Origin of the sequence: Thalassospira sp., from assembly GCF_040218635.1 — a bacterium.
In the GTDB taxonomy this organism is placed as follows: domain Bacteria; phylum Pseudomonadota; class Alphaproteobacteria; order Rhodospirillales; family Thalassospiraceae; genus Thalassospira.
Genome location: NZ_JAVJRB010000010.1, coordinates 1 through 201,761, shown reverse-complemented (window position 1 = coordinate 201,761; position 201,761 = coordinate 1). Strand labels below are relative to the sequence as shown.

Genomic DNA, 201,761 nt, shown 5'->3' with positions numbered 1-201,761 from the left:
TCGCAAACAGGCCAAGCCTGTTTGCAAGGTTCTTTGCGTAGGCCAAAGGCCGGAGCTGGCGGAGCCCGAAGGGCGGAGACTAATCCTACCCCCGCAACCAAAACAACAAACCCCGCCAGTGGCGGGGTTTTGTCGTTTTAGGCTGAAGGTCGAGATGCCAACCTAATAGTTTGTAGCTTTCAGTACTCAAACAAGACGTCACTCTGCAGCAAGTTCGTTACAGCCTGTTTCGAGAAGCGAAATGACGTGTGGGGCGAATGACCGCCATAGATCAAGGCGGAATTCGTCTGCGCCATCACGCCAGAGCACGGCCGAGACACCATCAAACACCGTGCGGCGGGCTTCGCCGACCGGGAGCATATCAAGATCGCGTGGGCAGCCGATTGTCATGAGATCGGTGGCCTTTGCACCCGTGATCTGGATGGCAACTTCGCGGTCTGAAATTTCTGTCAGGCTGTGTGGTGCTTTTGCATAGATTTTTTCACAGGCAGCCGTGATTTTGGCAGCCTGATCTTCAGGGGCAAGAATATTCCATTCGTCCGGACCAAGGCAGAGGACTTCAAGAGATCCTTTGCGTGTGCATTGGCCGATCTTGGTCGGAAGGGCAGCGCCAAGTGCCTTGGACAGGGCTGCTTGCTCGCCCGTTCCGGCACGCAGTGAAAAGCGCGCGACGGGGGCGAGAAGTTCAACGCTGAGCGCGGAATTTTTCGCCAGTGTCCGGGCGATATTTAGATCGACATAGACAGTCATTGCAGTCGTCTCCGTTCATCGGACGGTATTCAAATTGATAAGGTTAGAGCTTTAGGCGCGCATTTTCGGGATCGTAAAAGACCGTGCCAGTGATCGTTGCCGTGATTGTGCGGTCCGGCATCGGGATATAGACCGTATCGCCGGTTTTCCCGTGACCGCCTTCAACCAAGGCAAGTGCGATTGGACGGCCCGCAGCATCGCTGTGATAGGAAGATGTCACATGACCAACCATTTTCATTGGAATGGACTGGTTCGGATCAAGAACGATCTGCGCACCTTCTTCAAGTTTTGATGTGCCATCCTCGGTCAGAAGTCCAACCAATTGTTTGCGGCCTTCTGCGATCAGATCAGGACGGTTAAGCGCACGCATCCCGACAAAATCAGGTTTGTTCTTGCCAATCGCCCAGCCTGCACCGGCATCATAGGGTGTTACCGTGCCGTCTGTGTCCTGACCGACAATGATAAAGCCTTTTTCTGCACGCAGAACATGCATGGTTTCTGTACCGTACGGGCAGATGTCATATTTCTGGCCTGCATTGATCAGTGTTTCCCAAAGTGCACGGCCATGACGGGCCGGGACATTGATCTCAAACCCAAGTTCGCCGGTAAAGCTGACGCGGAACAGACGGGCCGGGAAACCGGCGAATGTGCATTCGGCAATGGACATATGCGGGAATGCCGCATCGGAAATATCAAGCCCTTCGACAAAGGGTTCAATCAGATTACGTGCATTCGGACCATTCAGCGCAATGGTCGCCCACTGTTCGGTGGTCGAGGTCAGCCAGACTTTAAGGTCCGGCCATTCGGTCTGAAGGTAATCTTCCATCATGTTCAAAACCCGTGCCGCACCGCCAGTCGTGGTGGTGATATGGAAGCGATCATCGGTAAGGCGCCCGATCACACCATCATCGCGAATGAAACCGTCATCGCCGAGCAACAGACCATAGCGGGTCCGGCCCGGTGCCAGTTTGGTCCACGGGTTGGTGTACATGCGGTTCATGAATTCAACGGCATCGGGGCCAACGACCTCGATCTTGCCCAACGTTGATGCGTCAAATATGCCAAGCGATTTGCGCGTTTCACGGCATTCACGGCGCACGGCTGCGTCCATGTCTTCGCCGTCTTTCGGGAAGTACCAGGCCCGACGCCACAGGCTGACGGGTTCAAACACCGCACCGTTTTCTTCGGCCCAGCGATCAATCGGGGTTTTGCGGGTAACTTCGAAATGCTCCCCCTTATGATAGCCTGCAAAGGCACCAAAGGTGGTCGGGGTATAGGGCGGGCGGAAGGTTGTTAAACCGACTTCCGGCTGCTTTTTGCCAAGGGCATCGGCGGCAATGTTCAGGCCGTTGATGTTTGACATCTTGCCCTGATCGGTTGCCATGCCGTTGGTGGTATAGCGTTTGACATGTTCGATCGAGCGCATGCCTTCACGCACTGCAAGGCGTAAATCCTTGGCCGTCACGTCGTTCTGATAATCAACAAAGGCGCGTGCCTTGCCCGCATCAAGATCGGTTGGCAGTTCGGTGTGGCTTACGCCGGTACCGGGACGATCATTGGCAACGGTGACTGTTTGGGCCTTTGCCGATTTTCCAAGTGCCTTGGCGGCGGCGGCCCCCATGGCGGCACCATCGTTCAACGCGGCACCAATACCCCAAAGGCCGCGACCGGCACCGGCAATCTGGCAATCCTCGGTGATGCGATCGGGTAGGAAGGTTTGGGTGGCATCATCCCATTTAAGGGATCCCTTGGTGTGGGAAAACAGATGAAGCGTCGGCGTCCAGCCACCACAGATCAGAAGGCTGTCGCATGCGATGGTCTGAGCGGAAAGAACCTTGCCGTTTTCAACCTTGTTCACACGCACCGATTTGATCCGCAGGCGGCCGGATGTGCCCGTGGCGGTATATCCGGCAAGAACCGTGATCCTGTGTGAAGCGGCTTCTTTGATAAGCTCCGCGTTCGGTGCTGGGCGGGTATCGACGATGGCCGCGATTTCGGTTCCAGAAGAGGCAAGATCAAAGGCTGCATACCATGCACTGTCGTGACTGGTCATAATCACGGCCTTGTTGCCAACGCGGACACCATAGCGGTTCAGATAGGTTTGCGCCGACCCGGCCAGCATCACACCGGGACGATCATTGCCATCAAACACCAACGGTTTTTCAAGCGCACCCTGTGCAAGAATGACCTGCTTGGCCCGCACGCGCCACATGCGTTCACGCGGAGCACCTTCGACCGGGTTTTCCAAATGATCGGTCAGTTTCTGACACAGGCCGATCATGTTCTGGTGGTAATATCCAATCGCGGTCGTGCGTGTCATGATCCGCACGCCAAGATCGGTCAGGGCATCAAGTTCGGCCTGGAGCCAATCCCACGCCGGTTTGCCATCAATCGATGCCTGTGGTTCACTTAGAAGCGTGCCACCCGGTTCCGAATTTTCATCAACCAGTGTGACGCGCAATCCGGCTGTGGCGGCCGCGCGTGCGGATGCCAGACCAGCCGGACCGGCACCAACGATCAGAACATCGGTATGCAGATAGCGTGATGCATAGTTATCAGGGTCAGGTTCACTTGGTGAAACGCCAAGACCGGCGGCCGCACGAATGAAGGGCTCGTACACTTTGTCCCAGAAGGACCGCGGCCACATAAAGGTTTTGTAGTAGAACCCGGCAGAAAACAGCATATAGGCGCGGTCATTGATCGCCCCGATATCGAATTTCAGGCTGGGATATTTGTTCTGACTGTTGGTTTCAAGCCCGTTCCAGATTTCCTGGACGGTTGCGCGTGTATTCGGCTCGAACCGGCCTTTGCCACGGCGGGTGCCGATCAGCGCATTGGGTTCTTCTGAACCTGCGGCCATCGGACCACGCGGGCGATGATACTTAAATGAACGTCCCATCAACTGAACGCCATTGGCAATCAGGGCCGATGCAACAGTATCGCCTTCAAGACCCTGATAGGTCGTGCCATCAAAGCCGAATGAAACAGGCCGGTTGTGAAGGACACGGCCACGTCCCGGTACGCGGAAAGTGGTCATTTCGAAGGCTCCTTCATCGCGACTTCTTTGATCAGGACGGCAAGATCCGGTCGTGGCGCGTCGGACTTATAGGTTGTCAGGAAACGATCCGAAACCGTATCGCGCACAGCATTGAAGAACCGGCCACAGCCATGGGCGTGGCGCCAGCGTTCAAAATGCGGACCTTTGACATTGGTGCGGATGAACAGGAAATCGCGCCATTCGTCATCGGTTTTATCTGCCGGCGTTTCCGGGCGGGCGATATGGGCCTCACCGCCATAGGTGAATTCAAGTTCCGGCAGTGTTTCATCGCAATAAGGGCAATGGATGAGAAGCATGTTCGTTCTCCTCAGTGTGCGACAGCGGCAGCAGCCGCTTCGTCAATCAGGCGGCCAGTTCGGAAACGATCCAGCGTGAAGGGGGCGTTGATGTCGTGCGGGGTGCCTTTGGCAATCGTCCATGCAAGGGTATGGGCCGCACCCGGTGTGGCTTTAAAGCCACCCGTGCCCCAGCCGCAATTGACGTAAAGACCCAGGACCGGCGTTATGCCAAGGATCGGCGAGCGATCTGGCGTCACATCAACAATGCCGCCCCATTTGCGCAACATCCGCATGCGGTTAAAGATCGGGAAAATCTCGCAGATTGCTGCAACCGTATGCTCGATCAGCGGCAGGCCACCCCGCTGCGAATAGCTGGTATATTGGTCGGTCCCGGACCCGATCACAAGCTCGCCCTTATCAGACTGGCTGATATAGGCATGCACTGTGTTGGACATGACAACGCACGGGAAAATCGGTTTGATCGGCTCGGAGACCAGTGCCTGAAGCGGATAGCTTTCAAGCGGCATGCGCACCCCTGCAGAATCCATCACAACGCTGGTGTGGCCAGCGGCGGAGACTGCGACTTTTTTGGCACGGATAAAGCCCTTGGCGGTTTCAACACCTTCGACTGCGCCATCGGGACCCCGGCGGATCGCGGTGACCGGGCAGTTTTGAATGATATCAACACCGCGTTGGGACGCACTTCTGGCATAACCCCAGGCAACCGCATCATGGCGTGCGGTTCCCGCACGCATCTGAAGTGCTGCGCCAACGACGGGATAGCGCGCCTCTGGCGAAATGTTAAGCGGAGGGCAAAATTCCTTGGCTTCTTGCGCTGAAAGCCAGCGGTTATCAACCCCATTCAGGCGGTTGGAATGAATGTGGCGCTGGAACGATTGCACATCATGAACATTGTGCGCCAACATCAGAACCCCGCGGCGCGAGAACATGACGTTATAGTTCAGGTCCTGGCTAAGCCCTTCCCACAGATCAACCGCGTGGTCATAAAGCTTTGCGCTTTCATCATAAAGATAGTTTGACCGAATGATGGTGGTGTTTCGTCCGGTATTGCCGCCCCCAAGCCAGCCCTTGTCGATCACCGCAACATTGGTGATGCCATGTTCCTTGGCCAGATAATGCGCAGCACCAAGCCCGTGCCCACCGGCACCAACGATGACGACGTCATATTCCGCCTTGGGTTGACTGTCAGGCCATTGCGCCTGCCAGTTCTTTTGTCCTGTCAGCGCATTCTTTAGCAGCGACAAGGCAGAAAAATGCGTCATGGTGAGTGGGCTCCACTGGGTGTCATCAAACTTATCAATTAGAAGCTATTTTTCGAAATCGTGATTGGATATTTGCGTCACATTCGTTGTAGGTATTTGTCATCTGTTGCGAGGAAAACTGATGACGCGCTCCAAAACGCCAAAACTCCGGGTCGGCTTTATCCTGGCACCCCATTTCACCATTTCGGCCTTTGCCAGTTTTCTCGATGTCTTGCGTTTGGCCGCCGATGATGGTGATCAGTCGCGCCAGATCAATTGCGAATGGCATATCCTATCGCATAATGGCCAACCGGTGCGATCAAGTTCTGCGGTTGAAGTGCGACCAGATGCCCCTTTGGCCCGTCCGCAGGATTATGACTACATTGTTGTTGTCGGTGGACTTCTCAAGGAACGGGTTAAAATCGGGGCGGAGTATATCCGTTTTCTTCGCGATGCTGCAGATCGCGGTGTGCCGCTTGTCGGGCTGTGCACGGCTGTTTTCCTGCTGCATGAGGCAGGGCTTCTTGATGGTTATAAATGCTGTGTCAGCTGGTTCCATCATGACGATTTTCTGGAAACGTTCGAAGGCATGGTGCCGATTTCCGATCAGATCTTTGTGGTTGATCGGGATCGGCTGACCTGTTCGGGCGGGACCAGTTCGGCACATCTGGCGGCATTTCTGGTCGAACGCCATGTCGGGCGCGCCGCAGCCCAAAAAAGCCTGCATATCATGATCATTGATGAAGTGCAGGTAGCCGAAAAACCGCAGCCCGGTTTGCCGCTTGAACTGTCCACCCGTGACCCGCTGGTCAGCCGGGCTTTGCGCCGTATTCAACAACGCCTTGATGCGCCCGAACCCGCTGAAAATCTTGCACAGGCACTTGGTGTCAGCAAACGCAAACTCGAACGCCATTTTCAAAAGGCGCTTAATCTTACGCCGTCAAATGCGGCCATGCGGATCCGTTTGGCGCAGGCAAAAATGATGATTGAACGGACTGATCGAACGATTGTCGATATCGCCAACTCAACCGGCTTTTGCGATGCGTCGCATTTCAGCCGGGTGTTTTCGAAACACGAAGGGCAGGCGCCTGCCGCCTTTCGGCAGACAATCAGGTTGGGACCATCTGATATTTGATCGTTGGTCCCGATGATCTCTGAGTGCAACGAAAAAGGCGCAGTCATTTTCACGACTGCGCCTTTCGACTGATTAGGCTTTAGCGCTAGCTGCGCGGCTTAAGGTTTTCCGGATCATAAAGCGGTTTGTAACCGATGCCGACAACCTCGACCGGATAGATTTCATCGAAGTAGGAAACCGTGAGCTTGCGGCCGTCCTGACAATAATCCCACGGCAGATAGGCAAGGGCGATGTTTTTGCCGATGCTTGGCCCAAAGGCGATAGAGGTCGTATAGGAACGACGACCAAGTTCATCGATCAGGGTTTTGCCCGTTTCGGGATCCATCACAGGCAGGTTGCCAACCGGATAACGTGCCACACCCTTGGCGTCGATATTATCGGTCATGACAAGAGTACACAGCATGGCGGGTTGATGGTCACGTTCCCGGTATTCGACATGCTTTGCCTTGCCGCAGAAATCAGCTTCCTTGACCTTCGGGCGGGCAAGGGCTGCTTCGAGCAAGTTATATTGCGTATGAAGGTCGGCATTTTGCAGGCGCAGAGATTTTTCCAAACGGCGCGAGTTGGCATAGGTTTCAACACCAACGGCCATAACGCCGATCCCCCGCAAGGCATCCCAGACGGCAAGGCCGTCTTCATAGCGCATGTGCAATTCCCATCCCTGTTCACCGACATAGGAAATGCGGAATGCCGTCACGCTTTTGCCCGCAATTTTGATTTCACGGATTGCCGCGAACGGGAAGGCCTCAATGCTTAGGGCTTCGGGGTCTTCAACGACTTTTTGCAGGTTTTCCCGCGCATTTGGTCCCCAGATGCCGATGGTCGTGAAGTCCTCGGTGACATCGGTAATCGTGACATCAAGGCCCTTATCCATTGCAACACGGCGCATATGGATAAGGTCACGTGGACCGGCATCGGCACCGTTCACCAGACGGCACCGGTCTTCCATGCGGAACATGGTAAAGTCCGCACGAACCATGCCGTCTTCGTCAAGCATATGGGTATAGATACCCTTGCCGATATTGGCGTCCCCACCGATCTTGGCAGCACAAAGCCATTCCATCAGTTCGACATGATCGGGGCCTTCGATGTTGGTCATATGGAAATGCGACAGGTTGATGATGCCGCAATCGTCACTCATCGCAAGCTGTTCGGCATTGGAAACACGCCAGAAATGGCGGGTATCCCATTCATTTTCACGAACCGGCACCCGGTCAGCATATTTTTCCAGAAGATGTTCGTTGGATGCATATCCGTGTGCACGTTCCCAGCCGCCCAATTCCATGAAATAGCCACCCAGTTCAACTTCGCGTTCATAGAACGGGGATCGACGAATACCACGTGCATTGGCGAAGGGCTCACGCGGGTGGACTGGCGGATTATAGATCTTTTTGGCGGTTTCGTAGCAACGGTCGTAGATGTATTTCTCGTTCAGCTGGAATTCATTGAAGCGCGAGAAATCAATTGCGTGATGATCAATATGGGTACGACCATGGGTCATCCAGTCGGCAATCAATTTGCCCATGCCCGGTCCGTCTTTGATCCAGATGCCAACCGCATACCAAAGGCCACGCAGTTTCTGGCTTTCACCCATCGATGGGCCGCCATCGGCAGATGATTGCAAAAGACCATTGAACGAATGGCTTTCGTTAAAGCCAAGTTCGGTCAGGATCGGGGTCAGTTCCATTGCCCGTTCAAGTGGCTCGATAACGTCTTCAAGTTCAAGATCGCGCTGGGACGGGGACAGACGTGCCTGATCTTTTTCAAGGATGTCGCGCGGATGGACAAGGCGCGGGTTATCTTCGTAATAATAACCCCATTCGATCTGGCCACCTTCGGTGCTTTTGGGATCACCGGTGTCACGCATATAGGCTGAATTGCCCTGATCGCGCAAAAGCGGATAGCCGATTTCAACACCGGTACCTTCGAACTGGTTATATGGCCCAAAGAAGGTCAATGGATGATCAACCGGCATGACAGGCAAATCTTCACCTGCCATTTCGGCAATCAGACGGCCCCAAAGGCCCGCACAAACAACCACATAATCGGCATGGATTGTCCCGCGGTCGGTTTTAACACCGGTAATGCGACCATTTTCCGTGATCAGATCAAGGGCGGATGTATTGGCGAAAATCTTCAACTTGCCAGTTGCTTCGGCCTGATCAATCAGTTTTCCGGCAACGGTTTGCGAGCGCGGCGTGACAAGGCCTGCATCCGGGTCCCACAAGGCACCTTGAATTTGATCTTCTTCAAGAAGGGGGAATTTTTCCTTGGCCTCGGCCGCACTGATGATTTTGACATTGGTGCCAAATGCCTTGCCGGAATCAACGCGGCGTTTGAGTTCTTCCATGCGTTCATCATCGCCGACACGGGCAACTTCAAGGCCGCCGATCCGCGCGTAATGACCCATCTTTTCATAGAAATCCATGGAATACATGGTGGTCCAGCACGACAAAAGATCGTGGCTGGTGGCATAGCAAAAATCAGATGCATGCGCGGTCGATCCGATATCGGTCGGGATGCCCGACTTATCGATGCCAACAATGTCATCCCAACCGTTTTCAATCAGGTGATGCGTGACCGAGGCCCCGACAATACCGCCAAGTCCGACGATGACGACTTTTGCTTTGTCGGGAAATGCGGCCATTTTTCATTCCTTTTGTTTGAAACAGTCTTGCGCGTAGCGCGCAAAGATCCCAGAATCGCAACTTTAATTGGTAACATGGTTACGGACCATCAAGACCGCCCGGGCGCAAATCTACTGCATGGACGGATTTTTGACGGCTGTGGCCAAATTCTTGTCACCATTGCAAAGCGATAAGGGTTCTCAGCGGTTTTGGCGATAAGCGTAGGCGTAATTATAATTGATAATCTGGCGGCTTTTCGTGCGAGACAATAGAATGATTGCGTCAAAGTGAGATTATCGCTACGACAATCATAAGAACATTGGCTGTATTGGAGGCTCGGTTCTCATGAATGCCGACACCCGTCTTGTCACAACGCCGCGTCTTAATGTCGGATTTATTCTGGCAAGACGCTTTACGTTATGCGCATTTGCCAATTTCGTCGATGTTCTAAGACTTGCCGCCGACGAAGGGGATCGCAGCCGACCGATCCTGTGCAACTGGACGGTTTTGTCCGACACAATGGACCCCATTCCATCAAGCAGTGCCATTTCGGTTCAGCCCAAAGAACGCCTCGGCAATCCGCGCCGGTTTCACTATATCGTTGTGGTCGGCGGGCTGATGGATGATGGGCCTAACCTAAGCCCGACTTATAAAAAATTCCTTCATGAAGCCGCCGAGGCCGGTGTTCCCTTGGTCGGGGTGTGCAGTGGCGCATTTTTGTTGCATGAGGCCGGGCTTCTTGATGGCTATAAATGCTGTGTAAGCTGGTTCCACAGCCCGGAAGTCATCGAACAATTCGAAGGGCTTAATACGGTTTCAGATCAAATTTTTGTTGTTGATCGCGATCGCCTGACCTGTTCTGGCGGGGTAAGTGCCGCACATCTTGCAGCCCATCTGGTCGATAAGCATGTTGGTCGTGCACAGGCAAATAAAAGCCTGCATATCATGATCATTGATGATGCCCTTCAGGCGGAAAAACCGCAGCCGGGCATTCCCCTTGATCTTAAAACCCAAGACCCGATTGTGCAGCGTGCCTTACTGATCATGCAGCAAAATATCGATATGCCGATTTCAGTGCAGGAAATTGCGCGCCGGATGGGCAATAGCAAACGTCAGATCGAACGTCATTTCCGGCTTGGTCTTGATACATCGCCGCAGGCCGCATTCCTGACCATCCGCCTTGATCTTGCCCATCACCTGATCGCGACGGGGCAGAAATCAATTGCCCAGATTGCGGTTGATTGCGGGTTCTGCGATTCATCGCATCTCAGCCGGATGTTCCGCCGGCGTTATGGATGCACACCGCAAGCCCTGCGCAATCCGGCAGAGATCGCACAGGAAGCATAACGCTGCGACAAGGTTTTTGCAGATTTCGCTTTGGGCTTTGATACGGTTAGAGGGCCGTCAAATTTCGACTTCGATATCGGACAAAGGTGTCGAACAGCAGATCAGGATTTTGCCCTGATCAATCTCGCGCTGTCGGATACCGCCATTATGGTGCATGTCGATATCGCCCGAAATCAGTTTTGATTTACAGGTGCCGCAAATTCCCCGCTGACAGGATGACATCGGGCGCAAGCCTGCTTCGCGGGCAGCTGACAGGATCGTCATGCCCGGACTGCATTCCACCACATGACCGGTTTTGCTGAAACTGACACGGAAAGTCTGCTCGCTGATTTCGGGCGCGACAGATGCGTGTTCTTCAAGCGTTCCGGCGGTTTCAGCCCCGAAGTCGAAACTTTCCTCGTAATATTTTTCCATGTCAAAGCCAGCTTCACCGAGCATGTTGCGAACACCCTCCATGAAGCGGCCCGGTCCACAGCAGAATATTTTGCGATCCTTGAAATCCGGCGACATCAACGACAGCATCGAAAGGCTGAGCCGTCCGGTATAGCCGGTCCATCGGTGGTGTGCGGCTGCCGTGTCGCAGGTAAATGACAGCTTCAAGCCCGAATTTTGCGACGCCAACAGCAACAGCTCGTCATGGAAAATCATATCTGACGGCGTTCTGGCCGCATGGATGAAATGAAGATCGTTTGGTTCTGATAAATCACACGCTGTTCGCGTCATCGACATCATTGGCGTGATGCCGCTGCCTGCCGAGATGAACAGAAATTTCTCGTCCGCCGTGGCATCGGTTGTGAATTCACCACCGGGGCCGGAAACATTCACTTCCTTGCCCGGGATCATGTTGTCATGAAGCCAGTTCGATGCCGGGCCACCCGGTACGCGCTTGACCGTGATTTCAAGGCGATAGGGACGGGCAGCAGACGCCGAGATGGTATAACAGCGCGTCACCATGCCTTCGATCGGAAGTTCAAAGGTCATGAACTGTCCGGGATAATACCGAAAGTCGCGGGGTTCGCGGCCCGAAAAGACAAAGGTCTTTACATCATGGGTTTCCTGACGGACCTGTCGGCACACCAGCACGTCGTCATATTCCGGGTCCCAAAGCGGAACACGTGTTGCTTCGGTCAGCATTTCTTCTTGTGTCGTGACACTGGGTGGCGTCGCGTCAGGGCCGTTTTGCTGTGTCATTCTGCAGCCAATTCAGACGTGTTAGAGGCGAAGTGATCATTAAGCCGTTTGATATACCAGTCGCAGAATGCTTCGACATGCGGTTCGGTATATTCGGAATAGGGGCCCGGTTCATAAGCAGGGGTCAGCGTGCCAAGCTGGGCAAGGCGGACCAGATCGGCGTCCTGCTGATTGGTCATCTTCCAGACCTGAAGCAGGTTATCGAGCGAATAATGTTCCCCTTCATGCGCATCCTTATGCACAAGCCAGGTGGTACGCACCAACGTCTTGTCCGGGCTAAGCGGGATCACCGAAAACGTGACGATATGGTCGCTCATGAAATGGTGCCAGGAATTCGGGTGCGTCCAGAAACTAAGCCCGCCCAATCGCGCATCGGTGAACTTGCCAAGCAGCTTTTTCGAGGCGACCTTGGTATCAAGCGTATGGGATTCCCCTTCTCGCATCAGCGGAAGGCGCATGGTGCGGAAACCGGTGACATTTGCCAGATGATCAGACTCGGCAGAAGGCAGGCCGCAGGATTCCCAATGCTTGTGGTCGTTTTCAAGCATGCTCAGATAGCTCTTGATGTCTTCTGAACGGCGTTCGTCGGTTTCATCAGGGGAGAACCCGAACCCGAATTCGGACAACGGAACGGTCAGCTGCGGGTGGTTGCCTTCGCAGTGATAACACTCGCGATTGTTTTCCATCGTAAGCTTCCAGTTGCCGTCTTCGATCAGATCAGACGTATGGGCGACCTTGCAATTGGCGACATCATGCGGGGCGATATAGGGTTCCATGACCCGCGCCATCTCTTCGATGTCATCGGGCGCATTTTCCGCCAGACAGATAAAGACCAGACCGGCAATGGACCGCACATGAATTGATTTAAGCCCATGACAGCTTTTATCAAATCCCGCACCCATATGGTCGGCAAGGATCAGCTCGCCATCTTCGTTATAGGTCCAGCCATGATAGCGACAGACAATGTTGCCAATCGTCGTTGCGCGTTCATCAATCAGGCGCGCGCCGCGGTGGCGGCAGACATTGTGAAAGCCGCGAATTTGCATATCGTCGCCGCGCAGCAAAAGAAGCGAGGCCTGCCCAACCTCGACCGTAACGCAATCGCCCGGTTCCGGAAGCTCTGGCTCGGTCGCAACGAAAATCCAATGCTGACCAAAAATCACCTCAATGTCGAGATCAAGGATATCTTGCGCATTGTAAAATGGCGCTTCGAGGCTTTTGCCTTTTTCGCGACGGTGCAGGAGTTGTTTAATGTCAGGCATGGTCAAATACCTCGGCTTCTATGTGGCGCCTGGAAAGGATCCTGTGAAGAGCACAACTTCCGCAGCAGATCCTTAGCGTCTTATGGAACAAGTATACATTCTTGTCGTTCAACCTTCCTAATTTTTGATCAGAAAGGGTTTGGACGCGTTACAGCCAAGTTGGCCGAGGTATTGGACAGACAGGATACAATGACGTAGACCTGAAAGCAGGTCGTGATTGATCTTTCGCCGCGCGATCATCGATCAGGGGGCGATATGTGTTTCGACCGGATGCAAAACACATATGTTCAGTCACGTGCCAAGCACAGTCGGCGTCATGGGCTGTCTCTCTCACCCAAAATCTCCCTAATCGTCGTCGGCAGGTAGCCTGCTCTTTGATCGCCAAACGCGAAGATTTGACAATCCGAAAATCTATTTCGGAATGATCTTTAGGTGGCAGAAATGTTAAGTCAAATATGCAGTAGGTTTGCGACGCTGTGCTGTATTGTGCGACCAAAAGTCACAATAGCCATGACTTTGACGTCAGTTCAGAGTGTGCAATAGGCACTTCAAGCCCGTGGATGACCAGATCGCATGCTCAGCCAGAAGGGGCAGAAAGCAATTGGACTCGTAAAGTCTTTGCCTCCTGCCAGGGCCCTGTTGTTACTTGGATCGGGCCAAAAACATTGGCCCGCCTTTATGCCGCGGGAAGCCATATCCATTGATCATGACAACATCTATGGCATCGGGGCTGTTGGCGATGCCTTCGGCCAATATCTTGTCGCCCTCGTTTTGCATGGCGGACAGGATGGTTGCGATGATTTCGTCATGGGTGAAATTGCGGCGCGTGATGCCCTTTTTTGCGGACTCGGCAATAACCAATGCATCAACATCTTCGTCTGGTTGGGCTTTGCCGTTTTCGTCGTAACGATACCAGCCAAGGCCGTTCTTTTTGCCGAACCGTTCCATTTCGCACAGATAATCGCCAAGGGCGACATAGCGTTCAGACGGATCACGGAAGGGAGCAAGGCGTTTGCGGGTAGCCCATGAAATTTCAAGGCCGGCCATATCCTGCATGGCAAAAAGCCCCATGGGGAAACCGAATGCCACCATGGCATCGTCAATCTGATGGGGAAGGGCGCCATCTTCGAGCATGTATTCGCAATGCTTGCGATAGGCGGACATGATCCGGTTGCCGATAAAGCCGTCACACACACCGCACGGCACGGCAATCTTGCCAAGCTTACGCGCAAAGGCAAAGGCGGTCGCAAGGCTTTGGGCATCGGCCTTTTCTGTGCGTACGATTTCAAGAAGCTTCATAATATGGGCGGGCGAGAAGAAATGAAGCCCGATGACCCGCGCGGGGTTAACGCATTTTGCCGCAATCTCGTTGATATCAAGATACGAGGTGTTCGATGCCAGAACCGCTGTGGGTTTGCAATAAAGAGAGAGTTTGCCAAACACATCATGTTTGACAGACATGTCTTCAAAGACGGCTTCAACCACAAGATCGGTATTGCCAAGATCGGCATAATCCATGCTGGTTGAAAGCGATGCCATCACGCCATCAAACCGTTCCTGTGTGATCAGGCCGCGCTTAAGACTCCCAGTAAGGTGCTTTTCAACAGTTGCGTGTCCATTGGCACAGGCATCTTCGTTGCGTTCAATGATCTTTACTTTGAACCCGGCCAAAAGCGAGGCGGTTGCAATGCCCGCCCCCATGATACCGCCGCCAATGACACCAATTTCTGAAAGAGTGTTGGGTTTAACCCCGTCAAGGTCAGGAAGTTTGCCGACGGATCGTTCGGCAAAGAATATATGACGCAGGGCTTTGGACTGATCACTGTCGCGCAGCTCAACAAACTTTTCGCGCTCATGCAGAAGGCCAGCCACTGCACCCTGTTCGATCCCGGTGCGAATGGCGGTTGTGGCGATCTGCGGGGCAATCTGACCGCGGGCCTTCTTTGTGACGGCGGCAAAAGTTTCTTGCCATTGATCATCGCTAAGGGTGTCAACAGGGGCGCGGTTCACAAGGGGAGTCGGGCAAGGGTGATCGATAATGGTTTTGGCAAAATCCTTGGCAGCATCGATCAATTCACCATGGGCAATGGCATCGATCAGACCCATGTCATTTGCCGTGGATGCTGAAACCGGTTTACCACCTGTGATCAGGGAGATGGCATTTTCGGTCGAGATCAGGCGCGGTAAACGCACTGTGCCGCCCGCGCCGGGGATAAGGCCAAGACTGACCTCCGGCAGGCCAAGCTTGGCGGATGTTTCGGCAATCCGGTAATGACAGCCCAGGGCAACCTCAAGCCCGCCGCCCAGCGCATGGCCGTGGATCGCGGCAATGACCGGTTTTGTCGATGCTTCCAGACGTTTGATCACATCGGGCAGGATCGGGTTCTTGGGCGGTTGGCCAAATTCGCTCACATCCGCACCGGCGATAAAGGTTTTGCCGTCACATATCAGGATAGCAGCTTTGATCGCTATATCAGCATCGATCTTATCAAGGGCATCGACCAACCCGGCACGGACCGAATGGCTGGTGGCATTGATGGGTGGATTGTTAATCGTGATGACTGCAACATCATCGGCAAGGGTTAGTGTGACGGTCGCCATATCAAATGTCCTCCGGATTGATCGGGGTGAGAAGACAGGCGGTTAAATCAGAGTCCGGATCGGCCAGATCGGCGAAGACATCAAAATGATGTTTTTCCGGGGCGTGAACTGCGCGGGTGGCGGCACCAAGCCCGGTCCAGATATTGGCAAGAAGATCATTTTGACGGACGAATTCGGGGCGCTCATCCGCACCGACCCAGCACGTGATCGAACATGGAAGAGTGGGGCGCAGAAGGGCTGCACTTTCAACAACGGCTTCGTCGGCATCAAGCCCCAGAACATCATTCATCGATGTTTGCAAAAGCGGGCGCAGATCATGAAGGCCGCTGATGGACACCGTATTTTCCACACGCGCAAGGATTGCTGGTGACAGTGGGGACGTTTCACTGACCATGCGGCTGACAAGATGTCCACCTGCGGAATGTCCAGCCAGATGAATGGGGCCTGAAATCCGTTTTGCGGCGTGGGTGATGGCGGTTGCGACCTGACGGGTGATTTGCGACAGACGCGCATTGGGGGCCAAGACATAACTTGGCATGCAAACTGCCCATCCCTTGGCAACCGCACCATGGGCAAGATGCGACCAGCTTGATTTATCAAACGCCTTCCAATAGCCGCCATGGACAAACACAACAAGGCCCTTGGGCGTGCGGTCAGGCAGGAACAGATCATATTTTTCACGGGGTCCATCGCCATAGGCAATGTCAAGCTCGGCCCGGTTGGCGGTCAAAAGGGTTTCGCGAAACTGACCGGATTGCTTGGCCCACATGCCCGGATATGATCCGGCATCTGTGATGTAGTCGCCGTTGGCATAAGCATCGTCCCAGTCGGTAATCATATGATGGTCTTTCCTGACGTCGATTTGGTTGTGTGCCCGATGCCGCGTGCGAGCGATGAGCGCAGAATGTTTATAAGCCAAATTCTAGGCAAATTCGCAGATATTTCAAACTCAAAATATTTATGCTTGAAATAAAACAATTCGAGGCGTACCGTTTTATCAGTTTCCCGAAACAACCAAACAAATCAGGAAGGGAAAAGCTGGTGAGAGTAGCTTGTCTGGGTGGCGGTCCTGCGGGGCTGTATTTTGCAATATCAATGAAATTGCGTGATCCCGCGAATGACATCGTGGTGTTTGAACGCAACAAGCCTGACGACACCTTTGGCTGGGGCGTTGTGCTGTCTGACGAGACTCTTACGAACCTTGCTGAAAACGACGCCAAAAGTGCCGAGGCGATTCGGGCGCATTTTTCCTATTGGGATGATGTTGCGGTTGAGTATCGCGGTGAGAAAACCATTTCGACCGGTCATGGTTTCTGTGGCATTGGCCGCAAAAAGCTTTTGCTCCTGTTGCAGGCGCGTGCGCGGGAACTGGGTGTTGAGCTGCGCTTTGAAACAGAAGCACAAAGTGCATCGGTTTACGCCAAGGAATATGATCTTGTCGTTGCCTGTGATGGTCTGAATTCCAAAACCCGCACCGAATTTTCCGAGCAGTTCAAACCCGATATCGATAACCGCAAATGCAAGTTTGTCTGGTTGGGAACCCATCAGAAATTTGATGATGCCTTTACCTTTATCTTTGAAGAAACCGACAAAGGTTGGGTTTGGGCACATGCCTATCAGTTTGATGATGAAACAGCGACCTTCATTGTCGAATGTTCGCAAAGTACCTGGGATGCCTTTGGCTTTGGCGAGATGAGCAAAGAAGACTCCATCGCAACCTGTGAGGAAATCTTCAAAGATCATCTGGGCGGCCATAACCTGATCAGCAACGCGCACCATGTCCGTGGTTCAGCCTGGATCAGCTTCCCGCGTGTGCTGTGTGAAAGCTGGTCGCATGACAATATCGTGCTGATGGGCGATGCTGCGGCGACTGCCCACTTCTCGATCGGGTCGGGCACCAAATTGGCGCTTGAAAGTGCGATTGCGCTGGCAAATTACCTGCATTCCGAACCGGATTTGAAATCTGCCTTTGGCAAGTACGAAGACGAACGCCGTCTTGAAGTGCTGCGCCTGCAATCGGCTGCGCGCAATTCGATGGAATGGTTCGAAGAAATCGAACGGTATTTTGATTTCGATCCCGTCCAGTTCACCTATTCCCTGCTGACCAGATCCCAACGTATCAGCCATGAAAATCTGCGTGTCCGCGATGCCAAATGGCTTGGGCAAGCAGAAGGCTGGTTCCAGCGCAAGGCAGGTGTTCCTGCAAATGAACCGGTGCGTCATCCAATGTTCGTGCCGTTCAAATTGCGCGATATGGATTTGACAAACCGCATCGTTGTATCGCCAATGGCCCAGTACAAGGCGGTTGATGGCTGCCCGACCGATTGGCATCTGGTGCATTATGCCGAACGGGCCAAGGGTGGTGCCGGGCTGGTTTATACCGAGATGACCTGTGTGTCGGCCGATGGTCGCATCACGCCGGGCTGTCCGGGGCTGTATGACGGATCGCACGAACAGGCATGGAAACGCATTGTCGATTTCGTTCATAGCGAAACCGATGCCAAACTGTGCATGCAGATCGGTCATTCCGGGCGTAAGGGGTCGACCCAGCTTGGTTGGGAAGAAATGGATGCGCCGCTTGTTGATGATAACTGGCCGCTTTTGTCGGCATCTGCCATTGCATGGTCGGATCGGAATGCGACACCAAAGGCAATGACACGCGACGATATGGACATGGTCCGGGATCAGTTTGTGTCTGGTGCGCAGATGGCCGATCGTGCCGGGTTTGACATGATCGAAGTTCATGCCGCCCATGGTTATCTTCTGTCATCCTTCATCAGCCCGGTCAGCAATATCCGTTCTGATGAATATGGCGGGTCACTTGAAAACCGCATGCGTTATCCGCTTGAAGTTATCAAAGCGGTGCGTGCCGCATGGCCTGCGCATAAGCCGTTATCTGTCCGTATTTCGGCCAATGACTGGGTCGGGGATGCTGGTGTTACGCCCGAAGAAGCGGTTGAAATCGCCCGTATTCTGAAGGCCAATAACGTTGACATCTGTGATGTCTCGGCCGGTCAAACGACCAAGGAAGCCCGGCCGGTTTATGGTCGGATGTTCCAAACGCCTTTCTCTGATCGTATTCGTAACGAAGCCAAGATTGCGACCATGGCGGTCGGTAATATTTACGAACCTGATCACGTCAACTCGATCCTGATGGCCGGGCGTGCCGATCTTGTCTGTCTGGCCCGTCCGCATTTGGCCAATCCGTATTGGACTTTGCATCAGGCAGCGACCCTTGGCAGCCAGACACAAAACTGGCCAGCACCCTATTATCCGGGCCGGGATCAGATGCACCGTTTGGCCGAGCGGGCTGAAACCATGACCGGAAAGGTATAAGCACCTATGGCTGGTCTTGCCGTCAAAACAGCATTGATTACCGGGGGTGGTTCCGGGGTGGGAGCCGTGATGGCCCGCATGCTGGCAGATGCCGGGGTAAAGGTTGCTGTTTCTGGCCGTCGTGCAGATGCATTGGCCGAGATCGCCAACCATGAAAACATCACAGCGATCACTGCGGATGTCACCGACGAAGCATCTGTTCGTGCGATGTATGCGACCATGATTGATGTCATCGGCGCACCTGATCTGGTGATTGCCAATGCAGGCATGGCGGAAAGTGCGCCGATTGGAAAAACATCGGTTGATCTGTGGAAGCGCACGATTGATGTCAATCTGACCGGAACGTTTCTGACCTTCCGCGAAGGCTTGGCTGTGATGGACAAGACCAAGCCGGGGCGTTTGATTTCAATCGCATCAACCGCCGGGCTAAAGGGTTATGCCTATGTCACGGCCTATTGCGCGGCAAAGCATGGCGTTGTTGGTTTGGTTAAGGGCATGGCAGCAGAACTTGCCAAAACCCCGATTACGGTCAATGCGGTGTGTCCGGGCTTTATGGAAACGCCGATGCTTGAAAAATCGCTGGATAACATTGTCGCAAAAACCGGCATGAGCGCCGATGATGCGCGCGCAAGCCTGGCCAAAATCAATCCGCAAAACCGCCTTATCCAACCGCAAGAGGTTGCCGACACCGTGATGTGGCTTTGCAGCCCGAATGCGGCCTCTATGACCGGACAGACGATTTCCGTTTCGGGAGGAGAAATATGAATATGAACAATTCCCAAGGGCTTCCCGGTCACGCGGAGAACGAAACGTCTGACCTGTCTAAGGCCCGTCTGCGCGCATGGCTTCAGATATTGAAAGTCTCGCGGAAGGTCGAAGGCGAGTTGCGCGAAAAGATGCGCCTTGAATTTGGATCGACCTTGCCGCGATTTGATGTTCTGGCCGCCCTTTATCGTGAACGCGACGGCATGCGGATGAGCGAACTTTCCAAATCCCTGATGGTATCGAACGGCAATGTAACAGGCATTGTTGATCGTTTGGTGGCCGAAGGATTGATTGTGCGTGTGCCGGTCGAAAATGACCGTCGCGCATCCATCGTGCGCCTGACCAGTGACGGCGAAAAAGATTTCGCCGAACGGGCATTGGTGCATGAAAGCTGGGTGTCGGATTTGTTTTCCGATCTGTCATCTGGTGATGCCGATGCGTTGATCCGGATTTTGCGTACCATTTCTCATCATAACGAGGCGCCCCATGACTAAAATGGCCAACATCAAACCGACCCATTTCAATTGGCGGATGGAAGGTGACGTTGCAGTCATTACGCTGGATCGCCCGGACCGTAAAAACCCGCTGACCTTTGAAAGCTATGCCGAACTGCGCGATACGTTCCGCGATCTGGTCTATGCCGATGACGTCAAGGCGGTTGTCTTTGGATCGAACGGTGGCAATTTTTGTTCTGGCGGGGATGTGCATGACATTATCGGTCCCTTGATCGCCAAGGACATGAAAGGTCTTTTGGAATTCACCCGCATGACCGGTGATCTGGTCAAGTCGATCATTGGCTGTGGTAAGCCGGTGATTGCGGCAGTGGATGGCGTTTGTGTGGGTGCGGGGGCAATCATTGCCATGGCATCCGACCTTCGCCTGGCAACGACTGCGTCCAAAACAGCATTCCTGTTTACCCGTGTTGGTCTTGCCGGATGTGACATGGGGGCATGTGCGATCCTGCCGCGCATCATCGGACAGGGCCGTGCGGCAGAACTTCTTTATACCGGGCGGTCGATGTCTGCGGACGAAGGCGAACGCTGGGGATTTTATAACCGTGTGGTCGAGGCGGATGTTCTTGAAGCCGAAGCAATTACGTTGGCAACCCGTATTTCCCAAGGTCCGACTTTCGGTCACATGATGACCAAAACCATGCTGGCGCAAGAATGGAATATGTCGATCGAACAGGCGATTGAGGCCGAAGCACAGGCACAGGCACTTTGCATGCAGACCGAAGATTTCAATCGCGCCTACAAGGCCTTTGTCGCCAAAGAAAAACCGGTGTTTGAGGGTAACTGATGGCAGATACATCCTATCTTGATTGGCCGTTTTTCGAAGACCGTCACCGTGAACTGGCGGCAAAGCTTGATACATGGGCGTTGGCCAATCTTGATGGCATCGACCACAGCGATGTTGATGATGCATGCCGCGATCTCGTTGCTCGGCTGGCGGGTGGCGGATGGCTTTCACATGCTGCGATTGACCACACCGATGACACATCAAAACTTGATGTACGCTCCCTTTGTCTGATCCGTGAAACGCTTGCGCGGTATGACGGGTTGGCCGATTTTGCCTTTGCCATGCAGGGGCTGGGGAGTGGCGCGATCTCTTTGTTTGGAACCGAAGCCCTCCGGGGGGAATGGCTTCCGAAAGTACGTTCCGGCAAAGGGATCGCTGCCTTCGCTTTGACCGAACCGCAATCGGGATCAGATGTTGCCAATATTGCCCTTGATGCCAAGCGCGATGGCGATGACTTTGTTCTGAATGGCGAGAAAACCTGGATTTCCAACGGCGGCATTGCCGATTTTTATTGCGTGTTCGCCCGCACCGGCGAAGCACCGGGGGCCAAGGGGCTTTCGGCCTTTGTCATTCCGGGTGACACACCGGGTCTTGAAATTGCTGAACGTCTTCACACCATTGCCCCGCATCCGCTGGCACGTTTGAAATTCACCGATTGCCGCATTCCGGCAAGTGCCCTGATTGGCAAAGGCGGGGATGGGTTCAAAATTGCGATGTCGGTTCTGGATGTGTTTCGCTCGACCGTGGCGGCAGCCGCACTTGGCTTTGCCCGCCGTGCACTGGATGAAACCGTCACGCGCGTTTCCGAACGCCAATTGTTTGGCGCGCCGCTTTTCGATCTTCAGATGGTTCAGGGTCATGTTGCGGACATGGCACTGGATATCGATGCAAGTGCGCTTCTTGTTTATCGCGCAGCGTGGCTCAAAGACAGCGGTGCCGCACGGGTCAGCCGCGAAGCCGCGATGGCAAAACTTTATGCAACCGATCATGCACAAACCGTCATTGATAAGGCGGTGCAAATTCATGGCGGCGATGGTGTGCGCAGTGGCCACATCGTCGAGACGCTTTACCGGGAAATTCGCGCTCTTCGCATTTATGAAGGCGCGTCAGACGTCCAGAAAATAATCATCGCACGGCAAACGCTGGCGCAATAATGGCTGTATCAGGGACTTCAAAATGCTCGGACCAACCGCACATACCGATAGCTTCACACGGGACAATTTACCCCCGGTCGCAGAATGGCCGGAATTCAATCTGGACGGGTTTGACTATCCGGAATATCTGAATGCCGGGGTCGAACTGACCGACAAGATGGTCGAACAGGGTTTTGGCGATAACACGGCCCTGATCGGAAATGGTCGTCAGCGGACCTATAAGGAACTCGCAGACTGGACCAACCGGATCGCCCATACCCTTGTCGAAGATTACGGCGTTAAGCCGGGCAACCGCATCATGATCCGGTCGGCCAATAATCCGGCAATGGTTGCGTGCTGGTTGGCGGCAACCAAGGCCGGTGCGGTTGTGGTCAATACCATGCCGATGCTGCGCGCGGGCGAACTGGGCCAGATCGTTGATAAGGCCGAAATTGAATTTGCCCTGTGCGATACGCGCCTGATGGATGAACTGGTTGCCTGTGCCAAAGACAGCAAATTCCTTAAAAAGGTTATCGGGTTTGATGGTACAGCCAACCATGATGCGGAACTTGATCGCATTGCGCTGACCAAATCGGTCAAGTTCGAAGCGGTCAAAACCGGGCGCGATGATGTCGCCCTTCTTGGATTTACATCCGGCACGACCGGAAGCCCCAAGGCGACCATGCATTTCCACCGTGATCTTTTGATCATTGCTGATGGCTATGCCAAAGAAGTGCTGAACGTTACCCCGGATGACGTGTTTGTCGGATCACCACCCCTTGCCTTTACCTTTGGTCTTGGTGGGCTTGCGATCTTCCCGCTTCGTTTTGGTGCGACGGCAACCTTGCTTGAAAAAGCATCCCCGCCCAACATGATCGAAATCATCGAAACCTATAAGGCGACCGTGTGCTTTACCGCACCAACGGCGTACCGCGTGATGCTGTCGGCAATGGACGAAGGTGCCGATTTGTCATCGCTGCGTGCCGCCGTTTCGGCCGGGGAAACTCTGCCCGCACCGGTTTATGACGCATGGATGGCAAAAACCGGAAAACCGATGCTTGACGGCATTGGCGCGACGGAAATGCTCCATATCTTTATCTCCAACCGTTTTGGCGACAGTCACGCCGCCTGCACCGGGCGTCCAGTTGGCGGCTACGAAGCCAAAATTGTTGATCACGACATGAACGAAGTTCCGGTTGGCACCGTTGGCAGACTTGCAGTGCGGGGGCCAACGGGCTGTCGTTATCTGGGGGATGTGCGTCAGTGCGTTTATGTCCGCGATGGCTGGAACCTGACCGGGGATGCGTTCTTTGTTGATGAAGACGGCTACTATCATTTTGCTGCGCGCAATGACGATATGATCGTGTCGTCGGGCTATAACATTGCCGGGCCGGAAGTTGAATCCGCCTTGTTGTCACATGCTGCTGTGGCTGAATGCGGGGTCATTGGCGCACCCGATGAAGAACGCGGCACAATTGTTCAGGCCCATATCGTGCTTGCAGACGGTTTTCATCCAACAGCCGAGATGGCCAAAGAGCTTCAGGATCATGTAAAAGCGACGATCGCGCCGTTTAAATACCCGCGTTCCATCGTCTTCATCGAGACACTGCCAAAAACCGCGACTGGAAAAATTCAGCGCTTCAGACTGAAACAGGAACCGTCTGCATGACCGACTTTGCCGCCACCAAATCCCTGTTCCATATCCCGAAAGGTATCATCTACCTTGACGGGAACTCGCTTGGCATGCTGCCGAAATCGGCAGCAAACCGTGCCAAGGCGATGATTGAGGATGAATGGGGCGAAATGCTAATCCGCGGCTGGAATGATGCCAAATGGATGGAGCAACCCGAACGTGTCGGCAATCTTGTCGCGCGTTTGATCGGGGCGGCACCCGGTACTGTGGTGATGGGCGATACCTTGTCGATCAAGGTTTATCAGGCCTTGGCAAGTGCGCTTGAAATGCGCCAGGATCGCAAAGTCATCGTTTCTGATAACGGGAACTTTCCGACCGACCTTTATATGGCAGATGGCCTGATCAAAAGCCTTGATAAGGGCCATGTTCTTAAAACGCCAAATCCCGAAGATGTCGAAAGCCTGATCAATGAAGATCTGGCTGTCTTGATGCTGACCCAGGTCGATTACCGTACCGGGCGCATGTATGACATGAAACGCATCACCGATCTTGCCCACGCAGCGGGTGCGATTGTGATCTGGGATCTTGCCCATTCGGCCGGTGCCGTGCCGGTTGATCTTGTCGGGTGCAATGCCGATTTCGCCGTGGGCTGTAGCTATAAATACCTGAATGGTGGCCCCGGTGCCCCGGCCTTTATCTATGTCCGCCCGGATCATGCCAAAACCATCCGCCCTGCTTTGTCGGGCTGGCTGGGTCATGCCGCACCATTTGCTTTTGACCCGCAATATTCCCCGGCACCTGATGTTTCGCGGATGCGTGTTGGTACGCCGCCGGTCATTCAGATGACGGTTCTTGAAGAAGCATTGAAGGCGTGGGACGGCATTGAAATGGCCGATATCCGCAACCGCAGTATTGAGCTTTGCGAACAGTTCATTGCCGGGGTCGAAGCATTCTGTCCGATGCTGGAACTGGCAAGCCCGCGCAATCCGGAACATCGCGGATCGCAGGTGTCGTTCAAGTTTGATCAGGGATATGCCGTGATGCAGGCACTGATTTCGCGCGGTGTGATTGGTGATTTCCGGGCACCCGATGTCATCCGCTTTGGCTTCACCCCGCTTTATATCGACAATGCGGATGTTGATGGTGCGGTCAAGATCCTGGCCGAGATCATGGAAACCAAGGCGTGGGACAAACCGGAATTCCACAAACGGAATGCCGTAACATGATCAAGAAAACAGAAACCAAACCTTATGATCCAAGCACGGAAGGTGCGCGAACGGATTTCTCCGATCAGATGTCCTATGGGGATTATCTGTCGCTTGATGCGATCCTGAGCGCACAGCATCCGCATTCGGATGCCCATGACGAATTGCTGTTTATCATTCAGCACCAGACGTCCGAACTTTGGATGAAACTTGCGATCCGTGAAATCAATGCCGCACGCAGTGCCATTCATGGCGGTGATTTGCGCCCGGCCTTTAAAATGCTGGCCCGCGTGTCGCGGATATTTGAACAGCTTAATAACGCATGGGACGTTTTGCGGACCATGACGCCAAGCGATTACACCACATTCCGCGATGCGCTTGGCCCGTCATCTGGGTTCCAGTCCTATCAGTACCGTCAGATCGAATTCATGCTGGGCAACCGGAACCCTGCGATGCTGCGCCCCCATGCGCACCGCGAAGACATTCTGGCGATGCTTGAAAACGAACTCGCAACGCCCAGCCTGTATGACGAAGCACTTCATCTGTTGCCGGGCGAAGGCATTGATGTTCCTGATCATGTTTTGAACCGGGATGTGTCACAGCCCTATACGCCAGATGATGCGGTAATTGCCGCCTGGCATAAGGTTTACAGCGATCCTGCCAAATACTGGTCGCTGTATGAACTGGCTGAAAAGCTGGTGGATTTCGAAGATTACTTCCGTCGCTGGCGCTTTAACCATGTGACCACGGTCGAACGCGTGATCGGCTTTAAACGCGGGACCGGGGGCACGGGTGGTGTCAGTTATCTGAAGAAAATGCTGGAAGTAGAACTGTTTCCTGAACTCTGGCGGGTGCGAACCACGCTTTGAGGATGGACGGACATGATGCAAATACTGCAAGATCAGGGGCAGGCATCAAGTTCGTAAAAACCACGACGCGAAAAGACATAAATGTCGTGGGATCAACGTGTTGCTAAACGAATAAATGTATAAACACGGAGGCTTAAATGAAGGGTATTAAGACAACCATTGCAGCAGTGGCTGCATTGCTTGTTGCCGGGGCAGCGCATGCTGATCCGGTGAAGGTGGGCATGATTACAACGCTTTCGGGCGGTGGTGCCGGTTTGGGTATTGATGCACGTGACGGCTTTATGCTTGCCGTTAAACAGGCAAACAATCCTGACCTTGAAGTCGTGATCGAAGACGATCAGCGCAAACCGGACGTTGCTGTTCAGCTTGCAGACAAAATGATCCAGCAAGAAAAAGTCGATGTTCTGACCGGTATCATCTGGTCGAACCTGGCGATGGCTGTTGTGCCGTCTGCTGTTGCACAGGACAAATTGTATCTTTCGGTCAATGCTGCCCCGTCGCAGCTGGCTGGCAAAGGCTGCAATGCGAACTATTTCTCGGTTTCCTATCAGAACGACAACCTGCATGAAGCAGCTGGTGGCTATGCCTCGACCGAAGGATATAACAAGACCTTCATTCTTGCGCCGAACTATCCAGCAGGCAAAGATTCCCTCGCAGGTTTCAAACGCTTCTTCTTTGGTGACATTGCAGGCGAAGTTTACACCAAGCTTGGCCAGACCGATTATGCAGCCGAAATCGCGGAAATCCGCGCATCGGGTGCTGACAGCGTCTTCTTCTTCCTTCCGGGCGGCATGGGCATTGCGTTCATGAAACAGTATGCTCAGTCGGGTGTTGATCTTCCGTTGATCGGTCCGGCGTTCTCGATGGATCAGGGTATCCTTGGTGCCGTCGGTGATGACGCACTTGGTTTCAAAAATACCTCGAACTGGTCGAAAGACATCGACAATGCCACCAACAAGGCATTCGTAGAAACCTTCCAGGCTGAATATGGTCGTCTGCCGTCGCTTTATGCGTCTTACGGCTTTGACACTGCAAACCTGTTGCTTTCGGCAATGGGCAAAGCAAGCGTTTCGGACAAGGAAGCTTTCCGCAACGCATTGCGCGAAGCTGACTTCAATTCGGTCCGTGGCAAGTTTGTCTTTGGTCCGAACCAGCATCCGATTCAGGACATTTATGTCCGTGAAGTCGTGAAAGAAGGCGACGTTCTGACCAACAAAATTGTTGGCGTTGCTCTTAAAGACCACTCTGACGCATATGCGTCGGAATGCTCGATGTAATCACGAGCGAACAAGACGGTGGGGGCCGGTGCCGATATTAACTATCGGCCCCCGACCACCTTGTGACGGAGTTATTCAATAATGTTCTCTCTTTTCATCGAGCAGCTGTTAAACGGCCTTCAGTCCGGTGTGATGCTTTTTTTGATGGCATCGGGACTGACGCTGGTTTTCGGCGTGATGGGGCTGATTAATCTGGCCCATGGCTCGCTTTATATGGTTGGTGCATTTGCCTGTGCGGCTGTTGCGGCATGGACCGGTTCGTTCTGGCTTGGCCTTGTTGCAAGCTTGATGGCCGCAGCCCTTGCCGGTGCATTGGTTGAAATGCTGATTATTCGCCGCTTGTATAACCGTGATCACCTTGATCAGGTTCTGGCGACTTTTGCGCTTATTTTGATTTTTTCCGAAGGCACGCGGTGGATTTTCGGATCCTTCCCGCTGTTCCTCAGCGTCCCTGATTTCTTAAGCGGGACGGTTGTTCTGCCCGGTAATCTGGAATATCCGCTGTTTCGCTTTGCCATCATTATTGCGGGCTTCGTCGTAGCCGCCGGTTTGTTCCTTCTGATCGGGAAAACCCGCCTTGGTATCCGTATTCGTGCGGGCGAAGCAGATCGCGGCATGATTGCCGCCCTTGGTGTGAATATTGATCGTCTTTACACGATTGTCTTTGCCTTGGGTGCTGCCCTTGCCGGTCTTGCCGGTGCCTTTGTCGGCACCACCCAGTCGGTTCAGGTCGGGATGGGCGAGCCGGTTCTTATTCTGGCATTCGTTGTGATTGTGATTGGCGGTATCGGATCGATCAAAGGGGCCCTGATCGGATCGCTTCTGGTCGGCTTTACCGACACGATGGGGCGGTTTTTGTTGCCGCACGCCTTCGCAACCTTCCTTGATCCGGCGAGTGCAACCGCCATTGGTTCTGCACTTGCATCCATGTTGATTTATATCGTGATGGCGTTGGTTTTATTCCTGCGTCCAAGCGGTTTGTTCGGGACGGAAGCCTGATATGACCATGAACCGCGAAACACTTATCAATTCCGTTCTTGCCATTGCGCTGGTTGCTGTACCGCTGATCGCACTTGGCATGGATGAACCCTTCATCATTACACTGGCAACCAAGGTGGCGATCTTTGCCATGGCCGGTGTCGGGCTTAATCTTGTTCTGGGCTATGGCGGGCTTGTGTCCTTTGGCCATGCGGCATTCTTCGGGATTGGCGGTTATGCGGCCGGTATCCTTGCCAGCCATGCGCTGAATTACGAACCGATCCTGTCCTGGCCGTTCGAACTTGAAGGCACCACCCAGATGATCATTATCTGGATTGTCGCCCTGATCGCATCGGCCCTGATTGCGCTGGCCATCGGCGCGATTACGCTGCGGACCAGTGGTGTCTATTTCATCATGATCACGTTGGCGTTCGCGCAGATGATCTATTATTTCGCCATTTCCTGGCCGGCTTATGGCGGGGAAGACGGATTGTCGATCTATGTGCGCAACGGGTTCCCGGGGCTTAATACCCTTGATCCGATCAGCTTCTTTGCGCTTTGTGCGGTGATGCTGGGGATTTCAATGGTGTTTTCGGCCGTTCTGATCCGGTCACGCTTTGGTCTGGCATTGCAAGGGGCGCGTCAGAACACGCAGCGTATGACCGCCGTTGGCATTGCGCCCTTCCGCATTCGTCTGGTGGCCTTTGTGATTTCGGCAATGATTACGGCCTTGGCAGGGGCGCTTTATGCCGATCTCAACCGGTTTGTCAGCCCCAGCATGCTGTCCTGGCATATGTCGGGTGAGATCATGGTGTTTGTGATTCTGGGCGGGGTTGGACGTTTGTTCGGACCCCTCGCAGGGGCCGGGCTTTACATCATCCTTGAACATCTTCTGGGTGGGGTTTGGGAATTCTGGCAATTGCCGCTTGGTGTGTTGCTGTTGATTGTTGTTCTGTTTGCCCGTGGCGGACTTGTCGGTGTATTGGCGGGGGAACGCAAACATGCCTGATGCCATTCTTTCACTTTCAAAAGTCACCAAACAGTTTGGATCGCTGCTGGCGAGTGATGCGGTAACGCTTGATCTGCGTCCCGGCGAAATTCACGCCCTGATCGGCCCGAACGGGGCGGGGAAATCGACCCTGATCAAACAGATCGCCGGCGAGATCAAATCAGACAGTGGCGAGATCCATTTCAACGGCCAAAACATCAACGAACTTGATGCGGTTGCACGGTCGCGTATGGGGCTTGCCAGAACGTTTCAGGTATCATCCTTGATGCCGGAGTTCTCGGTGCTGCAGAACGTGATGCTTGCCCGCCAATCGGTCAGCGGCAAGGTGTTTCGGTTCTTTCGCCCGGTTTTAAGCGACGCATCACTGGTTGAACCGGCGATGGCGCAGCTTGAACGGGTTGGTCTGGCCGATCGTGCGCAAATGCGTGCGGCCGATATTTCGCACGGTGAACGTCGGCAGCTTGAAATGGCGGTCGCCTTGGCGCTTGAACCAAAAGCGTTCCTGTTGGATGAACCAATGGCAGGCATGGGGCCCGAAGGGTCCAAACGTCTGACCGGGTTCCTTGATACTTTGCGCGGGCAGGCCCCGATCCTTTTGGTCGAACATGACATGGATGCGGTCTTTGCCTTGGCAGACCGGATTTCTGTTCTGGTCTATGGCCGGGTGATTGCCACCGGGACGGTTGATGAAATTCGCGGCAATGATGACGTGAAACGTGCCTATCTCGGGGAGGACGCCTGATATGACTGCACTTCTCGAACTCAATGGGGTGACCGCCTATTACGGTGCTTCACAGGCCTTGTTTGGCATTGATCTGTCGCTGAATGAAGGCGAGGCGGTTGCGCTTATGGGCCGCAATGGCATGGGCAAGACCACCACGATCAAAACCATCTGTCGCATGATGGAACATCGGGATGGTTCAATCCGCTTTGCCGGACAGGATCTGGCAAAAATGCCATCGCACAAGGCCGCCCGTCTTGGTCTTGGTCTGGTGCCGGAAGGCCGCCGGTGCTTTGCCCGTTTAAGTGTGATGGAAAACCTGATTGCGGCGGCCCGTCCCGGCGAATGGGATTTTGACCGGGTGGCCGGCTTGTTCCCGCGCCTTGCCGAACGGCGTGATCAAAAGGCGATGACGCTTTCGGGTGGGGAACAACAGATGCTGGCCATTGGCCGGGCCTTGATGACCAATCCGCGTTTGCTGATTTTGGACGAAGCGACCGAGGGATTGGCACCCGTTGTCCGGCAGGAAATCTGGGCTGCGATCAATCAGTTGAAACAGTCGGGTTTGACGATCCTTGTCGTTGACAAGTCGCTCAAAGAACTTTCAGGTGTCGCTGATCGATACGTGGTTGTCGAAAAGGGCGTCACAGCGTGGACCGGTGCGGTTAACGAGCTGACCGACGCGCTTGCCGACCGGTATCTGGGGGTCTGATATGGCAGTCTTCACCTATCGGCAAAAAGTCCTGTTTCAACATTGCGATCCGGCGGGGATTGTCTTTTACCCCCGCTATTTTGAAATGGTGAATGCCACGGTTGAAGAATGGTTTGATGTTGTGATCGGCTGTGGTTTTCCAACCATGCATGGTCCGATGCAGGTTGCTGTTCCGACAGCGGGCCTGACCATCGCGTTTACCGCGCCAAGCATGCTGGGTGATTTGCTGGAATTTAAACTCGAACCGCTGCGCATCGGACGATCCAGCCTTGATCTGGAAATCGTCGCGCTTGCCGGGGACGAACAACGCCTGAAATCAAGTTTAACATTGGTCTTTACGAAAAAAGGGGCCGGAAAGTCGGTGGCATGGCCTGATGACTTGCGTGCCAAAATCGAAAAAGAAATCAATCAAGTGGTAGAAAAAAATGCATAAAATCGTTCAGCCAGACGGATGGAAAGAGCCCAAGGGATATGCAAACGGTGTGTTGGCAGAAGGTGCGACACTGTATATCGGAGGACAAATTGGCTGGAACGCCGATCAGGTCTTCGTTGCCAAGGATTTTGTCGGTCAGATGGAACAGGCGCTTAAAAACATTGCCGCCGTTCTTGAAGCTGGCGGTGGCAAACCGGAACATTTGACACGCCTGACATGGTATGTGACCGACAAAAAGGAATATCTCGCCAAACAGCGCGAAGTCGGTCAGGCCTACCGTAATGTTCTTGGCAAAAACTTCCCGGCGATGACCATGGTTGTGGTCAATGCATTGGTCGAAGATGAAGCCATGATCGAGATCGAAGCAACGGCGGTTATTCCGCACTAAGACCGTTATCGATCACGTTCCGAGACGCAAAGGGCAGCATCAGAATGCTGTCCTTTGTCCGTTCGGGGTGTCAGGCTTTCCTTACATGCAGTCTATCATAGAACAAAATCGTCGCGATTGACGCTACGGCATGCGCCAATTGCGTGCGATAACAACCGGCTTGCGACCAACGGTTTTGCTTTTCCGCCTCTGCTGATTTAGGGTCAGGACTCATTAATTTGATTGGAATGGCAGTCGTTATATTTGCGAACTCCAAGGAAAAGCCCGCAGGGCGGGTTGGTATCCCGTACAAGGGTTTTGACGCCGGAGTTCGCAAATATAACGACTGTCATTCGGATCAATCGGATTTGCACGGGCTACTTTGTCGCAAAACATTGAAAGATAAATATCTTCCTGCTGATTCGCTTCGCGTATCCGCACAAATCTGATTGACCATTCCAAACAAATTAATGAGTCCTGACCCTAAGCTTTTTGAAAATAAAAATAAGTTTCAGCGGAGGAAGGTTATGAAATCGAACGTCTTGGGTGCGCCCGAAACGGCGACACCCGCCGTTGGCAATGATGAAAATTACAGCGCGCCGGGCCCGGAATTTGGTCCCTGGCTGGAAAAGGCATCCATTCTGATTGTCGATGACGAACCGGGGATGCGCAATTTTCTGGTCCGCACCCTTGGTCCGCGGGCCAAACGGGTTGAAGAGGCCGCCGATTGCGAAGCTGCCACCGCCCTTTTGGATCAACACCATTTCGACGTCGTTATTCTGGATAACATCATGCCGGGTAAAAGCGGGGTCGAATGGCTGACCGAACAGCGCGAGATCGGCTTTTTCTCTGATGCCATTCTCATGACGGCCTATGCCGACCTTGATACCGCGATCAAGGCATTGCGCGCCGGGGCGGTGGATTTTGTTTTAAAACCATTTCGCTCCAACCAGATTTTAAATGCGGTTGCCCGTTGTCTTGACCGGATGCGGTTGCGCCGTGAAAACCATGTGTTGCGTCACGAACTGCGTGCGACATCCGATCATGTGTTGCTGCGTGACAAACTGATTGGCTATTCAGCCCAAATTCAGGAAATCCGCGAAACCATCGCCCGTGTCGCGCCCTTGCCAACCTCGATCCTGATTTCGGGGCAAAGCGGGACGGGTAAGGAAGTCACAGCACGCTCCTTGCACGCCTTATCGGACCGCGTGCAAAAGCCGTTTGTGCCGATCAATTGTGCCGCCATCCCGTCTGAAATGATCGAGGCCGAGCTGTTTGGTCATGTCAAAGGCGCCTTTACCGGCGCGCAATCGGCCCGCGATGGATTGTTCATGCATGCACAGGGCGGAACCCTGTTCTTGGATGAAGTGGGCGAGCTGTCGCTTGCCACCCAAAGCAAACTTTTGCGCGCAATTGAAAGCCGCCGTATCCGCCCGGTTGGATCGGAACGCGAAGCCCCGGTGGATTTGCGGTTTATCTTTGCCACCAATGCCGATCTTGAGGCCGAAGTCGAAGCCGGGCGTTTCCGGGCCGATCTGTTTTACCGGATCAATGTCATGCATATTGAAATGCCGCCCCTGCATGAGCGCGGTGATGATGTGCTTGAACTGGCGGAACTGTTCATGACCAAGCTTTCCAAACAGCTTGGCGTGCGACAGGTGCCAATGGATGGTGCGGTGCGTGCCGGGCTTACGCGCTATGACTGGCCGGGCAATGTGCGTGAATTGCGAAATCTGATTGAACGCACTTTGATCCTTGGCCGCTTCCCTGATGAGTTTCGCGAAGAACGCGCAGATCAGGGATCGGCCGTTGAAGGCGATGAAACACTTGATGAAATGGAACGCCGTCACATTCTGGCGATGCTTTATAAAACCGGCGGCAATCGTAACGAAGCTGCCCGGCGTCTGGGGGTCTCGCGCAAGACGATTGATCGTAAATGCGCAAGCTGGGATCTGTGATGAAAGCTTTGTCGCTGTTTGGTTTAAAGCGACCCAAGCGGACCCGGTCGGTGCGGTTCAAGCTGTTGGCGATTGCACTTTTGCCAACCCTTGTCATCTTGCCTTTGTTGCTTGGCGTGATGATGGTGCGGTGGAATTCCAAATTTGATGCCCTTCTGACATCAAAGGTCAGCGGCGATTTGACCATTGCCCATCAATATTTCGCCCATATTCTTGAAAACACCGGCGAACAAATTGAATCTTTGGGGCAATCGGTGGCCTTTCGCACCGTTCTGACATCCGAAGATCCCGATGCGGTTAATGCCCTGCTGGCCAAACGCCAGCGCGATCTGGGTCTTGATTTCCTGTATCTGATCGATGGGGTGGATCAAAGTGGTGCGTTCAATGGCGATGATAACTGGCCCGTTATCGCCAGTGCCTTTGCCGGGCAATCATCCACCAGCGTTGATATTTTCAGCAATACCGATCTTGCCGCGATCTCGCCTGACCTTGCGGCGCGCGCGCAACTTGATTTAATTGAAACACCCAATGCGGTGCCAACCACCCGCAATGCCGAAACACGGGGCATGGTCGTGCATTCCGCCAGCCACGTTACCCTGCCATCGGGTGGGGACGGGGCCTTGGTTGGTGGTATTTTGCTTAATCAGAATTTGGGCTTCATTGATACGATCAATGATCTGGTCTATCGGCAAAGCAGCCTGCCCGAAGGAAGCCAGGGCACGGCAACGCTGTTTCTTGATGATGTCCGGGTCAGCACCAATGTCCGCCTGTTTGCTGATCGCCGTGCATTGGGCACACGGGTTTCAGGTATTGTGCGCAAGACCGTGCTTGAAGATGGCAAAGTCTGGCTGGACCGGGCCTTTGTGGTTAATGACTGGTACATATCGGCCTATGAGCCGATCAAGGACAGTTATGGCAAACGGGTCGGGATGCTCTATGTCGGCTTTCTCGAAGCCCCCTTTGCCCAGACCAAATATGAAAGCCTGCTGATCCTGATCGGGGCGTTTTTGTTTGTCGCGGCCCTGTCTGTTCCGATATTTCTGCGCTGGGCGCGCGGCATATTCAAACCGCTTGAACGGATGACCAATACGATTGGCCGGGTCGAAAATGGCGATTTTTCCGCACGGACCAACCTTAATCAGGTCCATGATGAAATCTCGCTGGTGGCAGAACATCTTGATGATCTGCTTGATCAGGTGCAGGAACGCGATAAACGCCTGCGCGCGTGGAATGATCAACTTAATGCCCGGGTTGATGCCCGGACGCGCGAATTGCGTGATGCCAATCAGGCACTTGAAACCACCACCAAACAATTGATCATGTCTGAAAAGCTGGCCGCCATCGGTGAAATCACCGCTGGCGTTGCCCATGAAATCAATAACCCGGTTGCGGTTATTCAGGGCAACCTTGATGTTTTGCGCGAACTTTTGGGCGATCATGTAAGGCTGGCCGATACAGAAATCCGTCTGATTGATGAACAGGTTAATCGCATCAATCTGATCGTGACCAAGCTTCTGCAATTTGCCAAACCCGAAGAATATGCTGGTTTCGTTGAACGCCATAGCGTCGGGCAGGTGATCGATGATTGCCTGCCACTGGTCGCCCATCTGCTGGGCCGGGCCGAGATCGAAGTTGTCCGCGAACAAACCTCCACCCGACTGGTTTTGATGAACCGAACCGAATTGCAACAGGTCCTGGTTAATCTGATGGTCAATGCCCTGCATGCGATGCCGGACCGCGGCACATTGACCCTGATTGATGCCGATAGTGACCGCGATGGCAAACCGGGCATTCTGATCACGGTGCGCGATACCGGATCGGGCATGGATGCAAAGGTGCTGAACCGTATCTTTGATCCGTTCTACACCACCAAACGCCGCGAGGGGACGGGTCTTGGCCTGTCTATCACCAAGACCCTGATTGATCGACAAAGCGGTGCGCTCGATGTGCAAAGCAAACCCGGTCAGGGCACAACCTTTACCATCTGGCTGCCCGAGGTGAATTAACCCCTAAAGCCCGAAAGTCACATGACCCTTGTCGTCAATGGCCCATGCCGGGTTCCATGCAATTTCCCATGCATGACCATCGGGGTCGGCAATGTATCCTCTTAACCCGCCATATGGCGGCGCATCGGCAGGGCGAAGCACCTTGCCGCCATGATCAATCAACCGCGCCATAAGCGGTTTGACATCATCGATCTTGGGCACATTATGCGCCAATGAACTGGCCGAGGAAGCCGTTGGCGCGGGGCGTTTCATGTCGGTAAGAAGGGCATCTTCAAGCCAGGTGCCCAGAACAAGCCCGTTCATTTGATAGAAAATGATTTCGGCATTCTCAAAGATCGGGACCCAGCCAAACCCGTTTGCATAGAAATTGCGCGAACGGCAAAGGTCTTTGATACCAAGTGTGATGATGGAAATCTGTTGTTGCATGGCCATTACTTTCTTTTGACGTGCGCGGGATTGCACACGTTGTGAAAGTCTTGGGCCGTTACAATGCAACGGAAGGACCCGCTTTGCGGGGACCGGGCTAACCGCACCGAACCTAACCTGTTTCAGACAGGCGAATTTATACCAAAGCAGATCTGCTTTGGCAAAAGCCAAACCAAAATCCAGCGCAGTTTTCACAGCGAAAGCTTGGCGTACTTGCCCGCATTGCATCCTCGTTTTTCATTGAAAATGCTGCGATTGCGAGTGGACATTTTGTCCAAGCGGTGAATTTTGGCGCGACAAAGGTTGGACATTTTGTCCATGCGCGTGCGCTGCACTATCAGGATTTTACATCTTAAAATGACAGAAAATCAGGCAAGTAACTGAATGGCATAGAGATTGCGATGTTGAGAGTTCCGGATTTAACCGCGTTTGCCCTGCACCATCTCCGCATTTGGTGCGGAAGGGGGGCAAGAAAATCATAATACCGGGAGGAAACAACGTCATGTTTGATAAGCTAAAGAAAGAGCACATCGTCGCGGGCGACGATTTCAATCGCTGGAAAGTGCCGCCAGCATCCATTGCCATCCATCTTTGTATCGGTTCTGTCTATGCCTGGAGTATCTTCAACCCGCCACTGATCAAGGAATTCGGCGTCGTTGCCGCAAGTTCGGGTGACTGGGGACTTCAGTCTGTTGTCTGGATCTTTTCTGTAGCCATTGTCTTTCTTGGTCTTGCTGCTGCTTTTGGCGGCAAATGGCTTGAAGAAGTCGGCCCACGTATGGTTGGTGTCGTCGCGGCATTTTGCTGGGGCGGTGGTTTCATTCTTGGCGGGTTAGGTATTGCCGGTCATCAGTTGTGGCTGGTGTATCTCGGCTATGGCGTTCTTGGCGGGTGCGGACTTGGCCTTGGCTATGTCTCACCGGTTTCAACCCTGATTCGCTGGTTCCCGGATCGGCGCGGCATGGCAACCGGCATGGCCATTATGGGCTTTGGCGGTGGTGCAATGATCGCAACCCCGATCAAGGAAGCCTTGCTTGGGGCATTCTACAAAGTGCCCGATTATCTTGGTCCGGAAAGTGCCGTTAACCTTGTGACCGAAGGTGGCAAGCGGATGGCAGAAGTCGGCGGCCAGATGGTCGAAGTCGTGATTGCCGGTGCCGCACAAGTCGCCGCCGCCCCGGTTCCGATTGAAGAAGGTGTTTATATTGCAGGTACGGGCAATACCGGTGCTGCATCGACCTTCTTTACCCTTGGCGTTGCCTATTTCATCGTCATGATCATTGCGTCATTCTCCTACCGTGTACCGCGCGAAGGATGGCTGCCCAAAGGCTGGACCCCGCCGACGGCAGACACGGCGTCCAAACGCATGATCACGCATAAAAACGTTCACATCGACCAGGCGCTTAAAACCCCGCAATTCTATCTGCTGTGGATTGTCTTGTGCTTTAACGTGACGGCGGGCATCGGGGTGATTGGCGTTGCCAAGACCATGATGTTTGAAATCTTTGGCTCGACCTTGCCGTTGGTGGTGAACTCTGCGTTTGCGGCGACCTATGTGTTTATGATTTCGGTCTTTAACATGTGTGGCCGGTTCTTCTGGGCGTCGATGTCCGATTATATCGGGCGCAAGAATACCTATTACTGCTTCTTCATTCTGGGTATTGCGCTTTATCTGTCTATTCCGTTCTCTGCCGAACAGGTCAGCATCAACCCGGCTGTCACCTATCTGGTGATGTTCTATGCCGCGACCATGATCATCTTCACGATGTATGGCGGTGGTTTTGCAACGATCCCGGCCTATCTTGCCGATATCTTTGGCACCAAATATGTCGGTGGTATTCATGGGCGTCTTCTCACAGCCTGGAGTACCGCAGGTGTGCTTGGTCCGTTGGCCATTACCCAGCTGCGTCAAACCTCGGTCGTGAGTTCGATCAAGGATTTGGCCTCCAAGGTCGATCCGGCAGCCTTCCAGGCGAAGTTCGGTGCCGGCGTTGAACAGCTTGACCAACTGGTTGCAGCCAAAACCGTCACCATCGGGCGGTTGATGGAAATTGCACCGGCGGGGACGGTTGATCCGACCTCAAGCCTGTATAACACCACCATGTATGCGATGGCGGCTCTGTTGGCGATTGCTTTGGTCGCGAACAAACTGATCCGTCCAATCGACGAAAAACACTACATGGAAACCAAGGAAAGTGGTGCAACAGCATCCGGGCGCGAAGCAACGTCCGAAGCCTGACCTGACTTCGGGCGTCGATCACCGCACCCGTGATCGACGCCCGATTGGCTGACGAAGTCTGTCCGTCAGCCAAGCAGGGACATGATGGCACAGTCATGTCTCGGGTCCGGGCTTCGTTCATCCGGTTTGGACCCACGTTCTGTTGCAGGAATAACCTTTTGGCGTGTAAGGGCAATCGGTTATCCTGCAACTAGAACACCTGCCCCAAAATGGTGTTTGACCGAAAACAGGCGGTCCCGAAACAGACCGCGACCATTGCCAGAGCAAAGCATCTTAAAGCGGATGCCACATACGCCATGCTGGATAGAAAATGATCGATAAGCTTGAAATGTTTATGGTGCTTGCGCGACAGCAGCATTTTGGCCATGCCGCCGAAGAATGCGGCGTGACGCAGCCAACGCTGTCAAGCGCCTTGCGCCAGCTTGAAGACCATCTTGGTGTGGTTCTGGTTCGGCGTGGATCACGCTATCAAGGATTAACCCCCGAAGGCGAACGTGTTCTGGAATGGGCGCGCCACATTGTTGGCAGTACCCGGTCCATGCGCGATGAAATGCGTGCCATGCGGTTCGGCCTGACCGGACAAGTCCAGATTGCCGTCATTCCCACAGCCCTTTCAATGGTGCAGGAATTGACGACACCGTTTCGCGAAAAACATCCTGATGTAACCTTTGCGATTTTGTCCCGCACGTCGAGTGAAATTCAGGCGCTGCTGGATGATCTGCAAATTGATGTCGGGATTACCTATCTTGATAACGAACCGCTTGGGCGGGTGACATCGATCCCGCTTTATTACGAACGCTATCATCTGGTGACGTCAAACTTCGCCGATATTGGCGACCGCGAAAGCATCACCTGGCGCGAAGCGGCAGAATTCCCGTTATGCCTGCTGACCCCGGATATGCAAAACCGACGGATCATTAATCAGCATTTGAAAGAAGCCGGGGCACGGATCAGTCCCACGCTTGAAAGTGATTCAATGATTGCCCTGTTTACCCATGTTCATACAGGAAACTGGGCCAGCATCATGCCGGTTAAAATGATCAAGGAATTCAGCATGCATGACCGGGTCAAATCAATCCCGATCATTGAACCCGATGCAGCCCATCTGGTCGGCATGATTGCCGCCAAACGTGAACCGGCAACCCCGGTTGTCTCGGCCTTGCTCAAAGAGGCAAAGCTTTTGTCTGAACTGGAAAAGGCGTGATAGCGGCTTGATAGGTTTACGCTATCGCGTAACGGGACGGCTTTATTGAACAGGCGATCTATATCGCTGACACTGCTTGGAAGAACGTAAGAAGAATAAAAAAAATCCATAGACTGCTTAGTGAGAGAGGCTGGCATGTCAAATCAGATCGAGGAACACAGCGTCCGGGTTGCGGATATTTGCGACCAGATGTCCGGGCTGGAAGGCCCGTTATTACCAATCTTGCACGAAGTGCAGGAGGAATTTGGCCATATCCCCGATGGGGCAATCCAAACCATTTCAAAGAAGCTGAACCTCAGCCGGGCCGAAGTCCACGGGGTTGCCAGTTTCTATCATGACTTCCGCGAAGAAAAAGCAGGCAAGCATGTCATCAAAATCTGCCGGGCCGAAGCCTGTCAGGCAATGGGGGCAGATCAGCTTGGTGAACAGGTGCGCCGCCACTTGAAAGTGGACTGGTCGCAAACCACCACTGACTGCAAAGTCACACTGGAGCCGGTCTTTTGCCTTGGCCTGTGTGCCTGCGCACCAGCCGCCATGGTCGATGGCAAACTTGTCGGTCGGGTCAGCACAGATCGCATGAACCGTATCCTTGATGAGGTGCGGTCATGAGCATCAAGGTCTATGTCCCGCTTGATTCCGGTTCTGTTGCATTGGGGGCCGATGACGTCGCGACCGCAATTGCCAAAAAGGCCGCAACGCATGGTGCCGATATCAAAGTCGTGCGCAACGGATCGTTTGGCATGTATTGGCTTGAACCGATGGTCGAGGTCGAAACACCCGATGGTCGTGTCGCCTATGGCCCGGTTTCCGTTGAAGATATCGATGGTCTGTTCGCATCTGATTTCCTAAACGGTGGAGAACATGCGCTTTCCCTTGGCAAGACACAGGATATTCCGTTCCTGAAAAACCAGTCGCGCCTGACCTTCCAGCGCTGCGGGGTAATCGATCCGCTATCACTGGAAGATTACCGGGCCCATGACGGCCTGACCGGACTGGAAAACGCGCTTAAGATGACGGATGCCGAAATCGTCAAATCCGTGACCGATAGCGGCCTGCGCGGGCGTGGCGGGGCGGGTTTCCCCACGGGGATTAAATGGAACACGGTGCGCGAAGCACCGGGCGATCAGAAATACATTGTCTGTAACGCCGATGAAGGCGATAGCGGCACCTTTGCTGATCGCATGATCATGGAAGGCGAGCCGTTTGTTCTGATAGAAGGCATGATCATTGCCGGTTTGGCGACCGGTGCGAACAAGGGATATGTCTATACCCGCTCGGAATATCCCGTCGCCATCCGCATCATGACCGAGGCAATTGAAGTCGCCCGTGCTGCCGGGCTTTTGGGCGAAAACGTCCTTGGATCCGGCAAGGTGTTTGACATGGAAGTCCGCGTGGGTGCCGGGGCCTATGTTTGCGGCGAAGAAACATCGCTTTTAAACAGCATGGAAGGCAAACGCGGTGTTGTCCGTGCCAAGCCACCATTGCCCGCCCTTGAAGGGTTCCTTGGTCGTCCGACCGTTGTTAACAACGTTATCTCGTTGTGTTCAGTGCCGGTTATTCTTGAAAAGGGCCCCGAATTTTACCGCGATTTCGGCATGGGCCGATCCCGTGGCACCATCCCGATCCAGATTGCAGGCAATGTAAAACATGGCGGCCTTTACGAGATCGGCTTTGGTCTGACGCTGGGCGAAATCGTTGATCACATTGGCGGTGGCACAGCAACCGGACGCCCGGTAAAGGCGGTTCAGGTTGGCGGTCCGTTGGGGGCGTATTTTCCACGGGAACTGTTTGATACGCCGTTCGATTACGAAGAATTCACCAAGCAAAATGGCCTGATTGGTCATGCGGGTGTGGTCGTGTTTGATGACACGGTCGATATGATGAAACAGGCCCGTTTCGCCATGGAATTCTGTGCGATTGAATCCTGTGGTAAATGCACACCGTGCCGCATCGGATCGATCCGGGGCACCGAAGTTGTCGATAAGCTTGAACGCGGTGAAGACCCGGAATTGCAGATCGAATTGCTGACTGATCTTTGTGAAACCATGAAGTTCGGATCGCTGTGCGCATTGGGGGGCTTTACGCCTTATCCCGTCATGAGCGCCCTTACCCATTTCCCTGATGATTTCAAGCCACGTGCGCTTGACATAGCTGCGGAGTGAGAACGATGTCCTTGATCAAAGAAGTCGACTACGGAACCCCCGCCGCCCAATCGGATAAAACCGTCACGCTCAAGATTGATGGCAAAGACGTAACCGTGCCGGAAGGCACATCGGTGATGCGCGCCTCGATGGAGGCGGGCATCAAGGTGCCAAAACTGTGCGCGACCGATATGGTCGATGCGTTCGGGTCATGCCGCCTGTGTCTGGTAGAGGTCGAAGGCCGCAACGGCACACCGGCATCCTGCACCACCCCTGCTGCTGACGGCATGGTTGTGCATACCCAGACCGATCGTCTGAAGAAAATCCGCAAAGGCGTGATGGAACTTTATATTTCCGATCATCCGCTTGATTGCCTGACCTGTGCGGCCAATGGCGATTGCGAACTGGAAGACATGGCAGGGGCCGTTGGCCTGCGCGATGTGCGCTACGGCTATGACGGTGGCAACCATGTCAAGGTCCGCCAGAACGGCGAAGAAAATCCGCGCTATATGGCAAAGGATGAGACCAACCCCTATTTCACCTATGACCCGTCAAAATGCATTGTCTGTTCGCGCTGTGTGCGGGCCTGCGAAGAAGTGCAGGGCACCTTTGCCTTGACCATCGAAGGCCGCGGCTTTGAAAGCCGCGTGTCACCGGGCATGCACGAAGATTTCCTTGATTCCGAATGCGTGTCTTGCGGGGCCTGTGTACAGGCCTGCCCGACGGGCACGTTGCAGGAAAAATCCGTGATCGAAATCGGACAGCCGGAACATTCGGTTGTCACCACCTGTGCCTATTGCGGGGTCGGGTGTTCGTTCAAGGCGGAAATGCGCGGCGAAGAACTGGTGCGCATGGTGCCCTATAAGGATGGTAAGGCCAACCGCGGGCATTCCTGTGTCAAAGGGCGCTTTGCCTATGGCTATGCCAGCCACAAGGACCGCATCCTTAATCCCATGATCCGCGAAAGTGTTGATGATCCCTGGCAGGAAGTCAGTTGGGAAGAAGCCCTTCGCTATACCGCCGATAAGTTCAAAGGCATTCAGGCGAAATACGGCAAGGGGGCTTTGGGCGGGATCACGTCATCGCGCTGCACGAACGAGGAAACCTTCCTTGTTCAAAAACTGATCCGTGCCGGGTTTGGCAATAACAATGTTGATACCTGTGCGCGTGTTTGCCATTCGCCAACCGGTTATGGCCTTAAAACCACGTTCGGGACTTCTGCCGGGACGCAGGATTTTGATTCTGTTGAACATACCGATGTTGTGATCCTGATCGGGGCCAACCCGACCGACGGGCACCCTGTTTTTGCATCGCGTTTGAAAAAACGCCTGCGCGAGGGGGCAAAACTGATCGTGATTGATCCACGCCGGATTGATCTTGTCCGATCCCCCCATATCGAAGCCGTGGCACATCTTCCGCTGCGTCCGGGAACCAACGTTGCTGTTTTGACGTCATTGGCCCATGTCATCGTGACCGAAGGCCTGTTTGACGAGGCGTTCGTGCGTGAACGCTGTGACTGGGATGAATTCCAGGATTGGGCAACATTCGTTTCTGACCCAAAACACAGCCCCGAAGCCATCAACCTGATCACGGGTGTTGACCCGGAAATCATGCGCACAGCGGCCCGCGAATTTGCCATGGGCGGTAATGGTGCGATTTATTACGGGCTGGGTGTGACCGAACATAGCCAAGGTTCAACCACCGTAATGGCGATTGCCAATCTGGCCATGGCGACCGGCAATATCGGGCGTCCGGGTGTGGGTGTTAACCCGCTGCGCGGTCAGAACAATGTGCAGGGGGCCTGTGATATGGGCTCCTTCCCGCATGAATTACCGGGATATCGTCATATTCAAGATACGGCGACCCGCGATATCTTTGAAGATATCTGGGGTGTCAAACTTGATGACGAACCGGGGCTTCGTATTCCCAATATGCTTGATGCGGCTGTCGAAGGCACGTTCAAGGGCATCTATATTCAGGGCGAAGACATTCTTCAATCTGATCCGGATACCAAACATGTCGCCGCCGGTCTTGCCGCGATGGAATGTGTTGTCGTGCATGACCTGTTTTTGAACGAAACGGCAAACTACGCCCATGTGTTCCTGCCCGGATCGACCTTCCTTGAAAAGGACGGGACATTTACCAATGCCGAACGCCGCATTAACCGCGTGCGTAAGGTCATGACGCCCCTTAACGGCTTTGCCGATTGGGAAGTCACCCAGAACCTTGCGCGGGCGATGGGACTTGATTGGAATTACACCCATCCGTCACAGGTGATGGCTGAAATTGCCGCCACCACACCGGGCTTTGCCAATGTCACCTATGATCTGTTGGACCGCGACGGTTCGGTCCAGTGGCCATGTAATGACAAGGCACCCAAGGGAACGCCGGTCATGCATATGGATGGCTTTGTTCGCGGTAAGGGCAAGTTTGTTGTCACGGAATATGTCGCAACCGATGAACGTACCGGACCGCGCTTCCCGCTTCTTCTGACAACGGGACGTATCCTGAGCCAGTATAACGTTGGTGCCCAGACGCGCCGTACCGAAAACACCACATGGCATCAGGAAGACCTTCTGGAAATCCATCCCCATGATGCCGAACAACGTGGGGTTCGCGATGGTGACTGGATCCGTCTGGTTTCCCGATCTGGCGAAACATCCCTTCGCGCCACCATAACAGATCGCGTTGCACCGGGGGTTGTTTACACAACCTTCCACCATCCGGGCACACAGGCCAACGTGATCACCACCGACTTCACCGACTGGGCGACCAATTGCCCGGAATATAAGGTGACAGCCGTTCAGGTCTCGTCAAGTAACGGGCCAAGCGACTGGCAGGTGGAATATGATCGTCAGGCCGAACATTCGCGCCGGATCAAACCGCGTGTGGATGCCGCCGAATAGGATATACTGCCGGGCACTGTGCTATGATCGTTATCGTACAGCGCCCGGCAATCCTGTCCTGTACAGAAAAGTTTACAGTCAAAGAGTAAAGTTCATGGCACCTGACAAGCTTGTCTATATGGCCAATCAGATCGCGACCTTTTTCAAATCCAAACCCCACGCAGAAGGGGTTGCCGGTGTTGCAGGCCATATCAATGATTTTTGGGAACCCCGCATGCGCAAACAGTTGTTTGGCCTGATTGCTGATCAGTATGACGGGATTGACCCGCTGGTTCTTGAAGCAGCCCCTTCGATCCGCAAGGTCAAAGAAACCGCATGAATTCCAAATCATCAGACAATTATATTGTTGATGGTCGGGACCTTGATCTGGCCCGTGCTGTTGCGCATTCAGACGGAAATGACGATGCGCCAATGGCCTTGCAGGCCGAAGTCCCCGCTGCCCTGACCTTTAACGGGCGATCCCATGCGGTGATGATGGTTTCCCCGCATGATCTCGAAGATTTCATGAGCGGATTTGCCCTGTCCGAAGGCATTGCCGATGATATATCCCAGATCACATTGCGCGATGTGCGCAAAACCCTTCAGGGCTATGTGATTGAGGCCGATTTGCATGAAGACGCATTTGATCGACTGGATGCGCGCCAACGCACGTTAGAAGGTCGATCTGGCTGCGGTCTGTGCGGGGTTCAGTCGCTTGACGCGGTTGCGATGGATAAAATCGGCACGGTCACACCGGGCAATATGCCACAGGATATTGTCCTGCAGGCCATTGATGCGTTACCCGATCATCAAACGCGCAACCGTGAAGGCGGGGGGCTTTTACATGCCAGTGCGTTTGTCGATGTTAGCGGTAACATCAAACTGACCCGCGAAGATATCGGCCGCCACAATGCCCTTGATAAAGTGCTGGGGGCTGTTGCCCGTCAGGGGATTGATACTGCCGGTGGGTTTATTCTGATGACCAGTCGCTGTTCATATGAAATCGTCACCAAAACCGTTCAATGCGGTGTCGGGGGGCTTGTGACCTTGTCCGGGCCAACATTGACGGCTGTGAACCTTGCGCGCCAAGCAGGGCTGACATTGATTTGTCGGGAAAGACGCGGGCTATTTCGCCGCTTTGCGTAACAGTCGACTTTTCGGGACGGTACCCAAAAAACGTCTTAGGTCGAATCCCGCGCAATAATTTCAAATCCGATATCAATTGATTTGGTTGGCAGGGGCTTATTTTCAATTCGTGCTACCAATGCCTCTGCCGCCTGTTTGCCAAGATAGGGGCGGTTGACTTCAACCGTGCTTAGGGCCGGGAGGGTAAAGGGTGAAAAGTTCTGATTGCCAAAGCCGATCACGGCAATGTCTTGCGGAATACGAAGACCGCGCACCTGTGCTTCGATCAGGACACCATGGGCCAAAAGATCCGAGCTGCACATTATGATGCCGTTCTTGAAACCCTTTTCCAATCCGGATGACAGGCCATTGCGCCCGCGTTCAATTGTTGCCCCGGCTTCATAAAGAACTTCGATGGGGGCATTACCGGTTAATTGCCCGAACTGGGCGGCAAATGAGTCCTTGCGGCGAAGGGCGCGTTCATCCCCCGCCGAGACAATCAACGCCTTGTCATATCCGCGTTCAACCGCATGGCGGGCCACGGCTTCACCGGCCTTGATATGCGAAAACCCGATACAGACATCAAGCGGACTTTCCGTCAGGTCCCAGACTTCCACCACCGGAATGCCCGCACCAAGCAACATGCGTTTACAGCCCGCTGAATGATGGATGCCGGTGAGAAGAACACCATCGGGGCGGCGGCTGAGCATGGTGGCGACAACGGCCTGTTCTTCTTCCTGGGAAAAACCGGTTTCAGCCATCAGAACGTGATAGCCGGACCCGCGAATAACATCGATAAAGTTTTGCATCAGGTCGCCATAGATCACGTTGGTAATCGATGGCACCAGGGCAGCAATCAGTTTGCTGCGTTTGGAGGCCAATGCACCGGCGACCATGTTGGGCACATATCCGGTCAGCTCAATCGCATCCTGAATACGTTGCATGGTTTTGGCGGAAACTTTTTTGGGATCACTCAGCGCCCGTGAAACTGTGACTTGCGATACACCTGCAATCCGACCGACTGTCTCCATCGTGACAGTGCCGCCTTTGATCTCGGTTGCAATGATCGGATCACTGTTTTTCGGTGTGGCTGACAAGTGTTTTTGTCTCTTGATCTATTGGCCGTGCACGTTGAAATGCAGGGCGATTGTGAAGTCCATAACCGGCTGAAACAACCTGTTTTTGGACATTACATCAGCGATAAAAGGCGGGCAAGAAGCGTGGTCTGGGTGATGACCGTGTTACAGCACAGGGAGGGAACTGTCGCTTCTTGCCCAGGTGTATTTCATTTAGTTGTCTGATCCATTTTCCATGCGGTGTTTCTTACGCGCGACCGAGATCGAAAAGGCAATCGACAGCGCAATCAGGACCCATAGCAATCCGGCGATCCAGCTTTTGGTAAAGAAGATCGAAAGTGTGCCAAATGATTCCAGACTTTTGACGAAATAGATTTCGGCAGACGGGCCAAGGATGAAGCCGATGATAAAGGGCGCGATTTCAAGGCCAACCTTATGGGCGAAATAGCCAAACAGCCCAAAGATCAGAAGCGTCCAGACATCAAACATCACGCCGTAATTGATCGTATAGGCCCCGACAACGCACATCATCAGAATGATCGGGAACAGGATGTTTTTCGGAACCGTGACCACCTTGGCCAGATGACGGATGGCAAAGACCATGACAAGGAACATCACGATATTTGCCACCAGCATGGCAATGATCATGGCATTCCACGTCACCGGATTGTTGCCGATGAAAAGCGGGCCAACCTGAATACCCTGCAGGGTAAAGGCACCGATCAGAATGGCGGTGGTTGAATCACCGGGAATACCAAGCGACAATAACGGGACCAAGGCACCACCGGTCAGGCCATTATTGGCACTTTCCGATGCAATCACACCTTCTGGTGCGCCCTTGCCGAATTTCTCCGGGTTCTTGGAAAAGTTCTTTTCCTGACTATAGGCCAGAATGGACGCGGCACTGCCGCCAACGCCGGGAAGAATGCCGACAAAGGTGCCAATGGCCGATGACCGAAACAGATTGACGATCTGACCTTTGAACACTGAAATCTTGAACGGCTTGCCGCCGATCTTAACACCCGAAAGTCCCTGACCTTCTTTCATGCCTTGTTCGGCTTCTATCAGGATGGTTGCCAACCCAAACAGGCCGATCAGAACCGGCAGTAGGGAAAAGCCGCTTTCAAGATAATATTCAAGGAATTCCGGGACGAGGCGCAATTCGCCATTGCCGCCGCGCGAAATGTCATAGGCGCCGATCAGACTGATGAAAATGCCCAAAAAACCGCTGAAAATCCCAACCAGAAGGCTGCTTGAAAGGGCAGCCATCACAGTCAGGGCAAAGAAGATGATCAGGAATTTTTCGATATAGGAAAACTTGATCGCAAAATCGGCCAGTGCCGGGGCAAACAGGTAAAGTGCAGCAAGGCTGATCAAACCACCGACAAGCGAGGATGTGATGCCGATCTTAAGGGCACGTTCGCCTTCGCCCTTCTGGGTCATCGGATAGCCATCAAGGGTGGTCGTGATCGAGGATGGCGTGCCCGGAATGTTCAGCAAGATCGCCGGAACCAGACCGCCGGAAATGCCCCCGACATACAGGCCCAGCAAAAGAGCCAACCCGTTTTCAAGACCAAGCGAATAGGTCAGCGGCAAGCAGACAGCAACGGCCATGGTTGCCGTCATGCCGGGGATGGCACCGAAAATGATGCCGATCACGGTGCCGACAGCGACCAAGGCGAAGAACAGCGGTGTCAGAATGGATAGGAGTTCCATGATAAATCTCTTGGCTCAATCCGCGCCAGAACGGGGTCTGTATCGGACCCTTAAGGCAGCGAAATATTGAAAAGTTCGGACAGGATGTACCAGACGACACTTGGCGCGATGATCGCGTTTGCGGCTGCGATGGTAAGGGTTCGACTGCTTCGTTCATGCAAGAACAATGTGCTTAGCGCGAACAGATACGGGATCGAGCACAGGTAAAATCCAAGTCCTGTATTGGGGAAAATGTCCCCGACCGAGGGCATGGCCATAAAATAGATCACGGTAAGACCCAGCGTGCCAAAGAAACGCTTATGGTCGATGCCTGCGGGCCACCATGCGCCATTGGTCACTGTTGCCAGCATGGTGCGGCCACGGGTGATCAGAATGGAAATAAACAAAATCCCCAAAATTACGGCGATAATCGTGGGAAAAATCGTGTGTGACGTGCTGAAATCAATCGTCACATGAAAGGGGGAGTCAAACGACATGGGACGCCTCCGGACTGTGCCTGTTTTCCCCATGGTACTGATTTCCAGGCAATAGGGAAATCGGACAGGGGTATTTTTACGGGATTGGCGGTGGGTTCACATGCGTTCCACCAGATCAGGCAAAAGGGGCCCGGCATGGAAATGCCGGGCCAGCCAGTATTTTAGTTGGTTGCAATCGCGTCGATGACGTGACGGTATTCGTCGCGCTTTTCTTTCAGATACGCCGCTGCTTCAGCCTGTGGCTTGTAGTTCGGGATGAAGAACGATGCTTTCTGGGTTTTCTGGATTTCACCAGCGTCATAGATTTCTTTCAATGCGGTATCGATGGCCGCAATCTGTTCAGCATCCATGTCTTTGTTGAACAGCAAGAAGAATTCTTTGTCGAAGGTGAAGTCCTTGGAACCATCAAGGGTGACGCTGACATTCGGGGTGGTGAAGGCCAGAAGTTCGTCACGGGTGGTGTCGCCCATGCCTTCGGCATTTGCCTGTGCGATGGTTTCTTCGCGTGCGGTCAACCAGATAAAGCGCATTGCTTTTTGGTCATCGGCATCAAGCTGGGTGAACTGTTCGTTGGCCTGAACTGACCCGTTGATCACGTCGGCCTGACCATCAAACATCAGCTGGTTTTTATCAGCCTGCGAGCCGGTATTGACCGGAACGATATTGCCTTCCGAACCCGGATGTAGAACTTTGACAGCGTTTTTCAGTGCCGAGAAACCGATCTCGGAAACACCGCCTGCCTGAATGGCAACACGGACGCGCTGACCGGCAGCGGCTGCTGCGATCACGTCTTCCATGGACTGCATCGGCGAGTTTTTCGGAACAAGGTAAGCATTGCCCGGATTGATCGCGACGGTCGGGCCGACAACATAATTATCAAAGATGTCGTCATAGCCACGAACACCATACAGGTTCCCGAGATAGGACTGATCATGGAAAATCATGATCGTGGTGCCACGCGAATCGCGCTGCAAGGCCTTGAAAGCTTCGCTTGAACCAACCGCATCAACCTTTACATTGATGTCGAGTTTTTTGGCCAGTGCGTCGGCAACGATGGCGCTGTTCTGATAGGTGTCACCACCAGTTGATTTCGAACCGATTACAAGGCGAATGTTGCTGGGCAGATCAGCAGCAGAAGCCAGAACTGGCGATGCAACCATGGCAGCAAAACCTGCTGCTGCGGCGATGGATTTAAAAAGTGTGGTCATAAGATTCCTCCCGAATGACGCGTTCCTGATTGTGGGGGGTATCCCCGAGTTACCTGATGGTGTGGTTCCCATAAGGTGTTGGTGTTGCTTGTTCTTGTTGTTATTTAACTTGTAAATTTTCAAGCCGTATGTATGCGCATACATAATTTGATACATCTTGTTGTAATCCCTGTCAATCGCTGAATCTGTCGATTGTTTTGCGTGAATGTTTCTGCCGTTTTAGCCTGTAAGGATGCTTGACATCTTGTAAGTGTATGCGCATACATAGATCATCAATGAAAAGTACAGGCCAACCCTGATCGCATATAGAATGTTATGATCGGCAAAAGCCAAAAGACGGGAGGAACGCCATGTCCGACAAAATTAAAAAATCCGCAGAAGATCTTAGAAGTGCACGCTGGTTTGCGCCGGACGATCTGCGTTCATTTGGTCATCGATCACGCTTGATGCAGATGGGCCTTGATCCGGAAGACTGGACCGGGCGGCCGGTGATCGGCATCCTGAATACCTGGTCTGAGCTTAACCCGTGCCACGCCCATTTCCGCGAACGCGTTGGCGATGTGAAAAAGGGTGTCCATCAGTCTGGTGGTTTCCCGGTTGAGCTGCCGACCATTTCCGTTGATGAAAGTTTTACCAAGCCGACATCGATGCTGTATCGCAACCTGCTTGCGATGGAAGCCGAAGAAATGATCCGCTCGCACCCGCTTGATGGTGTGGTGCTGATGGGTGGGTGCGATAAAACCACGCCGGGTCTGGTGATGGGCGCATTGTCGGCCGGTGTGCCGATGATTTATCTGCCAGCCGGTCCGATGCTGCGCGGGAACTATGCCGGTAAAATTCTGGGATCCGGGTCGGATGCCTGGAAATACTGGGATGAACGCCGTGCTGGTAACATCAGTGACGAAGAATGGGTTGGTGTCGAAGGCGGCATTGCCCGGTCATATGGTCATTGCATGACCATGGGTACCGCATCAACCATGACCGCCATTGCCGAGGCGATGGGGCTGTGTCTTCCCGGTGCGTCGTCCATTCCGGCACCGGATGCCGGTCATATTCGGATGTCGACCCAATGTGGTCGCCGCATTGTCGATATGGTCTGGGAAGATTTGACCCCGGAAAAAATCGTCACCCCGGCATCAATCAAAAATTCTGCGATTGTTGCCATGGCAACCGGCTGTTCGACCAATGCGGTTGTTCACATGCTGGCCATGGCGCGCCGTGCGTCGATCAATCTGACACTTGATGATCTTGATGCACTTGGCCGGTCGACCCCGCTGATCGCCAATATTCGCCCGTCGGGCACGGGCGATTATCTGATGGAAGATTTCTATTACGCCGGTGGCTTGCGCGCCCTGATGGCCGAACTTGGCGACAAGCTTGATCGGTCGGTCATTACGGTGACGGGCAAGACGCTGGGCGAGACGCTTGAAGGTGCCGTGGTTTATAATGACGATGTCATTCGACCCTTGTCGAACCCGGTCTATCATGAAGGATCGCTTGCGGTTCTGCGCGGGAATTTGTGCCCGGACGGGGCGGTGATCAAACCGGCTGCCTGTGACGAGCGGTTCCGTAATCATCAGGGACCGGCCCTTGTCTTTGACAGCTATCCGGAAATGAAAAAGGCGATTGATGACGAGAACCTTGATGTCACGCCCGATCATGTTCTGGTTCTGCGCAATGCCGGGCCACTTGGCGGGCCGGGCTTCCCGGAATGGGGCATGTTGCCAATTCCCAAGGCCCTGATCAAACAGGGGCACCGCGACATGTTGCGCATTTCGGATGCGCGGATGTCCGGCACATCTTATGGCGCCTGTGTGCTTCACGTTGCGCCGGAATCCTATATCGGTGGGCCGCTGGCACTGTTGAAAACCGGCGATATCGTCAAGCTTGATCTTGATAACCGTCGTCTGGACATGCTGGTTGATGAAGACGAAATCGAACGTCGTCGTGCTGCCTGGCAAAAACCGGAACCACGTTTCCAGCGTGGATATGGCTGGATGTTTGGCAAGCATGTGACACAGGCCAATGAAGGCTGTGACTTTGACTTCCTGTCGCCGGAATTTGGCGAAACGGCGGGCGAGCCGGACATCTATTAAGCAATAAGCAGACATAAATCAGGATGCGGGGGTGAATTGGCACCTCTGCGATCCGCATAATTCAGGGATATCGATCCATGGCACTTTCCAAAGCTGACCTGCGTGGCGTGCTGTCGGGAATCTCCGGCATTCTTGTCACACCTTATGACGATAATGGCGATCTGGCACCGGCAAAGCTAAAGCCGATCATTGACCGTGCGCTTGCCGCCGGGGTGCATTTCCCGGTGGTGAATGGCAATACCGGCGAGTTTTATGCCCTGACCACGGACGAAGCCATTACCATGGCAAAATCCGTTGCCGAGATGCTCGATGGTCGCGCACCTTTGTTGGCCGGGATTGGCCGTGGTGTGCACGATGCCTGTGCGCTGGCCAAGGCATCGGCAGAAGCCGGGGCTGAGGCATTGATGATCCATCAGCCGCCAGACCCGTTTGTCGCGCCGCGCGGTGTTGTCGATTATATCAAACGCATTGCCGATGCATCTGGCGGACTTCCGATGATGCTGTATCTGCGCAATGATACGATTGGCACCAAGGCAATTGGCGATCTGTGTGCGATTGAAGGTGTTGCTGGCGTAAAATGGGCAACGCCAAATGCGATGAAGCTTTCCGAAGCAATCAATGCATGTGATCCTGATATTGTCTGGGTTGGCGGTTTGGCGGAAACATGGGCACCGGCATTTTATGCGGTGGGTGCGCGTGGCTTTACATCCGGTTTGATCAATGTCTGGCCGGAACGCTCCATGGCCATTCATGCAGCGCTGGAAGGTGGCGACTATGCCAAGGCCCGTCAACTTATCCATGACATGGCAGCCTTCGAAGAAGTCCGTGCCGAAGAAATGAACGGCACGAACGTAACCGGTGTGAAGGCCGCTCTTAAATTGCTGGGTGATGATTGTGGTGCAACGCGCCCGCCATCAGCCTGGCCACTGACCGACACGCAGCACGAAAAGCTGGTCGGTTTCATGCGTCAGAATAATCTTGTGAAATAAGCGGCCCCGCCGCACCAAGGAGGCATCTATGACCTATACCCTTACCGGCAAACATCTGATCGCAGGCGACTGGGTCGCAGGTGAGACGACGTTCCAGTCCGAACCGGCACATGGCCCGGCCAATACATTCCCGGTCGGAACCCCGGCGCTTGTGGATCAGGCAGCCAAGGCTGCCGAAGACGCATTCTGGACGTTTGGCTATGCCACCCGGGAAGAACGCGCAAAGCTTCTCAACACCATTGCCGATGAAATCGATGCGCGCGGTGATGAAATCACCGAAATCGGCACACAGGAAACCGGCCTGCCCGAAGCCCGTCTTCAGGGCGAACGTGGCCGCACGGTTGGCCAGTTGCGCTTGTTCGCAAGCCACATCCTTGATGGCGCCTATCTTGATCGTCGCTATGACGAAGCATTGCCTGATCGTGCACCGTTGCCGCGCCCGGATCTGCGTTTGATGCAGCGCCCGATTGGCCCGGTTGCCGTATTCGGTGCTTCGAACTTCCCGCTGGCCTTTTCGGTTGCCGGTGGCGATACCGCAGCGGCCCTGGCCGCAGGCTGCCCGGTTGTGGTGAAGGGCCATTCCGCCCATCCCGGAACCGGTGAAATCGTCGCACAGGCAATTGATGTGGCAATTAAGAAATGCGGTGTTCATCCCGGCGTGTTCAGCCTTATTCAAGGTGGCAAGCGTGATGTCGGGCAAAGCCTTGTGCAGCATCCATTGATCAAGGCGGTCGGCTTTACCGGATCGCTTGGCGGTGGTCGTGCACTGTTTGATCTGTGTGCAGCACGCCCGGAACCAATTCCGTTCTTTGGCGAACTGGGTTCGGTTAATCCGATGTATATGCTGCCAGCTGCCGTTAAGGCACGCGGTGCTGCCCTTGGTACGGGGTGGGCCGGGTCGCTGACCATGGGTGCGGGGCAGTTCTGCACCAATCCGGGGATTGCGGTTGTGATTGACGGACCGAATGCAGATGCCTTTATCGCATCGGCCAAAGAAGGTTTGTCGGGCGTTGCTGCCCAGACCATGCTGACCGATGGCATGGCAGAAACCTATCGCGCTGGGGCCAAACGGATTGCCGGAACGTCTGGTGTGAAAGACGTTCTGACCACATCATGTGATCTGCGCAATGCAACACCTTATCTGTTTGAAACCACCGGTGAAAACTGGCTTGCAAACCATGAACTGGGTGAAGAGGTCTTTGGGCCGCTTGGTCTGGTCGTGCGGGTTAAGGATGTTGCGGAAATGCGCACCATTGCCAAATCGCTTGAAGGTCAGTTGACCTGCACGCTGCATCTTGATGCAGATGACGCGGCCGATGCCCGTTCATTGCTTCCGATCCTGGAACGCAAAGCAGGGCGTGTTCTGGCCAACGGTTTCCCGACCGGGGTGGAAGTTTCCGACACCATGGTACATGGCGGGCCGTATCCGGCATCAACCAACTTTGGCGCAACATCTGTTGGCACGATGTCGATCCGGCGTTTCCTGCGTCCGGTTTGCTATCAGAACATTCCGGCCGATGTGTTGCCGGCTGATATTGCCTGAGCAAGTTTAACGGATCATCCGGCTTTTGGCGAATGTGAGATCGATGAAAAACGGGTCGCTCCAATGATCAGGAGTGGCCCGTTTTGTTTGGCAATCCGTCAGGGTGTGATGAGACCTTTGTTGCCATGGGCATTTGTGGCTGAGCAATCAGGAAGGCAAAGACGGTCTTGTGCCTGATCACGGATGAGGTGGGAGCCGAATTGATGGTTTTTAGTAGATAGAAATGTCACCGTACAGGTTGAAATAGTATCTGACATCTCTACCTGTATATATATTTTCATCCGTTGATGTGCATCAACTATACAATTGGATGAATCTATATATTCCCAGTTACGAATTATAAAAATTCGAATTTGCTCGGGCTAGTTTAAGGCAGCAAGGGGACCATCATGACCGAAAGTCGTGCAACAGGGATGTCAGGTACAGAACTGTTTATGCAGCCAGATGAGATCATTGTGACCAAAACCGATCTCAGCGGAAAGATTACGTATGGAAACCGAACTTTCTTTAAGTTCGCGGGATATGCGGAAAAAGATTGCATCGGGGTACAGCACAACATCGTTCGGCATCCTGAAATGCCCCGCACAATTTTCAAAGCTGCGTGGGATTCGATCAAGGATGGACGCGAAATCTTTGCCTATGTGAATAACAAGTCAAAGAATGGTGATGCATACTGGGTGCTGGCGCATATGACGCCCAGTCGCGATAGTGCGGGCAAAATTGTCGGCTATCACAGTAACCGTCGCGCACCCGATCAACAGATCATCAAGCAAACAATCATCCCGCTTTACGATCACTTGCTCAAGATCGAAAAGGCATCGTCTTCGCCCAAGGACGGGTTGGCGAATGCCTATGCCGATTTGCAAAAGATGCTTGCCGCCAAAAAGCAGACTTTAAACGAATTCACCTTGTCTTTGGGAGGATAACGTCATGTTCGGTTCAGGCAATGCCGAGATCAAAAATGCGATCAAGATCATAAAGCGGGCCGCAGCTGGCGACTTTGAAGCGCGGATCACTAACATTCAAAGCAAAGGTGATATGGGTGAATTGCTTCATGCAATCAATGATCTGATTGATCGCAACGATGCCTATGTGCGGGAATCCGTCGCCTGTATGGAAAAGGTGCGCGATAACCGTTATTACCGCCGCATTATGGAAACCAGCATGCAAGGTACTTTCCTGACTGCCAGCAAAACAGTGAATGGCGCGCTGGGCATGATGCAAAACCGTACAGATGAATTCCGCCGGATCGCCGACATGTTCGAAGAAACGGTTGTTGGTATTGTGAATTCTGTTTCATCCGCGGCAACGACACTGACTGGTTCGTCGGAAAACTTGTCCACCATCGCAGCGGATGCGTCGGAAAAATCAATGTTGGTGGCCTCTGCTGCCGAACAGGCATCTGCCAATGTGCAGGCGGTTTCATCGGCATCTGAAGAATTGTCTGCATCCATACGGGAAATCAGCCAACAGGTTTCAAATGCTGCCATTGTCGCCAATGAAGCCGGTGAAACATCCGCCCATGTGACGTCACAGGTGCGTGATTTGACCGATGCGGCCAATCAAATCGCAACAGTTGTCGCATTGATCAATGACATCGCATCCCAGACCAATTTGCTGGCATTGAATGCAACGATTGAGGCCGCCCGTGCGGGTGAAGCCGGGAAGGGTTTTGCCGTTGTCGCAGGTGAGGTCAAAAATCTTGCCAGTCAGACGGCCAAGGCCACCAGCGAAATCAGCCAGTATGTGGATAATATCCAAGGGGCGACATCATCGACTGTTGAGGGGATTGATCGTATTTCGGCAATCATTTCCCAGGTGAATGATGCCAACACATCCGTTTCTGCGGCGGTCGAGGAACAGTCGGCTGCAACCAGTGAAATTTCACGCAATGTGCAAGAAGCATCAACTGGAACGGACGAGGTTTCGCGCAATATCGCCACTGTAACCACCGGGGCACAGGAAACCGGTTCTGCGGCGGCAGACCTGACAAAAGCCGCCCATGAACTATCGGCACAGTCCGAAACCCTGAAAAAGGAAATCGGAAGCTTCCTGACCGAAGTCCGCCGTGTGGTTTAGGCCCTGATCCTTGCTGTTTCGGCGCTCATCGCACCATTTTCAAGAAACACCCCGACATCTGCGAAAGCAGTGTCGGGGTGTTTTCTTCGGCATCTTGTAATTAATTTTATCAACTTGTTTTACAAGTCTGGCTTGGTTAATCTGACATCCCTTTGTCCCAAAGAAAGACGCCCCATGACCAGATCCGTTCTTGCAATTATTGATGTTCGTCCGGCGCATACAGCAATGATGGCGGAACGTTATGATTTACACCGACTTGATCAGATCGAAGATAAATCGGCGTTTTTCGATGAAATGGGCAACAAGATTACAGCTGTGGTGACATCCGCACGGTTTGGTCTGCCTGTTGAGGTGATGGATCGTTTGCCAAACCTTGAAGTCATTACAAGTTTCGGCGTTGGCTATGATCTGATTGATCTTGATGCCTGTCAGGCGCGCGGTATTCGTGTTTCCACCACCCCGGACGTTCTGACCGATGATGTTGCCGATACGGCGATTATGTTGATGCATGCAACATTGCGTCAATTGGTCCGCGGGGATGACTGGGCACGCAGTGGTAAATGGGTTGAAAATGGTCCGATGGCCATGACCCGGTCTGTGCGGGGCAAGAAGTTTGGCATTGTCGGATTAGGTCGGATCGGTCAGGAGATTGCATTGCGTGCCGCGCCAAGCGGGGTCGAGATTGGCTATTTCGGGCGCAGCCGCAAAGCGGTGGATTACACGTTTTTTGAAAACCTGACAGAACTTGCCGATTGGGCAGATATCCTGATGCTGTCCTGTCCGGGCGGAGATGCGACCAAGGGCATCATTGATGCACAGGTTCTATCCGCGCTGGGATCAAACGGGTTTTTGATCAATGTTGCACGCGGGTCTGTTGTTGATGAACCTGCATTGATCGCCGCCCTTCAGCGCAAGGTGATTGCAGGGGCTGGGTTTGACGTTTTTTACAATGAACCCAAAATCGATCCTGCTTTTGCAGGGTTGGACAATGTCATTTTGTATCCACATGCGGCCAGTGGCACAGTTGAAACCCGTGATGCCATGGGCCAGCTTGTTGTTGATAACCTTAATGCCTGGGATGATCGGGGTGAGTTGATCACGCCGATTGTCTAGGGAATTCAGGACCCTTTGTTTTACAGTTCTCGCCGTGGGCCGCTGACGGTGACGGATTTAATCACGGCATAAACCTTTTGATGAAGACCAAGTTTCAAGCGTGATCCCGACCAACGGGTGATGCGGGCATGGAGTGTTGGGCGTCCGCTTGTTTCGGCAAGGAAGGATGCGTCCGCGTCATGACCAAAGCACAGGCTGACATCAAGTGTGTCACCCTGTTCAGAGCTTATTTTCGCGATGGTCACCGGGATGATGTTATTCGCACTGATGTCGTTTGGCGGGGTGCGGGAAATCATGACATCACGGGCCCGGATATGCAGGCGGACATCTTTGTTCGCCCGGTGGCCAAGATAAGGCACGACAATACGTTGTCCTGCGCAGTCAAGGAAGCTGACTTCACCCTTGGGGTCGCGGCTGGCGATGCGGGCGGCCAAAACGGTTCCGGCGTCAAACTGCCCGGCCAGTGGCGGCAGGTCGCTTCGGCCCAGCATTTCAAAAACCGATCCGCTGGCAAGTGTCTTGCCGTTGTCAATCACCACCATGTTGTCAGCAAGGCGCGCAACTTCGTCAATCGAATGGGTGACATACAGGATGGGTAACTTTCTATGATCGCGCAGCCATTCAAAATACGGCAGGATTTCTTCCTTCCGTGCGTGATCAAGGGCCGAAAGCGGTTCATCAAGTAACAAAATATCCGGGTTGGCCAGAAGTGCACGGCCAAGGGCAACACGTTGTTTTTCACCGCCCGAAAGTTTGTTGGGACGACGATCGAGCAAGGGGGCCAGGCCCAGCATTTCTATGATGGCGTCTTGTTCGTCGCGCGCCAATTTGTGGCTATTGCGCCGGGCACCAAAATACAGGTTGTCGCGCACGGATTTGTGAGGGAACAGGCGCGCATCCTGAAACACATATCCAACGCGGCGCTTGCGGATGGGTAAATTGATGCGGCGGTTATGTTCAAAAATAACGTGATCTTTGATCTGAATATGCCCGCGCGTCGGGTTTTCCAGTCCGGCGATAATGTTGATCAGCGTCGTCTTCCCACTGCCCGATGGGCCAAACAGGGCGGTGATGCCCGGATCCTGAATATGGAATTCCGCATCAAGGGTGAATTTCTTGATCTTGTGGTGGATATTGACGCCGATACTCATGACGTGGCCCTCTTGCGGATGTGGCGCATGGCAATTTCAGACAGAAGCAATCCGGCAAAGGCCAGTCCGATGGACAAGGCCGCAAGACGGGCTGCCGCCAATTCACCACCGGGTGTCTGGATGGCGGTATAAATCGCAAGTGGCAGGGTGCGTGTTTCGCCCGGCACGTTTGATACGAATGTAATGATTGCGCCAAATTCGCCAAGGCTTGCGGCAAAGGCCGTGATCGCACCGGCGATAATACCCGGCAATGCAAATGGAAGGGTCAGCGAAAAGAACCGGTCAATCTTGCCTGCGCCCAATGTTTCTGCTGCTTGATACAGTCCGGGATTGACGGTTTCCAAACTTAGTCGGATGGCGCGGACCTGAAACGGGAAACTGACAATTGCCGATGCGACGGCAGCCCCGGTCCAGCTAAACACCAAGCGGATATCAAAGGTTTCATAAAGCCATGCGCCAAGGGGCGCACGGGTGCCAAAGCCGATCAAAAGCAAATAACCCATCACAACCGGTGGCAGGATCAGCGGCAGATGGACAATGGCATCCAGAATGAACCGACCGGGGAACCGACCAAGGGCAAGGGCCGTTGCGACAATGATGGCAAAGGGCAGGGCACATCCAACCGCAACACCCGAGATGCGCAGGCTTAGAAGAAGTGCGTCGATTTCTGCGGGTGTTAAACTGATCATTTCACGGATGTACCTGCCTGAGTGAATGCAATGGGCTCAAAGCCATAGTCGGTAAAAATATTTCCTGCGTCATCCCCCAAAAGCCACAACAGTAACTTCCCCGCTGCATGTGATTTCTGATCGCCAACAAGGGCAACAGGATAGGTAATGGCAGGATGGCTGTCTTTGGGGAACGTCCCAATAATCTTGACCGCTTTGGAAATTTTGGCGTCTGTTCGGTACACAATGCCAAGCGGGGCTTCCCCACGTTCAACAAGGGCCAAGGCCGCACGGACATTATCGGCACGTGCCAAACGCGGATCAACGACGTCCCATTGACCCATGGATGTGAGCGCCTGTTTGGCGTAAATCCCGGCAGGAACGTGATCGGGATCGCCAACGGCAATGCGATCACGCGCAGAGATCAGGCTGGTCAATTCCGTTGTCGCGGTGATTTCGAACGGTTCAATCGGACTGTCTGCCGGGGCAATAAGAACCAAACTGTTCGCCAACAGATTATGGCGACTGCCCAACCGGATCAGGTTTTGGTCTTCAAGCCAGGTCATCCATTTCTGATTGGCGGAAATATAGATGTCTGCAGGCGCGCCAGCCGCGATCTGTCGTGCAAGTGTCGAAGAACTGGCAAGAGACAGGCGCACATGATCGCCTGTTGCCTCTTCATAGGCGGCGGCGGCGGTCTGGATTGCATCGGTCAGACTGGCGGCGGCAAAAACGGTGATGTCTTTGGCAAAGGCCGGGTTGGTAAGGTTACCAAATGCTGTGAGCGCGATGACAGTATTCAAGGTGACTTTGCGCAGCAGACGGAGCATCCGGGTCTCTTACCTTTGATAAAACAATTAGATGAGGCAAATGTACTATACCCGAAAACAGGCCCAAGCAAAGAGGATGCTCGTACTTTCAACAAAGCCCGCCATTGGCGGGTTTTGCGCGAATGTTAAACAATGTGTTGCCTATGAGCAGACCGCAGCCCGAAGCGGATCGTCTGCCCCCATGTCAAACCACTGGTCCATCGCGGATGGAAAGCCGTTGCCATCCAGTTTTGTCTCAGGCGTGATGTAACCGCGTCGGCCTTGCGCACAATCAACCAGATGGGTCAGGGCCAATGTTTCACCACCCTTTTTCAAAAGCAGGGTGGTGACACGCTTTTGATCTGCATTTTCCGGGTTGATGACCAATTTATCCCGGTCAATTGCCGTAAAGCGGTTTATCGGTGCTGAAATCAATGTCCAAGGCGCAAACGGGTTTTCGTCGGCAAATGTCTGGACGACATCAATGGTCGCGGGAAGGCGGGTTTGATAGCGTTCAAACCAGCTATATTCATCCCAGATCATATAGAAAAACATCGCAATCGCAGCGACAAACGGAACAATATATTTCGGTGCTTTTCGGCCCCAAAGGCGGAACAGCAACAAGACCACACCAGCCGATGCAAATCCGACAACAACTGTCGTGAAGATAAAGACATACATTCGGCCGCAGCCCCCGGTTGTTTGTTATATTTGGTTGGGCTTTTTCCACCCTATAAACGGATTAGCGCAGTATCCGGTTAAGCTCAAGTGCGCCTTTCGGATCACGTTTGGCGATTTGGGCCAGAAACAGCCCGGAGGCCGCAATAGCATCAGACAATGCGTTATGGGCGCGAAACGGCGGAAGATTGTGATTGCGCCGCAAATTGTCGAGTTTAAGGGCTCCGGGCTTCATCGGATGTCCCGTGCGACGGATATCGCGCAGAGCAAGAATAAGGGTATCGACTGTTGGAATTTGCAAAGGTGCGCCAAAGCACTGCTTGCAAGCCTGTCCGAGAAAGCCAAGCTCGATCGGGGCGTGATGGGATATCAAAACCCGACCGGCCATCTGGGGCAGTAAATGTTCAAGGGCGGTGGCAATATCTGGTGCATTGACAACGTCACTGTCAAAAATGCGGTGAACAACCACCGAACTTTCACTGAGTTCCTGTGTCGGGCGAACCAGAATATGCTCGCAACTGGAAAAATCGACGCCAAGCTGGCGGATGATGACCCAGCCCAGACTGACAATCTCGTCGCGTTTTGGGTCAAGGCCGGTGGTTTCGAGATCAAGCGCAATAAACTCGGTTTCCATGACCGAGCGTGATGGATCGGCAGGAGGAACATCATAATAGGTTCGCAAAGCACGGGTTGCCTTGCGTTGGATGAAGTCCCGATATAGCGGACTATCGATGATTTTTTGACGCAGTCCCATTGTGCTTAGGTCCCGCTTTTGCCAAAGGCGTTTTCAAGAGCGCTTTGCAAGGTCTTGATCACAGAAAATGCATCCTTTAAGTGGCTGCGTTCAAACGCGGACAAGCTTTCAGGATGCAGGAAGTTATCAGGTGCATCGCCACGCCGGATTTGGCGGACCTGATGTTTCAGACGCGTGATGCTGACAAATTCAAAGGCATCCAAAAGATCAGAAGCACCTTGGGTACTGATCGATGGAAAGGATTTAACCGCATGCAGGCGTTCAAACGTGTTGACCGCATCGACGCCATTGGCAAGTGCATGAATACGGGCCAGATCAACAATCGGCACCACCCCGTTATGTTTGAGATCAAGGGTGCTGTCATGTTCGCCGCCGCGGATCATGACGAAGTTTTTAAAGAAGCCCAGCGGCACATGATGGGTAAGCGCATTGCCCACCATATAGGCCTGAAAAATCCGGTTATCCTTGGCCTTTGAAACGATCATGCGGTGCAGGTCTTCAAACAGGGTTTTGGTGCCGTGGATCGGGCGCAGATCGAACCAGACCGAACACAGCATCAGGGATTTGGGTTCAGGCTGTTCAATCCATTTGTTGAAATAGTTTTGCCAGACTTTTGCCGGTTGGCGCCATTGATCGGTTTTTGCCATCATGTCGCCGGGGCAATAGACATATCCAACCCGATGCAACCCATCACAAACATAGTCTGCCAGTTCCTTGAAATAGGCACTGTGTGTTTCGGGATCATAACCATCATCAAGGATCAAACAGTTATCTTGATCCGACAATGCTGTTTGTTCCTGTCGTCCTTGTGACCCACCGGCCATCCAGACATAGGGCACGGGCGGGGGACCAAGTTTTTCTTCGGCAAGCTGAAGCAACCTGACCGTTGCGGCATCGGAAAGGGTGGTTACGATATGCCCGGCATTTTGCGACGTGGCCCCGGCTTCAATCAAATGGCTGAGAAGTTCGGGGACCTGATCAATGACCTTTGCCATATCGTCGGGGTCGGTCAATTTGCCGATCCGGCCTGCCATATAGACCGCTGACAGGGACTGGCGGGCGAGTAAATTATTGGTCGTGATCATACCAACAGCCTTGCCGTCCTTCATCACAGGAAGGTGGCGCACATTGTGACGCGTCATGGTCAAAAGTGCATCAAAGGCATAATCATCGGGATGAATGGAAATCGGTTTGGCGGTCATGATCGCAGTGACCGGTTCGTCATAGCTGCGTGCCTGGGCGACAACGCGGTTACGTAAATCACGGTCGGTCATGATACCGGCAATATTATCGCTGCCTTCGGTAATGAGCAGGCAGGAAACCCGTTCCTTGCTCATTAATTGGCCCGCTTCAAGGATGGTTGCGGATTTATCAATGCTGACCAGATCACGTGCAATCAGATCAGCGACCCTGATGCTCATCAGTTTTAACTGGTCGTCATCGCGGCTTTCAATCAATTGCATCCCGCTGCGCAGGCGATCACCGCCGATTTGTGCGAAGAAGTAATTGAATTGCGGGTATTTCCCCGCCAAGTCATGGAAATCCTTTTCCGGCAGCAGGTAACATAAGCTGTCTTCAAGGGTGGTGATGTTGTTGGCAGCCTTGCCGTTGCGATACATCGCGCGCACACCAAAACATTCCCCCTCGGACAACCGCGCAAGCAACTGACCATTCGGGTCACGGGTTTCGGTACCACCTGTTCGGATGATGTAAAGATGCAGGCATTGTTCTTCGGGTGACAGAACCTTGGTGCCGGCCCGGAAATACCGTGCTGTCAGGCGTTTGGGCAGGGCATCAATCACGTCATCGGGGAGCAGGGCAAATGGATGGTGTTGTTTTAGAAATTCGGCAATTTCTTCGAGTTCTATGCTCATACCCATTTTCCTCCCTTAAGGTCAGGACCGATTAATGCGCTATGTTCTGACCCTTACGCCATTGTTGCCTGATGACGGGCCAAAAGAAAAGCCCCCGGATCAATGATCCGGGGGCTTGCAACAGATTTAGGCAAACCGATTGACCGATTAGTGGTCAATCGCACCGCTGGCACCTTTCGGTACGCGGATTTCTTCGACCATATGCTGGATATGCTCTGGCGGTTCAGCGGTTACTCTCGACACTGCGAAAGCTACGATGAAGTTCAGAGCCATACCAACAACACCAATGCCTTCTGGCGAAATGCCGAACAGCCAGTTGGCTTCGACGTTTTCGATCAGAACCGGGATAAAGATCCCTTTGAAGGCCATGATGTAGCCCATGGTAAAGATCAGGCCGACAAGCATGCCCGCAACCGCGCCTTCGCGGTTAATCTTCTTGGAGAAGATCCCCATGATGATAACCGGGAACAGCGAGGATGCCGCAAGGCCAAAGGCAAAGGCCACAACTTGCGCCACAAATCCTGGCGGGTTGTATCCCAGATAACCGGCAATCAGGATCGCAACAGCAGCTGCGACACGACCGGCCATCAGTTCCTGGCCTTCTGTCATGTCTGGTGTGAATGTCCCTTTGAGAAGGTCATGGGACACACTCGATGAAATCACAAGCAACAGGCCTGCTGCCGTCGACAGAGCTGCAGCAATACCACCTGCTGCAACCAGTGCGATGACCCAGTTCGGAAGCTGTGCGATTTCCGGGTTGGCCAGAACCATGATGTCACGGTCAACCGAGAGTTCGTTACCAGCCCAGCCATATTCTGCTGCTTTGGTCGCGAATTCTGCGTTTGCATCGTTATAGTACTGGATACGGCCATCGCCGTTTTTGTCTTCGAATTTCAGAAGGCCGGTTGCTTCCCAGCGCTTCATCCAGTCTGGACGTTCTTCAAAGAGCAAGTTGCCATCTTCGGCACCGACTTCACCGGTCTGGATGGTTTCGGTCAGGTTCAGGCGAGCCATTGCACCAACTGCAGGAGCAGTGGTGTAAAGCAGCGCGATGAAGACCAGTGCCCAACCAGCCGAAGAACGTGCGTCACGCACTCTTGGCACGGTGAAGAAGCGAACGATAACGTGCGGAAGACCGGCTGTACCAACCATCAGGGCAAGTGTGATTGCAAAGATGTCAATCGTTGACTTGTTGGTGGTGGTGTATTCAAGGAAGCCGAGTTCCGTGACCACGTTGTTGAGGCGTTCCAGCATAAACTCGCCAGTGCCATTCACGGTAGAGCCGAATGCCAGCTGCGGCAAAGGATTGCCGGTAAGCTGGAAGGCAATGAAGATTGCCGGAATGGTATAGGCAACGATAAGCACGCAATATTGTGCAACCTGGGTATAGGTAATGCCCTTCATGCCGCCAAGAACGGCATAGATGAAGACGATGCCCATACCGACGATCAGGCCGGTAAGAATTTCGACTTCAAGGAAGCGCGAGAACACGATACCAACGCCGCGCATCTGACCTGCCACATAGGTGAACGAGATAAAGATCAGGCAGACAACAGCAACGATACGGGCTGTTCTGGAATAATAGCGATCGCCGATAAATTCGGGCACGGTGAACTTGCCGTACTTACGAAGATATGGTGCAAGAAGCATGGCCAACAGGCAGTAGCCGCCAGTCCACCCCATCAGGTAGACCGAGCCGCCATAGCCAAGGAAAGCAATCAAGCCAGCCATGGAAATGAATGAAGCAGCAGACATCCAGTCTGCAGCAGTCGCCATGCCGTTGACGACCGGGTTAACACCTTTGCCTGCGACATAGAATTCGCCGGTGGTGCTTGCCTTGGCCCAGATCGCGATGCCGATATACAGCGCAAAACTCAAGCCGACAGCAATGTAAGTAAGGGTAGTAAGATCCATCTTGTCTGTCTCCCCAGATCCAGCGTCAATCGTCTTCTTCGTGAACGTTGAACTCGCGGTCCAGTTTGTTCATCTTCGACACATAGACAAAAATCAATGCGACAAAGACGTAGATGGACCCCTGTTGAGCAAACCAGAAACCAAGCTGGAAGCCCGCGATTTCGATACTGTTAAGGGCGTCGACAAACAAGATGCCGAAACCGTAGGAAACGACGAACCAGATCACCATAAGGGTTGCGACCAGTTTCACGTTTCTCTTCCAGTAGGCTGCGCTTTGTTCATCCATTACGCGTCTCCTTCCTAGAAATGACAACTTCCCCTGCCGACGTTTTGTTGTGATGTTATCCGTCGGCGCATATACGAGAAGGCAACAAAGGTGTCTTGACGCACCTCTTGCCTCCTAAGGTCGATACCAGTTTTCGCGATTTCTCAGAAGCTAATCATTAGTCGTATAGAACAGTGCGTTACGCTGCATTGCAGGCGATCACAGGCTTCAAATAGGTGAAGGTTTCAGCCAGTTTTTGATGGTGTGCAGTGCGGTATTTTTAGTTGAATTAATAATGTCATTAAAACGCTAAAAGTTCATTTTCAAAGGCGATTTCGACATTTTTACCTCTTTGAAGGCGAATTCATTCGGCCAACAGATGTCTCAAGGCAAAGCGATGACAGCGACTTGATCGCGATTCTGGATCGGTTTGTGCCCCTGATTTGAGAGCGGGGAGAGCTTGTTTTGACGTGGCGAGGACATCTGATCGACTTGCATGGCGCCATGTGCGGTTTGAAGTTGTTAAGAAGAAGCCGGTCGGTTACAAACGGGCACAGTATTTCAGGCATGTGCGCATAGCATGCCGTAGTGTTCCGAACCAACAGGGTCGGACCCAACGACATTTTGGATGGGGAATTTAATGGCATCCTACCAGTATATTTACGTCATGAAGGACCTGACCAAGATCCTTCCGGGCGGTCGCGAACTGTTCAAAGGCATCACGTTGTCTTTCCTGCCGGGCGTCAAGATCGGTGTTCTGGGGAACAACGGTGCAGGTAAATCGACCCTGCTCAAGATCATGGCGGGCATCGAAAAAGATTATGCCGGTGAAGCATGGCCGGCCGAAGGTGTGCGTGTTGGTTACCTTGAACAGGAACCACAGCTGAACAAGGACAAGGATGTTCTTGGCAACGTGATGGAAGGGTGCGGTCAGATTGTTGATGATCTGGCACGCTTCAACGAAATCAGCATGTCATTCGGCGAGCCGATGACAGATGACGAGATGAATGATCTCCTTGCCGAGCAGGGTGAACTTCAGGAACGCATCGATGCGGCCAATGGCTGGGATCTTGAGCGTACGCTTGATATCGCCATGGACGCATTGCGCTGCCCGCCAAAAGACGCAGACGTTACCAAGCTTTCAGGTGGTGAGCGCCGTCGTGTTGCACTTTGCCGTTTGCTGTTGGATAAACCTGACATTCTGCTGCTTGACGAACCTACCAACCACCTTGATGCGGAATCTGTTGCGTGGCTTGAACGTCACCTTGAAGACTATCAGGGAACTGTCGTTCTGGTTACGCACGATCGTTACTTCCTTGATAATGTCACCGGCTGGATTCTTGAACTCGACCGTGGTCAGGGCATCCCGTACGAAGGCAACTATTCGTCCTGGCTGGAGCAGAAACAGAAACGTCTTGCTCAGGAAGCCCGTCAGGAAGGCAGCCGTCAGAAACAGCTGGCGACCGAACTTGACTGGATTCGTCAAAACCCGAAAGGCCGTCAGGCAAAATCCAAGGCCCGTGTTCGTGCCTATGATGATCTCGTCGCCGAAGCAGCCAAGGCTGTCCCGGATTCGACCAAGATCGTTATTCCGATTGCCGAACGCCTTGGCACCGAAGTTATCACCGCAGAAGGCCTGACCAAGGCATTCGGTGACAAACTTCTGTTTGATGATCTGCATTTCCGTTTGCCGCCGGGCGGCATCGTTGGTGTCATTGGTCCGAACGGTGCGGGTAAAACCACCCTGTTCCAGATGCTGACCGGGAATGACAAGCCCGATGCCGGTACCCTGAAAATCGGTGAGACGGTCAAAATGGGCTATGTCGATCAGTCGCGTGACTCGCTTGATCCGAACAAGACGGTCTGGCAGGAAGTCTCCGATGGTCTTGACGAGATCCTTTTGGCGAAACGCCCGATGAGTTCACGTGCCTATGTATCGCAGTTTGCGTTCAAAGGCAGCGATCAGCAGAAAAAAGTCGGCCAGCTTTCAGGTGGTGAACGGAACCGTGTTCATCTTGCCAAGATGTTGAAGTCCGGCTCGAACGTCCTGCTGCTCGATGAGCCGACCAACGATCTTGACGTTGATACGCTTCGTGCGCTTGAAGAAGGTCTTCTGGAATTTGCAGGTTGTGCTGTGGTTATCTCGCACGACCGCTTCTTCCTTGACCGAATCGCCACCCATATTCTGGCCTATGAAGGCAATTCGCATGTCGAATGGTTCGAAGGCAACTATCAGGAATATGAAGCGGATTATAAACGCCGCTATGGTGACGAGGCCAGCCGCCCACACCGCATTAAATACAAGCCGCTCACCCGTTAATCGGGGCAGAGTTGGATTGATCTACGAAAGGCCACCTTCGGGTGGCCTTTTTGTTTGAGCGCTTCTTGGCGAAATCAGGCCAAAGAAAAAGCCACCAACCCGAAGGCGGTGGCTTTGTTTCTTTGGCGGTCAATCAGAAAGATCAAAGGCCGGTTTTTGCTTTCAGCGCAGCAGTAAGTGCGCCGACATCATCATTATTTTGCTGAATGACAGATGTGAATTCGTCGCGCTGGGTAATGCCCATGCTCAGACCTTCGATGGAAACATCAATGATCTTGAAGCTGTCGTCAAACATACGCATGCGCCAGACAATATTGACCGGTGGGCCATCAGGGCGCACGAATTGAGAATTGACGAAGGTGTCTTTGTTGTTCTGTGTTTCGTTGCCAACGACGAATTGCTCGCCATTAAATTCCTTGAACTGATTGGCATAGTTCAATGCCAGATAGTTCTGCAGAAGTTTGGAGAACTCTTCAATTTCTTCGTTGGAGATTGAGCGCCAGTAACGACCCAGAACAAAGCGCGAGACAACATCCATCGCAAAGTAGCGATCCATCAGTGCGACAAAGTTTTTGCGACGCACGTCATCGGCAAGTGTCTGATCGGTGAGTTCGGCCATTGCCTGATTGGCCATGGATTCAATCACACTGGTCGCAGTCTGACTTGCGGCAACTTCAGTCACCGCAATAGGCGAAACCGTCGAAGCGTTTGACGCACCTGCCCACGCTGTGGAAACAGCAACAATGGCTGCAGCAGCGGAAAGGGTGATCTTGCTTTTGATCATGTTTCGCTCTTATTCGCTGGCGGCTTCAACGGCATCGTCGAAGTCAAATGAGGCGCTTTCATCTTCAACATTGGCCAACGGTGCAGGTGCACCATTGCGGATCATGGTATTGCGCTGCTGACGATACAGGCTGCGCAGAGCTGCATAGTAATCAAGGGATGATTGCTGCAGTTCGTTTAGCTGATTAATCGTGCTGTAACGGGAATGCAGCGCGGTTGCGCCCAGTCCACCCCAGTAAAGGGCATTGACCGTGTCGCTGTTTTCAGAGCCCCAGGTCAACGGGTTGGCAACGTAATCTACGGCAATCCCGGTGGTGTCACGCAGGTTGGACGGGCCAAGCAGCGGTAGCACGATATAAGGACCAGCACCAATGCCGTAATGGGCAAGGGTCTGGCCGAAATCTTCGCGGCGATACGGAATGCCAAAATCAGCAGCCACATCGTTAAGTCCAAGGAGGCCAAGCGTCGAGTTCATAATGAAACGCTGAAGCGACGCCGCACCCTGATCCGGGTCACCTTGCAGGAACGCGTTGAGTGAATTCAACGGTTCATTCAGGTTGCGCACGAAGCTGGAAACCGAGGTTTTCACAGGTTCCGGGGCAATGTCGCGATACCACATTGCTGCTGGATATAGCAGCATAAAGTCAACTGCGCCATTTACACCGTGAACAACGCGGTTCACTGGTTCGATCGGGTCGTAATCGCTCATGTCCTGTGCGGGTTCAGTCGAGGCGCAAGCCGTCAACAAAGACAGCGAACCAACAGCACAAAGCGAAAGAAGAGCTCGAAACTTCATTATTTTTAGCCAACCGATGTTCGATACATAAACTTCCCAGACCCAAGACGTTCTTTCGTGCGGAACACCAAAAAAACGTTACCGATCAGCTTCCTGCTCAAGAAGCGCGACCACGTATCGTATACGTCTCGAATATCCATGTGGGTAGCATAGGGGGAATTTAAACACCAGCATACAAAAAGTTGAAAGGGATCAAGCAGTTTTTCCATGTGACTTTTCTGCTACACCCCCTTTGGGTAGGAATATAATTCTTGATTAAATATAAACATATCTTTATATCTTGTTTCCGTAAGCGGGAGGCTTTGATATGGAACAGGTTCTGGCAAGATTGCGCGCTGCGGCCGAAGCAACAAGGCTTCGCTTGCTGGCAATTTGTGCTGAATGTGAGCTAACAGTCAGCGAGATCACCCAGATCATTGGTCAAAGCCAACCGCGCGTATCCCGACATTTAAAACTTCTGTGTGAGGCCGGATTGCTCGTGCGTTTTCGCGAAGGAACGTGGGTGTTCTATCGCACGCCACATTCTGGTCCGGGGGCGGATCTTGTGCAGCCGGTTCTTGATTTGCTGCCCAAAGACGATGAGACCCTGTCGCTTGATCATGCGCGGTTGGAGCAGGTCAAAGCACAGCGAGAACGCATTGCGACCGAATATTTCCGCGCTAATGCCGAAGATTGGGATCAGATTAGATCCCTGCATGTTGACGAGGCGGTGGTTGAACAAGCCCTTCTTGAAGCTGTCGGTAATCTGAGCGGTGGTCGCATCCTTGATGTCGGCACGGGCACTGGCCGCATTCTTGAAATGCTTGGCCGTACGGCCGAAGAAGGTGTTGGCGTCGATATGTCGCGCGAGATGTTGGCGGTTGCACGTGCAAGGTTACAACGCGCTGATCTGTCAAACTGTCTGGTACGGCAGGCCGATATGTATCAATTGCCTTATCCGGGCGGCATGTTTGATGTCGTGACCTTGCATCAGGTGCTGCATTTTGCTGAAAAGCCGGATGCCGCCATTGCCGAGGCTGCCCGTGTTCTTGCCCCCGACGGCAGGTTGGTCATTGTTGATTTCGCCCCGCATGACCGTGATGAGCTGCGCGAAGAACATGCGCACCGGCGTTTGGGATTTGATGATTCGGCAATTTCTACGTGGTTTCGCGCATGTGAACTTACCCCTGACAATGTCATAAGCCTGCCCGGCAAACCGCTGACCGTCAGAATTTGGGGCGCACGCGCCATCGCAGAAACGGCAACAAACACACCACTGAAAAATTCCGAAAAGGCCGCAGAGTAATCTGCGGGTTCACCGAAATAATAAAGGCCCGATCCAAGGGAACGATAAGACAGGATTGAAATGATGGTTCAAGAAAATACGGCAGCACGCAACGATCTACGGGTTTCATTCGAATTCTTCCCCCCGAAAACGGAGAAGATGGAAGAAACCATGTGGCGCTCAATCCATCGGCTTGCGCCACTGAACCCGTCATTTGTCTCTGTTACCTATGGGGCAGGTGGCACGACACGCGACAGGACACATAGCAGTGTGACCCGCATTCAGGGTGAAACCGGAATTGCGGCGGCTGCCCATCTGACTTGCGTTGGCCACACCAAAGAAGAAATCGAACAGATTGCACGCAATTACTGGAACGAAGGCATTCGTTCCATTGTTGCACTGCGCGGTGATTTGCCCGATGCCGGTGATACCTATGTCCCGACACCGGGGGGGTATCCTTATGCGGTTGATCTTGTTGCCGGGCTTAAGGAAATTGCCGATTTTGATATTTCGGTTTCGGCCTATCCTGAAATGCATCCGGATTCGCCAAATGCCGATTTTGAGATCGATTACCTCAAACGCAAGATCGATGCGGGCGCAAACCGTGCGATTACCCAGTTCTTCTTTGACAATGAAACGTATCTTCGTTTCCGCGACAAATGTGATGCGGCGGGGATTACGGCCCCGATCGTTCCGGGCATTTTACCGGTAACCAACTTTGGTTCGCTGTTGAAATTTGCCGATATGTGTGGTGCTTCTGTGCCCAAGCGTCTGCATTGGCGTTTTGAAGATCTTGACGAAGACCCGGAAACGCGCCGAATGGTTGCATTCCACGAAGCAATTTCACAAGTTGAAGGTTTGATGAAGGAAGGCGTTAGCGACTTCCATTTCTATACCTTGAACCGTGCTGAACTGACCTATGCCATCTGTCATGCACTGGGCATTCGTGGAGCGGATCAGGCTGCGGCCTGATTTCCGAATTGCCCCGTAACTGTGACGCATGAGTAAATGACTGGATGAAAATGATGAATGACCGCAAGGAACGCATTGCCCTGTTGCGCAAACGGGCCGAAGACAAGATATTGATCCTTGATGGCGCCATGGGCACCATGATCCAGAAGCACACCCTGACCGAAGAAGACTATCGCGGTGAACGGTTTGCGGACTGGAAACAGGACATCAAAGGCAATAACGATCTTTTGTCGCTGACCCGCCCGGACATCATCAAAGACATCCATCTGCAATATATTGCCGCGGGTGCTGATCTGAACGGCACCAACACATTCAGCGCAACCACGATTGCGCAGGCCGACTATGCGATGGAGCATCTGGCCTACGAAATTAATTTCGAAAGTGCCAAGATTGCGCGCGCAGCCTGTGATGAGTGGGAAGCATCCCATCCCGGTGATGTGCGCTTTGTGAATGGTGCAATCGGCCCGACCAACCGGACCGCGTCGATGTCGCCGGATGTCAATAATCCCGGCTTCCGGGCGATCAGTTTCGATCAGTTGCGCGAAGCTTATAAGGAAGCAGTAAACGGCCTGCTGGATGGAGGGGCGGATACGCTTCTGGTGGAAACCATTTTCGATACGCTCAATGCCAAGGCCGCCCTGTTTGCGATTGATGAAGTTCTCGAAGAACGCGGCGAAGATGTTCCGGTCATGATTTCCGGAACAATCACTGATGCGTCGGGTCGAACCCTGTCGGGGCAGACGACCGAGGCGTTCTATAATTCGGTCCGCCATGCCAAGCCGTTTTCAATCGGTTTGAACTGTGCCCTTGGTGCAGCTCAACTGCGTCCTTATGTACTGGAACTCTCGCGGATTGCGGAATGCCGGGTTTCGGTTTATCCCAATGCCGGTCTTCCGAACGAATTTGGCGAGTACGACCAGACGGATGCGGAAATGGCCGAGTTGGTCAAGGAATGGGCGAATAGCGGCATGATCAACCTGCTGGGCGGGTGCTGTGGCACGACCCCGCCGCATATCAAGGCAATTGCCGATGCGGTGGCTGCGTCCAAACCGCGCACGGTGCCAAAAATTGAACCAAGAATGCGGTTGTCCGGCCTTGAGCCGTTTGACGCTGCCTGAACCTGATATTGATTGAAAAAAGAGATCGAACAGACCCATGAGCGACATTTCAAGATTCATCAATATTGGCGAGCGCACAAACGTTGCAGGCTCGATCAAGTTCAAGAAGCTGATTGTTGACGAAGATTATGATGCGGCACTGGAAGTTGCCCGTCAGCAGGTCGAAAACGGTGCCCAGATCATCGACATCAATATGGATGATGCGATGCTGGATGCCGAAACGGCGATGGTTAAATTTATCAATCTGATCGCAGCCGAACCTGATATCGCGCGCGTTCCGATCATGGTCGACAGTTCGAAATGGAACGTCATCGAAGCGGGTCTTAAATGCCTGCAGGGCAAAGGTATCGTTAACTCGATCAGCCTGAAAGAAGGCGAAGAACCCTTCATCGCACAGGCCAAAATACTGCGCCGTTACGGTGCGGCTGTGGTTGTGATGGCGTTTGATGAAAAAGGTCAGGCCGATACCGTGGATCGCAAGATCGAGATTTGCGAACGCAGTTATCGGGTTCTGGTCGACAAGGTCGGCTTCCCGCCTGAAGACATCATCTTTGATCCGAACATCTTTGCGGTCGCGACGGGCATTGAAGAACATGACAACTATGCTGTCGACTTCATCGAAGCCTGTAAGCTGATCAAGGAAAGACTGCCATACGCCAAGATTTCCGGCGGTGTTTCGAACGTATCCTTCTCGTTCCGGGGGAATAACCCGGTCCGCGAAGCCATGCATTCGGTGTTTCTGTATTATGCCACCCAGGCTGGTATGGATATGGGCATTGTTAATGCCGGTCAGTTGGTCGTCTATGAACAAATCCCGGAAGAACTGCGTGAACGTGTTGAAGACGTCATCCTGAACCGCCGTTCGGATGCGACCGACCGTTTGCTTGAAGTCGCTGAGAAATACAGAGGTACCGGCGGACCGGAAAAAAAAGCCGATCTTGAATGGCGCAAAAAGCCGGTCAATGAACGTCTGGCGCATGCGCTGATCAATGGTATTGCCGAGTTCGCCGAAGAAGATGCCGAAGAAGCCCGTCAACAGGCCGAACGCCCGCTTCATGTGATTGAAGGGCCGTTGATGGATGGCATGAATATCGTCGGTGATCTGTTTGGTGCTGGCAAGATGTTCCTGCCGCAGGTTGTCAAATCTGCCCGTGTGATGAAAAAGGCGGTCGCTTATCTGATCCCGTTCATCGAAGAAGAAAAAGACGGTGTGCGTGAAACCAACGGTAAAATCCTTCTCGCCACGGTTAAGGGCGATGTGCATGACATTGGCAAAAACATCGTCGGGGTGGTTCTGCAATGTAACAATTTCGAGGTTATTGACCTTGGCGTGATGGTCCCGACCCAGAAAATCATCGAAACGGCCAAGGCCGAAAACGTTGATATGATTGGTCTTTCGGGCCTGATTACACCGTCGCTTGAAGAAATGACCTATGTTGCTGCCGAAATGGAACGCGAAGGTCTTAATATCCCGCTTCTGATTGGTGGCGCGACGACGTCCAAGGTTCACACGGCAGTCAAGATTGCCCCGAACTATAACAAGTCGGTTGTTTACGTCATTGATGCGTCGCGTGCGGTCGGTGTTGCCAGCAAGCTGGTTTCTGAAACCCATCGCGAAACCTTTGCGGCGGAAATCCATGCTGAATATGTCGCCATGGCGGAAAAACACGCCGCCCAGCAGCTCCAGAAGAAACGGTTTGCCATTGCGGACGCCCGTGCCAACAAGGTTCAACTTGATTGGGACGAATATGACATTCCGGCACCGGCCAAACCGGGCATTACCGTGTTCGAAGATTTCGATCTGGCCGAACTGGTGGAACGTTTTGACTGGAAACCGTTCTTTGAAACCTGGGAATTGCACGGTCGTTTCCCCGATATCCTCAAAGATGAAAAGGTCGGTGAAACGGCGCGGGGACTTTATGACGATGCGCAGGCGATGCTTAAACGCATTGTTGATGAAAAATGGTTCAAGCCGCGTGCGGTTGTTGGCCTTTGGCCCGCCAATTCAGTCGGGGATGACATTGAAGTCACCCCGGCCCCGGATCAGAACGAACCGGTCATGTTGCGCACCTTGCGCCAACAGATGTTCCGCGAAAATAACAAACGCCCGAACCGTGCTTTGGCCGATTACATTGCCCCGAAAGACAGTGGCAAAACCGACTATATCGGTGGCTTTGTTGTAACAGCTGGTCCGCAGGTTGAAATCATCGCATCGAAGCTTGAAGCTGAACACGATGATTACAATGCCATTCTGGTTAAGGCATTGGGTGATCGTTTTGCCGAAGCTTTTGCTGAGCGCATGCACGAAAAAGTTCGTAAAGAACTTTGGGGCTATGCCCATGATGAAAGTCTGCCGAACGCAGAACTGATTGCCGAAAACTATCGCGGTATTCGTCCGGCACCGGGATATCCGGCCTGCCCGGAACATACCGAAAAGCGTACGCTGTGGCAGTTGCTTGATGCAGACAACACTGTTGGTGTTGAGTTAACCGAAAGCTGTGCCATGACCCCGGCATCGTCGGTCAGCGGGTTCTATTTCGCCCATCCTGAGGCCAAATATTTCGGCCTTGGCAAGATCGAACGCGATCAGGTCGAAAGCTATGCCGAACGTAAAGGCATGACCATGACAGAAGCCGAACGGTGGTTGGCGCCAAACCTTAATTACGATCCGCGTCAGTTCAAATGATCTGACCGGTCGCAATGAAAAACCCCGCAGACTGCACTCTGCGGGGTTTTTTACGTTTTGGGTCGTTTGGAAAACCTTTGCCGGTCGGCTTATCTGGTTGCTTCCATGAAACGACCGCGCTCGGTAATGCCGACAATCAGAATGCCGATCAAACCAAGGGCGAAATACCCGCCCAAAAGCGGCACGACTGTTCCATCGAACAACTGACCAATGATGCCACCGGCAACCACGCCGATCAGTGTGCTGTAAACACCGGTCACTGATGATGCAGTGCCGGCAATCGCACCGACCGGTTCCATGGCAAGCGAATTGAAATTCGGCATGGTCAAAGAAAAACAGAAAAGTGTCGCTGTCAGGCCAATGCCAAATACCGGAAGCGGTGGGTGACCGTCAAAGACAAGCGCAATCAAAACGTTGACCAGACTGCTGAGTGTCATAAAAAACAGCGCAACGTGGGAGATTTTGCGCATCCCGAGTTTCCGCACCAGCCGTGCATTGACAAAGGATGAGAAACTCATGCAGGCCGCAATCATACCAAAGGCAAGCGGGAACCAGACGCCAAGACCGTAAACCTCGGTTTCAAAGATTTGCTGGGCCGATCCGATATAGGCCATCAAGCAGGCAAACATCACCCCCATGGCTGTTGAATAGCCAAGAGTCTGGCGATTGGTCACCGTGGTCTTGATGTCCCGCCCGATCCGGCGAAGTGACAGTTTATGCCGGTGTTCCGGATGCAGGGTTTCAGGCATGCGCAGCATGTACCAGCAGGCAATCGCAATCGCGAGAACCAGCGTGCTGACAAAAATCATGTGCCAGTTGGCAAGGGCCAGGATCAAACTTCCCGATGCCGGGGCGAATACCGGAAGGATAATGAAGACCATCATGACGAACGACATGACGCGCGCCATTTCGCGACCTTCAAAACAATCACGCGTGATCGCCATGGTCAGGACGCGCGGGGCGGCTGCACCAAGTCCCTGCACAAAACGGGCAATAAGGAGCTGGTCATAACTATCGGCAAAGATCGCCATGATCGTGCCAATCGCATACAGGCCCAGTCCGGCAATAAGGGTCGGGCGACGGCCATAGCTGTCAGCAAGCGGGCCATAAACGATCTGCATCAGGCCAAAAGCAATCATGAAGACATAAATCAGCAACTGCATACGGTTGCCGTCTTTGATGCCGAAATCATCGGCAATCGGGCCAAAGGCCGGCAGAAGGTTGTCAATAGACAGGGCGACAAGTCCGATGGTGATGGCCATCAGACAGACAAATTCAACAAATCCGGGAAGCGGTCGCACCGCTTTGGTACCCGTTGGTCGGGGGTCATTCATTTTTTGGGTTCCGTAGCAAAACGGTTTGGGTGGCGTCGTCATCAGATGCGACAGGCGCAGAATGCTGTATTTCACCTTTGAATGGCAATGATCGTTTTTCAAAGTCGGTAATCGGCCAGTCATTCAGACCCGAGTATCAGAAATAACAGTTCGCGAGGGGCAGGATTGATAAATTGTCCATGGTCTTTCCATTCTTTACCCTTTATTCGCAGGAAACCGCGATCCTGTGTTCTACGCACATTCATTGATTAAACCCCGGTATTTCAAATATGGCCGAGAAGCTTCTCAAATCGAATATTGTCCTGAACCGCATGCGCCGCATGGTGAAAAGCGAGCAACTGGTTCTGTCGATTTTGGCCTTGGTTGTCGGTGCGTTGGCCGGGGGTGGGACAATCCTGTTTCGCGACGGGTTGCTTCTGGTGCAGGGCCTGACCTATGGCACCGTCGATGAAGCCCTTCATCATTATCTGGCGGCATTGCCGGCTTGGCATCTTGTTCTGGGGCCGACGGTCGGCGGACTGATTGTTGGTGTTTTCATCTATAAATTCCTGCCGGAAAAACGCCCCCATGGTGTTGCCGATGTGATTGATGCGGCATCGTTTCACGATGCACGGATGTCCACACGTTGCGGGATCAAAAGTGCCTTGGCCAGTATGGTGTCACTGGGCAGTGGTGCGTCGCTTGGTCGCGAAGGACCGGTTGTGCATATGGGCGCATCCTTTGGCGCCTGGCTTGCGCGTATACTCCATCTTCGTCGCTCCGCAGCGAGAACGCTTTTGGGTTGTGGTGTGGCATCTGCTGTTGCCGCCTCTTTTAATGCGCCGTTGGCGGGTGCCTTATTCGCCCATGAAGTTGCCCTTGGTCATTATGCCCTGACCGCATTTGCCCCGATTGTGCTGGCATCGGTCACCGGGACAGTGATCACACGGCTTTACTACGGTGACGAAGTCGCCTTTTTGATTCCGGGGCATGAAATTCAGTCATTCTGGGAATTCCCGGCCTTTGCGCTTTTGGGGATTCTTGCCGGTGTGACCGCGATGCTGGTCGTGCGCGCGATTCCGATTGTTCAAAAAAGTGCCGACAGGGTTAAGGCCCCGTTGTGGATACGCCCGGCGATTGCCGGATTAATTGTTGGCGTGATCGGCCTTGGCTTTCCCCAGATCGTTGGCGTTGGCTATGGGGCGATGAATGACGCGCTTTACGAAGCCTATAGCCTGACCTTCCTGATCGGCCTGTTGTTTGCCAAGGCATTTGTTGTTTCGATTTGTATGGGGCTTGGCTTTGCTGGCGGGATGTTCAGCCCGGCCTTGTTCCTTGGCGCTATGTTGGGTGGTGCGTTTGGGATATTGGCAACCAATGTGTTTCCTGATCTGTCTTCAGGTTATGCGGCCTATACGCTGGTTGGCATGGGGGCGGTGGCCGCAGCCGTTTTAGGTGCGCCGATCTCAACCACCCTGATTATATTTGAACTGACCGGTGACTATGCGTTGACGGCTGGGGTGATGGTGGCATCGGTTTTGGCATCTGTTGTGATGGATCAGTTCAATGGCGGGTCGTTTTTCCAATGGCAGTTGAAATGCCGTGGCCTTTCAACCCGTTGGGGAAGGGAGATGAATTTGCTGCGCATGATGAAGGTCGCTGACATCATGAAGCGCGAATATGAAACCGTCCCGCTGACCGAAGGCCTTCCCACAGTCCGTGAAAAACTGATCAATGCGCCGTATTCGGAACTGTTCGTGATAGATGAAAATGGCAAACTTCATGGCACAATTACCCTGACCGATTTGCGCCATGCTGCATTTGACCCGACCTTGGGTGAAGAAGTCACAGCAGGTGAAGTCGCGCGATCGAAACCACCCGTTCTGTATCGCACCGATAGTATCGAGCAGGCCATTCGCCTGATGGAACAAACCGGCGAAGAACATCTACCTGTGCTGAACAGTGAAGAAGAACGCCAGATGATCGGCTTCGTGCATGAAAAGGACGCGATGATGGCCTATAATAACGCGCTTCTTGAGTTGCATAGCGAAGAACGCGGCGATGCCCCACCCAAGCTGTTTTGATTTTCTGGTCTGGGTGCAAAACAATGAAACTTCATCTCATTGCCGGTGCCCGACCCAATTTCATAAAGATCGCACCGCTTTGGCATGGCCTGCGCGGGCATCCCAAAATCAAGGCATCCTTTGTCCATACGGCCCAGCATCGTGATGACGTAATGTCGTCCGCGATTTGGCGTGAACTGGATTTGCCGGATCCTGATCATGTTTTGTCATGGGAAGACATATCGGACCAAGACCCGATAGCTGCGATGATGGCCGCGTATCAAGGGCTTTGTAACGCTAACCGGCCAGATGCCGTATGCGTGGTTGGCGATGTTAATTCATCCTTGGCTGCCGCCAATATCGCCAATCAGATGAGTATTCCGCTTATCCATCTTGAGGCCGGATTACGGTGTTTTGACCGCACCATCCCCGAAGAAGCCAACCGGATTGCGATTGACCATATGGCGGATCTGTTATTGACGCCGTCACCGGATGCCGATGCCAATCTGTTGAACGAAGGCATTTTGCCAGATCGCATCAAACGGGTCGGTAACATCATGATCGACACACTGGTCATGATGGCAGACCGGATCAAACGGGACCGTATTACGGACCAATATGGATTGATCAAAGATGGCTATTGCCTGATCACTTTGCATCGCCCGGACAATGTTGATGTGCCCGAAAAGTTGCGCAAGATTTGCGAAGCAGTTGTTGATGTTTCTGCCAAATGCCCGGTGTGTTTCCCAATTCACCCACGAACCAGAAAACGGATGGAAGCGGCAGGGTGTTTTGAAATCCTACAATTTGGCGATGTTCGTTTGTTGCCGCCACTTGGCTATGCCGCGTTTGGAGCACTGATGCGAGATGCGGCGTTTGTCATCACCGATTCCGGTGGGGTTCAGGAAGAAACATCTTACCTCGGGACCCGGTGCCTGACCCTTCGTAAGGCGACAGAGCGCCCAATCACGATAACGCACGGTACAAATAGTCTGGTTGATATAGACCAGCTAAGTGAAACTGTTTTGAGTTTTGCCGAGCATCAGAACAGTAAGCACGGATCGGCAATTCCACTGTGGGACGGGGCAACAACATCGCGCGTGATTGCAGAACTTGATCAGTTCATGTTTGGCGGGATGATTGGCCGATAAGCCTCCAAGTGCATCACCCCCTTGATTTTCTTTCGTTAATAATTGCGATGCTCTCAGGACTCACCGGCGGGTGGGCAGGCGGAAACTGGTGCATGAAGTTATATTTCTTGTAAAAGGCATGGTTGATGTTCCTGTTTTGTTGCAGAATGTAAAAATTACCCGGCAAGATTTGATGCAAGGCTGGCCCTTGAAACACAGCGTGATATATATGCCCTCATGATGGATGATCCCTTCGAAATTGATGAATTCGCTGCCAGCCCGGAAATGCGCCTTACGGATGCACCGGCCCCGGCATATCTCGACAACCTGAATGCCGAGCAGCGCGACGCTGTGGATACGCTGGATGGGCCGTTGCTGGTTCTGGCAGGGGCCGGAACCGGGAAAACCCGCGTTTTGACCACGCGTCTGGCCCATTTGCTTGAAACCAAGGCGCAAACAGAACGTCTGCACCCGCAGCAAATCCTTGCCGTGACCTTTACCAACCGTGCAGCAAAGGAAATGCAGGAACGTGTCGCACACGCCCTTGGGCGGCCAGTTGAAGGATGGTGGTTGGGCACATTCCACTCACTCTCAGCCCGTTTGCTACGCCGTCATGCCGATTTGATCGGGCTGCAGTCAAACTTCACCATTCTTGATAGCGATGATCAGGTCCGTTTGCTTAAGCAAATCATGGATGCTGAACAGATCGATCCAAAGAAATGGCCAGCCAAGCAGTTGATGGGGATCATTCAACGCTGGAAAGACAAGGGGCTTACGCCCGATCGGGTCAATGAAAGCGTTGAATTCGCCAATGGCGGGGCCAAGCACCTTTACAAGATTTATCAGGAACGGCTCAAGGTTCTGAATGCGGCAGATTTTGGGGATCTGTTGCTGCATTGCCTGACCCTGTTCCAAAAGCATCCTGAGATCCTGAAACAGTATCAGAACACCTTCCGCTATATTCTGGTGGACGAATATCAGGATACCAACGTCGCGCAATATCTTTGGTTGCGTGCAATGGCGATGGCGCACCGTAACATTTGCTGTGTCGGCGATGATGATCAGGCGATCTATAGCTGGCGTGGGGCCGAGGTCGGCAACATCCTTCGGTTTGAGTCCGATTTCCCCGGTGCCAAGGTCGTAAAGTTGGAGCAGAATTATCGGTCCACACCGCATATTCTGGCTGCTGCATCCAAGCTGATTACCTTCAATGATGGTCGTCTGGGCAAACAGCTTTGGACGGAAATCGATACCGGTGAAAAGGTACTGGTTAAAGGTGTCTGGGATGGCCCGGCGGAGGCCCGATTGGTTGGCGAAGATATCGAAGCCCTTCAAACCAAGGGTATCGGTTCTTCCCAGATGGCCATTCTGGTCCGCGCCGGTTTCCAGACCCGCGAATTTGAAGAACGCTTGATCACACTTGGTATTCCTTACCGTGTTATTGGCGGCCCACGTTTTTACGAACGTCAGGAAGTCCGTGACGCACTGGCCTATATCCGCCTTGTCGCCCAACCTGATGATAGTTTGGCGTTTGAGCGCATCGTCAATGTGCCCAAACGCGGGGTTGGCAAAGCCACCCTTCAGACCCTGCATCAATATTCCCGCGATCAGGCGGTTTCGCTTCCTGTTGCGGCCAAGGATTTGATGGATACCGAAGAACTCAAACCGAAAATGCGCCAAAGCATCGGCGGGCTTCTGGGTGATTTTAAACGCTGGCGCGAAATGCTTGGCGAAAAGTCGCATGTCGAGGTGGTCGAAACCGTTCTTGATGAAAGCGGCTATACCGATATGTGGCGCGCATCAAAGGAAATTGATGCGCCCGGTCGGTTGGAAAATCTAAGTGCGCTTGTGTCCGCAATTGGCGAGTTTGAAAACCTGACCACATTCCTTGAGCATGTTTCGCTGGTGATGGAAAATGTTCAGAACGATGCGGATGAAAAAGTAACCATCATGACCCTGCATGCGGCAAAGGGGCTGGAATTTGACTATGTCTTCTTGCCGGGCTGGGAAGAAGGTGTTTTCCCCCATCAACGCGCGATGGATGAAAGCGGGGTCAAGGGGCTTGAGGAAGAACGCCGTCTTGCCTATGTCGGGATCACCCGTGCCCGCAAACGCGCGACCATCAGTTATGCGGCGAACCGCCGGATTTACAATCAGTGGCAATCCGCCTTGCCGTCGCGCTTTGTTGATGAACTGCCTGATGAACATATCGAGCGGATCAGTGATACGGGCCTTGGCGGACATGGTGGCAATCATTCACCCGGCGCGTGGGGTTCGGATGACTGGATGAAAATGCCAAGCTGGGCGGATGATGGCAATGCGAACCGAAATCCGGTATCGGGCGCGGGGGAGCGTAAATTTGCCTCCAGCGGCTGGCAGGATCGGGTGCGCAAAGACATCATTGATGTTAAGCCAGATGGTGAAACCAGCTATTCGACCAATCCAAAATCATCGAAATACAAGGTCGGTGATAAAGTGCGGCATCGTAAATTCGGTCCGGGGACTGTGCGCGGTGTTGAAGGCAACAAGCTGGAAATCCATTTCGAAGGTGTCGGGACAAAGAAAGTGGTCGACAGCTTTATTCTGCCGGGGTAAGCCCCGATGCAATATTTACGCAATAGCGATCTAACCGGGCAGCAATCGCAAGCAGCCCAGACAAGCGAGAAGCGATATGACCGAACCCGTCCTTTGCTATAACTTCCAGTTCGAAGTTGATGGCGCCTATGCCGCAGCTTTTGCCGAAGCACTTTATGAATATTGCGATGCCCTGTCGCATTTCGAGCGCGACGGCGATCCGGCAGGACCTTGGCGGATTGAAGGTTTCGCAGGCGAGCTGTTTGACAAGGCAGCCGTTGAAACCGCAGTTTCGATTATGGCATCGGCGGTGGGGATAGAAGCACCGACCGTGACATTCGGAACGTACGAGCCAAAAGACTGGGTCAGCGAAAATCTGCGCAGCTTTAAGCCGATTTCAGTTGGACGTTTTTACGTCCATGGATCGCATTGGGGCGAAGGCATCCCGGTTGCCAAAATTGGATTGCAGGTTGATGCCGGTCTGGCATTTGGTTCGGGCGAACATCAGACGACCAAGGGGTGCTTGGCCGCGATTGACTGGATTGCCAAAAAAGGCCCGCGTTCAAACGCGCTTGATATGGGCTGTGGTTCGGGCATTCTTGGAATGGCCTGTGCCAAGGCTTGGCGCAGCACGGTGATGATGGCCGATATCGATGCCGCATCGGTGCGTGTTGCCCGCGAAAATGCCAGAATCAACAAGATTTCGGATCTGGTCACGGCCATCCATTCAAACGGTTTTCACGATACCCGCATTCGGGATGCCGGGTATTACGACATCATCTGTGCCAATATTCTTGCCCGTCCGCTGCGGTCGATGGCCCATGAACTCAGCAGCACACTTTCTGAAAATGGTGTGGTGGTTTTGTCGGGTCTTCTGTCTCATCAGGAACAGTTTGTTCTATCCGCTTACCGCGAAGTTGGTTTGTCACTGATCAAGCGGTTCAAGGTTGAAAACTGGACGACGCTTTTGGTTGGATAATTACTCCGCTTAACAATCTAAATCGAATTCAAAAAGGGTCGCACATAGGTGCGGCCCTTTTTCGGTTAGGTACTCCAGATGATAAATAAGCCCGGTGGGTGTGATCCTATTCTTTCGGGTGGTGATTTCGACGAACCGGATTCGCACGCAAATCTTTTCAGGAAAATCGGTTTTAACACGTTTTTCACTGGTGCCCTGCCTTTTGCAAGTGATTACTATCCGGCGAAATAGTTCAAGTAATTCAAAAGGTCTGATGTTGATATGTAGGTCGACTTCTTGGTTTCACAACTTCCAGATGTTGATAGCTGTTGTCATGTCTAATACTTATGTATAGTAATTTTCGAGAGGGAAAAGAATGACATATTAAGTCATGAAGGGAGAATTCCTTGGCCGAGATCGACCGCCGCATTCTTGTCGTTGATGACGAACCTGTTATTCGTAAACTCCTTGCGCGCATTCTTGAGCGTGCAGATTTTTCCGTGGTGGTGGCAGAAGACGGCCTTGATGGGCTTGAAAAGCTGCGTACGGACGCCTCGATACGCCTGATCGTATCGGACTTGCGGATGCCCAAATGCGGGGGGCTGGAATTTGTTCGGCGCGCAATCGGCGAGTTCAAACGGGACTTCGAATTCATTTTACTGACCGGTGACGGTGACAAATCCGATGCCATAGATGCATTGCGCCTTGGCGTGCGGGAATTTCTCGACAAGCCGGTCGAACGTGCCGATCTTGAGGCTGCTGTTTTCAAGGCACAAGAACGCTTGCTTGAGCATGACCGTGAACATGAACGGGTGCGCAAACTTGAGATAGAGAACTTCAGCAAAAGCCAGACGCTTGATGAAATCAATCGCAAGCTTGGTGGTGCGGAAGAGGAACTGATCGATCGGCTCAGCCTAATCTCGCAATATCGCGATATTGAGACGGCTGAACATTGTGTGCGCGTTGGACTGTATTCGCAATTGCTGGCCGATATGGCAGGGCTTGATGCCAATACCCAGCGCACCATTCGCTTAGCGGGTATTCTTCATGATATTGGCAAAGTTGGTGTGCCCGATGACGTGCTTCTCAAGGAGGGATCGCTGACCGATTATGAGTTTGAAGTCATGCAGCGCCATACCGAGATCGGTTACTCTATGCTGAATTCGTCCCACAATCCGGTTCTGCAGCAAGCAGCGGTGATTGCCCGCCACCATCACGAAAAATGGACGGGTAATGGCTATTGCACGGGATTGGTTGGCGAAGACATTCCAATCATCGCGCGGATCGTCTCAATCGCTGACGTCTATGATGCTTTGCGCAGTTCACGCCGCTACAAGCCACCCTTTGGACATGATGCTGCAGTCTCGATCATTACCAAGGGGGATGGTCGTACAGCACCGGACATGTTCGATCCGACCTTGTTGGGACTTTTTGCTGAGCACCATCATCGGTTTGAAAACATTTTTGACAGCATGCCGGATCAATTGGTGTGACACGGGAGATGATCTGATCATGCGCGCAAATGTTGAAATCGTCTTGCATCGAACGCAAAACCGGATTGCTGATTTCATGTTGCTGGTGATGACCATCGGCGGCTTCCCCGCATTGGTGGGGTCTCTTATGCGCGGCACAAGCCAGATGTTCTGGCCGGTCGAACTTCTGCAACTTGCGGTCTTTTTGGGTGTTGTTGGCTGTCTGGTGTTGCGCCGCGGATTAGAAATGCGCACCAAATCGTTTTGGATAACCGTATTCATGACGGTCCTTGCGTTGCTCTATATCGTGATTTTTTCGCCGGCAAGCGGCATGGCACTTATGATCGTTTCGACGGCCACGGTTGCGGTTTTCAATCCGCTTCAGGTCACGCTGCGCTATGCATTGTTCTGTTTCGTTACGATTATGGCGATTGCGGCATCTCGGATCCATGGATTTGATCAATTTTTACTCGATGACGCGGGAATGGTTGAACACACCTATCCAGTGTGGATTTCGGTCCTGTTCGGATACGCATGGATGAGTTCGGCAATTGTGGTTGGCGTTATCTGGATGCGTCAGGCTCTTTTGCAGGTCAGTGTCGATCAGTTACGCTCGGAAAATGAATTGCTGTCGGGCAAAAAGTTCCTGGAACAAATTCGAACCAGTGCTACCGACGTCGCCAGCTATTTTTCGTCGCTTAAGCGGATTGAAGACGCTTCTTTTCGCCCAAGTTTGCAACGTTTTGCAGAACTGATGAATTGCGAACGGGCCAGTCTTTGGCTGCAAAATGAAGATGGCGATGTTGTTTGTATCGGCCTTTATGACGCGAATTACCCAAACGCAAGCCATGATGGTTTGATTTTGCGAAGGGTCGATCTGCCTCGCTATTTCGCTGCCCTTGAAACCGGGCAGGCTATTGATGCGGCAAACGCGATAGAAGACCCGCGCACATCGGAATTTACCGAGAAATATCTGCGACCGTTGAATATACGCGCGATGCTTGATGTTTCGCTGATGTCTGTTGCCGGGCGTATGGGGGTTTTGTGTTTTGAAACCGTTGGCCGCACACGGATTTGGCGTGCTGATGAAATTGTTTTCGCCCATATGGCGGGCGGATTATTGGCGGCAGCGGCCGGTATCAAATCCGTGATGGAGGCTGGCGACAAGTTGAACTATTCCCGACGCCGTTTCGAAGCAGTTGCGAACTACACTTATGACTGGGAAAGCTGGCTTTCACCGGAAGGTAAGCTTTTGTGGGTCAACCCGGCGGTGGAACGTGTTCTGGGTTTCACGGTTGATGAGTGCATGAATGTTGATGATTATCCGCTGCCATTTGTCGCGGATCAGGACCGGGATCGGGTTCGTCATTACCTGGAAGAAGGACAGTCCGGTCTTTCTGGCGATGACCGGGAATTCACTGGTCTGCACAAGAATGGTCAACGTGTCGGAATTGCTATGTCCTGGCAACCCATTTCAGACAGTGACGGCACGCAGATGGGCATTCGGATCAGTTGCCGTGATGCAACGGAACGCATTCGGTATCGCCGTGAACTTGAACAGGCCAAAAGTGATCTTGAAGCCAATCAGAACCGTCTGCGCGCGCATTTCAACAATAGCAAGATTGGCGTTTTCTATTGGACACCGGATCGCACCATCATCGAAGTCAATGACACCGCGTGCGAGATGTTTGGCTACAGTGCCGATGAGTTGGTGGGCAAGAAACTGGAAATGATAGTCCCGCCCAAGGACCGCAGCCGCCTTGGTATCTTGTTGACCAACATTTTGGAAAACAGAACCAGCGTAAATAACCGGTTCGAAAACGTTACGCGGACAGGGCGTCGGTTGATTTGTGAATGGTATGAAAGCCCGATCTTTGATGCGGACGGCGAACTCGATTGTATTGCGAGCTTCGCACTTGATGTTACCGAACGTGAACGATTTCAGGAAACACTGGAATCTATTTATCGCGGTGTGCGGTATCAACTTGGAGCTGACTTTTTCAAGAACCTGACCAAGGTGATGTGTGAAGCACTTGATATGGATTACTGCCATATCGCGGAATTGCAAAAAGACCGGGTAAAATCGGTGGCCTATTTCAGTCCGGAAGGGACACGAGAAGGCCTTGATTTCGAACTTAAGAATTCTGCAGTTGAAAAAGTCATCGCCAACGGTATCTATGTCTGCCCGGACAATTTTCAGGACGCGATGCACGGGGTTCAAAGAGTAACCGATTTCGACATTCGTGGTTACGTTGGTGCTGCCCTGTATGACAGCGATGGTATGCCAATTGGCGTGTTGGTTACCGTGTCAGAAAAACCGATAGCCGACCCGGAATTGGCACAATCGATTGTTGGGGTCTTTGCCGCGCGCGCATCTGCGGAATTGCAAAGGCTTCAGGGCGAACGCAATCGCGAAAAGCTTGAAGATCAGCTTCGCCATTCCCAGCGCATGGAAACCATTGGTGTTCTGGCAGGGGGTATTGCCCATGACTTTAACAATATCCTCCAGCCAATCAGTGGTTATGCCGAACTGCTTTATTCCGATCTCCCCGAGGATTCTCCACTGCGCGACGATGTAATGGAAATTCGCCAGGGTGCGGACCGTGCCCGGAATCTCGTGCGCCAAATCCTGTCATTTAGCCGAAACTCCGAGACAGAAAGATCGCCGATTGAAGTTGCTGCGATGATCAAGGGAACCGTTCGGTTTGCGCGGGGGTCCTTGCCGTCAAGCGTATCGCTTGTCTCCGAAATTGCCCCTGACGTCACGTCGGTTTTGGGCAATGCGACGCAACTTGATCAGTGCCTGATGAATTTGATTACCAATGCCTATCACGCCGTTGGCCAACAGGGCGAAATCCGTATTGAAGCCAGTCCGTTTGAGGTCACCGAAGACGGCATTGCGATGCATCCCTTGTTATCACCGGGACGGTATATCCGCATTTGCGTGATTGATAATGGCTGCGGCATGGATGATGAAACGGCTAAAAGGATCTTCGATCCGTTCTTTACGACCAAGGAACCGGGCAAGGGTACAGGTCTTGGTCTGTCGACAGTGCATGGGATCATTGCCGGGCATAAAGGGGAAATCACGGTTTACAGTCGTTCAGGACAGGGCACGCGCTTTTCCGTTCTGTTGCCGGAACATGACCGCGCGGTTGAGGAATGTGACGCAATATCGAACGGGTTGATGGTCAGTCGGGGCGGCCGCGTGGCGGTGGTCGATGACGAAGAAAAGAACCTCAAGCTATGTGCGCGAATGTTGGAACGAATTGGTTACACCGTTACAACATTCTCCGAGGGCAAGGACGCCTTGGCGGCCTTAAACAGTGAAGAAGACAATTTTGATGTCTTGCTGACCGATCAGACCATGCCCCACATGACCGGGCTGAAACTGGTGGAACATCTACGCGGTGCGGGCATTGGGATCCCGGTGATCGTCATGACCGGATACGCGTCCGACAATGTCATGGCATCGTTTAACAAGCTGGGTGTCGCGCATATTTTGGCCAAGCCAATTGATATCATTGAAATGCACGATGCCTTTGCCAAGGTGATGGATGAACGCGAGCCAGCCAATGGTGATGTGTTACCGACATTGGCCGACCCTGTTCCAAATGATGGTGGACGTTGATGGAGGTGAGTTAAGGGTTCAATTCTTCATCAATGCCGTCTAACGGCCACCTGAAACATCAACGATGCTGCCTGTGACATAGGACGCGTCACTTGAAATCAGCCAAAAGATGCTGTGCGCGACTTCTTCGGCATCGCCGGGACGACCAAGCGGGCAATTTGGCCCAAGTTCCGTGATCCGTTCCGGACGGCCGACACTGGCATGAATGTCGGTATCTATGATGCCGGGGCGGACCGCATTGACCCGAATGCCCATCGGGCCGAGCTCCTTGGCAAGTCCGATGGTTAAGGTATCAATCGCGCCTTTTGATCCGGCGTAATCAACATATTCACCCGGTGATCCGAGTTTTGCCGCGATTGAGGACACATTCACAATAGCGGTGCCGGAATGCAGGGTTTTGGCCGCTTCGCGCGCGACCAGATAAGCGCCAAGGATGTTGGTGTCAAAGACATCCTTCATCCGATCAATGTCCATATCGGCAAGCGTGCTTTGCGGGGCGACGATTCCGGCATTGTTGACAACGCCACTGATGGATCCAAACCGCTCGCGGGCGCTGTTAAAGAATTCAATCACGCTTTTTTCATCACGGACGTCGCATTTGCGCGCAAAGACGTTTCCGGTGATGCCCGCCCGTTCACACAGGGCACAGGTTTCATCTGCACTCTTTTGATCACCGACAAAGCTAAGGGCGACATTCCAGCCTTTGCTGGCAAACAGCACAGCCGTTGCCCGCCCGATACCGCGTGATCCGCCGGTAATAAGGATTGTTTTCGTCATAACCACTCCGAAATCGTCTTAATTATTTTGGCTACTATGCCGTGGATGATCGGGAATGGTCAAAAAGAAACGGCCCTGCTGTGGAGGAGCAGGGCCGTTTCAGAGGGAAGAGACAAAAAATACCGCAAGGATCATGAACCGTGATCCTGCGCTTCGTCATAAGGCATAAAACCAATTCGGGCGGGACTGATCCTTTAATCCTTGCCTTTGGTGTCTTCTGGTCCGGTTGGGGACCGGTCAGAAACATCATCCGTCAGATGGGCAGGGCCTGTATCAAGACCATGTGCAGCTCTTTGACCAGCGGTCAGGCGCTCAAGGCCATCATAGGCCGTCTGACGACGACGAGATTGTACGACACTCAGGGCAGTAATAGGAAAACGGATCACCGTTCATGGTCTCCTGCAAATTGACGTCCCGACGGGCCATCTTTTTGTCACGGAGATGTAATAGGTTAATCTTTAACTAATTTGTATTGCGAAGCTTGCAACGCATTCATTCGCCTGACGCATGTGACGTGTAACGGTATGAAAAAGTGGCGTAAAATTCCCCGATTGCCTTTGATACTTGCGCCGTATCAGGAATAACCCTTACATAGATCAACTGCCCCACGATTTTAAAAGAGGATATTCATGGCCATTTCCGGTGATGCTCAACTTGCCGCACTTCTTGAACGCAACAATGTCGACAAGGATGTTAGCGCTGTCATTGATCTGGTCGATGGCGTTCTTGCCGCGGCGGACGGCGATACCCGTGCCGATTGGATTGACTTGATCGCAACGTCACCAGATGACGAGCTTAAGGCTGCCTTGTTGGCGCTGCGGGATGAACGCAAACCGCTGTTCAAGATGGCGGAAGACGGTTTTGATCCGGTAGAACGTGTCGCATCACTGCGCACCTATCTTGCTGCCAAAGGTGTTGATGGATTTATCGTCCCGCGTGCCGATGAACATCAGGGCGAGCGTGTGCCGCTCCGCGCCGAACGTCTGGAATGGCTGACCGGCTTCACCGGGTCGGCAGGTGCCGCTGTTGTTCTTGCAGACAAGGCTGCAATATTTGTTGATGGACGTTACACCATTCAAGTGCGCCAGGAAGTCAGCCGCGACCAGTTTGAATATCGTCATCTGGTCGATGAACCGGTTGTGGGCTGGCTACATGATAATCTCAAATCGGGGCAGAAACTGGCTTATGATCCATGGGTGCATACCGTTCAGCAGGCCAACCATCTGCGCGCGGCCTGTGAAGGGATCGGGGCGGAACTGATCGCCATTGATACCAACCCGATTGATGCCCTGTGGCAGGGGCAACCGGCCATGCCGCTTGGGCCGATACGTCCGCATCCGATGGAATATTCGGGTAAATCAACGGCTGAGAAGCGCGACCAGATTGCCGGGCTTCTATCGCGTATTTCATGTGACAGTGCGATCCTTTCTGCGCCGGACAGCATTGCGTGGTTGTTGAATATTCGCGGTGCCGATGTGTCGCAAACACCGCTTGCACTGGGCTATGCGATCATTCACAGCGACGCGTCGGTCGAATTGTTTATGGATGAACGCAAACTTGTCAGCGAGACGGTCGAATGGCTTTCAAACGAGGCAACCTTGCGTGCGCCGGGCGAACTGGGCGAAGCCCTTTTGGCGATGGGCAATCAGTCTGTGCGCCTAGATGAGGCAACTGCGGGTGACTGGTTGCGTATGCAGCTTGCCAAGGCCGGGGCAACCGTTCGTGTGGGCCGTGATCCGGTTGCCATTCCCAAAGCATGCAAGAACGATGTGGAACTTGAAGGATCGCGCAAAGCCCATAAACGTGACGGCGAAAAGATCATCCGCTATTTCAAATGGCTTGATGACAATGCGGCAGATGGCAGCATGGATGAACGTGTTGCCGCCGACAAACTGCTTTCGCTTCGCGCCGAAGATCCGTTGTTCCGCGATTCCAGTTTTGAAACCATTCCGGGCAGCGGCCCGAATGGTGCACTTTGCCATTATCGCAACACACCGCAAAGCAACCGCAACCTGACACCGGGGGAGATTTTCCTGATCGATTCCGGCGGCCAGTATCTTGATGGCACAACCGACATCACCCGGACCACCGTGATTGGCAATCCGACCCAGGAACACCGTGATCGGTTTACCCGTGTTCTGAAAGGTCACATTGCGTTGGCGCGTGCAATTTTCCCGGTTGGCACCACGGGCCAGCAGCTTGACACCTTGGCGCGGATGCCGTTGTGGGAAGCCGGGCTTGATTTCGATCATGGCACCGGGCACGGGGTTGGCAGTTATCTTGGTGTGCATGAAGGCCCGCAGCGGATTTCCAAAGCACCAAACAAGATTGCCCTGAAACCGGGCATGATCCTGTCGAACGAACCGGGATTCTATAAGGAAGGCGAATACGGTATCCGGATTGAAAACCTGATTGCGGTAACTGAAATCGACGCCCCGATTGGTGCCGATCGCAAGATGCTGGGGTTCGAGACGCTTACCTTCTCGCCGATTGAACGCAAATTGATTGACCCTGAACTGATGACAACGGACGAGCTTCAGTGGCTCAACGATTATCATGCGCAGGTCTATGGCATGTATGCCGATGATCTTGATGAAGATCACCTTGAATGGCTGCAAAAGGCTACGGCACCGATCAAAAAGAAACGTATCTGATTTTGGTTGGCTTTGCCGCGATGTGAAAAACGAAAGCCGCCCTGCCAAACGGGGCGGTTTTTTTTGTCCGTTGGGCACTGACAAGTCTGATGGAATGACGTAATAAGAGTTCATTGGATCGATTCAATAAAAGCGGAATACCGCTTCTGATAACTGGAGGAAGACATGGCTGAAGTCGAAGAACAGTGGATGGCAAACCCCAACCGCTATGACGACGAAACCTATAACCGCTGTGGTCAAAGCGGTTTGATCTTGCCGAAAATCACCCTTGGCCTGTGGCAGAATTTCGGCGGCGTGGATGTCTATGAAACCCAACGCGCCATGATCCGCCGTGCCTTTGACCGTGGTGTTTTTCACTTTGATCTGGCCAATAACTATGGCCCGCCCCCGGGATCAGCCGAAGAAAATTTCGGCAAGGTTCTTGGTCAGGATTTGAAAAAACACCGCGATGAGCTGATCATTTCGACCAAGGCGGGTTACCGCATGTGGCCGGGACCGTTTGGTGAGTGGGGATCACGCAAATATCTGATTTCCAGTCTGGATCAAAGTCTTACGCGTATGGGGCTTGATTACGTCGATATCTTTTATTCGCATCGGGTTGATCCCAATACACCATTGGCCGAAACCATGGGCGCACTTGATCAAATCGTGCGATCCGGCAAGGCTTTGTATGTCGGGATTTCATCCTATTCGCCGGAAATGACCCGTAAGGCGCACGCGATCCTGAAAGATCTGGGAACACCTTGCGTCATTCATCAGCCGTCCTATTCGATGATGAACCGTTGGGTCGAAGAAGGTCTGCTCGATACCCTGTCAGAACTTGGTATGGGATGTATTGCGTTCTCGCCATTGGCGCAGGGTCTGTTGACCAACAAGTACCTGAACGGTGTGCCCGAAGCATCCCGTGCGGCCCTTGAAGGGTCGTTCCAGACCGGAATGCTGACCGAGGAAAACCTTAAGCGTGTAAACGCCCTTAATGAAATTGCCAAACGTCGAGGCCAGTCATTGGCGCAGATGGCAATTGCATGGGTGCTGCGCCGCCCAGAAATCACCTCGGCCCTGATCGGGGCACGTCACGTTCAGCAGCTTGATAACAGCCTTGATGCGCTTGATAATCTTGAATTCAGTGCAGATGAGCTTGCCGAAATCGATAAATACGCGGCGGATGGTGGTCTGAATCTGTGGCAGAAATCATCTGATTCACAGGCACCGGCTTAATCGGCAGAAACGGCGTTCTGACCTTTGCAACAGCCCGGCCGATGATTTTTCGGTCGGGCTTTTGTGTATCTGGATATGCGCTGTCAGGCTATTTTTCGGCCATCGGCAAGGTGCCCGCCAAATCGCGCAGGGTATCAATAACTGCCTTCGCCCCGGAACTAAGCGGGCGATCATGCAGCCATGACAACATGACCTTACGCGACAATTCCGGGCTTATGATCCGCCGGGCCCGCAAGCGGCCCGTCGAAAGTTCCATCACAAGCGAACTTCTTGGCAGCACAGTATGTCCCAGATTTCGATGCACCAGATCGACCAAAACGCGCAGTGCATCGGCTTCAACAACCGGGGTTAACGGGCGCCCGGCGCGGAAGGCTGCTTCTTGCATTTTTGCGCGAAGTCCGTGTTTGTTGGTCGGCATGATCAGCGGCAGGGAAAGGACATCTTCATAGGCAATTTCGGTTTCCTGTTCGCCAACCTGTGTCGGGTGGGAGATCAGAAACAGGTCTTCGCGCCACAGGGGTTCGGAATGGAGACTGCGCGAGATCATGCCGTCATGCAGGATGCCGATATCCAGACGCCCTGAGAGCAATCCTTCCTGAACATCGCCCGTCAGATCCTCATAGACCGAAATGTTGAGATCAGGATAGTGGTCTCGCAGCCGTTCAATCAGGGCACCTGTAATGACAATTCCGGCGCTTGGCGGCACACCGACATGGACGTGGCCGGTAACTTTACTGCTGCGTGCAGATAAATCGGCCTCCAACCGGGCAAGATCGGCCAGAATGACACGCGCGCGTTCGGCCAACATCTGACCCGATTCAGTCAGTTTCACCCCGCGTCCGGTGCGTTCCAGAAGCTTGGTATCAAGGGTTTCTTCAAGCAGGTTTAACTGACGGCTAAGGGCCGGTTGTGACAGGTTTAGCCGTTCGGCCGCACGTGACAGACTGCCGAGTTCTGCAATATGAACGAAACTTCTAAGCTGCTTGATATCCATAAAGTCACGCCCTGACGCCGGTAGGTATGTTGGTCTTGCATAAAGATATAGCCAAAACTGATATCTGTTAGCAATTAATTCGAATTGAATAATGTCGGGGCGCGGGTAACTATGTCCTCAAAGAGAGGATCGGAGACCACCATGACAACATCGCCCCAATCACAGCCTGTCGCAACGCCGGCAGGTTCTGCCTTGATGATCGTGCTGCTTGCGACAGTTGCCTTTGCCATGAAGGGATTGCTGGCAAAGTTTGTTTATGCCACTGGCATGACGGTGGATGGCTTGTTGCTGTTACGGTTTTTGATCGCGATGCCGTTCTTTTGGGCCGGGGTGTTCTGGTTTGGCAAACACCGTCCGGGTGAGCGCAAAATGAAGCCACTCGATCTGGCATGGGGGGCTTTGTATGGTGGGTTGTTCTTTGCCGCTGCCTTGTTTGATTTTACAGCCGTCTCGCTGATTGATGTCACCATCTCGCGGATTGTGCTGTTTACCTTTCCCGCCGTGGTCTTGATCCTTGAAAGTTTGCACAAACGGCGCTTTCCACCGATGCGGCAAATCGTCTGTTTTGTTGTGACCTATTTTGGCCTGATGCTGGTTCTTGCCCCAAGTGGTTTTGGCGAGGTGTCTGACGGTTTGTGGTACGGCGCGTTGTTGGCTTTTGCCTCTGCATTGACCTATGCCTGTTATCTTTATTTCGGGCAGCGGATGATAACAGTCATCGGTTCCATGCATTTTGCTGCCTTGGTCAACACAATGGCCGGGCTGTCGATGGTTCTCTACCAGTTGATCATGCAAAAGCCGCTGAACCTTAACCTCGATGGGGTTTTGTGGACGGCGGGCATTTCGATTTTCTGCACCGTGATCCCGTTCTTCCTGCTTTATGAAGGCATCCGGCGGATAGGGGCGACGCAGGCATCGCTGATTTCGCTATCTGGGCCGGAAATGACGTTTTTTGCGGCCTGGTTGCTGTTGGGCGAGATGCTGACAGTGCCGCAATTGATCGGTTTTGCGGTTGTTACCATTGGTGTGGCGTCCCTGAAAAACAGCTTTAGCCTGGCGGGGCTTGGTCGGTTGCTCGCACGGCCATTTGCCTCAAACACCAAGTCATAAGCGGTTGGCAGGCAAGGTCGGGGGCAGTCAGTCTGTTTCGCGTTGCCAGGTGCGAACCTCTGTTTCATGTTCTGGAAGTCGTACACCCTGACGCCATTTGAACGGATCAATGAATTGTCCTGCCCATACACCGGTGCGGGCCTGCTTGGCGCGGTCTTCGACCGGGCCATATTCTGGCATTTCATCGGTGCGGGCAACGGCCATGCCACGCATGATCAGGCTTTGCCCGATATCAACGCCATTGGCATTACGGCAGACCGCCATGTTGCGGTGATAGCGGCTTTTGCCAAACACTTCGCATGTGATCGGTGTGGCGACCAGAAGATTGGTGGTGACTTGCCATGCATCTGCACCGCAAGCCGTACTTTGCCCGTTGATCAGGCATTGTTGAAACCGTTCCAGCGCATCAGCACCCCACAAATCAATTCGGCGAAAGCCAAATTCAAGTGTGTCGGCGTCAATGGCGCGGGCGGGACCTGACAAGGTGTCGTAGTCCGGATCCGCATGTGCAAGACAAGGGGAAAGGATCAGAAACAGGGTGACGAGATACTGCAGCATCCAAATGTTGGAAGAGCGCATCATCAGCACACTCAATACAGATCGCTAAAGCGGATTTCATCAAGCTGGGCAAAGACAACTTTCCATTTGTCTTCTTGCTTGAGCAAGGCAAAAGCATAGTCACAATCAAAGATCAGATTGTTTTCCGAGTTGCCGAACCGGAATGACACAATCGCACGTGAGCCGCCCGGCAGTGCGGAATGCTGTTCGATCACGATGGATTTCGCCATGGCAAGATCAGCATTTTTCAATTCTTCAAAGAATGATTGATGATAGGTATGAAGATCATCCACCGATGAAATCGCATGCACGCCTGAGAGATCATTGATCAGGGACGGGTAGTGATAAAATTCGTCAAGCGCATCTTCTTCCAGCTTGAGATGGGCATCAACATAGCGGTGAAAAAAACTTCCAAGGTCTTCCATCGGCACGCGTCCCTTTCGAAAATGATCCGTAATTATTCGGCGGCAATCAGATCAAGCCACCCTTGTTCGTCAAGTACTGTAACACCTAATTCTTCTGCTTTCTTTAATTTGGATCCCGCACCCGGTCCTGCAACCAGATAATCGGTTTTTGCCGATACGGACCCTGCAACTTTCGCGCCGAGGCTTTCGGCTCTGACCTTGGCTTCGTTACGCGAAAACAGTTCCAGCTTGCCGGTAAAGACAACGGTTTTACCGCTCACCGGGTTATCAGAAACGGTGGGGGCTTCGACATCGTTGATGGTCAGAAGATCTTGCAGGTCATCAAGAACCTCAAGATTGTGATCTTCGGCCATAAAGCCAATCAGGTCTTTGGCAACACCCGGTCCGATCTGGTCGATATTGATCAATTCGCGCAAGGCATCGCTATCTGCATTATTGGCCGCAATGATCGAACTGCGCCATTCCGTGATCGATCCATAATGCCGCGCAAGAAGCTTCGCCGTGGCCTGCCCGATCTGTCGAATGCCAAGGGCATAGATAAACCGATCAAGGCCGATAGAGCGGCGTTCATTGACCCCGTCAAACAGTTTGGTCGCAGATTTCTCGCCCCAACCTTCAAGCTTTTTGATCTCGTCGGCATGAAGTGTTTCCAGTCGGAAAATATCCCCCGGCGATTTTACCCAGCCAAGTTCAAAGAACGTTTCGACGTTTTTTGCCCCCATGCCATCAATGTCAAAGGCATTGCGCGAGACAAAATGTTTCAAACGTTCAACAGCCTGTGCCGGGCAGATAAGCCCACCGGTGCAGCGGGTGGCGGCTTCGCCTTCTTCGCGCATTGCGTGGCTACCGCATTTCGGGCAGGTATCAGGGAACTGGTATTCAACAGTGTCTTCTGGGCGTTCATCAAGGATGACTTCAACCACTTGCGGGATGACATCACCGGCCCGCTGAATAACCACCATGTCACCAACGCGGACACCAAGGCGGTCGATTTCATCGCGGTTATGAAGGGTCGCGTTTGAAACGACAACGCCACCAACCGTGACAGGCTCCAGTCGGGCAACCGGGGTTAGTGCGCCGGTACGACCAACCTGAACTTCGATGGCATTTAAACGGGTGCGGGCCTTTTCAGCCGGGAACTTATGGGCAATCGCCCAGCGCGGTGATCTGCTGACAAAGCCAAGCCGCAGCTGAAGTTCAAAATCATTGACCTTATAGACGATGCCATCAATGTCGTAATCAAGATCCGGGCGCAGAACGCCCAGTTCATCATAGAACGCCATGATATCATCGGCATCGTTCAAAAGGCGGGTAAGCGGATTAATGGTAAAGCCCCATCCATCGACCTTTTGAAGGAAATTCCACTGGGTTTGGGCAAGGCTTTCAGACAGTTCACCAAAACTATAAGCAAAAAAACGAAGCGGCCGCTTGGCACTGATCGCTGGATCGAGTTGACGCAAAGATCCTGCCGCTGCATTACGCGGATTGGCAAAGGTTTTGCCGCCGGTTTCAGACTGCGTTTCATTCAGCTTCTGGAAGGCAGAGCGCGCCATATAAACCTCGCCGCGGATTTCAACCACATCGGGCGCATCATCGGGCAGGGTTTTGGGAATGTCGCCGATATGGGCGACATTGGCGGTGACATCTTCACCTTCGGACCCATCGCCACGGGTTGCTGCGGTAACAAGCTGGCGGTTTTCATACCGTAGCGACAGTGACAATCCATCAATCTTGGGTTCGCCAACCACCTCAATCGGGCTATGGGCGGTCAGGCTCAGGAAACGGCGAATACGGGCCAGAAAATCGACAATATCTTCGCGTGAAAACGCATTGCCCAGTGACAGCATCGGGCGGGCATGCTTGACTTTGGCAAAGCCGTCTGCAGGGGCGGCGCCGACTTCCTGGGTTGGGCTGTTTTTCTTCAGTGTTGGGTAGTGCGTTTCAAGTTCGATCAGACGGTTGAACAGCGCGTCATATTCCGCATCGGGGACCAGCGGTTCGTCATTGATGTAATAGGCTTCGTTGAATGAACGAATGCGGTCGGAAATTTCCGCATGCTGTTTGCGTGCCTCGGTACTTGTTTCGGGCAATTCCGGCAGGTCGGACGTGTTTGACGCATGGTCGGCGTTCATATTCTTTTTGTTCCGTATTCGATAATGGGGCGGCCATGGATGGTGGCAGGCCCTAAGTGGGTTGTTCTAACAGGCTATCGGCCGCAGCGCGGGCTTCGGCGGTGACGGAATGACCGGCCAGCATACGGGCGATTTCTTCGCGCCGCGCGCCATCAACTAGTGCATCAACGCGGGTCACCATGGTGCCGTCGGTTTCGCGCTTGGCAATATAAAAATGCGTGCGTCCGCGTGCGGCCACTTGCGGGCTATGGGTGATGACAAGGATCTGGCGTTCCTGTGCCAGCAGATGCAGGCGCTGACCAATCGCCGCTGCCGTCGCACCACCAACACCGCTATCAACCTCGTCAAAGACCAGGCTGGGGACGGCCGAAACACGGGCAAGGACGACTTTAAGTGCGAGTAAGAACCGGGAAAGCTCGCCACCGGATGCAATTTTGTTCAATGCGCCGGGCGGGCTTCCGGGGTTGGTCGCAACCGTGAACTGGACACGGTCAATGCCATCAATTCCCCATTCGCCTTCTTCAAGCTTGGCGATGTCCGTGACAAAGCGGGCCTTTTCCATGCGAAGCGGCGGGAGTTCGGTATTGATCGCCCCGTCAAGCTTGGCCGCGGCTTCTTTGCGGGCCGCATGAAGCTTTTGCCCGGCTTCGATATAGGCCGCACGGTGTTCCTTCACAGCAGCCGTCAGGCGCGTGAGTTCTTTTTCACCAAATTCAAGCTGATTGATCTGGGACCGGAAATCTTTCATCAGAGCATTCAGCCCATCGACCGGCACTTTGTATTTGCGTGCCGCAGCCCGCAGGGCAAACAACCGTTCTTCGACATTTTCCTGATGCCCGGTATCGACATTCAAGTCAGCCAAGGTTGCCGAAATCGACCGGTTGGCTTCTTCCAGTTCGATTGCGGCACGGTCAAGCGCCTCAATGATCGGTTCAAACCGGCCATCGGCCTTTTCAAGTTCGCGTTCAAGGCAACGCTGTGCACTGCGAAGCGCACTTTCAGCACCCTTGCCGCGCGATAGTTCCCCGCCTGCATCATTCAATGCTGCAACCAGCTTCTCGCCATGCATCAGGAACTGGCGTTCCTCGGCAAGGCGCTCTTCTTCGCCTTCTTCCGGGCCAAGCTTTTCAAGCTCGTCAACCGCATGACGCAGCCATTCTTCTTCTTCGCGGGCCTTATCAATCCGTGCGCGTGCGCTGTTAAGTTCTTTTTGCGTTTCGCGCCATGCCCGCCAATGATCGCGCACGGTCATTGCAAGATTGCCAAGATTCCCATGGGCATCAAGGGTCGCGCGGTGCGTGGTCGGGTCAAGCAGACCGTGTTGATCAAATTGCCCCTGAATTTCAACGCAATAATCACCAACATCGCGCAGAAGCCCGACGGATACCGCCTGATCATTGACATAGGCGCGGGAACGGCCATCAGTCGTAACAACGCGGCGTACCACCAATTCTTCACCGTCCAGATCGATATCTTGTTCGGACAAAACGCTAAAGACCGGATGGCCAAGGGGAAGGGCAAAGGTGGCTGTTACGCTGCATTTGTCACAGCCATGGCGGACAAGGCCGCTATCGGCGCGCGCACCAAGTGCAAGTCCCAACGAATCAAGCAGAATGGATTTACCGGCACCTGTTTCCCCCGTCAGGACGCTAAGCCCGTCGTGGAAATCAAGATCCAGCTTGTCGATAAGGACTACATTCCGAATGCTGAGACGTCGAAGCATTTCTGGGTACTGATGTTGTTAACGGGGCAGCAGACAGGTTTTGCCGAACTTATTGGTGAATTGCAGAGTGCCCAATACCGACCGACCTTGCAAGTGTTGCAGATGCCTTCCTTGGATCAAAAGCATGCACATGGCCGGTGGTTATCAAAAATGTTTGAAAACAGGGCGTAACTGCAATTTGTTCCTGTTGTGTTCTAGGGTTGTTTTACCCCGAATGTCAAGGAAACCTGTATGAAGCCCGCTGTTTATAGAAACAAAAATCAGAACAGATCAGAAATCGACTGGGTTGTTGAGTCCCACCAGCTTTCTTCCGTGCGCTCATCACCGCCATCTTCAACCAGAAGGCTGTAGGATTCGCTGTAATACTCACTGCCCGGGAAGTTATGGCCCAAGACCGATGCGGTGCGTTTTGCTTCGCCTTCAAGCCCAAGTGCAAGATAGCATTCGGTCAGGCGAGCAAGGGCTTCGGGAACGTGGGTGGTGGTTTGATATGTCTGGATCACCGATTTAAACCGGTTGATTGCCGCCAGAAATTCTTTGCGGTCCTGATAGTAACGGCCAACACTCATTTCCTTGCCGGCAAGGTGGTCAACCGTAAGGTCTTTTTTCAGCTTGGCATCACGGGAATATTTGCTGTCGGGGAAACGGCGAATGACGTCATCAAGCGAATCCATCGCATGTTGGGTCATTTGTTGATCGCGACCAACATCCGAGATTTGTTCGTAATAGGACAGTGCCTTGAGATAATAGGCATATGGCACATCCGGGTTGGCCGGATGCAACGAGATGAAACGATCAAGTGCGTTGATCGCATCGTCATATTTGTTGTCCTGATAGTACGAATAGGCCGACATCAAGGTCGCCTTGGTCGCCCATACCGAATAGGGATGCTGGCGTTCGACTTCATCGAACCCCTCGGCCGCCTTCTGGTATTCTTTTGCATCAAGCAGGTCTTGCGCACTGTTATACAGTTCGGAAACCGGACGTTCGACATATTCCGGCGCCTCATTGCTAGAGCAGGCGGCAAGCAGAATGGCCATGCCGCAGGTTGCAATGATGTGTTTGGCGCGAACGGTACTAAGCACTGTGACCTATCCTTGAATCTTGTGACGCACTCACTTGAAAATCCGCCGGACTATATCATGCGAAGGGCGCCCTTGGGCAAGTAGTTGTATGCCCAATTGGTGACTTTTATTGCAGATAACCGCCAGTTGCTTTGACCTGCGCGATGAAAAATGCTTAAGGCATCAAAAAAGGCGACCCGATGGGCCGCCATTTTTAATTGATATATACCTATGTGCCACAGCCAGATGATGCAATCAGGCCGTTGCAAGAACAGGTTCAACCGCGCCATGCAGGGCGGATTTACGCATCGGGGTCACCTGATAGGCGGTTTCATCTGCCAGCAAAGCCTGAAGCAACAGGTTGTTGACGTGATGACCCGATTTATAAGCGGTTACCTTGCCCTGAAGCTGCATGCCGGCAGTGTAAAGATCGCCCAGCGCATCAAGGATTTTGTGGCGGACAAACTCATCTTCATAGCGCAGGCCTTCTTCGTTCATGACTTCATCACCTGAAAGCACAACGGCATTATCAAGTGAACCACCACGGGCCAGACCGGCTGAACGCATGGCTTCGACTTCATGAAGGAAGCCAAACGTACGGGCACGCGAAATATCGGCAACGAAGACACCGTCATCGAATTTAACGCTCATGCGCTGGTTGGCGATGGCTTTGCTGGTGAAATCGATTTCAAAATCGATCTCAAACCCATCTGCCGGTTCAACCCGCGCGGTACAGCCGTTAAATTCGACTTCAATCGGTTTAAGAACTTCAATGACCTGACGCGGCGCATTCTGTTCTTCAATACCAACACAATCGATCAGGAAATTGAATGGTGCGGAACTGCCATCCATGACCGGGACTTCATCGGCATCAATGTCGATCAGAACGTTATCAATGCGCGATCCGGCAAGGGCCGCCATCAGATGTTCGATGGTGCCAATTTTGATCCCTTTGGATGCATCGCCAAGACAGGTGCAAAGACGGGTATCAATCACACCATCGTAACGTGCCGGGAACAACGGCTGGTCTTCCAGATCCGTGCGGCGAAATACGATGCCATGATTGGCAGAAGCAGGATGCAACGTGATACGGATTTTCTGACCGGAATGCAGGCCGACACCGGCACAACCGATGGACGCTTTTAATGTGCGCTGGCGCACAAAATCGTCACCGTGCACGCCTGTCTGCGCAATGGCAGCAGTTAGGTCGGTAATATTATTCACAAAAACCCCCAAATCAGGTCAGTCAGTTTGTAATCTATCTTGGTGAAGTGCTTAGCAGAGCCTCAACCCTCACTTCGTTAGCTTCAGACACTACCGACGTTGTGACAATCAGACAAATCACTCTTTGTTACGCTTTGTAAATCATCTGAAATTCATAAAATAATCAATAAATTCAATAATGTATCGGTAGAATAAAATCATTTTTTAGGGCGCTGCAACCTGTTTGTTAACAGGCAAGGCCGCTTGGCTTGATCCCGCACGGGGTATCTATAAAAAAAGGGAAGGCAATGAAGCCTTCCCTTTCTGTGCGCGGAGATCGTGGTCAGTTGGCCTGACGACGAAGGAAGGCCGGAATTTCAAGAAGGTCATCAGACGCACCAGGCGCCTTGCCCCGGGAAGCGGGCTCCTTTTTGAGAGTCGATGAGCTGTCTTCACCAAGGGGCATTTCAGTCTGACGCGGGGCAGGTGCCTGCGGCTGGGAGACTTTCGGTTCCGCATGCTGGTGCTGATGCGGGTCCTTGATGGTTTTGTTCTTACCAAACAGGCTGCTCAGGACCGAACGCGGCGAGGTTGCATTCTGGGCATCTGCTGCTTCGAATACATCCGGGCTGTGATGGGACTGATTGGCTTCGCTCGGGGTCATGGCGCGTGGCGGAATAAAGGCCATGTCGCCATTGCTGTTGGTTTTTTCAGTCGGCTTGTTTGCACGCAGAACCGGTTTCGGTTTCAGGACCGTCTGGCCCATTTCAATCGAACCGGTTTCCTGTGCTTCCGCCTGATGGCTGATTTCCGGCTGCTGTGCGCTACCGGTTGCCGCAAAACGTTCTGCCGGGATGTGATCAATTGATGCACCACCGGCATAGTCGGCAGACCCGTCATGAGCACTGGCAGCAGCGTTGCCTGCACCATGCTGTGCGAATGACGGCACAGATGGTTTTTCGGCTGGCTGGGCTGCTTTTGGCTGTGCCACGGAAACGGTGGTTGGTTGTGGACGGCGCATTTCTTCGGCGTCGATACCGGTTGCAACCACGGAAACCCGCAACGCACCTTCGATGGTTGGGTCGAAGGTCGAACCAAAGATAATGTTGGCTTCTGAAGCGACTTCTTCGCGAATACGGTTCGCGGCTTCGTCAACTTCATAAAGGGCCATATCCATGCCACCGGTGATGTTGATGAGGACAGCACGTGCGCCCTTCATCGAAGCATCTTCCAGAAGCGGATTGGCAATGGCGGCTTCGGCAGCTTCAAGCGCACGTTTTTCGCCGGATGCTTCGCCTGTACCCATCATGGCTTTGCCCATCTCGCTCATAACCGTGCGGATATCGGCAAAATCAAGGTTCACAAGACCCGGAACCATCATAAGGTCGGTAATCGAACGCACACCATTGCGCAGAACATCGTCTGCCATCTGGAAGGCATCTGCAAAGGTGGTTTTTTCGTTCGCGACCCGGAACAGGTTCTGGTTTGGAATGATAATCAGGGTATCAACATACTGCTGAAGCTGCTCAATCCCCTGTTCGGCAGTGCGCATGCGGCGCGTGCCTTCAAAATGGAACGGCTTGGTAACGACACCAACGGTCAGAATGCCGGATTCTTTTGCGGCACGTGCAATGACCGGGGCTGCACCGGTACCCGTACCACCGCCCATACCGGCGGTGATGAATACCATGTGGCTACCTTCAAGCTGGGCCTGAATGTCTTCAATGGATTCTTCTGCGGCGGCACTTCCTGCATCAGGACGTGCCCCTGCACCCAAACCTTGCGTAATTTTGCGGCCAAGCTGCATCTTACGCGTGGCTTTGCTCTGGCTCAGGGCCTGAGAATCGGTGTTGGCAACAACAAAATCGCACCCTTCAAGTTCAGATGAGATCATGTTGTTAACGGCGTTGCCACCGGCACCGCCGACACCGATGACGGTGATCTTCGGTTTTAGATTTTCTTCCGTTTCTGGAACGGAAAAATTGATTGTACTCATTGTTTGCTCTTCCTCTCCGCGCTTTAGAGCTTAAAGATCACACAAGCCTTCCCTTCGCTTATGCGTGCCAGAATTGCTTCGGGCACAAAGACCTCCGAGTTCGTTTTAGCGGGCAAAGAGTTATTGCCGTGTTAATGAGCATCAAAGTTTTCAAAAAAATGCACAAAAAAGTGCACTTATTTTTCAAATCCGCTGTTTCTTGCAGATCGGGCAGGGTTTGCGGTTCGGAAACTAGAAATTTTCCTTGAACCATGCACCGAAACGACCCCAGCGTCCGCCGGACTGACGGATTTTCGCCATGGCTTCGCTTAATGGATCGTTTTGCTGTTCAACAGCACGCAGCAGCAACCCGGCACAGGCCGAAAAGGCCGGACCACTCGTTGCTTCGGCCAAACCGGACACCCCGTGGGGATGCGCAACCGTTGCCGGGCGTTCAAACATCTGATTGGCAAGATCAGCAATCGCATTAAGCTGGCTGGCACCGCCGGTCAGAACAATGCTGCGTCCGCCAATTTGTGACAGCCCGTGTTCTTCAAGCTGATCACGGATCAGCTCAAAGGTTTCTTCAAGGCGCGGCTTGATGATGTTGATCAGCATCGAGCGCGGGACATGATTGAAATTATTCTCGTCTTCGTCACCAATAATCGGAACCGCAAGGATTTCCTGATCGTCCGAGGGCGATGTCAGCGCACTGCCATGCAGCGTCTTCATGCGTTCGGCATGGTTAAGCGACGTATTAAGCCCGTAGGCAATGTCACGTGTCACATGCGCACCACCGACCGGGATGGAGGTGGTATAGATCACCTGACCACCGTTAAACACGGCAACACTGGTGGTGCCAGCTCCCATGTCAATCACGGTTGCGCCAAGTTCGCGCTGATCGGGTGTCAGGGCCGAAAGACCCGATGCCAAAGGTGTGACTACGGTTTCCTCGATCGCAAGATGGCAACGGCCCAGAAGGGTGCCAAGATTGCGCAGCGGTGCTGTCTGTGTGCGGACAAAGTGCAGATCCAGACCAAGGGTCGATCCATACATGCCGCGCGGATCATTCATCGAATTCGCACCATCAAGCCGGAACCCCAGCGGGACGGTGTGGATCAATTCATCACCGGCCTGACGCAAAAGGGCTTCTTTCTGGTCATTCAGCTTTCTGATCTCAAGATTGCCAATCGGGCGGGAACCAAGCGGGAGTTCAACCGTATGGGTTTCCGATTCCGGGCGCCCACCTGACAGGTTCACAATCACCGATTCGATGGTTTGCCCGGCCATCTTTTCAGCAGCATTCACCGCGGCCAGCACAACTTCCTGTGCAGCGTCAATATTTGCGATCGATCCGCTTTGCAGCCCTTTGGACATATTGTGTCCGATGCCGATGACTTTCGGCGGCTGGTCTTTTTCGCGTCGCGCAATAAAACAACAGACCTTGGACGTTCCGATGTCCAAAGCCGCAATCAATCCTGATCTGGTTTTGCTGCGTGCCAATTATCTGCTCGAAATCTTTTTAAGAGTTATTGGTTCAATTATTTGTAGGTCGAACCTTACGCCCGTTTTCCACTAAAAGCCGTTGCAAATTGGTTAAGGCTGACCGGAGTCTTTTGCAATCTAAATCCCAAAGGCGTGGAATGGTCTTTTTGCGGTGCGAAGTCGGGGTGATGATCAACCGCTGGTTCTTGCCGGTTCCCTCATTGCTGTACTGCAACGTTACAGGCCTAGCTTGACAGTCAACTGTAACGTTGCAGTAATTAACCGCCAAATTAAAAAACCAACAGGGAGGAAACAGCATGTTTCTTGGAAAAATGACACGTGCCGGGATCGGAATGATTGCGGCACTCGGGCTTTCGACCAGCATTGCATCGGCGCAGGAAAGTGTTGAAGTCCTGCATTGGTGGACCTCGGGTGGCGAAGCAAAGGCGCTTCAGGTTCTTAAAAAGGATCTCGAAGATCAGGGCGTTTCATGGAATGACATGCCGGTTGCCGGCGGTGGTGGCGAACAGGCAATGACTGTTTTGCGCGCACGCGTCACATCGGGCAATGCGCCAACAGCCGTTCAAATGCTGGGCTTTGACATCAAGGACTGGGCAGGCGAAGGCGTTCTGGCCAATCTTGATGATCTGGCCGCACAGGAAGGCTGGGATGATGTTGTTCCAGACGCGCTTAAAGGCTTTTCGAAATATGACGGTCACTGGATCGCAGCCCCGGTCAATGTGCATTCAACCAACTGGGTTTGGGCCAACAAGGCCATCTTTGACGAGCTTGGTCTGGAACAGCCAACCGACTGGGATGAGCTGATTGCAGCGCTTGATAAGATCAAGGCCGCTGGATACACGGCTGTGGCCCATGGTGGTCAGGCATGGCAGGACGCAACCATCTTTGATGCAGTTGTTATGGCAACGGGTGGCGGGGATTTCTATCAGGCATCCATGATCGATACCGATCCGGATGCATTGGGTTCGGACACGATGAAAACCGTGTTTGATCGCATGGCGACATTGCGGACCTATGTTGATGATAACTTCTCGGGCCGTGACTGGAACCTTGCGACCGCGATGGTGATCAACAAGGAAGCTGGCGTTCAGTTCATGGGCGATTGGGCCAAGGGTGAATTCCTCAATGCCGGGAAAGTCCCCGACACCGATTTCCTGTGCTTCCGGTTCCCGGGAACACAGGATGCTGTGACCTTCAACTCCGATCAGTTCGTGATGTTCGAAGTTGGTGCAGATCGTCAGGATGCCCAGATGAAACTGGCACAGGCTGTATTATCGCCAAGTTTCCAGTCGGCGTTCAACGTGGTTAAGGGCTCTGTCCCGGCACGTACCGATGTGCCAAACGATGCCTTTGATGCCTGTGGCAAAAAAGGCATGGCTGAACTGGCAGCGGCCAACAAGAACGGCACGTTGTTTGGATCGATGGCCCATGGGCACTCGGTTCCGGCCGGTGTTAAAAACGCGATGTATGATGTGATTACGGCGCATTTCAACGGCGAATATGACAGTGCAACTGCTGTCGAAGAGCTCGTGAATGCGGTTGAATCCGCGCAGTAAGACCAACATGACAAACCGGCGGCCGAGATAGCATTTCCGGCCGTCGGACAACGTGCGGAGCATCATCCATGCAACCATCCTTGCCCGGTAAGGCACAGGCAACCCTGCGGGAAGTTCTGCCCCGTCTGGTGCTGAGCCCAAGCCTGTTTCTGATCCTTTTATTCGTTTATGGATTTATCATTTACACCGGTTATCTATCGCTGACCGATAGCCGGATGCTGCCGTCCTATGATCTTGAAGGGTTTGGCAATTATGCCAAGCTGTGGGGGAACCGTAACTGGCTGATTGCCCTTCAGAACCTTGCGATCTTTGGCGTTCTTTATATCGTCATTTGTTCGGTGCTTGGGTTGCTTCTGGCAATATTGCTGGATCAGAAAATCCGCGGCGAAGGCATTCTAAGGCCGATCTATCTCTATCCGATGGCGTTGTCCTTCATCGTGACCGGGACGGCCTGGAAATGGTTTCTTGATCCCGGTCTTGGTCTTGAAAACACCATGCATTTATGGGGATGGGAAAGCTTCACCTTTAACTGGATCAAGGATCGCAATATGGCGATCTATACCGTGGTGATCGCCGCTGTCTGGCAGTCATCGGGGTTTGTCATGGCAATGTTTCTGGCCGGGTTGCGCGGGATTGATAGTGAAATCCTCAAAGCCGCCCAGATGGATGGTGCCAGCCGATGGAGCCTCTATACACGGATCGTTATTCCGCAATTGCGCCCGGTGTTTCTGTCGGCCTTTGTGGTTTTGGCCCATCTGGCGATCAAGGCCTATGACCTTGTTATTGCCTTGACCAATGGTGGTCCGGGACGGGCGACCGAGTTACCGGCGACCTTCATGTATTCCTATACCTTTACCCGCAATCAAATGGGGGTCGGGGCATCGTCGGCTGTGATCATGCTGGCGATGATTGCATCAATCATTGTGCCCTATCTTTATTCCGAACTGAGGGAGCGTCGCTGATGTCACGTTCAACGCAACCTTCCTTTGGCACGGCTAAGCTTTTACGCGCTGCCCTGTATTCGGTTCTGATCCTGTTTGCGGTTTATTACCTGCTGCCGCTGTTTGTCATGCTGGTAAACTCGGTCAAGACACTTGATGAAATCCGCGGTGGCAACATGATGTCGCTGCCCGAAGTTTTCACGTTTGAGCCGTGGTTAAACGCATGGTCAGAAGCCCAGATCGGGGTCGAGCCAACCGGATTAAGCCCCTATTTCATCAACAGCATCGTGATGGTCGTGCCGGCCGTCGCAATCTCGACTGCCTTGGGTGCGATGAATGGTTATGTGCTGACCAAATGGCGGTTTCCGGGTGACAAGATCATTTTCGGATTGATGCTGTTTGCCTGCTTTATCCCGTTCCAGATCGTTCTGATCCCGATGGCGCGTGTGCTTGGCATGATCGGCATTGCCGGGACGACAAGCGGGTTGGTGCTGGTGCATGTGGTCTATGGGCTTGGCTTTACAACGCTATTCTTCCGTAATTATTACGCCGCATTCCCGGATGAGCTGATCAAGGCCGCCAAGATGGATGGGGCCGGGTTCTGGCGGACCTTTACCCGTATTCTTCTGCCCAGTTCCGGGCCGATCATTGTTGTGACCGTGATTTGGCAATTCACCAATATCTGGAATGACTTCCTGTTCGGGGCGTCATTTGCCGATTTTGATTCGATGCCGATGACGGTAGCACTCAACAACCTCGTTTCATCCTCAACCGGGGTCAAGGAATACAATGTGCATTTTGCCGGTGCGGTGCTTGCGGCCCTTCCGACACTGATCGTTTACGTCGTTTCCGGGCGTTACTTCGTCCGTGGACTGATGGCCGGTGCGGTCAAGGGCTAGGCCGCTAAGGCCATCATAAAAAGAAGTACAGGGAAGTTATCATGTCCTTTCTACAAATCGACAAGGTTTGCAAAAGTTTCGCTTCGATCAATGTCTTGCGCGATATTTCACTTGATGTTGAAGAAGGCGGTTTTCTGGTCCTTGTCGGCCCGTCGGGCTGTGGCAAATCGACGCTTTTGAACACGATTGCCGGGCTTGAAAATCTGACAACCGGGGAAATTCGCATTGATGGCAATGTGATTGATGATTTGCCACCTGCAGAACGCAACATTGCTATGGTGTTTCAAAGCTATGCGCTTTATCCCAACATGAATGTTGGCCAGAACATTGCCTTTGGTCTGGAAATGCGCGGCATGCCCAAAGACGAACGCGATGCCAAGGTCACCGAGGTCGCCAAAACGCTTCAGATCGAACATTTGCTGGATCGTAAACCCGGTCAGCTTTCCGGTGGTCAGCGCCAGCGTGTGGCGATGGGCCGCGCATTGGTGCGCAATCCGCAATTGTTCCTGTTTGACGAACCATTATCAAACCTTGATGCCAAGTTGCGCGTTGATATGCGCACTGAAATCAAACGCATGCATCAGGCCTTGGGCACGACAATTGTCTATGTCACCCATGACCAGATCGAAGCCATGACGCTGGGCACAAGGATTGCGGTTCTCAAAGACGGAATTGTTCAGCAATACGGCACTCCGGCCGAGATTTATAACGATCCGTCCAATTTGTTCGTTGCTGATTTTATGGGATCACCGGCCATGAACCTGATCCCGGCAACCGTGCGCGGCAATGCGGTTGAAATGACACGGGCAGGCGAAGACCCACTTGTGCTTGATTTCAAACAATTGCCTGCGGATGTGGCGGGCTATGACGGGCGTGAGGTGATTGTCGGCATCCGGCCCGAAGCCATTACCGATGTTGATAACCGCGCAACCGGGCGCGTTGATCAGAAATCCGTTTTGGCATCCTGTTTGATTGATGTGGTCGAACCGGCCGGGGCCGATATTTTTGCGATTACGGCACTGGGTGGCAAAGAAGTCGTCACACGCCTGCATCAAGATTGGTCTGGTCAGGCGAAACAACATGCAGAATTGGTGTTCAACCTTGAAAAAGTTGTGTTTTTCGATCCGCAAAGCGGCATGAGACTGCGTTAGGGTCCAAACTCATTCATATGAATGAGTTTGGACCCTAGAAGTTCAAATGCCTGTCGGAATGCCTTTTAAGGAGGGACCGAAACCTGCCCGATCATGATCCTGTTGGCAACATGGGAACCCGTACCCAAAGCCGACCGACGCTTAAAACCATTGCGGAAATGACCGGCCTTGGGGTGACCACGGTATCGCGTGCGTTAAAGGATGCGCATGATATCAGTGTCAAAACCAAACTGCGGGTGCGCAAGGTCGCGGACGCAATCGGCTATCATCCTGATCGTGCAGGCGTGCGTCTGCGTACGGGCAAAACCAACGTCATCAGCCTGATTCTGGATCAAACGGACAAGGTTCCGGAATTTGCCCGGCGTATGATTGTCGGGATATCGAATGCAACGCGCGGCACCCCGTATCATTTGGTGGTAACGCCGCAGTCCCGATCAGATGATCCAATGGACCCTGTGCGCTATATCCTTGATAGCCGGGCCGCCGACGGTGTGATCATTACCCATGTACGTCCCGATGATGAACGGATTGCCGTGCTCCGTCAAAGTGGCTTGCCGTTTGTGGCACACGGGCGAAGCCTTTCAGGGCCCCCGCATGCCTATCATGACTTTGATAACCGATCTTTTTGTGAAATGGCGGCCAACCGGTTGATCGGGCGTGGACGCAAACGTCTGGCTTTGCTGTCCCCGCCATCGGAGTTTTCATATTATCAGGAAAGCCTGGCCGGTTTTACCGCCGCGGCCGATGCCGCTGGTGTCCTGCATAAGGTTCTAAGCGGCATTGATCTTGATAGCAGCAGCGAAGTTCTGAGGCAGGCCGGGATGGCGTTGCGCCATCAGGATTATGTGCCGGACGGCATTGTTTGTGGCAGTGAGTTATGCGCGATGGCGCTGATTGATGGCCTGATCCAGTCAGGTTTCGATGTGGGTCGTGATATTGACGTGATCGCCAAGGAAACATCAGACTTGCTGAACTATACCCGGCCCCGGATTGACAGTTTGCGCGAAGACCTGATTGTCGCCGGACAGGAACTGGCAGCCCATCTGATTGATGTCATTGAAAAGCGCGATGTCAGCATTCTGCAATCGCTTGGTCAGCCGATCCCGGTTTGGCGCAACGAACTATAAGCTCATTGGGTCATTAATTGGTCTTGAGCCTAGGGCGGGGTTAAACCGCCCCTTCCTTCTTTGGCGGGTTGCGCCTTAGTTCAGCTGCACCGGGTGTCAAACGGACAAAGGTCCGGTCGGGCAGGCGCAAATCAACAATCAACACATCGCGATCCAGCAGGTCATGGTCACGGTCAAGGATCTCAAGCCGTTGCCAAGCCTTGTCCATATCCTTTTCCGGCAGGCGCACAAACATGCCGTTTGAAAGCTGGATATTCCAACGACGATGACCAATGCGCTGCGCCCCCGTAACCATATCGTACAAATGCGGAATGGTCTGAATGGTTGCCAGCATTTCGGCAGCATGTTGTGGCGCGTCATCCCCCACCAGAACCGGCAGATCAAGGTAATCACCAAGCTCATAGTTCTGAAGTTGCGCGCCGTCGCCATCGATTAAAACATGGCCGCGATCGTTGGTTTGCCAAAGGGCAAGGGGTTTGCGTTCAACAACCGACACAATCAGGGTATCTGGCAATTGGCGTTCTACCGTGGCGGTGCGCACCCATGAAAGTTCTTCGATCCGTTCGCGTGCGGCATCAACGTCAAAGGTAATGATCGGGGTTCCGGTTTTCTTGCCGATTGCGGCCAAAAGTGCATCGGTTTCGGTTTTTTCACGGCCCGATACTTCAATGTTTTTGACTGTCATGCCAAGTTCGGCTGACAGGCGGATACTTTCGTTTTCCGCCATGACAAGCCATTTATCAGCTTTGCCAGTATACCAAAGGGCAGCCGGAATAATTGTGATGGCCCCGATAAAACCGGTCCACCAAAGACCGCGCGCAACCTTTTTCAGGTTGGAGGCGACACCATGTTGCTTATCAAGCTTTTCGCGGCGTTCACGGGCCTGTTCTTCAAGCGTTCCGATGGTGCCTAACGTTCGCATGATGCATCCTCTACCATCCATGCAACGATGTCGGCAAAGCTCATGCCGTCATGGCGGGCTGCATCGGGAACAAGGGATGTTGGCGTCATGCCCGGCTGGGTATTGATTTCTAGAATCGCCAAACGATCATTTTCCGGGTCATAGCGAAAATCGGCACGCGCAATGCCACGGCACCCCAAGGCCCGATAAGATTCTTCGGCATGGCGTTGTAAACGGTCGCGCAAATCGCTTTGAATGTCTGCCGGGATGATATGTTCAGAACCGCCTTGAACATATTTTGATTCAAAATCGTAAAAGGCATGATTTCCGGTCAGAATTTCAATGACTTCCATCGCCTTGCCGTCCTTGACCGCAACGGTCATTTCCCGGCCCGGAATGAATTCTTCCTGCATGACGCCGTCGCCATGGACCCATGCGCGGGCCAGCATGTTCTGTTCTTCTTCCGGGGTAAGGATGATCTCGACCCCGACCGATGACCCTTCGTTGTTGGGTTTCAGAACATAGGGCGGCGGCAACGCGGTGCCATTGGCAATTTCATCGCGTGTCACCCAGACATGACGGGCACAGGGAATGTCATATTCCATGAACATTGCCTTGGCCGACATTTTATCCATGGCAATCGCGGATGCCCGGACGCCGGAATGGGTGTAGGGAATATCCATGATTTCCAGCAATCCCTGAACCGCACCATCTTCGCCCCAACGGCCATGCAAGGCGTTGAAAATAACATCCGGTTTCGGATCAATAGCGGACAATTGACGGGCAAGGTCACGGGTGGCATCGATTTCCGTAACTTTATAACCCTTTTCACGCAGCGCCTTGATACATTCACGGCCCGATGACAGGGATACTTCGCGCTCGGCCGACCAACCGCCGTAAATGACAGCGACATGCTTGCTCATGCGTCTTTTCCTATGATCGAGTGACCCAGGCGTTCGCCAATGCGCCGGATTTCCCAGCGCAGCTCAACGCCGCAATGTTGTTTAACCCGTTTGCGAACTTCATCGCCCAATAGTTCAAGATCAAGGGCGGTGGCATCCCCGGTATTGATCATGAAATTGCAATGTTGTTGCGACATTTGTGCCCCGCCAATGGTCAGTCCGCGGCAGCCAGCAGCATCAATGACTTCCCATGCGCGGCTGTGTTCTGGATTGGCAAAGGTTGATCCGCCAGTACGCGATTTGATCGGCTGTGATTCCGCACGGGCTTCTTGAATTTCGGCCATCCGCTTGGCGATATCGCCGGGATCGCCGGATGTTGCACGCAGAACGGCAGATGTGAAAATCCAGTCTTCGGGAAGCCCGCAATGACGGTACGACATATCCATTTCGTCAGGGATGACTGTGTGTATGTCACCTTTGCTGTCAATCGCGGTGGCTGACACCAGAACATCCTTGATTTCCGTACCATAGGCCCCGGCATTCATACGCAATGCGCCGCCGATGGTGCCCGGAATACCTGACAGAAATTCCAACCCGGCAATAGCGTTCATCTGTGCCGTTTGCGCGACATGTAAGTCAAGTGCCCCGGCCCCGGCATGGACCGCACCATCAATGACTTCAACATCGGTAAACGGACGGCCAAGACGAATGACAACGCCGCGAATGCCGCCATCACGCACCAGAAGGTTGGAGCCAACCCCGATAACCGTTACGGGCAAGTCATCGGGCTTGCCTTTCAGGAAATCTGCAAGGTCGGCTTCGTCAGCAGGGCGGAACAAGACATCAGCCGGACCGCCAACCTGAAACCAGGTGACATTGGACAATTGCGCACCTTCGCGCAACTTGCCCCGTACCTTGGGCAGGCGGTCAATCAAGGGTGTGTGATGTCCAGGCGTGCTCATGACGATCTCAGTTCTTTAATGCTTCAAGTTGTTCAGGAAGTGCATTGGCCCATGCACTGATCGAACCCGCACCAAGGCAAACAACCAGATCACCCGGTTTGGCTTCTGCAGCGACGATTTCGGCCAGTTTGTCCGGGCTTTCAAGGGCGCTGACATGGCGATGCCCACGGTTGCGCAACCCTTCGACAAGGGAATCGCGCGATGCGCCTTCAATCGGGCTCTCACCGGCTTCGTAAACATCGGCGACTATGACACTGTCGGCATCGTTAAAGCAGGTGCAGAAATCTTCAAACAGATCATGCAGGCGTGAATAACGGTGTGGCTGAACCACGGCAATGACATTGTTCCGGGTTGCCTGACGTGCGGCTTTTAGCACGGCTTTGATTTCAACCGGGTGATGACCGTAATCATCAATGATGGTCACACCATCAACTTCGCCCGTTTTGGTAAAGCGGCGCTTGACCCCGGTGAAACCGTCAAAGGCCGATACGATTTTCTCGTCAGGAATGCCAAGTTCAAGTGCAACCGTGATGGCAGCCAATGAGTTCGAAACGTTGTGATCCCCCACCATCGGCAAGCGGACATCCTTGATCACGCGTTCTTCGCTATCAACCCGTTCGCGGATGACAACGTCAAAAACGCTATCACCGATATTGGTGCGCACATTGACGGCGCGCACATCGGCCTGCGGCGAAAAGCCAAAGGTGAAAATACGGCGATCCGTTACCTTGCCGATCAGGGCCTGAACTTCGGGATGATCAATGCACAAAACGGCAAAGCCATAGAACGGAATGTTCTGGACAAAGTTTTTGAACGCTTCGCGCAGCTGGTCGAAATCTTTCCAGTGATCAAGATGTTCTGGATCAATGTTGGTCACAACCGAGATCGTTGACGGCACTTTGACAAAGGTCCCGTCCGACTCATCGGCCTCGACCACCATCCAGTCGCCATCGCCAAGGCGCGCATTGGTGCCATATGAATTAATGATCCCGCCATTGATCACGGTCGGGTCAAGGCCCGCCGCATCAAGCATGGTCGCGACAAGGGATGTGGTGGTGGTTTTCCCGTGGGTGCCGCCAACGGCAATTGCCGCCTTAAGGCGCATCAGTTCGGCCAACATTTCCGCACGGCGCACAACCGGGATCATATCGGCACGTGCGGCAACGACTTCTGGGTTGTTTGGCTTAACCGCGGTTGAAATCACGACAACCTTGGCATCGGTAACATTGCTACCTTCATGACCGACAAAGACCTTGATACCAAGACCGCGCAGGCGCTGGACATTGGCATTGTCAGAAATGTCAGACCCTTGCACGGAATACCCAAGGTTATGCAGAATTTCGGCAATACCGGACATACCGATGCCGCCAATACCGACAAAGTGGATGGTGCCGATGTTGAGCGGCAGGGTGTTCATAGTGTGTCTCCTCGGTCTTTACTTATGTTCTCGTTGCTCGGGCTTCCTGCCGGGTTCAGTCCCAGCATATCAAGCACCATATCAGCCAGCCGTTCGGCGGCATTCGGGCGGCCCGTGGCTTTGGCAGCCTTAGCCGCACGGCTTAAGGCTGCCGGATTTTGCAAAAGTTTGGTCAGGCGTTCGCTTAGAATTTCGACCGTAAAACGATCTTGGGGCAACAACCACGCCCCACCGGCTTCTTCGACCTGTTGGGCGTTAAAACGTTGATGATCATCAATCGCATGGGGCAGGGGCACCAAAAGCGACGGGCGCCCGGCCGCAGTCAGCTCGGCCACCGTCGATGCCCCGGACCGTGCAATTACCAGATGGCAATCACGCAGGCGATCAGGGATATCATCGATAAAGGATGCCAGTGTCACATCAATGCCCGACCCGTCATAGGTTTTGCGGACGGCATCGATATCTTCTGCGCGGGCCTGTTGTGTCACCACCAGCCGGTTACGCAAATCACGCGGCAGGGCAACAAGGGCCGCCGGCAAAACTTCTGATAAAACCCGCGCACCTTGTGACCCGCCGGTAATCAATAAACGCACCGGTCCTTCTGCGGTCGGGACGTCATATTCCATGCTGGCAAGGGCGGCGACTTCGTGGCGGATCGGATTGCCGGTCCATGTGACTTTGGCGTCATCATTTTTGGCAATCAACCTGACCGTGGCAAAGGATGTGGCAATGCGCTTGGCAGCACCGGAGACCAATCGGTTGGCCCGACCAAGAACCGCATTTTGTTCGTGAATGGCAAACGGAATACCCAGCCATTTGGCCGATAATGTTGCCGGGATCGACGCATACCCGCCAAAGCCAATCACGGCAGCAGGCTTTGATTGTTTCAGAAGGGATCGGGCTTTCATCGTGCCAAGGCCAAGACGAAGGGCGCCGGTAATCCGGCCCTTTAATCCCTTGCCCGCAATGCCGCCTGCCGGAAGGATGATGGTTTCAACCCCGTCAACACCGTCGGTATAGCGCGAAGCACGGGCATCGGTGAAAAACAGCACCTTGGCCCCGCGGCGCACAAGCGCACGTGCCAAGGCAACGGCGGGGAACATATGCCCGCCGGTTCCGCCCGACGTCAGGGCGATGACCTGCCCGGCCAAAGGATGTTCCGCCACATCGCCAATGTGCGAAATGTCGGGCGTAACATCCGGCGATGTGGCCGGGGAAATTTCAATATTTTGGCTGTTGGTCATCAGATCCACTTACGCAACGACGGTTTGCCCTATCAGAACCCGAGAAAGGTTAACATCCCTTCAAGCGGGGGCATTTATAGGGCTGGAATTTGTCGTTTTTTAGGGCTGTGTGTTTTGAAACGGGCAGGCGACAGCCAAGGTGACCATTCACGTGTCGGCGGGAAATTATTGCATCCAGTATTGAGCCGCCTTGAGGGCAGGGCGCTAAGCCGTATCAATCTTGTATAAAACCGAATGATCGCGTTTGGCCAACCGGTCATAAAGGCGTTGGGCGCCGTGGTTATCATCGCCTGTTAACCAGTACAGACGGGTCCAGTCTTGTTGCTTGGCCTGTGCTTGTAATGCGGTCATCATCTGTTCGCCAATGCCCCGACCACGTTGATCGGCCGACACCCAGAAATCTTCAAGATAGGCGACATTACGCAGCGAAAATGTGTGGGGATGGATGATGAGATGCGCCAGACCGATGACGGTGGGGGCATCGGCCTGCGACTCAGGATCAATCGCCAGCCATGCCTGCATGGCGTGATCCGGATCAAGGATACGATGCCAAAGACCATCAATCACATCATCCGGCATATCAGGGGCACCAAACTTGGCAATGTATTGGCGCCAAAGCTGTTCCCAGCCAGAACGGTGCTTTGGTTCGGCGTGCAGAATATCGATCATATTATTTGGATTCCGTCGCAAACCGTGACAGGGCCGGGGCACAAGTCGGTTTCTATTCGGTTATGAGAACGGTGAGGGGCGTGTTTAGGCGGCTTACTCGCCGGGCCGTTTTCGCGTTAGGGCCAGAACAAAGCCCATACCGACTGCAATGCCGATTGTGGCCGATCCACCATAGGAAACGAACGGCAATGTCATGCCCTTTGGCGGGACCAATTGCAGGGTGGAGGCCATATTGATCACAGCCTGCAATCCGAACTGAACCAGAATGCCACTGACGGCAAGCACGACGAACAGGTTGCGTTCCCCCATCAGACGCGACAGACCGCGCATGATGATGAAGGTAAACACACCAACGACCAAGATGCAGAACAAAAGACCAAATTCTTCGCCTGCGACGGCAAAGATAAAATCGGAATGGGCATCGGGGATGGAGTTTTTAACCCAACCTTCGCCCGGTCCACGGCCCATGATACCGCCATTCATGAAGGCTTCCATCGACCGTTCGATTTGATAGTTATCGCCCGATGCCGGATCAAGGAAGCGATCCACGCGTGATTGCACGTGTGGCAGGATCAAATAGGCCCCAACCGCCAGGCCAACTGCGCCAAGTCCAAGGCAGAACACCAGAATGATTGGCAGTCCCGCCAGGAAAATCTGAACCGACCAGATCGATGTGACAACAACGGTTTGCCCGAAATCCGGCTGGATCATCAAAAGGAAAATACAAATCGCCAGCATCAGACTGGAAACGATATAACCGGGGAAGTTCGGGTTAAGCCGACCTTCGGCAAACATCCATGCCACCACGACGGCAAATGCCGGTTTCAGGAACTCTGACGGCTGGATCGTGACCCCGGCCACATGGATCCATCGTACAGCCCCTTTGATTTCGGACCCGATAAACGGGGTGATGATCAAAAGAAAAATGACGCCCAAAAACATAAAGGATGCCAGCCGTCGCACCCATTTCACCGGCAGCAGCGAAATCGACAGCATGCAAACCACAGCCATGCCAAGAAACACGAACTGGCGGGTAACAAAGTGAAAGCTATCGACATTGATACGATCGGCGACCGGCGGGCTTGCCGACATCACCAAAAGCGCCCCGATCCCCATCAAAAGAATGATGGCAGCCAGTAACCAGCGATCAACCGTCCACCACCAGATGCCCAGAACAGATGTATCCGCACGGGAAAAGGCAATGTTGGTGTTCGTGCCAAACAGCGACTTCATGCGTTTACCTTCCCGGCCTTGGCCAGTGCGTCGTAAAGATCGCGAAATGCGTCGCCACGTGCTTCAAAACTTTTGAACTGATCAAAGGATGCGCAGGCCGGGGTTAACATCACCACCGGCGCGTCATCACCACTTGCCTTGGCGTCCTCAAATGCTGCCTTGGTGGCGACATCAAGGGTCTCACACTTTGCCCAAGGCAGATCATCACCAAGGGCCTCGGCAAATTCGTTGGTCGCCGCCCCGATCAGATAGGCCTTCTTGATGTTGGGATAGAATTCCTCAAGCCCGGCAATGCCGCCTTCCTTGGGTTTTCCGCCAACAATCCAATAAATATTATGATATGATGAAAGTGCTTTGGCTGATGCTTCGGCATTGGTGGCCTTGCTGTCATTAACAAACACGACACCATCAATGCTGCCCAACCGTTCCTGGCGGTGTGCAAGCCCCGGAAACGACATGACCCCATCAATGATCCGTGTGGCATCAACACCGCGTGCCCGGCAAAGGCCGTAAGCAAAAGCAATGTTTTGCCAGTTATGTTTACCCGGCATATGGGCAACAGTGCTCAGATCAAGAATGCGGGTTTTGGCCCCCGAAAGATCATCAATCAGCCATCCGTTGTCATCGACGTAAATGCCGTGATCTACCGGGTTTTTGACCGAAATTTCGATGATGTGGCGACCGCCTTCGCGGGCCAGTTCAACCGCCATCTTGGCACAGGGTTCATCATCAATTGAAATGATCGCCCATTTGGGACCTTTGTTGCGTGCGAAGATCTGGCGTTTGGACCCGATATAGCCATCCATCCCGCCATGACGGTCAAGATGGTCCGGGGTGATGTTCAAAAGCGCACAGGCATCAAATTCAGAATGTGCAAGCAGATCAAGCTGATAGGATGACAGTTCCAGAACAAGGCAATCATCGGCAGTTGATGGTTCTAAGCCAAGGGCGGCATTGCCAAGATTGCCACCGGCCTGGGTTTTAATTCCGGCTTGGGCGATGATATGGGCGGTCAGGGCCGTGGTGGTCGATTTGCCATTGGTCCCGGTGATGGCCAAAGTCGGCACATCGGCCTGCGCAGTACACAGCAATTCGACATCACAAATGATCGGCTTTCCGGCACGGCGGGCTTTTTCGGCTGCCGGGTGCGGGGTCGGGAAGGTCGAAGGAATGCCCGGGCTGATCACCAGCATGTCGGGTTCGGTCCAATCGCATTCCGCAAGATTGATCGGGGCAAGACCCAACGGTTCGATCAGATCGCGGCCTTGTGCGGTGTCATCCCACGCCCAGACAATCGCGCCTGCATTGATCAATGCTTTCACACTGGCAAGTCCGGATTTCCCCAGACCCAACACCGCAATGGTTTTGCCGCGCAGATGCGAAAGATCAATCACGTGACGGTATCCTTACCGAAGTTTCAATGTTGCAAGCCCGACCAAGGCCAGAATGACGGCAATGATCCAGAACCGGATAACGATGGTGGGTTCCTGCCAACCTTTTTTCTCAAAATGGTGGTGCAGCGGGGCCATCCGGAAAACGCGCTTTCCGGTCAGTTTGAATGACCCGACCTGAATGATCACCGACAGGGTTTCAAGAACAAACAAACCGCCAATGATGGCAAGAACCAGTTCATGCTTGGTGACAACCGAAACCGCCCCAAGTGCGCCACCAAGGGCAAGTGATCCGGTATCGCCCATAAACACCATCGCAGGCGGGGCGTTGTACCAAAGGAACCCAAGGCCAGCCCCCACCAGTGCGCCAAGGAAAATGGTCAACTCGCCCGATCCGGCGACATAGTGGACCTGAAGATATTCGGCAAACTGCACATTCCCGATCAGATATGTGATCAGGGCAAAGCTTGCCGCAGCAATCATGACCGGCACGATGGCAAGACCATCAAGCCCGTCAGTCAGATTGACCGAATTGGATGCCCCGACCATGACAAACATGGCAAACGGGACAAAGAACCAGCCAAGATCAAGCAGATAATTTTTAAAGAACGGGAAGGCCAGCGCGGTCGAAAGCGGATCTGCCGTATTATAGGAAATCCAGAACGCAGCGATCGCAGCAATCGAAAACTGACCAAGAAGCTTTATCTTGCCTGGCAATCCTTTGGTGTTTTTCTTGGAAACTTTCAGGAAGTCATCAAGGAAACCAAGGAACCCATACCCGATGGTGACCAGCAGAACCGCCCAGACATAGGCGTTGGTCAAATCGGCCCATAAAAGGGTGGCAATCGATGTTGAAATTAACAGCAAAAGGCCGCCCATCGTCGGGGTGCCTTTTTTCGTCAGAAGGTGACTTTCCGGGCCGTCTTCGCGGATCGGCTGTCCTTCGCTTTGTTTTGATCGCAACCAGCGGATCAGGGATGGACCCAAAACAAAAGCAAGGATAAGCGACGTAATGATCGCGCCACCTGTCCGGAACGTGATGTAACGAAACAGGTTGAAAACCGGCATCTGATCGGCCAGCGGATAAAGCAGATTATAGAGCATCGCTCTTGTCGTTCCTTCTGCGACTTAGTTCTGTTCGGTTGCGGTCTGTACGACCACACCACCGGATTTTAGCGCCGATACAATTTTCGAAACGTAAATGCCAAGCGATCCTTTGATCAAAACAACGTCGCCATCGCGTAAATCGGCCTTGATCGGGTCGATCGCGTCCTCGGCGGTGTCAAAGTGACCGGCATTGCGTTCAGCAGGCAGTGTCTTGTCAAGCTCAGCCATCAGGGGCCCGACAGAATAAACCCGATCAATTTCCAACGCGGTCAAGGGTTGGTGCAGATCGGCATGCATTTTAATCGCATCATCGCCCAGTTCGCGCATGTCGCCGACAACCGCAATCTTGCGACCATTTTCACCCGGCTTGCTTTGCGCCAGAACTTTGATCCCGGCCATCATGGATGTCGGGTTGGCGTTATAGGCATCATCAATCAGCGTGAAGGTGCCGTCGCCTGACGGGACTTTAATGGTCGAAATTTCGCCACGACCCGCAGGCGGCGTCACATCGGCCAAATCGCGTGCCGCGCGTTCCGTATCAGCCCCGATTGCCTCGACACAGCCAAGAACGGCCAGTGAATTCAATACCCAGTGTTCGCCGGGGCAACCAATGAAATATTCAAGATCGCGACCCCCGACCCGTGCGCGAACGGCACTGCCATCGGTAACAATATTGGCTTCAAACAGGCGGTAATTGGCCATGGCATCGGTGCCAAAGCATTTAATGTCGGTCAGCCCGATTTCCTTGGCACGACGCGCAAGGGCAAAGTAATGCAGATTATCGCGGTTCAGGATCACGGTGCCGTCTGTGTCCAGACCGTCGAAAATTTCGGCCTTGGCCATGGCGATTTCACCTTCGTCCTTAAAGAACTCGGTATGGGCGCCAACAACGGTGGTGATCAAGGCAACAGACGGTTTGGCCATTTTAACCAACGGGCTGATTTCACCCGGATGGTTCATGCCAATTTCCAGAACGCCATATTGCGCATCAGAAGGCAGTGTCGCCAAACTGATCGGAACGCCCCAGTGATTGTTGAAACTGGCCGGGCTGGCATGGGTTTTACCCTGCTGGGATAAAACGTATTTCAGGGCTTCTTTGGTGCCGGTTTTACCAACACTGCCGGTAATGGCGATGATTTTGGCACTGCTGCGTGCGCGGCCCGCAATGCCAAGGCGCTCAAGCGCTGCCATCGTATCATCAACCAGAAGAACCTTGTCGGTTTCGGTAATGCCACGGGCATCGGAAACCATGACCGCATGCGCACCGGCATCAAGGGCGGCTTGGGCAAATTTGTGGCCGTCAAAATTCGGACCTTTAAGGGCGATAAACAAATCACCCTTACTGACTTTTCGGCTGTCAATCGAGATACCCGTTACCGACCAGTCGCCCGTGGTTTTGCCACCGGTTGCAGTTGCGGCATCTCCTGCCGTCCATAAAACAGCCTTCGTCATCCTGTTGCTTTCTTTTCGGTCAGGCCGTCACGGCCAGGTGCCGTAACGGGAATTTTTGTCAGTTGCCGCCAGCAAGAATGCTGCGGGCAACAGATGCATCGTCAAACGGAAGAACCGTATCGCCGACAATTTGGCCTCTTTCGTGGCCTTTTCCGGCAATAATAAGGACGTCGTTGCGTTGCAGGATGCCAATGCCGCGTTTGATCGCCTCTGCACGATCCGCAATCTCGACCGCGCCGTCGCATTTTGCCTTGATGGCAGCGCGAATAAGGGCAGGGTCTTCGCTACGCGGATTGTCATCGGTAATGATGGCGATATCGGCAAAATCCTTGGCAACGGCCCCCATCAATGGGCGCTTACCAACGTCCCGGTCACCGCCAGCACCAAATACACAAACGATACGGCCTTTGCAATGCGGGCGAACGGCCTTGATCACGGTTTCAAGCGCGTCTGGCGTATGGGCATAGTCAACAAAGACTGGTGCGCCGAAACTTGTTTTGCCGACAAGTTCCAAACGACCCCGAACACCTTCAAGTTTTTCAAGGGCCAAGACCGCCTGATCAAGATCGGCACCCGATGCAACAACAATTGCAAGAGCAGCAAGCGCGTTCATCACCTGGAAGCTGCCCATCAATGGCAGATGAATGCTGTATTCACCTTTTTTGGCCAAAAGGGTGATTTTGGTGCCGGTGCTGTCAGGGGTGGCATTGATCAGTTTGATGTCATCGGCATTCTGCCCATAGGACAAAACGTCCACACCGCGCTTTTCGCACATCTTTTTAAGCATCGCGAACTGTTCGACATCTGCATTCAGAACCGCGGTGCCATCGGCAACCAGAAGGTCTTTGAACAGGCGTGCCTTGGCGGCGAAGTATTTTTCGAACGTGCCGTGATAATCAAGATGATCGCGCGACAGATTGGTAAAGGCGGCAACGGTTACTTTCACACCATCAAGGCGATATTGATCAAGCCCGTGCGAACTTGCTTCCATCGCAACATGGGTGATGCCAATGCCACACATTTCATCAAGACTTTGATGAAGCGCAACCGGATCAGGTGTCGTCAGCGATCCGGGGATTTTCGCCCCAGCGGCACGAATGCCAAGGGTGCCGATGGACCCCGACAGGTTGCCAAGGATCGTCCAAAGCTGTTCGGTAAAGATTGCGGTCGATGTTTTGCCGTTTGTACCGGTAATCGCCGCAATGTTTGCCGGTTGCTGACCATAAAAACGGGCCGCAAGCTGGGCGTAACGTTTGCGCGGATTTTCCACTGGGATCAGTGGAACTGTCGCGGCTGTCGGGCGTGGGGTGCCATCCTTTGCAAGGATGGCCGCAGCACCAAGCTTGATCGCATCAGCGATATATTTGGAGCCGTCATCTCTGGCACCGGAAAGGGCGGCAAACATATAGCCATCCTTCACGGTGCGTGAGTCTGCTGTCAGGCCCGAAATGTTCGGGTCCTGTCCTTCGGCATATTTAAGTGCCGCTTGATCACCTGCCATGAGCTCAGAAAGACGCAAGTTTGCGTTCCCCTTTGCGAAGTTCAATCTGCAACGCTTGCTCGATCTCCGGCGCCTTCGCATTCGCCGGTTCAATGCCCAAAAGGGGAGCAATACGTGTCACAACCTTGCCAACCGCAGGGGCGGACACCCAACCTGCTGTGGCAAATCCATATGTTTCTTTGGTGCCTTTGGGCTCGTCTAACGTCACCAGAACCACATATTTCGGGTCCTGCATCGGGAAGGCGGCGACAAAGGTCGACATGCGGGCGTTCTTTACGTAGCGCCCGTTCACAAGTTTCTCCGAGGTGCCAGTCTTCCCGCCAAGGAAGTACCCCGCCACTTCGGCTTTTTTACCCGACCCTTCGGTTACAACCAGGCGCATCAAGCGCCGGAGCTGTTCCGAAGTTTGTTGGGAAAACACACGTTCGCCTGCCGGTGCGCCATCTTGCTTAACGATGGTCGCCGGGCGGCGAATGCCACCATTCGCAATGGTGGAAATGCCACTGACAACCTGAAGCGGGGTCACAGCCAACCCATGACCGAATGCGATTGTCATGGTGTTGATCTCGCGCCACGGACTGGGCACAAGGGGGCCGCCAACTTCAGGAAGCTCGATCTCCGGTTTGTCGAGCATGCCAAGCTTTTTAAGATATTTTTGCTGGTTGTCGCCGCCAAAGGCCATGGCCATCCGGGCCGACCCGATGTTGGAACTGTGCACCAGAATTTCCGGGACGGTCAGCCAACGGTTTTCAGCGTGATAATCGCGGATGGAGAACCGGGCAATGCGCAGCGGTTCTGTGGCATCGTAAACCGAGTTCAATGTCGCCGTGCCGGTTTCAAGCGCGATTGCGGTGTTAAACAGTTTAAACACCGAGCCCATTTCATAAACGCCCAGCGTCGCACGATTGAACCGCGCGTCTGCAGGGGCCTGTCCCGGACGGTGTGGATCGAAATTCGGAAGCGAAGTCATCGCAACAACTTCGCCGGTATAAATATCCATGACCAAACCGGCAGCGCCAACAGCACTGTAGGTTTCCATGGCGCTTCCGACTTCTTCCTCAAGCGCATATTGCACGCGGGTATCAAGCGAAAGTTGAAGTGGTCCGTTGTTGATCCGAAGTTCGTTATCAAATTTGCGCTCGGCACCGGCAATGCCGTTATTATCAATATCGGTAAAACCAAGCACATGGGCGAACAGACGCCCATGCGGGTAAACCCGGCGTTCTTCGCGCTGGAAATTAAGCCCCGGTACACCCAGCGAATTGACTTCATATTGCTGTTCAGGTGTCAGGTTGCGGCGCAGCCAGACAAAGGGTTTGCGCGAACTTAAATGCCGGATCAGCGTATCGCGATCCAGATCGGGCAAAACCGTAAGCAACTGGTCAGCTGATTCAACCGGGTCCTTGACAACACGGGCATCGGCATACAGTGAATTGGTCGGAAGATCGGTCGCAAGCAAGATGCCGTTGCGATCAACAATATCGGCACGTTCGGTTTTAAGTTCGCGGGCATCGGTTCCCGACGCAACGGCGGGCTCGTTGCCCTGACGCAGGACAGATGCATCGACCAGACCATACGTGATCCAGCAAAAGCCGATGATGAACATCGCACCGGTAATGAAAATGCGGTTGCGTGCGGTTTCAAGTGCTAAACGCTCGCGCTGATCCGGACCCAGTTCCGGACGATCACCGCGCAGCCAGTATGTGAACCGTGTGAAGCTCATTGTGCGCCTCCGGTATCGGTTGCGACCGACGGGGCGCCAATAATCATGGCGTCAGCGGCTTCGTCATACATCAGATCACCCGGGCGGGCGCGTGGAACCGGCATGAACGCAACGGCTTCACCGAACTTGTCGATGCGGTACTGATGAAGATCGGCATCTTCGGGAAGATCATCGATGCTGGCCATTTGCAGCACCTTGATCTGATCAAGGCTGAGATATTCTTGCGACAGCCGTTCAATCCGTTCCGGATTGTTCAGATAGCTCCATTCGGCCTGAAGCACATGGATGCTTTCCTGTTCGGCCAGAATGTTTGTCTGAATTTCGGCGTACCGTTTTTCAAGACGTTCGACTTCGTGGCTGACCCAATAGGTGCCCGCACCAATCAGAATGGTCAGGAAAAGACCGATGATGGTTACCGCACGGGTCATTCTTTGCTCCCTTGCGGTGTGGTGGGCTGCTCGTTACGAGCAACCGCACGAAGCTTGGCCGAGCGCGCACGTGGATTGGCGCGAATTTCGTCTTTTTGGCCTGTTACGGCCTTGCGTGTGACAGTCGTAAATGTCGGGGTTGCGACTTCTGGTTCGCCGGGCAGGCGGCGCGACATTTTGCTCGGATCACCCGAACGCGCCTTCATGAATGTTTTAACCTGACGGTCTTCCAGTGAATGGAACGTCACAACCACCAAACGCCCACCGGGGTTCAGAAGGTTCTCCGCCGCATTCATCGCACGTTCAAGTTCGCCCAGTTCGTCATTCACATAAATGCGCAGGGCCTGAAACGTGCGGGTCGCCGGATCAATGCCGTCTTTGGATTTGCGCACGACCGAACGAACCGCACGGGCAAGCTGCGATGTCGTGGTAAAGGGTTCTTCAGCGCGCATTTCAATGATCTTGTGCGCGACCTTGCGCGATGCGCGTTCTTCGCCGTAACGGTAAATGACGTTGGCGATATCTTCTTCTTCGGCGGTGTTGATGAAATCAGCCGCGGTTGGGCCAGACATCGACATGCGCATATCAAGCGGCCCATCGGTGCGGAACGAAAAGCCGCGATCAGCCTGATCGATCTGCATGGATGAAACACCGATATCAAGAACGATACCGTCAACTTTTTGCGCACCGGCAGCCGGGATCAAACGACCCATATCGCCAAAGCAACCTTCAACCATATGGAAGCGGCCATCATATTCGGCGGCAAATTTCTGACCGGTGGCAACCGCACTTGGATCGCGGTCTATGCCGTAAAGCTCACATTTGGCAGAATCAAGAATGGCGCGGGAGTAACCGCCTGCGCCAAAGGTGCCGTCAACCATGATTTCGCCGTCACACGGTGCCAGAGCATCCAGCACCTCGCGCAGCAAGACCGGCTTATGCGGGCGATCTTCTGTGGCAAAGCTGATGTCGTTATCGCTCATGATGCGTCCTCCCCGGTTGGAGGGACGGGACGTGCGCCTTGCGGGAATTCAGCCATCGGTTTGAGCTTAAGCGTCGCACCACGGTTCAGTGTGCGGGTCCGGCTGGCATCTTGCAGGGGCTTGAAGATGTCAGGGTTCCACAGACGGAAGGTGCGACCACGGCCGACAAAGGCGACCTGATCTTCGATGCGGGCAAATTCGATCAATTCCGCGGGAAGGATGATACGGCCTTCGCCGTCATATGGCAGCATATGGGACGAACCAAGGATGGTATCAGCCAGATCGTCGGCTTCGTCCGAGAACATATCAAGTTCATCTAGGGATGCTGCAATACGCTCCATATGGCTGTGGCTACAGCCTTCAAGAGCACTTTCCTTGTGGGATTGGTACAGGTGAATGCCAGCGAACTCTTCTTGGTCAAGGGCCGCACGGAACCTTTTGGGGACGGATACGCGCCCCTTTCGGTCCAGCTTGTGAATGTGCGTCCCTGTGAACAGCACTTCGCCATTCCCCTGATCAAAAAATCCGTCTTCAAATCAGAACCCGTATGGGCGGTCATGTGACCTGTCGCTGTTTGAATTGGATATGCCCCGCGTGACACGGAATTTGTGCCTATTAATGGGGTACCATGGGAAATGATGGGGGTCAATGGGATTTGATGGGGTCAACTATGACGTTTCAGCACATTTCCGCGGATTCTGCGGTATATGCAAAAAGCCTGAAATCCGCCAAAAACATGCAAAAACACGATCTTATCCATACTGTGCCCATAAAATCCCAAATCCGTTCCATGGGTTCCCATGGGAGGCCCCTAAAAAACCTGTTTCCGGGTTTAAATGGGGCCTGTGCGGTTTTGGGTTCTGGTGGGCGATGGTTGAAGACAATTTGCGATTTGGGTCCCAATCGGGTTTGATGCGCGGGCGAACTCCTGCAGAATGTCTGAATGACATTTGACGGAAGGGATGCCGGATCACTTTATGATCGCTATGTTTGGCATGATCGGCAGTCTTGCGTAATGTCGGTGTAGCGGCGTTGAAATCAAATGCCGTGTTACGCCTGACTGTTATGCGTCACTTTCTGGCGCGGGGCAGCGTCAGTGAAATGAAGGAAGCGATTGTTGCGGATAAAAGCTGCCACTTTATTAATGGGTTGTGCATTTTTGGGCGCGGTTGCGATGCCCGGCCTTGATCCTGCCGACAATGGTTCTGCTTTGGCGCAGGGTTTAACCCTTGATAAGGCAGGCAGCAGTTCAAATTCGCCCGAAGTTTCTTCGCCGCAAGTACGTGAATTACTGCCATTGATCATGAAGCAATTGCAGAATAATCCTGAATTGATGTCGCAATTTGGTCTGGGCGGATTGTCGGGGCTTAGTGGTCTGGACGGGGCAGATGGTGCGACAGGGTTGCCGGGCGTTCCTAGCGTTTCCGGCGATGGTGCTGCAAATATTCCGGGGTTGAATGAAGCCATTGCCAAGGCACTCGCCCAGAAAAATGGCGGGGCTGGTGTGGTGTCATCGGGCATTCCCGAACAGGTCAAGCTGTATCGGGAACAATATCATCCGATTGATATTGATCAGGATGGCCGCATCAATGCGGATGAAGCAGCATCTTATTCAAGCTGGATGTTTCGCAGACGTGATATCAATGGCGATAACGTTCTGGTCGGACGTGAATTTACCGCCGTCGAACAATTGCCAGGATCTGCAGAAGCCAACCGTCAACGATTGCGCACCGAAAGCCGTCGGCTTGAAATCCTGTTTCCGAATTTTGATGCCAATAATGACAATATGATCAGCAAGGACGAATTCCTTGATCAGGCGCGCCTGACCTATGACGATAAGCGCGGAGACGACCCGGACCTTGATCCGTTTGCATTCCAGACGGTGCTGCCGTTCTAGGAAGACCGTCATCGAACGATCATTGGTTTGCACAGGCCAATTCGGGTTGGATGACTCGCGCAAACACCATATGGCAATAAACCAATAAACTGGCATCCGGAGCCAACGGCAAGCCAGCATCGATGGAGAAAGATTGATGGACACCAGCGAATTTTTTGCCCCGGTGCGCTCGACGCCCGAAAGCGGCGACGGCGTAGCAGATACTGCCGCCAATCCTGTTGGTGTTAGCGCTAACAACGAAGCTGGTCCAAGCCAAAAGGTAGCGGCCACGCCAGATCCTGCGCCAACTTCTGCGCCTGCGCCGACAGTGGCAAAGGCCGAACGCCAACCTGTCTGGATTGATCTTCTCTCGCCAACGCCAGAAGAAATCCATGCCATTGAAGAACGGTTTGGCATCGAAGTGCCGACCCGAGAGGAAATGCAGGAAATTGAACTTTCTTCGCGTTTGTATGACGAAGACGGCGCGCTGTTCATGACCGTATCGGTTTTGAACCGTGCGACAACAGATGCGCCGCAAACAACGGCTGTCACGTTCATTCTGGTCAAGAAAACCCTGATTACGCTGCGCTATGCTGATCCGGTGCCGTTCAAAACCTTTATCCGTCGGGTCAAACGAAGCCCATCCTTGGCCAATAGTGCCGAGGCAGTTTTGTTCGGGTTGCTTGAACAGATTGTCGATCGTCTGGCCGATGTGATGGAGCAAACGGCAACCGATCTTGAAAGCCTTTCAAATCAGGTTTTTGCCAACCCCGAGGATCGCGGATCGGATCAGGATCACCGTGATAGCCTGCGTCAGATCGGACGGACGGGCAACTTGTCGGGCAAGGCCAAGGACAGTTTGTTGAACCTGCACCGCGTCGGGCTTTTCCTGTCAACCCAGACCCGGCTTAAGAAAGACGCCAAAGCACGGCTGAAAGTGATTTCGCGCGATATTGTGTCGATCACGGAACATGCCAATTTCATTGCCAACAAGGTAACCTTCCTGCTTGATGCAACCCTTGGCATGATCAGTCTGGAACAAAACAACATCATCAAGATTTTCTCGGTCGCCGCGGCTGCTTTCCTGCCGCCAACCTTGATCGCAAGCATCTATGGCATGAATTTCGACGTCATGCCCGAACTCAGTTGGCAGTTTGGTTATCCGGTGGCGATTGGATTGATGGTGCTTTCGGCTGTCTTGCCGCTTTGGTATTTCAAACGCAAAGGCTGGCTCTAACCTTGCGTTAAACTCGGCGAAACCGGTCGCGGTAATCACTTGGTGCGACGCCAAGATGTTTGATGAAGCATCGGCGCATGCGTTCGTCATCCCCAAACCCGCAAAGACCGGCGATCTGGCTGATCCGCTTTTCGGTTTGTTCAAGGGCGGTACGCGCTGCTTCAAGGCGCATTAACTCAACACCTTTGGCCGGGCTTAGTCCGGTTGCGGATTTGTAACTTCGTGAAAAGTTGCGCGCACTCATATGTGCTTTCTCGGCAAGGTCTTCGACCGATAATCGGGTATGAAGGTTTTTTGCCATCCAGCCATGCAACGCGTCAAAACGGCCAGTGCTGTCGTTGGCCTGATGTTCAAACGGCAGACTGAATTGGGATTGCCCGCCGGGACGCCGGATATAGACGATCAGGCTGCGCGCAACCGCAAGGGCGGCTTCACGGCCCAAATCCTGTTCGATCATTGCAACTGCCATATCGATCCCGGTGGTGACCCCGGCTGATGTCCAGACCGGGCCATCATGAACAAAGATCGGATCAGGGGCGACGCGACTGTGCGGGAACATATCCTGCAGGCGTTGGCACCAGCGCCAATGGGTGACGCAGGATCGCCCATCAAGCAGACTGGACGCACCTAAAATGAATGCGCCGATACAAACCGAACCAATACGGTCAATCGTTTCGCAATGTTCCTCAAGCCAGCCAATAAGATGTCTGTCCCCGATGGCATTCAATGTTTCATCCGAACCCGCAGCAATCAGGGTATGGATTTCGTCCGGATCTAGATCGGCGATTGGAACGGTATCAAGTGGAATGCCGGTATCGGTCATAATCGCACCCCCATGGCTTGAAGCCAGAATGGTGCGATAGGCCGGATCGCCTGTTATCGGATCACGGGCTTCGTGAAATGCCTGCAACGGACCTGTGACATCAAGCATCACGGTTTGTGGCGTAAGAATAAAAACAATCAGTCGCGGCATCATCGTGGGCCTTGGCAAAGGGTTTGGCCGAAATCGAGGTGTTGTTGTCATTTATGACAATTCCGGATGAGTTAGTCTAGGCGGCATGTAATCTTTACCGATAACGGTCCTTCACAGGGAAAACCAAAATGACACAGAACGAAACCGCGGCCTTGATCCTGATTGACTGGCAAAAGGGCTTTTCCGATCTTGATTATTGGGGGCAACGTAATAATCCCGCGGCTGAGGAAATGGGCGCGATGCTTTTGGCGCATTGGCGGGCAAAGGGCCTTCCGGTTATTCATGTGCGCCATGACAGCACAACGCCGCAGTCGCGCCTTCATCCTGATCATCCGGGCCATGCTTTTATTGATTTTGCCGTGCCCCAAGCCGACGAGAAGGTTTATGGCAAATTGGTCAATTCCGCCTTTATCGGGACGACGCTTGAGGCTGATTTACGTGCGCGCGGTCTTAACCGGATCGTGCTGTGCGGGATTTCAACCGATCATTGCGTCAATACGACCACACGCATGGGCGGCAATCTTGGGTTTGACGTGACCATTGCTGCCGATGCCTGTTTTGCCTTTGACCGTAAGTTGCCCGACGGGCGCGTCTTTAGCGCCGATCTTGTGCATGATGTGGCCCTTGCCAGTCTCAATGGCGAGTTCGCAGCCGTCAAAACAGTCAGCGAGATCATTTTGGGTTGATCGGCAATTGACTTGCGTTCTCAAGTGACGCAATTTCGGCCCCTGATTCCCGCAGAAGGTGCGCCCCATGACCAAAATCGATACTCAGGAAAAACTCCGTGCTGTATACGGCGAACCAATGGGACTGGCTGTTGCCAAGTGTCTGTCCAAACTTGACCCGCATTGTAAGCATTTCATTGAACTGTCGCCCTTTGCCGTAATTTCATCGGCCGATTGCAATGGTGATGCCGATGTCAGCCCGCGCGGCGATGGACCGGGCTTTGTCAAGGTGCTTGATGACAACACGATCGTCATGCCCGACCGCCCGGGCAACAACCGTGTCGATACGTTGGCAAACATTGTTGATAACCCGAAAGTCGGAATGCTTTTCTTTGTGCCGGGTTTCAATGAGACGCTCCGGATCAATGGTACAGCTGAAATCAGCACCGATCCCGCCTTGCTGGGGCTGTTTGCCGATACGCCAAAGCCACCGATTACGGCAATCCGGATCACGGTTGACGAGGCCTTCCTGCATTGTGCGAAATCGCTGATGCGCTCCAAACTTTGGGATGCCAATGTCCAGATTGACCGTAAAACCCTGCCGACATTGGGCAAGATGATCAAAGATCAGACCGCTGTCGATATTCCAGAGGGAACGCAGGAAGAAGCCGATACGTATTTTGCGCAGTCAATTGCGGAACGCGGCTAAGTATTCCTGCTATTCCGTTTCGCGGGATATCAACTATTGCAAGGCGATGACCCGTTTGGTGTCATCGCCTTTTGTCTTTTGGCGAAAAAAATAAGACCAGATGGCCTGTAAGCCGGGTTCTGTCCATGCGGCAAGCCGCATTGGATGGCTATTCATCTGGGACGTTCGTCGCCGAACGCCTCCTGCAACCAACCCGAATGGTGGTGCGAAAACCCACCTGCCGACAATGCCGAAGCACCCGGCCGACCATTCCTATTAGGTTTTGCTCCCGGTGGGGTTTACCATGCGTCCCGCATTGCTGAAGGACCGGTGCGCTCTTACCGCACCCTTTCACCCTTTCCGACAGGGCTTGCGCCGTGTCGGTGGTTTGCTTTCTGTGGCACTTTCCCTAGGGTCGCCCCCGCCAGACGTTATCTGGCACCGTGTTTCCATGGAGCCCGGACTTTCCTCCCCGACTGCAAGCAGCAAGGGCAGCCATCCGGCCATCTGGTGTTGCGGATGTAGGTTACATCGCGCGTTGCGTCAAGAAAAAGCGATGGTCAAAGCTGCTTGATGTCGGGGCGCCTATAGCTTGCGGGCAAGGGCTTGGGCGATACCCATACATTCATCGTCAATCACCCCGGAAATATCCGATGGTCGCCAATGGCGTTGAAACGCGATGTATCGTTTGACGCGGTAAGCATCCTGTTCTGTCTCGGTGACATCTTCGGACGGGTTGCCATATCCAATCTGATCCAGCAGTCGGTCAAATTCAGGCAAATCGACAGGCGAAGTTTGATGGACGCCGGGCCAAAGACCAATGCCGTTCTCTGCCAGCAAATTCCACGGGAAAAACTCGCCGGGATCTTCTTTGCGATCTGGCGCCATATCGGAATGGGCAATGATGCGACCCGCTGGAATGGTGTGGCGGGTCAGAATGTCCTGACAAAGTGCAAGAACCGACGTTATTTGTTCATCGGGAAACGGGCGGTAGCCAAATTCATGGCCGGGATTGACGATTTCGATGCCGATGGAATGCGAATTTACATCGATGCAATCCTGCCAGTTACCGCGCCCGGCATGCCATGCACGCTTATCCTCATCGACAAGGCGGAAGATGCGGCCATCTTCCTCAACCAGATAATGGCTGGAAACAGAACTGTCCGGATCGCAAAGACGATCAAGCGCGTCTTTTCCGCTTTGCATGCCGGTATAGTGCAAGACAAGGATATCTATCGGGCAACCGTCTGGACGCGGCCCGAAATTGGCGGACGGATGGTCTATCACGTTGTTAAGCAACCCGTCCCTGATATCCCTATCGGCCATCTGGATCAGTCCATCCCTTGCGTTTTGCGGTGTACGGGTTTGCGCAACATGATGACGGTGACACCGCACAGAACAACGACACTGCCAATGATTTTAAGCAATGAGAATGTCTCGTCAAATATGATGAACGATCCCAGAATGCTGATGACTGGGGCAAGCAATGACCAAGGCACCACCACATTCACATCTTGGGTCTTTAGCAAATGATACCAAAATCCGTAGGCAACGATTGATGACATAATCACCGTGAAGCTGAGGTTTGCCCATGCAACCCAGCTCGCCGCCACAACCGCCTCAAACGCATGCGGTTCAAAGATCAGGGACAGTAAAAACAACTGGGGGGCAGCCATCAAGGCCATCCAGCCATTTAGCTCGAACGTGTTGATATCGCCCATTTTCTTGATCATGACATTGGCAATAGCCCACATGAAGGCGGCAAACACCACCAACAGAAGCGGCAGTTGCAAGTCGGTCATGGTCGGGTCCCAGAACATGATCGTGACGCCGATAAAGGCCAGTGCCATGCCCGATAACCGTTTCCATCCCAGCCGGTCATCAAAGAAATAAGTCGCCAGCATCGATGAAAACGGCACGCCGAGTAGAATAATAATCGCAACCGGCCCGGCATCAATCAGTGAAAGTGCAAAGAACAGCACACCAAAATGAAGGGATCCAAACACAAGCGACGTGACGGCAATTTTGCCCAGATGTTCGCGCGGCATTTTAACGAACGGCACCAACAAAACCGCCACAGCGACAAAGCGGATGGTGGTCAACATGAATGGCGGGATTTCACCAACCGCCCCTTTGACCGTGAGCATATTGATGCCCCAGATAACGGCAACGGACAGGGCCATAAGGACGGCTTTTAAGGGCATCGCGCATGCTTTCTGCAAATGGGGGCGGGCATTTGGGCAACCCTGATGAGACTGTCCGTGCAATCAATCCAACTAGATCGGATGCGCGGATGGATCCTTTGTCATCTGTTTGCCGTCAAACGACAAATGAGTTCTTTTCAACTCAACGGGTAAATTATTTGAGGTGAGTTTGACGCAACTCTCCATGCGGGTAAAGCACCGCATGGAGAAGTTACGTTGAAAGAAAGACAGAAGGGTTGGGGTGTCTGGAAGCGAGGTCTATGCCTGTCCAAGTTCCTCGCGCAGCATTTCAAGTTCCAGCCAGCGTTCTTCTGATGCGGCAAGTTCGCTGCGCGCCGCATCCAGACGATCAACTTTCTTTTGGAAATTTGCCGGTTCTTTGACGAACAGGTTGCTGTCAGCAAGCGCTTCTTCAAGCGTGCTGATTTCTTTTTCCAGCTTCGCCATATCACCGGGCAGATTGTCGTATTCGCGCTGGTCCTTGTAGCTCATCTTTACTTTGGCGGCTGCCTTGGGTTTTGCGCCACTATTACCAGCGGGTTTCTTGCCAAGTTTACCAAGGTTCTTGTCATCCTTTGGTGCATCGGCCTGCGATAATTTCCGCTGCGTGATATAGTCGGAATAGCCACCGGCATACTCAACAGCCAAACCGTCGCCTTCCATGACGATGGAGGATGTGACAACCCGATCAAGGAAGTCACGGTCATGGCTGACCAGAAGCAGGGTGCCTTCGTAATCATCAAGCATTTCCTGCAACAGATCGAGCGTATCCATATCAAGATCGTTGGTCGGCTCATCCATGATCAGAAGGTTGGTCGGCTTGGCAAGCTGTTTGGCCAGCAAAAGACGGTTACGCTCCCCACCTGAAAGCGCGCCAACCGGGCTTCTTGCCTGTTTCTCATCAAACAGGAAATCACGCAGGTAACTGACCACATGGCGCGGATTACCACGAACCATGACCTGATCGCCACCGACATCGCACAAGGTATCCCAAAGGGTTTTGGTATCATCCAGGGCGACGCGTTTCTGATCAAAGTAACTGGCATTCAGGTTAGTGCCGATTTTGATCGTGCCGCTATCGGGTTCAATCTGCCCGGTCAGCATTTTCAAAAGTGTTGTTTTACCAGCGCCGTTCGGACCAATAATGCCAACCTTGTCACCGCGCAAAATACGGGTGGAGAAATCGGTAATGATCTGACGGTCGCCAAACGATTTGGCGATGTCGGTTGCCTCGATCACAACCTTGCCCGACGCAGAACCCGTATCCGCTGCAAGCGATACATTGCCAATGCGATCAATCTGACTGGAACGCTGTTCGCGCATATCATAAAGACGGCGCAGACGGCCCTGATTACGTTTGCGGCGTGCGGAAATGCCCTGAACCGACCAAACGGTTTCCTTGGCAATCAGCTTATCAAGTTTCGCGCGTTCTTCGGATTCCTTGCGATAGATTTCCTCAGACCATTCTTCGAACTTGGCAAAGTTAATCGACCCTTGATGCATAACACCACGGTCAAGCCACAGAACCCCGTTGGAAACCGCATTCAAAAATGCCCGGTCATGCGAGATCACGACAACCGCGCCCCGGAAATTCTTGATCTCGCCTTCAAGCCATTCAATCGTCGGAAGATCAAGATGGTTGGTCGGCTCATCAAGCAGCAAAACCTGCGGGTCGGCAATCAGCGCGCGCGCAATCGCAGCACGGCGACCTTCCCCACCTGAAAGTTGCTTGGGATCGGCTTTCGGGTCGATGTCAACCGATGCCAGCAGCATGTCAGAACGGTAGGAATATTCTTCTTCATGCGCATCCAGGGCCGAAAGAACAAATTCCTCGACCGTGTCATATCCATCAAACTTCGGTTCCTGATTAAGATAGGCGACTTTGCAGCCCGGCTGAACGAACCGTTCGCCCCCATCGGCTTCGATCTCGCCAGCGATGATTTTAAGCAAGGTCGACTTGCCACCACCATTGCGCCCGACAAGGCACAGGCGATCGCGTTCACCGATGGCAAAGGATACATCGGAAAACAGATCATTCCCGCCAAAGGTCAGGTGAATGTCGTTAATATTAATCAGCGGTGGCGCCATGGAAAAACCGATAAGCTTGAGAACAGAAAAATGGTCAGAATGACTGGCCCTCTGCAAACAGCAAATCTGGTGCTGTTGCAAGGGAAATCATTCGTTTTGGGGATGTCTGCGTGGTTTTTGGTCAGCGGATCCCGCGTTCCTTGCGGATTTGATCCCATGCCGCATTGATGCGCGCCATTTTTTCGTTGGCTTGCTCAACGAATTCTGGCGGCATGCCCTTGGCCATCAAGGTGTCTGGATGGTTTTCGCGCGACAGTTTGCGATGGGCTGATTTTAGATCATCGTCGCTGGCATCGCGTCCAAGGCCAAGTTGCTCATACGGGTCCGGCCCGTTTGAGGAGGTAAAGGCATGATGGACACGGTCAAAATCAACATCGGCAAAGCCAAAGATATGCGCGACCTTTTTCAAAAAGTCCTGTTCTGCCGGATGCAATTGCCCATCCGCCATAGCGATCTGATAAAGCGCCTCAAGGATGCCTTCAAGCAACGCACGTTCACCGTGGAACATGGTTGCAATCTGACGGGCATAGATTTCAAACCCGTCTGAAGATTGCCGCGCCATATCAAAGATACGACCGACATTCTTTTCCTCGCCCGGTGGAATGTGGAAAACACGTTTGAACGTATTGACTTCATCACGGCTCACATGGCCGTCGACTTTGGCCATTTTGGCCGCCAGCACAATGACACCGGTTGCAAAGGCAATCTGCCTTGGGTCCTGGCCGCCAATTTGGGCGCTGCTGGCACCGTTTTTAATTTTGTCGACGACGTGACCGGCTGCCGTGCCAAGGATTGCGCCTAACGGTCCGCCCAAGGCAAAACCTGCTGCCCCGCCAATAATTTTGCCCCAGATGCTCATGGGTGATTTGTGTCCTGCTTTCTGTGATGCGTGATGTGAATTGGAATGGTGTTCCAGACATACCATCTTTCCCGATACACCAACATAGTTCGCAAAGGCGGAAAATAAATGGTGAAATTATGATTTTAGGTACCCAAATGAATAAATAATGCCCATTAGAACTATACTTAAGTGTTTATTGATCTACCAAAGGTAGAATGGTTCAATTAGGGTCAAATAATAAAACGATAACAATAAGCCCAAACATTAAATCCGGGGTGGAAACATGTCCTTTTTGTCGCGCATGAAGCTGGTGTACCAGATTTCGCTGCTAAGCATCGTTGCGCTGGTGATCTTTGCCATCGTTGGTGCAACACAATTCATTGCTGATCAACAACGCCAATCGGCGCAAGTGATCGCCAAGGCCGCAACGGCTGATCAATTGATTGTTGATGAAGTGTCGCGGGAATTTCTAAATGCCCGGCGCCACGAAAAAGATTTCGTTCTGCGCCGAAGCGAGGAATACATCACAGCCCACAGTGAAACGGCCAAGGCGGTTCGTGCCGGGCTGACAGAGCTTGCGGAACGTGAAGAACTGGGCGCGCTTCGTGACAACGTTGGACAGGCCCGGGCTGCCTTTGAAGACTATGTAAGCGAATTTGCTACTGTCGTCGATCTGCAGGCCAAAGTCGGTCTTGATGAGAATATGGGACTGCTTGGTGAAATGCGGACGGCCGCATCGGAGGTCGAGAAGGCCCTTGGCGAAGTTGCGAAGTTCGAAGCCATGCTGGGTCTTACGGATTCCAAGGATCTGTCGATTGCGGTGTTGAAAATGCGCCGCGATGAGAAGGATTTTCTCGCCCGTCTTGACCCGGCCTATATCGAAAGCGTCGAAGCAACGTCTAAAGAGTTTGAAGCCGCCCTGAAAAAGGCCGGCAGCATTCAGGACGACAAGAAAGCCCAACTTAGCAAGTTGGTTGAATCCTACGTATCGAACTTCAAGGCGCTGGCCGAGGCAACTCTGGCGCGCGAAGAATCCCTTGAAAGACTGAGTGCTTATTTTTCTGCGGTTGAGCCGGTTCTTGAAACACTTAGCCAAGAAATTGGTCAGGTTGCCGAAAACATGCAGCTCCGTGCTGAGGAAATCGCGCAGACCGGTGTACGCATCACATTTGGCATTTTCATTGCCGGTGCGGTCGTGCTGATTTTGATGTCATTCATCCTTGCCCGCGCAATTGTAAGCGCGATTACCGGCCTGACGACCAAAATGGCGCGGCTGGCGAAAAATGACTTTGATGTCAAACTTGAAGAAGCAGATCGCAAAGACGAGATCGGCGAAATGGGACGGTCCGTTGTCGTGTTTCGTGAAAACGGCCTTGAACGCCAAAAGCTTGAAAACCAGCAACGCGAACTTGATGAAAAACAACGCCAGCGCATCGCGAAACAAGAACAGCATATTCGTGAGTTCGATAATGATGTTGTCGAGATGATGAGTGAGGTCGGTACCGCTGTTCAGCAACTTCATTCCGTTTCCGAAGTCTTGCGTAAAAGTGCGTCAACGGCGAATGAACAGTCCGTTACGGTATCTGCCGGTACGGAAGAGGCATCTTCGAACGTGCAGCTTGTTGCAACCGCAGCAACCGAACTTTCCGCTTCCATCCATGAAATTGCCGGACAGGTCAGCGATACGTCCCAGATGGCGATTTCGGCCAGCGAACGGGCGCAAACAACCAATGATGACATTCAAGGATTGAATGCGGCGGCTGTGCGTATTGGCGAAGTCATTGGCTTGATCAACGATATTGCCGGGCAAACCAATCTTCTGGCACTTAACGCAACGATTGAAGCTGCGCGTGCTGGGGAGGCAGGCAAAGGCTTTGCCGTGGTTGCCAGCGAAGTTAAAAACCTTGCCAATCAAACCGCCAAGGCAACCGAAGACATCACTGTTCAGATCAATGATATCCAACAGGCAACACAGTCAGCAGTTGGGGCCATTGATGAAATCGTTCGCATGATCAGCGATATCAGCGAACGGGCATCCAGTGTTGCCGCAGCGGTCGAACAACAAACCGTTGCCACCAGCGAAATCTCGCAGAATGTGGAGCAGGCTGCATCGGCCACCAGTGAAATATCTGCTGCGATGCAAGGCGTCTCTACGGCCGTCAATGATACGACCAACGCGGCATCCGATGTCCGGGGGTCGGCAGACAACCTGGGAACGCAAAGCGATAATCTGAGCACCCGGATTGATCAATTCCTTGAGCGGATGCGTGACGTGTCCTGATCTTAGACGGACTGCAAGTTTGGGTGAATCTATTCAAAAGGAGGGGGAAGATTTTTCTTCCCCCTTGTTTTGTATGGTCGGGGTGCAAATGTGTTTGAATAACGTAAAAGCGGGTACAAGCGGAATTGTATATTCCCGCCAACAGGCGGCCAGAATCCCGGAAATCGATGGTTTGTAATAAAACTGTCATATTTGCCTTCTGATAAATCGATTACTGCATCCCAAACTACAAAGACTGGGGTGGCGAAGTTTCCCGCTTCGTCTTTTAACGCGGACCTGCACCTAACTTTCGAATTGCAATACTTAAGCATAGTGCGGGTTCATGGCTTGGGGGCCGAGATGACTTTTCTTTCCCGTATGAGGCTTTTTTATCAAATCTCGCTAATTGGCGCCGTGGCGCTTGTCATTTTTGTTGTGGTTGGTGTTGTTCAGTTTGTTGCAGAGCAGCAAAGACAAACCGCCCAAATGGTGGCGGAAGCTGCGCTGGATGACAAACTTGTCGCCGATCAGATTTCGCGTGATTTTCTCAATGCCCGGCGACGTGAAAAGGATTTCTTGCTCAGACTGGATGAAAAATATGTCTCCCAGCACGCCGGTGTTGTGACCGATGTGAATACGGGCTTGGAAAAACTTGAAACCGACACGGCATTGACCGCCTTTGACGATCAGCTTGATCAGATCAGAACGGCATTTTCCAGTTACGGCGATAAATTCGGAACCGTCGTGGCCTTACAGCGCGAGATCGGCCTGGATGAAGAGCAGGGTCTTTTGGGAAGATTGCGTGGCTCAGTTCATAACGTTGAAGAGGCGCTTGGCAAATACAAGGCCGACAACCTGACCGTCATCATGTTGATGATGCGTCGCCACGAGAAAGACTTCCTCGCCCGCCTTGATCCAAAATATGTCGGACGGGTTGATGATCGTCTTGCCGAATTTGGTCCGGCTTTGGCCGCATCGAATATTCCTGCCTCAGAACAGGCCAAAATCACCGAACTGATGACATCCTATGTCACCGACTTAAAGGCACTGTCGGAAAAAATCATGCAGCGTGAGGCAGAGCTTGGTTTTCTGTCTGATTTCTACGCTGAGGCAGAGCCGATCCTTGATACGTTAAGTGCATCAATTGGCGAGATTGCGGCGGCTGAAAAACAAAAGGCCGATCAGATCGCCGCGACCAGTCTGACAGTGACAGTTGCCATGTATCTGATCGGTATTTTGGCCTTGATGGGGCTTTCATTCCTGCTGTCGCGGGCCATCGTGCGTGCGATTGCCGGTTTGACCAACAAAATGACCCGTCTTGCCGATAATGACTTTGATGTCGATATCAACGAAGTCAAACGTGCAGATGAAATTGGCGAAATGGGGCGTGCGGTTCTTGTGTTCCGTGAAAACGGTATTGAGCGCGTCAAACTCGAAGCAGCCGAGAAAAAGCGCGAAGAACAACGTCGCATACGCATGGAAACGCAAGAACGCTATATTCAGGAATTTGACAAGGCCGTTGTTGCTGTGATGGTCGATGTGACCGCAGCTGTTAAACAACTCCATCAGGTTTCCAATGTTCTGCGCAGCAGTGCAGATACCGCAGCCAGTCAATCCATGGCGGTATCATCAGGGGCCGAAGAGGCATCGGCAAATGTCCAGTTGGTGGCGACCGCGGCAACGGAACTTTCCGCCTCGATCAACGAGATTTCCGGTCAGGTCAGTGAAACATCCAACATGGCGCTTTCCGCAACCGAGCGGGCGCGCAGTACCAATGACAATATTCAGGGCTTGAATGATTCAGCCCTTAAAATTGGCGAGGTCATTGGTCTTATCAGTGACATTGCCGGTCAAACCAATCTGCTCGCCCTGAACGCCACCATCGAGGCTGCCCGTGCGGGGGATGCCGGCAAAGGTTTTGCCGTTGTCGCAAGCGAGGTCAAAAACCTTGCCAACCAAACCGCCAAGGCGACCGAAGATATCACCATCCAGATCAATGATATCCAGCATGCAACCGGGATTGCGGTTGATGCGATTGACGAAATTGTCACCATGATTGCTGCTATCAGTGAACGTGCGGCGGCTGTCGCGGCAGCGGTCGAACAACAAACCGTTGCCACCAGTGAAATTTCACAAAATGTGGAGCAGGCAGCTGCCGGGACTGAGGAAATTTCATCTGCCATGCAAGGCGTGTCAGCAGCTGTAAGTGAAACCAACACTGCGGCAACAGACGTCAACGCATCGGCGGACAATCTGGACAGGCAAAATAGTGATTTGCGCACCCAGATTGACGGGTTCCTGGAACGCATGCGCGCACTTTGACGATGATTTGTCGAGAATAATAGGCGGCAGGGGCTTTACCTTGTCGCCTTTATTGCGATAAAATCCCGACAAACTTGCGATGATTTCATTTGAAATCGACGATAACAGAGCTGAAGAATTGAAAGCAGGGAACGTCGGATGGCTGAAAAAACGCGTATTGTCTCATCGTCACATCTTGTCTCGGAACGCGCTGCCGAACTGTCCGAGCTTGAATTTGCCCTGATCTTGTCGGGGAATGCGTTTAACCGTTGGATGGTAAGGTGCATGCGGGCGGCCGGGATGCCCGATGTGTCCGTGCTTGATATTCTTGTGCTGCACAATGTCAATTCACGTGAACGCGAAAAAAGCCTGTCTGAAGTCTGTTTTGTTCTGAATGTCGAAGACAGCCATCTTGTAAACTATTCCCTGAAAAAACTTCGCAAGCTTGGTTTGGTCGAAGGCATCAAGCGCGGTAAGGAAGTGCACTACGGCACAACCGCAGACGGACGCGCGATGTGCGAAAAGTACCGCGAAGTCCGTGAAGCCTGCCTTGTCGAAACCTTCCAGCGCCTTGGCGTAAACAGCGAAGAAGTCGGCGACGTTGCCAAAACACTGCGCGCCATTTCGGGTGTCTATGATCAGGCATCGCGCGCTGCAAGTGCGATGTGATCAACGATTTTTGAAGATAAATTAAAAGGCAGCGCTATGAGTTATCATCGGCGCTGCCTTTTTAATATCTACGCGTTTGGGCCTAAGGCTGTGGCAGAAGGGCCCGGTTGGAGGTCGGGGACATCACGATTTCATTGAAGCAAATCCGTGTGGGGGCCGCGACCACATAGCTTACCATGTCGGCCAGATCGTCGGGCTTTAACAGCAAGGCAAGTTCGTCTTCGCCGAGCGGGACGGGACGCTGGTTCAAGATCGGTGTAGCAACTTCGCCCGGGCTGATGCAGCAGCAGCGGATATTGTTGTGCATTTCTTCCTGATTGATGCTGTGCGACAGGTCCACAACACCGCGTTTGGACGCGATATAGGCAGGCCCTGCCAGCGCGAATTCGTGCCGTGCGGACCACGACGCAATGTTAATGATCAGCCCGTCTTTCTGCGCGCGCATGACGGGCAGGGTTGCGCAAACCGTGTTGGCGACGCCATTGAGATTGACCGCGACAATGCGATGCCAGTCGGCAATATCAAGATCCCGCCAATGCCGTTTGGGGGTGTTGATGCCCGCGCAATTGATCAGGACATTGATCGGGCCCATGGAATTCACAATGTTGCGGGCGGCGTCTGCAACCTGATCGTTATTGCTGATATCAAGCGGGTGGATTTCGACTTTTCCACCATCTGAGGCAATCGCGCTTGCGACCTGCTGAAGTGTTTCTTCGCGTCGTGCGGAAAGCGCCACCCGGGCACCCGCCGCGGCAAGCGATTTTGCGATCGCCTCGCCGATGCCGCTACCTGCACCGGTAATCCAGACCGATTTCCCCGAAAGATCATGCACGGGCTTTCTCCCTGTTGTTGTTTGCGGGGAAAGTAGCACACAGCCATAAATCCAGAAATATCATATTGATTGCCAGTTCTGGCGGGGGGGCACGGGCGCAACATTATGCGTAGTTTCCAGCATTTTGCATATCAGCCATGAAACAACATTGACAATTTGTCAGTAAAATGTGATTAATGTGTCGGGAGGCTACTTTGGAGTCTCGGTGCGCAAAAATGTGTATCGGCTCTCACCACACACAGGGAGACTTGAACAATGCTGAAAAAAGCACTTTCTACCGTCGCAATTGCTGCAATGACGATGTCGGCCGGTCTGGCTTCTGCTGCTGAAAAATGGGATATGGCAACGCCGTATCCGGATGCGACCTTCCACACCCAGAACATTATTGAATTTGCCAAGGACGTGAATGACGCGTCTGGTGGTGAGCTGACCATTACCGTTCATTCCGGTGGTTCGCTGTTTAAACATGCCGATATCAAACGTTCGGTTCAGCGCGGTCTGGTGCCGATTGGCGAGACCCTGATTTCGCTTCTGGCCAATGAAAACCCGATCTACACCGTTGATGCGATCCCGTTCCTTGCAACGTCCTATGACGAAGCCAAGAAACTCTGGGAAGTATCGCGCGAAGGGATCGAAGCCGCTCTTGAAAAAGACGGTCTGAAAGTTCTTTACGCTGTTCCCTGGCCGGCACAGGGTCTGTATACCGCAAACCCGATTGCCAAGGTCGAAGACCTCGAAGGTATCAAGTTCCGCGCTTATAACTCCACCACCTCGCAGTTGGCCGATCTGACCGGCATGGTTGCGACCCAGGTTGAAGTTCCGGAAATCCCGACCGCCTTTGCGACCGGGATTGTCGAAGCAATGATCACATCCCCGTCAACCGGTGCGAATTCCAAAGCATGGGACTTCGTTTCGAACTTCTATGACGTTCAGGCATGGCTTCCGAAAAACATGGTTGTCGTGAATGCGAAATCCTTCGACGCCCTTCCGGCAGATGCGCAGAAAGCTGTTCTTGATGCTGCCGCCAAAGCCGAGACCCGCGGTTGGGAAATGAGCATGGCCGAAGCAGACGAGAAGAAAAAAGTTCTCGCTGACAATGGCATGAACGTTGCCGCACCGAGTGACGAGCTTAAAGCAGGTCTGTCCAAAGCTGGCGAAACCATGGTTTCGGAGTGGCTGGACAAAACCGGCGATGAAGGTGCTGCCATCATCGAAGCCTTCAAGAACTAAGAGTTAAAACTCGGTTCTTTTGTCGTGTGCACCGGGCGTTTGTCGTCCTTCGCCCGGTGCCAGACAAGCCCCACCCAATAATGTTATTGTCCGTACTGTTTATGTGTCACCACCGGGATCACTCGCGGGCGGAAAGGGGACTGCTGTGCGCAGATTACTAGACTATCTTTTTAAGTTCAGTGCCGGGCTTGCCGCATTCTTCTTAGTGGCCATTGCCCTTCTTATTCTGGCGCAATCGCTTGGCCGTCTGGTTGGAATTGCGGTTCATGACGCCAACGAACTGGCGGGCTTCTGTCTTGCGGCGGGAACGTTTCTTGCCCTTGGACCGGCCCTTCGTGCCGGGACCCACATCCGGGTGATGATTGTGCTGTCACACCTTCAGGGAAAAGTCCGCAAGGTGATGGAAAGCATCACCTTATGCGCGGCAACCTTCCTTGGCGGGTACTTCGCATGGTGGATGGCAGTTCTGGCCGAGGAAAGCTTTTCATACGGTGATACATCGCCGGGTGTCTTGGCCTTCCCGCTTTGGATCCCCCAATCTGCAATGGCCTTTGGGTTGGTTGTTTTCACCATCGGCATGATCGAAGCCCTGATTGATACAGTGGCCGGTCGCGAAGCTGCTTTTGCCCGCGCAGAAGCTAACGAGTTGAACGAGTAGGAAACGGTCATGGAAGTTCTTGAAATTGGCCTGATCCTGATGGGGCTGTTGTTCCTGTTCCTTGGGGCCGGGCTTTGGGTTGCACTTGCGCTGTTTGCGATTGGCGTGTTTGCTCTTGATTTCTTCACCAGCGCACAGACAGGCCCGATCATTGCCACCACGGCATGGTCAAGTCTGGCGACCTGGTCATTGGCACCGCTGCCACTGTTTATCTGGATGGGTGAAATCCTGTTTCGGTCAAAACTGTCAGAAGACATGTTTACCGGTCTTGCCCCGTGGCTTAACAAATTGCCCGGTCGTTTGTTGCATGTGAATATTCTCGGCTGTGGCATCTTTGCTGCCGTGTCGGGATCATCGGCTGCAACAGCGGCGACCATTGGTCGCATGTCGATCCCCGAACTGCGCAAACAGGGCTATCCCGATAAACTGATCCTTGGCACTCTTGCCGGATCCGGCACCCTTGGTCTTTTGATCCCGCCTTCGATCATTTTGATTGTTTATGGGGTGTCAGCCGAACTTTCGATTGCACGGTTGTTCATTGCCGGTGTTTTGCCCGGTGCAATGCTGATCATTATGTTCATGAGCTTCGTGGGTATCTGGGCAACTCTGAACAAGGACAAGATGCCGGCAGCCGCGCTGAGCATTCCGTTTGCCGAAAAACTCCGTGCATCGGGTCGTCTGATCCCTGTCATTTTGCTGATCAGTGCGGTCATCGGGTCAATCTATGGCGGGGTTGCCACCCCGACCGAGGCCGCAGCATTTGGTGTGGTTGGTGCCTTGATCCTGTCTGGTCTCAGCGGATCACTGACCAAAGAAACCCTGATGGACGGGATCATGGGGGCAACACGCACATCCTGCATGATCTGTTTTATCCTTGCCGGGGCGGCTGTTTTGACCGTTGCCATGGGCTTTACCGGTATCCCGCGTGAACTTGCGGCATGGATCGCGCAGATGGATCTATCGCCCTATGCGCTGCTTGCTGCTTTGACCGTGTTCTTTATTGTTCTTGGCTGCTTCCTTGACGGGATTTCGGTGGTGGTTCTGACCACCTCGGTCATCTTGCCGATGGTTCAGGCCGCCGGGATCGATCTTTTGTGGTTTGGCATCTATGTGGTGCTGGTGGTCGAAATGTCGCAGATCACCCCGCCTGTCGGTTTCAACCTTTTCGTTTTGCAGGGCCTGACAGGCAAGAACCTGTTTGCCATTGCACTGGCTGCCTTGCCGTTCTTCTTCCTGCTGTTGTTTGCTGTTTTGCTGATTACCGTTTTCCCGGAAATCGCCACTTGGCTGCCGCAGCAAATGAATGGCTGACCGGTATTTTAAAGACCTGATCGTTCGCACAGAATTTTATGACTACAGATGCCCAAGGAGACAGCATCATGGCTTCTCACGACCAAAAATCGCCCGCCTCGCAGACGACCGGACAGCCAAAATGGCAGTTCTGGATTGATCGCGGCGGCACTTTCACCGACATCGTCGCGCGCAAGCCTGACGGATCACTTGTTACGCACAAATTGCTTTCGGAAAACCCGGAACGCTACGCCGATGCGGCCATCCAAGGCATTCGTGAACTGCTTGACGTTCCAGCCGGTGAAAAAATCCCGGGTGATAAAATCGAAGCGGTAAAAATGGGCACCACGGTTGCCACCAATGCGCTTTTGGAACGCAAAGGCGACCGCACGGTTCTGGTGACGACCAAGGGTTTCCGCGACGCACTGCGCCTAGCCTATCAAAACCGCCCGCGTTTGTTTGATCGCAACATCAAACTGCCTGAAACGCTGTATGAAAGCGTGATCGAGGCCGATGGTCGTTTTGATGCCCAGGGGGATGAACTGACCCCGATGAACCTTGATGCGCTGCGCAAGGATCTTCAGGCCGTTTATGATGATGGCATCCGGGCCTGCGCAATCGTGTTCATGCATGGCTATCGGTATACCGCACACGAAAATGCTGCTGCGAAAATCGCCCGTGAGGTCGGCTTTACCCAGGTTTCCGTCAGTCATGAAGTCAGCCCGCTGATGAAACTGGTATCGCGCGGCGATACCACGGTGGTTGATGCCTATCTGTCCCCGATCCTGCGCCGCTATGTTGATCAGGTGGCGTCTGAACTGGGCGGCGTGAAATTGATGTTCATGCAGTCCAATGGTGGCCTGACCGATGCTGCAAAGTTTCAGGGTAAGGATGCCATCCTTTCAGGTCCGGCCGGTGGTGTTGTTGGCATGGTCCGCACCGCTGAAATGGACGGGTTCAAGCAAGTCATCGGCTTTGATATGGGCGGCACATCAACCGACGTATCGCACTATGACGGCGAATATGAACGCGACTTTGAAACGCAGGTTGCCGGTGTGCGCATGCGCGCACCCATGATGAAAATCCACACGGTTGCCGCCGGTGGGGGATCGATCCTGCATTTCGATGGCGCACGTTTCCGTGTCGGTCCCGACAGTGCCGGTGCCAATCCCGGTCCTGCGGCCTATCGCCGTGGTGGTCCGCTTGCGGTGACCGATATCAATGTCATGTTGGGCAAAGTACAGCCGGACTTCTTCCCGAACGTCTTTGGTCCCGAAGGCAACGAACCCCTTGATGCCGACGCGGTCAAGGTCGGCTTTGAAGCCATGGCCGCCAAGATCAAGGACAGCACCGGACAGGTCCGAACCCCCGAAGACGTCGCCGAAGGTTTCTTGCGCATTGCCGTTGAAAACATGGCCAATGCGATCAAGCAAATCTCGGTGCAGCGCGGCTATGACGTGACCGATTATATCTTGCAATGCTTTGGCGGGGCCGGGGGGCAGCATGCCTGTCAGGTCGCCGATACCCTTGGCATGACCAAGGTGTTTGTCCATCCGTTTGCCGGTGTGTTGTCGGCTTATGGCATGGGGCTTGCCGATATCCGTGCGATGCGCGAACAGGCAGTCGAAGCAAAACTTCACGCAGACGCCCTTGATGGTCTGAATGAAAGTCTGGATGCCTTGGCCGTTGATGCCCGTGCCGAATTGCATGAACAGGGCATTCCCGATGCCAAGATCAGCATGCTGAAAAAGCTGCATCTGCGCTATGACGGAACCGACACGCCATTGATCGTTGATTTCGGCGATGTTGCGGCGATCAAATCGCAGTTCGAAGAACAGCACAAACAGCGCTACGGCTTTGTCATGGATGAAAAGCCGCTGGTGGTTGAGGCCGTTGCGGTCGAGGCCGTTGGCGAAACACAAAGCCTGCCCGATGCTGAAGCAAAAGCAGATAACACCGATGGTGTCATCCCGAACGCCCTTGCTACCCGCGCAGTTGTCTTTGATGGTACATCGGAAAACACGCCGTTCTATAAGCGTGAAGACATGAAACCCGGTGCAACAGTGCGCGGTCCTGCGGTGATTGTCGAGCCGGTTGGCACCACCGTGATTGATCCGGGCTGGGAAGCCAGGGTCAACAGCCGTGATCATTTGGTTCTGACCCGTGTTGTTGCCATGAAACGGTCCGAGGCGATTGGCACTCAGGCCGATCCGGTGATGCTTGAAGTCTTCAACAACCTGTTCATGAATATTGCCGAACAGATGGGCGTTACTCTTGCCAACACGTCATATTCAGTGAACATCAAGGAACGTCTTGATTTCTCCTGTGCGCTGTTTGATCAGGAAGGCCTTCTGATCGCTAATGCGCCGCATATGCCGGTCCATCTGGGATCCATGGGCGAATCTGTTCAGGCCGTCATGCGCAAGAATGTCGGGGTGATGAAGCCCGGCGATGTTTATATGCTGAATGACCCGTATAACGGCGGCACGCATTTGCCCGATATCACGCTGATCACGCCGGTCTTTGGCGATGACGGCAAAGATATCCTGTTCTATGTCGCATCGCGTGGTCACCATGCCGATGTCGGCGGGATCACACCGGGATCGATGGCGCCAAATTCGCGCATTCTTGAAGAAGAAGGCGTTCTGATCGACAACTTCAAACTGGTTGATCAGGGCAAGTTTGATGAAGCGGGTCTGACCGGCTTGCTTGAAGGGGCGAAATACCCGGCCCGGAACCCGTACCAAAACATCGCCGATCTGCGCGCCCAGATTGCGGCGAATGAAAAAGGTGTGCAGGAACTGCGCAAGGTGGTCGATCACTTTGGTCTTGATGTTGTTCATGCCTATATGGGCCATGTTCAGGACAATGCCGAAGAAAGCGTGCGCCGCGTGATCGATGTCCTGAAAGACGGCGAATTTTCTTATGAAATGGACAATGGCGCGGTCGTAAAGGCCAAGGTCACCATCCATAAGGAAACCAGATCAGCCACGGTTGATTTCACCGGCACATCCGATCAGCTTGATAACAACTTCAATGCACCGTCTGCTGTGACCCGTGCGGCTGTTTTGTATGTTTTCAGAACGCTGGTTGATGATGACATTCCGCTCAATGCCGGGTGTCTGAAGCCGGTTAATCTGATCGTGCCCGAAGGATCCATGCTGAACCCGGTTTATCCTGCTGCTGTTGTCGCCGGGAACGTCGAAACATCCCAGCATGTCACCGACACCCTTTATGCCGCCCTTGGCGTGATGTCGGGTGCACAAGGCACGATGAACAACTTCACCTGGGGCAATGATACCCATCAGTATTATGAAACCATTTGTGGTGGTTCGGGGGCCGGTCCGGGCTTTGACGGGACCAGTGGGGTTCACACCCATATGACCAACTCGCGCCTGACCGACCCGGAAGTGCTTGAATGGCGTTTCCCGGTCCTGCTCGAAAGCTTTGAAATCCGCAAAGGATCCGGCGGGAATGGTGAATTCAAAGGTGGGGATGGCACAACGCGCCGTGTTCGTTTCCTTGAAGACATGACCGCATCGATCCTGTCCAACCATCGTCGCGTGCCCAATCAGGCGGTTGCGGGCGGTGAGCCGGGCAAACTTGGCCGCAATGCGATTGAACGTGTTGATGGCAAGGTTGAAGAGCTTAAAGGAACCGACGGTGCGCAAATGCATCCCGGTGATGTCTTCATCATCGAAACCCCGGGGGGTGGGGGCTACGGCAAGGCTTGATCGTAGCACCTGTCACTTCAGATCAGTTGGGAATAGAGCCCACCAAAACATGGGTCGCCGGGAAACCGGCGGCCTTTTTTTGTGTCTGATGTCATGGATGTTATGGCAGTGTCATTGTTGGTGAAATTGACAACACTTCATTTGTGTTGGTATAAATACCAACATGAAAGCTAATTTGCTTATGCGTGAGCGTCATCAGCTTGCGCCAGATGCTTTTGTTGAAATGCGCATTTGGCGGGTGCCGAAATCGGTGCGTGGTTCTGCGCATATGTTCAAATATGCGCTGGTTTATGTCGTCGCCGGGGAATGTGTCCTTCGCTATGACAACGAAGCTGGCAAGGGTGACCACAGGCATATTGGCGATGTTGAAATATCCTATGACTTTTCGACACCGGCGCAATTGCTGCGTGATTTCTGGGCCGATGTCGATGGATGGAGGCGGATATGACCACCGATAACACTTCCAATACGGTAACTCTTTCGGTTGCGTCGCGCGATGATGTGACCAACCGTGCGCTTGCTGCGTTTGACGGCACGGCGCAGGGGGCGCATATCTCGTTCGCATCGGTTGAGTTGCTGTGGCAAACCATGACGCCCAAACGGTGGGACTTGCTCAAAGTCATGACCGGACAGGGGGCGATGAGCATGCGTGAAGCTGCCAGGCGGGTTGGTCGGGATGTCAAAACGGTTCATGGGGATGTTCATGCCTTGCTGAACGCTGGCGTTCTTGACCGGGAGGAAAGTGGCCAGATAACGTTTCCTTTTGATGCCGTGCATGTCGATTTTACGCTGACGACGGCAGCGTAAATCTGAAAATCTGGAAATCGGGCCCGCTGCGATTACGCCATATCGCACCAATTTGACAGGATGAGAGCACCGTGAAATTTTTCATATTGAACCAGCGCTATTTTGTCATTGGCAGCTTTGCGCTTTTGATCATGATGAAAGCCCCCTGTGATCAGTGCTCTAAGACGTAATTGCATTTATGAATACATCTTTGTGGGGATTATGACCTTATGAGGAAAAGGGATCTCCATGGATTGTGGGCTATTGGGGAATCAAAGTTTTCTTCTTATCAAGCGATATCCCAGCCAGAAGATTCTTCTTCATATGCTCGCTCATAGCATCCCAAACTTCAATATCAGTTGTGCAAAGAATAAGGTGGTAACACAAGATTTGGCTTTCTTGTAACTTGTCCAAACACTGTTCTAAAACTGTATTGTCGTGTTCAATATTCTTAATTGAAGAATACGTATTCCATTCTTTCGGGATCTGTCCATGAATTATTCTTGATGTATAACTATACCATTTGTCGAGTTTGTCGGATAGGTTAAGTAAAGATTGCTTGCTTCCGAAAAAAGGAGTGTGAATTTTATGGTGATCTATAATCTCTTTTTTGGAAATGAAGTATTTGTCAGAAGTCGACAGCGTGTATAGTTCAGACGGGTGCGTGCGGAAGTAAGTGTAGTAAAGACAGCTTTCTAATGCAGTTCTCATAGAGGATGCTGCTGGCTTGTATAGGCCTAGAGCCAAAAGTATACATGCATTTTGGGCGGAAAAATGCATCTCATTTAAGAAGCAGTGAGAAAAGTCACTTTCATCTGATTCTTTTAGTTCATTACATAGGTCAGAGTATTTTTTGATCGAATCGTATATTTTTAGGCACACGTCATCATCTGATACTATTTCTTTAATGTTGTTATTCCAGTCTATACTGGAAAATGTTTCTGATACTATTTTATGATTTTTTTTCATTTTTCATATTTTTTTTCTATTCCTTTTAGGAATGGATCTTGATTTTGTATATTTTTGATTGTTTGTATTATTCTATTGTATTTATTTTTGTTTTGAGTCTCAAGTATTTTTTCTATTATTCTTGAGATTGTCATTTTTTCATTTATGTTTACTTTATCTTTTTCCGATAAGTATGATTCTATCACATTTATTATATCTGATTTTGTTACATTTTTTTCTCTTATCTCTTTGACTATGTCGTCTATCTGTTTTTTCTGAAATGTTGTTTTTTTCTGGGGTGATTTGCTTTCGGCAGTTTCTTTAGGGAGTATTCTTTCGAGCAAGCTCGCGGCCTCTCTGAGCGCATCGGCTAATTCGTATCTCAGATCACTGTAAAGGAGTTCTTCAGATATCTCCCTCAGCTCGGATGGTGGGAGGTCGAGCGTGATAAGAGTCTTGAGTAATTTGCTTTTAGTGGCTGGCTTCATGGCTAGGTGTTTGCCTTTTCGATTAAAGTCGCGATCTCTTCTGATACTGCGTAAAGATTGCGGAAGGCTGTCGTGCTGTATGGTTTGCCGCTGTTCCATACAAAACCAGTTCCTTCTTGAGGGTCGCCAAATATTTTATAATTTTTCAACGTGTTCTTTAAGCAGTATTTTGAGTACCTCGGGTTTGATCGGATTTGCGACTCTTCAGTGGAAATGCCTTTTGTGCTAGTTTTATTGAACAATATGTGTGGCTTAATGTGCGCCCCTTCTCTGATTTTGTTGTTGATGAACGTCATCATTAAGCCAATGCCTCGTGTGGCGTAGTACTGTGGAACAACAGGTATGATGACGTGGTCAGAATTCGATAGGGAAGTTTGAGTAAATATTGATCCAGCAGGGTGGCAGTCTATTATTATCACGTCATAAAGTTTTCTAGATTCAGTTATGAATTTCCGGAATCTGTCGTGTATCGGTTTTGTTTTTTTGTTCGAGTTTGCTAGAGCAATGTACATTAGATCTAATGTTGCTGGTATTACATCTAGGGATCTTTCTTTTTTGGAATAAAAGTTTACAGATATATCTTTTGCTTTTGGGGGATTCGTGCTCCCTGGGGCATTGATGGTGAAGGGATCTTTTTCTTCGTGGTCGTCTGTTAAAATCGATAAAGTTGTCTTGTTATTTTTCTCTAAAGAAAAGTATTTCTCGGAAGGGATCATTGACTGTGAAAGGTTGAACTGCGGATCGTAATCGATTAGCAGAATTTTTTTGCTTTCACCTGATGGCGTTAACTTGTATCGAGCTAGCATTCCCGCAATATGCATGGATACAGTTGTTTTTCCAACGCCGCCCTTCATGTTCATGACCGTTATAACTGATGACATTGTCCTGAAGCCGGTTGCTATTTTCCCAATAAATACACCATAGTGATATAAAAGGTGTTCTTTCAATATCTATTTGGTTGAGATGTTCTTTGTCTGCATGCGGAGATTGTATTCTTGGTTTTGGTATCATGAGCGGGCATTCGGACCATTTGAGAAAACATACAGCTGTACTTAGTTTGGCGTGAACGGACTTATGTCGATTTTCTGCCTAGTATTGGAGGTGGTCGAAGGTTGAAATTCTTGATCTTGAACCAACGCTATTTTGTCATTGGCGGCGTTGCGCTTTTGACAGCCGTCTTTGTGATCTGTGCCAGCGTGGTCAACAGTTGGTTCTGGGTGCCTGCCATCATCTTTGGCGCCCTGTTGCTGGTCGGGTTTCATGACTTGCGTCAGAACAAGCATTCTATCCTGCGCAACTATCCGATCAGCGCGCATATCCGCTTTATCCTTGAAAGTTTCCGCCCGGAAATTCGCCAATATCTGCTGGAAAGCGACCGTGATGAAATCCCGTTTAGCCGGCAGGCGCGTGGCCTGGTCTATCAACGTGCCAAGGGTGCCGAAGACAAACGCCCGTTTGGCACCATCGAAGATGTCTATAAATCCGGTTATGCGTGGCTGACCCATTCGGTCGCCCCGACCACGATCACCGATAGCGATTTTCGCGTTCGCATCGGCGGCCCCGAGTGTAAGCAACCCTATCAGGCAAGCCTTTATAACATCTCGGCGATGAGTTTCGGCTCTTTGTCGGGCAATGCGATTTTGGCGCTGAACAAGGGGGCGAAGAAGGGCGGCTTTGCCCATGACACCGGCGAAGGCAGCGTTTCACGCTATCACCGCGAAGGCGGCGGGGATTTGATCTATCAGGTGGCATCGGGTTATTTCGGGTGTCGCAATGATGATGGCACGTTCTCCGAAGAACGCTTTGCCGAAACAGCCGCCGACCCGCAAGTCAAAATGATCGAACTGAAACTAAGCCAGGGGGCCAAGCCCGGCCATGGCGGCATGTTGCCGGCCGCCAAAATCACCAAGGAAATTTCCGAAGCACGCGGCATCCCGATGGGTGTTGATTGCATATCGCCTGCCGCGCACAGCACATTTTCCACCCCGATTGGCTTGATGGAGTTCATCGGAAAATTGCGGGATCTTTCAGGCGGCAAGCCGGTCGGGTTTAAACTTTGTATCGGGCATCGCCGCGAGTTTATGAGCATCTTAAAAGCCATGCTGAAAACCGGCATTGTGCCCGACTTCATCGTTGTTGACGGTAAGGAAGGCGGCACCGGGGCCGCCCCGGTTGAATTTGCCAATCATGTCGGCATGCCGATGCATGAAGGCCTGACATTCGTTCACAATGCCCTGCGCGGGGCGGGCCTTCGTGAACAGGTCAAAGTCGGCGCGGCGGGCAAGATCGTGTCGGCCTTTGACATCGCGCGGACCCTTGCCCTTGGGGCGGACTGGTGTAATGCCGCGCGTGGGTTCATGTTTGCACTGGGCTGCATTCAGGCCCAGTCATGCCACACCAATTGCTGCCCGGTTGGCATCGCGACACAGGATAAAATCCGCCAACGCGCCCTTGATCCGGGTGATAAAAGCGAACGTGTTGCACGGTTCCATAAAAACACCATGCATGCGCTGGCGGAAATTACCGGGGCGGCGGGCCTGCATGACCCACGCAATTTCATGCCCTATCACTTTATGGTCCGCCAAAAAGACAACGAGTTTCTGGATGGCAACGAAGCCTATCCCTATTTGCCAGAAGGTTTCTTGTTGGCTGAAACCGAAATCGAAGAGCTTTCTGACTGGCATTCGCGCTGGGACCGGGCATCGCCTGAAACCTTCGCGCCCAAGGAAATCCCGTTCGGGCCGTATAAGCGTCTTAAGGATGATGCCGATACGAAGGCAGCACAGTAACAGGAAGCGTGTGACATGGCCGTCAAACGGATCGTTTCAAATTTCGCCGTTGCGGATATCGCCAAGGCCAAAGCCTTTTACGAGGATATTCTGGGTCTTTCGACCGTCATGGATCATGGCTGGATCAGGACATTCGCCGCATCTGGTGAAACCATGACCACACAGGTCAATTTTGCGACCGAAGGCGGGTCGGGTACCCCGGTGCCCGATATGTCGATTGAGGTCGATGATCTGGAAGAAACACTGGCCCGGATGCAGGCCGCCGACATTGAAATCGAATATGGCCCGGTCGATGAACCATGGGGTGTCCGGCGGTTTTATGTTCGGGACCCGTTTGGCATGCTGGTCAATATCGTCACCCACAAATAGTAAGGCCCGGCTGCAAAAACAGCCGGGCTTTGCCATTAGCGTTGAAACAATTCTGCGCGCACCGCAAGCAGCCCTTCGCGGGTGATGCGATACGGCGCACCACCACGTGAGCGGATCAGGCGGCGTTTGCGCAGTTTCTTGAAAACCTCGATCGTGCAGTCGGTTAGAAGCCAGCCGTCACGTGTGATGCAATCTGCTTCGAGGATATGGTTTTTGTCGTCCTTGATCACTTTGATCAGGCCGCCCTGTGCGAGTGCATGAAGCACGCGCTGTTCATTTTTCGATATATTCAATGGTCAGAGTCCGAAAACCAGTAAGAAAAGCGGTTTCCGATCGGGACGGGCACAACAGTACCGGTCACGCACGCCAAAACAATGTTCAGGCAGGCGATCCGATCTGCTGATCAGCGGTCTTCAAGGGATAAAGCCAGATCCAAATTCATTGGACCGGGCTTTGGGCTGTCAAACCGCGATCAGCGGCTGTGCCGGGTCTCTGACATAAAAGCTCCGATTAAATTCAGGGCGCAAAATGTCGTTTTGCGCCCCTGTTGTCAAGCAGCACGCTGCATTTCCACGGTCGGGATATCGCGGCCGGGGACCGGGCCGGTCACGAGGAAACCGAACTTGCGGTAAAAGGCTTTGGCGCGTTCATTATGGGCGACCACGGTCAGGCGCACATTGCTGCGCGGGCCTTTTTCGGCCAGGGCATCAAGGGCGGCAATCATCAATGCCTTGCCCGCACCGCTGCCATGGGATGCCGGATCGACGATGATCCATTCGATTTCTGGCACTTCATGAATGGCAATGACATAGCCCAGAAGTGTATCGTCCGCAGTGGCGACATAGACCGAATGATTGTCACTGGTAAGAGCAGACTCAAAAACACTGGTCGAGCTGTCAACATAGGTGGCGACCGTCATTGTCACGGCATCGCCCATGCCATCGCTGAAATAGGTTGCATCCGTTGCCCGTTTGGTCAGGTCGCGGATGACGGGAAGGTCGTCGGCAGTGCCTTTGCGGATCTGCATTTTTATAAGCTCGTGATCGTTATTTTTATGTGGGACTTTGCGCCCGGTCGGGAGTCTGCCCTAAAAACCATACCATGTCGTTAATACCGGGCAGGGGAAGACGGATTTTTCCCAGAGACTTAACGCAAAAATAGGCGGTTTCCGGCCAAATACTGGCAAAATATGCCCGACGTTATTTATTTTTGCGCTGTCGTTTGTCGCGATACATTTCAAGATCCGCTGCCGCCATCATGTCTTCAAGGCTTTGGGTCAGCGGATCAAAAAACACCGACGCGCCGGAACTGACTTCCGGGGTTTCCTGAATAGGGGATTTTGCATTCGGTACGATCAATTTGGCGTGGGCCAATGCGTTGCGGACCCGGGTAATGATGGTCGTCAGGTCTCCACGGTTGCGCACATAGCCGAGAACAGCAAACTCGTCCCCGCCGACGCGACCGCAAATATCAACCTCGCGAATGCTTTGAGTAATCGCCTCGGCAACAGCGCGAAGCGCTGCATCACCGGCGGCATGGCCGTAATCATCGTTCCAGTGTTTCATCCGGTCGAGATCGATAAAAATGATCCCGATATTGTGCTTATAGCGTTTGGCAATGCGGATTTTCTGTTCGGCAAGCAATTCGAACCCCGCGCGGTTGTTTAACCCGGTCAACGGATCGCTCATCGACAGGTTGCGCATGATTTCAAACTGTTCATACAGCTTTAAATCGGCTTCGATCAAATCACGGAAAACACCCATCAGTTCAATAAGGGTCTCGTCATAGCCGGTTGGCTTCTTGTCAAAGACGCACAGCGTTCCAAATACCTCGCCATTGGGCCAGAAAAGCGGAATGCCGAAATAAGACACATAGCCGATTTCAATCAGTTCCGGATTATCCGCCCATTCTGCTTTGCCCGTCGCGTCGGGTTCGTAATGGGATGCTTTTGATTGCACAACGCGACGGCAATAGATGTTGGAGTCAATTGGCTCGGCCTTGCCGGAAACTTTGGGATAGGGATTTTCGGCGTTCTGACTGGTCAGGACCGCGCGATAGCCATGGTCGGCATGATATTCAACAACGTAGCCTGCTGTTGCCCCCAACAAGGTCGTCATCAAATCAACAACTCGTTGCCACTTGGCAAGGGAGACGTCCATAGCCTCATCCTGTGTGATCCAGTCCAGTGTTTTTAGTGAGACCATGGTGTGTGCCTTCGCCGCATGTCATGTTGGTTGTTCAGGAAGCGCCCAGAGTAGTTTTTCAGGATCAGAACTTTATATTTGTCCGGAACGTGTTGAAAACAAGCTATCTTTTTCATCAGACACGCCCATAAGACCTCCGGGGCGCAGAACCAGAACAGCAGCAAGCAGTCCGAAAACCGCTACATCGCGATAGGCCCCGCCAAAATATCCGGACCAGAATGCCTCGCTCAGGCCAATGATAAATCCGCCAAGCCAGGCGCCACGCATATGTCCGATACCACCCAGAATTGCCGCAACCAGCGCCTTGAATCCGAAAAGTGTACCGGAGTGAAAGTTAATCACACCATAACGCAACGCCATGATCGCACCAGTTACACCACATAAAAATCCAGCCAATACAAAGCTTTGTGATTCAATTCGCTGTCGCGATACCCCGCAAAGGGCCGCCGCAACACGGTCCTGACTGATTGCACGCCATTGCTTTCCAAAACGGGTCTTTGCCATCACCCAGAACAATCCGGTCCCGATGATGATGGCCATGCCAATCGACAGCAGATCAAATCCCAGAACATGGACGACGAAGTGATCGCTGCGTAACACCGGAATGGAAAATGACCAAAGTGGCGGCAGATTGAAATTCCGTGCCGATATCACGATGCGTACGAATTCCTGAATGAACAGCACACAACCAAGCGAGGCAACAATAACCGCCCGGCCCCCCGCAGCCTTGCGACCAAGCGGCCCGAATACAGTGCGCCATGTCAGATGGCTTAACCCCGATCCGACAAATGTCGCCGCAACGGTCGCGCCGACGACGATCCACCCGACATTCCAGCCAATATTGGATGACAGCAACAATCCGAAGATCACGGCAGACAGGGCGGCCGTCATAACGATTTCACCGAACGCCAGATTGATCCGTCCGATCAGGCCGTAAATCAGGGTAAAGGACATGGCCAGCAACCCATAGATCGCACCGCGTGATAGCCCGTTGATGGCAAGCTGCAGACCATAGGCGAATTTGGAGCCGACTTCTTGCACGTTTGGCAGCAACCCGTGCTGATCGGCATCGACATAACTGTCCAACGCAGCACGGCCAACGCGATCCAGCCAGAACCTGTTTAACAAGGTCAGATGCGCGGTCGACACATCCCCGAAACGGCTGGTTTCGATGCCGATAAGTCGGGCGGGATCGTTCGGGGTTTCGGGGGTGCTAAACAGGCAGGTGAAGCTGTGAATTGGCAAAGGTGCTTGGGGTGTTATCAGAGATGAGGATGCATCGTCCTTGGGTGTCGATGTCTGGTCTATCGTCGGGACGATTTGATAAAGCAGCGTGATGCGTGCCGGATCGGTGATGTCATCAAACCGGGTAAGCAGGCGGAATTTGGTTGTAGTATCTTCGATGCCCGGCAAGGCAATCCGGCAGACGGTATAGTTCCACGTATCAGATTTCTGGCAACCGGAAAGCATTGCTGCCAACATCGGCAGAAGCCAAAGAAAATTCCAAACATGCCAGTGTCGAAACCGTTGATGCACAGATGCCTCCGGCAAAATTCCGTGTTTGATATCCTGCGTGATTTTCAGCTTTTTACAAGCTGTCGGTTATGAAACGACCTGATTGTTGCCCCTTTTTCTTGCGATCAGCGACAACACGTTTCAGACTTGGCCACAGCATAAGAATTCAATGACAAATTCAAAACAGGAGACGCCCGCATGGCAGACGTGATCGACTATACGATCCATGGCGAAGAAATGCAGTTGGTAGAGATCGAACTTGATCCGGGCGAAGGGGTTCGGGCCGAAGCCGGTGCCATGATGTATATGGGCGATGGCATTGCCATGCAGACCGGAACGGGTGGGGGCATTTTCTCCGGGTTCAAACGCATGCTGACCGGCGAAGGGTTCTTTATCACAAGCTTTGTTCATGAAGGATCGGGCAAGGGGCATGTTGCCTTTGCCGCCCCCTATCCGGGCAAGGTCGTTCCGCTTGATCTGGCCGAACATGGTGGTGAAATCATTTGCCAGAAAGATGCGTTTCTCTGTGCCGCAGCGGGCATTGATATTGATATCGCCTTTTCCAAGAAACTGGGTGCTGGGCTGTTTGGCGGCGAAGGGTTCATTTTACAACGGCTAAGCGGTGATGGTTTGGCCTTCATGCATGCTGGCGGCACAATCATTCGCAAGGATCTGGCACCCGGTCAAACGCTTCGGGTTGATACCGGTGCCTTGGTCGCCATGACCCCGTTGGTTGATTATTCGATCAAATTTGTCGGCGGTTTCACCAATGCATTATTTGGCGGCGAGGGATTGTTTGTCACAACCCTTGAAGGGCCGGGGACAGTGTGGTTGCAAAGCCTGCCATTCTCGCGCCTGGCCGACCGCATTGCCGCAGCTTTGCCGCAAGATCGCAACAAGGGCTAAGCAGCGCCAGGCTTTGCTGTCTTTTACTGTGCGTTGATTTTTACGGAATGCATTTGGTTTTTGATCAATGCATCCCGCACAACGTGCAGATTTTTTGCCCTTTTCGGGTAAAAGGTAATACCAATTTTTGATATCCCGGCGTAGTCTATGCGCCCCTATCAAGGACAGCAGGGCTAAACCTCATATCATATGACTTGTTGCCCGGACCGCCACCAGGACCAAAGAGGCCAAAGAGTAAAACCATGTCAGATCGTCATTATGAACGCGTCGAAACCCCCGAAAGTCTGATCAATTCCTTGCGCGAAATGCTTGGGGATCGCCTTTCAACTGCGGCGGCTGTGCTGGAGCAGCATGGCAAGGATGAAAGCTGGCACGCATCTTCACCGCCCGATGCGGTTGTGTTTGCCACATCGACCGAAGAAGTCGCCGAAGTGGTCAAGCTGTGTGCGGCCCATGAGGTTCCGATTGTGCCCTTTGGTACCGGATCGTCGCTTGAAGGGCATGTTGCGGCTTTGCGCGGCGGGATCTGTATTGATCTGTCACGGATGGATGCGATCCTTGCGGTCCATAACGAAGACCTTGATTGCCGCGTTCAGGCCGGTGTGACCCGTGAACAGCTTAACGAACATTTGCGCGATACCGGTTTGTTCTTTCCGATTGATCCGGGGGCCAATGCATCGATTGGCGGCATGACCGCAACGCGGGCATCGGGAACCAATGCGGTGCGCTATGGCACCATGCGCGAAAATGTTCTGAGCCTGACCGTGGTGACGCCGGATGGCAAAATCATCAAAACTGCCAACCGGGCGCGCAAATCATCGGCGGGGTATGATCTGACCCGTTTGTTTGTCGGATCCGAAGGGACGCTTGGCGTGATCACGGAAATCGGGTTGAAGCTGTATGGCATCCCCGAAGCAATGTCGGCCGCCGTGTGTGCCTTCCCGTCGGTCGAGGCAGCTGTTGATACCGTCATCCTGACCATTCAGGCCGGCATTCCGGTGGCGCGGATCGAGTTGCTGGATAATTTGCAAATTCGCGCGATCAACAACTATTCGAAAACCGATCATAAAGAGGCGCCGACCCTGTTCTTTGAATTCCATGGCACCGAAGCCGGGGTGAAGGAGCAAGCCGAATTCGTTCAATCGGTTGCCGAAGAATATGGCGCAGAAGAATTCAAATGGGCCACCCGTCAGGAAGACCGCAACAAGCTTTGGGAAGCGCGCCATAAGGCATATTACGCGTCACTTCAGCTTGAACCGGGTAAGGCAGGCATGCCGACCGACGTTTGTGTGCCGATTTCAAAACTGGCCGAAGCGATTTCGGAAACCCGTGCCGATTGTGATGCCAGCCCGTTGACCTGCACCATTGTTGGTCATGTCGGGGATGGCAATTTCCACACCTTGATCCTGCTTGAGCCGGATGATCCCGTGCAAATGGCCGAAGCAAAACGTCTGCATGATCGCATGGTTGAACGTGCGCTGAAGCTTGGCGGGACCTGTACCGGTGAACATGGCATTGGCTATGGCAAGCTTGATTTTATGGTTGCCGAACATGGCGAAGACACCATTGCCCTGATGCGGACGATCAAAGCGGCGATTGATCCCAAGGGGCTAATGAATCCGGGCAAGCTTATTCCGGGCCTTTGATATCCTCATACAAATGCATGAGGTTGCAAAAGCGGGGCCATTTGGCCCCGTTTTTTTTATGACTAGAACCGGAATGACAGGGACACAGAGCCGAACTGATCGGCACCGCTTTGGGCGGTAAATTCGGCCGTGCGGTAAACGTGGGTGTAGGTCAGGCGGGCCTGACCAATGATCATGGCAACACCGACTTGCAAATCCCCGACCAAGGGTTCTTTGTCCACCGATGCGCTGTCGGCGAATGTGTTGCCATCAAGGGTGATGTCGCGAACAACATAGCGACCGGCAAAACCGGCAAACAAATAACCACTTACCGGGAAGCCTTCGGTATCCGGGGCAAAGAAATCTGATCCCGGCAGGCTTGGGCGAATGCGCGGCGGGCCGTAATCGGCAGGCAAATCAAACCCCATGCGAAACATCGTGCCCAGTTCGGCATTGGTAAACGCATTGCCAAGTGTCAGCGCCCCGTGGGGCGTTGCATCAAATTCGATCCCGGCAATGTCTGCTTCAAACCAGCTGCGATATTTACGTTCATAGGTCAGGCCAATGATCGGTTCGTTTTTGATCTGGTTGTCCCAGCCTTCGGGGCGCGGACTGTCGATCAGTTTGTGAACGAAATCCTGCGTTTTGTCGGCAAGCGAAGCCGGGCCGACAACGCCAAGTGTCAGCTCAAGCGTATCAATGCGCGAATAGTTGCTGACATCACCATTGCCCGCGTCTTCGCGTTGCAGTCCGGTATCGGACAAAAGCCCCGCCGTGCCATACAGCATGCCGGCCCATGGTCGGTCATTGGGCTGATTTTCTGCGATGGTAATATCATCAGGCGTGTACATGGTCTGGCCCAGCGAATAGCTGGTGCGAATGCGGCCCTGGGATGCAAAGAACGGCACCTTTTTCGCAATGTTCAGAAACGCTGCCGGTGCTGAATCCTCGGGCGAGACAAAGGCAAGTCGCACGCCATTGGTGTAATGCTGATCGCTGTTGGTTGGCGTGAACAGATCGTTCTCGACCGACAGGGACACACCCCATTTTTCATCAGGTGTGCGGGTTGATTGCGGCCCGTCTGCCGTGTCGGTTTGGGCATAGGCATCTTCTGCAAGTGCGATCAGGGCAAAAAGCGATGTTGAAACCGCGACAGCATGACGAATTGCAGGGGGACGGCGCATGATAAATTTATCTCGCAAATGCAGATGGTTGAATGGTGACTACCTGTTGACGGCAGATTGTGGACAATTTGCGGCAAGCTTTCCAGATATCATTTGAAGAATGCGATTTTGTCATGGTTGATGTCTTCACGAAAAACGCTGCCTTCTGGGGCAGCGTTTCTCATGATTGATGGGGAATGCAGTGTTGTTTGGATGCTTCTTCAGGGCACCTGACGGCGCAGCCGTGCGACATCCGCCTGACTGGTATCAATGATCCCGCGATAGGCATGCCAACTGGAATATCCGAGAAGTGGCATGATAACGGCCAATCCAAACATAAAGGCAATCATGCCGCAGGCCGACAGGATGGCAATGACGGCAGCCCAGCCGATCAGGACTTTCCAGTTTTTCTTGAATGCCGAGACGCTGATAATAACGGCGGTGATGACATCGACGTCGCGATCCACCAAAAGCGGGATCGAGACGACCGATATGGCAAAAACAATGATCGCAAGCGCCCCGCCAAGGATGCTGCCGGTGATCAGGAACGTGATGGCGTCCCGCGAAAAGAAGGTTTCCCAAACCAGCACATCCAGCGATGGCACGGTGCCATTGTAGAACAGTGCAAACAGCAACATCGCAATCCGTGTCCATGCCAAGAAGAACAGCATCAACACCACGCCGATTGCGCCGATCTGTCCGGGATTGCGTCGAAACCCATTCAGACTGTGCCACAGGGTGGCATTTTCACCCATTTCAAGGCGGCGGCTGGTTTCATACAACCCAACGGCAACCAAGGGTGCCAGCAGCATGAAGCCTGCTGCAAGCGGTAGGGTCAGATAGGGCTGCCCGGTGCGAAAGATGCTCAGCACGACAAGCCAGCCTGCCAGAACGCAAAAAGCCCCGTAACTTAGCCCGATGGCAGGCGTGCGTTTAAAATCGCGCCATCCGGCTTCAAGCCAGCTGCCAGATTGATCGGTGCTTATTTCGCGCACACCAATGCCATGTATGCGGTTTTCGATTGCGGCGTCCGGTGTCTTGTCTGGCGTTTCAATTGTTGTGTCGGTCATTTGTTTTAATCCTCCCTGTTGCATCTGCTGCAACGATCTTTCGTTCGGAATGAAAGTCAGGATTGAAATTATTGTTTTGTAAAATGTATCATTTTCGGTGCTGATTTCCAGTATCTAATTGATTTTAAAGTATGTATTTCACGTTCTAGTGATGCGCAGATGGGTATTTAGGGTTTTGTTTCCGTGCATTCCGGCCTAGTTTTGATCGATTAAAAATCATGTGGTTTTTGATCAGCGCTTGATCAAAGGGGCCTTCCAACTCACATGAAGGTGGATCACATGATAAAACGGGATCAAAGCCCATGGTTGGTGCAAAATTATCTCTGCCTGAAAGAAGCAACATTCTCTTGCCATTTTATGTTGCGACAGATTCCATGAGCCCTATGCTTTTAAGGTCCTGAACCTAGACTTAAAATCAAACCATTGAAGGTCACTGCCAGACGGCAGACTGATCTCGCGAGCAAGCGGAGCCTGACTGTTGAAAAAGATCCTTGCCGTTATCGGTGCGTTACTTGTGGTTCTTGTGGCCGCACTGCTGATCATTCCGTCATTGATTGACTGGAACGGATACAAGGCGCAGATCAGTCAAGCTGTGCGCGATGCAACCGGTCGTGACCTTGTGATTGCGGGCGATCTTTCAATGTCCTTGATCCCGTCGCCGTCGCTGTCTGCAGACGAGGTGAGTTTAAGCAACCTGGCCGGTGCGCAGGATGCCGAAATGGTATCGATTGGCGAGGTAAGGGTATCTGTTGCCCTGATGCCGCTTCTGACCGGCAATGTGCAGGTCAAGGAAGTCAGCCTGATTGATCCGGTTATTGCCATCGAAACATTTGAAGATGGTACCAACAATCTGGTGTTTGATCCGGCACAGGCCGCCCGTTCGGGCCCGGATGCCGGGACGATTACAATGCCCGCACCAAGTGATCAGGCATCTGATCAATCGCAAGAACAGGCAGGCAGTTCCGAGCAAGTCAGTGATGACGCGCAGGCCGGGGGCAGTGATTTCGCCAGCACCATTCAGGTTGACCGGCTTGAGATCGAAAATGCCACCATCATCTATCGTGCGCCGGGGTCTGTTGAACGTATCGAAGGTCTGACCATTGGTGTTTCGGCAGATACGCTAAATGGCCCGATGGAGGGTGAAGGTTACGTCTTTTATCGCGGCGTTCCTCTGACCTTTGGGTTCAATGTCGGGCAGATCAGCCAGACGTCACCCTTCCCGGTCAGTGTCAAGCTTGGTATCGATAAGGTTGATGGCGGTATTACGGTTGGCGGGCGTGTCGATCTTTCGTCCGATAGCCCAAGTTTTGATGGCCAAATCAATGGCGATTTCGAAGATCTGCGCCAAGCAGCGATTCGCATTGCGGGCGAAGGTGCGGATATTCCCGATGTGGCGGCCAAGCCATTGGATATTGGCGGGCACATTACAGCCGATGCCAAGTCTGTGACCTTGAACGATCTGTCGATCCGTTTTGGCGAAACACGTGGTTCTGGTGCAATTGCCATTGATCAGGAACCAAGCATGCGTGCGGATGTTGCGCTTCGTTTCAATCAGCTTGATCTTGATAGCATTCTGGTTCTGGCCGACATCAGCGATAAAGCGGCACAGAAAGCCAGCGGTTCTTCTGATTTAACGACTGGTGGGGGGGCTTCTTCGGACGGTGCGGCATCAGATGACGCGGGGGCAGCACAGTCCATTCCATCGCAAAGCTCGGTTAAAAAAGGGGCATCTGCGAATGCCCCGGCCATTCCGGCTGATTTAACCGCCTCGATCGATTTTGAGGTCGAGACGCTGATCTATAATCAAACACCAGTCCATAATGCGCGGATCAATGCCGCGATTGCGGATAGCAAAATTACCCTGAACGAGGTATCCGCAGGCCTTCCGGGCGGTACAGACCTTGCTGTGTTTGGCAGTATTTCCGGGCAGAAGCCGAAACTGAGTGCCGCCCTTAGCTATGAAATTGCGTCGGAAAACATCCGGGCTGTTATTCGTTGGCTTGGCGTTGATGTTGACGGGATACGTGCCGATCGTTTGCGCCGGTTCTCGTTAACTGGCGGGATCAAGGGATCGCCGGACCAGCTGAACGTTTCCGATCTTGATTTGCGCATTGACGATACGGCGATCCGCGGTGCGGTGGTTGCCAATCTAAGCGGTTCGGGGCTTCCGTCCCTAGGGATTGGCTTGAAGCTTGATCGGATCAATCTTGATCAGTATGTCGCCAGCACGCCGAGCAGCGATGCTGCGCAGAATGCCGGTTCGGGTTCATCTGATGCGGGCTCTTCTGGTGCGGATGGTGCGGCGACGACAACCTCGAATGCCAATGGCGAACCTGCCACAGGCAATGGCGATGATATCGTCAAGATGATCAAGGATGCCTTGGCGCCTCTTGATGGGTTGGCGGCGAACTATCGTCTTGCAGCGGACGAGATTATTTCATCGGGTGTTGCGGTACGTGGCATCAGCATTGATGGCAATATCAAAGGTGCCAATATCACGCTGAACAACTTTGCCATTGCCGATGCTGCCGGACTTGCCGCCAGTGCCAAGGGTGTCTTTAACGGTACGGCGGATATTCCGGCCTTTGAGAACCTGACGGTTCGGGTGACGGCCAAAACGCTTGAACCACTGGTCAAGCTGACGGGCATTAGCCTTCCGGCACCGGCAAGTGCCTATAAAAGCATTCAGGCAAATCTGGGCGTGAATGGTCCGGTAACGGGGCCGACACTTGATCTTGATGTGTCCAATCCGTTGCTGCAGGTCGCACTTGATGGTGTGGTTTCCGAAATGCTCGGTGCCAATCCGGGATTGACCGGAAAGCTGGCACTTCAGGCATCCAGCCTGAACCGGGCCTTGGATCTTTTGGCACCGGATTATAATCCGTCGGGCAATCTTGGCCGACTGGCGGTTTCAAGTGCGGTGAAGGGCAATGCGCAAAACATCAGCCTTGATGATTTGAAACTGGTTGTCGGTGCATTTGAAACTCAAGGCAACGTCAAGTTCGACGGATCACAGGCGCAGCCTAAACTGTCTGTGACCTTGTCAGGTGGAACGCTTGTGGTTGATCCGTTCCTGCCAGGGGAAAAGCGTGCCGGTTTGATGCCGGGTGCGGGCAGTGGTCCGCGTAAGGCCGCATTTAATCTGCCAGACCGTATCAATAATGTGACCCGTGTTGATGCCCGTGATGGCACACCGTGGGATGATACCGTCATTGACGTATCGGCATTGCGATCAATTGATGCGGATATTGCCATCGCACTGGATCAGCTTGATTTTGATACCTACAGCCTTGTGAAGCCTGATTTGAAGGCAACGCTGGTAAGCGGGCTTTTGACGATTGCCAATCTGAACGGTCTGCTGGGCGACGGTGATTTGGGGATTAATGGCACGTTTGATGCCCGAAATTCCGATGTGCCGCAATTGGCCCTGAAAGGCGCCCTTGATGGCGGGCGGATTGAAAAACTCGCCCCGATCAAAGTGGCCAATGACACCGTTCAAGGCGGGGCGAACCTTAAATTCGATGTCACTGCATCGGGCAATACTTCGCGTCGACTGGTTTCGGCATTGAACGGAACGGCTGATCTGGTGCTCAGCGACGTTCGGTTTAGCAATGCAAGCAAACGTTCGACCGATCCAAGCTTGAATATTCAGGCACTGCTTAGTCAGGGGCCGCAGGCAATGGTGGTTGAAGGGGTTGGCGACAACGATCTTCTGCAATCCTTGGAAGGTGACATTGTCATTACCAAGGGCATTGCCAAAACGACACGGGTCGAAGCAATTTCACGTGTTGGCACGGCGGACGCCGATGCGACACTGGATTTGCCGAAATGGATTATGGATACCCAGGCTGACTTTGATCTGTCGAAAAAGATCGAAGAATTGCCACCTTTCAGCGTTTACGCGAAAGGCAAAATTGATGATCCGGTGATCACTGGTCGCATGGATAAGATCGCGGTCAAGGTTCTGGACAATATTTTGGACAAGGCACTGGGGGGTAGCGGATCAAGCAGTGGTTCATCAGAATCAGGCGGCGGTTCGGCCGAAGATGCGGCCAAAGGATTGCTAAAAGGTCTGTTGAATCAATTCGGTCGCTGATCTTAGATACACATCTTTTCATCGAAAACGGCTCCACTTTGTGGGGCCGTTTTGTTTGATAAGTCAGGGGTTTGGGGAATGACTGTCACATAAGCGCAAAAAAACCTTAACAAAGTGCGTCTGCTTCGACATGATCCGCCCGACGATTCCCTTTGGTGGTAACGGTTGATTATGTCGGTAAAAAAAACTGCTCTGGATAAAGATCTCAAGTGGCAGAAGCGCATGGATGCGGGGATGGATCAAACCGCCTCGATCAGTGCAAAGCTTGGACTGGCTATTGTTTTCTTGCTGGCCTGTAGTGCGTTTGTTGCCTTTCACATGGGTGGCTTGCCGCAAAGTGGCTTCCTGATCGCTGCGGCAGTGATCGGTGGTTACATGGCACTGAATATCGGTGCCAACGACGTTGCCAACAATGTTGGTCCGGCGGTCGGTTCCAAGGCGCTGACGATGGTGGGCGCACTTCTGATTGCTGCGGTCTTTGAAGCGGCCGGTGCGATTATTGCCGGTGGCGATGTTGTCAGCACGATCAAGAACGGCATCATTGATCCAGCCCAAATGCCAGATACCCAGACCTTTATCTGGGCCATGATGGCAGCCCTTCTGGCAGCGGCACTTTGGTTGAACCTTGCGACCTGGCTTGGTGCGCCGGTATCAACCACCCATTCCATCGTTGGTGGGGTGATGGGCGCTGGTATGGCTGCTGTTGGCATTGGTGCGGTCAACTGGCCGACCATGGGAACGATTGCAGCAAGCTGGGTCATCTCGCCGGTTCTGGGTGGTTTGATTGCCGCAGGCTTCCTCGCCTTTATCAAATTCCGCATCATCTATACGGATGACCGTATCGCCGCAGCCCGCAAATGGGTTCCGATTTTGGTCGGTGTGATGGTGTCGGCCTTTACGGTCTATCTGATGATGAAGGGTGTGAAGAAAATCTGGAAGGCAGATACGTCGGTCGTGATTGCGATTGGTATTGCGGCCTTCTTCATAACCGTCATCCCGGTACGCAAGGCGGTCATTCGCGCATCTTCAACCATGAGCGGTCGCCGCAAAGAAATTGCATCGCTGTTTCGTATTCCCCTTATTGCGTCGGCAGCCTTGTTGTCCTTTGCGCATGGTTCAAACGATGTCGCCAACGCGATTGGCCCGCTTGCGGCCATCGTATCGGCAATTGACAGCGGTGAAATTGTGGCCTCGGCCCCGATCCCGATTTGGGTGATGGTGATTGGTGCAATCGGTATTTCTGCCGGTCTGATCCTGTTTGGTCCGAAATTGATCCGTACGGTCGGATCGAAAATCACCAAGCTTGATCCGATCCGTGCTTATACCGTCGCCCTGTCGGCAGCACTTACCGTGATTGTCGCCTCTGCCTTGGGGCTTCCGGTCAGTTCAACCCATATTGCGGTTGGCGCGGTGTTTGGCGTTGGATTCCTGCGTGAAAGCCTGTCACATCGTCGTCGTCAGCTGTCCCCGCCGATGTTGGTCGATGCCCCGGAAGGGGAGAAGACGAACGAGCATATCGAAGCCTTGCGTCAGATCGACCCGAACGAAGCAGAAAGAGCTGAACGGAAATTCCGTAAGCGTCTGTTGGTTCGTCGTCGTTATGCGGTGACGATTGCAACCGCCTGGGTGGTGACGGTTCCGGCTGGTGCGTTCCTTGGTGCTTTGCTGTTCTTCACCATTCGCGGCATCATGCTGTAATTAAAAAAGAATACTGTTTCGCGGCACTGTGCCCCATTTTTCCCCGGGGCGCATGCAGCGATCTGCAGCGGCGGTCAGGGTTTCCCTGATCGCCGTTTTTCCTTGACCCCTTGGGGGCTTGGGCGTAAACACCCGGCAACCAAAGTTGAAGAACCCCGGTTTTGATCGTCGCCCAATAAAGTGGGCCGCGAGATTTGTTATGCGTGGGGTGACCTTATGAAGGACATGAAGATGAAAGCGATCATTTTCGGCATTCTGGCCATGGCGCTAACCGTTGTCGCATCAAACATTCTGGTCGAATATCCGTTGCCGGGTGTTTTGGCCGATTGGCTGACCTATGGTGCCTTCACCTATCCGGTGGCATTTCTTGTAACCGATCTGACCAACCGCGCACGCGGGGCCGCAGCCGCACGCATTGTGGTTCTGGCAGGGTTTGCTTTGGCGGTTGTGTTGTCGCTGATTTTTGCAGACACGCGCATTGCCATTGCATCGGGGACGGCCTTCCTGATTGCCCAGATGCTTGATGTAACCATCTTTGACAAATTGCGTCGCGCCACCTGGTGGAAAGCACCGCTGGTGTCATCGGGGATCGGGTCGGCTGTTGATACGGCTTTGTTCTTTTCAATCGCGTTTGTTGGCACCGGTCTTCCGTGGGATACTTGGGCGTTGGGTGATTTCACCGCCAAGGTGATCATGGCACTGACCTGTCTGGCGCCATTCCGTTTGTTGATGACCGTGATCACACCACGCATAAATGCGGAACCGGCACAAGGCTGATATGCCTGCCATCGACTTGTGATTTTTGGCGAAGGGGCGCATAAAACGCCCCTTCGTTCGTTTCTCAATTAACCCGGAATAGCCCCGATCCATGAAAGTCGATCTGTTCGATTTCGAATTGCCACGTGAACGTATTGCTGAACATCCGGCAAACCCGCGTGATGCAGCCCGTATGCTTGATCTGTCTTCGGACGGAACAACCGATCGTATCGTGCGTGAATTGCCCGATATCCTGCGCGCCGGTGATTTGCTGATTTCAAACGATACCCGCGTTATTCCTGCGCGCCTGTTTGGCAAGCGCGGGGAGGCCAAGGTTGAAGTCACCCTGCATAAGCAAGAAGGTCTCGGGGTTTGGGTTGCCTTTGCCAAACCGGCCAAAAAGCTGCGTATTGGTGAAACGTTCTATGTGAACGATGAATTCGAAGCCGAAGTTCTTGATAAAAAGGATGGCGGCGAAGTTGTGCTTAAATTCAACCGGTCTGGTGCGGATTTAATTGCAGCACTAGAAAAATACGGTGTGATGCCATTGCCACCCTATATCCGTCGCGAAACCGGTGGTGATGATCAGGATAAATCTGATTATCAGACCATCTTTGCGCAAAAAGACGGTGCGGTTGCAGCCCCGACGGCGGGTTTGCATTTTACCCCGGAATTGCTGGCCAACCTTGATGCGCGCGGGATCAAGCGCCGCACGATTACGCTGCATGTCGGGGCGGGTACGTTTCTGCCGGTCAAGGTCGATGATACCGAAGACCATAAAATGCATGCCGAATGGGGATCGATCAGCAGCGAAATTGCCGGTCTGATCAATGAAACGCACGCCAATGGCGGGCGGGTGATTGCGGTCGGGACAACGTCCCTTCGGCTACTTGAAAGTGCGACGCGCGAAGACGGTATGGTTGAACCTTTCGAGGCGGAGACCGACATCTTTATCACACCGGGCTACAAGTTCCGTGCGGTCGATATGTTGTTGACCAATTTCCATCTGCCGCGCTCGACCCTGTTTATGCTGGTTGCGGCCTTTGCCGGGTTTGACCGGATGAAGGCGGCCTATGCCCACGCGATCGAAAACGAGTATCGTTTCTATTCTTATGGCGATTGCAGCTTGCTTGAATGCGCCAGTAAAATTGATGCACGGACATAATCTGACATGACCGAATTTCGCTATGAACTGCTTGCCCAAGATGGCAAGGCCCGTCTGGGGCGCATTCACACCGCACATGGCGTGATCGATACGCCAACCTTTATGCCGGTGGGAACAGCGGCGACGGTGAAGGGCATGTTGCCAGAGAATGTCGCTGATACGGGTGCGCAGATTTTGCTGGGCAATACGTATCATTTGATGCTGCGTCCCGGTGCAGAACGCATTGCGCGCCTTGGTGGCCTGCATAAATTCATGAACTGGGACAAACCGATCCTGACCGATAGCGGCGGGTATCAGGTGATGTCATTGGCGAAACTGCGCAAAATCACGGAAGACGGTGTGACCTTCAAAAGCCATATCGACGGGCGTAAGTTTAACCTGACCCCGGAACGCTCGATGGAGATCCAGCATTTGCTGGGATCGACCATCACCATGGCGTTTGATGAATGCACCCCGTTCCCGGCGACTGAACAGCAGGCCCGCGAAAGCATGCAGATGTCAATGCGCTGGGCAAAGCGGTCCAAGGATGCGTTTGTTGAACGTGAAGGCTATGCGCTTTATGGCATTCAGCAGGGCAGCGTATTCGAAAACCTGCGCCGCGAAAGTTCGGAAAAACTGACTGAGCTTGATCTTCCGGGTCATTCGGTTGGCGGGCTTGCGGTTGGCGAAGGTCAGCAGATCATGTTTGATACGCTTGATTTTTGCGTTGATATGTTGCCTGCCAACAAGCCGCGCTATTTGATGGGGGTTGGTAAGCCGTCTGATCTTGTTGGTGCTGTCATGCGCGGCATTGATCAGCTTGACTGCGTTCTTCCGACCCGATCGGGACGCAATGCACAGGCCTTTACCCATCACGGGACGTTGAATTTGAAAAATGGTCGTCATCGTGACGATGACCGTCCGCTTGATAATCAATGTGGCTGCCCGGCCTGCACGAAATATTCGCGCGCCTATTTGCACCACCTGATCAAGTCGGGTGAGATGCTGGGTGCGATGCTGCTGACCTGGCACAACCTTGCCTATTATCAGGATTTGATGCGCGGCATGCGCGAAGCCATTTCCGAAGGCCGCATGGATGCGTTTGCGCGTGATTTCCAGGCCGGTCAGGAAGGCGGGGATATCGATCCCGTGCCGATTATCGAGGATTAAGCACATGGCTGATCAAACCATCTATGACAACCTGACCATGCTGGGCAGCGATACGGCACAGCCGGCATCGCCGGACGAAGCCGTTCTTGAACGTGTCGCCAACCCGCAAGCCGGAACCGGTTATTGCGTGCGGTTTGTCGCACCGGAATTTACATCCCTGTGCCCGATGACAGGGCAGCCAGATTTTGCCCATCTGGTGATTGATTACATTCCCGGTGACTGGCTGGTGGAAAGCAAATCTTTGAAGCTTTTCCTGACCTCGTTTCGCAATCACGGATCATTCCACGAAGATTGCACGATCAAGGTCGCCAAACGCATTGTCGAAACGCTTGATCCGACATGGCTGCGCATTGGCGGATATTGGTATCCGCGTGGCGGCATCCCGATTGATGTGTTTTATCAGACGGGTGCTGCGCCAGAAGGTGTCTGGATTCCCGATCAGGGTGTCGCACCATATCGCGGACGCGGCTAAGCTGCTGCTTGCCTGTTCCTCAAAAAGGCCGCAGCATATTGCTTGCGGCCTTTTGCGTTATGGTTGGATGACGATATAAGGCAGCAGACAGACAAGGTGAGCGAGCACTATCATGACCGCCCAATCGGCAGATGCGATCACTTTTGACATGCTTGAGACCAAAGCCCGTGAAATCGGATTTGACGTCTGTGGGGTGGCGCGTCCGCAAATTGACCCGCGCAACCAAAAACGTCTGGATGAATTTGTTGCGGGTGGTGAATACGGATCGATGGTATGGATGAATGACCCGGAACGTTTGCCGCGCCGTCGTGATCCGGAAATGCTGTGGCCGGATGTGAAATCCGTGATCGTGCTTGGCAGCAATTATGGCCCGGCGGAAAACCCGATGGCATTGCTTGATCACCCGGACCGGGCGATGATTTCGGTCTATGCCAAGAACAAGGACTATCACGACCTGATCAAAAAGCGCCTGAAACAATTGGCGCGCTGGTTGGTCGAAAAATCCGGCGGGCGTGAACAGGTCAAAGTATTCGTTGATACTGCCCCGGTTCTGGAAAAGCCGCTTGGCCAAGCATCCGGGATTGGTTGGCAGGGCAAACATACCAATCTTGTGTCACGTGAATTTGGCAGCTGGCTGTTTCTTGGCGAGGTCTTTACGACCCTTGAGTTTGAGGAAGCATCGGCCGAGATTGATCATTGCGGGTCGTGTTCGAAATGCCTTTCGGCCTGTCCGACCGATGCGTTTCCAGCCCCCTATAAGCTTGATGCGCGCAAATGTATTTCATACCTGACGATTGAGCATGACGGGTTGATCCCGAAACAGTTTCGCAAACCCATGGGCAATCGCATTTATGGCTGTGATGATTGTCTGGCGGTCTGTCCATGGAACAAATTTGCCAGCCGGACTGAAGAACTGGCCTTTATCCCGCGTGCGGAACTGACTGCCCCCCGGTTGGCAGATTTTCTTGATCTGGATGACGGGGCGTTTCGGGCCTTCTTTACCGGATCACCGATCAAGCGGATTGGGCGTGCGAAGTTCCTGCGCAATGTATTGATTGCTGCGGGCAATAGCGGGACGCCAAACCTGATCCCCCGGATCGAAAAATTGCTGGCCGATGAAAGTGCTCTGATCCGGGGCAGTGCGATTTGGGCCTTGGCACAATTGATGGATGAAAACGGGTTTGAAACGCTAAAGGCCAAGCATCTTGACCGCGAAGCAGATCAGAGTGTTCAGGCGGAATGGGATCAGGCCGCATAGGCAGCCTGATCTTCCTCACATATCGAATTTCACGAAATCAAAGTGGTAGCGAAGCCCGCCCGTCGGGTCTGAAAAGGCAATGCCATAGCCCGGTCCAAGTGGATTGCGGTCTTCAAGTTCTTCTTCTTTTTCATGACGGAAATCAAGCGCTTCACCGCTTTGCGTGCTGTTGCCCAGAACAAACGGAACGCCAAGCCATGTCCCGGTTGCAGGGCGGTGCAAATGGCCAAAAAACAGGTGCTTGATCTGTGGGTTGATCGCGATGATTTCGCCCAGTTCCTTTTCCGCATCCAGACGAATGGTATCCATAAAAGGCAGGCCCATTTCAAATGGCGGATGGTGCATGAACAGAAATGTTGGCGTGTCCTTATGGGCGGTCAATTCATCGCGGAGCCACCCAAGACGCTTGTCGCATAATGTTCCGTGATGATGTCCCGGAACAATGCTGTCCATCATGACAAAGCGCACACCATCAAACGTTTGGCCGAAATTAACAAAGCCGTTGGCATCAACGGATGTGGTCGGGAAAGCATCCTTGAATGCTTCGCGGATGTCATGATTACCCGGAATGAGGATATAGGGGATGGCAAGGTCAGACAGGATATTGACCGCCTGTTCATATTGCTCTGGCGTGCCGCGATGGGTGATGTCGCCGGTTATCACACAGATTTCGGCATCGCGATGCAGCGCATTGATTTCACCGATGACTTTGCGCAAGGTTGCGGCGGCATCGGGATGGCGCGATCTGTCATTGCGGGCAAGAATATGAAGGTCGGAAAGATGTATGAATTTCATGACGATGCCCTATCATGGCGGAAAGCATTTGAAATCATGTTCGTTTTTTCAAAACATGCAAAGATATAAACGCCGATGGATGACACCGTTCGTAAAAGATCAGTGACAATTGCGGGCCACAGAACCAGTTTTTCACTTGAAGACGCGTTCTGGCAGGAACTTGTGGGTATTGCGGAACGCCGCGATATCACCATGGCGGAACTGGTTGTCGAAATTGATTCCGCACGCGACGGGAATCTTTCAAGTGCCTTGCGCCTTTTCATCCTGCGCGATCTTCAAAGCAAGTTGGCGGGGCAGGGGGACGGCGATGACACCATTTCACCAGACGACGATCCATTGGAACGAATCTAGGTAACGGTATCAAAGATGTGCGCGATTGCAGGGGCGACAGCACCGGATGATCAATTGGCCGTTGCCGGTATCTTGCAAAAGCAGCGTCATCGTGGACCGGATGGCCGCGATGTCTGGTCTGATCCCGATGGGCGGATCACACTTGGCTGTGCCCGCCTGGCAACAACCGATCTGACCCCACTTGCGCAACAACCTATCCAAAGCCGTGATGGTCGGTTCGTTCTGGCCTTTAACGGATATATTGCCGGTCATCGCCGCCTGATTGCGGAATGTATGACGCAAGGAACAGCATTCAAAAGCCGGAACGATGCGGAACTTGTCCTGCATCTTCTGGCGCAGGCGGTTCAGGGTGGGCGCGATGTTGCCTCTGCACTTGAAAACCTATCCGGGCAATATGCGTTGGCGTTCTGGGATTGCAAAACGGGATGCTTGTGGCTGGCCCGTGATCCACTTGGGATCAAGCCGCTTTACGTCATGACGCGCCCGGATCGCGGGGTGGCGTTTGCATCTGAGGTTGGTCCGCTTGATGTGATAGCCCCGATGTCCTTTGATCAGGATGTTAAGGCAGGCTATCTCGCCCATCTTTTCGTTCAGGCACCGCAAAGCGGTGTTTCGGGGATTGAGCTTTTACCGCCCGGAACGGTGTTGTCCTGGCAGGCAGGTAAAACCACAAGATCGCGGATCAAGCATCCCGCCAACCGGTTGCGTCCCATATCAGATCGGCAAACTGCCGTGGATAAGGTGCGTAAAGCTGTTCGGCAGTCGGTTGCTGATGCACTGGATGCCGATTGTGCTGTTGGTGCGCTTGTTTCTGGCGGGTTGGATAGTGCTGGTGTATCGGCATTGGCCTGTGATCTGGCGCGCGAACATGGGCAAGCATCGCCGTTGGCATTTGTCATGGGGTTTGACGATCCAAAGCGCGATGAAACGGCGTTTGCACGTAACCTGTGTCGTCATACCGGGCAGGAATTGCACGTGATCAAAGCGCCCAAAACCGCCCCGGAAATTTACGATGCGCTGTGTGATGGACTTCGCAGTGTTGGTGCGCCCTTTGCCAATCCGTCGATTGTTTTAATGCAGCGCCTTTCCGAAGCGGTTGGCAATCATGTGCGGGTTTGTTTAACGGGCGATGGCGGGGATGAGCTATTTGGCGGCTATCCACGCTATCGGGCTGCATCACTATATCAGCATTACTGGCAGAACTTGCCCGGTGGCCTGCGCCGGTTGGCCGCAAGCCTGTCAGACCAGATGAGCAAGCGAAACCTGCGCCGGTTTCTGGTTGGTGGGGCCGGGGGATTTGAGGATGCATTTGATATCTGGAACAATCGGTGTGCCATTCCCGAACTGACTGCCCGGATGTCCTGTTCGCCCATTCAGGATCAGGAAGGTATTGGGCAAAACCTTGTCGATCGGATGATGCGGTTTGATCGGGATGTGACTTTGCCGGGCAATCAATTGGTGATGTCGGATCGTTGTGGAATGGCACATGGCTTGGAATATCGATTACCGCTGTTGGGTCACGATGTGGTTGCCATCGCATCCATGATCACAGCCGATCAGCATCAGCACCGAGGGAGCAAGTCAGTCTGGCGGGAGGTCATCGCGCCATATCTTCCCAAAGGTCATGCAGGGCGTTCTAAAATTGGCTTTAACCCGCCGGTCGAAGACTGGCTTGGCAATCTGGGCCGTTATATCTGGGAGGATGATGAAAGCATCCTTTCGGCCATTTTCGATGGGCAGAAGGTAGCGAAATCCGATCAGCACCGATATTGGCAGCGTGCCATTTCAGGCAGGGATATGGATATGTCGCTAAGCGTCTGGGCGCTTCTGGTTTGGCAGGTTTGGGGGATGCTTTTGGACGATACGCAACAGACTGGTTCGATCAATCCCAAGAGAATATCAGATATGGGCGTCGCTGCTGAAATTGCGTGATCTGGAATACAGGTTTAGCGCGGTCAAGGCCGTCGGGGCCAATTGAACCACCTGACGCGACAGGGCAAGAATGCGGTTCTCGTCAAGTTGGCTGTCTTCAAAGATCGATTGGGTGGTTTCGCATAATTCAGAAAGTTGACGCAGGCCAAACGTGCCGGATGTGCTTTTGAGAACATGCACTTCGTTGCGCACCGTCGTCAGGTCATCTTCTGAAAGGGCCTTGTCAATTTTGACCAAGCGGTTTTCGGTTTCATTGATGAAAATATCAATGCCGCATTTCGCCCCTTCATCGCCAGCATCACTGTAAAGCTGTTCAAGAATACGGATATCAAGAACCGGGCTGGTAAGTGACTCTGGACGATGTGGTCGACCCAGCCGTGCACTTTTGCTGCGAAGATGCGGCGGCGGCATGCTCGGTTTCGCGTCTGATCTTTGTACCGGGGAGCGCGCAATCAGGTCCTTCATGGTTTCAATCAGTTTGTCGCGCTGAATGGGTTTGTTGATGAAATCATCGACACCTGATTGCCGCGCGATAACATTCCAGTCACGTGATTGATGTGCAGAAAGCGCGATGATCGGTGTTTTTGACACCGGGCCGGGCATGTGGCGAATGCGACGTGTGGTGTGCAAACCATCCATGTCAGGCATTTCAACATCCATCAGGATGAGATCGGCAGTTACCCCCCGGCGCAGCATGTTCAGAACGGTTTGACCGTTGCTGGCTTCGATGACGGTATATCCTTCGGATTGAAGGATACGCCGGGCGACCATACGGTTGCTTTCGCTGTCATCGGCAATAATGACAGTGCCGGTTTTGGCGTCATTGGCCGCGCTGTTATGATTGGGTTTATCAAGTGGAATGGCCTGCGGTTTGACAAAGCAAACAGAGATCATGCCGCCATCGGCGAGCTCGGTCTCATTGAAGATCAGGTCTTCTTCGGCAACGCCCGTGATAAGCTGTTCCCACGCCGGATTGGCAAACACAATCCGTTCGTCAGCATCAAAAAGCGCAATGCCTGCTTGCGTCTGTGCAAGCGCATCAATGATCCGGTCTTCCATTGGCCACCTACCGATTCGGTGCCCAGTCCCATACCAAGAGGCACATATTTTCTTTTTTATGAAACGCAGACGTTTCAATTATGTCTCCATTTATTGTTACATTTTTTTCTAATAAGTCCATGTTTTTTAGAGCCCCCAGCCCCGAATCCTGTTCGCAAGATGAAACAGATCGACGAAGCATTTGTTTCATTTGTAGAAATTTTGAAACATATGTTGCGGTTGCATGCTGCTTGTGGCGTAATTTCAGGTATCGTGTTGCACAAAGGTGCCTGATTGATGGGGTTGTATTCTGATTTGCGTGAAAAGCTGATTTCGGACTATGCCAAGCTTAGTCCGCAGATGCAGAAGGCTGCGCGCTATATCCTTGATCACCCCAATGAGGTCGCCTTGCGATCCATGCGCGCCCTTGCGGGGGCGGCCGATGTTCCGCCAAGCACCATCACCCGGTTGATGACGGCAATTGGTGTCGAAACATGGCAGGAATTCCGCGATCATTATCAAAACCGGTTGCTTGACCAGCCAGCAAGCTATGCCCAGCGTGCACGAGAAACCCAAAAAAATGAGCAGGATGTAAATCGCGATGAGCATTTGCTTGAAAGCATTTCTCTGACCGAGATCGATAATATCCGTGCTGCCTTTAGCCCCGAGCTTATCGCAAAGATGATCGATGCCTGTGGCGTAATTGAAAATGCCCGACAGGTTTTCATTGTTGGCTGTGGTGCGGCGTATCCTGCGGCCTATCAGTTTGCCTATGGCTATCGCCTGTTTTGCGACAATGGCAAACTGGTTGATGGTCATTCCGGTGCGTTCGGCGATGAGTTGCGCGGTATCACACGGCGTGATGTGCTGATTGCGGTTGGGGCCAAACCTTATATCCGGGGCACGGTACGCGCGGTTAATTTTGCCCGCGACCAACATTGTCCGGTCATTGCCATAAGTGATTCAGACGTATCGCCGATTGCACTTGATGCAATGATCAAGCTGGTTGTGCGCGATCATTCTCAATCGTTTTTCCAAAGTTTCACCGCTGCGTTATCAGTCATGCAGGCGCTGGTTGCCCTGCTGGTTGCGCGTGGCGGTCAAAAGGCCCTGCAACGGATTGCCGCTGCAGAAGAACAACTTGCTGCTTTCGATACCTATCTCGAAGCGTGAAGCCTTACTTTAACGCCCCACACGGAACACCCGATCATGACAATTGCGTCACATAAGACTTCTGCCCCGAATGCCTCAACCCACGTTTTGCACCGGACAAGCATTGCAACACCGCCGCGTGCGGTAAAGGGCGAGGGCATTTATATTTTCGATGAGAATGGCAAAAGTTATCTAGACGCATGTGGGGGGGCGGCGGTGTCATGCCTTGGCCATTCTGACCCGGATGTCCGTGCGGCAATGCATGCCCAGATCGATCAGATTGCCTATGCCCATTCCGGGTTCTTTTCATCCGATGCGATGGAAGAACTGGCCGATGAACTGGTGGCGCATGCACCAGCAGGCATTGATAAGGTCTATTTTGTGTCGGGCGGGTCCGAGGCAACCGAAGCCGCCCTTAAGTTGGCGCGTCAGTATTTTCTTGAGATCGGTCAGCCGGACCGCAAATACGTCATCGCACGGCGTCAATCCTATCATGGCAATACGCTTGGCGCGCTGTCTGTCGGCGGCAATATGTGGCGGCGTAAACAGTTCGAACCCCTGTTGATCACGGCAAGTCATATTGCGCCGGTTTATCAATATCGTGACCAACGCGCAGATGAGACGGTCGAAGCCTATGGCCTGCGTGTGGCCAATGAACTGGAAACGGCAATTCTTGAACTTGGTCCCGATAGTGTTGCGGCTTTTGTCGCCGAGCCGGTGGTGGGCGCCACTTCCGGGGCATTGGCGCCGGTGCCGGGATATTTCAAACGCGTCCGCGAGATTTGCGATCAATATGGCGTGTTATTGATCCTTGATGAAGTCATGTGCGGAATGGGGCGAACCGGCACGCTTCACGCGATTGAACAGGAAGGCATTTCTGGCGACTTGCAAACCATCGCCAAGGGACTGGGGGCTGGTTATCAGCCGATTGGTGCCGTTCTGGTGTCAAAGAAAATCAATGATGCGATTGCCAATGGATCAGGGTTCTTTCAGCACGGTCATACCTATCAGGGTCACGCGACCGCCTGTGCCGCCGCCCTTGCGACCCAGCGTGCGATCAAAGAACGCAATCTTTTGGCCAATGTGATCAAACAGGGTGAAAACCTTTTTGATGGTTTGCAGGCGAAATTGGGTCAGCACCCCTTTGTCGGGGACATTCGCGGGCGCGGACTGTTTCGCGGTGTGGAGCTGGTGGCAGACCGTGACACCAAAGACCCGTTTGACCCGGCTCTCAAGATCAATGCCAAAGTCAAAAAGGCGGCCTTTGCCCGCGGTTTGATGGCCTATCCGATGGGCGGGACGATTGATGGTGTGCGGGGCGATCATGTGTTGTTTGCCCCGGCCTTTATCGTGACCGAAAATGATATCGGTAAAATCGTTGATCTGTTTGCCGGGGCGTTGGATGACGTCTTTAAGGCGGAAGGATTGTCATAATGGGTTATACCGATACGCCGTTTCTGATCGCATCTGCCCCGAATGGTGCGCGCAAGACCAAGGCGGATTTGCCCAATATTCCAATCACGCCGGCAGAAGTCGCGAAGACCGCATTTGATTGCCAACAGGCTGGTGCGGGGATGATGCACCTTCACGTCCGCGATGATGAACAGCGCCACAGCCTTGATGTCGGGCGGTATCGTGAAATGCTGGCCGAAGTGCGGGCGGCCGTTGGTCCGGATATGCTGTTGCAAGTCACCACCGAAGCGGTGGGGATGTATAGTGCGCATGATCAGATGGCGATGGTGCGCAAGCTTGTGCCCGATGCGGTATCGATTGCCATTCGGGAAATTGCACCGATTGATGTCGATTTGAACGCGGTAAAGGCCTTTTTCGAGTTTATGCGTGAAGCAGAAATTGCCCCGCAATTGATCGTATATGAGACCGAAGACGTGCAGCGCTTTAACCAGCTTGTCGAGATTGGTGTGCTGTCGGGCGAAAAGTTCCCGGTCTTGTTCGTTCTGGGGCGCTATAGCGACGGGCAGCAATCCGATCCGGTTGATTTGTTGCCATTCATCGGGTCGAGTTCCTATATCTCTGAATGGATGGTGTGTGCCTTTGGTGTGCTTGAGAATGCATGCATCTTGACCGGTGCCGGATTGGGTGGTCATGGGCGTATTGGTTTTGAAAATAATCATCTTGGGGTTGACGGAAGCCCCGCGGGCCATAATGCTGAACTGATTGCTCAGGCGCGGGATGGTGCAGGTTTGATGAACCGCAAAATCGCGACGGGCGCGCAGGCCAGACAGATCATGCAACCGCGATGGTCATAAGTTTCAGTGAATTGCAGAAAAGTCGCTTAAAAAAGCGAAATCTATCAGGAGGTTTGGGGGTTATAGTCTTTAAATTCGGTTCGCCGGACACTATACTCCCGTAGTCGAAACATCTGATTTATCTGATGTTTCTATATAATTCTTCTGCTCTTCGTCGGGCAGTTGAATGCCTTATAACAGGGTGTACAAGGGAGCTAATCCTAATGAAAAAACTAATTGCTGTAGCGACTGCTGTCGCTGCAATCGCAGGCGCTTCGCTGTTTGCCGGTCAGGCTTCAGCACAGGAAAATCGTTTCATCACCATCGGTACCGGTGGTGTTACCGGTGTTTATTACCCAACCGGCGGTGCGATCTGCCGTTTGGTAAATAAAGACCGTAAAGAGCATGGCATTCGTTGCTCGGTCGAGTCCACGGGTGGTTCGTCATACAACATCAACACCATTCGCGCAGGCGAACTTGATCTTGGTGTTGCCCAGTCTGACATCCAGTACTATGCCCTGCATGGTGAGAAAGCCTTCAATGAAGTCGGCCCGTTTGCGGACCTTCGTGCTGTTTTCTCAATCCATCCTGAGCCGTTCACCGTTGTTGCCCGTGCAGATGCCGGCATCAAAACCTTTGACGATCTCAAAGGCAAACGTGTGAATATCGGTAACCCGGGTTCAGGTCAGCGCGACACCATGGACATCGTGATGTCGGCCAAGGGTTGGACCCTTGACGATTTCGCACTGGCGTCCGAACTGAAACCGGCTGAACAGTCCCAGGCACTGTGTGACAACAAGATCGATGCCATGATCTATACCGTTGGTCACCCGTCTGGTTCCATTCAGGAAGCAACCACGGCATGTGATTCTGTTCTGGTTGAAGTTGCTGGTGCAGAAATCGACAAACTGGTTGCCGACAACCCGTATTACCGTGTTGCCACCATCCCGGGCGGCATGTATCGCGGCAATCCGGACGATGTCAAAACCTTCGGTGTTGGCGCGACTTTCGTGTCTTCGACCAAAACCGATGAAGACGTTGTTTACCACGTCGTCAAAGCTGTGTTTGATAACTTCGACGATTTCAAAAAGCTGCATCCGGCTTTTGCAAATCTTGTCAAAGAAGAAATGGTCAAAGACGGCCTTTCAGCACCGCTGCATGATGGCGCTGCAAAATACTACAAAGAAGCAGGCTTGATGTAATCAGGCAGGAACGGAGGGCAGAATTCTGCCCTCCGTTTTTCGTTCTTTCGTCCGACGGGGGCATCTAAAAATTTCATAAAGCCGATGCCTTGTAATGGGCATCAATGTGCTCCGTGGGCGACCGGGTGTGTGTCGACGGAGATTTTTTGTTTCTGGGGTGCCAGAACAGGAATTCTTCGATCAGACCGGGAGTTTTGTAATGACCGACGTTAATAACGCGAACCAACCTGCATCTGATCAGGACCTTCAGGATCTGATTGCGGAAAATGATACAGGTGCGCGCCAGCCAACAGGCATGACAGCACGCATTTTGCTGTATGTGGCTGTGGCTTGGTCGCTGTTCCAGCTTTGGCTGGCATCGCCGCTTCCCTATATCGTAAATTTTGGTGTTTTCAATTCGACTGAAGCACGGTCGATCCATCTGGCTTTTGCTGTATTTCTCGCCTTTATGGCCTATCCGGCGTTTAAAAACTCGCCGCGCTCCTATATCCCGGTCATTGACTGGATTTTGGCGGCTGCGGCGGCATTCTGTGCGCTTTATATCTATATCTTTTATCGCGATCTGGCATCGCGTCCGGGCCTGCCGATTACGCAGGATCTGGCGGTTGCCGGTGTTGGTCTGGTGTTGTTGCTTGAAGCAACCCGCCGCGCACTTGGCCCGCCCTTGATGTGCGTTGCCGTGCTGTTCTTGGTGTATGTCTTCTTTGGCAATGCCGCCTGGGTGCCTGAAGTCCTGCAATGGGCCGGGGCCAGTTTCTCCAAGGCGATGTCGCATCAGTGGATCACCACCGAAGGCGTGTTCGGGATCGCGCTTGGCGTTTCAACAAGCTTCGTGTTCCTGTTTGTGTTGTTCGGATCCCTGCTCGATAAGGCCGGGGCGGGCAACTATTTCATCAAGGTTGCCTTTGCGGCCCTGGGGCATATGCGCGGTGGTCCGGCAAAGGCCGCTGTTTTGTCATCGGCCATGACCGGTCTGATTTCCGGGTCCTCGATTGCAAACGTTGTGACCACGGGGACCTTTACCATTCCGCTGATGAAGCGTGTCGGGTTCTCGGGCGAGAAGGCCGGTGCGGTTGAAGTTGCATCATCGGTCAATGGTCAGATCATGCCGCCGGTTATGGGGGCTGCGGCCTTTTTGATGGTGGAATATGTTGGCATACCGTATCCGGAAGTCATCAAACATGCATTCCTTCCAGCAACGATTTCCTATATCGCGCTGATTTATATCGTTCACCTTGAAGCCCTTAAGGCGAACATGAAGGGCTTGCCGAAACTTCATACATCGACCCTTACGCAGACATTGATGCGATCGGTTATGTTTGTCCTGTCCTTGGTGATCCTGTCCGGGGCGATCTATTACGCGATTGTTTTGCAAAAACAGTTGTTCGGCAATGCGGTTGGCTGGATCGTTGCCATCGAATGTGCCGCGGTTTACTTCGCCGGTCTTTATTATGCCGCGAAATATCCCGATCTTGAACTCGATGACCCCAATAAGCCGGTGATCAAGTTGCCCGAATTGGGCGAAACGGCAAAAGCCGGTTTGCATTACTTGCTGCCGGTTGTGGTTCTTGTCTGGTTCCTGATGATCGAGTTGAAATCACCGGGGCTGTCGGCCTTCTGGGCAACGGTTCTTATGATCTTCATCATGATGACCCAGCGCCCGGTAAAGGCATTCTTCCGCAAGCAGCCTGATTATATGGCTGAACTGCGTGCCGGTTTGCTGGATGTCGTGGACGGTTTTGCGACCGGCGCACGCAACATGATCGGCATTGGTGTTGCAACGGCGGCTGCCGGGATCATTGTCGGGACGGTATCGCTGACCGGGATCGGTCAGGTGATGGTTGAATTCGTCGAACTGATTTCCGGCGGTAATTTGATCCTGATTCTGATCTTTACGGCCGTGATCAGTCTTATCCTTGGCATGGGGCTTCCGACCACGGCGAACTATATCGTGGTCTCAAGCCTGATGGCGCCGGTGATTGTCGAACTGGGGGCAGAAAACGGATTGATTGTGCCGCTGATTGCGGTCCATCTGTTCGTGTTCTATTTCGGGATTATGGCCGATGTGACGCCGCCAGTGGGACTTGCGTCCTTTGCGGCGGCGGCGATATCGGGTGCAGACCCGATGAAAACCGGGTTTGTCGCATTCTTCTACTCGATGCGAACTGCTGTTCTGCCGTTCCTGTTCCTGTTTAACACCCAACTTCTGATGATCGGCCTAGATCATCCGGTGGATGTGGTGGTTGTCATCATTGTTTCAACAATAGCCATGCTTGTCTTTGCTGCAGCGACACAAGGGTATTTCTTTGCCCGCTCCAAGCTGTGGGAAAGTGCGGCATTGCTGTTGATCGCCTTTACCCTGTTCCGTCCGGGGTTCTGGCTCGACATGATTGAACCGCCTTATGACAATCTTCCGGCAAGTACGATCATCGAAGATGCGGCCAACATGCCGGAAAATTCCAGCATCCTTCTTGATGTCAACGGCATCAATATCGAGGGTGAGGAAGTTTCCAAATCGGTCATGTTGCCACTTGGTCCAGCAGGTGCCGGCGAGGATCGTCTTTATAACGCGGGTATCGGTATCCGTAATGAAGACGGTCGTATCTATATCGATGATCTGGTTTTCTCGGGTCCTGCTGAAAAAGCCGGTCTTGATTTCGACTTTGAAATCACGGCGGTGAAGGTCCAGGCCGATCGTCTGCCCAAAGAAGTGTTCTTCATTCCGGCATTCCTGGTGCTGGGGGGGATCATTGTTCTGCAACGCCGTCGCCAGCGCACCGAAGACGCGCTTGGCACAGCCTGACAGGGAGAATGACCATGTATAAGGATATTCTGGTTACAGTGGATCTTGATCATGACTCTTCCTGGAAGAAGGCTGTTCCGGTCGCGATCAAGCAGGCGCAAAGCTTTGGCGCACGTTTGCATGTTCTGACAGTGGTGCCCACTGTTGGTATGTCGATGGTGGGTCAGTTCTTTCCGAAGGGTTACGAAACCAAGGTTCTTGATGCCTATAACGAACGTCTGCATGAATTTGTCTCTGCAAATATTCCCTCAGAGATAAAAGTGCAGCACATCATCGGGCAAGGAACGGTCTATGAGGTAATTTTGAAAATGGCGAAGAAAACCAATTGCGATCTGATCGTTATCGGGGCCCATCGTCCGGAACTCAAAGATTACCTTTTGGGGCCAAATGCGGCCCGGGTTGTGCGCCATGCCGATTGTTCGGTGATGGTTGTTCGTGACTAAGCTTTGCTCATCACATAGGTGTTAGACACACGAAAAGGGGCGGTGCATATGCATCGCCCCTTTGCTTTTTCCAACATGCGGTTTGGTTATTTTGCCGCACAAGGGTTGGCGGCACAGGGATTTGCCGCACACGGGTTCGCAGCAGCACACGGATTGGCGGCACATGGGCTACATGGGCTGCAAGGATTTACGATCTTTTTCGCAGCACATGGATTTGCAGCACAAGGGTTCGCGGCACACGGGTTCGCGGCACATGGGTTGGCTGCACAGGGGCTGCAGGGCGCGCAACTTGCAACTTCGGCCGTTGGTGCCGGAAGCGGGGCCGCCATCGCCATCGGGGTTGCCATCGCCAGACTGGTTCCCATTGCAAGAGCCGGGATCAAAGCCTTGTGGGCGAAACTTTTGGTTTTCTTGGTCATTATTGCCTCTCTGAAAGTCCTGAAATGTCAAAGCCGACGTACACTCGGCGGCCGTCGGTAGAGGCACTATGGTTCAATTCAGCGAAGGAGCGGCGTCACATAGTTTCACTGTTATGTGACAGGCGCGTGTGGGCACAGGAGTACGTAACGGAATTATAATCGATGAGATCGCGATGAATTGCAGGGGCGCAACGGCAATAAAATCGTCAAACTGATTGAAAGAACGGTCAAATTTACGCATGTTAATGGTTAGAACGACTGTAAGATAAGGTCGCGGGTCCGGTTAAATAAACCGTGAGAACCAAATCCGATCAGGATGGAAATCGCTTATGAAGTTCGGGGACAGTATCGCTTCCATACAGAAAATTTGTGCTGCGGCGTGTCTTGTCGCCTTTGCAGGTCTGTCATCAGCAAAGGCCGATGACGCTGTGCCCGAAGTGGTTGAAATCCCCACCGGGTGGTTCTGGCAGGGGTCGGATTCTGTCGAGCGCGAATATGCCTATCAGATTGATGAACAGGTCTATGGCCACGATATCAGTCGGCGGAATCGTTGGTACGACATCGAAACCGACAAGTGGCGGGTTCATCTTCTGGGCTATCACATCAGCAAAACACCCGTGACGAATGACCAATACGCGATATTCGTCAAGGAAACGGATTATCCGGCACCTGAACTTAGCCAGGATGAATGGAACAGGCAGGGGCTTATATATAACTACGATACGGTCCAGCCATTCCTGTGGTCCAAGGGCAATCCGCCAAAAGGCCGGGGCGATCATCCGGTTGTGCTGGTGTCCTGGCAGGATGCGGTTGCCTATACCGAGTGGTTAAGCACCAAAACGGGTAAGAAATGGCGTCTGCCAAGTGAGATTTTCTGGGAAAAAGCCGTGCGTGGACCCGATGGGGTCTTTTATCCATGGGGGAATATCTTTGACCCTGAGCTGTTAAACAGCGGGGACCGTGGCCCGTTTGACACCATGCCAGTCGGCCAGTTCGAAGCTGGTCCTTATGGGCTTCATGACGGGGTCGGGCAGGTGTTTGAATGGACATCGACCTCAAAGCAAGCAGGCTATCGGCTTGTGAAAGGTGGGTCGTGGGATGATCGTGGCTGTGGTGTCTGTCGCCCAGCCGCCCAGCATGCTCGGCCAGAGCACCTTAAGCATATCCTGATTGGCTTTCGCGTGATGTATATCGATTAAATCGCGCTAGAAAACGCCGCGTTTTGATGGATGATTGTTGCAAACCAAACTGAAATCACTAACAGTTGATCGGTATTCATTGGCCCGATGGGCCGGGATACGGGTTATTCTGCCTTTGCGGAAATTCTTGAGCGGATCGCAAAGATGCTGGTGCTTATATGACTGAAATTGCAATCGACTGGACTTCCATGCCGACCAGCCAACTTGAAAGAATGTTGGCAGCAGGGCGTGACGTTATGGAATGTCACCGCGTTTTGACAGCAACGGGCGATAACATCGTCGGTGAGCTGATCAAGCATTCCGGTTCGTTCTATGAATGGTCACACTATCCCGACGGGGATGTCTATGACCGGCAATCGCATGCGCAGTTTTATTATCATGCACACCCCAAGGAAGAGCGACGTGAATGGAATGAACACGGTCATTTCCATACATTCATGCGTCCACGCGGCATGCCCGAAAAATGTAAACCCAAACAGATTGACGGGTTCGAATATCCCGAAGGCGCAAATGATGCCCTATCGCATCTGGTGGCTTTTTCGATGGATGAGTTTGGCTTTTGTCAGCGTTTGTTTACAACCAACCGCTGGGTCACTGGCGAAGTCTGGTATGATGCCGAAGATGCCATTTCCATGCTGGAAGGCTTTGTGATTGATCATGCACAGCCATCCTGGCCGGTGAACCGCTGGGTGTCGGGCATGATGGTTTTGTATCGTCCGCAAATAGAAGAATTGATCCGCCAACGTGACCGGATTGTTGAGGATTGGCGCGAAAAGCATCCGGATAATGATGTCTATGAGGACCGAAACCTTGAAGTGACCTCGGTCGAAAACATTGCCGTTGTCGAACAGATGCGTGCGATTGGCGAGGAACTTGGACGTCGCCGGAAAGCGGCATGACAAGGTCCGCGATTGAATGACACGAACATATAAAATGGCCGGAGCATTGCGCATCCGGCCATTTTTATCTTTTGAAGCTGAGCGGTGCGTTACTTGGTTTTCAAAAACTCGATAACGTCGGCAATTTCGTCTTCTTTTTTGAGCTTGAAGGCCATTTTTGAACGTTGTTTAGAACCGGCAATCTCGCTGAGTTTTGCGGACGGATCTTTCAGATAGTCGGTTAGAAACGCTTCGTCGGCGACAAAGCCCTTCTCGCATGCGGCTTGATAGCCGCTACCATATTTGTAGCCATCAACAGTGCCGCATTCCCGGCCAACTGAACCGGCCAGACTGGGACCAACCTTGTTTACGCCGGCATCGGTGCTATGGCAGGCGGCACAGCGTTTAAAAAGTTTCTCACCATTGGCGGCGTCTCCGGCAATTGCCGGTGCGGTTGCAAGGATGACCAAAGAGGTGACTGCAAAGGCGAGTTTATGGGTGTAGGTCATTAGGGGCCTCTCTCTTTTTCATTCTTCCCGTTGATCGGGACTGTCTGCGATCAGGCTATTACGCTATTACGTTGCGGGGTGACCGTTTGGTCAACACGGCAGCTAATTTTTCTGCTCATTGGCAATTTATGACGACCCATACCATATTTGATACATCACGGATTTGAGTTTAGTCAATTTGACGTGAATTGGCCGGAATTGCCGAAAACGGGATCGTGTGGTGATGGGTTTTGCGACAGACGGCTCGTAAATGAGTGTGTGTTAGAGATGGTTTATTGACTATTGGTTGATAGCTTAAACTTCAGGATGGTTGAAAATCAGGAACTTGTGCCCCATTTGGGGAAAATATGATTGTCGATTTAACGCCACAAGTATAGTCTGGGTGTGTGAATTGGCAGCCATTTGATAAGCGTGCCAGGAGATATCTATTGCCACGTATCACCAAAGACGATCTGACCAAGCTGGTTCAGGACCCTTCCGGGCAAAATCGCGCTGAGACAGCCGATAAGATCAGCCGTGAATTTACCACGGAAACGCTTTCGGATAGCGAACGTGTTCTGGCTGAAGATATCTTCCGTCTGATGATCCGCGATGCCGAGGTCCGCGTGCGCAAGGCGCTTGCCAAGAACCTTGCGCAGACGCCGCTGGTTCCGCACGATGTGGCGGCAACTCTGGCCCGCGATGTGGACGAGGTGGCACTTCCGGTTCTTGAGTTTTCCGAGGTTCTTAATGACGATGACCTCGTTGATATCATTGGTGACAATACCGACAGTGTCGAAAAGCAGCGCGCCATTGCGTCGCGCGCCCATGTGTCGGAAATTGTGTCGGCAACCCTGGTTGATATCGGCCATGAAGATGTGATGGTTGATCTGATGTCCAATCAAGGGGCGGAGATCAGTGAAATTACCCTTCAGAAAGTCGTTAGTGATTTTGGCGACAATGAACGCATCCAGAAACCGATGATTGAACGCAATCATTTGCCGATCACGATTGCGGAACGGCTGGTGACATTGGTATCGGACCGCATGCGTGCGCAATTGATTTCCCGCGGACATATCCCCGAAGGCATCGTCAATGCCGTCATGACCCAGTCGCAGGAAAGCGCGACCATCGGGCTTCTTGGCGACGGAGTTGAAGATCGCGATGTCGAGTTGCTGGTGGAACATCTTTATACCAACAACCGATTGACCAGCGGCTTGATCCTTCGTGCATTGTGCATGGGCGATGTGTCGTTCTTTGAGGCGGCGTTGGCCAAACGTGCCGGTGTATCTTTGATCAATACCCGCATCCTTATTCATGACAGCGGACCGTTCGGTCTTGAAGCGATCTATAACAAGGCGGATTTGCCAGAACATTTCTTCCCCGGTGTGCGCGCCGCAATCGAAGTCGCCCGCGAAACCAGTTTCGATGGTGGGGAAAAGGATAAAGAACGGTATTCACGCCGCATGATCGAACGGGTTCTGACCCAGTATGGCGATCTTGGTGTCGAATTTGATTCTGATGATGTCGACTATCTGATGGGCCGCATGTTGCAATTGCCCAGTGAACGGGCGTTGCATCCCTAAAATCGATACGTCTGAAAACATTTAAACCGCCCGATCTTTGATCCGGGCGGTTTTGTTTTGGGTGGGTGGGGCGATGCGTGCAGATCGATCACAAAGAAGGCGCTGTTTTTTTCAAACAGCGCCTTTTTGCAAAATCAGATCGTATTATTCAAGCAGCGTATTTGGCATCCACAAAGCGATCTCCGGGAAATACATCACCAGGATCAACCCGACAACCTGCAGGAGAACAAAGGGAATGATGCCCTTGTAGATCTGCTGGATCGAGATTGATTTTGGCGCGACACCTTTGAGATAGAATAGGGCAAAGCCAAAGGGCGGAGTTAAGAAGCTTGTTTGCAAGTTAACTGCCACAAGAACCGCGAACCAGGTCAGGATCTGTGCTTCTGATGCCTGAATGCCACCGATATCAAGGTGATGACCAAAATCAAGCTGGGCAATGACCGGTGCAAAGATCGGCAGAACGATCAGGGTGATCTCGACCCAGTCAAAGAAGAAGCCAAGGACAAAGATGATCACCATCAGAAGAAGCAGAACGCCCCATGATCCAAGACCGGCACTTTCGACCAGATCAATGACCAGATCATCACCGCCAAGCGAACGGAAGACATAGGAAAATACCGTTGCGCCTGCAAACAGGAAGAACAGCATCGCACCTGTCAGGGCTGAACGTTCGCAAACGTCTTTAAGGACCGGCCATTTCAAGCGACCTTTAACCAGTGCAAGGAATGTCGCACCAATCGCACCAACACCTGCGGCCTCGGTCGGGGTGGCAAAACCGGCAAAGATCGAACCCAGCACCAGAACAATCAGGAAGACGGGCGGCAGGAAGCTGCGAAACATCATCTTGACCAGATCCATACCGTGTACGGCTTCGCCTTCTGGAAGGGGCGGGGCCAGTGACGGGTTTATCTGGCAACGGACAAAGATGTAAACGGTGTACAAGCTGGCCAGAAGAAGACCCGGCAGGATGGCCGCCAGAAACAGATTGCCAACCGAAACCGACAGAAGGTCGGACATCAGAACCAGCATGATCGATGGCGGGATCAGGATGCCAAGCGTGCCGGATGCGGCAATTGTCCCTGTTGCAAGGGACGGATCATAGTTACGGCGCAGCATGACCGGTAGGGCCAGAAGCGTCATCATCACGACCGACGCACCAATGATGCCGGTGGTGGCGGCCATGATCGTTCCCATCAGGGTGACAGACAGGGCCAAACCGCCAGGAACCTTGCGCAACAGCATGTTCAGGCATTCCAGAAGGTCTTCTGCAACGCCACTTTTTTCAAGCATCGTTCCCATGTAAATGAACATCGGAACAGCAACCATCACCATGTTTTCGGAGATGCCGCCCCAGATGCGCGAAACGATATTGAAGAATTCAATGAAAGAGAAAACGTCATAGGCCATGCCAAGGAAGCCAAAGGCGATCCCGATGCCTGAAATGACGAATGCGACTGGAAGGCCCGTAAAGACAAGAAAGCCTAAAGAGGCAAACATGAACAGCGGAAACCAGTCTTCGATATAGAAGTTATCCATTTGGATTTATCCCCGTTCCGCTCAGTCTTCGAGCTTGGCAACGTCGCCAAGGTCTGCGTGGTGAGTGCCGACATAGTACCCGGCACGTTTGTGCAGGTTTGCCGGACCAAAGACAAAGACGTAGCATTTCAGGAAAATTGAAAGCCCCGCCATGGCGAGAAGGCCAAAGCCAATGGGAATGGTTGATTTGATGATCCAGCGATGGGTCAAGCCGGTTGTTGCGGCAGAAACTTCGTGGTTGTCATAGGAGCGAATGACAAAATCAAAACCAAAATAGATCACGAGCGCACAGAACGGTAAAACGCACAAAAGCCCGCCGATCATCTCAATGATGGCACGCGTGCGCGGGCGTAGCTGATCGCGGATGAGTTCAATGCGGACGTGGGAATCGCGAACATATGCATATCCAAAGCACAGCATGAACAGGCCGGTATGGAGGTGCCATTCAAGCTCCTGGAGCTTGATCGAACCCTGACCGCCAAACTTGCGCTGGATAACGTCATAGATGATGACAAACATCAAAGGAATGGCAAGCAAGGATGCCATCTTCCCCACGCGGGTAACAACATTATCAATGCCGTCACTAATTTTCAGTAGCGCTTCCATAGAAGGTCTCCCGGGTCTTTTTTTCGCGGTCAAGGCCGGGGCACTTGGCACCCGGCCTTGCCGAGACTTGTTCTTATCGACTGCCTAGCAGTCGTTCAGACCTGTTGGATTAGTCGAGATAACCGATGTCTTTCCAGATTTTGTAGTTCGCACGGAACTCCTGGAGACTTGCATAGGCATCTTTGAAAGCAGCATCTTCATTCGAAAGTTCAGTAGCTACTTCTTCCCAAGCTCCACGCATTGTGTCGAGCATTTCAGGCGACCATTTTTTGATGTTCACGCCTTTTTCCCGAAGTTCTTTCAGGGCCGCGAACTGGATTGCTTCACCTTCGGCGAAACCATATGCGAGGTTGTCATTACAGACAGACTCGATCTGTGCCTGCTGGGTGCCGGAAAGTGCATCCCATTTTTCTTTGTTCATCATCAGATCGAACAGGGTCGACTGCTGATGCCAACCCGGGAAGTAGTAGTATTTGGCAACCTGATGGAAGCCAAGTTTCAGATCGATCGCCGGCATGGAGAATTCGGTTGCGTCAATCGTGCCCAGTTCAAGTGCCGGATAGATGTCGCCGCCTGCAAGAAGCTGGGTCGAAACGCCAAGCTTTTCCATAACCTTTGCGCCAAGACCGAAGAAGCGCATTTTCAGGCCTTTAAGGTCTTCAGGGGAATTGATTTCTTTGGAGAACCAGCCAGAAGCTTCCGGGGCGATCAGGCCACAGAACAGTGACTTGATGCCATGCTCAGCATAAAGCTTGTCAAAGATTTCCTGACCGCCGCCGAATTTAACCCAAGCAAGGTATTCACCTGCCTGCGGGCCAAACGGAACAGCACCGAACAGCTGCAGTGCCGGAACTTTACCAGCCCAGTAACCCGGGGTGGAGAAAGCGGCATCAATCGAGCCGGTCGAAACAGCATCGAAAACTTCGAGTGCCGGTACAAGTGCACCTGGCTCATAGAATTTGATGTTGATATTGCCACCGGAAACCAGGTCGATTTTTTCATCAACGCGCTTACCAAGGGTGCCAAGCTGGGTCAGGCTGCCTGGATAGGTGGAGCCCATTTTCCAACGAACACGTTCCTGAGCATCTGCATCAGACGGTGCAGCGGTAAAAGCGGCCGCAGCAAGAACTGCGACACAGGTTGCCGATTTAAGCATTTTAGAAAAAGTCATTCGTCTTCCTCCCTAAGAAGTCCGAAATTGGTAATACCACGTGAGGCCGATTACCGCCTTTTGCTTTTATTATTGGGGCGGTTTTCTCCCCGATCTTTATGTTGCGGGGCGAAGCATAAGCGTATTTCGCAAGTATGGGCAAGTTTGTTTCGCCATCCGCGCAAGAAAATATCTTTCCGGTTGGGTGAAAAATAACTTGCATAACTATTCAAAAGGAGGATTTGCGCACGGGAATGCGCATTTTTCCGGGATTTCATACCAACATTGTTATTGTCCTACAAAGACACGGTAAATTGGCATGATCACCGAATTTTATGTGGTGAGAAGGTGTTTCCACACCCGGAATCGTGGTTTCCCCCATCCCTTTGAGCATGTGGCGTTTCAGAAAGCTTGATCGGGGACTTGAAAATCAGCACGTGGATTTGCAGGTGCAATATCAGATGCGTAAATTAATGGCATGTGCGTATCGGCATCTTGTTGCCGCAGGATAGCGCAGATGATTGAGAGGGGTATGGGGTGTGCACCATCGTCGAAACGAAAACGGGCGGTCCTTCAATGAAAGACCGCCCGACTGATGGTCGGAGCGAGAGGATTCGAACCTCCGACCCCTGCCTCCCGAAGACAGTGCTCTACCAGGCTGAGCTACGCTCCGTCAGTGGCGGGAGGTTTAGCTCTTCTTACGGCAGGGATCAAGCATAATTAGGGTGTTTCGCGGGAAAAATTTGTCCGGTTGTTAGCCTGTCGCACCGGGCTTGCGAAGGTTAAAGGGTCATCGCTTGCGGGCTGAGGAATACCAAATAAAGGCAGGTGAAAGACACCGCCAAACGGTTACCCGTTTCAAGGGGTGTTTGCGGTCGTGATATCCAAAAACAGACTTTTAGAAAACGACACCTAGCGCATTCGTGACAAGCCGCTTAACATCAACAAAATATGAACCAGAGCCCGGTTATCCTGAGCGATCCCATATGATCAGTTGGCCCAAACAGTTCTGAGAATGGATAAGATAGCTCTATTTACGAAGTTTATCGGGAAGTGTTGACTTGAATGGTTACCAATTTTCTGCGTCCGAACAATCTATCCCAAAAAGTGTTGCGTGTGATTTTCTCCATCTATTTGGGGGTATCTTGTTTGGTCACAAGCCTGCAGTTCTTGACCGAATATGTGAAAACGCAAGGCTCAATCCAAAGCGAATTGGAACAGTTGGAACAAACAGTTAACGCTCCTATCGCGACGAGTTTGTGGCAATATAACCAGAAGCAGCTTGATGCGTTGGTGGCAGGACTTCTTAAAATGCCCATCATCGTCGGTGTCGATATTTTCGATAAGAACGGCGAAAGCATCGTTTCCAAAAGATCCTACAGCGAAACGTCCGTTCCCTTGTCTCTTTTCGATAAGAAATCAGACTTGAACTGGGTGCTGAATGAGCAGGAAATCACCTTAGGGTCGCTGACACTTTATTCATCGTCGGAAGTCGTTCTGGATCGCGTTTTGTTCGGCTTTGCCTTGATCGCGATTACTGCGATCATAAAGCTGACGGTTCTCTTCTGGTTGTTTGTCTGGGCCTTTGACCGTTTTCTGGCAACGCCTTTGAAAAATTTGATGTCGCAAGTCGATGATGTTCAGCGCAGCCAAAATTTCAGCAAGCGGATCAATCTTTCCATCACCGAAAACAACGAAGTCAGCAAACTTCAGGACCATATGAACAATATGCTGTCTGCCATGGAAGCCGGCCATAAGCAGCTATTGGAAGATGAGCAAGCCAAGCGAAACTGGCTTGAAGACGCGGTTGCAAAGCGTACCGAAGAGCTGCAGATTTTGAATGAGAAGCTTAAAGACCTTGCGGCAAACGATTCTTTGACCGGGGCGCTGAACCGCGGAAATTTCTTTGAAACGGCGCAGAATCTGCTCCGAACTTTGCAAGCGCAAAGATCGCCTGCTTCCTTCATTTTGATGGATCTAGATCACTTTAAAACGGTCAACGATACGCATGGTCATTTTGTCGGTGACAAGGTTCTTATGCATTTTGCCCATACCGTTCAAAGTTTTCTGCGGGAACAGGACATCCTCGGAAGGCTGGGCGGGGAGGAGTTTGCAATATTTCTTCCCGATACGGGAATTGAGGATGCCGGTCATCTTGCCGATAAACTACGACAGGCCATTACCAAGGCAAGTTTGGATGTTGACGGTAAGACAATTACTTACACCGTCAGTTTCGGGGTTACCGTATCCGAGGCAAAAGACAATTCAATTGACGCATTGTTTAAACGTGCTGATTTGAAGCTTTACGGGGCGAAGGATAAAGGTCGCGACCGCGTTGAAAGGTAAGAAAATGCAACGTCTGTTCATCTTCATGATCCTTGCGACGATGACAGCTATGCCTCGTGCTGGTCAGGCAGCAACCTTGAAGGTTTGTTATGATCAGTGGGCCCCGATGACGATATTCCCGTCTGATGGCGCACCTAAACGCGGCGTTGTGATTGACATGGTCGACCAAATATACAGCTCTCACGGCTACGAGCTGGAATATTACGAAGTTCCGCTGGCACGCGGGCTTTCGATGGTTGCGGACGGGCTTTGCGATATGCTGCCGGAATATGTCTTTTCGGCAACCGCGGAAAAAGGCTTTGTCTATGCCGATGAAAAAACATTTGCCTATATAACGGCCTTTGTGGTCCGGCGAGACGATCCTTGGCTTTATAACGGCATTCAATCGCTGCAAGGTCGGCGCATCGCGACCGGGCCGGGCTGGGATTACAGCTCAGCCAGTCTGGCCTATCAGAGCTATATTGATGATCCCCGAAATTCGGACTTTATTGAAGTGATCTCTGGGTACGATGACGTGGTGGACCGGATATTTACCATGATCAAGGAAAACCGGGTCGACCAATATGCCGATAACGAACTGGTTCTTCAGTATGTTTTAAACCAGCTGAACCTGAATGATGACCTTAAAATCATCCGTCCCGGTTTGGAAACCAAACTGGTTGAACGGCCGATCTTTTCGACCAAAATGCCTGATGCAAAAAGGCAGGATCTTATAAAGATATGGGACGAGGGGCGCGTAGCACTGAGTGGCGCGGCAGAGAAAGCTTTGCTCGATAAGTATGGCGTGACGTTTAAAGACTAATAATAGTCCTGCAAGGTTGGCTGATTTATCCGGTCATAAACGAAAAACGCCCCGGCATTTCTGCCAGGGCGTAATCGTATGATACTTCTATCAATGATGGTCGGAGCGAGAGGATTCGAACCTCCGACCCCTGCCTCCCGAAGACAGTGCTCTACCAGGCTGAGCTACGCTCCGTCATTGCGAAGCCGGGTGATAATGGTTTCCGCTAGAGGACGCAAGATTTTTTTGCGTCAAACACCCGTAACCCCGGCATGCGATATTCAGATGGCTTTGGGTCAGGCGTCGTCCAGTCTCATTGCGTCCTTTAATAAGGACGGGAAATGCAAAACTCGACAGCTTCGATCATGGCATCCTTGATTGCGCCATCTTCAAAGCGGGTCAGGGTTTCAATCGCCATCTGACCATATTCGCGCGCCCGATCCATCGACGCATCAAGCGCGTCATATTTACGGATCAGTGTTTGCGCCCGGTCAAGGTCGCCATCTTCGAAGTTCTGGTCTTCCATGCAACGGCGCCAGAAGGCTTTTTCTTCGTCATCGCCCTTGGCGTAGGAAATGATCACCGGCAGGGTCACTTTGCCATCGCGGAAGTCATCACCCACGGTTTTACCTAGAGTGGCCTGATGGGCGGAATAATCCAGAACGTCGTCAATCAGCTGGAAAGCCGTGCCAAGGTAAATGCCATACAGGCGAAGGGCTTCTTCGTCTTCGGCGGAACGTTTGGCAATGACCGCGCCGATCTGCGATGCCGCGCCAAACAGGGCAGCCGTTTTTGCAGTGATCACTTCAAGATAGGAATCTTCGGATGTGCCCATGTCATTGGCGGTCGAAAGTTGCAAAACCTCGCCTTCGGCAATAACGGCAGATGCCTGTGCCAGAATATCCAATACCCGCAGGGATCCGGTTTTCACCATGACAACAAAGGCACGGGCAAACAGGAAATCACCGACCAGAACACTTGCTTCGTTGCCAAACAGGGCATTGGCCGAAGCCTGCCCGCGGCGCAACTGGCTTTCATCAACCACGTCGTCATGAAGAAGCGTTGCGGTATGAATAAATTCAACACACGCCGCCAGATCAACAGCATCCGGGCCATCGCCATAGCCGCACAGCCGTGCCGATGCGAGGGTCAGCATCGGACGCATGCGTTTGCCGCCTGCTGCGACAAGATGGGTTGCCAATTGCGGGATCAGAGCGACTTCGCTGTGCATATTGTCGATGATTACCTGATTGACGCGCTTCATGTCGCTGTCGACAAGGGTAACCAGAGAATCTAGGCTCGGCTGAGTCTTAGGCTGCGGTGCGGTATTGGTCACGCTGTATTCCGACTTTTTCAATGGCATCTTCGCTGCCTGAATTCGGCGAAGATTGCAAATAACACCAGGCGGCCTCAACATAGATAGGCCAAGGCATTATGGTCAAGTGGACAAATGTCATCAGGCCATGCGCCAAATGCCGGGTAAAATGCCGTTTTGTCAGCAGGTTTTTAAAAACCATGACGGCAAGCTACTACATTATAGTGCATATATCGGGTCTGGATCACTCTTGCCGGGCCTGTCAAAGGCCAAAGATCACAAAAGTTTTAGGGAAAACGCCATATGATTGAACTCTTTCGCAGCAACGATCCGATCGAACTGAGCTGGGCACAATCGGTTTTGGCCGATGAAGGTATTCTAAGCCACATCTTTGATTACCATGCCAGCATCATTGAAGGGTCGATTGGCGCATTACCCCGGCGTTTGATGGTTGATGGGCAAGAAGAAAGTCGGGCGAAATACGTTCTCGATATTGCCAGACGCGAATTGGATGCGCATAACGCTGCCAAAGATACATCTGATGCGCTGACGCCCGAATAACGCACCGGTCAGCGAAAGAAAGCAAGACCAAGGACGATGAATGGCAAGTGAGATTGCAGCGATTGAAGTGCCCGACTTTCCCGAAGACCGGATCAGTCACGATTTTCTTCTGGGCGGGTCGGTAACGCTAAAGCAACCGGTTGATGGCTATCACACGGCCATTGATGCCGTCTTGCTTGCAGCGTCCGTTTCGATCAATTCACACCGCGACGAAAAGATTTTGGATGTTGGTGCCGCTGTTGGATCAGTGGGCTTGTGCGTGGCCAAACGTCTGGAAAATGCCAAGGTTACAGGTGTCGAGCTGCAAGATGATCTTTACGCCCTGTTTTGTCGCAACGTGATGGAAAACGGTTTTGCCGGCCGGGTTACCCCCATCCACGGCGACATTAACAACAATTCGAAATTGCCACTGGCGGCACACAGCTTTGATCAGGTCATATCAAACCCGCCCTATTATCCAAGCGGCACACGCCCGGTCAATGAAAGCCGGGCACAGGCGCATCAGGAAGGCAGCACGGGTCTGAAAGACTGGATTGGCTTTTGCCTGAAGGTGCTACGTCATAAAGGGCGGATTACGTTGGTACACCGGGCCGATCATCTGGATCGGATTATTGCCCTTTTGCATGGTCGGGCGGGGGATGTGACTGTTTATCCGATCTGGAGCAAGCAGGATTCAGAAACCCCGTTGCGGGTGATTGTCTCGGCAAGAAAAGGTGTGGCATCACCGCTTAAGATGCGGCGCGGGATTGTTTTAAATGACGCCGAGGGGGTCTATTTGCCGCATATCGATGAACTTTTGCGCAATCCATTGCCATTGCCCGGTTTCTAAATGCGTCCAAGTTGAATATAAGTGCGCCTTGGCTGTGGCGATGGCTGCAAAAATAAATGTGCTTTGGGATCGAACATGCTGAGCTTTTCGAAAATCATCTTTACCGCATTGGTTGTCATCGTCGTATGGCAGGGGTTCAAGCTGTTTAACCGCGCCAAGCAGGTCCCCAAAAATGACCAGCCGAAACAAACCCGCGATGAGAAAAAAAGCAAAACCGGTTCAGCCCCCCAGGAAATGGAAAAATGCCCCAATTGCGGCGTTTACCATGCCGAAGGCTTCGCGCATCGCTGCGATGGGTAATCACCCCTGTGATTTAGGGTCAGGACCTATTAATTTGGTTTGAATGGTCACCCGGATTTGTGCGGATACGCGAAGCAAGACCGCAGGAAGATATGCATCTTTCAAGGTTTTGCGACAAAGTAGCCCGTACAAATCCGGGTGATCCGTAGGACAGG

At 52.9% G+C, this 201,761-nt stretch carries 165 protein-coding genes, 2 tRNA genes and 1 other RNA gene; 92 read left to right on the top strand and 76 right to left on the bottom strand.

Annotated features, from left to right (window positions below; genetic code table 11):
• Window positions 1–198: 198 nt before the first annotated feature.
• The 4 genes from RIC05_RS11375 to RIC05_RS11360 are packed head-to-tail and all read right to left on the bottom strand — an operon-like array spanning window position 199 to window position 5,369.
• On the bottom strand, window positions 199–750 hold the full coding sequence (locus RIC05_RS11375; RefSeq protein ID WP_350046379.1) for a sarcosine oxidase subunit gamma: 552 nt from the start codon (window positions 748–750) through the stop codon (window positions 199–201).
• Window positions 751–793: 43 nt separating this feature from the next.
• Entirely contained in the window at window positions 794–3,787 is a 2,994-nt protein-coding gene (locus tag RIC05_RS11370) for a sarcosine oxidase subunit alpha (protein WP_350046378.1), read from the bottom strand.
• Window positions 3,784–4,104, bottom strand: a complete 321-nt coding sequence (locus RIC05_RS11365) for a sarcosine oxidase subunit delta (RefSeq protein ID WP_350046377.1) — start codon at window positions 4,102–4,104, stop codon at window positions 3,784–3,786. The genes RIC05_RS11370 and RIC05_RS11365 overlap by 4 nt, the downstream gene beginning before the upstream one ends.
• 11 nt (window positions 4,105–4,115) lie before the next feature.
• A complete protein-coding gene (locus tag RIC05_RS11360; protein WP_350046376.1) occupies window positions 4,116–5,369 on the bottom strand; it encodes a sarcosine oxidase subunit beta family protein in 1,254 nt (417 codons plus the stop codon).
• A 121-nt stretch (window positions 5,370–5,490) separates the two neighbouring features.
• Here RIC05_RS11360 and RIC05_RS11355 point away from each other — a divergent pair, with 121 nt between their 5' ends.
• Window positions 5,491–6,483 carry a GlxA family transcriptional regulator gene (locus tag RIC05_RS11355; protein ID WP_350046375.1) on the top strand — a complete coding sequence of 331 codons (993 nt, stop codon included), beginning with the start codon at window positions 5,491–5,493 and terminating at the stop codon, window positions 6,481–6,483.
• Between the two features lie 85 nt (window positions 6,484–6,568).
• Here RIC05_RS11355 and RIC05_RS11350 read toward each other — a convergent pair whose 3' ends face one another.
• A complete protein-coding gene (locus tag RIC05_RS11350) occupies window positions 6,569–9,130 on the bottom strand; it encodes a GcvT family protein (RefSeq protein ID WP_350046374.1) in 2,562 nt (853 codons plus the stop codon).
• A 325-nt stretch (window positions 9,131–9,455) separates the two neighbouring features.
• Here RIC05_RS11350 and RIC05_RS11345 point away from each other — a divergent pair, with 325 nt between their 5' ends.
• The gene (locus RIC05_RS11345) at window positions 9,456–10,457 is read left to right on the top strand and encodes a GlxA family transcriptional regulator (RefSeq protein WP_350046373.1); all 1,002 of its coding nucleotides are present in this window, start codon (window positions 9,456–9,458) and stop codon (window positions 10,455–10,457) included.
• Window positions 10,458–10,514: 57 nt separating this feature from the next.
• Here the strand turns inward: RIC05_RS11345 and RIC05_RS11340 are convergent, their stop codons facing one another.
• The 4 genes from RIC05_RS11340 to RIC05_RS11325 form a co-directional block, all read right to left on the bottom strand.
• On the bottom strand, window positions 10,515–11,648 hold the full coding sequence (locus RIC05_RS11340; protein ID WP_350046372.1) for an FAD-binding oxidoreductase: 1,134 nt from the start codon (window positions 11,646–11,648) through the stop codon (window positions 10,515–10,517).
• Window positions 11,645–12,910 (bottom strand): aromatic ring-hydroxylating oxygenase subunit alpha, encoded by a 1,266-nt coding sequence (locus RIC05_RS11335; RefSeq protein WP_350046371.1) that lies wholly within the window; start codon window positions 12,908–12,910, stop codon window positions 11,645–11,647. Before RIC05_RS11335 ends, RIC05_RS11340 begins: the two co-directional genes overlap by 4 nt.
• Window positions 12,911–13,552: 642 nt before the next feature.
• Window positions 13,553–15,511: a 3-hydroxyacyl-CoA dehydrogenase NAD-binding domain-containing protein gene (locus tag RIC05_RS11330; protein WP_350046370.1), complete on the bottom strand. Its 1,959-nt coding sequence runs from the start codon at window positions 15,509–15,511 to the stop codon at window positions 13,553–13,555.
• Window position 15,512: 1 nt separating this feature from the next.
• Window positions 15,513–16,349 carry a hormone-sensitive lipase gene (locus RIC05_RS11325; protein WP_350046369.1) on the bottom strand — a complete coding sequence of 279 codons (837 nt, stop codon included), beginning with the start codon at window positions 16,347–16,349 and terminating at the stop codon, window positions 15,513–15,515.
• Between the two features lie 203 nt (window positions 16,350–16,552).
• Between RIC05_RS11325 and RIC05_RS11320 the strand changes: the two genes are divergently transcribed.
• From RIC05_RS11320 to RIC05_RS11240, 17 genes are all read left to right on the top strand, one after another.
• Window positions 16,553–18,847 (top strand): bifunctional salicylyl-CoA 5-hydroxylase/oxidoreductase, encoded by a 2,295-nt coding sequence (locus RIC05_RS11320; protein WP_350046368.1) that lies wholly within the window; start codon window positions 16,553–16,555, stop codon window positions 18,845–18,847.
• A 6-nt stretch (window positions 18,848–18,853) separates the two neighbouring features.
• Entirely contained in the window at window positions 18,854–19,612 is a 759-nt protein-coding gene (locus RIC05_RS11315) for an SDR family NAD(P)-dependent oxidoreductase (protein ID WP_350046367.1), read from the top strand.
• A 2-nt stretch (window positions 19,613–19,614) separates the two neighbouring features.
• Entirely contained in the window at window positions 19,615–20,106 is a 492-nt protein-coding gene (locus tag RIC05_RS11310) for a MarR family winged helix-turn-helix transcriptional regulator (RefSeq protein ID WP_350046366.1), read from the top strand.
• Window positions 20,099–20,911, top strand: a complete 813-nt coding sequence (locus RIC05_RS11305) for an enoyl-CoA hydratase family protein (RefSeq protein ID WP_350046365.1) — start codon at window positions 20,099–20,101, stop codon at window positions 20,909–20,911. Before RIC05_RS11310 ends, RIC05_RS11305 begins: the two co-directional genes overlap by 8 nt.
• Complete coding sequence (locus RIC05_RS11300; RefSeq protein WP_350046364.1) at window positions 20,911–22,065, top strand: acyl-CoA dehydrogenase family protein; 1,155 nt, start codon at window positions 20,911–20,913, stop codon at window positions 22,063–22,065. The genes RIC05_RS11305 and RIC05_RS11300 overlap by 1 nt, the downstream gene beginning before the upstream one ends.
• Before the next feature lie 22 nt (window positions 22,066–22,087).
• The gene (locus tag RIC05_RS11295) at window positions 22,088–23,713 is read left to right on the top strand and encodes an AMP-binding protein (protein WP_350046363.1); all 1,626 of its coding nucleotides are present in this window, start codon (window positions 22,088–22,090) and stop codon (window positions 23,711–23,713) included.
• Complete coding sequence (gene kynU / locus RIC05_RS11290; protein ID WP_350046362.1) at window positions 23,710–24,903, top strand: kynureninase; 1,194 nt, start codon at window positions 23,710–23,712, stop codon at window positions 24,901–24,903. The genes RIC05_RS11295 and kynU overlap by 4 nt, the downstream gene beginning before the upstream one ends.
• Window positions 24,900–25,751: a tryptophan 2,3-dioxygenase gene (gene kynA, locus RIC05_RS11285; RefSeq protein WP_350046361.1), complete on the top strand. Its 852-nt coding sequence runs from the start codon at window positions 24,900–24,902 to the stop codon at window positions 25,749–25,751. The genes kynU and kynA overlap by 4 nt, the downstream gene beginning before the upstream one ends.
• A gap of 137 nt (window positions 25,752–25,888) precedes the next feature.
• Window positions 25,889–27,028, top strand: coding sequence for an ABC transporter substrate-binding protein (locus RIC05_RS11280; protein WP_350046360.1), 1,140 nt, complete (start codon window positions 25,889–25,891; stop codon window positions 27,026–27,028).
• An 81-nt stretch (window positions 27,029–27,109) separates the two neighbouring features.
• Window positions 27,110–28,027 (top strand): branched-chain amino acid ABC transporter permease, encoded by a 918-nt coding sequence (locus RIC05_RS11275; RefSeq protein ID WP_350046359.1) that lies wholly within the window; start codon window positions 27,110–27,112, stop codon window positions 28,025–28,027.
• A 1-nt stretch (window position 28,028) separates the two neighbouring features.
• Entirely contained in the window at window positions 28,029–29,015 is a 987-nt protein-coding gene (locus RIC05_RS11270; RefSeq protein WP_350046358.1) for a branched-chain amino acid ABC transporter permease, read from the top strand.
• Window positions 29,008–29,757 carry an ABC transporter ATP-binding protein gene (locus tag RIC05_RS11265; protein WP_350046357.1) on the top strand — a complete coding sequence of 250 codons (750 nt, stop codon included), beginning with the start codon at window positions 29,008–29,010 and terminating at the stop codon, window positions 29,755–29,757. The genes RIC05_RS11270 and RIC05_RS11265 overlap by 8 nt, the downstream gene beginning before the upstream one ends.
• A 1-nt stretch (window position 29,758) precedes the next feature.
• Window positions 29,759–30,448, top strand: a complete 690-nt coding sequence (locus tag RIC05_RS11260; RefSeq protein WP_350046356.1) for an ABC transporter ATP-binding protein — start codon at window positions 29,759–29,761, stop codon at window positions 30,446–30,448.
• A 1-nt stretch (window position 30,449) separates the two neighbouring features.
• A complete protein-coding gene (locus RIC05_RS11255) occupies window positions 30,450–30,881 on the top strand; it encodes an acyl-CoA thioesterase (RefSeq protein WP_350046355.1) in 432 nt (143 codons plus the stop codon).
• On the top strand, window positions 30,874–31,269 hold the full coding sequence (locus tag RIC05_RS11250; RefSeq protein ID WP_350046354.1) for a RidA family protein: 396 nt from the start codon (window positions 30,874–30,876) through the stop codon (window positions 31,267–31,269). The genes RIC05_RS11255 and RIC05_RS11250 overlap by 8 nt, the downstream gene beginning before the upstream one ends.
• 506 nt (window positions 31,270–31,775) lie before the next feature.
• Window positions 31,776–33,206, top strand: a complete 1,431-nt coding sequence (locus RIC05_RS11245) for a sigma-54-dependent transcriptional regulator (RefSeq protein ID WP_350046353.1) — start codon at window positions 31,776–31,778, stop codon at window positions 33,204–33,206.
• Complete coding sequence (locus RIC05_RS11240; protein ID WP_350046352.1) at window positions 33,206–35,212, top strand: sensor histidine kinase; 2,007 nt, start codon at window positions 33,206–33,208, stop codon at window positions 35,210–35,212. The genes RIC05_RS11245 and RIC05_RS11240 overlap by 1 nt, the downstream gene beginning before the upstream one ends.
• Before the next feature lie 3 nt (window positions 35,213–35,215).
• Here the strand turns inward: RIC05_RS11240 and RIC05_RS11235 are convergent, their stop codons facing one another.
• Window positions 35,216–35,638, bottom strand: a complete 423-nt coding sequence (locus RIC05_RS11235) for a VOC family protein (RefSeq protein WP_350046351.1) — start codon at window positions 35,636–35,638, stop codon at window positions 35,216–35,218.
• A 502-nt stretch (window positions 35,639–36,140) separates the two neighbouring features.
• On the opposite strand from RIC05_RS11235, the gene RIC05_RS11230 reads away from it, so the two are divergent.
• The 7 genes from RIC05_RS11230 (at window position 36,141) to fdhD (ending at window position 45,253) form a co-directional block, all read left to right on the top strand.
• On the top strand, window positions 36,141–37,877 hold the full coding sequence (locus RIC05_RS11230) for an OFA family MFS transporter (RefSeq protein WP_350043117.1): 1,737 nt from the start codon (window positions 36,141–36,143) through the stop codon (window positions 37,875–37,877).
• A gap of 310 nt (window positions 37,878–38,187) precedes the next feature.
• Window positions 38,188–39,081 (top strand): LysR family transcriptional regulator, encoded by an 894-nt coding sequence (locus tag RIC05_RS11225; protein WP_350043116.1) that lies wholly within the window; start codon window positions 38,188–38,190, stop codon window positions 39,079–39,081.
• 135 nt (window positions 39,082–39,216) lie between these two features.
• A complete protein-coding gene (locus RIC05_RS11220) occupies window positions 39,217–39,690 on the top strand; it encodes a formate dehydrogenase subunit gamma (RefSeq protein ID WP_350046350.1) in 474 nt (157 codons plus the stop codon).
• Window positions 39,687–41,243 carry a formate dehydrogenase beta subunit gene (locus tag RIC05_RS11215; protein ID WP_350046349.1) on the top strand — a complete coding sequence of 519 codons (1,557 nt, stop codon included), beginning with the start codon at window positions 39,687–39,689 and terminating at the stop codon, window positions 41,241–41,243. The genes RIC05_RS11220 and RIC05_RS11215 overlap by 4 nt, the downstream gene beginning before the upstream one ends.
• Before the next feature lie 5 nt (window positions 41,244–41,248).
• The gene (gene fdhF / locus RIC05_RS11210) at window positions 41,249–44,128 is read left to right on the top strand and encodes a formate dehydrogenase subunit alpha (protein WP_350046348.1); all 2,880 of its coding nucleotides are present in this window, start codon (window positions 41,249–41,251) and stop codon (window positions 44,126–44,128) included.
• 94 nt (window positions 44,129–44,222) lie between these two features.
• A complete protein-coding gene (locus RIC05_RS11205; protein WP_350046347.1) occupies window positions 44,223–44,447 on the top strand; it encodes a formate dehydrogenase subunit delta in 225 nt (74 codons plus the stop codon).
• Entirely contained in the window at window positions 44,444–45,253 is an 810-nt protein-coding gene (fdhD, locus tag RIC05_RS11200) for a formate dehydrogenase accessory sulfurtransferase FdhD (protein ID WP_350046346.1), read from the top strand. Before RIC05_RS11205 ends, fdhD begins: the two co-directional genes overlap by 4 nt.
• A 35-nt stretch (window positions 45,254–45,288) precedes the next feature.
• On the opposite strand, the gene RIC05_RS11195 is transcribed toward fdhD, so the two are convergent.
• The 4 genes from RIC05_RS11195 to RIC05_RS11180 all read right to left on the bottom strand — a co-directional run bounded on the left by RIC05_RS11195 (window position 45,289) and on the right by RIC05_RS11180 (window position 49,708).
• On the bottom strand, window positions 45,289–46,329 hold the full coding sequence (locus tag RIC05_RS11195; protein WP_350046345.1) for a LacI family DNA-binding transcriptional regulator: 1,041 nt from the start codon (window positions 46,327–46,329) through the stop codon (window positions 45,289–45,291).
• 192 nt (window positions 46,330–46,521) lie between these two features.
• Window positions 46,522–48,024 (bottom strand): tripartite tricarboxylate transporter permease, encoded by a 1,503-nt coding sequence (locus tag RIC05_RS11190; protein ID WP_350046344.1) that lies wholly within the window; start codon window positions 48,022–48,024, stop codon window positions 46,522–46,524.
• Window positions 48,025–48,074: 50 nt separating this feature from the next.
• Window positions 48,075–48,500, bottom strand: coding sequence for a tripartite tricarboxylate transporter TctB family protein (locus RIC05_RS11185; protein WP_350046343.1), 426 nt, complete (start codon window positions 48,498–48,500; stop codon window positions 48,075–48,077).
• Between the two features lie 161 nt (window positions 48,501–48,661).
• Complete coding sequence (locus RIC05_RS11180; RefSeq protein WP_350046342.1) at window positions 48,662–49,708, bottom strand: type 2 periplasmic-binding domain-containing protein; 1,047 nt, start codon at window positions 49,706–49,708, stop codon at window positions 48,662–48,664.
• Window positions 49,709–50,058: 350 nt separating this feature from the next.
• On the opposite strand from RIC05_RS11180, the gene araD reads away from it, so the two are divergent.
• The 6 genes from araD (at window position 50,059) to RIC05_RS11150 (ending at window position 57,528) form a co-directional block, all read left to right on the top strand.
• Window positions 50,059–51,804, top strand: a complete 1,746-nt coding sequence (araD, locus tag RIC05_RS11175) for an L-arabinonate dehydratase (RefSeq protein ID WP_350046341.1) — start codon at window positions 50,059–50,061, stop codon at window positions 51,802–51,804.
• A 77-nt stretch (window positions 51,805–51,881) separates the two neighbouring features.
• Window positions 51,882–52,793, top strand: a complete 912-nt coding sequence (locus RIC05_RS11170) for a dihydrodipicolinate synthase family protein (protein ID WP_350046340.1) — start codon at window positions 51,882–51,884, stop codon at window positions 52,791–52,793.
• Between the two features lie 28 nt (window positions 52,794–52,821).
• Complete coding sequence (locus RIC05_RS11165; RefSeq protein WP_350047253.1) at window positions 52,822–54,336, top strand: aldehyde dehydrogenase (NADP(+)); 1,515 nt, start codon at window positions 52,822–52,824, stop codon at window positions 54,334–54,336.
• A 389-nt stretch (window positions 54,337–54,725) separates the two neighbouring features.
• Window positions 54,726–55,262 carry a PAS domain-containing protein gene (locus RIC05_RS11160; protein ID WP_350047254.1) on the top strand — a complete coding sequence of 179 codons (537 nt, stop codon included), beginning with the start codon at window positions 54,726–54,728 and terminating at the stop codon, window positions 55,260–55,262.
• Window positions 55,263–55,266: 4 nt separating this feature from the next.
• A complete protein-coding gene (locus tag RIC05_RS11155) occupies window positions 55,267–56,415 on the top strand; it encodes a methyl-accepting chemotaxis protein (protein WP_350047255.1) in 1,149 nt (382 codons plus the stop codon).
• A 174-nt stretch (window positions 56,416–56,589) separates the two neighbouring features.
• Entirely contained in the window at window positions 56,590–57,528 is a 939-nt protein-coding gene (locus RIC05_RS11150) for a 2-hydroxyacid dehydrogenase (RefSeq protein WP_350047256.1), read from the top strand.
• A 20-nt stretch (window positions 57,529–57,548) separates the two neighbouring features.
• Here the strand turns inward: RIC05_RS11150 and modC are convergent, their stop codons facing one another.
• From modC to RIC05_RS11110, 8 genes are all read right to left on the bottom strand, one after another.
• Entirely contained in the window at window positions 57,549–58,679 is a 1,131-nt protein-coding gene (modC, locus tag RIC05_RS11145; protein WP_350047257.1) for a molybdenum ABC transporter ATP-binding protein, read from the bottom strand.
• Entirely contained in the window at window positions 58,676–59,368 is a 693-nt protein-coding gene (modB, locus tag RIC05_RS11140; protein ID WP_350047258.1) for a molybdate ABC transporter permease subunit, read from the bottom strand. The genes modC and modB overlap by 4 nt, the downstream gene beginning before the upstream one ends.
• Window positions 59,365–60,177, bottom strand: coding sequence for a molybdate ABC transporter substrate-binding protein (gene modA, locus RIC05_RS11135; RefSeq protein ID WP_350047259.1), 813 nt, complete (start codon window positions 60,175–60,177; stop codon window positions 59,365–59,367). The genes modB and modA overlap by 4 nt, the downstream gene beginning before the upstream one ends.
• Before the next feature lie 141 nt (window positions 60,178–60,318).
• On the bottom strand, window positions 60,319–60,837 hold the full coding sequence (locus RIC05_RS11130) for a hypothetical protein (RefSeq protein WP_350042972.1): 519 nt from the start codon (window positions 60,835–60,837) through the stop codon (window positions 60,319–60,321).
• Between the two features lie 61 nt (window positions 60,838–60,898).
• Window positions 60,899–61,588, bottom strand: a complete 690-nt coding sequence (locus tag RIC05_RS11125) for an exonuclease domain-containing protein (protein WP_350042971.1) — start codon at window positions 61,586–61,588, stop codon at window positions 60,899–60,901.
• A 5-nt stretch (window positions 61,589–61,593) separates the two neighbouring features.
• Window positions 61,594–63,462 (bottom strand): DUF294 nucleotidyltransferase-like domain-containing protein, encoded by a 1,869-nt coding sequence (locus RIC05_RS11120; RefSeq protein WP_350047260.1) that lies wholly within the window; start codon window positions 63,460–63,462, stop codon window positions 61,594–61,596.
• A gap of 147 nt (window positions 63,463–63,609) precedes the next feature.
• Entirely contained in the window at window positions 63,610–65,376 is a 1,767-nt protein-coding gene (locus RIC05_RS11115; protein ID WP_350047261.1) for a sodium:solute symporter family protein, read from the bottom strand.
• A gap of 25 nt (window positions 65,377–65,401) precedes the next feature.
• Window positions 65,402–65,662 (bottom strand): DUF4212 domain-containing protein, encoded by a 261-nt coding sequence (locus RIC05_RS11110; RefSeq protein WP_350047262.1) that lies wholly within the window; start codon window positions 65,660–65,662, stop codon window positions 65,402–65,404.
• Between the two features lie 619 nt (window positions 65,663–66,281).
• On the opposite strand from RIC05_RS11110, the gene ettA reads away from it, so the two are divergent.
• Window positions 66,282–67,961 (top strand): energy-dependent translational throttle protein EttA, encoded by a 1,680-nt coding sequence (gene ettA, locus RIC05_RS11105; RefSeq protein ID WP_350042967.1) that lies wholly within the window; start codon window positions 66,282–66,284, stop codon window positions 67,959–67,961.
• 142 nt (window positions 67,962–68,103) lie between these two features.
• Here ettA and RIC05_RS11100 read toward each other — a convergent pair whose 3' ends face one another.
• Window positions 68,104–68,745: an MlaC/ttg2D family ABC transporter substrate-binding protein gene (locus tag RIC05_RS11100; RefSeq protein WP_350047263.1), complete on the bottom strand. Its 642-nt coding sequence runs from the start codon at window positions 68,743–68,745 to the stop codon at window positions 68,104–68,106.
• A 9-nt stretch (window positions 68,746–68,754) separates the two neighbouring features.
• On the bottom strand, window positions 68,755–69,540 hold the full coding sequence (locus tag RIC05_RS11095; protein ID WP_350042965.1) for an MlaA family lipoprotein: 786 nt from the start codon (window positions 69,538–69,540) through the stop codon (window positions 68,755–68,757).
• Window positions 69,541–69,847: 307 nt separating this feature from the next.
• Here RIC05_RS11095 and RIC05_RS11090 point away from each other — a divergent pair, with 307 nt between their 5' ends.
• The 4 genes from RIC05_RS11090 to metH are packed head-to-tail and all read left to right on the top strand — an operon-like array spanning window position 69,848 to window position 75,580.
• Complete coding sequence (locus tag RIC05_RS11090; protein WP_350047264.1) at window positions 69,848–70,825, top strand: ArsR/SmtB family transcription factor; 978 nt, start codon at window positions 69,848–69,850, stop codon at window positions 70,823–70,825.
• Window positions 70,826–70,885: 60 nt separating this feature from the next.
• Complete coding sequence (metF, locus tag RIC05_RS11085) at window positions 70,886–71,776, top strand: methylenetetrahydrofolate reductase (RefSeq protein WP_350047265.1); 891 nt, start codon at window positions 70,886–70,888, stop codon at window positions 71,774–71,776.
• A gap of 53 nt (window positions 71,777–71,829) precedes the next feature.
• On the top strand, window positions 71,830–72,894 hold the full coding sequence (locus RIC05_RS11080) for a homocysteine S-methyltransferase family protein (RefSeq protein WP_350047266.1): 1,065 nt from the start codon (window positions 71,830–71,832) through the stop codon (window positions 72,892–72,894).
• Between the two features lie 37 nt (window positions 72,895–72,931).
• Window positions 72,932–75,580: a methionine synthase gene (metH, locus tag RIC05_RS11075; protein WP_350047267.1), complete on the top strand. Its 2,649-nt coding sequence runs from the start codon at window positions 72,932–72,934 to the stop codon at window positions 75,578–75,580.
• A gap of 89 nt (window positions 75,581–75,669) precedes the next feature.
• Here metH and RIC05_RS11070 read toward each other — a convergent pair whose 3' ends face one another.
• Entirely contained in the window at window positions 75,670–76,914 is a 1,245-nt protein-coding gene (locus tag RIC05_RS11070) for a multidrug effflux MFS transporter (protein ID WP_350047268.1), read from the bottom strand.
• Window positions 76,915–77,183: 269 nt separating this feature from the next.
• Between RIC05_RS11070 and RIC05_RS11065 the strand changes: the two genes are divergently transcribed.
• The 6 genes from RIC05_RS11065 (at window position 77,184) to RIC05_RS11040 (ending at window position 88,721) form a co-directional block, all read left to right on the top strand.
• Window positions 77,184–78,977 (top strand): chloride channel protein, encoded by a 1,794-nt coding sequence (locus tag RIC05_RS11065; RefSeq protein ID WP_350047269.1) that lies wholly within the window; start codon window positions 77,184–77,186, stop codon window positions 78,975–78,977.
• Between the two features lie 23 nt (window positions 78,978–79,000).
• Window positions 79,001–80,107, top strand: a complete 1,107-nt coding sequence (gene wecB, locus RIC05_RS11060) for a non-hydrolyzing UDP-N-acetylglucosamine 2-epimerase (RefSeq protein WP_350047270.1) — start codon at window positions 79,001–79,003, stop codon at window positions 80,105–80,107.
• Between the two features lie 219 nt (window positions 80,108–80,326).
• A complete protein-coding gene (locus RIC05_RS11055; protein ID WP_350047355.1) occupies window positions 80,327–82,681 on the top strand; it encodes an ATP-dependent helicase in 2,355 nt (784 codons plus the stop codon).
• A gap of 76 nt (window positions 82,682–82,757) precedes the next feature.
• Complete coding sequence (locus RIC05_RS11050; RefSeq protein ID WP_350047271.1) at window positions 82,758–83,639, top strand: 50S ribosomal protein L11 methyltransferase; 882 nt, start codon at window positions 82,758–82,760, stop codon at window positions 83,637–83,639.
• Between the two features lie 386 nt (window positions 83,640–84,025).
• Window positions 84,026–85,111, top strand: coding sequence for an HD domain-containing phosphohydrolase (locus RIC05_RS11045; RefSeq protein WP_350047272.1), 1,086 nt, complete (start codon window positions 84,026–84,028; stop codon window positions 85,109–85,111).
• A 19-nt stretch (window positions 85,112–85,130) separates the two neighbouring features.
• On the top strand, window positions 85,131–88,721 hold the full coding sequence (locus RIC05_RS11040) for a PAS domain S-box protein (RefSeq protein ID WP_350047273.1): 3,591 nt from the start codon (window positions 85,131–85,133) through the stop codon (window positions 88,719–88,721).
• A 39-nt stretch (window positions 88,722–88,760) separates the two neighbouring features.
• Here RIC05_RS11040 and RIC05_RS11035 read toward each other — a convergent pair whose 3' ends face one another.
• Both RIC05_RS11035 and RIC05_RS11030 read right to left on the bottom strand, forming a co-directional pair.
• Window positions 88,761–89,498, bottom strand: a complete 738-nt coding sequence (locus RIC05_RS11035) for an SDR family oxidoreductase (RefSeq protein WP_350047274.1) — start codon at window positions 89,496–89,498, stop codon at window positions 88,761–88,763.
• A gap of 194 nt (window positions 89,499–89,692) precedes the next feature.
• Window positions 89,693–89,884 carry a hypothetical protein gene (locus tag RIC05_RS11030; RefSeq protein WP_350042918.1) on the bottom strand — a complete coding sequence of 64 codons (192 nt, stop codon included), beginning with the start codon at window positions 89,882–89,884 and terminating at the stop codon, window positions 89,693–89,695.
• A 243-nt stretch (window positions 89,885–90,127) separates the two neighbouring features.
• On the opposite strand from RIC05_RS11030, the gene RIC05_RS11025 reads away from it, so the two are divergent.
• Both RIC05_RS11025 and mgrA read left to right on the top strand, forming a co-directional pair.
• Window positions 90,128–92,152: an aminopeptidase P family protein gene (locus tag RIC05_RS11025; RefSeq protein ID WP_350047275.1), complete on the top strand. Its 2,025-nt coding sequence runs from the start codon at window positions 90,128–90,130 to the stop codon at window positions 92,150–92,152.
• Window positions 92,153–92,317: 165 nt separating this feature from the next.
• Window positions 92,318–93,370: an L-glyceraldehyde 3-phosphate reductase gene (gene mgrA / locus RIC05_RS11020; protein WP_350047276.1), complete on the top strand. Its 1,053-nt coding sequence runs from the start codon at window positions 92,318–92,320 to the stop codon at window positions 93,368–93,370.
• A gap of 88 nt (window positions 93,371–93,458) precedes the next feature.
• Here the strand turns inward: mgrA and RIC05_RS11015 are convergent, their stop codons facing one another.
• Entirely contained in the window at window positions 93,459–94,364 is a 906-nt protein-coding gene (locus RIC05_RS11015) for a LysR family transcriptional regulator (RefSeq protein ID WP_350047277.1), read from the bottom strand.
• A 141-nt stretch (window positions 94,365–94,505) separates the two neighbouring features.
• On the opposite strand from RIC05_RS11015, the gene RIC05_RS11010 reads away from it, so the two are divergent.
• Entirely contained in the window at window positions 94,506–95,474 is a 969-nt protein-coding gene (locus RIC05_RS11010) for a DMT family transporter (RefSeq protein ID WP_350047278.1), read from the top strand.
• 27 nt (window positions 95,475–95,501) lie between these two features.
• Here the strand turns inward: RIC05_RS11010 and RIC05_RS11005 are convergent, their stop codons facing one another.
• The 8 genes from RIC05_RS11005 to ftsA form a co-directional block, all read right to left on the bottom strand.
• Window positions 95,502–96,056, bottom strand: a complete 555-nt coding sequence (locus RIC05_RS11005) for a thermonuclease family protein (protein ID WP_350047279.1) — start codon at window positions 96,054–96,056, stop codon at window positions 95,502–95,504.
• 8 nt (window positions 96,057–96,064) lie between these two features.
• Complete coding sequence (locus tag RIC05_RS11000; protein WP_350042912.1) at window positions 96,065–96,457, bottom strand: hypothetical protein; 393 nt, start codon at window positions 96,455–96,457, stop codon at window positions 96,065–96,067.
• Between the two features lie 32 nt (window positions 96,458–96,489).
• On the bottom strand, window positions 96,490–98,589 hold the full coding sequence (ligA, locus tag RIC05_RS10995) for an NAD-dependent DNA ligase LigA (RefSeq protein WP_350047280.1): 2,100 nt from the start codon (window positions 98,587–98,589) through the stop codon (window positions 96,490–96,492).
• A gap of 52 nt (window positions 98,590–98,641) precedes the next feature.
• Window positions 98,642–100,312 (bottom strand): DNA repair protein RecN, encoded by a 1,671-nt coding sequence (recN, locus tag RIC05_RS10990; protein ID WP_350047281.1) that lies wholly within the window; start codon window positions 100,310–100,312, stop codon window positions 98,642–98,644.
• A 260-nt stretch (window positions 100,313–100,572) separates the two neighbouring features.
• Window positions 100,573–101,397 carry an outer membrane protein assembly factor BamD gene (locus RIC05_RS10985; RefSeq protein ID WP_350047282.1) on the bottom strand — a complete coding sequence of 275 codons (825 nt, stop codon included), beginning with the start codon at window positions 101,395–101,397 and terminating at the stop codon, window positions 100,573–100,575.
• Window positions 101,398–101,631: 234 nt separating this feature from the next.
• Window positions 101,632–102,600 carry a UDP-3-O-acyl-N-acetylglucosamine deacetylase gene (lpxC, locus tag RIC05_RS10980; RefSeq protein WP_350042908.1) on the bottom strand — a complete coding sequence of 323 codons (969 nt, stop codon included), beginning with the start codon at window positions 102,598–102,600 and terminating at the stop codon, window positions 101,632–101,634.
• Between the two features lie 322 nt (window positions 102,601–102,922).
• Entirely contained in the window at window positions 102,923–104,575 is a 1,653-nt protein-coding gene (gene ftsZ / locus RIC05_RS10975; RefSeq protein ID WP_350047283.1) for a cell division protein FtsZ, read from the bottom strand.
• Between the two features lie 231 nt (window positions 104,576–104,806).
• A complete protein-coding gene (gene ftsA, locus RIC05_RS10970) occupies window positions 104,807–106,018 on the bottom strand; it encodes a cell division protein FtsA (protein WP_350059759.1) in 1,212 nt (403 codons plus the stop codon).
• Window positions 106,019–106,356: 338 nt separating this feature from the next.
• Between ftsA and RIC05_RS10965 the strand changes: the two genes are divergently transcribed.
• The 5 genes from RIC05_RS10965 (at window position 106,357) to RIC05_RS10945 (ending at window position 111,734) form a co-directional block, all read left to right on the top strand.
• On the top strand, window positions 106,357–107,616 hold the full coding sequence (locus RIC05_RS10965; protein ID WP_350047285.1) for an ABC transporter substrate-binding protein: 1,260 nt from the start codon (window positions 106,357–106,359) through the stop codon (window positions 107,614–107,616).
• 68 nt (window positions 107,617–107,684) lie between these two features.
• A complete protein-coding gene (locus tag RIC05_RS10960) occupies window positions 107,685–108,578 on the top strand; it encodes a carbohydrate ABC transporter permease (protein WP_350047286.1) in 894 nt (297 codons plus the stop codon).
• Window positions 108,578–109,456: a carbohydrate ABC transporter permease gene (locus RIC05_RS10955; RefSeq protein WP_350042903.1), complete on the top strand. Its 879-nt coding sequence runs from the start codon at window positions 108,578–108,580 to the stop codon at window positions 109,454–109,456. Before RIC05_RS10960 ends, RIC05_RS10955 begins: the two co-directional genes overlap by 1 nt.
• 41 nt (window positions 109,457–109,497) lie before the next feature.
• Complete coding sequence (locus RIC05_RS10950) at window positions 109,498–110,607, top strand: ABC transporter ATP-binding protein (protein WP_350047287.1); 1,110 nt, start codon at window positions 109,498–109,500, stop codon at window positions 110,605–110,607.
• Window positions 110,608–110,717: 110 nt separating this feature from the next.
• Complete coding sequence (locus tag RIC05_RS10945; RefSeq protein ID WP_350047288.1) at window positions 110,718–111,734, top strand: LacI family transcriptional regulator; 1,017 nt, start codon at window positions 110,718–110,720, stop codon at window positions 111,732–111,734.
• 40 nt (window positions 111,735–111,774) lie between these two features.
• On the opposite strand, the gene RIC05_RS10940 is transcribed toward RIC05_RS10945, so the two are convergent.
• The 15 genes from RIC05_RS10940 to RIC05_RS10870 form a co-directional block, all read right to left on the bottom strand.
• Window positions 111,775–112,656 carry a cell division protein FtsQ/DivIB gene (locus tag RIC05_RS10940; protein WP_350047289.1) on the bottom strand — a complete coding sequence of 294 codons (882 nt, stop codon included), beginning with the start codon at window positions 112,654–112,656 and terminating at the stop codon, window positions 111,775–111,777.
• The gene (locus tag RIC05_RS10935; RefSeq protein ID WP_350047290.1) at window positions 112,644–113,558 is read right to left on the bottom strand and encodes a D-alanine--D-alanine ligase; all 915 of its coding nucleotides are present in this window, start codon (window positions 113,556–113,558) and stop codon (window positions 112,644–112,646) included. Before RIC05_RS10935 ends, RIC05_RS10940 begins: the two co-directional genes overlap by 13 nt.
• Window positions 113,555–114,499 carry a UDP-N-acetylmuramate dehydrogenase gene (murB, locus tag RIC05_RS10930; RefSeq protein ID WP_350047291.1) on the bottom strand — a complete coding sequence of 315 codons (945 nt, stop codon included), beginning with the start codon at window positions 114,497–114,499 and terminating at the stop codon, window positions 113,555–113,557. Before murB ends, RIC05_RS10935 begins: the two co-directional genes overlap by 4 nt.
• Window positions 114,500–114,506: 7 nt before the next feature.
• Complete coding sequence (murC, locus tag RIC05_RS10925; RefSeq protein WP_350047292.1) at window positions 114,507–115,916, bottom strand: UDP-N-acetylmuramate--L-alanine ligase; 1,410 nt, start codon at window positions 115,914–115,916, stop codon at window positions 114,507–114,509.
• A complete protein-coding gene (gene murG / locus RIC05_RS10920) occupies window positions 115,913–117,169 on the bottom strand; it encodes an undecaprenyldiphospho-muramoylpentapeptide beta-N-acetylglucosaminyltransferase (RefSeq protein WP_350047293.1) in 1,257 nt (418 codons plus the stop codon). Before murG ends, murC begins: the two co-directional genes overlap by 4 nt.
• A 195-nt stretch (window positions 117,170–117,364) precedes the next feature.
• Window positions 117,365–117,829 carry a GNAT family N-acetyltransferase gene (locus tag RIC05_RS10915; RefSeq protein ID WP_350047294.1) on the bottom strand — a complete coding sequence of 155 codons (465 nt, stop codon included), beginning with the start codon at window positions 117,827–117,829 and terminating at the stop codon, window positions 117,365–117,367.
• Between the two features lie 93 nt (window positions 117,830–117,922).
• Window positions 117,923–119,062 carry an FtsW/RodA/SpoVE family cell cycle protein gene (locus RIC05_RS10910; protein ID WP_350047295.1) on the bottom strand — a complete coding sequence of 380 codons (1,140 nt, stop codon included), beginning with the start codon at window positions 119,060–119,062 and terminating at the stop codon, window positions 117,923–117,925.
• Complete coding sequence (gene murD, locus RIC05_RS10905) at window positions 119,059–120,456, bottom strand: UDP-N-acetylmuramoyl-L-alanine--D-glutamate ligase (RefSeq protein ID WP_350047296.1); 1,398 nt, start codon at window positions 120,454–120,456, stop codon at window positions 119,059–119,061. The genes RIC05_RS10910 and murD overlap by 4 nt, the downstream gene beginning before the upstream one ends.
• 12 nt (window positions 120,457–120,468) lie before the next feature.
• Window positions 120,469–121,557 carry a phospho-N-acetylmuramoyl-pentapeptide-transferase gene (mraY, locus tag RIC05_RS10900; protein ID WP_350043947.1) on the bottom strand — a complete coding sequence of 363 codons (1,089 nt, stop codon included), beginning with the start codon at window positions 121,555–121,557 and terminating at the stop codon, window positions 120,469–120,471.
• A gap of 24 nt (window positions 121,558–121,581) precedes the next feature.
• Entirely contained in the window at window positions 121,582–123,012 is a 1,431-nt protein-coding gene (locus RIC05_RS10895; protein ID WP_350047297.1) for a UDP-N-acetylmuramoyl-tripeptide--D-alanyl-D-alanine ligase, read from the bottom strand.
• A 58-nt stretch (window positions 123,013–123,070) separates the two neighbouring features.
• Window positions 123,071–124,531, bottom strand: coding sequence for a UDP-N-acetylmuramoyl-L-alanyl-D-glutamate--2,6-diaminopimelate ligase (locus RIC05_RS10890; RefSeq protein WP_350047298.1), 1,461 nt, complete (start codon window positions 124,529–124,531; stop codon window positions 123,071–123,073).
• On the bottom strand, window positions 124,518–126,236 hold the full coding sequence (locus RIC05_RS10885; protein ID WP_350047299.1) for a peptidoglycan D,D-transpeptidase FtsI family protein: 1,719 nt from the start codon (window positions 126,234–126,236) through the stop codon (window positions 124,518–124,520). Before RIC05_RS10885 ends, RIC05_RS10890 begins: the two co-directional genes overlap by 14 nt.
• Complete coding sequence (gene ftsL, locus RIC05_RS10880) at window positions 126,233–126,664, bottom strand: cell division protein FtsL (RefSeq protein WP_350043951.1); 432 nt, start codon at window positions 126,662–126,664, stop codon at window positions 126,233–126,235. The genes RIC05_RS10885 and ftsL overlap by 4 nt, the downstream gene beginning before the upstream one ends.
• On the bottom strand, window positions 126,661–127,647 hold the full coding sequence (rsmH, locus tag RIC05_RS10875) for a 16S rRNA (cytosine(1402)-N(4))-methyltransferase RsmH (protein ID WP_350047300.1): 987 nt from the start codon (window positions 127,645–127,647) through the stop codon (window positions 126,661–126,663). The genes ftsL and rsmH overlap by 4 nt, the downstream gene beginning before the upstream one ends.
• A complete protein-coding gene (locus RIC05_RS10870; RefSeq protein ID WP_350043953.1) occupies window positions 127,644–128,147 on the bottom strand; it encodes a division/cell wall cluster transcriptional repressor MraZ in 504 nt (167 codons plus the stop codon). Before RIC05_RS10870 ends, rsmH begins: the two co-directional genes overlap by 4 nt.
• A 674-nt stretch (window positions 128,148–128,821) precedes the next feature.
• On the opposite strand from RIC05_RS10870, the gene RIC05_RS10865 reads away from it, so the two are divergent.
• Window positions 128,822–129,544 (top strand): EF-hand domain-containing protein, encoded by a 723-nt coding sequence (locus tag RIC05_RS10865; RefSeq protein ID WP_350047301.1) that lies wholly within the window; start codon window positions 128,822–128,824, stop codon window positions 129,542–129,544.
• 136 nt (window positions 129,545–129,680) lie between these two features.
• Complete coding sequence (gene corA, locus RIC05_RS10860; RefSeq protein ID WP_350047302.1) at window positions 129,681–130,760, top strand: magnesium/cobalt transporter CorA; 1,080 nt, start codon at window positions 129,681–129,683, stop codon at window positions 130,758–130,760.
• Window positions 130,761–130,767: 7 nt separating this feature from the next.
• Here corA and RIC05_RS10855 read toward each other — a convergent pair whose 3' ends face one another.
• Window positions 130,768–131,733, bottom strand: coding sequence for a GlxA family transcriptional regulator (locus RIC05_RS10855; RefSeq protein ID WP_350047303.1), 966 nt, complete (start codon window positions 131,731–131,733; stop codon window positions 130,768–130,770).
• Window positions 131,734–131,861: 128 nt separating this feature from the next.
• On the opposite strand from RIC05_RS10855, the gene RIC05_RS10850 reads away from it, so the two are divergent.
• Both RIC05_RS10850 and RIC05_RS10845 read left to right on the top strand, forming a co-directional pair.
• On the top strand, window positions 131,862–132,419 hold the full coding sequence (locus tag RIC05_RS10850) for a cysteine hydrolase family protein (RefSeq protein ID WP_350047304.1): 558 nt from the start codon (window positions 131,862–131,864) through the stop codon (window positions 132,417–132,419).
• Window positions 132,420–132,486: 67 nt separating this feature from the next.
• Window positions 132,487–133,107 carry a pyridoxamine 5'-phosphate oxidase family protein gene (locus RIC05_RS10845; protein ID WP_350047305.1) on the top strand — a complete coding sequence of 207 codons (621 nt, stop codon included), beginning with the start codon at window positions 132,487–132,489 and terminating at the stop codon, window positions 133,105–133,107.
• Between the two features lie 92 nt (window positions 133,108–133,199).
• On the opposite strand, the gene rnpB is transcribed toward RIC05_RS10845, so the two are convergent.
• From rnpB to RIC05_RS10820, 5 genes are all read right to left on the bottom strand, one after another.
• Window positions 133,200–133,597, bottom strand: an RNA gene (rnpB, locus tag RIC05_RS10840) — RNase P RNA component class A.
• Window positions 133,598–133,671: 74 nt separating this feature from the next.
• Window positions 133,672–134,412, bottom strand: a complete 741-nt coding sequence (locus RIC05_RS10835; RefSeq protein WP_350047306.1) for an N-acetylmuramoyl-L-alanine amidase — start codon at window positions 134,410–134,412, stop codon at window positions 133,672–133,674.
• A gap of 5 nt (window positions 134,413–134,417) precedes the next feature.
• The gene (locus tag RIC05_RS10830) at window positions 134,418–135,290 is read right to left on the bottom strand and encodes a DMT family transporter (protein ID WP_350047307.1); all 873 of its coding nucleotides are present in this window, start codon (window positions 135,288–135,290) and stop codon (window positions 134,418–134,420) included.
• A gap of 258 nt (window positions 135,291–135,548) precedes the next feature.
• Window positions 135,549–137,378 carry an ATP-binding cassette domain-containing protein gene (locus RIC05_RS10825; protein WP_350047308.1) on the bottom strand — a complete coding sequence of 610 codons (1,830 nt, stop codon included), beginning with the start codon at window positions 137,376–137,378 and terminating at the stop codon, window positions 135,549–135,551.
• Window positions 137,379–137,499: 121 nt separating this feature from the next.
• On the bottom strand, window positions 137,500–138,237 hold the full coding sequence (locus tag RIC05_RS10820) for a TerB family tellurite resistance protein (RefSeq protein ID WP_350047309.1): 738 nt from the start codon (window positions 138,235–138,237) through the stop codon (window positions 137,500–137,502).
• Window positions 138,238–138,502: 265 nt separating this feature from the next.
• Here RIC05_RS10820 and RIC05_RS10815 point away from each other — a divergent pair, with 265 nt between their 5' ends.
• From RIC05_RS10815 to RIC05_RS10805, 3 genes are all read left to right on the top strand, one after another.
• Window positions 138,503–140,500 carry a methyl-accepting chemotaxis protein gene (locus tag RIC05_RS10815; RefSeq protein ID WP_350047310.1) on the top strand — a complete coding sequence of 666 codons (1,998 nt, stop codon included), beginning with the start codon at window positions 138,503–138,505 and terminating at the stop codon, window positions 140,498–140,500.
• 339 nt (window positions 140,501–140,839) lie between these two features.
• Window positions 140,840–142,801 (top strand): methyl-accepting chemotaxis protein, encoded by a 1,962-nt coding sequence (locus RIC05_RS10810; protein WP_350047311.1) that lies wholly within the window; start codon window positions 140,840–140,842, stop codon window positions 142,799–142,801.
• 138 nt (window positions 142,802–142,939) lie between these two features.
• Entirely contained in the window at window positions 142,940–143,449 is a 510-nt protein-coding gene (locus RIC05_RS10805; protein WP_350043965.1) for a winged helix DNA-binding protein, read from the top strand.
• A gap of 82 nt (window positions 143,450–143,531) precedes the next feature.
• Here RIC05_RS10805 and RIC05_RS10800 read toward each other — a convergent pair whose 3' ends face one another.
• The gene (locus tag RIC05_RS10800) at window positions 143,532–144,281 is read right to left on the bottom strand and encodes an SDR family oxidoreductase (RefSeq protein ID WP_350047312.1); all 750 of its coding nucleotides are present in this window, start codon (window positions 144,279–144,281) and stop codon (window positions 143,532–143,534) included.
• A 255-nt stretch (window positions 144,282–144,536) separates the two neighbouring features.
• On the opposite strand from RIC05_RS10800, the gene RIC05_RS10795 reads away from it, so the two are divergent.
• From RIC05_RS10795 to RIC05_RS10770, 6 genes are all read left to right on the top strand, one after another.
• Window positions 144,537–145,511, top strand: a complete 975-nt coding sequence (locus RIC05_RS10795; protein WP_350047313.1) for a TRAP transporter substrate-binding protein — start codon at window positions 144,537–144,539, stop codon at window positions 145,509–145,511.
• Between the two features lie 145 nt (window positions 145,512–145,656).
• Window positions 145,657–146,169 carry a TRAP transporter small permease gene (locus tag RIC05_RS10790; protein ID WP_350043968.1) on the top strand — a complete coding sequence of 171 codons (513 nt, stop codon included), beginning with the start codon at window positions 145,657–145,659 and terminating at the stop codon, window positions 146,167–146,169.
• Between the two features lie 9 nt (window positions 146,170–146,178).
• On the top strand, window positions 146,179–147,480 hold the full coding sequence (locus RIC05_RS10785) for a TRAP transporter large permease (RefSeq protein ID WP_350043969.1): 1,302 nt from the start codon (window positions 146,179–146,181) through the stop codon (window positions 147,478–147,480).
• A gap of 68 nt (window positions 147,481–147,548) precedes the next feature.
• On the top strand, window positions 147,549–151,193 hold the full coding sequence (locus RIC05_RS10780) for a hydantoinase B/oxoprolinase family protein (protein ID WP_350047314.1): 3,645 nt from the start codon (window positions 147,549–147,551) through the stop codon (window positions 151,191–151,193).
• A 181-nt stretch (window positions 151,194–151,374) separates the two neighbouring features.
• Complete coding sequence (locus RIC05_RS10775) at window positions 151,375–151,641, top strand: toxin-antitoxin system TumE family protein (RefSeq protein WP_350047315.1); 267 nt, start codon at window positions 151,375–151,377, stop codon at window positions 151,639–151,641.
• Complete coding sequence (locus tag RIC05_RS10770) at window positions 151,638–152,000, top strand: HVO_A0114 family putative DNA-binding protein (protein ID WP_350047316.1); 363 nt, start codon at window positions 151,638–151,640, stop codon at window positions 151,998–152,000. Before RIC05_RS10775 ends, RIC05_RS10770 begins: the two co-directional genes overlap by 4 nt.
• 240 nt (window positions 152,001–152,240) lie before the next feature.
• Here the strand turns inward: RIC05_RS10770 and RIC05_RS10765 are convergent, their stop codons facing one another.
• The 3 genes from RIC05_RS10765 to RIC05_RS10755 are packed head-to-tail and all read right to left on the bottom strand — an operon-like array spanning window position 152,241 to window position 154,362.
• Complete coding sequence (locus tag RIC05_RS10765; RefSeq protein ID WP_350047317.1) at window positions 152,241–152,948, bottom strand: DUF5677 domain-containing protein; 708 nt, start codon at window positions 152,946–152,948, stop codon at window positions 152,241–152,243.
• Complete coding sequence (locus RIC05_RS10760) at window positions 152,945–153,415, bottom strand: hypothetical protein (RefSeq protein ID WP_350047318.1); 471 nt, start codon at window positions 153,413–153,415, stop codon at window positions 152,945–152,947. The genes RIC05_RS10765 and RIC05_RS10760 overlap by 4 nt, the downstream gene beginning before the upstream one ends.
• A gap of 2 nt (window positions 153,416–153,417) precedes the next feature.
• A complete protein-coding gene (locus RIC05_RS10755) occupies window positions 153,418–154,362 on the bottom strand; it encodes a ParA family protein (protein WP_350047319.1) in 945 nt (314 codons plus the stop codon).
• A 165-nt stretch (window positions 154,363–154,527) separates the two neighbouring features.
• Between RIC05_RS10755 and RIC05_RS10750 the strand changes: the two genes are divergently transcribed.
• Together RIC05_RS10750 and RIC05_RS10745 are read left to right on the top strand one after the other, a co-directional pair.
• The gene (locus RIC05_RS10750; RefSeq protein ID WP_350047320.1) at window positions 154,528–156,204 is read left to right on the top strand and encodes an FMN-binding glutamate synthase family protein; all 1,677 of its coding nucleotides are present in this window, start codon (window positions 154,528–154,530) and stop codon (window positions 156,202–156,204) included.
• Window positions 156,205–156,219: 15 nt separating this feature from the next.
• Window positions 156,220–156,573, top strand: a complete 354-nt coding sequence (locus tag RIC05_RS10745; RefSeq protein WP_350047321.1) for a VOC family protein — start codon at window positions 156,220–156,222, stop codon at window positions 156,571–156,573.
• Between the two features lie 35 nt (window positions 156,574–156,608).
• Here RIC05_RS10745 and RIC05_RS10740 read toward each other — a convergent pair whose 3' ends face one another.
• From RIC05_RS10740 to RIC05_RS10725, 4 genes are all read right to left on the bottom strand, one after another.
• Window positions 156,609–156,866: a YjhX family toxin gene (locus tag RIC05_RS10740; protein ID WP_350047322.1), complete on the bottom strand. Its 258-nt coding sequence runs from the start codon at window positions 156,864–156,866 to the stop codon at window positions 156,609–156,611.
• Window positions 156,867–157,123: 257 nt separating this feature from the next.
• Complete coding sequence (locus tag RIC05_RS10735; protein WP_350047323.1) at window positions 157,124–157,600, bottom strand: GNAT family N-acetyltransferase; 477 nt, start codon at window positions 157,598–157,600, stop codon at window positions 157,124–157,126.
• Window positions 157,601–157,772: 172 nt separating this feature from the next.
• Window positions 157,773–158,732, bottom strand: coding sequence for a sensor domain-containing diguanylate cyclase (locus RIC05_RS10730; RefSeq protein ID WP_350047324.1), 960 nt, complete (start codon window positions 158,730–158,732; stop codon window positions 157,773–157,775).
• 117 nt (window positions 158,733–158,849) lie between these two features.
• On the bottom strand, window positions 158,850–160,259 hold the full coding sequence (locus tag RIC05_RS10725; RefSeq protein ID WP_350047325.1) for a branched-chain amino acid ABC transporter permease: 1,410 nt from the start codon (window positions 160,257–160,259) through the stop codon (window positions 158,850–158,852).
• A gap of 231 nt (window positions 160,260–160,490) precedes the next feature.
• On the opposite strand from RIC05_RS10725, the gene RIC05_RS10720 reads away from it, so the two are divergent.
• Together RIC05_RS10720 and RIC05_RS10715 are read left to right on the top strand one after the other, a co-directional pair.
• The gene (locus RIC05_RS10720; RefSeq protein WP_350047326.1) at window positions 160,491–161,198 is read left to right on the top strand and encodes a TIGR00266 family protein; all 708 of its coding nucleotides are present in this window, start codon (window positions 160,491–160,493) and stop codon (window positions 161,196–161,198) included.
• A gap of 242 nt (window positions 161,199–161,440) precedes the next feature.
• Window positions 161,441–162,844 (top strand): FAD-linked oxidase C-terminal domain-containing protein, encoded by a 1,404-nt coding sequence (locus tag RIC05_RS10715; RefSeq protein ID WP_350047327.1) that lies wholly within the window; start codon window positions 161,441–161,443, stop codon window positions 162,842–162,844.
• A gap of 62 nt (window positions 162,845–162,906) precedes the next feature.
• On the opposite strand, the gene RIC05_RS10710 is transcribed toward RIC05_RS10715, so the two are convergent.
• Together RIC05_RS10710 and RIC05_RS10705 are read right to left on the bottom strand one after the other, a co-directional pair.
• A complete protein-coding gene (locus tag RIC05_RS10710; protein ID WP_350047328.1) occupies window positions 162,907–164,007 on the bottom strand; it encodes a lipid A deacylase LpxR family protein in 1,101 nt (366 codons plus the stop codon).
• Between the two features lie 200 nt (window positions 164,008–164,207).
• Window positions 164,208–165,056 (bottom strand): DUF2189 domain-containing protein, encoded by an 849-nt coding sequence (locus RIC05_RS10705; RefSeq protein WP_350040716.1) that lies wholly within the window; start codon window positions 165,054–165,056, stop codon window positions 164,208–164,210.
• Window positions 165,057–165,534: 478 nt separating this feature from the next.
• Here RIC05_RS10705 and RIC05_RS10700 point away from each other — a divergent pair, with 478 nt between their 5' ends.
• The 7 genes from RIC05_RS10700 to queG all read left to right on the top strand — a co-directional run bounded on the left by RIC05_RS10700 (window position 165,535) and on the right by queG (window position 175,650).
• Window positions 165,535–169,152, top strand: a complete 3,618-nt coding sequence (locus tag RIC05_RS10700) for an AsmA family protein (protein ID WP_350047329.1) — start codon at window positions 165,535–165,537, stop codon at window positions 169,150–169,152.
• A 171-nt stretch (window positions 169,153–169,323) separates the two neighbouring features.
• Window positions 169,324–170,850 (top strand): inorganic phosphate transporter, encoded by a 1,527-nt coding sequence (locus RIC05_RS10695; RefSeq protein WP_502989548.1) that lies wholly within the window; start codon window positions 169,324–169,326, stop codon window positions 170,848–170,850.
• 231 nt (window positions 170,851–171,081) lie between these two features.
• Window positions 171,082–171,627, top strand: a complete 546-nt coding sequence (locus RIC05_RS10690; RefSeq protein ID WP_350047331.1) for a queuosine precursor transporter — start codon at window positions 171,082–171,084, stop codon at window positions 171,625–171,627.
• Between the two features lie 91 nt (window positions 171,628–171,718).
• Window positions 171,719–172,771 (top strand): tRNA preQ1(34) S-adenosylmethionine ribosyltransferase-isomerase QueA, encoded by a 1,053-nt coding sequence (gene queA, locus RIC05_RS10685; protein WP_350047332.1) that lies wholly within the window; start codon window positions 171,719–171,721, stop codon window positions 172,769–172,771.
• 6 nt (window positions 172,772–172,777) lie between these two features.
• Complete coding sequence (gene tgt / locus RIC05_RS10680) at window positions 172,778–173,920, top strand: tRNA guanosine(34) transglycosylase Tgt (RefSeq protein ID WP_350047333.1); 1,143 nt, start codon at window positions 172,778–172,780, stop codon at window positions 173,918–173,920.
• A 4-nt stretch (window positions 173,921–173,924) separates the two neighbouring features.
• Window positions 173,925–174,392, top strand: a complete 468-nt coding sequence (gene queF / locus RIC05_RS10675; RefSeq protein ID WP_350047334.1) for a preQ(1) synthase — start codon at window positions 173,925–173,927, stop codon at window positions 174,390–174,392.
• Window positions 174,393–174,504: 112 nt separating this feature from the next.
• Window positions 174,505–175,650 (top strand): tRNA epoxyqueuosine(34) reductase QueG, encoded by a 1,146-nt coding sequence (gene queG / locus RIC05_RS10670; protein ID WP_350047335.1) that lies wholly within the window; start codon window positions 174,505–174,507, stop codon window positions 175,648–175,650.
• A 15-nt stretch (window positions 175,651–175,665) separates the two neighbouring features.
• Here the strand turns inward: queG and RIC05_RS10665 are convergent, their stop codons facing one another.
• The gene (locus RIC05_RS10665) at window positions 175,666–176,445 is read right to left on the bottom strand and encodes a phosphodiesterase (RefSeq protein ID WP_350047336.1); all 780 of its coding nucleotides are present in this window, start codon (window positions 176,443–176,445) and stop codon (window positions 175,666–175,668) included.
• Between the two features lie 75 nt (window positions 176,446–176,520).
• Here RIC05_RS10665 and RIC05_RS10660 point away from each other — a divergent pair, with 75 nt between their 5' ends.
• Together RIC05_RS10660 and asnB are read left to right on the top strand one after the other, a co-directional pair.
• Window positions 176,521–176,796 carry a ribbon-helix-helix domain-containing protein gene (locus RIC05_RS10660; RefSeq protein ID WP_350047337.1) on the top strand — a complete coding sequence of 92 codons (276 nt, stop codon included), beginning with the start codon at window positions 176,521–176,523 and terminating at the stop codon, window positions 176,794–176,796.
• A gap of 15 nt (window positions 176,797–176,811) precedes the next feature.
• Entirely contained in the window at window positions 176,812–178,728 is a 1,917-nt protein-coding gene (asnB, locus tag RIC05_RS10655; protein ID WP_350047338.1) for an asparagine synthase (glutamine-hydrolyzing), read from the top strand.
• Here asnB and RIC05_RS10650 read toward each other — a convergent pair.
• A complete protein-coding gene (locus RIC05_RS10650) occupies window positions 178,696–179,787 on the bottom strand; it encodes a response regulator (protein WP_350047339.1) in 1,092 nt (363 codons plus the stop codon). The two genes, asnB and RIC05_RS10650, sit on opposite strands and share 33 nt — an antisense overlap.
• A gap of 276 nt (window positions 179,788–180,063) precedes the next feature.
• Between RIC05_RS10650 and RIC05_RS10645 the strand changes: the two genes are divergently transcribed.
• The 9 genes from RIC05_RS10645 (at window position 180,064) to RIC05_RS10605 (ending at window position 190,129) form a co-directional block, all read left to right on the top strand.
• Window positions 180,064–180,939 (top strand): MurR/RpiR family transcriptional regulator, encoded by an 876-nt coding sequence (locus RIC05_RS10645; protein ID WP_350047340.1) that lies wholly within the window; start codon window positions 180,064–180,066, stop codon window positions 180,937–180,939.
• Between the two features lie 36 nt (window positions 180,940–180,975).
• On the top strand, window positions 180,976–182,352 hold the full coding sequence (locus RIC05_RS10640; protein ID WP_350047341.1) for an aspartate aminotransferase family protein: 1,377 nt from the start codon (window positions 180,976–180,978) through the stop codon (window positions 182,350–182,352).
• Window positions 182,352–183,185 carry a beta-keto acid cleavage family enzyme gene (locus tag RIC05_RS10635; RefSeq protein ID WP_350047342.1) on the top strand — a complete coding sequence of 278 codons (834 nt, stop codon included), beginning with the start codon at window positions 182,352–182,354 and terminating at the stop codon, window positions 183,183–183,185. The genes RIC05_RS10640 and RIC05_RS10635 overlap by 1 nt, the downstream gene beginning before the upstream one ends.
• Before the next feature lie 203 nt (window positions 183,186–183,388).
• Window positions 183,389–184,366, top strand: a complete 978-nt coding sequence (locus RIC05_RS10630) for a TAXI family TRAP transporter solute-binding subunit (protein ID WP_350047343.1) — start codon at window positions 183,389–183,391, stop codon at window positions 184,364–184,366.
• A 199-nt stretch (window positions 184,367–184,565) separates the two neighbouring features.
• Window positions 184,566–187,169, top strand: a complete 2,604-nt coding sequence (locus RIC05_RS10625) for a TRAP transporter permease (protein WP_350047344.1) — start codon at window positions 184,566–184,568, stop codon at window positions 187,167–187,169.
• A gap of 14 nt (window positions 187,170–187,183) precedes the next feature.
• Window positions 187,184–187,612, top strand: a complete 429-nt coding sequence (locus tag RIC05_RS10620) for a universal stress protein (RefSeq protein ID WP_350043014.1) — start codon at window positions 187,184–187,186, stop codon at window positions 187,610–187,612.
• 48 nt (window positions 187,613–187,660) lie between these two features.
• A complete protein-coding gene (locus RIC05_RS10615) occupies window positions 187,661–188,092 on the top strand; it encodes a hypothetical protein (protein WP_350047345.1) in 432 nt (143 codons plus the stop codon).
• 268 nt (window positions 188,093–188,360) lie between these two features.
• Window positions 188,361–189,230 carry a formylglycine-generating enzyme family protein gene (locus RIC05_RS10610; RefSeq protein ID WP_350047346.1) on the top strand — a complete coding sequence of 290 codons (870 nt, stop codon included), beginning with the start codon at window positions 188,361–188,363 and terminating at the stop codon, window positions 189,228–189,230.
• Between the two features lie 158 nt (window positions 189,231–189,388).
• Window positions 189,389–190,129 (top strand): DUF6969 family protein, encoded by a 741-nt coding sequence (locus RIC05_RS10605; protein ID WP_350047347.1) that lies wholly within the window; start codon window positions 189,389–189,391, stop codon window positions 190,127–190,129.
• An 89-nt stretch (window positions 190,130–190,218) separates the two neighbouring features.
• Here the strand turns inward: RIC05_RS10605 and RIC05_RS10600 are convergent, their stop codons facing one another.
• Complete coding sequence (locus tag RIC05_RS10600; RefSeq protein WP_350047348.1) at window positions 190,219–190,617, bottom strand: c-type cytochrome; 399 nt, start codon at window positions 190,615–190,617, stop codon at window positions 190,219–190,221.
• Between the two features lie 428 nt (window positions 190,618–191,045).
• Here RIC05_RS10600 and spbR point away from each other — a divergent pair, with 428 nt between their 5' ends.
• Window positions 191,046–192,182: a SpbR family protein gene (spbR, locus tag RIC05_RS10595; protein ID WP_350043019.1), complete on the top strand. Its 1,137-nt coding sequence runs from the start codon at window positions 191,046–191,048 to the stop codon at window positions 192,180–192,182.
• 144 nt (window positions 192,183–192,326) lie between these two features.
• Here spbR and RIC05_RS10590 read toward each other — a convergent pair whose 3' ends face one another.
• From RIC05_RS10590 to RIC05_RS10575, 4 genes are all read right to left on the bottom strand, one after another.
• Window positions 192,327–193,718: a TRAP transporter large permease gene (locus RIC05_RS10590; RefSeq protein ID WP_350047349.1), complete on the bottom strand. Its 1,392-nt coding sequence runs from the start codon at window positions 193,716–193,718 to the stop codon at window positions 192,327–192,329.
• Between the two features lie 21 nt (window positions 193,719–193,739).
• The gene (locus RIC05_RS10585; protein ID WP_350043021.1) at window positions 193,740–194,324 is read right to left on the bottom strand and encodes a TRAP transporter small permease subunit; all 585 of its coding nucleotides are present in this window, start codon (window positions 194,322–194,324) and stop codon (window positions 193,740–193,742) included.
• A gap of 109 nt (window positions 194,325–194,433) precedes the next feature.
• On the bottom strand, window positions 194,434–195,495 hold the full coding sequence (locus RIC05_RS10580) for a TRAP transporter substrate-binding protein (protein ID WP_350043022.1): 1,062 nt from the start codon (window positions 195,493–195,495) through the stop codon (window positions 194,434–194,436).
• Window positions 195,496–196,070: 575 nt separating this feature from the next.
• Window positions 196,071–196,147 (bottom strand) — tRNA-Pro (locus RIC05_RS10575).
• A gap of 947 nt (window positions 196,148–197,094) precedes the next feature.
• Here RIC05_RS10575 and RIC05_RS10570 point away from each other — a divergent pair.
• Together RIC05_RS10570 and RIC05_RS10565 are read left to right on the top strand one after the other, a co-directional pair.
• Window positions 197,095–197,820 (top strand): GGDEF domain-containing protein, encoded by a 726-nt coding sequence (locus RIC05_RS10570; protein ID WP_350059757.1) that lies wholly within the window; start codon window positions 197,095–197,097, stop codon window positions 197,818–197,820.
• A gap of 4 nt (window positions 197,821–197,824) precedes the next feature.
• The gene (locus tag RIC05_RS10565; RefSeq protein ID WP_350047351.1) at window positions 197,825–198,622 is read left to right on the top strand and encodes a substrate-binding periplasmic protein; all 798 of its coding nucleotides are present in this window, start codon (window positions 197,825–197,827) and stop codon (window positions 198,620–198,622) included.
• A 97-nt stretch (window positions 198,623–198,719) separates the two neighbouring features.
• On the opposite strand, the gene RIC05_RS10560 is transcribed toward RIC05_RS10565, so the two are convergent.
• Both RIC05_RS10560 and RIC05_RS10555 read right to left on the bottom strand, forming a co-directional pair.
• Window positions 198,720–198,796, bottom strand: a tRNA-Pro gene (locus tag RIC05_RS10560).
• Window positions 198,797–198,926: 130 nt separating this feature from the next.
• On the bottom strand, window positions 198,927–199,964 hold the full coding sequence (locus tag RIC05_RS10555) for a polyprenyl synthetase family protein (RefSeq protein ID WP_350047352.1): 1,038 nt from the start codon (window positions 199,962–199,964) through the stop codon (window positions 198,927–198,929).
• Between the two features lie 255 nt (window positions 199,965–200,219).
• Here RIC05_RS10555 and RIC05_RS10550 point away from each other — a divergent pair, with 255 nt between their 5' ends.
• The 3 genes from RIC05_RS10550 (at window position 200,220) to RIC05_RS10540 (ending at window position 201,606) form a co-directional block, all read left to right on the top strand.
• Window positions 200,220–200,477: a putative signal transducing protein gene (locus RIC05_RS10550; RefSeq protein ID WP_350043026.1), complete on the top strand. Its 258-nt coding sequence runs from the start codon at window positions 200,220–200,222 to the stop codon at window positions 200,475–200,477.
• Window positions 200,478–200,517: 40 nt separating this feature from the next.
• Window positions 200,518–201,306: a tRNA1(Val) (adenine(37)-N6)-methyltransferase gene (locus RIC05_RS10545; RefSeq protein WP_350047353.1), complete on the top strand. Its 789-nt coding sequence runs from the start codon at window positions 200,518–200,520 to the stop codon at window positions 201,304–201,306.
• Between the two features lie 75 nt (window positions 201,307–201,381).
• Complete coding sequence (locus RIC05_RS10540; protein ID WP_350047354.1) at window positions 201,382–201,606, top strand: hypothetical protein; 225 nt, start codon at window positions 201,382–201,384, stop codon at window positions 201,604–201,606.
• Window positions 201,607–201,761 lie beyond the last annotated feature (155 nt).

Coding starts and splice junctions, on each gene's coding strand:
- RIC05_RS10945 (WP_350047288.1), top strand. CDS start 110,718: ATGGGAACCCGTACCCAAAGCCGACCGACGCTTAAAACCATTGCGGAA.
- RIC05_RS10965 (WP_350047285.1), top strand. CDS start 106,357: ATGTTTCTTGGAAAAATGACACGTGCCGGGATCGGAATGATTGCGGCA.
- RIC05_RS11180 (WP_350046342.1), bottom strand. CDS start 49,708: ATGACCACACTTTTTAAATCCATCGCCGCAGCAGCAGGTTTTGCTGCC.
- RIC05_RS10955 (WP_350042903.1), top strand. CDS start 108,578: ATGTCACGTTCAACGCAACCTTCCTTTGGCACGGCTAAGCTTTTACGC.
- RIC05_RS10865 (WP_350047301.1), top strand. CDS start 128,822: ATGCCCGGCCTTGATCCTGCCGACAATGGTTCTGCTTTGGCGCAGGGT.
- fdhD (WP_350046346.1), top strand. CDS start 44,444: ATGAATTCCAAATCATCAGACAATTATATTGTTGATGGTCGGGACCTT.
- RIC05_RS10540 (WP_350047354.1), top strand. CDS start 201,382: ATGCTGAGCTTTTCGAAAATCATCTTTACCGCATTGGTTGTCATCGTC.
- RIC05_RS11205 (WP_350046347.1), top strand. CDS start 44,223: ATGGCACCTGACAAGCTTGTCTATATGGCCAATCAGATCGCGACCTTT.
- RIC05_RS11080 (WP_350047266.1), top strand. CDS start 71,830: ATGAATGACCGCAAGGAACGCATTGCCCTGTTGCGCAAACGGGCCGAA.
- RIC05_RS11340 (WP_350046372.1), bottom strand. CDS start 11,648: ATGACACAGCAAAACGGCCCTGACGCGACGCCACCCAGTGTCACGACA.
- RIC05_RS11280 (WP_350046360.1), top strand. CDS start 25,889: ATGAAGGGTATTAAGACAACCATTGCAGCAGTGGCTGCATTGCTTGTT.
- RIC05_RS11335 (WP_350046371.1), bottom strand. CDS start 12,910: ATGCCTGACATTAAACAACTCCTGCACCGTCGCGAAAAAGGCAAAAGC.
- RIC05_RS11015 (WP_350047277.1), bottom strand. CDS start 94,364: ATGGATATCAAGCAGCTTAGAAGTTTCGTTCATATTGCAGAACTCGGC.
- RIC05_RS10910 (WP_350047295.1), bottom strand. CDS start 119,062: ATGAAGTCGCTGTTTGGCACGAACACCAACATTGCCTTTTCCCGTGCG.
- RIC05_RS11025 (WP_350047275.1), top strand. CDS start 90,128: ATGGCCATTTCCGGTGATGCTCAACTTGCCGCACTTCTTGAACGCAAC.
- RIC05_RS11095 (WP_350042965.1), bottom strand. CDS start 69,540: ATGAAGTTTCGAGCTCTTCTTTCGCTTTGTGCTGTTGGTTCGCTGTCT.
- RIC05_RS10845 (WP_350047305.1), top strand. CDS start 132,487: ATGACCAAAATCGATACTCAGGAAAAACTCCGTGCTGTATACGGCGAA.
- RIC05_RS10950 (WP_350047287.1), top strand. CDS start 109,498: ATGTCCTTTCTACAAATCGACAAGGTTTGCAAAAGTTTCGCTTCGATC.
- RIC05_RS10820 (WP_350047309.1), bottom strand. CDS start 138,237: ATGAGCATCTGGGGCAAAATTATTGGCGGGGCAGCAGGTTTTGCCTTG.
- RIC05_RS11360 (WP_350046376.1), bottom strand. CDS start 5,369: ATGACGCATTTTTCTGCCTTGTCGCTGCTAAAGAATGCGCTGACAGGA.
- RIC05_RS11265 (WP_350046357.1), top strand. CDS start 29,008: ATGCCTGATGCCATTCTTTCACTTTCAAAAGTCACCAAACAGTTTGGA.
- metF (WP_350047265.1), top strand. CDS start 70,886: ATGATGGTTCAAGAAAATACGGCAGCACGCAACGATCTACGGGTTTCA.
- RIC05_RS11035 (WP_350047274.1), bottom strand. CDS start 89,498: ATGACGAAAACAATCCTTATTACCGGCGGATCACGCGGTATCGGGCGG.
- murC (WP_350047292.1), bottom strand. CDS start 115,916: ATGAACACCCTGCCGCTCAACATCGGCACCATCCACTTTGTCGGTATT.
- RIC05_RS11350 (WP_350046374.1), bottom strand. CDS start 9,130: ATGGCCGCATTTCCCGACAAAGCAAAAGTCGTCATCGTCGGACTTGGC.
- RIC05_RS11315 (WP_350046367.1), top strand. CDS start 18,854: ATGGCTGGTCTTGCCGTCAAAACAGCATTGATTACCGGGGGTGGTTCC.
- ftsZ (WP_350047283.1), bottom strand. CDS start 104,575: ATGAGTACAATCAATTTTTCCGTTCCAGAAACGGAAGAAAATCTAAAA.
- RIC05_RS11245 (WP_350046353.1), top strand. CDS start 31,776: ATGAAATCGAACGTCTTGGGTGCGCCCGAAACGGCGACACCCGCCGTT.
- kynU (WP_350046362.1), top strand. CDS start 23,710: ATGACCGACTTTGCCGCCACCAAATCCCTGTTCCATATCCCGAAAGGT.
- RIC05_RS10615 (WP_350047345.1), top strand. CDS start 187,661: ATGCATCGCCCCTTTGCTTTTTCCAACATGCGGTTTGGTTATTTTGCC.
- RIC05_RS10580 (WP_350043022.1), bottom strand. CDS start 195,495: ATGACTTTTTCTAAAATGCTTAAATCGGCAACCTGTGTCGCAGTTCTT.
- rsmH (WP_350047300.1), bottom strand. CDS start 127,647: ATGAGCGATAACGACATCAGCTTTGCCACAGAAGATCGCCCGCATAAG.
- RIC05_RS11005 (WP_350047279.1), bottom strand. CDS start 96,056: ATGATGCGCTCTTCCAACATTTGGATGCTGCAGTATCTCGTCACCCTG.
- RIC05_RS10825 (WP_350047308.1), bottom strand. CDS start 137,378: ATGGCGCCACCGCTGATTAATATTAACGACATTCACCTGACCTTTGGC.
- modB (WP_350047258.1), bottom strand. CDS start 59,368: ATGATCAGTTTAACACCCGCAGAAATCGACGCACTTCTTCTAAGCCTG.
- RIC05_RS11130 (WP_350042972.1), bottom strand. CDS start 60,837: ATGTATGTCTTTATCTTCACGACAGTTGTTGTCGGATTTGCATCGGCT.
- RIC05_RS11190 (WP_350046344.1), bottom strand. CDS start 48,024: ATGGAACTCCTATCCATTCTGACACCGCTGTTCTTCGCCTTGGTCGCT.
- RIC05_RS10785 (WP_350043969.1), top strand. CDS start 146,179: ATGGAAGTTCTTGAAATTGGCCTGATCCTGATGGGGCTGTTGTTCCTG.
- RIC05_RS11375 (WP_350046379.1), bottom strand. CDS start 750: ATGACTGTCTATGTCGATCTAAATATCGCCCGGACACTGGCGAAAAAT.
- wecB (WP_350047270.1), top strand. CDS start 79,001: ATGAAACTTCATCTCATTGCCGGTGCCCGACCCAATTTCATAAAGATC.
- RIC05_RS11065 (WP_350047269.1), top strand. CDS start 77,184: ATGGCCGAGAAGCTTCTCAAATCGAATATTGTCCTGAACCGCATGCGC.
- RIC05_RS10915 (WP_350047294.1), bottom strand. CDS start 117,829: ATGATCGATATTCTGCACGCCGAACCAAAGCACCGTTCTGGCTGGGAA.
- RIC05_RS10570 (WP_350059757.1), top strand. CDS start 197,095: ATGTCGCAAGTCGATGATGTTCAGCGCAGCCAAAATTTCAGCAAGCGG.
- RIC05_RS11325 (WP_350046369.1), bottom strand. CDS start 16,349: ATGATTACCGACTGGGACGATGCTTATGCCAACGGCGACTACATCACA.
- RIC05_RS11225 (WP_350043116.1), top strand. CDS start 38,188: ATGATCGATAAGCTTGAAATGTTTATGGTGCTTGCGCGACAGCAGCAT.
- ligA (WP_350047280.1), bottom strand. CDS start 98,589: ATGAACGCCGACCATGCGTCAAACACGTCCGACCTGCCGGAATTGCCC.
- RIC05_RS11260 (WP_350046356.1), top strand. CDS start 29,759: ATGACTGCACTTCTCGAACTCAATGGGGTGACCGCCTATTACGGTGCT.
- RIC05_RS11170 (WP_350046340.1), top strand. CDS start 51,882: ATGGCACTTTCCAAAGCTGACCTGCGTGGCGTGCTGTCGGGAATCTCC.
- RIC05_RS11150 (WP_350047256.1), top strand. CDS start 56,590: ATGACCAGATCCGTTCTTGCAATTATTGATGTTCGTCCGGCGCATACA.
- RIC05_RS11215 (WP_350046349.1), top strand. CDS start 39,687: ATGAGCATCAAGGTCTATGTCCCGCTTGATTCCGGTTCTGTTGCATTG.
- RIC05_RS10935 (WP_350047290.1), bottom strand. CDS start 113,558: ATGAGCAAGCATGTCGCTGTCATTTACGGCGGTTGGTCGGCCGAGCGC.
- RIC05_RS10650 (WP_350047339.1), bottom strand. CDS start 179,787: ATGGAAGACCGGATCATTGATGCGCTTGCACAGACGCAAGCAGGCATT.
- araD (WP_350046341.1), top strand. CDS start 50,059: ATGTCCGACAAAATTAAAAAATCCGCAGAAGATCTTAGAAGTGCACGC.
- RIC05_RS11070 (WP_350047268.1), bottom strand. CDS start 76,914: ATGAATGACCCCCGACCAACGGGTACCAAAGCGGTGCGACCGCTTCCC.
- corA (WP_350047302.1), top strand. CDS start 129,681: ATGGACACCAGCGAATTTTTTGCCCCGGTGCGCTCGACGCCCGAAAGC.
- RIC05_RS10735 (WP_350047323.1), bottom strand. CDS start 157,600: ATGCAGATCCGCAAAGGCACTGCCGACGACCTTCCCGTCATCCGCGAC.
- mgrA (WP_350047276.1), top strand. CDS start 92,318: ATGGCTGAAGTCGAAGAACAGTGGATGGCAAACCCCAACCGCTATGAC.
- kynA (WP_350046361.1), top strand. CDS start 24,900: ATGATCAAGAAAACAGAAACCAAACCTTATGATCCAAGCACGGAAGGT.
- RIC05_RS10635 (WP_350047342.1), top strand. CDS start 182,352: ATGGGTTATACCGATACGCCGTTTCTGATCGCATCTGCCCCGAATGGT.
- RIC05_RS10610 (WP_350047346.1), top strand. CDS start 188,361: ATGAAGTTCGGGGACAGTATCGCTTCCATACAGAAAATTTGTGCTGCG.
- RIC05_RS11310 (WP_350046366.1), top strand. CDS start 19,615: ATGAACAATTCCCAAGGGCTTCCCGGTCACGCGGAGAACGAAACGTCT.
- RIC05_RS10885 (WP_350047299.1), bottom strand. CDS start 126,236: ATGAGCTTCACACGGTTCACATACTGGCTGCGCGGTGATCGTCCGGAA.
- RIC05_RS11185 (WP_350046343.1), bottom strand. CDS start 48,500: ATGTCGTTTGACTCCCCCTTTCATGTGACGATTGATTTCAGCACGTCA.
- RIC05_RS11055 (WP_350047355.1), top strand. CDS start 80,327: ATGGATGATCCCTTCGAAATTGATGAATTCGCTGCCAGCCCGGAAATG.
- RIC05_RS10605 (WP_350047347.1), top strand. CDS start 189,389: ATGACTGAAATTGCAATCGACTGGACTTCCATGCCGACCAGCCAACTT.
- modC (WP_350047257.1), bottom strand. CDS start 58,679: ATGAGTATCGGCGTCAATATCCACCACAAGATCAAGAAATTCACCCTT.
- RIC05_RS10835 (WP_350047306.1), bottom strand. CDS start 134,412: ATGGCCGATAGGGATATCAGGGACGGGTTGCTTAACAACGTGATAGAC.
- RIC05_RS10710 (WP_350047328.1), bottom strand. CDS start 164,007: ATGCGCCGTCCCCCTGCAATTCGTCATGCTGTCGCGGTTTCAACATCG.
- RIC05_RS10780 (WP_350047314.1), top strand. CDS start 147,549: ATGGCTTCTCACGACCAAAAATCGCCCGCCTCGCAGACGACCGGACAG.
- RIC05_RS11160 (WP_350047254.1), top strand. CDS start 54,726: ATGACCGAAAGTCGTGCAACAGGGATGTCAGGTACAGAACTGTTTATG.
- RIC05_RS11240 (WP_350046352.1), top strand. CDS start 33,206: ATGAAAGCTTTGTCGCTGTTTGGTTTAAAGCGACCCAAGCGGACCCGG.
- RIC05_RS10565 (WP_350047351.1), top strand. CDS start 197,825: ATGCAACGTCTGTTCATCTTCATGATCCTTGCGACGATGACAGCTATG.
- RIC05_RS11365 (WP_350046377.1), bottom strand. CDS start 4,104: ATGCTTCTCATCCATTGCCCTTATTGCGATGAAACACTGCCGGAACTT.
- RIC05_RS10940 (WP_350047289.1), bottom strand. CDS start 112,656: ATGCGAACGTTAGGCACCATCGGAACGCTTGAAGAACAGGCCCGTGAA.
- RIC05_RS11120 (WP_350047260.1), bottom strand. CDS start 63,462: ATGAGCATAGAACTCGAAGAAATTGCCGAATTTCTAAAACAACACCAT.
- RIC05_RS11050 (WP_350047271.1), top strand. CDS start 82,758: ATGACCGAACCCGTCCTTTGCTATAACTTCCAGTTCGAAGTTGATGGC.
- RIC05_RS10555 (WP_350047352.1), bottom strand. CDS start 199,964: ATGCCATTGAAAAAGTCGGAATACAGCGTGACCAATACCGCACCGCAG.
- RIC05_RS11250 (WP_350046354.1), top strand. CDS start 30,874: ATGCATAAAATCGTTCAGCCAGACGGATGGAAAGAGCCCAAGGGATAT.
- RIC05_RS10720 (WP_350047326.1), top strand. CDS start 160,491: ATGGCAGACGTGATCGACTATACGATCCATGGCGAAGAAATGCAGTTG.
- RIC05_RS10550 (WP_350043026.1), top strand. CDS start 200,220: ATGATTGAACTCTTTCGCAGCAACGATCCGATCGAACTGAGCTGGGCA.
- RIC05_RS11040 (WP_350047273.1), top strand. CDS start 85,131: ATGCGCGCAAATGTTGAAATCGTCTTGCATCGAACGCAAAACCGGATT.
- RIC05_RS10625 (WP_350047344.1), top strand. CDS start 184,566: ATGACCGACGTTAATAACGCGAACCAACCTGCATCTGATCAGGACCTT.
- modA (WP_350047259.1), bottom strand. CDS start 60,177: ATGCTCCGTCTGCTGCGCAAAGTCACCTTGAATACTGTCATCGCGCTC.
- murB (WP_350047291.1), bottom strand. CDS start 114,499: ATGAGCACGCCTGGACATCACACACCCTTGATTGACCGCCTGCCCAAG.
- RIC05_RS10960 (WP_350047286.1), top strand. CDS start 107,685: ATGCAACCATCCTTGCCCGGTAAGGCACAGGCAACCCTGCGGGAAGTT.
- RIC05_RS10795 (WP_350047313.1), top strand. CDS start 144,537: ATGCTGAAAAAAGCACTTTCTACCGTCGCAATTGCTGCAATGACGATG.
- RIC05_RS11275 (WP_350046359.1), top strand. CDS start 27,110: ATGTTCTCTCTTTTCATCGAGCAGCTGTTAAACGGCCTTCAGTCCGGT.
- RIC05_RS10645 (WP_350047340.1), top strand. CDS start 180,064: ATGGGGTTGTATTCTGATTTGCGTGAAAAGCTGATTTCGGACTATGCC.
- RIC05_RS11270 (WP_350046358.1), top strand. CDS start 28,029: ATGACCATGAACCGCGAAACACTTATCAATTCCGTTCTTGCCATTGCG.
- RIC05_RS11115 (WP_350047261.1), bottom strand. CDS start 65,376: ATGGATCTTACTACCCTTACTTACATTGCTGTCGGCTTGAGTTTTGCG.
- ettA (WP_350042967.1), top strand. CDS start 66,282: ATGGCATCCTACCAGTATATTTACGTCATGAAGGACCTGACCAAGATC.
- RIC05_RS10585 (WP_350043021.1), bottom strand. CDS start 194,324: ATGGAAGCGCTACTGAAAATTAGTGACGGCATTGATAATGTTGTTACC.
- RIC05_RS11300 (WP_350046364.1), top strand. CDS start 20,911: ATGGCAGATACATCCTATCTTGATTGGCCGTTTTTCGAAGACCGTCAC.
- RIC05_RS10545 (WP_350047353.1), top strand. CDS start 200,518: ATGGCAAGTGAGATTGCAGCGATTGAAGTGCCCGACTTTCCCGAAGAC.
- metH (WP_350047267.1), top strand. CDS start 72,932: ATGAGCGACATTTCAAGATTCATCAATATTGGCGAGCGCACAAACGTT.
- RIC05_RS10725 (WP_350047325.1), bottom strand. CDS start 160,259: ATGTTGGCAGCAATGCTTTCCGGTTGCCAGAAATCTGATACGTGGAAC.
- RIC05_RS11165 (WP_350047253.1), top strand. CDS start 52,822: ATGACCTATACCCTTACCGGCAAACATCTGATCGCAGGCGACTGGGTC.
- RIC05_RS10855 (WP_350047303.1), bottom strand. CDS start 131,733: ATGCCGCGACTGATTGTTTTTATTCTTACGCCACAAACCGTGATGCTT.
- asnB (WP_350047338.1), top strand. CDS start 176,812: ATGTGCGCGATTGCAGGGGCGACAGCACCGGATGATCAATTGGCCGTT.
- ftsL (WP_350043951.1), bottom strand. CDS start 126,664: ATGACCCGTGCGGTAACCATCATCGGTCTTTTCCTGACCATTCTGATT.
- RIC05_RS11155 (WP_350047255.1), top strand. CDS start 55,267: ATGTTCGGTTCAGGCAATGCCGAGATCAAAAATGCGATCAAGATCATA.
- RIC05_RS10815 (WP_350047310.1), top strand. CDS start 138,503: ATGTCCTTTTTGTCGCGCATGAAGCTGGTGTACCAGATTTCGCTGCTA.
- RIC05_RS10895 (WP_350047297.1), bottom strand. CDS start 123,012: ATGACGAAGGCTGTTTTATGGACGGCAGGAGATGCCGCAACTGCAACC.
- fdhF (WP_350046348.1), top strand. CDS start 41,249: ATGTCCTTGATCAAAGAAGTCGACTACGGAACCCCCGCCGCCCAATCG.
- RIC05_RS10760 (WP_350047318.1), bottom strand. CDS start 153,415: ATGAAGCCAGCCACTAAAAGCAAATTACTCAAGACTCTTATCACGCTC.
- RIC05_RS10830 (WP_350047307.1), bottom strand. CDS start 135,290: ATGCCCTTAAAAGCCGTCCTTATGGCCCTGTCCGTTGCCGTTATCTGG.
- RIC05_RS10730 (WP_350047324.1), bottom strand. CDS start 158,732: ATGGACGTCTCCCTTGCCAAGTGGCAACGAGTTGTTGATTTGATGACG.
- queG (WP_350047335.1), top strand. CDS start 174,505: ATGACCGCCCAATCGGCAGATGCGATCACTTTTGACATGCTTGAGACC.
- queA (WP_350047332.1), top strand. CDS start 171,719: ATGAAAGTCGATCTGTTCGATTTCGAATTGCCACGTGAACGTATTGCT.
- RIC05_RS10695 (WP_502989548.1), top strand. CDS start 169,324: ATGTCGGTAAAAAAAACTGCTCTGGATAAAGATCTCAAGTGGCAGAAG.
- mraY (WP_350043947.1), bottom strand. CDS start 121,557: ATGCTCTATAATCTGCTTTATCCGCTGGCCGATCAGATGCCGGTTTTC.
- RIC05_RS10640 (WP_350047341.1), top strand. CDS start 180,976: ATGACAATTGCGTCACATAAGACTTCTGCCCCGAATGCCTCAACCCAC.
- RIC05_RS10745 (WP_350047321.1), top strand. CDS start 156,220: ATGGCCGTCAAACGGATCGTTTCAAATTTCGCCGTTGCGGATATCGCC.
- RIC05_RS10590 (WP_350047349.1), bottom strand. CDS start 193,718: ATGGATAACTTCTATATCGAAGACTGGTTTCCGCTGTTCATGTTTGCC.
- RIC05_RS10660 (WP_350047337.1), top strand. CDS start 176,521: ATGGATGACACCGTTCGTAAAAGATCAGTGACAATTGCGGGCCACAGA.
- RIC05_RS10850 (WP_350047304.1), top strand. CDS start 131,862: ATGACACAGAACGAAACCGCGGCCTTGATCCTGATTGACTGGCAAAAG.
- recN (WP_350047281.1), bottom strand. CDS start 100,312: ATGCTTCGACGTCTCAGCATTCGGAATGTAGTCCTTATCGACAAGCTG.
- RIC05_RS10810 (WP_350047311.1), top strand. CDS start 140,840: ATGACTTTTCTTTCCCGTATGAGGCTTTTTTATCAAATCTCGCTAATT.
- RIC05_RS10805 (WP_350043965.1), top strand. CDS start 142,940: ATGGCTGAAAAAACGCGTATTGTCTCATCGTCACATCTTGTCTCGGAA.
- RIC05_RS10690 (WP_350047331.1), top strand. CDS start 171,082: ATGAAAGCGATCATTTTCGGCATTCTGGCCATGGCGCTAACCGTTGTC.
- RIC05_RS11100 (WP_350047263.1), bottom strand. CDS start 68,745: ATGATCAAAAGCAAGATCACCCTTTCCGCTGCTGCAGCCATTGTTGCT.
- RIC05_RS10765 (WP_350047317.1), bottom strand. CDS start 152,948: ATGAAAAAAAATCATAAAATAGTATCAGAAACATTTTCCAGTATAGAC.
- RIC05_RS11345 (WP_350046373.1), top strand. CDS start 9,456: ATGAATGCCGACACCCGTCTTGTCACAACGCCGCGTCTTAATGTCGGA.
- RIC05_RS10775 (WP_350047315.1), top strand. CDS start 151,375: ATGCGTGAGCGTCATCAGCTTGCGCCAGATGCTTTTGTTGAAATGCGC.
- RIC05_RS11330 (WP_350046370.1), bottom strand. CDS start 15,511: ATGGCGACCGTCACACTAACCCTTGCCGATGATGTTGCAGTCATCACG.
- RIC05_RS10600 (WP_350047348.1), bottom strand. CDS start 190,617: ATGACCTACACCCATAAACTCGCCTTTGCAGTCACCTCTTTGGTCATC.
- RIC05_RS10665 (WP_350047336.1), bottom strand. CDS start 176,445: ATGAAATTCATACATCTTTCCGACCTTCATATTCTTGCCCGCAATGAC.
- RIC05_RS11295 (WP_350046363.1), top strand. CDS start 22,088: ATGCTCGGACCAACCGCACATACCGATAGCTTCACACGGGACAATTTA.
- RIC05_RS11000 (WP_350042912.1), bottom strand. CDS start 96,457: ATGGAAGACCTTGGAAGTTTTTTTCACCGCTATGTTGATGCCCATCTC.
- tgt (WP_350047333.1), top strand. CDS start 172,778: ATGACCGAATTTCGCTATGAACTGCTTGCCCAAGATGGCAAGGCCCGT.
- RIC05_RS11255 (WP_350046355.1), top strand. CDS start 30,450: ATGGCAGTCTTCACCTATCGGCAAAAAGTCCTGTTTCAACATTGCGAT.
- queF (WP_350047334.1), top strand. CDS start 173,925: ATGGCTGATCAAACCATCTATGACAACCTGACCATGCTGGGCAGCGAT.
- RIC05_RS10620 (WP_350043014.1), top strand. CDS start 187,184: ATGTATAAGGATATTCTGGTTACAGTGGATCTTGATCATGACTCTTCC.
- RIC05_RS11110 (WP_350047262.1), bottom strand. CDS start 65,662: ATGGATGAACAAAGCGCAGCCTACTGGAAGAGAAACGTGAAACTGGTC.
- RIC05_RS11370 (WP_350046378.1), bottom strand. CDS start 3,787: ATGACCACTTTCCGCGTACCGGGACGTGGCCGTGTCCTTCACAACCGG.
- RIC05_RS11125 (WP_350042971.1), bottom strand. CDS start 61,588: ATGGGACTGCGTCAAAAAATCATCGATAGTCCGCTATATCGGGACTTC.
- RIC05_RS11010 (WP_350047278.1), top strand. CDS start 94,506: ATGACAACATCGCCCCAATCACAGCCTGTCGCAACGCCGGCAGGTTCT.
- RIC05_RS10770 (WP_350047316.1), top strand. CDS start 151,638: ATGACCACCGATAACACTTCCAATACGGTAACTCTTTCGGTTGCGTCG.
- RIC05_RS10715 (WP_350047327.1), top strand. CDS start 161,441: ATGTCAGATCGTCATTATGAACGCGTCGAAACCCCCGAAAGTCTGATC.
- RIC05_RS11355 (WP_350046375.1), top strand. CDS start 5,491: ATGACGCGCTCCAAAACGCCAAAACTCCGGGTCGGCTTTATCCTGGCA.
- RIC05_RS11230 (WP_350043117.1), top strand. CDS start 36,141: ATGTTTGATAAGCTAAAGAAAGAGCACATCGTCGCGGGCGACGATTTC.
- RIC05_RS11305 (WP_350046365.1), top strand. CDS start 20,099: ATGACTAAAATGGCCAACATCAAACCGACCCATTTCAATTGGCGGATG.
- RIC05_RS11235 (WP_350046351.1), bottom strand. CDS start 35,638: ATGCAACAACAGATTTCCATCATCACACTTGGTATCAAAGACCTTTGC.
- RIC05_RS10630 (WP_350047343.1), top strand. CDS start 183,389: ATGAAAAAACTAATTGCTGTAGCGACTGCTGTCGCTGCAATCGCAGGC.
- RIC05_RS11090 (WP_350047264.1), top strand. CDS start 69,848: ATGGAACAGGTTCTGGCAAGATTGCGCGCTGCGGCCGAAGCAACAAGG.
- RIC05_RS10705 (WP_350040716.1), bottom strand. CDS start 165,056: ATGACCGACACAACAATTGAAACGCCAGACAAGACACCGGACGCCGCA.
- RIC05_RS11220 (WP_350046350.1), top strand. CDS start 39,217: ATGTCAAATCAGATCGAGGAACACAGCGTCCGGGTTGCGGATATTTGC.